A 230,686-nucleotide genomic window follows, 5' to 3' on the forward strand; every position below is an offset into this window, starting at 1 on the left:
TTGCGGATAAGATAGCCATCGCCTGTTAAAATCGAGCAGCCTGATTTTGCACAGTCCACCCGGTAGCCGCCAAATTCCTGCAAAACTTTTTCCATCGGCCACTCCAGCGCTTCTTGCAATCCGCGCAACTCTTCCCAGATTCCGGGTGCAAAGCGGGTGATGGCGTCTTTCGTTTCGTTCAGGTCGATGACAAACCGCGGTTTTCTGACTTTCCATTGATTGTCGCGGTTTTGGACAGAAAGTGATTCTTTTAATGCAAGCCCCTGCATATAACCGAATTTTTCATGTGATCCGCGAAATTGGACCACCGTGCTGAAAATTTGCTTCATCTTTCAATTCACCTGCAAACCCATTGGGATCATATTCACACCATTCATTTTAACACATTCTGTTTCTTTCCTTCCCCAAGCGGGTCAGCCGCAACGATTTTCAGTTCCATTATCATATTTTCCTGCATGGCATTTGAAAATCAAGAATGACCTGTTTGGCGCCGTTTTCAAGCGGGTTGCAGAAACGGCTGACCGTGTAAAATTCCACCCAGTAGAAATGTTGATAGTCAAGTGTATAGCCGTTTTTTTGTACCATGTCGGAAATGAGGATAAATGCGTTGCTGATGATATCGTCAAGGTTCTTTGCGCCAATCTGTGCTTTTGCAATGGTTCCGCCTTTGATGATTTTCCCCGTCATGCCTTCAGGGACCGAGGTTCCTGTTTTAAAATACTTGCCGATGATATACGTTTCGCCAAGCCCGGAGTCGTTTGCAAAATCGGTCATATAACCGAGGCCGATGCAGTCTTCCATGCCTACGCTGTATTCATGAAGTTCATGAAGCTTTTTGTCAAATCCCCGTTCCCAAAAAACTTCCCACAGGTCGCTGGTGGTGACGCCAAAATCTTGATTGCTGATGCCGATCAGGAGCACGTCTTCTGCCGTCATGTATTCGATTTTTACCAGTTCTGCCATCATTCTTCTTCCTTTCATCACGTAATAGGTGTCATTGTCTTTAAAGGAAAGCGGCGGAAAAGCTTTTTCTTGATAAATGTCACCGGTAATCATGGCAGGCGGCACTGAAAATTGTTCCTTGAACGCCCTTGAAAAGGCGGAACTGCTCTCATAGCCGCACTCCATTGCTGTTTCTGTTACATTTTTCCTTTTAGAAAGCAGCATCTCAGCCGCCAGCGTGAGTTTTCGTTTGCGTACATATCCAGCCAATGAAATATTGCAGATATACGTAAAAATGCGTTGGTAAAGCCCCAAAGGAATCCCCGTAATTTTTGCGATTTTTTCATAATCTGGATGCATGATATCTGCTTCAAGCATATCAATGACCTGCTGTGTTTTATCCAGAATTTCCATTGTAACGCCCCCTTCCCCTTTCATTATGCAATACAATCGCGCAAACCCGCTTTACATTTTTTGTACAACTTTTGTTGGCCCGTATGGAACCAGATTGGCTACAATTGCTTCTAACATATCATCTTCAAAGGAATTCCAGGAAATTACTATATATTTAAATGATTCTGTGATTTAAGGAGAGAACGGCGCATCAGTAATGATAAAGGTTGAAGTGAAAAGCGGGCTTTCTAATATTCCCAATTTCACTGGAAATCTGTACATGGTGGTGTAACGACTGGAATCCCCATTATTATAACTGGAACAATAATTTGGGCGATAATGAAAATCCTTATAATAGAGGCAATATATTAAAGGATTTCGGGCCGCAGCCATTTGTAATTAATATTGAACAGGCCGCCAAGAAGAATAACAATTTCCGCATAGCTTTATGGACGGGAAATCATTTGCAGGTTACTTTAATGAATATTGGTGTTGGAGAAGATATCGGATTGGAAATCCACCCAACATTGGATCAGTTCCTCCGTATTGAAGATGGTCAAGGACTTGTTCAAATGGGGAAAAATAAAGGAATATACGATTTTCAAGCCAATGTATATGACGACTATGTAATCGTGATACCCGCAGGAACATGGCATAATCTAACGAACACAGGTAATAAACCAATAAAATTATACTCCATTTATGCACCACCTCAACATCCATATGGTACTGTTCATGAGACAAAGGCAATTGCCATGGCTTCAGAAAATCACTATTAATAATTTTTGACTGATAACCCTAATACAAATTAGTAATCCCCATATTTTATGGGGAATCACTCCTGTAACGAAGGTATTCAAACGCTGGACAAAATTCATTTTCCGTATAATAAATAGCAAAATATTATAGCCTACAATTTGTCCTGCTAGTTATATGGATTAATAACTGCGTTAAGGTTAGCTTTGCACACAAATGGGATAATCCAACAACGTATACAAACATAGGACTTTACTTGGAGAGATGGGTATGATAGGCTCGTTTGCCTGATGAAACCTTAGCTTCAGCCTTTCAAGACAAATCGTACCATTCAACTATATGCACCTTATATATAGTATCAACAACAAAACATTGATATGTTGCACCCTTTATCATTGTTTATATGTATCCACAGAATATGCGTTTAAGGACTTGACTTGGAGCCTCTGTGTAAAGGAATTTTTTTGTAACATAATTTTTTGTTCTAAACGTTGAATGATCTGCATTTTTCAACGAAAGGATGAGATTCTAACCGTTAAAAGTAAACATATTCAGCTTGTGGTGCATATACTGGATTGGTCCTTTATATAGGATAGTAAATAAGATATCTAATCCTTTATCCTTCAGAACATAAACTTTAAATTTAGGGGGAGATTAGTATTGCAAACTGCACAGCAAACAATGGTTAGTATTCCATTCCCGTCAGTATGGGGCCTCCATGCTGCTATAGATGGTAGACCAATCGTTTGGGGTTTACTAAACATTAACTCTATTACAGATAACAGGATAGTTGGTACGGTTAATTTCCGTGGCACACCTATTCCAATTAATGGATATTGGGATGAAAACACCAATCAAATAAGATTTGATTCACCTTTTGCCGCATTTTCCGGTAACTTAACTATATTTGATGATCCCTTGATTAGAATTCGACATTTTGTTTTAAATGGGAGGCTTATTATGAAACCTCCTTCTTTACAAGCAGGAGAGCATGGAACTTGGATTGCTACAACCGATAAATCTCTTACCGGATATCCCGTAATTAGTGGTACCTTGCCCCCTGTTGGAGTCTTTTTAACATCGAATATACTTAGTCAGCTACAGCAGAATAATGTAAGATTTTAGGTTTAAATGGAAGAAATGTAAAACGAACCTCCTTTTTTGTTTTTCGATACATTTCCAAGATTAAATTTGCGCTTCGTCAACAAAAAGGGCATCTACTCCAAGCTCTTCAAGATATTTTACTTGTATTCTATTAATCGATGTCTATATAAATTTTTAGAACCCAACTTTTTTACTATGCTTGACAAATTGTTGAATGATTTTTAAATAATCTCTTCCTTTATTATAATATGGATAGTCAGAAATGTATACAGCAATGAAGCTGGTTGTATACGCGGTGGAGAAGGAAAGAAATCTTTCCCTCCATCGCCATATCCCAGCAATCCGCAGCAGAAAGCATTATCAGCCATGGTACGGTGGGCAGAAACAAAGGCTCCCGATTCAGCGTTGCCATCCAACCTGTCCGGGAGCCCTGGCCTTTAAGGGATCACTTTCGTTTCTGCTTTTCCGTTTGCAATCATTTCGGAAACGGTCACAAATTTTCCTTTATCCGACAAGTGACGGATGATTTGCGGCAGGGCTTTGTTCGTCTGCTTTGCGGCATCAGAAGCGTGCAGCAGGACAATATCCCCGTTTTCGGCTGTGCTTGCTTTTTCAATAATTTTTGCGGTGCCCGGGTTTTTCCAGTCATCGGTGTTGACGCTCCAGTGAACCATTGTAAGCCCCTGTTGGTCAGCGATTTTTAATGACGTTTTGTCAAAATGGCCGGTCGGGGAACGCAAAAGTTTTACATCCTTTATTTCAAGTTTTTTAAACACTTCTTGTGCCTTCTGCATATCATGCCGCACTTTAGCCGGTTCTTCATCCGTGTAATCCACATAGGCATAACCGAGGCTTCCGATCTCATATCCGGCTTTTTCAATCCTATTCACAATATCCGGGTGCTGTTCCGCCCACGCGCCTGACAGGAAAAAGGTTGCGGACTTTACGCCGTTTTTCTGCAACGTTTTCAAGATAGGGACGGCTTTTTCATCGCCCCAGCCAATATTAAAAGTTAACGCAATGCCGTTTTCTCCTTTAAAAACGGCTTTCGAGGTGCCTTTTGCTGAAAAAGTTGCCGTCTGCGCCAGCGTTTGGGTATAGATCAATAAGGCAGTAAAAAACGAGACAATGACAATGAAAAGATACGGTTTCCAGTTTCGCGATTTCGTATGGTGCATGATTCAACCTCCCGTTAAAAACTGCACTTGTCTTATTGTATGCGCCATTTTTTCAGGATTATGCAAGGAAAAGTGCTGTGATATTTCCCTTAAATTTGGTAAAAATAGACGTACCATGAACAGAAAGGGTGCATGCGGGTGTTAGGTCTTGTCGTCCATGAAAAAGAGCTGCTGGAACTGCAGTATTTGTTGAAAAGAGAAATGGAAGAAATTTTACTTGACCTGAATGATGAGCGGATTGAGCGGGTCATCAAAAGGGCCATGAAAGAACGGTACCGAATTCTTTTTAAGCTCCTGACAAAAGTCGCGCCCCAAAGCGAATATGCCCAGTTCGCCGTGTCCTATAGGCGGGAAATGAAACAGTAAAGAGCGGAGGCAGCCGCTCTTTTTTTACGGCTTTTTGGAAAAGAAGAAGCGGAGAGCGTTCTGGAAAAAAGGAAATTACGGACCTGGACCGGAAAAAATGGACGCGATTATCCCAGCCGCCCGAATGAGCCGCCCCTCTTTTGATCACGCTTTCACAAAAAGTCAATAGGCCGGGAAGAATATTTTTCCAGAAAAATGATTTGTCAAATAATATTCGACAGTTTTTAACCGAATTGTCACACAGCTCCTATCTGTACCATAAAAAGATTAAATATAATATAAGTGTAATGATAAAGTAACGGAAATATGGAAGAGGAGGGGATTTTGGGAAATGAGTGAAGTCATATTGGCACGGACCCAGTTTGCAACTACAACCTTGTTCCACTTCATTTTCGTGCCGCTTTCAATCGGATTGGCATTTATTGTCGCTGTCATGCAAACGCTTTACCTGGTGAAAAAGAAAGAAATTTACAAGAAAATGACGAAGTTTTGGGGAACCTTTTTCCTCATCAACTTCGCAGTCGGGGTGGTGACTGGGATTATCCAGGAATTCCAATTCGGGATGAACTGGTCGGCCTACTCGAGGTTCGTCGGGGACGTATTCGGCGCACCGCTTGCGATTGAAGCGCTGCTTGCGTTCTTTATGGAGTCGACTTTCATCGGCCTGTGGATTTTCGGTTGGGACAGACTCCCGAAAAAACTGCATCTGGCCTGCATCTGGCTCGTCTCGATCGGAACCATGCTGTCGGCGCTCTGGATTATGGCCGCAAACTCATTTATGCAAAACCCGGTCGGCTATACAATTCACAATGGCCGCGCCGAAATGAACAATTTTGCCGCCGTGCTGTTGAACCAAAAATTGCAGGTGGCTTACCCGCACATTATTTTCGGCAGCCTTGCCACCGGTGCGTTTTTCATCGCCGGTGTTTCGGCCTGGAATTTGATCAGGAAAAAAGATGTGGCCTTTTTCAAACGGTCTGTTGCCATCGCACTTATCGTCGGTCTTCTCAGCGGGCTCGGCCTTGCCTTTTCCGGGCACAGCCAGGCACGTTATCTTATTAATGTCCAGCCGATGAAAATGGCTGCTGCGGAAGGAATCTGGAAAAACACCGGGGACCCTGCGCCATGGACACTGTTTAGCATCATTGATACGAAAAATAAAAAGTCGGAATACAAGGTGCAAATTCCGTACTTGCTGAGCTACTTATCCTATGGCAAGTTTTCCGGATCCGTCAAAGGGATGAACGAGCTGCAAAAAGAATACGCGCAAAAATACGGGGAAGGCAATTATATTCCGCCTGTAAAAACAACGTTCTGGAGCTTCCGGATCATGGTTGCCACTGGCGGCATTATGATCCTGATGAGTTTGATCGGCCTGTACCTTGTCTGGAAGAAAAAAATCGAAAACAGCATGCGTTACTTGAAATGGCTGTTCCCTTGCATGTTTATCCCGACGATCGGCAACTCGTTCGGCTGGGTTATGTCTGAAATGGGCCGGCAGCCATGGGTGGTAAACGGCCTGATGAAAACGAGTGCGGGCGTTTCGCCGAATGTTTCGGCCGGCGAGCTGCTGTTTTCACTGATTGCTTTCTCGATTGTGTATACGCTGCTTGCCGTGGCGATGGCTTACCTGTTTATCCGCGTCATTAAACAGGGCCCGCAGGCAAAACCGATAGAAGACATTACTGCATCGGATCCTTTCAATACAAGGAGGTTTGTATAATGCAGTTAAATGAATTATGGTTTGTGCTTGTTTGTGTGTTATTTGTCGGATTTGTATTTCTGGAAGGTTTTGATTTCGGGGTCGGGATGAGCACAAAATTCCTTGCCAAAAATGAGACGGAAAAACGGGTGCTCATTAACACGATCGGGCCGTTCTGGGATGCCAATGAAGTATGGCTCCTGACAGCGGGCGGCGCCATGTTTGCCGCTTTCCCGAACTGGTATGCCACGCTTTTTAGCGGCTATTACCTTGCCTTTGTCGTCCTGCTGCTTGCACTCATTGCCAGAGGGGTTGCCTTTGAATTCCGCGGCAAGCTCCAGGCAAGCAAATGGAAAGGCATTTGGGACTGGGCCATTTTGCTTGGAAGCCTCCTGCCGCCGTTTTTGCTCGGCGCCCTGTTTTCCGGGATGATCAAGGGGCTTCCGATTGACCGCTCGATGACGATGCATGCCGGATTTTTCGACATCGTCAACCTTTACACGATCGTCGGCGGGCTGGCCTTTGTCGCCCTTGTCTATCTGCATGGCCTGATGTTTATCCGTTTAAAAACGGACGGCGAAATCCGTGAACGTGCCGGAAAAGCAGCGATGAAAATGTATATGGCTGCTGGCGCCGTCGTTGTCCTGTTTGCCATATTAACTGCTGTTTTTACAGATGCGTTTGTGAAACGGGGCGCCATTTTAATTCCAGTCTATGCCGTTGCCATTGTGCTTTATCTGGGACTGTATCCGCTCTTGCGGAATAAAAAAGAAGGATTGAGTTTTGCCGTAACCGGGTTGATTTTAATTCTTGTAACCGTCTCGTTTTTCGTTGCGCTTTTCCCGAACGTGCTGATCAGTTCCATGGGGGCGGCGAACAACCTGACGCTCTATAAAGCATCGTCAAGCCCGTATTCGTTAAAAGTCATGACGATTGTCGCATGCACGATGGTGCCGGTCGTGCTCGCTTACACAATTTGGAGTTACTATGTCTTCCGGAAACGGGTTACACCGCATGAATTGCATTATTAAAAAAGTTCAGGGGGCGGGGGTTAAAGATTGCCGCCCGCTGCCCACCCGGGGAGCGGATTTCGAGCAAACCGGGTGTTTTCTTTTTCATCCGGCACCGTTTGAATGGGTGCGGAGAAAACGCAGATTGTAGTATGAACCCGGCACAATCGCCCCGTGCAGGTGGAAAAAGATGCCGGTGAACGAATCAAAAAAGCCCTGCGTATGGCGGAACGGCCGGCCATACCGGAGAGGAGTTGGTGCGGATGGATAAACATCTGATGCAGTATAAAGGCAGCTTGAAAACTTTTATCATTGCCGGATGCCTGACGATGGTCCAATCGGTTGCCATTATCGTGCAGGCGGCATACCTGGCAAAAGCGATTGTCCATTTATATAAAGGGGTGCCGTGGCAGGAAACAGCGGCCGAATTTGGCATCTTTTTCGCCGCCCATCTCATCCGCCACTTTTTGCAGTGGGCAAAGTCGCGGGTTGCGTTCCGGTTTGCCAGCCGCACGTCCCTCCATTACCAAAACCTGCTCGTTGAAAAGCTGTTCCGCATCGGGCCGCGCGCCATCAGCAGGCATGGCACAGGCAATCTGGTGACGCTTTGCCTTGAGGGCATTCCAGAGTTCCGTACTTATTTGGAACTTTTTATTCCGCGCTTTATCGCGTGCCTGACGATCCCGGCTGTTCTCCTTGTGTATGTTTTTTCACAGGACGTTGAAACCGGGATTACGCTGCTCGTTGTCATGCCGATTTTAATCGGGTTTTTGATTCTGCTCGGGCTTGCCGCGCAAAAGCAGAAAGAAGCAAGGTGGGAAACGTACCAGCTGCTTTCCCGCCATTTCGTGGACTCGTTAAGGGGGCTTGTGACGCTAAAGTTTTTGGGGCGGAGCAAAAGCCATAAAGAAGCCATTTGGGAAGTCAGCAACAAGTACCGGATTGCCACAAACCGGACGCTCAGGATTGCTTTTTTATCGTCGTTCTCCCTGGATTTTTTCGCGACTTTGTCCGTGGCGGTCGTGGCCGTGGAACTTGGGCTCCGGCTGATTAACGGGCAAATCGGATTTGAACCGGCCCTTGCGCTTTTAATTCTTGCACCGGAGTACTTTATGCCCGTCCGCGATCTCGGCAGCGATTACCATGCCACAATGAACGGGAAAGAAGCGGGCGAGAAGATCCACCGCCTGCTTGCCGAAAAAGAAGACTTTGGAACCGGGCTTTCTTTTCCCGTCCCGGTTTGGAACGAACACAGCACATTAACAGTGGAAGGGCTTGAAAAACAGTCGCCGGAAGAAAACCGGGCGATTTTGCAGGATGTCACATTTACCGCCCGCGGGTTTCAAAAAATCGGCGTGATCGGAATCTCCGGTTCGGGCAAATCGACGCTTATTGACCTGTTATCCGGGTTCTCCATGCCGGATGGCGGGCGGATCAGGATTGACGGCCTGGAAGTTCCGCATTTGTCCTTTTCCGAATGGCAAAAGCAGGTGAACTACATTCCGCAGCATCCGTATATTTTCTCGGGGACCGTACGGGAAAATATTGCCTGGTATGCACCGGATGCGCCGTTTGAAAAAATCGAGGAAGCGGTCCGGACGGCAGGGCTTTCCGGCCTCATCGCCGGCTTTCCGGGCGGGCTCGATGAAAAAATTGGCCAGGGCGGACGGGCGCTAAGCGGCGGTGAGGAACAGCGGATTGCGCTCGCGCGGGCATTGCTGGATACGCGGCCGGTTATGCTTTTGGATGAGCCGACTGCGCATCTCGATATCGAAACGGAACAAGAAATTAAACAGCTGATGCTCCCGCTTTTTGAACAGAAACTTGTCTTTTTTGCCACCCACCGCCTGCACTGGGTAAAAGAAATGGACTTGATTTTGGTGATGGATGGCGGCAGGCTTAGAGAAGCGGGCACATATGAAGAACTGTACCGGAAAAAAGGCGCCTTTTACGAACTTGTCGAGGCGCAGCGGGGAGGGGCAGAACATGGCATACTTCAAGCGGTATATTAAACCGTATATCCGCCAGTACCGGTGGCTGATGGCAGCTACTGTCCTGCTTGGCATTGTTGCTTTTCTTGCTTCATCGATGCTCACCTTTACGTCCGGCTATTTGATCACAAGGGCGTCGGAAATGCCGGCGACAATTCTTTTGATTTATGTGCCGATCGTCGGCGTCCGCGCTTTCGGGATCGCGCGGCCGGTCGCCCGTTATTTTGAGCGGCTTAGCGGGCATAATACGGTGTTGAAGATTCTTGCTGATATGCGCGTCAAACTGTATGAAATGCTCGAACCGCAGGCGCTGTTTATCCGCTCCCGTTTTCAGGCGGGGGATCTGCTCGGCACGCTTGCCGATGACATCGAGCATTTGCAGGACGCTTATATCCGCACCATTTTTCCTGTTGTAACGGCGCTGTTTTTGTTTTTATATTCAGTTTGCACGCTGGCTGCATTTGACTTTCTGTTTGCGTTGTGGATTGCCATATTAATGGGGATCATCCTGTTTGTTTACCCGCTTTTATCCTTATATTTCATGAAAAAACGGCAAATCGCGCTGAAAGAAACACAGAGCCGACTGTACCGGAGCGTCACGGATACTTTATTCGGCATCCGCGACTGGATCATCAGCGGAAAGAAAGAACGGTTCTTCCGGCAGTTTTATGAAGACAGCCGGAAGAGTCATGAAATAGAAAGAAAGATGTCTTTTTGGAACCATAACCGGAACTTTCAGCTGCAGGTCATCTCGGGCATCATTTTAATATTTGCCGGCATCTGGGCAGGGCATGCCGCAATGCACGGCGATATCGCCCCGACCTATATTGCGTCTTTTACGCTTGTAACCCTTCCGATTCTGGAAGGCATTATCCCGGCATCCGCGGCGGTGGAAAAGATTCCGGCATACAAAGAATCCCTGCAACGGATTGACACGATCCGGCAACATGTCCCGGATAAAAGCAGTCCCAGTGCAGTTCCGGGAGAGAAAGCGGAGATCCGTTTGGAACACGTCTTTTACTATTATGAAAACGAACCGGCCGCAGCTTTGAACGATGTGTCACTCACCATTCCCCACGGGCAGAAGATTGCCGTGCTTGGCAAAAGCGGGGCAGGCAAATCGACGCTTCTCCATCTGCTGATCGGGGCGCTGCAGCCTGCTTCAGGGACCGTTTCCATCGGCGGGCATGCCCCGGCAGCATACGGCGAAGGGATTCACCAGCTGGTCAGCGTTTTGAACCAGAAACCTTATTTGTTCGCGACAACAGTCGAAAATAACGTTGCCCTCGGACGCCCCGGCGCCACACCCGTAGAAATCGAGGAGGCCATCCGGCAAGTCAAACTTGACCGGTACCTCCACTCCCTTCCAAATGGGATCCATACCCAAATGGAGGAAACCGGCCAGCGTTTTTCGGGAGGCGAGCGGCAAAGAATCGCCCTCGCGCGGATCCTGCTGCAAAATACGCCTGTGGTCATTTTGGATGAACCGACTGTCGGGCTTGACCCCCTGACAGAAAAAGACCTGCTCGATACGATGTTTGAAGTTTTAAAGGATAAAACGGTGATTTTCATTACCCACCATCTGGCCGGTATGGAAAAAATGGATCAGATCGTCTTTTTGGATGAAGGAAAAATCGCCATGCAGGGCACACACGCGGCATTAATGGAAAACCATGCGCGTTACCGCAAACTTTATCAAATGGACCGCGGGGGCGCTTGACCAGCCCCCGCTTTTTCCAGTGCCGCTGTTGCATCATGGGCGCCTGCAGTGAATTTGCCGATGATTTTCATTATTGCCCGTGCCGGGAAAGAAGCGTCTAAGGGCCGATTGCAAAAAAATAGACACAAATTATGAAAACGTTTCCATTGATTTCTTCTTTGCGAACCATTACACTGAAAATGAACCGATTTTTGAAAGGGTGGTGCCAGTCCAAACATTTGATTTCACAGGAAAATTGGCAATCGTGACCAGCGGCGGAGGAGAAATCCGCTACGAAGCATAACGGTAACAAGCTAAATCCGGATTCCCTCCATAAGCTAAAAAATATAGAATAAAAATACACAAAGACTGTTGACATGGATTTGCTATCTTGGTATATTAGTAAATGTCGCTGCTTCACATGAGGCATGGCAGATGAGGTAATTGCGATGTTACAGACTCCTTGTAGCCCAAGGGTTTGAAAAAAGGATAAAAAAATTTTCCCCCTAAAAAGAGGGGGAAACAAGCAAAAATGATAAAAAAATAAGGAGTGGACAAAAATTCCACCCCACTGAAACAAAAACAGGTGAACCCGTTTCCCCAGTAGGTTAAAATAGTTTTAGGACTAACATCTTAACACTGGGAGTTAACACTGGGAGGTTCACCTGTATGGCTATTATACCACAAATGAGTCTGTTTACATGGAAAGAAATTGAGATTCTTGGAGATTTAGACCGTCTTCGCCTTGTACTGGACTACATGCCTGATGAAGCGTTCATGCAAAGCCTTGAAAAGAAAAGGGGGAAGGGCCGTAATGACTACCCCGTTCGTGCCATGTGGAATTCTATCTTGGCAGGCATTGTATTTCAACATGAAAGCATTGAGAAATTACGCCGTGAACTCTCCCGTAATGGCCAATTAAGGGAGATGTGTGGCTTTGAAGGGCAGGTTCCAACTTCATATGCCTATACGCGCTTTCTAAAATCCCTAATCCGTGACGAAGAAATGATGGATAAAATGTTTGAGACTTTGGTAGAACAGCTCCTGGAACGGTTGCCGGATTTTGGTAAACGCTTGGCAATCGACAGCAAGGCGATCTCATCGTTTTCTAAACATCCGAACAAGCATGAAACCGAGGATGGTCGCCGGGATCTGGATGCAAATCATAGCCAGAAGGTTTACAGTGGTGTGACAAAAGAAGGCAACCCATGGCAAAAAGTTGTGAAATGGTTTGGCTACAAACTGCATCTGGTGGTGGATGCAACCTACGAGTTACCGGTAACATTCAAGGTTACAAAAGCGTCTGAGTCAGACATTACGGAAGGGCATAAACTCTTAGAGCAAATGGAAGAAAAGCAGCCAAAGCTTCTGAAAACAGCGGAAACGATGGCGGGAGACCGGGGTTATGATGACACGAAGCTGATTACGAAACTCTGGGATACGTATAAGATTAAGCCCATCATTGATATTCGCAATATGTGGAAAGACCCCGACAAAACACGATTACTCCCGGGAAAGGAAAACGTCGTTTATAACTACAAAGGAACCGTATCCTGCGTATGCCCTGAAACAGGTAAACAACGGGAAATGTGCAACGGGGGATTTGAGAAAGACCGCCAGAAACTAAAAAAACTTTGCCCGGCGAAACAAATGGGAGTGACATGTGAAGGCAAGGCTCAATGCCCCGTGGCACAAGGGCTCCGTATCTCATTATCTGAAGACAGGCGTATTTTTACACCCATTGATCGATCGAGCTATAAGTGGAAAAAAGAATACAACAGACGTACAGCTGTAGAGCGCGTGAACAGCCGGCTTGATACTTCTTTCGGCTTTGAACTTCATACAATTCGGGGAATGGCTAAAATGAAGCTGCGTTGTGGACTGGCACTCTGTGTCATGTTAGCCATGGCCTTAGGCCGGGTCAAAGAGAACCAGGCTGAAAAAATGAGAAGCCTCGTTTCTTAACTTATCCACATAAAGGAAATCAATTTCAAAAAAAGCGCTTGTGGATCATTGGATTCGTGCGCCTTTTTTTAGATACATTTCTATATTTTTTCAACAATTATCTGATAACAGTACATTTTTTAAGCGTGTAAAATTGACTTTATAGTGAAAATGGGCATATATTTATCTGACAATATTATATTTCTGGTGGTGTTCTATTTGCATTGAAAGAAAAATTGTTAACATCGCAAAAAGCTCCAGATACAGCTCTGAGGAGTAAAAATTTTTCGTGATAATTTAACTATTCCCCCCCAAAAATGCGGCTAAATATGTAATAATTTAAATAATTAGAGCTTGCTGGACGAATATTTTGGCATGGCTTAGTGACAAGTCGAATACAAGCTAAAATTTGATTCGTTCAGCAAGCCCTAATTAAACTTGGCTGTTTTGAGGGGGTTTTTATTTTGGTTACTAGAAAAGAAAAAAGAAATCGTGAAAAAGAAGCAAATTATTTTTTCGAGTTCCTTAAAATTCAGAAGCATTTTTTCAAAGACCTGATGAATAACCTAAAAAAGGTAGCAGACCACCGACATCAAAGCTATATCACTTATGGTCCAGAGGTCCTTTTATTTACGATGATGTTGAAAAATATGACCGGCCTAAAATCCATGAGAAACATGAGTGAGAGTTTTAATAAAGAAGAATGTATTAAAAATGTAGGGAAGGTGTTAGGCTTAGATTCTCTTGAAGAACTTCCACATTATGATACAATTAACGACTTTTTATCTGGCTTAGATGTAAATGAATTAGAAAAAATTAGAACGTATATGATTAAAGAATTATTGAAAAAAAGGTCTCTCGAGTCTTATCGAATTGAAGGAAAGTACTGGGGTGTCATCATTGATGGAACTGGATTACACACCTTTCATGAGAAACATTGTAAACACTGCCTGAGACGGGCATATACAAATAAAGAAACAGGAGAAACGAACGTACTTTATATGCACCATGTACTTGAAGCCAAGCTTGTCGTGGGGGATATGGTCTTCAGTATTGCCTCCGAATTTATCGAAAATGAATCAGAAAATGTTTCTAAGCAAGATTGTGAATTAAAAGCCTTCGACAGGCTGGCAAAGAAAATAAAAAAAATATTTAAAAGACTACCGATTTGTATCTTGGGAGATAGTCTCTATGCATGTGAAACGGTATTTAATCTGTGCAGGGCGCACAAATGGAAATATATATGCAGATTTAAGGAAGGGAGAATTAAAAGTATCTCGACGGAGTTTAAGGCAATAAAAGAGCTGGAACAAAGTAAGGATCAGAATTCATTAGTTTGGGTGAATGATATTGCCTACAAAGACAGAACGGTCAATCTGATGGAGGCCACAATGAAAACAGAGGATGGGAAATCGAAAGAGTATGTATTTATAACGGATATTAAAATCACGAAAAAGAACGTGGAACGACTCATCGCTGCAGGAAGAAGCCGCTGGAAGATTGAAAATCAAGGATTTAACGAACAAAAAAATAATCGTTACAATATAGAACATGCCAATAGCCAAAACTACACAGCCATGAAAAATCATTATTTATTAGTTCAAATAACAGATATTATTAGACAGCTGTTTGAAAAAGGTTCGTCAATCTTAAAAGCACTCAAAAAAACGGCAAAAGAAAAATCCTCAAATCTGTTGGAATCGTTTCGGACACGTATTTTAACAGACGAGGATTTCACCCATTTAAGTAAGCCAATACAAGTAAGGTTTACTTAATGGTTATATTATAGCAAAGGATGTGATGTAAAAAAAGGTTTTTTTGAAGTTATCCACAATTTTAAAAAAGAAATTTGCAAATTCGGCTCTTTTTGACTTTGAAAGCAGAAAAAATAGATGGAAAAATTTTCTAAATGTGGATAAGTCATTTTATCATAAAACATCTAAAAATTGATGAATTTACTCTTCAGAACTGCTCCAGATAAAAAAGTGTTGACAACGCACTTTATACTTGATATAATGTAAAAGTCGCTGTTATGAAGAAACAGCAAAGATTGTTCCTTGAAAACTGGACAAAACGAAACGTCAAATTCTTTTTGAGCTTTTATCAAACATCTTTACTGAGAGTTTGATCCTGGCTCAGGACGAACGCTGGCGGCGTGCCTAATACATGCAAGTCGTGCGGACCTTTTAAAAGCTTGCTTTTAAAAGGTTAGCGGCGGACGGGTGAGTAACACGTGGGCAACCTGCCTGTAAGACTGGGATAACGCCGGGAAACCGGGGCTAATACCAGATCGTTTTTTCCTCCGCATGGAGGAAAAAGGAAAGGCGGCTTCGGCTGCCACTTACAGATGGGCCCGCGGCGCATTAGCTAGTTGGCGGGGTAACGGCCCACCAAGGCAACGATGCGTAGCCGACCTGAGAGGGTGATCGGCCACATTGGGACTGAGACACGGCCCAAACTCCTACGGGAGGCAGCAGTAGGGAATCTTCCGCAATGGACGAAAGTCTGACGGAGCAACGCCGCGTGAGTGAAGAAGGCCTTCGGGTCGTAAAACTCTGTTGCCGGGGAAGAACAAGTGCCGTTCGAACAGGGCGGCGCCTTGACGGTACCCGGCCAGAAAGCCACGGCTAACTACGTGCCAGCAGCCGCGGTAATACGTAGGTGGCAAGCGTTGTCCGGAATTATTGGGCGTAAAGCGCGCGCAGGCGGCTTCTTAAGTCTGATGTGAAATCTTGCGGCTCAACCGCAAGCGGTCATTGGAAACTGGGAGGCTTGAGTGCAGAAGAGGAGAGTGGAATTCCACGTGTAGCGGTGAAATGCGTAGAGATGTGGAGGAACACCAGTGGCGAAGGCGGCTCTCTGGTCTGTAACTGACGCTGAGGCGCGAAAGCGTGGGGAGCAAACAGGATTAGATACCCTGGTAGTCCACGCCGTAAACGATGAGTGCTAAGTGTTAGAGGGTTTCCGCCCTTTAGTGCTGCAGCTAACGCATTAAGCACTCCGCCTGGGGAGTACGGCCGCAAGGCTGAAACTCAAAGGAATTGACGGGGGCCCGCACAAGCGGTGGAGCATGTGGTTTAATTCGAAGCAACGCGAAGAACCTTACCAGGTCTTGACATCCTCTGACCTCCCTGGAGACAGGGCCTTCCCCTTCGGGGGACAGAGTGACAGGTGGTGCATGGTTGTCGTCAGCTCGTGTCGTGAGATGTTGGGTTAAGTCCCGCAACGAGCGCAACCCTTGACCTTAGTTGCCAGCATTGAGTTGGGCACTCTAAGGTGACTGCCGGTGACAAACCGGAGGAAGGTGGGGATGACGTCAAATCATCATGCCCCTTATGACCTGGGCTACACACGTGCTACAATGGATGGTACAAAGGGCTGCGAGACCGCGAGGTTAAGCCAATCCCAGAAAACCATTCCCAGTTCGGATTGCAGGCTGCAACCCGCCTGCATGAAGCCGGAATCGCTAGTAATCGCGGATCAGCATGCCGCGGTGAATACGTTCCCGGGCCTTGTACACACCGCCCGTCACACCACGAGAGTTTGTAACACCCGAAGTCGGTGAGGTAACCTTTACGGAGCCAGCCGCCGAAGGTGGGACAGATGATTGGGGTGAAGTCGTAACAAGGTAGCCGTATCGGAAGGTGCGGCTGGATCACCTCCTTTCTAAGGGGAAAAGCGTAGGGCGCTCGTTCATCGGCGTACGGATTTCGAAGTCTTCGACTGAGATAAAGGAAACACGATGAGCCTTAAAGGCGAATCGATGCCCGCTTATCGTAGGGAGAAGACGTAGAAATACGCTAGCCGATAGCGCCCGGAGCTAGACATAAAAGGAAAACCTTCGGTTTTCCGAAATTAAGTTTGGCGTTTTCGTTTTGTTCAGTTTTGAAGGTCCAATCCTTCAGTATGTGTTCTTTGAAAACCGGATAGGAGAAATAAACCAAGTAAACCGAGAATCGCTTATTTTTGGATTTAAACCTTTTATGGTTAAGTTAGAAAGGGCGCACGGCGGATGCCTTGGCACTAGGAGCCGATGAAGGACGGTACAAACACCGATATGCTCCGGGGAGCTGTACGTAAGCTTTGATCCGGAGATTTCCGAATGGGGAAACCCCCTGTCTTTAATCGGACAGGATTCCTGCCTGAATCCATAGGGCAGGAAGGGCACACCCGGGGAACTGAAACATCTCAGTACCCGGAGGAAGAGAAAGCAATTGCGATTTCCCAAGTAGCGGCGAGCGAACAGGAAACAGCCCAAACCGGAAGGCTTGCCTTCCGGGGTTGTAGGACACTCATATGGGAGTTACAAAAGAACGGGGTAAGTGAAGCGGCCTGGAAAGGCCTGCCGGAGAAGGTAAAAGCCCTGTAACTGAAACTTCGTTCTCTCCCGAGTGGATCCTGAGTACGGCGGGACACGAGGAATCCCGCCGGAATCCGGGAGGACCATCTCCCAAGGCTAAATACTCCCTAGTGACCGATAGTGAACCAGTACCGTGAGGGAAAGGTGAAAAGCACCCCGGGAGGGGAGTGAAAGAGATCCTGAAACCGTGTGCCTACAAGTAGTCAGAGCCCGTTAACGGGTGATGGCGTGCCTTTTGTAGAATGAACCGGCGAGTTACGGTCTCATGCAAGGTTAAGCTGAAGAAGCGGAGCCGCAGCGAAAGCGAGTCTGAACAGGGCGAAAGAGTATGAGGCCGCAGACCCGAAACCAGGTGATCTACCCATGTCCAGGGTGAAGGCAAGGTAACACTTGCTGGAGGCCCGAACCCACGCACGTTGAAAAGTGCGGGGATGAGGTGTGGGTAGCGGAGAAATTCCAATCGAACTTGGAGATAGCTGGTTCTCTCCGAAATAGCTTTAGGGCTAGCCTCAAGCGGAGAGTTTTGGAGGTAGAGCACTGTTTGGACGAGGGGCCCTCATCGGGTTACCGAATTCAGACAAACTCCGAATGCCAAAAACTTATGCTTGGGAGTCAGACTGTGAGTGATAAGATCCATGGTCGAAAGGGAAACAGCCCAGACCGCCAGCTAAGGTCCCAAAGTATACGTTAAGTGGAAAAGGATGTGGCGTTGCTTAGACAACCAGGATGTTGGCTTAGAAGCAGCCATCATTCAAAGAGTGCGTAATAGCTCACTGGTCGAGTGACGCTGCGCCGAAAATGTACCGGGGCTAAACGTATCACCGAAGCTGCGGATGGACACCGTTTGGTGTCCGTGGTAGGAGAGCGTTCTAAGGGCGTTGAAGCCGGACCGGAAGGACCGGTGGAGCGCTTAGAAGTGAGAATGCCGGTATGAGTAGCGAAAGAAGGGTGAGAATCCCTTCCACCGAATGCCTAAGGTTTCCTGAGGAAGGCTCGTCCGCTCAGGGTTAGTCGGGGCCTAAGCCGAGGCCGAAAGGCGTAGGCGATGGACAACAGGTTGATATTCCTGTACCGCCTCTTCACCGTTTGAACGATGGGGGGACGCAGGAGGATAGGGCAAGCGCGACACTGGTTGATCGCGTCCAAGCAGTTAGGCCGGTGCGGAGGCAAATCCTTCGCGCCAAGGCGGAGCTGTGATGGCGAGGGAAATTAAAGTACCGAAGTTCCTGATTCCACACTGCCAAGAAAAGCCTCTAGTGAGGTGAAAGGCGCCCGTACCGCAAACCGACACAGGTAGGCGAGGAGAGAATCCTAAGGTGAGCGAGAGAACTCTCGTTAAGGAACTCGGCAAAATGACCCCGTAACTTCGGGAGAAGGGGTGCTTTTTGGGGTGTATGCCCCGGGAAGCCGCAGTGAATAGGCCCAGGCGACTGTTTAGCAAAAACACAGGTCTCTGCGAAGCCGCAAGGCGAAGTATAGGGGCTGACACCTGCCCGGTGCTGGAAGGTTAAGGAGAGGGGTTAGCCGCAAGGCGAAGCTCTGAACTGAAGCCCCAGTAAACGGCGGCCGTAACTATAACGGTCCTAAGGTAGCGAAATTCCTTGTCAGGTAAGTTCTGACCCGCACGAAAGGTGTAACGATCTGGGCACTGTCTCAACGAGAGACTCGGTGAAATTATAGTACCTGTGAAGATGCAGGTTACCCGCGACAGGACGGAAAGACCCCATGGAGCTTTACTGCAGCCTGATATTGAATTTTGGTACAGCTTGTACAGGATAGGTAGGAGCCTTGGAAACCGGAGCGCCAGCTTCGGCGGAGGCATCGGTGGGATACTACCCTGGCTGTATTGAAATTCTAACCCGCACCCCTTACCGGGGTGGGAGACAGTGTCAGGCAGGCAGTTTGACTGGGGCGGTCGCCTCCTAAAAGGTAACGGAGGCGCCCAAAGGTTCCCTCAGAATGGTTGGAAATCATTCGCAGAGTGTAAAGGCATAAGGGAGCTTGACTGCGAGACTTACAAGTCGGGCAGGGACGAAAGTCGGGCTTAGTGATCCGGTGGTTCCGCATGGAAGGGCCATCGCTCAACGGATAAAAGCTACCCTGGGGATAACAGGCTGATCTCCCCCAAGAGTCCACATCGACGGGGAGGTTTGGCACCTCGATGTCGGCTCATCGCATCCTGGGGCTGTAGTCGGTCCCAAGGGTTGGGCTGTTCGCCCATTAAAGCGGTACGCGAGCTGGGTTCAGAACGTCGTGAGACAGTTCGGTCCCTATCCGTCGCGGGCGCAGGAAATTTGAGAGGAGCTGTCCTTAGTACGAGAGGACCGGGATGGACGCACCGCTGGTGTACCAGTTGTCTTGCCAAAGGCATCGCTGGGTAGCTATGTGCGGAAGGGATAAGTGCTGAAAGCATCTAAGCATGAAGCCCCCCTCAAGATGAGATTTCCCACAGTTTAACTGGTAAGATCCCTGAAAGATGATCAGGTTGATAGGTCCGGGGTGGAAGCGCGGTGACGCGTGCAGCTGACGGATACTAATCGATCGAGGACTTAACCAAATAGAAAAGCGAAGGTGCCTTGTTTAGCCCCGACAAGCGAATGTTCTGACCGGCATGGAGCCGTCTTTTGGCTCCGTGACGGGCAGGTGATTCGACCTCGAGGGGCTAGGCACCGGAGCTAGACAATAGAAAAGCGGAAGCGCCTTGGTCATCGGCGTATGAACTTCAAGGCCCCCGCCTGAGATAAAGGAAACACGACGAGCCCTAAAGGCGAGTCGATGCCCGCTTATCGTAGGAAAGGGGGACGGGAAGTTCACTAGCCGATAGCGCCCGGAGCTGGACAATAGAAAAGCGGAGGTGCCTTACCAAAGGCACTGGCGCTGAACCATTTTCAAAGTTAGAAACGCATTCTCCGTTTACAGTTTTTTCTCCCATCCGGTTTTCAGGGAATCACATAATTCCTGTTGATAAGCAATGGAAACTTTGTTATAATGATTTTTGTCATTGAGGTCCGGTGACGATGGCGGAAAGGTCACACCCGTTCCCATCCCGAACACGGAAGTTAAGCTTTCCAGCGCCGATGGTAGTTGGGGGTTTCCCCCTGCGAGAGTAGGACACTGCCGGGCCCGATATTCCGCAGTAGCTCAGTGGTAGAGCAATCGGCTGTTAACCGATCGGTCGTAGGTTCGAATCCTACCTGCGGAGTCATATGCTTCCATAGCTCAGCAGGTAGAGCACTTCCATGGTAAGGAAGAGGTCATCGGTTCGAGCCCGATTGGAAGCTTATATTTTTTTGGCCCGTTGGTCAAGCGGTTAAGACACCGCCCTTTCACGGCGGTAACACGGGTTCGAATCCCGTACGGGTCACCATTTACATATTTGGAGGATTAGCTCAGCTGGGAGAGCGTCTGCCTTACAAGCAGAGGGTCGGCGGTTCGAGCCCGTCATCCTCCATTTGTATGCCGGTCTAGCTCAATTGGTAGAGCAACTGACTTGTAATCAGTAGGTTGGGGGTTCAAGTCCTCTGGCCGGCACCATTTACGGAGGGGTAGCGAAGTGGCTAAACGCGGCGGACTGTAAATCCGCTCCCTCAGGGTTCGGCGGTTCGAATCCGTCCCCCTCCACCATCTCATTTTTTGGGCATGCACTTTGGTGCATTTTTTTGGTGAGAGGGTTCATACTATAGATAATTGGGCCATAGCCAAGCGGTAAGGCAACGGACTTTGACTCCGTCATGCGTTGGTTCGAATCCAGCTGGCCCAGCCTTTTCTATTGAATTGGTTACGCCAATGGATATATAGATTTTTACGAGCCATTAGCTCAGTTGGTAGAGCATCTGACTTTTAATCAGAGGGTCGCAGGTTCGAATCCTGCATGGCTCACTCTTTTCTTTTTTTAAAATATGTGGTATTCTACAAATATGCGGAAGTAGTTTAGTGGTAGAACAACACCTTCCCAAGGTGTGGGTCGCGGGTTCGAGTCCCGTCTTCCGCTTAAAGTTTAAACGCTCAAACCTCTTGATATAAAAGGGTTTGAGCGTTTTTTATTTGTCTGTAAATATTTTTCACTCTATAATACAACTCCAGTGTTGTTGGCGGATGGTTGATGGGTTTTCTGGATTGGTGAAGGAAGGCCCCTTTAAGATGAATAGTCTCACCTCCATTTTCTTGAATAATTATACAGAATTTTGTACAGTTGAGCCAATTGGAAAACAATTTTACAATGATAGATAGAGAGAAGGAAAGGGGACAGTCTGATGGAGAAACATATTGCAATAATGGGGGTTCCAATGGATCTTGGGCAGCGGTATAAAGGGGTGGATCTAGGCCCGCAGGCGATCCGGTATGCAGGTGTGAAAGAAGGACTCGAGAAACTCGGCTGCGCGGTTACCGATTTGGGCAATATTGAAATTGGCAGGGCGGAGCAGCTCCCTGATGACGAAGTCAATGCAAGAAATTTAAAAACGATTGCAAAAGCGAGCCAGTTCATTGCAGAGCATACAGATGAAATTGTAAAAAGCAACCGGTTCCCGCTTATTTTTGGCGGCGACCACAGCATTGCCATTGGGACAATTGCCGGCATCAGCAAACATTACAGAAATCTCGGCGTCATTTGGTTTGATGCGCATGCGGATATGAATACTCCTGAGACAAGCCCTTCCGGAAATGTTCACGGCATGCCGCTTGCCGCCAGCCTCGGGTACGGGCATGCTTCTTTAACGGGCGTTTACGGCTATATTCCGAAACTGAAAGCGGAGCATGTTGTCCTGATCGGGCAGCGGGATTTGGACGAAGGGGAAAAGGATTTCATCCGCAACCTGGGCATTAAAATTTACACGATGGCTGAAATCGACCGGATTGGGATGGAGAGCGTCATGGCAGCAAGCATTAACTATTTAAAAGAAAGAACGGACGGCATTCATTTGTCGCTCGATTTAGATGCGCTCGATCCGCAAGAAGCCCCGGGTGTGGGAACGCCTGTATACGGCGGGCTTCATTTCCGCGAAAGCCGGCTCGCCATGGAGATACTGCACGATGCAAATGCCGTTGTTTCAGCTGATGTTGTTGAGGTAAACCCGATTCTTGACAGCCGCAATCAAACGGCAGAAAAAGCTGTCCGCCTGATTGAAACATTGTTCGGGAAAAAACTTCTTTAAAAAAAGCCCCTATTAGCTGGTGCCCGGCACGCAAATAAAAAAACGGCAAATGATGGACGCTTTGCCGTTTTTTTATTTAAATCTATTCCATGGGTGTTCTGTCCACTTATCCCTGAAGTTTACTGCTTTTCAATTTGTTAAATTGATTGATGAGCTGGTCCAGATGCCTGCTTGCCTGTAAGACCTGGTCGTCCCAATACGCAGTGGTCGAAGCGAGCTGAATCATTTCACGTCTTTTTTCCTCAATTTCCAACATTAAGGCTTGGCTTTTCTGGTTCATCCCTGACTCCCCGTTCGTATTCAAATTTGTAATAATTTTATATCCATTTTACTAAAGATTTAAACATTTTTTCCATAACTTTGCTACAATAGACTTGAATATTTTATTGCTTTTTTTGAAACCTTTTCAGGAGAAAATCGTAAAAATAACGTACCGCACAGGGCGGAGGGGGAAAATGGAAGCAATTGTAGACCGAAAAATTAAGCAGGTCATGAAGGGTGACCAAAATGCTTTTAATGATATCGTTGAATTATATAAAGATAAAGTATTCCAAATCTGTTTCCGCATGATCGGGAGCCGCACCGAAGCGGAGGATCTGGCGCAGGAAACGTTTATCCGCGCCTATATCCATATTAAAAGTTTTAAGCAGGAACGGAAATTTTCATCGTGGTTGTACCGGATTGCTACTAATTTGTGTATTGACCGGATCCGCAAGAAGAAGCCGGATTTTTATCTGGATGCGGAAATTTCCGGGACGGAAGGGCTGACCCTTTACTCAACCGTACCGGCGGAGGAAAACCTGCCGGATATGCAGGTGGAGACACTTGAGATGCAGGAAATGATCCAGCGGGAAATTTTAAAATTGCCGGAAAAATACCGGATTATTATCGTTTTAAAGTATATTGAAGAATTATCTTTAAATGAAATCAGTGAAATGCTGGACATTCCGCTGGGAACGGTAAAAACAAGAATCCACCGCGGGCGTGAAGCGCTGCGAAAGCAATTAGGCAGGCTGTGAGGAGGGAAAAATATGGAGGCATGTTCTGAGAGAATTGTACTGTATATGCATGAATACTTAGATGAAGACATTCCGGAAGACCATAAAAAAATTCTCGAGTACCATTTGGAAACATGCCGCGCGTGCCGACAGCATTTTTATGAGCTGCAAAAAAGCATCTTTTACGTGCAAAGCCTTCCGAATGTCCAGGCGCCTCCCGGATTTACAGGCCGCGTCATGAAAAATCTTCCAAGGGAGAAAAAACGGATCGGGGCGGGCCGCTGGTTGAAAATGCACCCGTTTCTCGCCTCTGCCGGCTTGTTCTTCATTTTAATGGCAGGCGCGATGTTTTCCGAGTGGCATAACCCGGACGAGTTTTCCGTAACGAAAAACAAAGACATCATTGTCCAGGGGCATACCGCGATTGTGCCGAAGGGAAAAGTAATTAAAGAGGACATTACGGTAACAAACGGCGATCTCCGGATTGAAGGGAAAGTGGAAGGGAATGTGACAGTGGTCCGGGGAAATGAATACATGGCCTCCGCGGGGGACGTTACCGGAAATGTAGAAGAAATTAATGAAGTTTTTGAATGGATTTGGTATAAAATAAAAGATGCAGGACAGGATGCATGGAAGCATTTGAAATGAATATAAATATATTGGAGCGGGGCCGGATCCGGTTCCCGTTCCCGTTTCTTTTTCCAGGTATAGAAAAGCTGCTATTTCGCCGCGGGAAATGATATAATAAAACAGTTGAAGACAGAGGATATGAAGATTGATGAATTAATGGAGGCAGGGTCATGCATATTGCTGATTTCCCCATCTGGAACTATCTCTCCAAAATTGTGGATATATTGGTCGTCTGGTTTGTCATCTATAAATTATTGATGGTGATCCGCGGAACAAAAGCGGTCCAGCTTTTGAAAGGCATTTTTGTGATCATCATCGTCAGGAGCCTTAGCAGCTTGCTCGGGCTGCAGGCGCTGGCATGGATGATGGACCAGGCACTTACATACGGATTTCTGGTCGTGATTATTATCTTCCAGCCGGAGTTGCGGCGGGCCCTTGAGCAACTCGGCAGGGGAAAATTCTTTTCAAGAACGAACGGCCAGGAAGAAGATGAGCAGGCCCACCTCGTTGAAGCGATCGTCAAGGCGACCAGCTATATGGCGAAACGCAGAATCGGCGCCCTGATCTCGATTGAGCGCGGAACAGGATTAGGCGATTATATCGAAACCGGTATCCCGCTTGATTCTGTTGTATCGGCTGAACTTTTGATTAACATCTTTATTCCGAACACTCCGCTTCATGACGGCGCCGTCATAATCCAGAAGCGGAAAGTGGCGGCCGCAGCTTGCTATTTGCCGCTTTCCGAGAGCCCGTTTATTTCGAAGGAACTGGGGACAAGGCACAGGGCCGCGGTCGGGATCAGTGAGGTAACAGACTGTTTGACGGTGGTTGTATCCGAAGAGACGGGCGGGATCACGGTCACGAAAAATGGCGAGCTTCACAGGGATTTAAGCCTGGAGCAATTGCAGGAAATGCTGGAAGCCGAACTGAACTATACCCAGAAAACAAAGGAGCCTTCCTCGTCGAAATGGAACTGGAGGGTGAGAAAACATGGATAAACTAATGGACAATCGTTGGTTTATGAGGGTGCTGGCGCTTGTTTTAGCCATCCTGCTTTATATTTCAGTTGCGGTGGAAAACGGTGAAGGCAATAAAATTATCGGTTCCGCCACAAAAAACAGCAGCGGCGTGGTTGAAAATATGCCGGTCCAGCTGATTTATGACAACAAAAACCTTGTTGTATCAGGCGCACCGAAAACGGTGGACGTGACTGTAACCGGCCCGAAAGTCATCGTTCAGCAGGTGAAAGCCTCAAGGGATTTCACCGTTTACATGGATTTAAGCAATGCACAAATCGGCAGGCAAAAAGCCAAATTGAAAGTAAAAAATCTTTCCGATAAACTGAAATACAAACTCAGCCGTACGTATGCTACCGTATCGGTACAAGAAAAAGTATCCAAAATTTTCAACGTTGAGGCAGAATACGACAAAGCTTTGCTGGCAACCGGGTATGAAGCATCTGTGCCTGCTGTGGAGCCAAGTACAGTGAAAATTACCGGGGCGAAAAACGTCATTGACAGGATCAGCTATGTAAAAGCGACAGTGGAAATCAGCAAACCGATTACGGAAAGTTTTACGAGGGCCGCGACAGTGAATGTCCTCGACCGGAATTTAAATAAACTGGATGTCTCGGTCAACCCGGATAAAGTGAATGTCTCGGTGAATGTGACCAATCCGAGCAAAACCGTCCCGATTTCCATTAACCCGGTTGGCAGTAACCGCGACAATTTGACGATAAAAAGCATCACGACAAATCCGAAAAAGGTGACCATCTACGGCACCAGTGCCCGCCTTGCCGGGATTGAGGCGCTGCCGGTTAACATCGACATCAGCAAAATTACGAAAGATACGACCATTGATGTTCCAATTTCCCTTCCGGACGGCATCAATAAGGTGGATCCGGAAATGGTCACAGCGACCATTAAAGTGGAAGAAAAAAAAGATGAAGATGAGAAAACACTGAGCAATATTCCGATTAAGGAAAAAGGGCTGGCTGCCGGCTATCAAATGGATTTCCTTTCTCCGAAGAACGGAACGATTGATATCATTGCAGACGGGAAAAAGAGCGATTTGGACAAGATTTCCGCCTCTGACTTTAATGTCTCGATCGATCTGTCCGGCCTGAAGGAGGGAGACCACGAAGTAAGCTATATTGTATCGGGTCCGAAAAATATAACGTGGAGGCTTTCCGGTGAAAAGGCGAAAATACGCATAAGTGACGAAGCACAAAAGACAGAATAACAGAACTGATATGCGGAAAAGAAGGAGCGAAACCTGATGACGAAATTTTTTGGTACAGACGGAGTAAGAGGCATAGCAAATTCTGAACTCACACCTGAACTTGCTTTTAAACTGGGACGTTTCGGCGGATATGTTTTGACCAAGCATGCGAATGAGCGGCCGAAAGTTCTGATTGGCCGCGATACGCGCATTTCCGGGCAGATGCTTGAGGGGGCGCTTGTTGCCGGGCTTCTGTCCATCGGGGCAGAAGCAATGCGGCTTGGCGTGATTACCACGCCGGGGGTTGCTTATTTGACAAAAGCATTGGGGGCGCAGGCCGGCGTCATGATTTCGGCCTCGCATAACCCGGTGGAAGATAACGGCATTAAGTTTTTCGGCCCCGACGGTTTTAAACTGTCGGATGACGAGGAAGCGGAAATCGAAGAACTGCTCAATCAAGACACGGATGACCTGCCGCGGCCGGTCGGGAAAGATCTCGGCATTGTCAGCGACTACTTTGAAGGTAGCCAGAAATACTTGCAGTTCTTAAAACAGACAGTGGATGAAGAATTTACCGGTATTCATGTGGCGCTTGACTGTGCCAACGGTTCGACTTCTTCGCTGGCGACATATCTTTTTGCCGATCTTGATGCAGATGTCTCGACAATGGGGGCATCCCCGAACGGTCTGAATATCAATGACGGGGTCGGGTCCACGCATCCGGAAGCGCTTGCTGCTTTCGTCCAGGAAAAAGGCGCGAATGTCGGGCTTGCATTTGACGGCGACGGCGACCGGTTGATCGCTGTTGATGAAAAAGGCCAGATCATAGACGGGGACCAGATTATGTATATTTGTGCCAAATACTTAAAACAAGAAGGGCTTTTAAAGAAAAATACCGTCGTTTCTACTGTAATGAGCAATCTCGGCTTCCATAAGGGCCTTGAAGCGCTTGGCATCAATAGTGTTCAAACGGCTGTCGGCGACCGGTACGTTGTCGAAGAAATGAAAGCAAACGGCTTTAATTTGGGCGGCGAGCAGTCGGGCCATATTATTTTCCTTGACCATAACACGACCGGTGACGGCCTTTTAACCGGGCTGCAGCTGATCAACATCATGAAGATCGCGAACAAGCCGCTTTCCGAACTGGCTGCGGAAATGAAAAAGTACCCGCAGAAACTCGTGAATGTTAAGGTAACCGATAAATACCATGTTTTAGAAAACGAAAAAATAAAATCGGTGATTGACGAGGTAGAAAGAGAAATGGCCGGGAACGGGCGTGTCCTTGTCCGCCCTTCCGGAACAGAGCCGCTTGTGCGTGTCATGGTGGAAGCACAGACGGCGGAAGACTGCAGCCGGTTTGTTTCCCGGATTGCCGGGGCAGTGGAAGCGGAAATGGGTTTAAGAGAATAATTTCAACGATTGATTTTTTCGGTGCATAAGGGGGAACGCAACAACCCTCTTATGCATATTTTATGTTGAGAATGGTAAAATATGTTGACGCAGTATAACGCATACGCTATGATAATGATGTTGTTTTCTCTTCACTTTACAAAAAAGGAGGATCGTTTAAGACTTTTTTCTAAAAGCGCCAGAACTGGGTTCGGGACGGATTGACCCAGTTGACGAGGAGGAGGAGTATCGAGCTTTCGGCGGATGCCTCCCGGCTGCCACACACAGCCGTATGTTTTTCCACAAATCGGCGGGGTGACCCGCTGGACAAAGGGAAAAGCATGTGGGAAGAGAAAACGGATCAGCTGTTTTACAAAAATTTCAAGAGATAAGGGGGCAGGACTGCTCCCGGTGGTTCTTGCCCCCTTGTGATCCAGGGAGGAAGAACAAATGTGTGGTATTGTAGGTTATATCGGTACTGAAGATGCGAAGGAAATTTTGTTAAAAGGCTTGGAGAAGCTGGAATATAGAGGCTACGATTCTGCAGGGATCGCTCTCCGGAATGAAGCCGGCGTGCATGTGTTTAAAGAAAAGGGACGGATTGAAGATTTGCGCCGGATCGTGGATATGCGTATTGCGGCGACGACCGGCATCGGCCATACACGCTGGGCAACCCACGGGGTACCGAGCAGGGAAAATGCCCACCCGCACCAAAGTGCATCCGGCCGTTTTACGCTTGTGCATAACGGCGTGATCGAAAACTACACGCTTTTGCAAAAAGAGTATCTTACGGATGTTCCTTTAAAAAGTGATACAGATACGGAAATTATCGTGCAACTGGTAGAAAAATTTGCTTCAGAAGGCCTTGAAACGGCGGAAGCGTTCCGGAAAACGCTGACGCTTTTAAAGGGTTCTTATGCCCTTGCCCTCTTGGATGAAAAAGACGGCAATACGATTTATGCGGCAAAAAATAAAAGCCCGCTTTTGGTAGGCGTCGGCAACGGCTTTAATGTGGTGGCGAGCGATGCAATGGCGATGCTGCAAGTGACCGACCAGTTTATCGAACTGGCAGATGGAGAAATGGTCATTCTTACCCGCGGGCAAGTCACAATCCAAAATCTTGCCGGTGAAACGATCAGCCGCCAACCGTATAAAGCGGAAATCGATGCAAGCGACATAGAAAAGGGTACGTACCCGCATTATATGCTGAAAGAAATCGATGAGCAGCCACTCGTGATGCGGAAAATTATCCAGGCTTACCAGGACATCAGCGGCAAATTGTCTGTTGACAGCCAGATTATCGATGCCGTAACCGGGGCTGACCGGCTCTATATCATCGCATGCGGCACGAGCTACCATGCCGGCCTTGTTGGCAAGCAGCTGATTGAAAAGCTGGCGAAAATTCCGGTTGAGGTCCATGTATCCAGTGAGTTTGTTTACAATATGCCGCTTTTGTCAGAAAAACCGCTGTTCATTTTTATTTCGCAAAGTGGGGAGACAGCCGACAGCCGTGCTGTGCTTGTAAAAGTGAAAGAATTGGGTTACAAGACGCTGACGATGACCAATGTGCCGGGCTCGACGTTGTCCCGTGAAGCGGATTATACCCTATTGCTTCATGCAGGACCGGAAATTGCGGTTGCTTCGACAAAGGCATATACGGCGCAAATTGCCGTCCTTGCGATCCTTGCTGATGTAGCGGCAAAATCGCGCGGTTTCAGCGAAGACTTTGACCTGGTGCATGAACTCGGCCTTGTGGCAAATGCGATGGAAGTGCTGTGTGGTTCAAAAGAAGAAATTGAACAAATGGCATATGACTACTTGACGGTCACCCGCAATTGCTTCTTCATCGGCCGTTCGATGGACTACTTTGTCTGCCTTGAAGGCGCACTGAAGCTGAAGGAGATCTCTTATATTCAAGCGGAAGGTTTTGCAGGGGGCGAACTCAAACACGGCACAATTGCCCTGATTGAGGACGGCACTCCGGTTGTCGCGCTTGCCACACAGGAAGCAGTCAACTGGAGCATCCGCGGCAATGTCAAGGAAGTCGTTACCCGCGGGGCCAACCCTTGCGTGATCTCGATGAAAGGCCTGAATGAGGAAGGCGACCGTTTCGTCATTCCTCACGTACACGAATTACTGACACCTCTTATCTCTGTTGTACCATTGCAGTTGCTTGCGTATTACGCAGCACTGCACCGCGGCTGCGACGTCGACAAGCCGAGAAATTTGGCCAAATCCGTCACAGTCGAATAAACCACAAAAAGCCTGGGGAAGCTAGAATGACTGGTTTTCCTGGGTTTTTTGTTTAATCAAATGATTGATTGAAGGGATGATACAAGGTAAAACAAGGTGATTTTATTGGCCCGGCTTCTTTGGATTAGGCCTTGTATCTCCCTGTTAAAAAGTCCGTCCCCCTGCAAAAAAGTTGGTACCCGCTGTTAAATCGTTGGTACCTGACCGGCAGGAGACCAGGCCAATTCAGCAGGCAAATATGGTTGTTTTCCGGGTCATTTTCAACCCTAATTCAATAGAAAGACAAACTCGGGCTCGATCCAAAACGGGTCCAGTTTTTCTTTTGTACAGCGGCCCCAATCCTTTGTCCCGCATGGGCTCCGCCGTTCTCTAATCCTATAGCGTTAGAAGCTCCACTGTATGGAATTGGGCGATTCTCAGCCCTTTTTCATGTGGTTCCCAGCCAGCTCAGTTCCGTCATTTCTCCAATATTTTTTCTCTAATCAGGGAAGAACTTTTTGACATTTCCAGACTATGCTGAACAACCCAGCAACCTAATTTCTGGTAAAAATCAGGCGTTTCGGGAACCAACTTTTTAACATTGCCAGCGGTCATCAAAATGCGGTTGGAGCCTTGGGGGAGTAAGAGGAAAGGGGGATTTTGGCGGGGAAGGACTTTTTTACAGGGGAATAAATAGTAATATATATCTAAAATATCAAAAAATATGTACCAATAATATTATTTTATGGTAGAATTTGTTGTGGTACTTCAAGTATCTTTTCAGGATCCGCAGCATTTGCTGCTGAGAAACCGAGTGAAACCACATCTCCTGTAGTACAACAAAGTCAGGCAACTCAAGCTCAAGCTTCATCTCTTGCAGTAGATCCTGGTATTCAATCTATTAACGGTCAGATGTCTACTCAATCAGAACCAACTTACATAAATAAGAAGGCTTTAAGATGGGCAATTGATAGTACTACTCCTATTACTAATCTAGTAGGTAAATATTTTGGTAAAACAGCTGTGAAAAAAGTAGGAAGCGTTATGCATAGTCATGTAAAACCTGCTCTACGTAAATTAGAAGCTTTAGATAAGGTAAACTAAAAGAAACTTTAATACGATGCTATGAAGGGACCACTTGGAGATACAGCTGCAAGATTTGGTGCTAAAGCCATTGTAAAAGTGATTCAAATATTTAGTCTCGTTTAAAAAAAGATAGGAGAATAAGTATGGATGCTAAAAATACCTCGCAAGTGATTGAAAATTTGGAGAACCAGGTAGAAAGATTAGATAAAGAAGTTTATAACTTAAATTCTAAGGTTGAACTTTTAGAAGGCCTTTTAATAAAAATTATTGAAAATCAAAAAATATCTCCTAATTTATTATTAGATATTGATTTCATTGCTGTAAAAAAAGATTTAAGTGGTGAAGAGCGAGCTGAGATTTCATTTTTCCTTCTCAAAGTTCAAAAAGAGTATATGCAAGAAGGTAAAGTTCCAAATTTAGAAGAATTTCATTCTGGATTATATAATGTACTAGGTGTTACTCAAAATGAAAAAGAAGAATATCCAATTGAAATCTCAAAACAATTGCTTCAGAAGTATGACAAAATAGGTGAATTTCCAGTTGCAAAAGAAATTTTATCTAAAAGTTGAAACACCGAAATCTATTCTCACCCCTTGTTCTACAAGGGTTTAAAGCAAAAATAAAAGCATGAACACTCAAAACTCGGTAAGGGGTGTTACGATTGCCAAAATATGAGAGTAAAAAATCCTTGATTGATGAAATTACTAAGAGTGCAAAGTTATTTATTGATGAATTCCGTTCTATTAATAATCTTAGAGCCTCTGCCAAAATAAAAATATACCCTTGAGCGAGGCTCTGGAAAATTAATTATCCCGATTTTTTTTGCCTTTTCATCCAGATTTTCAATTTACATCCAGATTTTTAATTCAATAGAAGTAAAACGGTCATTTTTCTTCAAAAAAAGGGCATACGTATCCCGCCTTCACAAAATGGTTTTTTTCACTACCCTTTGTGGAAAGAAAACGTTCATTTGAGTTATTCACATATCCACCTGTGAATAACTTAATTTGCTCTTTGCAGCCGATTGCGTGTCCATCCACAATTGGCCTTTCCTGTCTGATGGTACGCCATATTTGCCATGATATGCATAGATATCATGCATCGATCTACATGAGCTTCAACTGCCTGCTTCCCACGCTTGTGAACACGACGGAGACTGTATCCGTCTTTTAGAATGCCAAAGATTCTTTCGATGATCGTCCTGGCACTATATAACACTTCAAATGTGCGACCATGTTGCGGCAACTCGACATCTACTTGAGGCGTTTGATCAAAGTCTATCCTAAATACTCTTCCTTGTGCTGCCCCATTACAACATTCCGCGTGATTCGCTAGCGGGCAGGTGAGACCTTCTTGCTTGGCATTTGGATGAAATACAGGACAAGTGTAAATATATTGCCCCTTTTCCCGATCAGATCCTCTAAGTTCCATTTTATGTCCACTGATACAGATGGGAGTGCCGTACCGGTTGATTTTTTCAATCCCTCGGGCGGTAGTTGGTTTATCTTTACGGTTCCGTGGATTGATCGGTGCCACCAATTTCGCCTGTAATACATCCTTTGTCACTTTTTGATTTTCCGGCGTTTGGTAGATTCCATCTGCCAGGATAAAGCTCAACTGCTCAGCCATCTCGGGGTGCTCTGTCTTAAACGTTTCCAATGTCGGTTCTAATGTTTTCCCATCGGGTGTATTTCCTTTAAATACTTCCCGCGTCAAAGGCAAACCGGATCTCACCCCGCATACCATTGATAATTTATGCGCAATATAGGAGACTGCATTACTTTTACGCATTACCCCTACATTGTCGTCCGTAAGGACTCTGGGGCAATCGCAATTACCCTCACAAGAACACGTCTTCCTTGTTTTATTCAAGGTTGCTTCTGCCTCTATATGCGATGTATCCACGGCGGCTGCTTCCTCATTCGTTTCAACCACGCCTTCCCCTTTATTATATTCAACAACCAATAGCCGGGCTTTTTCCCAAAGACCATTTGTTGTCATGATTTGATCAAAACGAGCAAAGGAACGATAGCTCGGAATTTTCTCCGTAAATCCACACATGGTGGCAAATAGCGGGTTTGATTTCACTTGCAAATAGACACTCTCCACCATCACTTCAATATACTGTAAAGAGGCCAGTTCAAAAGCACGAAAAAAGGGCATGAAAGGATGCGGTTTTCTCCCAGTGGAAGGGAGATGAAATAATGAAGACGCAGACTTGTCTTCTTCCTCCGTTATTGGAAATAGTGCCGGTTGTATTTCATTAGAATGATCATGTGCTCTTTCATTTTTTAGGTGCAAATATAAAAGGGTGTAGTATTCTCGTTCAATCGGCTTAAAAATCTCCCAAGGGAAACACATGGCTGGAATGACAAATGGTATATCGGCATAGTCTTGCCAATTGTGGGGAATCAAATTTTGTTGTATTGAAAAGTCTCTGGTTTGTGTTAGAATAGAAATAGTCATGAAATCACTCCCTGGATATTTGCTCGTACTTATATCTTAGCAAAGGAGTGGCTTTCATGGCTCTTTTTTTTCAAAAAAAATCATCCTTTTCCGTTTTACAATATTTTCCACAGGAATGAGTAGCCTAATCTATTGAAACTCGCCCAAAGCCTCAAAAAGTGATAAAATTCTGGCACTTATAATAAGCAAATTTATCCTATTAAAATCAAAAACTCACAATTTCTTTTTATATTTGTCATAATGTTTCTACAAACGTCTTTTTTCTTTAGTGGAATAAATCAACGACCTTTAATTGTCTGACTGCTTACAGTTTCAGGGGATATAGCATTTTGGCAAGGGCTCTTTGGAAACGATTGATCGTATAAGAGCGATACGCTGGCGTACAGTATTCTTTCTTAAAGATCTCAAATAAATTTTTTAAAAAAAGTTTGATCATTTTTTACTTCTGTATTCCACAATCGTGTAGTTAATAGAACAAGTATTCATCAATTTAAGACGACTATACCTAGATCTTCTCATTAGCATGCTTCGCCAAAAATTGATAAAGTTTTAATCCAAGTTTAGCATTTTTAGTAGCCAGTGAAATTGATCTCTTTTTTCCAAAATCTATAATCGGCAAAGCGAAAAGTTGTTGATGGTCGATATGTTTGGCACTTATTTCAGGAACAATTGTGATGCCCATTCCAGCCATTACGGCTCCAAAAATAAAATCACCAAAAGCTACTTCACTAATGATATTAGGCTTGTAACCCAGCGAATCCATTTGTTCTTTAATCCGCCTTCTTGTATCACAAGGAGCTTGGTGAACAATGAGGGGTTCTTTGCATAGATCAACAAGCTGAACCGTTTTTCGTGATCGAAAACGGTGGTCTATGGGAAACACCGCATAATAAGGCTCCGTAAACAATTCCCAACTCCACAACGTTTCCTTTGTACTCAGGGTATCGATTAAGACAACGTCAAGTCTTCCTTCCTCTAATGATTGTACAAGTTCATCTGAAGTGTTTTGAATCATTAATGTTGTTGGCTGATCCAAAGAACGTAACTCCTTAATTCTCGAGGGTAAATAATAACTGGCCAAACTAGGTAGACTTCCTATCGCTATTGGTGTCGTCCGGGAAAACTGTCGTAATTCTTGACGAATCGAAGCTAGCTCATCTATGACTGGTAAAATCCGGGTGCGGAAATGTTGACCAGCCTCCGTTAGTTCAATGCCGGTTGACGTTCTATGAAACAACACGACGCCAAGTTCATTTTCCAAATTTCGTATATGCTTGCTCAATGCTGGTTGAGAGATGTTGTTGGATTTTGCGGCTTTAGATAAACTTTTTTGTTTCGCAGCCTCCACAAAACTTTGCAGCCACTCCGTATTCATTCACTTCACCTTATTCCGTCATAACTATTTGTTATATCCATCTAACACAATGATTATTCCTTTTATCCTGTCTTGTAGTAATCTTGCACATATAGGGACCCATTCATTATAACATATTGGTTTATCCTATACGAAGAAATATCCAAATAGTTAAATATTTAACAAGTATATAATAGAAGATTTGAGGAGGGGTAACATGAGGAGGGTATTTCTTCTTACCATAGGGATGTTTACGCTTGGGTTTGATGCCTATGTAATGGCTGGTTTGTTACCCGATATCGGGGCAACATTTAAAATCATCGATTCGCAGACGGGACAGGCTGTGACCATCTTCACACTTTGCTTTGCGCTCGCCGCTCCGATTTTCGCAACATTATTGGCCGGAAAACCAACACGTAGCATATTGGTACTGGCACTTGCGGTGTTCTCATTAGGCAATGCGGGCAGTGCACTGGCACCGAATTTTCTCTTTCTGCTTATTGCTCGTGCCATTGCAGGGATCGGAGCTGGTCTTTATTCTCCGCTTGCCACGGCAGCCGCTTCATCTCTTGTTTCCGATAAGAAGCGCGGACGTGCCTTAGGTATGACATTAGGCGGTATGAGCATGGGGACGGTCGTGGGGGTTCCACTCGGATTGATAGTTGCTGCGCATGCAGGTTGGGATGGGACGTTATGGCTCATTACGATACTTGGTCTCATTGCTATGATTGGGATTGTCATCTGGTTTCCAAACATTCCAGCTTCGCCCCCACCGTCATTACGGCAACGTCTTGCAATGCTGGCCAATGGAAGAGTAACAGCAACGGTTGGCATTACTTTTGTGACAGGCATTGCAAGTTTGGGGCTTTATACGTATATCGCTCCAATCTTGCAGAACTTGGATGGAATCCATTCTGTTACACCATATCTTTGGGCCTGGGGCATTGGTGGTGTTGTCGGCAGCTTATTCATTGGTACTCTTATTGATCGAATAGGACGCCCAGGCTGGATTATGGGCGGTATACTAATTCTATTAGCATTAGCCATGTTCAGTCTGCCGTTAAGTCTGGGAATTTCGATTCTAATGTTTCTACCCTTCTTTATTTGGGGTGCAATGGGATGGGCTTCACTAGCCCCTCAACAGCATGTATTACTCGAGTTACAGCCTAAACACGGACCCGCTGTTGTCGCTTTAAACAGTTCCGCCAATTATTTAGGGAGCTCAGTAGGGTCTGCGCTTGGAGGGGTTGTTATGGTAGCTGGATTGACACCCTCCCAACTTCCATTTGCAGCCGGCTGTCTTGTGCTAGTGGCTTTACTAGGACAATTGGTGATTTTATCAACAAAAAGAAAGAGATAGAAAAATTGAATTTTGATTGAAAAAGACCATCTCGAAAACGAAAAAGGATGGTCTTTTTTTCCTCCCTTTTAGAAAGGATCAACCGCGCAACCTTCCTTATAAAATGATCTCCCTCTTATGCGTAAATGACCTTGTTCTTGGATCCAGTTTATGATGAATGCCAATGCAATGTTATGCACCGACAGTTTTAAAAAACTTTTTCAATTCCCCTCCTAATCTGCATCGAGGATAGAAATTACACTGGTCAAAAGAAAAACTGAACCCGTTTTGGATCCAGTTTGAATTTGGTTTTCAATTGAATTTTGCCTGCCAAATCGGACTGTTTTCCTGTTGAATCCGGGACTGGCTATTTAGTACCTGTTGAATAAGCAAAAATTACAGATTAAAGAAGGATTTCGGCTGCAATTTTTGAATATAATGTGTAAGAAAAACTGTTGGCGGCTTGCCTTTGGTCATTTTTGGGGGTGCTAATTTGTTAAATAACGCAGTAAACAGATTAATACTTGTTGATACCATTAATACGCTAGGTACCGCAATAACATGGACCGGTCTTCCCATTTTTGCCCTCAATCTAACAGGCTCATTCCTTTATGCCGGAAGTTTGTACCTTACAGAAACGATTGCGGGAATAATATCTACCATTGTAAGCGGACATTTTATAGACAAAGTATCTTCTAAAAAGATGATATTTACTTCCTTTTTTCTTAATTGCTTTGTTATGATAACATTATTTTCATTACTATCATTTAAACATTTTATTATTTTTTTATTCCCTTTGATGATCTTATCCCAATCACTTGGGCATTTTGCTAATCTGTGTCTTGAAGTATGGTTTAGAGATTTGACAATTAAAGATCCAAACATAGGATTAGCAAGGGCAATAAGCAAGAAAAACACGTTTACTACAACTTGTAAGACTGTAGGTTTTACTATCGGGCCGCTCATTTTTGGTATTTTAAGTTCGTACGCCATTCTCATAGACTCTGCTTCTTTTCTCGTGTGCGCGTTTTTAATCATGAGGTTTGATGAAAAAATTCAAATCGAACACTCGCATGATACTGCATGGTTTTCCTTAGAGCCCTTGCCAAAATGCTATATCCCCTGAAACTGTAAGCATTCAGACAATTAAAGTTCGTTGATTTATTCCACTAAAGAAAAAAGACGTTTGTAGAAACATTATGACAAATATAAAAAGAAATTGTGAGTTTTTGATTTTAATAGGATAAATTTGCTTATTATAAGTGCCAGAATTTTATCACTTTTTGAGGCTTTGGGCGAGTTTCAATAGATTAGGCTACTCATTCCTGTGGAAAATATTGTAAAACGGAAAAGGATGATTTTTTTTGAAAAAAAAGAGCCATGAAAGCCACTCCTTTGCTAAGATATAAGTACGAGCAAATATCCAGGGAGTGATTTCATGACTATTTCTATTCTAACACAAACCAGAGACTTTTCAATACAACAAAATTTGATTCCCCACAATTGGCAAGACTATGCCGATATACCATTTGTCATTCCAGCCATGTGTTTCCCTTGGGAGATTTTTAAGCCGATTGAACGAGAATACTACACCCTTTTATATTTGCACCTAAAAAATGAAAGAGCACATGATCATTCTAATGAAATACAACCGGCACTATTTCCAATAACGGAGGAAGAAGACAAGTCTGCGTCTTCATTATTTCATCTCCCTTCCACTGGGAGAAAACCGCATCCTTTCATGCCCTTTTTTCGTGCTTTTGAACTGGCCTCTTTACAGTATATTGAAGTGATGGTGGAGAGTGTCTATTTGCAAGTGAAATCAAACCCGCTATTTGCCACCATGTGTGGATTTACGGAGAAAATTCCGAGCTATCGTTCCTTTGCTCGTTTTGATCAAATCATGACAACAAATGGTCTTTGGGAAAAAGCCCGGCTATTGGTTGTTGAATATAATAAAGGGGAAGGCGTGGTTGAAACGAATGAGGAAGCAGCCGCCGTGGATACATCGCATATAGAGGCAGAAGCAACCTTGAATAAAACAAGGAAGACGTGTTCTTGTGAGGGTAATTGCGATTGCCCCAGAGTCCTTACGGACGACAATGTAGGGGTAATGCGTAAAAGTAATGCAGTCTCCTATATTGCGCATAAATTATCAATGGTATGCGGGGTGAGATCCGGTTTGCCTTTGACGCGGGAAGTATTTAAAGGAAATACACCCGATGGGAAAACATTAGAACCGACATTGGAAACGTTTAAGACAGAGCACCCCGAGATGGCTGAGCAGTTGAGCTTTATCCTGGCAGATGGAATCTACCAAACGCCGGAAAATCAAAAAGTGACAAAGGATGTATTACAGGCGAAATTGGTGGCACCGATCAATCCACGGAACCGTAAAGATAAACCAACTACCGCCCGAGGGATTGAAAAAATCAACCGGTACGGCACTCCCATCTGTATCAGTGGACATAAAATGGAACTTAGAGGATCTGATCGGGAAAAGGGGCAATATATTTACACTTGTCCTGTATTTCATCCAAATGCCAAGCAAGAAGGTCTCACCTGCCCGCTAGCGAATCACGCGGAATGTTGTAATGGGGCAGCACAAGGAAGAGTATTTAGGATGGACTTTGATCAAACGCCTCAAGTAGATGTCGAGTTGCCTCAACATGGTCGCACATTTGAAGTGTTATATAGTGCCAGGACGATCATCGAAAGAATCTTTGGCATTTTAAAAGACGGATACAGTCTCCGTCGTGTTCACAAGCGTGGGAAACAGGCAGTTGAAGCTCATGTAGATCGATGCATGATATCTATGCACATCATGGCAAATATGGCGTACCATCAGACAGGAAAGGCCAATTGTGGATGGACACGCAATCGGCTGCAAAGAGCAAATTAAGTTATTCACAGGTGGATATGTGAATAAGTAAAATGAGCGTTTCCTTTCCACAAAGGGTAGTGAAAAAAACCCATTTTGTGAAGGCGGGATACGTATGCCCTTTTTTTGAAGGAAAATGACCGTTTTACTTCTATTGAATTGAAAATCTGGATGAAAAGGCAAAAAAATCGGGATAATTAATTTTCCAGAGCCTCGCTCAAGTGTATATTTTTATTTTGGCAGAGGCTCAAAGGGAATTTATCTATGCGGCTGGCGTACGAATGTCATCTTGAACATTTGTGAAATATGCGCTCATAAAAAGGCATTCCGGCAAATATTTCAAAGTATACGGCTGATTGACTGGGTGTCGAAGCTGAAACGGAATACTGGAAATTGAAACGCATGCAAATGTGGGGAGGGGGGAGTATGGCCATAACAATCCGAAAACAGGCAATTACAATTCCACTTTTAGCAATACCTTCAAACATATAATTCTAATTACTAAATATTTACCTAGCAAATTTTCACACTTTTTTAATTGGGGATGATATCTTTTTATCCAGTTCTATAAGTAATTGACCGATCTTTTTATCATGAATCACTTGATCGGCATACCGATCAAATTGGGTCGGTTCCATGTTCACAATCACTAATTTTGCACCGTTCTCTTTGGCGATTAAAGGAAATTGGTTGGCAGGTGTAACGGATAAAGAGGAACCTAAGACGATAAAAAGGTCTGCTTTCTCTGCTTCCTCCAGAGCAAATTGAAAAGCTTCTTGTGGCAGCGCTTCACCAAATAATACGATATTTGGTCGTAGCACCCCGCCGCATTCACAGTAGAAATCGTTATTGACATAGTTTTCACTACTATATTCTCTTCCACACGTTTGGCAATGGACTTTTTGAAGGGTCCCATGCAATTCAGCGACCCGCTTACTGCCCGCTTCCTGATGAAAGCCGTCCACGTTTTGAGTAATAATTGAGCGAATGAACCCTTGCTGTTCCCATTTGGCTAAAATATAATGACCTTGATGCGGTCCAAATTCTTTTACACCTAATACGCGTTCCCGATAAAACTCGACAAATGCTTCGACATTTTCATTCAGGGCTTTCGTAGTGGCAATTTGACTTGGATCTTTCTTTTTCCACAGTCCATTATGTCTTGAACGAAAATCCGGTAGTCCGCTTTCGGTTGACATCCCTGCTCCGGTAAAGACGACCGTATGACGGGATGACTTTAACCAATCTTCTAACATGAAATCCGCTCTCCTTATTTATGTTAGATAAGTTTCCCTACAAATCATTGTACGCTACCTGCCAGAAAACTTCAAAAAGCGAATGCTCTCTCTACATTTTCATTTCAAAGTGTACATTTAGATGTCAGAGTGCCCTCCCATTTTTTTGCTCATCTACCCCTTCGAGTAATATACAGAGTTTCTACTTTTTTAGTGAACCTTGCGTCATATTTTTGGCATACAATAGGACTTTAAATTCATTTCTATTCGCCAAATATAGACAGAATATTGAATCAGTTCTGAAGAGTAAATTCATCAGTTTTTAGATGTTTTATGATAAAATGACTTATCCACATTTAGAAAATTTTTCCATCTATTTTTTCTGCTTTCAAAGTCAAAAAGAGCCGAATTTGCAAATTTCTTTTTTAAAATTGTGGATAACTTCAAAAAAACCTTTTTTTACATCACATCCTTTGCTATAATATAACCATTAAGTAAACCTTACTTGTATTGGCTTACTTAAATGGGTGAAATCCTCGTCTGTTAAAATGCGTGTCCGAAACGATTCCAACAGATTTGAGGATTTTTCTTTTGCCGTTTTTTTGAGTGCTTTTAAGATTGACGAACCTTTTTCAAACAGCTGTCTAATAATATCTGTTATTTGAACTAATAAATAATGATTTTTCATGGCTGTGTAGTTTTGGCTATTGGCATGTTCTATATTGTAACGATTATTTTTTTGTTCGTTAAATCCTTGATTTTCAATCTTCCAGCGGCTTCTTCCTGCAGCGATGAGTCGTTCCACGTTCTTTTTCGTGATTTTAATATCCGTTATAAATACATACTCTTTCGATTTCCCATCCTCTGTTTTCATTGTGGCCTCCATCAGATTGACCGTTCTGTCTTTGTAGGCAATATCATTCACCCAAACTAATGAATTCTGATCCTTACTTTGTTCCAGCTCTTTTATTGCCTTAAACTCCGTCGAGATACTTTTAATTCTCCCTTCCTTAAATCTGCATATATATTTCCATTTGTGCGCCCTGCACAGATTAAATACCGTTTCACATGCATAGAGACTATCTCCCAAGATACAAATCGGTAGTCTTTTAAATATTTTTTTTATTTTCTTTGCCAGCCTGTCGAAGGCTTTTAATTCACAATCTTGCTTAGAAACATTTTCTGATTCATTTTCGATAAATTCGGAGGCAATACTGAAGACCATATCCCCCACGACAAGCTTGGCTTCAAGTACATGGTGCATATAAAGTACGTTCGTTTCTCCTGTTTCTTTATTTGTATATGCCCGTCTCAGGCAGTGTTTACAATGTTTCTCATGAAAGGTGTGTAATCCAGTTCCATCAATGATGACACCCCAGTACTTTCCTTCAATTCGATAAGACTCGAGAGACCTTTTTTTCAATAATTCTTTAATCATATACGTTCTAATTTTTTCTAATTCATTTACATCTAAGCCAGATAAAAAGTCGTTAATTGTATCATAATGTGGAAGTTCTTCAAGAGAATCTAAGCCTAACACCTTCCCTACATTTTTAATACATTCTTCTTTATTAAAACTCTCACTCATGTTTCTCATGGATTTTAGGCCGGTCATATTTTTCAACATCATCGTAAATAAAAGGACCTCTGGACCATAAGTGATATAGCTTTGATGTCGGTGGTCTGCTACCTTTTTTAGGTTATTCATCAGGTCTTTGAAAAAATGCTTCTGAATTTTAAGGAACTCGAAAAAATAATTTGCTTCTTTTTCACGATTTCTTTTTTCTTTTCTAGTAACCAAAATAAAAACCCCCTCAAAACAGCCAAGTTTAATTAGGGCTTGCTGAACGAATCAAATTTTAGCTTGTATTCGACTTGTCACTAAGCCATGCCAAAATATTCGTCCAGCAAGCTCTAATTATTTAAATTATTATATATTTAGCCGCATTTTTGGGGGGGAATAGTTAAATTATCACGAAAAATTTTTACTCCTCAGAGCTGATATTGAATGGAAACGCTTGACTTGTGACTTTTTTCCTGTGAAAATAGTAATAATGTGGAAATCAAAGAGGGAGAGTGTTATGGGGATCTTTTTAAAAAAGTTAAAATCATGGGACCAGTACATGCATTATTGCGATGATACGGATATAACGGAAATTGGAGGAAGGGCACGGGAAAAATTAAATTACCTCGGTGTGGATCAGGAAACATTACAAAATGTTCGGGAAGCGGCAGCGATTATAGAGCCTTATAAGGAAAAGATGGTTCAAATTTTTTATGAAAGGCTTACTTCAGTTGAACAATTTCATAAACTCATTATGCGATATTCTACCCTCGACAGGCTGTATGAAACTTTAAAAACATATGTGGAGCAGTTTTTTCAAGCAGAAGTGGATCAAACCTATGTGCTTACAAGAATTAAAATTGGCAAAGTCCATAGCAGGATTAATTTAACGGCTGATAATTTTATTGCAGCCCACCATTTTTTGATTCAATCGATGTGCTCTATACTCATGAAGCATTTACATCATACGCCCGACAAAATGACAAAGGTTGTCCTTGCTGTTCAGAAGTTAGCTGCGTTTGACCAACAATTAATTGTGGAAGTCTATATGGAAGAAACGTTCAGAACTTTTTTGTTTGGTATGTCAGATATGCTGAATGAGACCACGAAAATTAATGAAACCAAACAATTAATTGAATCGATGAACAGGCAAATGGAAGAGACGGATAATGTTTCGGCGGCAACGGAAGAAATGAGCGCATCCATTCAGGAAGTTGCCCAATATGCAACCAAAGTTGCGGAGGGGACCGACAAGGCAGTCCAGTCTGTGTTCACAAGCAAAAAAGTAGTAGACCATGCGCTTGGAGATATTCAAATGGTTGGGCAAGTATATGAAAACGTGTTTGAAAAAGTGGAGCTGCTGGATAAAGAAATTCATAATACGAAAGATGTTATAAATGTGATCAGGGGGATAGCTGACCAAATCAATCTTCTTGCTTTAAATGCCAGCATTGAAGCTGCAAGGGCGGGAGAAAACGGGCTTGGCTTTGCCGTTGTTGCCTCAGAAATCCGGGAGCTGTCAGAACATACGAAAGTTCAAATCTCCAGTATTACATCGAACATGGAAGCGCTGCAAAAAGTGGCCCATGAGGTCATCCAAGAAATACAGCAAACAGGCAAAATTGTAAAGGAAAGTGTCGGCCATGCCGAACTTGCCGGTAAAGAAATGATGGAAATTGTAAAAATGATGGAAAACATCAATGAATCGATTACACAAATTGCCTCAATGAGTGAAGAACAGTCCGCAACCATTAACGAAATTGCAAATTTAAACAGTACGATAAGAAATCACAGTGAGCAGTCCCAGGAGATTGCGCAAAAAACCGCAAAATTAGTATTTGATTTAAGCGAAAAAATGGATCACTTTAGGAAAAACTTTTTTACGATTAACATTAAGTTTAGCTCAAAAGATATTGTAAGAATCACGAAAACGGATCACCTGCTTTGGAAGTGGAAAGTATATAATATGCTGCTGGGCCTGGGGAATATTGATGAAAACGAGTTGACTTCCCACGAAACTTGCCGGTTAGGCCAATGGTATTACGGAAATTTGCCGGAAGGTATCAGGAAAATAGCTGCATTTAAACAATTGGAAAAACCGCATAAAGAAGTCCATCATTCTGCAAGGCAGGCAGTGGAAAGTTTTAAAAGGGGAGAGATGAAGGCTGGAGAAAATGCGTTAAAACAGTTAGAAGAAGCTTCCAACCAGGTCTTGGAATTGCTGTCAAATATTGAATCACAACTCGGATAGCTTGCGCCAGGATTTAATAAATGCAAAAACACTATAGAAAGAGCGGGACATCACGAACGTCCCGCCACCTTTAAAAATTTATTCTGTTTTTTCAACCGCGATATTTCCATCCGCAGTGAAAAGCTGAATCAAGGGTTTTCCGCTACCAAATGCTCTATTTTCGCCAGAGCTGCCAAAAATGTCAACTCTTCCATCTTTAGCACTTGCACGAATTGTAGCATTTGCCGGTTTTTCCCCCGTTTGTATTTTGATATTGCCGTTATTTGCTCGCAGTTCAACCGGGTGATTCAAGTGACGGGTGGTAAAAAGGATACTTCCGTCACCAGCTTTACCGGAAACCCGGCTATCCAAATTTTTTAACCCACATTTCGCACGTCTTAAATATAGTTCATTCTAATTTTTGAATGAACTATATTTAAATGGCTTGGTGGGATGATATCTTCTTATTTTTGAGGAATTTTCGATAAAATTCTTTTCAATTCGACATTCTTTTCATGAATTCCTCCTATTGTGTGTTATTCTCCTTTGTTTTCGACATTTTTTGACACGTATATTGATACATCATACCCGCATAATTCAATGATTTTTTTGGCTTGTGAATCAATATTATCGGGTAAGAGCCTTATTTTTTGTTGATTTTGATTTATAAGGATCACGGTAATATCTTCTAATTGCTCTAACAATGCTTGGCCTGTGGGTTGAGAGAGTTTCCTTTTTCCTTTCAAGATTAGAGATAGGTTCTTTTCTTTCAGTTCTTTTCTAACTCGATATTCTAAAATTCCATAGATTAATAAAGCCATCACATACACAATACCTAAGGCCTCAACCCTTTCTGGGGTTTTCAAGTAAATGGCATCAATCATTTGTGAATCTTTGATTAATCGGAAACGGGTCTCAGCGGCCGACTGTCCTTTATAAACCCTCAAAACTTCTTGATTGGATAGTGTCTCCTCATCTAATTTATTTGTGATTAAAACAAAAGTGCTGAGCATTTTTTTCTTATTTTCGATAAAATCATGATCTTTTTCAAACGATTCCAGTTGTATCTGATAGATTTGTTCTCGTTTTGTCTGTTCGTCCTTTTTAGGTCTTCCTCTCTTTTTTCGTTTGATAGGTTGATCACTCATCTGGACGTTTAGTTTATAACAGAAATATGAAGCCTTTTGTTTTTTCTTAAAAGATTGAATTGCTTCTAGTGCGTCCTCTTTACAATGAAAGATAACTTTACTCAGTTTTTCTATCTCTTTTTTTAATTGTATTTCTTCCTTTTCGATCGCCCGATTTAGGGTTTTCTCTTTTCGTTGATCTAAATTGTTTGAGTGGACAACAAGAAACCGGTAAGGAAGGTTTTGAATTTGTCTTTCAAAAGCTTGAATTTGGTAAATAGCTGCGTCTTTTTTATTGCTAAGTGAGCCTACCCTTTCCCAGTTATTGAGCAACCATGCCTCTTTCTTTAGTTCTGTGCTTAAACCGAATGTATCAGGTAAACGGGAAATAAACGATAAATTTTGTTGTTGAATTTCCGCTAGATTTTCCGTTGTGATTAATGCAGAATCGGCTTGATAAATGAGATTTTTCCAATCTTCATGGGAAAGGATTTTTCTCATCTTTTGAATGAATTCCACATTCCAAGATTTATCCGAAGTATTCCCATTTTCTACTTTTGCAAGGATAGGAATTCGTTCAGGTGTGACCCCCATCCCCAGAACGATTTGTTTTAAGTCAGGCCTATGGGCCTTACTATACCCGTACGTAATTTGCAGTCCATCTTCCTTCGGTTGCTTATATTCGCCGTAAACAGAAATTGAGGTTGTATCGTTATGCAGTATACCAATAGGAAGATTCAATTTTTTTAGTGCTTTTAATGCAAGGGTGGAATAGACTTTCCATGCTTCGGCTTCATACAAGTAATCTAATGCTCTTCCTAATGCATCATCATTTAATTGATCGGGTGAAACCGATGTATCGAAAAGCATCTCAGAATCTAGGTTTTGATAGAATTCATGAACCTTATAAAGGGGCTTGCCACTGCATAAAATGTTTAAGACAAGGGCTTTAATCCTTGTTCCGGGTGAGATATGACAACGGACAGAATCCCATTTGACTAAATCATTAATGGTTTTTTCGAGTTCTATTTCATCACACAGTTTAGATAAAAGTTGAGACGGCCCCACATGTAAGGTTAAAATTTGATCTGACATAAAAATTTCCTCATCTTCCCGTAATTAGATAATCATTCAATTCTACAAAGAAGGAGAAAATTCCTTTAAAAAAATCATAAAATGGAAAAATTTACGTGCGGAATATGCGTTTTAAAACTATTTTTCCGTTCTCTGATTTTACTTTGACAAGAGAGGCTTTCACATTTTCAAGGGTGCTTGATCCGTCGTTTGCCTCTGCCGTAATCGTATCTCCGCTGATATGGTTCAGTTCAATTTTTCCATTCTCCGTCTTTATACGTATATCTCTTGCCCGTAAATCCCCCGCACGGACACGACCGTCGTTATTTTTTACTTGTAACGATTCATACCACTTTTCCGGCACATACACTTTTAAAGACAAGGATGAAGGGAAGAAGCTGATGAAATTTCGTTGCTTATATTTTATTCCGATAGAAAGCACAGCATTTTTTACATCAGTAGACAAGTGATAGGTTGAACCTTTTTCGGCCCTGCCTGATACTGTGATTTTTGCTGCCGAACCTGCCGCCGGTAAAATCTCAACTCTAGTATTATCGGTTGCGATCTTAATCCGGCTGAACTCTTCGTGGACCACTTTTTCTTCCGACTTGGCTTCTTGCCGGAGGACGGGCCTGAATGTAAGGAGGCTTCCAACAATCCCCACAAGTAACAGCACCAACGCCAAAAGTGACAATTTCTTTATTTTATCCATTTTTCACCCCCCCTTTGATCAGATTTACATTCCATCTTAAATAGCGGATAAAGCCCTGCATTAATGTACGGGTTGCAAAGTACATGCCGATGGCGATAAAAAGTCCGGTCCCGCAAGCGGCAATGGAAACAAATAAGTAAAAAAGCCCGAATGTTTCCGGATAGAGGACGGCGTTCATGAGAAACAGGAAAGGGGAAGCGATAAAGGCAATTCCTGTAATCCAGCCGGAAAGAATAATGCCAGCCAGCGCAATAAACGGCCCCAGCACAATGGCCAGGTTGAAAAATCCTAATCCAATCGTGGCCCATACTGCGCGCAACATATTTCCTAACGTTGCCTTTGACTCCGCTCTTTCCAGATGGTAGGCCGCAACCATGTCTTTTGCAATCTGGTGCGGGGAGCCAAGGGAAGCTGAGATTTGTTCTTCTGTTTTTCCCTCTTGCAAGCCAATGGCGAAGTGTTCTTCAAAGTCCTGCAAAATATCCTGGCGTTCATTGGCAGGGAGGCTTTTCAACGAAGATTCCAATTTGGATAAAAATTGTTTTCTATTCATGATTCACACCTTCTTTTATCAGTTGATTCACCCCATCAGAGAATGCCTTCCATTCCAGGAGCAGCTCGTGGAGAAAAGTCCTCCCGCTGTCTGTCAGTTTGTAATATTTGCGCGGCGGACCCTCCGAAGATTCTTTTAAATACGTTGTAGAGTAACCTTCTTTTGTTAACCGCCTCAGCAGGGGATAGATAGAGCCTTCGGAAATGTCAATTTGCTCCGAAATTTTTTGGACAAGTTCATATCCGTAGCGGTCCTGTTTATCTAATAAAACGAGCACACAGAGGTCCAAAACGCCTTTCTTAAACTGGACATTCAAACTTTCTTCACATCCTTCCCATTGGACACCGGCCAGTACTGTTTAATATTCAGTACTGGTTTTAACAAGAGAATAACACACAGTATTGATTAATGCAAGGTACCGGAGCCATTTTTTAAAAAATCCATGATAAATGATTGCGGCGGTGCCAAATCCAGTTTTTGGAAAACTCGCAACAGGCGGGTTCGGAATAGTGGTCAGAAAATTATAAAAGTAAAGGATTTCAAACTTTATCCGATAAAACAAGGTAGAAAACCGAATATTCTTGATCATACGCGAGGTCTGAGAATGATTCTGAAAAAGAGGGATAGCAAATGAAGATCGCAAATTTGAAAGACTTTCACTCCATCCGGCAAAAGCTTATGGCCATATCCATTGTTCTTTTGGTGGTGCCAATGCTTATTTTAGGTTTCTTAAGCTATAACCGCAGTGCCGCCAGTTTAAATGAACTGGGAAAAACCAATCTAAAAAATAATGTCAATGAAACAATCCGGTTGATAGCTGTACTGGATGAGGAAGTGAAAAGTGGGAAAATTTCTTTAAGTGACGCACAAGAAAAAGTAAAAATTGCCATTCTCGGTGAAAAGAAAAAGGATGGCACACGTCCGGTTAATAAAAGCATTGATTTGGGAAAAAACGGATACATGTTTATTTTGGATGATACAGGAACGGAAGTGGCGCATCCGTTTATAGAAGGAAAAAATATCTCAAATGAAAAAGATGCCGACGGGAATCATTATGCAAATAAAGTTCTTGGAGCCGGGGAAACAGGCGGATTTACCTATTTTTCGTACAGCTACCCGAATGATAAACAAAAAGTCGGCAAAAAAGTGGTGTATGCAAAAAAGGATCCTTATTGGGGATGGACGGTTTGTGCGGGCGCCTATATGTCAGATTTTAACCATCCGGCCGAACAAATCCTTCACTTTCTTTTAATCGTCACGGGCATTACGCTTCTGGCCGGGCTGTTCATCATATGGCTGTTTACAAAAAGTATTGCCGCCCCGCTTGGAATGGTAACGGATCATATCGGGAAAATATCGGGACATGACTTAACGGCCGGGCACATCAAGGTCAAGACGAAAGATGAGATGCGCAAGTTGGCGGACGGCATTAACCATATGCAAGATGAACTGAAGAGCCTGATCCATGAGATTGCAGATTCTTCAGGGCTGTTGTCAAATTCCAGCGAGGAGCTTGCGCAAGCGGCAAATGAAGTAAAAACAGGGTCGCAGCAAATCACCGCAACGATGGAAGAACTGGCATCCGGAGCTGAAGAACAGGCAGATCAATCCGGGAAGCTGTCTGAAAATATGAAGCAGTTCACATCCAATGTGCAGGAGGCGAATGCACAGGCGGATGAGGTTCATCAATCCACAAATGAAATTATGGCATTGGCGTATAAAGGGAATGAATTAATGGACCGCTCTTCGGGCCAAATGGAAAAAATTGATCAGGTCATCCAATCAGTTACAGGGAAGCTTCAGTCTTTGAATGAGCATTCGGAAAAAATTTCCAAACTGGTAACGGTCATTAAGGAGATTTCCGATCAAACAAATTTGCTTGCTTTAAACGCCGCAATTGAAGCGGCGCGGGCAGGAGAAAGCGGAAGAGGTTTTGCCGTTGTCGCAGAAGAAGTCCGGAAGCTGGCTGAACAAGTTGCAAGTTCCATTACTGAAATCAGCGGGATTGTTGCAGGAACCCAAAAAGATGTGAAAGAAGTAACGGATTCTTTGCATGAAAGCTATGAGGAAGTACAGCAAGGCACAGAAACCGTTCGCGTAACGAAGGAAACCTTTACGCAGATCAATGAACGGATTTCAGACATGGTTGCCCATATTCGAAAAATAGCTACCAATTTATCAGGGATTTCCAGCACAACCGAAAAAATGAATGGTTCTATACAAGAAATCGCAGCGATCACTGAACAATCAGCAGCAGGGGTTGAGGAAACGTCCGCAGCAACCGAGCAAATCGGAAGTTCTATGGAGGAAGTGGCTGAAAGTGCGCATAAACTGGTAGAAATTGCGGAGCATCTCCATTCCCTTGTGTCAAAATTTAAGTTATAAGTGAACGGTTTTAACCTGTTGCGGTTTTAAATCAAAGCGAAAGAAGGCGGACAAAATCCGGCCAAAAGTTACGGATTCCGCTGCACATGGCCAGAAAGAAACGGCACTTGCCCGGTTTAATCAAACGTTTGATTAAACCGGGCATTTTTTAACTTTCCCCTTTCACCCCGGCTTTATCGTTCACGATGCTTAACGAGCGATCCAGCACAGTCATCAGGATGAGGAGCAAGGTGACGCTGCCGCAAAATAAGCCGATATGGTGAATTCCCGGCGTATTTGCCCCGGCTTTGAAAAACAGCCCGTTTGCCGCCGAAGCAAGAATGGCACCCAAGTATATAAATGTTCGGAGCAAACCGGCTGAAGCCCCGATTTGTTTTGGATTTGCCTGATAATAGACGGCATTCTGGTTGCCCAGATTCAAAAGGCCCTGTGGGATCCCCAGCAGAAGGACAATAAAGGCGATCAAAACAACACTTGTTGTATGATGCGTAAAAAGCAGCAATAAGACGGCGATAAACTGGAAGTCAGCATGAATCAAATTGCCACAGAAGCCGAGATCGGTCCGGGAACGCTGTATCGCCGTTATCGAAACAAAGGAGAATTATGTCTGGATTTGATAAAAGACAATGTGGTTTCGTGTTTCAAAGACATTCAAACATATTTGGAACACAATCGGGAAGAGCCGCCGGAACAGCGGTTAAAAGGCGTTCTCCGCATATTTCTCCGTTTCAGGGAAAGCAAAATGCAATTGCTTAAAGGTGTGGAGGACACCGGTGCAACAAACCGAAAAAAGGCAGGAACACGCAGCCCTTTATATGATAAATTGCACGGGTTGCTGGTAGAACAGTTTCATGAAATGAATCCAGGAAAAGAAGCCGTCCGGAACAATGTCTTCAAAGCGGATATGCTGCTTGAGGCATTAAAAAGTGATGCCTATTTGTATCAACAGGAGGTACGCGGGTATTCCCCCGAGAAAATTTTGGAACTGCTCTACATCACATTTGTTTTGCATGGCGGATAAAATTCATCGCCGCTCGCAATGCGTGTACACTTTATGTGGAGAGAATGGTAAGGGAAAGGGGAAACACTGCGGGATGTGTTCCGCAATGCAAAGAGAGGCCATCCCTGGCAATGAGGATGGCCTGTTTGTATTTACAAAACCCATTATTTTAATTTTGCTACCCCTAATGCAAAATGGCTCCAAAGTATATTTTCGACCGATTCTGCTTGTGACAAATCACATTCAACATTAAAATGATTTCAGCGTGTTTCCCTTTTAAAACACGCTTCTTTTTCTTTATGAACAGCTCCATTACAAGCCGGATGGCAAAACCCACAATAAACCCGGCAAATGCACTAATCAGCCCCCAGTAAATGGGCCCCCAGGCTAGTTTAAAGCCGATGCTTGCGCCGATTACAGAAAATGCAGTGGCGATCCCCATGCCGATATCAATTAGGCTTGTACCGTCCGAGCGGTGGAGCGTATCAAAATTTTCCGTTCTTCTTTTCGGTTATCCAGCGGGACCGCAAATATATTTTCTTTCGGAATCCCTTTCTTTTCCAGTGTTGAAATGGCCATTTCCAAAAATCCGTTACTTTCGAATGTAGAAAAAAGCTGCAAACCAATCACTTCACTTTTTGTCCTTTTCGTATCCGGAAACCGTCCGGCTGGTAATGCCGGGTTAAATATTGTCGTAATTCTTTATCGAAAAGTTTGTTGTTTTCGACTGTATTCATATACGAATCATAAGCGGCAAACCCAAAGTGTGAAGGGATGAAAAGAAGCCATTCCGGGTTTATAACCGAAGTTGCTTCTTTTATTTTGCCCCAAAATAAAAGTATAATCGCTTCCTGAAAATGGGATTGATAATAAAATACCACCAGCCATACGATGACAAAAATTGCTGTTAAAACTCTGTGTATATAGAGCTGCCCCAATCCTGGGACAAATAATGACCACATAACGGAAAGTAGGGGGTTGCGCTTATCCAGGTAGTTAATCTCCAATGCTCCCAATGAAAAAGAATTAAAACGGTGTTCCTCCGGTTCTGCTAACAGATAAATCTTATTCATATCCAAGGTTGTGCGATAACTGTCCCAAATGCCGAAAAGATAAACAGGAATATACATGAGAAGCCATCTTGTGTCCAGTACGGCTTTTGCCATGTCAATATTTCCTTGAAACGAGTAAATCATGGAAAGGTTCACATTGGCTTTCAAATTAACGACAACTTCCCAGATAAATAAAGCATATCCCCTGATATATTTGGATAACAGCAAATGCCCGAATCCGGGAAACGCTGCGGACCACCATGCAATGATATAAGGGTTTCTTAAATGCAATTGCGTTGTTCCTAAAATACTGACATGTGCTTTATATCGCCTGGCTGTATTATCGTTACGATAATTGTCCATCTTACCTACCTTTGAAGCCCATTTAGGATAGCTTGCCGAATACGGAAGGCATTTATACCCGCGGCGTTCTGGCCGGGATAATGGGATGAATCTGATTGGATTGGGGAGCACATCCCCGGAAGCCGGGACTCGTTTACAAGAGGCGGGCACATCATTGCTTCATCCGATTCCAAAACACTTGCCGCTAAAGCAATCGATGATTTTTATCATCGCATTGTATGGAAAATAGATAAAATATAAGAAAGATGTGGTCATATGGCAGTATTAACCCCTGATTCAAATGAATTTCAAATTAAATTGGAGTTTTTAACCTCTCCCGTCTTCGAAATGATGGCATCTTTAAGAAAATGCTATCTCATGCAAGGGCGGGTCGAATGGGAAGATATAAACCTGCAAAATTTTTATACGGAAAATCAAGTATTGCTCAAAAGGTACTATGGCGGTTTTGAGATGGGTGCCCAGCTTGCTGAGCTTGCGGTTGGACTAAACCAACCCCATTCTATTCAGGATTTTATCCATTGGGTTCAACAGATGGACCGTCCCCGTTTTCTTTATTACTTATTGGGCCGGTATCTGGAGGTGGAGGAAATTGAAACCATTTTTGAAAACTCGCCCGAACCGTCAAATGAAATAAAGCAAAGAATTGAAAAAAAGGGTGGATTCGTGCACGAGGAACAGTTGGCTTTTGCGGAAAATTGGCCTGCTTGGCACCGGCAGTTGGCCGATTTATGGTCTGCATACTATGAGGAATATTTTTTTAAAATAGCGAGGCATGTGGCGCCTTTTTGGGAGCAAACGAATGACAAACTGGCCAGGGACCTGAATGTGAAAGGGTTAAATGAGGTTTTGAGAAGGCTGCTGAAGGGAAAAACGATTCCTGAACAATTTCCTGAAAATAAGCAAACAGAAGTGGTTCGCTTTTTCCCTTCTTACTTTGTTTCACCAAAGTTTATCCTGATTTGGGGATGGGGTGAATTAAATCTCGTTTATGATCTTACAGCCTATTTGGGCCGGCCATTGCCCGCGCCTTCCACTTCCGAAAACAACGGCACACCGGCCACCTTGGATGAAATCTCCTTTTTTGGCAAAGCGTTATCAGAGCCGATGCGTATCCGTATTTTATCTTTGATTGCAAGAAAGAAAGGGATCAAAGCCCAGGAGATGGACGAAAAATTAGACCTAAACCCTGCCACGATTTCCAGGCACTTGAACATTTTGAAAAATTGCAAGCTCATCACGGAAACCAAGCAAAAAGGTCATAATATTTACTTTATCAATCATAGCGAGTTCAGGCGCTGGGCAAAACAACTGGAAGGGGAGCAATTTCTCAAGGTCTCCGATTGATGCTTGATTTGGCCGGTTTGTTTTGGAAAGCAGCCAAAATGCCCTTGAAGTAAATGCGTTTCAAGCGGAGTGGTTTGTTGACCTACACCGGCCGCACGGGCAAGCCTCTCTCCTGTACTTGGTGCAGCCGTGCATGTAGACTGAAAAGAGACAAAGGAGAAAGCAGGTGTTGTTTTGGTATCCTATATCGTATTAAACAAACGGAAGATTGATGTGGAACGTTATCGTGAAGAGGACGTACAGGGGCTGAAGCAGATCGTGGCGGACTTCAAGGTAACAAGCGAAGATTACCATGATATTGCCACCTTGCTGTATCAGGAAAAATTCAATGTGGAAGTACCTGAACAGGGGCTTGCTTTTAAAGGGGCGATCCGGGAATACTCCACTTCCATTACGAATCTGTATGAAAAAGGCCGGGTCGGCGACTACCATTTAGCATTGCTGGAAGTGAAAGAAGGAGAGAACAAAGCGTGAAACTCAGTATTTTAGACCAGGCGCCCATTTCAACCGGCCAGACAGCGAAAGACGCCCTGTACAACGCGATGGAGCTGGCCCGTGCAGGCGAGTCATTCGGGTACACGCGGTACTGGATTGCGGAACATCATGATTTGCCGGGTCTTGCCAGCAGTGCGCCTGAAGTAATGCTCGGTTTTATCGGCGCGCATACGAGCACGATCCGGATCGGCTCCGGGGCCGTGCTTTTGCCGCATTATAAGCCGTATAAAGTCGCGGAAGTGTTCAATTTGCTCTCTGTGCTGTTTCCGGGCCGCATTGACCTCGGCATTGGCCGGGCGCCGGGCGGCTCTGCCGAAGCAACCACCGCATTATCCGGCCAATTTTTGCAAAAAGTGTACAAAATGCCGGAGCTGGTAGAGGAACTGCTTCATTTTCTCTATCACGATTTTCCGGAAGAAAATATTTTTTCCCGCGTCAAGGCTGCCCCTGTTCCGGCTGATCCGCCGCATGCCTGGCTGCTTGGCACAAGCGGCAAAAGCGCCGTGCTGGCTGCCCGATCTGGCATGTCGTATGCGTTTGGCCAGTTTATGAGCGAACAGGATGGCGCGGCAATTTTAAAGCAATATGAGCAGGCTTTTACCCCCCGAAAGCCGGGGGATGCGCCGCAAACGTTGTTAACTGTTTCCGCCGTATGTGCCGAAACAGCTGAAAAAGCGGAAGAAGTGGCATGGAGTTCCCTAATATGGCAGCTGCAGGCGGAAAAAGGGGGACAAGCATCCGTGCCGTCCATTGAAGAAGCAAAATCTTATCCATTAACCGGAAAAGACAAAGAAAAATTGGCAAAAATGAAGCAAAACATGGTGATCGGAAATCCGCAGCAAGTGCGCGCGGCATTCACCAAGTTGCAGGAAAAATACGGAACGGATGAATTGATGATTTTGACCATTGCCCATTCTTTTGAGGACCGGATTGCTTCATACCGGTACATTGCCGAAGAAGTGCTGGGGTAATGGATTAGCGAATCAAAGCCTTCTTTTTCCTATTAATGGAAGAGGAGGGCTTTAATTATTGTTGTCGCGGTAGCGGGGCTTAGAATATCAGTGTTTTTTAAGATCGCCAGCGGCCGTTTTTTCAGCCGTACGGCAATGACTGCATTCATAAAAAAATTCAGCTGAAGAAAGGATTTTAGATGCTTTTGCCGAATATCAATACGGAACAACAACGAATTTTTGCAGAGGATTATTTCTTTCATTCCGTAAAACTGAAAGAAAGCCGCAGTGCTGTCTTGCCGGATTACGGTTTTTATAGAGTAACTCCAATTGCCTTATGAAAAACCCGAAACCTATTATGATGGTCGAGGATTCGGGAATGCAAAAAACAAATCCGTAAAAGCGAAATACAATTCATATGAAAATAAGGGAGACAGGGCACCCGGAACCGGTAAACACGGGAAAGGTAGGATGACCAGGGGCTCACATAGAATAGAAATTCAGTTCATATTGAGAGCCCTTGCCAAAATGCTATATCCCCTGAAACTGTAAGCATTCAGACAATTAAAGTTCGTTGATTTATTCCACTAAAGAAAAAAGACGTTTGTAGAAACATTATGACAAATATAAAAAGAAATTGTGAGTTTTTGATTTTAATAGGATAAATTTGCTTATTATAAGTGCCAGAATTTTATCACTTTTTGAGGCTTTGGGCGAGTTTCAATAGATTAGGCTACTCATTCCTGTGGAAAATATTGTAAAACGGAAAAGGATGATTTTTTTTGAAAAAAAAGAGCCATGAAAGCCACTCCTTTGCTAAGATATAAGTACGAGCAAATATCCAGGGAGTGATTTCATGACTATTTCTATTCTAACACAAACCAGAGACTTTTCAATACAACAAAATTTGATTCCCCACAATTGGCAAGACTATGCCGATATACCATTTGTCATTCCAGCCATGTGTTTCCCTTGGGAGATTTTTAAGCCGATTGAACGAGAATACTACACCCTTTTATATTTGCACCTAAAAAATGAAAGAGCACATGATCATTCTAATGAAATACAACCGGCACTATTTCCAATAACGGAGGAAGAAGACAAGTCTGCGTCTTCATTATTTCATCTCCCTTCCACTGGGAGAAAACCGCATCCTTTCATGCCCTTTTTTCGTGCTTTTGAACTGGCCTCTTTACAGTATATTGAAGTGATGGTGGAGAGTGTCTATTTGCAAGTGAAATCAAACCCGCTATTTGCCACCATGTGTGGATTTACGGAGAAAATTCCGAGCTATCGTTCCTTTGCTCGTTTTGATCAAATCATGACAACAAATGGTCTTTGGGAAAAAGCCCGGCTATTGGTTGTTGAATATAATAAAGGGGAAGGCGTGGTTGAAACGAATGAGGAAGCAGCCGCCGTGGATACATCGCATATAGAGGCAGAAGCAACCTTGAATAAAACAAGGAAGACGTGTTCTTGTGAGGGTAATTGCGATTGCCCCAGAGTCCTTACGGACGACAATGTAGGGGTAATGCGTAAAAGTAATGCAGTCTCCTATATTGCGCATAAATTATCAATGGTATGCGGGGTGAGATCCGGTTTGCCTTTGACGCGGGAAGTATTTAAAGGAAATACACCCGATGGGAAAACATTAGAACCGACATTGGAAACGTTTAAGACAGAGCACCCCGAGATGGCTGAGCAGTTGAGCTTTATCCTGGCAGATGGAATCTACCAAACGCCGGAAAATCAAAAAGTGACAAAGGATGTATTACAGGCGAAATTGGTGGCACCGATCAATCCACGGAACCGTAAAGATAAACCAACTACCGCCCGAGGGATTGAAAAAATCAACCGGTACGGCACTCCCATCTGTATCAGTGGACATAAAATGGAACTTAGAGGATCTGATCGGGAAAAGGGGCAATATATTTACACTTGTCCTGTATTTCATCCAAATGCCAAGCAAGAAGGTCTCACCTGCCCGCTAGCGAATCACGCGGAATGTTGTAATGGGGCAGCACAAGGAAGAGTATTTAGGATAGACTTTGATCAAACGCCTCAAGTAGATGTCGAGTTGCCGCAACATGGTCGCACATTTGAAGTGTTATATAGTGCCAGGACGATCATCGAAAGAATCTTTGGCATTCTAAAAGACGGATACAGTCTCCGTCGTGTTCACAAGCGTGGGAAACAGGCAGTTGAAGCTCATGTAGATCGATGCATGATATCTATGCATATCATGGCAAATATGGCGTACCATCAGACAGGAAAGGCCAATTGTGGATGGACACGCAATCGGCTGCAAAGAGCAAATTAAGTTATTCACAGGTGGATATGTGAATAACTCAAATGAACGTTTTCTTTCCACAAAGGGTAGTGAAAAAAACCATTTTGTGAAGGCGGGATACGTATGCCCTTTTTTTGAAGAAAAATGACCGTTTTACTTCTATTGAATTAAAAATCTGGATGTAAATTGAAAATCTGGATGAAAAGGCAAAAAAAATCGGGATAATTAATTTTCCAGAGCCTCGCTCAAGGGTATATTTTTATTTTGGCAGAGGCTCTAAAGAAAGCACAATGAAATGGCGCAATTATTTTCATCTATTTGGACGGGAATAAGCCTGCAGCTTTTGTTTTTCATCCTGTATTTTGGAACTATTTTGCCAAAGTTGAATAACGTTTTTGGAGCAGCGGTTTGTATCATCATCGGGATATTCGGTTTCATTAACGGTCTATTCTCCATGAAAAACCATAATTATATTTTAACGGCTTTCCGAAAGAAGTCTCCCATCCTCAAGGAATGTGAAGGTGCGAATAGCACCAATGAGTAGGTGGGAGATGAATTTCGGTTGGCTTTAGCCAAAGGTTTTGATATAATCAGTCTTAGATGGAATAAATGGTTGATATATCAATGAAATTAGATAGTAATAATCATTCAGTATTCTTACTGCATTATCACTTTGTATTGGTTGTAAAATACCGTAGACAAGTGTTCGATAGCGAAATATCTGATTTTGCTGAGATTGGAAGTAAATACAATATTTCTTTAGTGGAATGGAATCATGATAAAGACCATATCCACATCTTATTCAAAGCAAATTACGAAAGTGCAGCGATTTGATAGCTAAAATCCACACACGTGGAAGTAAATGTAAAATATGGAATCCAAATCTATAATTTCAGGTGGTTGAAGGTATACTTTCCCCCTCCCCACCTTTGCGGGCTTTTTAATTTCCAGTATTCAGTTCCTGTCTCTCAATCAATCATGCGCACACTTTGAATCATTTTCCGGAATGCCCATTTGTGGGCATATGTCTCACAAATGTTCAATGAGACCCTCCGGCTGTGAGACGTCAGCACGCCGGCCGAATAAATAAACTCTCTTCGAAACCGCCTGATGGTATAGGACTTGAACGCAGCCGGGCAATGGTCCTTTTTAAAGATCTCGAATAAATTGTACGCCAGTAATTTAATCAGAAGATCCATATGATTTGCCCCGAAAGAATCTGTTGGAATCTTGTCCATCGAAAAACCATATTTAGACTCTTTGATATAGTTTTCCAGACAGGCTCTCTGATTGTAAAATCTCCAAATATCCATAGGTTCCCAGTCCATCGTTGTCACAATGGCTTCATAATCCCAGAGAAAATCAAACAATTGAAGCTGGTCTTCCTCATACTTGTCAGCTTTTCGGATGACCGCAACTCTTCTTGGCTTTTCCCAGGAAGTTGCTTGGTAGTAGACTGTTTTTCCCTCTATAACAATCAGCTCATCATCAACATACCGGATCCACGGAGAATTGTCGTTTTCAACATACTTTTTCAATCTTGATGTCCATTTCAGTTTGCCGGCGTAGTTAATCTTCTGCTGCTCCCAATAACTGTAAAACTTTTCTCCGCCAAATCCCTTGTCAAAACGGGCGTACCGGATAAGGTACTGAGCGGAAAGCAATCGATAGGTTTCCTCGGCAAATTCAATTCCGTTGTCAGCTGAATGGACGTTTCCCGGTCTTAGCACACCGTTTAAGCAAAGATGGGATTTTCCTTCAAAAACGAGAAGGGGGTGGTAGCTTTTTCTGCCCGGCTTATGGGGGTTCACCCCGATTTTCGCTTCCTCCTAGTTTCCATAAACCGTTTCGACACTTGAATCAAAGTCAAGAATGAGATCGGAATCCAGCCATGGTTCGATGATGTCCATCACCCGTTCTTTGAATTCTATGGCAGCATCCTCGATTTTTCCAACCTTAATAGATCCTTGCTTAAAAGCGTATATGCGGGCATTTTCCTCCTAAGAAAGCACGAATCAAAGGGTCATTCTGGAGTGATTGAAAATGAAACATACGGGAGCAATCTGCCATCCAGCCCGCAATCAGATATACAAATATTTTACTTAGAGGAAATTTGGCATTGTCTTTCTTTAAGCAATCAAACCCCCGGAAAGTCTGCTGGATTTTCATCCGTTCCAGAAATTGCAGAAATGGGAGGATGCCACTAAATTTTGTACTATTCTTTAAATTGAATTCATATTTAATTCTTGAGACAGGAATGATATAATTCACCTTAAAGGTGCCCCCTTTCTTGGTTATTGTTTTTTTCTCAAAATCAATTATACCAAAGGATGGGGCACTTTTTTATTTTAAATTACTATTTTACTTTCGTAATCTGGGATAATTTACAATATGACTTATGTATGATCATAGTCGGAATAACTGTCTCGTTAAGTGGATTCCTGTCACCCTTCGTTATGGCTTGGATATTAACTGTAATCGGACTTTTAGGGACCTTTATTTTCTATTTCATCACGCCTAAGTTAGATATTTTAAAAGATAAAGCTATCAAAGAAGAAATGAGGATTTAGAGATTGATAATTGTAAAACAGTACAAGTGCAAGCAAGTTACGTCTGTAGTATTTTCTTTCATTATGGTAAAGATGAAAAGCAGTTTTAGCGAATTTCTCGTGGAGAAAACGATGTACCAAGAAAAATATCGAGAGGATTAAAAATGGCCCTCAAGATTGGGGGATTTCAGTTTTATTGATCTGAGGGAGAGGGATAAATGGAAATAAGATTGCCGAATCAATTGGAAATGAAACAAATTCAACGTCTTACTTCGCAGGCGATTTATGAGGGGACAATGGGCGAAACAAAGCCAAATCTTGAAAAAGCAAAGGAAATCGTTGCATCCCTTTTAAAAAAGGGATGCAGCTACTTTGTTGCGGTTGAGGATCAGCAAGTTTTGGGATGGATACTAACCGGTATAAGCAAAGATTCTTTTACGGAGAAATCAGTCGGGTTTATTTATGAATTGTTTGTAAAGGAAGAGTTTAGAGGAAAAGGGATAGCGAAAGAATTAATGCTATACGCAAAACATTCCTTAAACGAAGAAGGACTTACGGAGATACGCTTAAATGTATATGAGGGTAATCCGGCTATAAGATTATATGAAAAATTGGGGTTTCAAGTTAGAAGTGTTTCAATGGCTTTGAAATTGGAATAGCCGGCACCATTCTATTTGAATTTAGAACGTCCATTGTCACTTTTTTATACGGGTAAGATTTTGAGCAATGACAGAGGGAGAAATCATGGTTTTAAGTTGTTGGTAGCTAAATTGGTTTAGTAAAATGAAAGTTGAGCTTATGGCACCAAAGACCATGGAACAGAAGATAGAAGGGTTTGAGTAGGAAGGATTGTCCGACGATCATTTACCTCAGGAGGTGGAAATATGGCCTTACAGATGATCATTGTGTTCATCTTGAATTTCATCATATCCTTGATTGGAACCCTAGCTTATTCGGTCAGAATGGTAGGGGTAAGAACAGGAAAGATTGCAGTATCTTTTGCCGTCCTCAATATTTTAACCTTGATTTCCAGGATTGCAGTGACATTTCAAGTCCCGCTGCTGACGAAATATGTTGAAGGTCATACGGAGACAAACGGCTTATTACATATTTTTAACCTTATCATCGTTATTTCCGGAGTAGCCACTGCGGTTGGCGCTTTGCTCATTCCAACTTTCCAAAGGCTATTTTACCGGGGCGTTTTGTACTTCTCGGCTGACCGGTCTATTCCTAAGCTGGTTCTGCACAGTTTTTCCAAGGCAGGTCTTCATTATATGAAGGACTGCGTTGCTGTACCTGTAAAAGAAAATATTTTACAGCTCAACTTTAGAAAGCTGCCGGTGAAAATTATTATTTACAATCTGGTAACAGTTGCTTTATTAACAGTTGGTTCTTTGGCGCCGATTTATGCCGGCAGTCTTGAACCGGATTTAAGGGCAACATGCATCACTTTATCTTCCATTATTAATGGAGTTGCAACCATTTTGATGTCGATCTTCATTGATCCGCAGCTATCCATCATGACCGATGATGTGATCGATGGCAAATGCAGTGAAGAGGATTTCAGAAAAGTGGTTGTTGCTATGGTGGGCAGCAAAACACTGGGCACATTCGCATCGCTATTCCTGCTTATTCCTTCTGCCTATGCCATCGTTTTTGTAGCTAAAATGATTTGAAAATGGCCAAAAAAAGGGGCTTCCCTTGAACGTCAATTACAGCGGGATGCTAGAGGGTTGCTAGCATTTAAGAATGTTTCTTTTTTCCTTGATCAGCCATATGACACAGCTTGTAAAAAGCGAACGCCGGAATACAGCCTGAGATATGTTAAAATCATATTTGGTTTGAAAAATGATACGAATGGCTGGTTATAATGGACCCATAAAACTAGACACAAAATGAGGAGCTGTTAAAGTAGGTTTATGAGAAAAACACGTGATTATTGGGTAATGATTTGTTCGATGGCATGGGTTGCCTTTGTTCTAATTTGTTTAAGATTCACCTTTGTCGCAAATTTTGGGGACATCACGAAAATATTTGTTGAAGAAATGGTGCTGCTTATAAGTGTTTTCGTTTTAAATGTGTTGTTTTTAAAACAAAAAGTAACATGGCGGATAAAGTCTTCTTTTAAAGAAACACTGCTGATCATGATACCCGTTTTCTTTTTCTTTATGATTGATATATTGGTATCTTCCGGTCATGCATTGCTAGATATATTAAAGGCCGGCGGGATTTCAGTGATTGTCGCGCTCTTCGAAGAATATTATTTCAGGGGAATTATTTTTTCTAAAATCAATTTCTATTTAAACGAAGGAAAAGCGGCTTATGCAGGGAGAATAAAAGCTTGCCTGTATTCCGGGTTGATTTTTGGCGGATTTCATTTTATTAACCTTTTTCATCAATCATTTTATATTACAACGTTGCAGGTCATCCATCCTCTTTTCGGTTTGGCGGAAGGGTTTGATACAACCGTGTAGCGTTAATCTCCGCTGGTATTTATGCATCGATGAAGTGATCCAGCATCGCTTTTCCCACTCCCTTTCTAAGATTAATTATGAGCCCTTGCCAAAATGCTATATCCCCTGAAACTGTAAGCAGTCAGACAATTAAAGGTCGTTGATTTATTCCACTAAAGAAAAAAGACCTTTGTAGGAACATTATGACAAATGTAAAAAGAAATTGTGAGTTTTTGATTTTAATAGGGTAAATTTATTTATTATAAGTGTCTAAATTTTTCCATTTTGGGCGGGTTTCAATAGATTAAGCTACTCATTCCTGTGGTAAATATTGTAAAACGGAAAAGGATGATTTTTTTGAAAAAAAAAAGAGCCATGAAAGCCACTCCTTTGTTAAGATATAAGTACGACCAAATATCCAGGGAGTGATTTCATGACTATTTCTATTCTAACACAAACCAGAGACTTTTCAATACAACAAAATTTGATTCCCCACAATTGGCAAGACTATGCCGATATACCATTTGTCATTCCAGCCATGTGTTTCCCATGGGAGATTTTTAAGCCGATTGAACGAGAATACTACACCCTTTTATATTTGCACCTAAAAAATGAAAGAGCACATGATCCTTCTAATGAAATACAACCGGCACTATTTTCAATAACGGAGGAAGAAGACAAGTCTGCGTCTTCATTATTTCATCTCCCTTCCACTGGGAGAAAACCGCATCCTTTCATGCCCTTTTTTCGTGCTTTTGAACTGGCCTCTTTACAGTATATTGAAGTGATGGTGGAGAGTGTCTATTTGCAAGTGAAATCAAACCCGCTATTTGCCACCATGTGTGGATTTACGGAGAAAATTCCGAGCTACCGTTCCTTTGCTCGTTTTGATCAAATCATGACAACAAATGGTCTTTGGGAAAAAGCCCGGCTATTGGTTGTTGAATATAATAAAGGGGAAGGCGTGGTTGAAACGAATGAGGAAGCAGCCGCCGTGGATACATCGCATATAGAGGCAGAAGCAACCTTGAATAAAACAAGGAAGACGTGTTCTTGTGAGGGTAATTGCGATTGCCCCAGAGTCCTTACGGACGACAATGTAGGGGTAATGCGTAAAAGTAATGCAGTCTCCTATATTGCGCATAAATTATCAATGGTATGCGGGGTGAGATCCGGTTTGCCTTTGACGCGGGAAGTATTTAAAGGAAATACACCCGATGGGAAAACATTAGAACCGACATTGGAAACGTTTAAGGCAGAGCACCCCGAGATGGCTGAGCAGTTGAGCTTTATCCTGGCAGATGGAATCTACCAAACGCCGGAAAATCAAAAAGTGACAAAGGATGTATTACAGGCGAAATTGGTGGCACCGATCAATCCACGGAACCGTAAAGATAAACCAACTACCGCCCGGGGGATTGAAAAAATCAACCGGTACGGCACTCCCATCTGTATCAGTGGACATAAAATGGAACTTAGAGGATCTGATCGGGCAAAGGGGCAATATATTTACACTTGTCCTGTATTTCATCCAAATGGGAGCCCCCCGAAGATTCGGGGGGTTGGGGGGCTTATTTACACTTGTCCTGTATTTCATCCAAATGCCAAGCAAGAAGGTCTCACCTGCCCGCTAGCGAATCACGCGGAATGTTGTAATGGGGCAGCACAAGGAAGAGTATTTAGGATAGACTTTGATCAAACGCCTCAAGTAGATGTCGAGTTGCCGCAACATGGTCGCACATTTGAAGTGTTATATAGTGCCAGGACGATCATCGAAAGAATCTTTGGCATTCTAAAAGACGGATACAGTCTCCGTCGTGTTCACAAGCGTGGGAAACAGGCAGTTGAAGCTCATGTAGATCGATGCATGATATCTATGCATATCATGGCAAATATGGCGTACTATCAGACTGGAAAGGCCAATTGTGGATGGACACGCAATCGACTGCAAAGAGCAAATTAAGTTATTCACAGGTGGATATGTGAATAACTCAAATGAACGTTTTCTTTCCACAAAGGGTAGTGAAAAAAACCATTTTGTGAAGGCGGGATACGTATGCCCTTTTTTTGAAGAAAAATGACCGTTTTACTTCTATTGAATTAAAAATCTGGATGTAAATTGAAAATCTGGATGAAAAGGCAAAAAAAATCGGGATAATTAATTTTCCAGAGCCTCGCTCAAGGGTATATTTTTATTTTGGCAGAGGCTCTATACGAATGTATGATAAAACCGCCATAGAAAATAACAGTTTTCTTATATCTTTTAACGAAAATCTCCGGCTTTTTTCGGAGATACCGAGAAAAAGGCAAAATTTTTTATAATTCAACTATGAAGCGGAGAGCACCCTGTTTCTTCTGAGTAAACTAAATTATGGAAAAATTATCTGCATGGCTGTTAAGATAAGAAATGCACGCAGGAAGATGGCAAGCTGGAAAAAGTATGTGTAAAATTTTACTCGAAGGGCAGATGAGTGGAAAAAAATGGGAAGACGCTCTATCATTTAAATGTACGCTTGTGGGCGAATACATTTAGAAAGAGGTCTTCCTATGGATATTATATCAATAATTGCTAGATTATTAAAGGATACAAAAAGTCTTATTGAATTTGAAGAACAAGTTAAAATTCTGATCCAGAATGCCTTTACGCAATGGGTTGGGGAAATATTTGAGACGTTAGATAAAACAATTAAGCAAAAAAAGCTGGAGGATGGCTGGGAGTACTGCCGGAGTGATAACAGAAGCATTCAGTTTTTATTTGGAAATGTGACCTTTAAACGTTCACTAATGCATGACCAGAAAGGGAATTCACATTATCCTCTGGATGAATGGTTAGGGCTTTTACCATACCAACGATACAGCCCGTTAGTGGAATTAAAGGTGGCAGAGTTGGCAAGTGAGAACACCTATCGGGAAGTAGCTGATATTTTAAAAGAGTGGACAGCAGTGAGTCTTAGTCACACAACTGTAGGGAACATGGTAAAACACGTAGGGAAAACTCAGGCGGAAGCCGATAAGGCACTTGTAGAAGAGCTAGAAATAGCTGTTTCCCTGCCTGAGGGGAAGAAGGTAGACTACCTGTTTTCTGAAGCAGATGGTGTATTCGTTCGGGGACTAAAAAAGAAACAGAGTATGGAAGTCCACCACGCCATTCTCTATGAGGGATGGCAAACCAATGGTAAAAGGGTCTCCCTGCGTCAGCCCACAGTCATCATGACAACGGAAGCCATCCAGACATTTTGGGATGAAGTCCAAGCCACAGCTGCCAACACCTGCTCCCTCGAAAAAACGCATGTCATTACAAACAGTGATGGAGGTGCGGGATACACAGCTGAACGGTTTCAAACAGCTTTCTCACAGTCGGAATTTCCGGTGCTCAACCAGCTGGATACCTACCACGTTGCACAAGCCATCATAAGGACATTTGGGGGCGGAAAGAGCGAGATCAAGGAGCAAATTAGAAAAGCGATTAGAACGCATGACCTGGACCAATTCACGTTATATTTGGATACGCACGAAAGCACCTTGACGGATAAAAAGGCTCTCAAGAAAATCAAGGAATTCCGTTCGTATATCTTGAAAAACTGGGACCGCATTTTTGACTGGAGAGACAGGGTGAAAAACGTGCCGGAAGGTGCGAGAGGCCTAGGAGCGATGGAATCGAATCAAAGGCATATCTCCTTCAGGATGAAAAAAAGGGGCATGCATTGGAGTGAACTTGGCGCAGAAGCCATGGTGAAAATCAAACAAGGCATACTCAATGGGACATTGAGAGAAGTCTATCTGAAACACCGTTCAAGAAGCGAGAGAAAGCAACGGAACTTGAAACAATTAATCAGGATGTCTCAACTACTCAAGCAGCCTGTACGCCCGTCAGTGGGCGTAAAGCACGGATCAGTTGCCCTGCATTCAAGCAGTTCATCGGCAATGGGACATTTAAGCAAAATATTAGAGCTTTCGTTTTAAGCTTGGCTCAGTGGGGACTGATCGTTGAGGCGCGCGAAATTTACGAGACTCCTGCGGGAAAAGCGAGCCAGGAGAGACCCCGCAGCGAGGTACGAGCGAGGAGGCTCGCCGGCCGCCCGCGGAAAGCGAGTGAATTTCGCGCGCCTCAACATCCCCGTTATCCATCTTTATACGGAAATATTACATCTTTTCCGAAAATTACACCGAGCAAGTAAAGCACGGTAGCCGAAAGTGTACAAAAAGAGTGTCTTGGAATACCCGATATTTAAACCTTGTCGAGAAAAACTTGACACATACTGGAAAAATGGATGGCTGGTTTTCCCCCTGAAATGCGTTAAAATAAATGTATGGCACTTTATCGCGCACAGAGGAGGGAAACATGGACAAGCAACCTTTGCATAAATTTTACGAAAAAAATCGACTTGAAAGAATCAAGGCACTGGAACAGGCGAAGGCCATTTCAGCCGAAGATGCCGCGCTGCTTGAAAAAGGGCTTGTGCTGCCGGATGAAACGGCGGACCATATGATTGAAAACCAGATTGCCAAATATGAATTGCCATATGGTACGGCATTGAACTTTCTGATTGACGGAAAAGAGTATGTCGTCCCGATGGCGATTGAGGAGCCTTCTGTTGTGGCGGCGGCAAGTTCGGCGGCAAAAATCATCAACAAGGCAGGCGGTTTCCGGACGACAGTGAGCAGCCGTATGATGATCGGGCAGGTGGCGTTAATGGACGTTCCGGATCCGATCCGTGCGAAAACGGTGATTATGGCCCATGCGGAAGATATTTTGCAAACGGCGAATGAGGCCAAGCCTTCGATTGTGAAGCGGGGCGGCGGAGCCCGGAAACTGGAAGTCCGCCTGATCCCGGCTGATGAAAAAGCCGGCACGCCTGCTTTTTTTGTTGTCCATCTCCATATTGATACGCGGGAAGCAATGGGTGCGAATATCATCGACACCATGGCGGAGGCGATCAAACCGCATTTGGAAGAGTGGACAGGGGGACGGGCGTTAATGGGCATTCTTTCCAATTATGCCACTGAGTGCCTGGCAACGGCCGAGTGCCGGATACCCGTGCCATTGCTTGAAAAAAACGGCATGCCCGGTGAAGAAGTCCGCGACCGGATCATTGAAGCCGCCCAATTTGCATACGCGGATCCTTACCGGGCTGCGACGCATAACAAAGGCATTATGAACGGCGTTGATGCCGTTGTGATCGCAACTGGGAACGACTGGCGCGCGATTGAAGCGGGCGCCCATGCCTATGCAGCAAGGTCCGGCAAGTATCGTTCCCTTTCTACTTGGAGCAAAGCAGAAAACGGAGACCTGCTTGGCAGCCTCACCCTTCCGCTTCCGGTCGGGACAGTCGGCGGCCAGATCAGCATCCACCCTGCTGCCGGTTTCAGCAAGCGGTTGCTGGGTTACCAAAATGCGAAAGAACTGGAATCGATCATTGTCTCCGCTGGGCTTGGCCAGAACTTTTCCGCCATCAAAGCCCTTGTCACAGACGGCATTCAAAAAGGGCATATGGCCCTGCACGCCAAATCGCTGGCCATCAGTGCAGGCGCCTCCGGAAGCGAAATTGACCGGGTTGCAGAAAAACTAAAACAAAGCGGGACAATTGATCTTGCTACGGCAAAGAAAATTTTAAAAGAAATCAGAGGATGACAGGCGGGGCACTGAACAGAAATAGGAAGAAAAAAACACGCGGGTATGAAAAACGGCGCCAAGAATACCGAGGTACTGAACAAAATATAGAAAAAAAACGGTGAGACACGATTATGGTGATGTCCCACCGTTTTCTTCTTTTGGAGCTTTTCAGCGGCTTCTGGCAGGCAGGCGGTTTTTCCTAAAGCTGGATGGAACCACTGAGGCCCGTGCTTACGGCGACATCTCCGTTTTTGAAAAGTGGCCTGCGCTTATTCTCTTTAGCAAAAACGAGAGGCACGCTTTAAGCATGCCTCTCGTTTTTACATGTTTTTATTAATGTATTGCCGCTTGTGCCCTTCGATTCCGGCAAGGCAAACGGTGGCCGGATCCTCGTTCACCGGCAAGGTAACGGCCGATCCGTCGTTTGGAAGCGATGTTGTAAAAATGGCTTCGTATTCGGCAACGCTAATTTCTTTCCGCGCATCGAGCATTTGCTGATGGCGCGCCGGCTGCAAGGCTTCACGATAGCCCGGCTGCAAGATCCCGGCAAAAAATTCCCCGACTGCGCCGGACCCGTAGCTGTACAGGCCGATCCTCGCACCTGCTTCTATCTTTGTATTTTGTTCAAGCAGGGAAAGCAAGCTCAAATACAAAGCGCCGGTATAAATGTTCCCGACGATTTTGTTATAACTTTTGCTTGTTTCATAATGGGCAAGAAGCCTTTCGCGCCCGTCTTCATCCGTTTCATCCAGCACCGTTCTCAGCGCTTTTAAGCCCATTTTTGTATATGGCATATGGAAACAAATGGCTTCGAAGTCACTTAACGTAAAGCCGGTTTTTTCTCTGTACTGCTGCCAGACGGTCTGGAAGAAACCGATGTACTTTTCATTGGAAAACTTGCCGTCCACATAAGCGGAATCCGAATAGACCGGCCGCCAAAAGTCCATGATGTCTTCCGTATGGTACACGCTCGGTTCTTCGATCGCAAGGATGTTCGGATGGGCGCTTACGACCATGGCGACGGCGCCCGCCCCTTGGGTGACCTCTCCTGAAGTATTCAATCCGTATCTGGAAATATCCGACCCGAGCACGAGCGCTTTGCTTTCCGGATGCAGGGCGATATGCCCTCTTGCCATTTGCAGCCCTGCCGTAGCACCGAAGCATGCTTCTTTCACTTCAACGGCCCGCACTTCCGGTTTTAAACCGAGCAGGCGGTGCACATAAATTGCGGCTGCCTTCGAGTGGTCGACGCCGGATTCCGTGCCGAAAATAACAAAATCAATTTTTTCTTTATCTTCGTCTGTTAAAATTTCGAGCGCCGCATTGGCTGCGAGCGTCACCGCGTCCTGGGTCACCGGGGCGACAGCCATTTTTTCCTGGCCGATCCCGATTAAAAATTTTCCGGGGTCCTCATTCCTGGCAAGTGCCAGTTTTTCCATGTCAACATATAAATGCGGGGTATAAAACCCGATCTTGTCTATTCCGATTTGCAACAGCTATTCACACCTTTTTTACAGGAATTGTAATTGAAATTTGAGAAACTGTACTAAATAATTTAATATAAACGGTGTCGAAATACAACTTATCACGACACACTGACACCTTCCCATTATAGTACAAGTTGCAAAGATTGTGGATGGGAAATGACAGAGAGGGAGTAAACGTATATGCATGAAGTTGCGATTATCAGCGCCGTCCGGACCCCGATCGGGAAATTCGGCGGCAGTTTAAAAGATATATCCGCTGTGGAACTGGGCGCGATTGCCGCAGAAGAAGCGATCCGGCGCGCCGGCGTTTCTGCACGGGAGGTCCATTATGCCGTTTTTGGCAATGTTCTTTCGGCTGGCCTCGGCCAAAACCCGGCCCGGCAAATGGCAGTCAGAGCCGGCATTCCGTATGAAGTGCCTGCCGTCACCGTGAATGAAGTGTGCGGCTCCGGATTGAAAGCTGTGCTGCTTGCTGCCCAGATGATTCAGCTTGGCGAGGCGAAAATAACGGTTGCTGGCGGGGCGGAAAACATGTCGCGTGCGCCTTATCTTGCAGAGCAGGCACGCTGGGGCCATAAGCTTGGCAATATGGCGATGGCAGACAGTATGCTGCGCGACGGCCTGACGGATGCATTTGAAGGCATCCATATGGGTTTGACGGCGGAAAAAGTGGCGGAGCAATTCGGCATTTCCCGCGAAGAACAGGACCGTTTTGCGCTTCAATCCCAGCAAAAAGCCGCGCAGGCACAAAAGGCCGGCCGCTTCAAAGACGAAATTGTGCCGGTAAAAGTAAAACAGAGAAGAAGCGAAATGCTGTTTGCCGATGATGAGCATATCCGCCCCGATACGACGCTTGGCGGGCTCGCGAAGCTGAAACCCGCTTTTCTCCAAGATGGCACTGTCACAGCGGGAAATGCTTCGGGGATCAATGACGGCGCAGCTGCAGTTGTTTTAATGGAAAAATCACTTGCGGATGAAAAAAAGATTCCTTATCTCGGGGTCATCAAAGGGTATGCAGAAGCAGGAACGGACCCTTCCATCATGGGGTATGCCCCTTATTACGCAATTCAAAAGCTGCTTGAAAAGACCGGTGTATCCCTGGAAGAAGTGGATTTAATCGAGCTGAACGAAGCTTTTGCCTCCCAAAGCCTTGCCGTTATCAGGGATTTGGGGCTTAATCCGGAAAAAGTCAATGTCAACGGCGGCGCGATTGCACTGGGGCATCCGATCGGGGCATCCGGCGCAAGAATTCTCGTTTCACTTTTATATGAAATGGAAAAAAGAAATGTGCGCACCGGCCTCGCCTCGCTCTGTGTCGGTGGCGGCATCGGCGTTTCGATGCTGGTCGGGCGCACGTGACATCGCTGGGATTTTACCTGGTTTTTGGAAAGATGTAGAAAATCTTTGTCAGGCGCAAAACTTTTCCGCTATTACTCTTGCATGAAATGAAAAAAAGAAATGTGTGCACCGGCCTCGCCTCGCTTTGTGTCGGTGGCGGCCTTGGCATTTCGATGTTGGTCGGGCGCACGTAACATCGCTGGGATTTGGCAAGAACAGGAAAAGCCCTGCCTGATGCAGGGCTTTTCCTCTATTTTTGTTCCGGATAGGATTTTTCCACCTGGTCAGGATAACGTAAGGACTTCATATTTGGATGCTAATTCTGCAAATTGTGCCATGCTGCTGATTTTTCCAGCTGCAAGTTTTTCGTTTAGCCCATAAAAGTCCACACAGGTTTTACAAGCAAGAACGTCCACGCCTTTTTCCTCCAATTCTTTCAATTGAAGGGAAACGAGCGAGTCTTCTGTTAACGTAAACACACCGCGGTTTACGCAAAACACAGCGGCTGGCAGTTCTTCCTTTTGCTTCAGGATAGTAAAGAAGGTTTCCAACAATCCTTCCCCTAATTCTTGTTCCCCTTTTCCAAGCTGATCTGAAGCAAGCAAAATAACTTTGTTTTTCAATGTCTCCACCTCACTGGCTTTCTTTCTATTTTAGCAAATCCTGCCAGACTTTTCCCGTGCCAGATATGGCGGCTGCCACAAGCCCGGGGCGTTCAGTGCCGCAGTTTCTTTAACCATTTATTTGGGTGCCTAGCGGTTGAGGGTATTTTTGAGCAAAAGCAGATGAACAATCTTATAGAATAACGCCAGGATGCAAAAGAGGATCGGATAAGCAATAGCAGAATACACAGGTTTCCAGCCATTGTAGTAAAACGTACCCGTCATGATGAACAAAAACTCAAAAACCATCGCCACGATCGTCCATCCTGCAATATAGAGAAACCGGGCACGGAACCGGTTTGGAAAAAAGTTGATAAAGAGAATATTGATGGCCGGATAAATCCCAAACAAATAATAAAGGCTTTTCCAGTCGACGCCTTTTGTAAAATATCCAAAAAGATCATATTTGATATCCAGAAATAAATTGACGATTAATTCAAGGTACATGGCAAACAGGGTGGTGCACAGCATTTCAATGCCGCTAAATTTTTTTGGCATGAGAAAAGCAAACAGATTCAGGACAATCATCAAGATGATAAGGAATACCATGCTTCAACACCCCGATTCCAGGATTGGCTTTTTCTTATCCTTTCCTATTTTGGCCGGGAGATTACAAAAAATCGCACATTCCGGAAACCCGGTTAAAGGACGCTCGCCTTATTCTTTGTTATAATTTTACAAGAATAACGTAAACAAAGGGGGATGGCTCGGTTGGCGAAAAAAGTATTGGTATACAGCGAACTGTCTGGGGATTTGATTGAAAAGCTGAAGGAAACATTTGAAGTACGCTACATACCGGGGGGCAAGGATATTTCCGATCTTCTGCCTGACTTAGCGGAAGCGGACGGGCTGCTTGGTTCCTGGCTCCGGGCAGGAAAAGAATTGCTGGACCACGCACCGGCCTTGAAAATCATCAGCAATATAACGGTCGGATATGACAATCTCGATATCCCGTTGCTAACAGAGCGGGGGATTATGGCAACCAATACGCCGGGTGTGCTCGATGAAACAACAGCGGATACCATCTTTGGCTTGATGCTTGCAGCGGCGCGGCGATTTACGGAACTGGACCGGCTTGTCAAAACCGGGAATTGGAAAGCGCCTGTTTCTACTGAACATTACGGCATTGATATCCACCATAAGACGCTTGGCATCATCGGCATGGGCAGAATCGGAAACAAAATTGCGAAACGGGCCCATTTCGGTTTTGATATGGACATTTTATACCATAACCGTTCCCGTGACCCGGAAGCCGAGCAGCTGTATGATGCGGTATACTGTGAGCTTGATGAACTGCTGGAAAAATCTGATTTCATTTGCCTGATGGTGCCGCTTACCCCGGAAACGCACCGGCTAATCGGGGAACAGGAATTCAAATTGATGAAGAAAACGGCCGTTTTTGTCAATGGTTCAAGGGGCACGACAGTAGACGAAGCGGCGCTTGTCAAAGCCCTTCAGGAAAAAACAATTTATGCGGCCGGCCTTGATGTGTATGAACAGGAACCCGTTTCGCCGGATAACCCGCTTTTAAAAATGGACAATGTCGTCACCCTTCCGCACGTTGGCTCTGCTACACACGAAACACGCTATGCAATGGCAAAACTGGCGGTTGAAAATCTCACGAAAGGGCTGCTTGGAGAATGTCCGCCCAATTTGATTAACCGGGAAGTTTTTCGCAGCCGGGCGTAATCACGTACACTTGCTGAACGATTCCGATTCGGTCGGCAAGCGCTGTTTTGTTTTGGTATGATGCAGGGAAAGCCTGAAAGACACGGGCGAAGGGAACGGTTCTAACACACATTGTTGTATTTTTATAATGGGCGTCCCCAGCCGGATTGCTTGCCGGGGAACGCCACTGTTTTTACGGCGGGAGCATCCGCTTTTTTTATTTTCCAAGGGGTATATCAATGAGTAAGCGGGGATGTAGACAAACCGTAAGTCTATGTAATAGAATGAGAAACAATTGTTCTTTTTTTTTGGCAGATTTATTTTAAAAAAATATCCAACGCCGGCCTGATTCGACCAAGAGAGATCCTTATAAGGAATGGAACCGAGTGTAAAACGGTTGTCAGTGTGGAAATCCCGCAAAATTGTTAAAAGGTGAACCTAGAGGGCCCTATGTTAAGAAAGGGAGCCAAATTTGTCTTGTATCTTAACATAGAGTGGCTCTGCGTTAAGGAAGCAGGCGAAATCTGCTGTGTATCTTAACATAGAAGTGTTCTATGTTAAGGAAGGGAGTCGAATTTGTCTTGTATCTTAACATAGAGTGGTTCTACGTTAAGGAAGCAGGCGAAGTCTGTCTTGTATCTTAACATAGAAGGGCTCTACGTTAAGGAAGCAGCTGAAATTTGCCGCGTATCTTAACATAGAGAGGCTCTACGTTAAGGAAGCAGCTGAAATTTGCCGTGTATCTTAACATAGAGAGGCTCTACGTTAAGGAAGCAGCTGAAATCTGTCTTGTATCTTAACATAGAAGGGCTCTACGTTAAGGAAGCGAGCCAAACCTTCGCCGTATCTTAACATAGAGAGGCTCTACGTTAAGGAAGCAAGCCAAATCCGCCGCGTATCTTAACATAGAGAGGCTCTACGTTAAGAAAGGGAGCCAAATTTGTCTTGTATCTTAACATAGAAGGGCTCTACGTTAAGGAAGCGCGCAAAATTTTGGTTAAAAGTAGACACAGATAGGTTATATATGAAGGAACAGGCCGATATTTTGCCAAAAATAAACGTGGACCGTGCTTAGTCTACGAATTCACCAAAAATTTGCCGGAAAATGAACGCAGAAGCATTTTATTCCGAAAACCCGGTGCAGTTCAAGTGCCGGATAATCGAGAATTCAATGATAAAGGAGAGATAAAATGATCCGGTTTGAACATGTATCGAAACAGTTTCCAAACGGGACCCTTGCTGTAAAGTCTTTGGATTTGGAAATAGAAAAAGGGGAATTTTTCGTTCTGATCGGCCCGAGCGGCTCCGGGAAGACGACAACATTAAAAATGATCAACCGCCTCATCGAACTGTCAAAAGGCTGGGTCCGAATCAACGGAAAGAAAATCAGCGATTATGATATTCATGAACTTCGCTGGGATATCGGATACGTGCTCCAACAAATTGCGCTTTTCCCGCATATGACCATCGCGGAAAATATTGCAATTGTGCCCGAACTGAAAAACTGGGACAAAAAAAGAATCCATGCCCGTGTCGATGAGCTGCTGGAAATGGTGGGCCTGGACCCGGAGGAATACCGGAACCGGAAACCCCATGAACTTTCCGGAGGGCAGCAGCAAAGAGTGGGCGTTCTAAGGGCTTTGGCTGCCGACCCGGAAATCATTTTGATGGATGAGCCATTCAGCGCGCTCGATCCGTTCAGCCGGGAAAAATTGCAGGATGATGTGCTTGAAATTCAACAGAGGCTGAAAAAAACAATCGTTTTTGTCACCCATGATATGCGGGAAGCATTAAAGCTCGGGGACCGGATTTGTCTCATGAAAGACGGGGAAATCGTTCAGGTTGGGACGCCGCATGAATTTTTAACCAACCCCGTGAACGATTTTGTGCGCGAATTTGTCGGGAATAAACAGGTGCCGGTCCGCGTGGAGGAACTCATGGTCCCGGTTACAGACGAACAGGCATTATTGCCCCATACGAAAACCGTTTCTTTACAGGCTCCATTGGCAGAGGTATTCGAACAGCTGGCCTCGTTTGAACAGATTGCCGTTATGGATGGCGGAAAAACGGTCGGGGTGATCAACCGGCCGCACGCCATGAAAGCCATGTCACAATACTTAAGGGATGGAGGCCGGATGCATGAGTAGTTTTATCAACACCTTTTCAGACCGGAGATCCCAGCTTTTGGACGCCCTTTTACAACATATAGAAATTTCATTAATTGCGCTTTTTTTCTCGTTATTGATCGCGATCCCGCTCGGCATTTATTTAACACGTAAACAAAAAATCGCGGAAACCATCATTGGCATAACCGGCGTGCTGCAAACCATTCCTTCTTTGGCTTTGCTTGGCCTGTTAATCCCGCTTTTTGGCATAGGGACCGTCCCGGCCGTGATTGCGCTCGTCGCTTATGCCCTGCTTCCGCTTTTGCGCAACACCTATACCGGCATTAAAGAAATCGATCCTTCGTTATTGGAAGCAGCAAGGGCGATGGGAATGAACAGAAGAAAACGGCTGATCAAAGTGGAGCTCCCTCTGGCCATGCCGGTGATCATGGCGGGGATCCGGACGGCTGCCATTTTGATTATCGGAACAGCGACGATTGCGGCGCTGATCGGAGCCGGCGGATTGGGCGACATTATCCTGCTTGGCATCGACCGGAATGATTATGCCCTTGTCATCCTCGGCGCCATTCCTGCGGCCCTGTTGGCCATTCTTTTCGATGTTTTGCTCCGGCAGCTTGAAAAAGTTTCTTTTAAGAAGATGATGGTGGCATCCGGCATTTTTATCTTGATGATCGTGTTGATCGTTGGTTCACTGGTTGCGCCAAACTTGCTTCATAAAGACGGGCAAAAAACGATTGTGATTGCCGGCAAGCTGGGGTCGGAACCGGAAATTCTGGACAATATGTACAAGTTGCTGATTGAAGAGAACACAGATTTAAAAGTGAAGTTAAAAACAGGGTTGGGCGATACAACCTTTGTTTTCAATGCGTTGCAGTCAAAGGATATCGATCTTTATCCGGAATTTTCCGGGACAGCCATCGTCAACCTGCTGAAAGAGAACCCTGTTAGCACAGACAGCAGGGAAGTGTATGCACAAGCCAAAGAAGGTATGGCCAAAAAATACAACATGGCATTGTTACACCCGATGAAATTTAATGATACTTATGCGATAGCGGTTCCGCAAAGTTTTGCAAAGAAATACCATTTGAAAAAGATATCGGACCTTGTAAATGTCGAGCAGTACGTAAAAGCCGGGTTCAGCCCCGAATTTGCCGATATCAAAGACGGGTATCCCGGTTTGTCAAAAAAATACGGATTGCATTTTCATGTGGTGACAATGGATCCGTCTGTACGGTATCATGCCATCCAACAAGGCAAAGTGAATCTGATGAACGCCTATTCCACAGATGGCGAACTACAAAGGTATCATCTGGTCGTTCTTGAAGATGACAAGCATTTCTTCCCGCCATACCAGGGTTCGCCTTTATTGCGGCAGGAAACGGTTGACAAATATCCGGAAATTGTGCCGGCATTAAACAAGCTGGCCGGGAAGATTACAAACACCCAAATGCAGAAAATGAATTATGAAGTCGGTGTCAAAGGCAAGAAAGCAGAAGATGTGGCAAGAGCCTTTTTAGTAAAAGAAGGGCTCCTGAAAAAGTGACCGGATTATGCCGGGGCGTGCCGCGGAAACGTTACGGTGCATCGTTGAATGCGTGAACCTGTTGTTGCAAAGGTAGTCCAAAGTTTTAATCTGTGCCGGGAATTTCGCCCCGTATCGGGTGGAAATTGCCCGGCACGAAATTTGTCTGCGATATAAAATGCACAAAATATTGCAGCCTGTTGCCTGCTGTAAAATGGAGTTATCATGCAAATGGGTGCTTGAGCTTATGGTAAAAGCTTAAGTTTATTTTTGCCCTCGTCCATCGACATGTTAGGTTATTCCACGATCCTGCCACAATTTTTCAATTCCCTGCCCTAGCATCAGCATATCTAGTAGTCTGCCCCTTGCCTCTTCAATCAATGCCTGAATCGTATTTTCCCACCCCATGAAACACCGGCAGCATTTTATTTCTGGGAAAAAGAAAGCGCTATTGACAAACTTGTATATACAGGATATGATGAGAATGTAAGATGTATATACAAGATTACGAGTAAATGAAAACGGTTTTGTGAAATAAAGTGAGGTGGCAATCATGTTTAAATTATTTCAAAAGAAGCCAAAGGAAGAACGTATTTTTGCTCCGGTAAGAGGGCAGGTTGTTGCCATTGAAGAAGTGCCGGACCCAACTTTTTCCGAAAAAATGATGGGGGACGGCATTGCGGTAAAACCAACCGAAGGCCTCCTTGTGGCGCCATTTGACGGGGAAGTGGTGCAAGTCTTCCCGACGAAGCATGCCATCGGGCTGCGCGGCGCATCCGGGCTGGAACTTTTAATTCATATCGGGTTGGAAACGGTTACATTAAACAGGGAAGGATTTGAAACCGCTGTAAAAGCTGGAGATAAGGTGAAAAAAGGCGATACGCTCATCACTTTTGACCTGGAATGGATTCAAGAAAAAGCGGCGGATTCGATCACATCCATCGTGGTGACAAATGGCGAGGCGGTTCATCTTGACAAAAAAACAAGTTTGGATGCCGTGCCGGGAGAAACGGTGGTCATGACGGCCCAATTGTAAGATCGCCAATAAGACAGGAGGAACGACAACATGGCGAAAATCAGCAATGAATCTGTAAAACAAATTGTTGAAGCAGTAGGTGGAAAAGACAATATTGCCGCGGCAACGCACTGTGTGACACGGCTGCGGTTTGCATTAAAAGATGAAGGAAAAGTAGACAAAGAAAAGCTCGGGAAAATCGAACTTGTCAAAGGTTCTTTTTCAGCAAACGGGCAGTACCAGGTTGTGATTGGCCAGGGGACAGTGGACAAAGTATATGACAAAATGGTTGAGCTGACGGGCATCGGGCACGCTTCAAAAGAAGATGTGAAAAACGAAGCCGCAAAGAAAATGAATCCGCTTCAACGGTTTGTCAAAATGCTTTCCGATATTTTCATCCCGATTTTGCCGGCCATCGTGACAGCTGGTTTGTTAATGGGGTTAAACAATCTTTTGACAGGCCGGGGCATTTTTTACGCCCATAAGTCTTTTATCCAGGTTCACGAAAGCTGGGCCGGGCTTGCGGACATGATTAACATCATTGCCAATACCGCATTCACGTTCCTGCCAATCCTAATCGGCTGGTCGGCTGTGAAACGGTTCGGCGGCAATCCGCTTCTCGGGATTGTGCTCGGCGCAATGATGATCCATCCGGACTTATTGAATGCTTACTCATACGGTGAAGCACTGAAAAGCCACTCGATCCCGGTATGGAATCTGTTCGGCTGGCATGTCAATAAAATTGGCTATCAGGGGCAGGTGCTGCCGGTCCTCGTATCGTCCTTTATTTTGGCGAAACTGGAACTTTGGCTGAAAAAACGGATCCCGGATGCCATCCAGTTGCTGCTTGTCGCGCCCATTGCTTTGCTTGTAACCGGGTTTGTGACATTCGTTGCAGTCGGGCCGTTGACTTTCGGCATCGGGAACTGGATCACCGGCCTTGTCGTATATGTATTCAACCATGTGCCGGCAATCGGCGGCCTGCTTTACGGCGGCTGCTATGCGCTCCTTGTCATTACAGGGATGCACCAGGCTTTCCTTGCGGTCGACTTCCAGTTGATCTCAAGCGCCGGCGGCACGTATTTGTGGCCGATTCTCTGCATGTCCAATATTGCACAAGGTTCGGCCGCGCTTGCCATGATGTTTTTGGCAAAGAACAAAGTGGATAAAGGGATGGCCGGCACATCTTCCGTTTCTGCTTATCTCGGCATTACGGAACCGGCGATGTTCGGTGTCAATCTCCGCTTCAAATATCCGTTTGTTTGCGCACTAATCGGCTCAGCCATTGCAGGGATTGTACTGGCAACCGGACATGTGAAAGCCCCGGCAATCGGTGTTGGTGGGATCCCAGGATTCTTATCCATCTTCCCGCATTCGTGGGGAACGTTCTTTACCGGTATGGTGATCGTCATTGTCGTGCCGTTCGTGCTGACCTTCTTGTTCGGCAAATTAAAAAGACAAAAAGCATAAAGGACAGGGAAGCGGACTGTACAATGGCAGGCCGCTTTCCGGCTATAGTTCGCTTTAACGTCCAAATCATATTTCAAGCCTTCATGGCATTACTACGATAGCAATTCGGGAGTGGAAAAAATGGAACAACCTTGGTGGAAAAAAGCAGTTGTCTATCAAATTTATCCTAAAAGCTTTAAAGATACAAACGGGGATGGCATTGGCGACCTTGAAGGGGTTATTGAGAAACTGGATTATTTGAAAAAGCTTGGCATCGACGTCATCTGGCTGACGCCGGTTTATCCGTCCCCGCAGCGCGATAACGGGTATGACATCAGCGACTACTATGCCATTGATGAGACGTACGGTACGATGGAAATATTTGAGCAACTGCTTATAGAAGCGCATGCACGAAATATAAAAATCATGATGGACATCGTTGTCAACCATACTTCAACCGCGCACAGATGGTTTATCGAAAGCGCATCATCGAAAGACAACCCGTACAGGGATTACTACATTTGGCGGGACCCGAAAGACGGGAAAGAACCGAACAACTGGGTCTCCAAGTTCGGGGGGCCGGCATGGCAATACGATGAAAAAACCGGGCAATACTACCTGCACCTGTTTGATGTAACACAGGCCGATTTGAACTGGGAAAACGAAAAAGTCCGGGAAGAAGTCTACACCATGATGAAATTTTGGTTTGAAAAAGGGGTTGACGGCTTCCGCCTTGATGTCATCAATTTGATTTCCAAAAACCAGGATTTCCCCGATGATGACGGAACAGTCCCGCCGGGCGACGGGCGCAAATTTTATACGGACGGCCCGCGCATCCATGCATTTTTGCATGAAATGAACGAGAAAGTGTTTTCAAAATATAATGCGATGACTGTCGGGGAAATGTCTTCAACCACGATTGAAAACAGCATCCGCTATACGAACCCGGCTTCCCGTGAGCTGGACATGGTGTTTCAGTTTCATCATTTGAAGGTCGATTACGAAAACGGCGACAAGTGGACGGCTGCCGATTTTGATTTTCTAGCACTGAAAAAGATTCTGTCCACATGGCAGACGCGCATGCATAAAGGTGGCGGCTGGAACGCCTTATTCTGGTGCAATCACGACCAGCCGAGAATCGTATCAAGATACGGCGATGACGGCAAGTACCGGGTGGAATCGGCGAAAATGCTGGCAACGGCAATCCATATGATGCAGGGAACGCCTTATATTTACCAGGGGGAAGAAATCGGCATGACCAATCCGCATTTTGACCGGATTGAACAGTACCGGGATGTCGAGTCCCTTAATATGTACAACATTTTACAAAGCCGCGGAAAAAGCCATGCGGAAATCATGGAAATCTTAATGCGGAAATCAAGGGACAATTCGCGTACGCCGATGCAATGGGACAGTACGAAAAACAGCGGGTTTACTGAAGGCACGCCATGGATTGCGGTCGCTTCCAACTACCCTGATATTAACGTAGAAAAAGCGCTGAAAGATCCAAACTCCGTTTTTTACCATTATCAAAAACTCATTCAGTTAAGAAAAACGTATGATGTCATCACAGATGGGGACTTTCAGCTATTGCTTCCGGATCATCCGCGAATCTTTGCTTATTTGCGGACAAGTGAAGACAGCAAGCTGCTGGTCGTGAATAATTTTTACGGAGAACCGGTGCAGTTTGAGCTGCCGGGTACACTGGACGGGGCAGCTGAAATATTGATTTCCAACTATCCCGATTCTTCTCTGGATTTTCATTCTTTCACCCTGCGTCCGTATGAATCTGTTGTGTACTTTTTGACAAAATCGTAATGCCGTTTTTGCCATGGTACAATACAAGTGGTGATCACAAATGAAAGAAAACAAGTATTACACGATTTACCATCAGCTTGCTGAAAAAATCGAAAACGGGGAGATGGAAGCAGGCAGCCTCCTGCCATCCGAGCATATTTTGGCGGAACAATTCGGGGCTTCAAGGGAGACGATCCGGAAAGCCCTCAATCTGTTATCCCAGAATGGCTATATTCAAAAAATCCGGGGAAAAGGTTCTGTTGTACTGGACGTAAAAAAGTTTGATTTTCCGGTTTCAGGACTTGTCAGCTTCCGTGAAATTGCGGAAAGCTCGGGGAAACCATGGCGCACGTATGTCCATGAACTTGTCCTCATCAGACCCAACGATGCCCTGGCCCGGCAGTTGAAGATATCCGGAAAAGAAGAAGTATGGCAGGTGGTCCGGTCGCGGGAAATTGACTATGAGAACATCATTTTGGATAAGGATTACATCCGGAAAAAGTTTGTCCCGTCGATTACAAGAGATATTTGTGAAATCTCGCTTTACCAGTATTTTGAAAAAACGCTCGGCCTTGTGATCAGCTTTGCGAAAAAAGAAATCACGGTTGAAAAAGCAACAGAGGAAGACTACAAGTATCTGGACATGGGCGAGTACAATCATGTCGTCGTTGTCCGGAACCATGTTTATTTGGATGATGCCAGCCTTTTGCAATATACCGAATCGCGCCACCGGCTGGACAAATTCCGGTTTGTCGATTTCGCGAGGCGGGAGCACCGGTAAGCGGGTCTGTTTAAAAGCCAAGCGCAAAAAATACCCTGGCAGTGTTCGCCAGGGTATTTTTGTGCATGGAGACATCCTCCCGTGTTTTGCCTGATTATACAAACAGATTGATGATCAGGACGATGAAGAATGCTGCAAACGACAACAAGGTTTCCAATACGGTCCAGGTTTTAAATGTCTGTTTGACAGACAGCCCGAGATATTCTTTAACAAGCCAGAAACCGGCATCGTTGACATGGGAGAACATGAGCGATCCGGCGCCGGTTGCAATAACCAAAAGCGGAAGATTGATCCCTGTCATATGGACGACAATCGGATCGACGATGCCTGCTGCTGTGGTCAGCGCGACCGTTGCAGAACCGGTTGCGATCCGGATCAGGCCGGCTACAACAAAGGCCATGACAAGCGGTGAAAGCTGCCATTGCGTGGCAACCTGGGCAATCGCATCGCCGACACCGGAGGAAATCAGCACTTGTTTAAATGCCCCGCCTGCTGCGATGATCATCATGATCGAGGCGAGAGGAGCGAGGGATTCCCCGGTCAGTTTATTGATCAAATTCCGTCCGATGCCCTGTCTGGTCCCAAGCAAATAATAGGCGACGAACACTGAAATCAATAATGCAATCAGCGGGTTTCCGATAAAGTTTAAAAAATGGGCCAATTGGGCAGGCATCCGGACGAACGGGACAATCACCGTTCCGATCATTAAGATAATCGGCAGTAAAATCGTAAAAAAGGAAACCCCGACAGACGGATAAGAGGTTGCCGAAACATTTGCCGCCACTACTTTCGGTTCTGTTTCCGGTTTTACCCTTTTACTAATGTAATGAGCAAATAACGGGCCGCCAATGATACCGGCCGGCAAAGCAACAATCAATGAATAAAGCAAAACCTGCCCCACATCGGCATGAAAAATACCGATCGCTGCCATTGCTCCCGGATGGGGCGGGACGATGCCGTGTGAAATGGATAAAGCAGAAATCATCGGGATCGCAATCAGCAAAAGATTTTTCTTCGTTGTTTTTTGGATCGCAATCACAAGCGGCAGTAAAATGACAAGGCCGACTTCAAAAAATACCGGAATACTGATAATCAAGCCGGCAAAGAAAGTGGCCCATGGAAGATTACGGTCACCGAATGCCCGGGTGAAATAATTTGAAATCTGTATACCGGCGCCTGATTCGGACATCATTTTCCCTAGAATGGTGCCCAGTGCAAGAATCCCCAGCAATGAACTGAGAATACCCCCGACACCTTGTTCATAATCTATCACAATTTTTGTGATTGGCAGGCCGGCTGCAAGGCCAAGAGCCAAACTTGCAACTGACAGACTGATGAATGCATGCCATTTTACCCATGTGACCCCGACAATGACGAGTGCAATGGCAAGGATGGTAATCGTGATGAGATAAGCACTGCTCATGAAAATCACTGCTTTCTTTTATAATTTTAAGGGCATCAGCTGCTGATGAAGCGAATGGCCTCTATCAGTTGGATGCAAAACAGGGGGCCTTTCCCCCGGCCGCAACACCGCCGATGTATAAATAGGGCTGGCTTGTTTCCGGAGCCGGCTGAAAAACATTCCCGGTTCAAACGGAGAAAATGTCCGGCTAAAGCCGGCATTCATCTGCAGCTTTAAAACGCGGCCGGCGTCGGGCAATGTATGCTTTAAAACGCGGCTACTGCTTGCCTCGCATTCGTTTTGCAAAGGCAGAACGGTTATTCAGGCCGCGGTCAATACCTGTATAAAAGGCACAAAAATATCGCAGTACTGTTGCCTGCTGTAAAAATAGGCATCATGCATGGGTGCTCGGGTTTGATATAAAAACTCAAATTCAGCTTATATCGTTCATGTTTCCGCGTCTGTTCCAAATTGCGATTGTTGAAAAGCAGCAATATCGTTCCATTCATCGTTCAGTTTGCGCGAAAGGCGGATGAAGATCGGGAATAGCTGCTCATAAACCGCCACGTTTTCCGGAATCGGCTGATGGCTGTGTACAGAACCAACCATTGTGGAAACGACATCCAGACTGTCCGCTTCTCCTACCGCATACAAGCCAAGCACAGCCGCCCCCAGACAGGAACTTTCAAAACTTTCCGGAACATTGACCGGCTGATTGAAAATATCTGCCATCATCTGGCGCCAAAGCGGTGAACGGGCAAATCCCCCGGTTGCCTGGATCCGTGCCGGTTCTCCGGTTCTTTCCTTCATGGCCAGCATGACACTGTAAAGGTTGTAAATGATGCCCTCCAGTACGGCCCGGATCATATGTTGTTTTTCATGATGCAAAGTTAAGCCGAAGAAGGCGCCCCGGGCATTCGGGTTCCACAAAGGTGCGCGTTCCCCGCTGAAATACGGCTGAAAAATTAACCCGTCCGCACCCGGCTTCACACGCGATGCCATTCTTGTCAGCACATCATAAGGGCTGATGCCGAGCCGTTTCGCCGTTTCAACCTCGGAAGCTGCAAATTCATCCCTTGCCCATCTCAAGATGCCGCCTCCGTTATTGACAGGCCCGCCTACCACCCATTTATCCTCCGTCAATTCATAGCAGAAAAGCCTGCCTTTTGGGTCAGCAGAAGGATGGTCCAGCACGGTCCGGATCGCGCCGCTTGTGCCGATGGTGACCGCAACCACCCCCGGATCAATCGCGTCCACGCCGAGGTTTGAAAGCACACCGTCGCTTGCGCCGAGCACAAATGGCGTATCTTTGCCCAACCCCATTTGGTCTGCATACCGGGGATCAAGCCCGCTCATTATATGTGTTGTCGGAACGGGTTCGGATAACCGGTCCGCCGTTAATCCGGCCAGTTTTAATGCTTCTTCATCCCAGGACAAGTTATCCATTCTCATCAGGCCGGTGCAGGAGGCAATGGAATAATCAACCACGTATTGATGGAACAAACGGTAAAAAACATATTCTTTAATCGAAATAAATTTTGCTGCTTTTTGAAAGATTTCAGACCTTTCATGGCGCAGCCACATCAGTTTTGGCAAAGGGGACATCGGATGGATCGGCGTCCCCGTCCGCATATAGATTTCGTGGCCGCCCAATTCTTCTTTCAGTTTGCGGCACCAGCCCATGCTCCGGTTATCCGCCCAAGTGATGCAGCGCATAAGCGGCTTGCCTTCCCGACCTACAGGGATGACACTGTGCATGGCGCAGCTGAAGCTGACAAACCGGATTGTTTCGGGGCTTTGGCCGCTCTTCGCTGTAACGGCCTGAATGGCATGAAGGACAGCTTGAAAAATCTGGTCCGGATCTTGTTCTGCAGTAAATGCATCCGGCGTATACAACGGGTAACCTTGATTGGCATTTGCCAAAATGGTCCCGTCAGTTCTGTAAAGCACGGCTTTGGTGCTGGTTGTACCGATATCAACCCCTATCATACAGGCGTCATGCATCATAAAAGCCTCCTTTTTAGTATGTTAAAGCGAACGTAGCAAATTCATTGAATACTTGTCGACAACTTGAATGCAATAAAAAGCGATGCTTTCCGGGCCAGATTGCCGAAAAGAGATTGGAATATAAAACCCTGTGCCAGGCAGGCTGCGCCTACTCCGTTTTTCCCTCTTCCGGAAAAGATTTATCGAGTGTTCTTTTCGAGTCTTTAAAATAGGCAGAAACAGATTGTTCCACGTTTTCTTCGTTTCCGGTTAAAAGGCTGTTTACGATTTTTCGGTGTTTTTCAATGACCCATGCCAGATGCTCCGGGCCGTGGGCAAAAACATCTTCCGTTGTCACGAGGAGTACGGCCATGATCAGGGACTTCATGCCATTCCAAAGATTCAAGATCCGTTTATGGCCAGCATGGCGGATGATCCTGTCATGGAAAGAAAAATCGTAATAGGCGAAATCGCTGTGGTTCTCGTATTTTGCTGCAATCTTCATTTTATCGATCGTCTCGTTCAGGAACTGGATCAACTGTTCCTGTGGAGCAGCAGACACTCTTTGCTGCGCAAAAATCTCAATCATTTCACGTACATCGTACAGTTCATGAATATCTGCCAGCCCCATTCCCAATACGCGGGCGCCCATTCTTTCCAATTGAATAAGGCCGTCGTTGGCAAGAGCTTTCAATGCATCACGGACCGGCGAACGGCTCGTTCCGTATTTCCGCGCAATCTGGTTTTCGGAAATGATGTCGCCGGGTTTGATTTCATTTGTAAGGATCAGCAGGCGCAATTCATTTGCGATCTGCTCGCCAAGAGATGCATTTTTCATCCATTGTTCAGGGAACTGCAGCATATTCAAAACTCCCGTTCGTGTAAATTTGATCCCGAAAAGCCTGTCTCCATTTCAGGCAGCTTACTGGCCGGACCGGGTCACTGCATGCCCGCCAAATTCATTCCGGAGTGCGGCAACCACTTTGCCGGTAAAAGTATCTTTTTCAAGGGAACGGTACCGGTTCATTAAGGATAAGGCAATAACCGGTATGGATGCTTGTAAATCAAGTGCGGTTTCAACCGTCCATTTGCCTTCACCGGACGATGCCATGACCCCGCTGATTTCGTCGAGATGGGCGTCCTTCGAAAATGCATCTTCCAATAGTTCAACAAGCCAGCTGCGAATGACGGATCCGTGGTTCCATACCTTTGCAACAGCCTGGTTGTCGTAGTCATACGGGCTTTTTTCAAGAATTTCAAACCCTTCAGCCAATGCTTCCATCATGCCGTATTCAATGCCGTTATGCACCATTTTGAGGAAATGGCCGCTTCCCGGTTTTCCGGTGTATAAATATCCATCTTTTTCCGAAATTTTTTCAAAAAGGGGCTCCAACTGATCAAATACCGGCTTGTCTCCCCCGATCATCAGGCAGGCGCCATGCCGGGCTCCGCTGATTCCGCCGGACGTGCCGACATCAAGAAAATGAATGCCTTTGTTTTGAAGCGACGTATAATGCCTGCGTGAATCGGTATAATGAGAGTTGCCGCCGTCTATGACAATATCGCCGGCGCTGAGCAAACTGCTAAGCCTGTTAATGGTTTCGTTTGTCGGTTCCCCGGACGGCACCATCACCCAAATTTTTCTCGGGGCTTCAAGATTTTGGACCAGCGCTTCCAATGAAGGAAAGCACTTTGCCCGCGGATCAAGGGATGACAATTGTGCGGCCGCATCCTTGGATGTGTCATACGCCTTTACATCCACTTGGTGGTCCAGCATGTTGAGTGATAAATTCATACCCATTTTTCCAAGTCCAACGATCCCGATTTCCATAAGAGATCCTCCTCTTCATAAGATTGTAAGATTAGTATACTTGTCGACAAGTTGAATCGTGAGCGCTTTCTTTTTTGTGAAAAAGTAAAATGTTTTCGTTTTCAAATCCATCATAGTTGATCGAACAGGGGTTGTCAAGGAAGAGAATGTATTCCTATTTTTTCCACTTATCTGCATAGATGTGCACGCCGATCCGGCATGGGCGGTATCTAAACCGGATCAGATATCCAAAGAGGGTATACCAGGAAGAAGCCTCAAACGGCTTAGAGGTAAAAAGGAAGGTTTTTAAGCTGTTTGAAGCTTCTATTCTTTGATTCTTTCTTATCTGTTCTCATCTTAAGTAGAAGCTTAATATGCCAATAACCCAGAGGAATAGTATTATTCCTATAATTGAAAATAAAGTAATTTTTGTGCTTCTTTTCATGGTTCAGTCCCCTTATTATGAACACTTTTTACTGATCCACACATTCGCCCGTCCATCTTTTTCATCGCATTTTCACCGGTTCATCCATATTTATTATGCAAACAATAAGAAAATCCCTTTAAAAAATGCCCTTTTTTTTGCAGAAAAGTAAAATGTTTTTGCTTTCAAATCTTTCATTGTCCAAGAGAGAAGTGCCGCCGATCCGGCATGGGAATTTTTAGACTGGGCCGTAACTAAAACTTGATGCAGATCAAATGCAGATTTTCACAATTGAGATAGAATAAAGAGAGGGGATATTAACGGATCGGAGTGAAAAAAGATGAAAACGATCATTGTGTATTCAACCATGACAGGTACAACGGAATTTATGGCAGAACAAATTGCGGCAGCCCTGACAGAAGCGGGTTATGCCGTTGATATAGCAGAGTCAACCAATACATCGCCGCACGAGCTTGCCGGTTATGATCTGATTTTGATCGGCGCAAATACCTGGGATGAGGGTGATCTTTGGGATGAGATGATCGATTTTTATGAGGAGCTACCGGGTGTCGATTTAACCGGCAAAAAAGGGGCGGTGTTTGGCGCCGGCGACTCGTTTTACGAGCATTTCGCCACCGCGGTGGATACGATGGAGGAAGCATTGAAAAAGCAGGGGTGCGAGCTGCTGTTGGACGGGTTAAAAGTAGATGTCGTCCCGGATGAGGAAATCGAAACCGCCTGCAAAGATTTTGCCCGGAAACTTGATTTGCGCTGCCGCGAGTTGGGACTGGTGTAGAAATGAATACCGTTATCCTGCACAAGCTTTCCCTTTTGCCGGAAGAGCCGGGGTGCTATTTGATGAAAAGCCGGGAAGGGGAAATCATTTATGTTGGAAAGGCAAAAAAGCTGAAAAACCGGGTACGCTCTTACTTTACTGGTTCCCATGATGAAAAAACAACCCAGCTTGCCGGAGAGATTTCTGATCTGGAGTGGATCGTCACAGCGACCAACAAGGAGGCTTTGGTGCTGGAAATGAATCTGATTAAGCAGTACCGGCCGAAATACAATATTATGCTAAAAGATGATAAAAGCTACCCCTTTATCAAAATTACGGATGAACGGCACCCTCAGCTCATTTTAACGCGCGAAGCAGGCCGTGATAAAGGGAAATATTTCGGCCCGTTTCCGAATGCCCGGGCGGCAGCGGAGACAAAAAAAGTACTGGACAGGCTTTATCCGCTCAGGCGTTGTCCGGAATCAAGCACCCGCCCCTGCCTGTATTACCAGCTTGGGCTGTGCATTGGCACCTGTGCAAGGGAAGTGGGTGAAGAAGAATACAAGGAACAAATCCGCAAAATTGTCCGTTTTTTCCACGGCGGTTACCGGGAAGTTTTAAAAGACATGAAAAAAGAAATGAACCAGGCAGCAACTCAGCTTGATTTTGAAAAAGCGGAACAACTGAAGGAACAAATGATGCAAATTGAAGTGACCATGGAACATCAAAATATCGTGCTAAACGACCCTGTAAGCCGGGATATATTCGGCTTTGCTGTGCAAGGCGGCTTGATGTGCGTCCATGTTTTTTATATGCGTGATGGCAGGATTATGGAGAGGGAGGTTATGTTCAGGCCGATCGGAAGCAAGGAGCCGGGAAGGGCATTTCTTGGCTTTTTACAGCTTTTTTATGGCAATGGGGGCAATGCGTTGCCAAAGGAAATACTCCTTCCGGCAGCAGTTGGGAAGGAAGCGGCCGAAATGTGCATTTCCGCCCGTATCGTGCAGCCGAAACGCGGGCAGAAAAAAGAAATGGTGCAGCTGGCAACTAAAAATGCGCGCATTGCGCTGGAAGAAAAGGTCTCGTTAATGGAGCTTGAAACGGTGTAGACTGCCGCATATTTCACGGCAATATCGGCAAAAGAATGCGTACTGCAGTGCCTTTGCCAGGTTCGCTTTTTACATTGATAGAGCCCCCGTGAAGTTCCACGAGCTGTTTTGTGATCGCCACACATCATCTATACCGCATCCGGGGCAATTTGTCTGTAAAGCGTTTTCCGGGTAAAATGGCATGAGAAGCTAAGCCATCATCCAATGAACATAGCGCTTGGGCAAAATCAAATCCTTTTTTAGGGGGGCTCGTCATATGGAGTGCCGTCATCATATCCATGGTTCCCATCCCGGGCATGGTTGTAACAGCCATGCGGGATGCATACGGCTCGTGCCGATTTTCAACCATCTGGAAGAAGAACAGATGGCGAAAATCGGGGCGTCTGTTGAAACGCTGGCATTACAAAAAGGGGAAATGCTTTTCCGGGCAGGGGAAAGAGATGATACGCTGTATATTATCCATACCGGAAAAGTGAGGATTTACCGGTTGGCTGATTCGGGAAAGGAGCAGCTTGTCCGCATATTAAACCCGGGTGATTTTACCGGCGAGCTGGCTGTTTTTCAACCGGGGGAAATTCATGAGAATTACGCAGAGGCCCTGCAGGATTCGACCATCTGCAGGATGAAACAGAAGGACCTTCAAGCCTATTTGCTGGCATATCCCCAAATCGCTTTAAAAATTTTAACGGAAATCACGAAGCGTTTGGAAGAATCGGAAAAACAAACGGCCCGGGTAGCGGTCGAAAACGTGGAATCCAGAATCATCTCCTTTTTAGCCAGTTGTGTGGAACAAAGCGGCGCGGATGATACGGTGATTGCCTTGCCAATGTCTAAAAAAGATTTGGCTTCTTATCTGGGAACAACCCCCGAAACCATCAGCCGAAAGTTTACAAACCTGGAAAAACAGGGATTAATAGAGCAGTTGCCAAATAAGAAAATCAAAATTCCTGATTTGGACGGGCTGTTATTGTATGCAGATGAGGCAACATCAGCCGGCGGGCACCATTAAAAAGCACCGAACAAAATAAACAAGCGGCGGGAAACCACTATAATGGCGGCCCGCCGCTTTTTGTGTGTGCAAAATTTTGCTTGCGCATTTTTTCAATGGACCCGTCCTGCGGTGTATTTTTAAATTAAAAAATCTTGACAAGGGTCAATGATGAAAGCAACGGGCTCTTTTAAAATAATCGTATAACAGGTGAGGGGGAGTCCCAATGTTAGAACAAATCCATCAACATAAGTATCATCTGGCATGGATCGCCGGCGTTTTGATCGTTCTTGGTTTATTGATGAAATGGTTGGGCTTTTACGCCTGGAGGGGTGGTTTTTTGATGGCGGCAACCGTTGCTGCTGTCCTTCCCATCGCCATCAAAGCCTGGCAAGCGGCCAGGATGAAAACGTTCAGTATTGAGTTGCTCGTTACGGTGGCGGTTGCAGGCGCCTTCCTGATCCACGAATATATGGAATCCGCAGCTGTCACTTTCCTGTTTCTGTTCGGCGATTATTTAGAAGCCAGGACATTAAAAAAAACCCGTTCATCTTTAAAGCAATTGGCGGATATGGCCCCGCAGGAAGCGATCTTGCTTCAAGAAGACGGAACCCGCAAAAAAACGGCTGCAGATCGCGTCCGGGCGGGGAACAAGCTGGTAGTCCTCCCGGGCGGCAAAATACCGGTTGACGGGACCATTGCAAAGGGCCGGGCATTCGTGAATGAATCAGCGGTTACCGGGGAACCGGCCCCCGTCATGAAAAAAGAAAACGATCCTGTTTTTAGCGGCTCGATTTTGGATACCGGCTATATCGAAATGATCGCTGAAAAAGTCGGGGATGACACAACGTTTGCAAAGATGATTGAACTGGTGGAAGAAGCCCAGGATGCAAAATCAAAAACCGAACGTTTTCTCGACCGGTTTGCCAACTATTACACACCGGCGATTGTCATCCTTGCACTTGCTGTGTTTGTTTTTACCCGTGATTTTCACAAAGCGATTACCTTCCTGGTCATTGCCTGCCCGGGTGCGCTTGTGATTGGCGCTCCCGTGTCAAATGTAGCGGGGATTGGAAACGGCGCGAAACACGGTGCGCTGATCAAAGGCGGCGATGTGATGGAAAAACTCGCAAAAGTGGATACGCTCGTATTTGATAAAACCGGCACGCTGACAAAAGGAAAGCCGGAAGTCACGGATGTGCACCTGTTTGGCAAAAGGCGCGAAGAGGAAGTGCTCGGGCTTGTAGCCAAGGCGGAAACCGTCTCTGAACACCCGCTTGGCCAAACGATTGTGAAAGAAGCTGAAGCAAGAGGCATCCCGTTTAACCGGTACCACTTGCAGGAAGGCGAAGCGATAAAAGGGAAAGGAATTGCGGCAACCATTGACGGCATCGCCGTTACAGCGGGGAACCGCAAATGGATGGACGCACAAGGCATCGCTATTTCTCCATCAGCGGGCAGTTACGCAACCGATCGTGAAAAAATGGGGAATACGGCTATTTTTATTGCAGCCAATGGAAAGTTAGAAGCCATTCTGTCCATCGCCGACCAAATCCGTGAAGATGCCCGGGCTGCCTTGGAGGATATGCGTGCTGCCGGGATCAAAAGGATCGTCATGTTAACGGGCGATAACCGCCATACCGCCCGGGCCGTCGCCAGCCAATTGGGCATTGATGCCTTTTATGCAGAGCTGCTTCCGGATGAAAAAGTGGAGTATGTGAAGAAACTGAAAGAGGGAGGAGCGGTTGTGGCGATGGCAGGAGACGGCATGAATGATGCCCCTGCGATTGCAACTGCAGATATCGGGCTTGCCATGGGGAAAGGCGGAACGGATATCTCTATCGAAACGGCTGATATCGTTTTGATGGCAGACAAGCTTTCCCAATATGCCCATGCCTTTGCCCTTTCGAAAAAAACGATGCGGAATATGAAACAGAATATAGCAGTGGCACTTTCGGTCGTCGTATTTTTGCTTGTTGGGGTTCTCCGGGGGCAGGTAGACCTTGCAGCCGGCATGTTTGTCCATGAAGGCAGCGTTTTAGCTGTTATTCTCAATGCGATGCGGTTGATCGGGTTTGCACCAAAAGGCGGACGGCAGAAGTTCAAGATCAGCAAAATGGGCGAACTTGATGGAGATCAATTACGGAAACCGGTGCGGCATGTAAAATAAAAACAAAAGTCCTACGGTGTGATGTCAAGGGTTAAAAACAAGTGAATTGGAAATTTTGTTGGCTCTATGTCGTAAAAATGGCAATACTGAACTAAGCCTCCAGATAATTGGAATAATCTGGAAGTTTTCAAGTTCAGGCTATCGATGATGGTTACCTGGTTACCTCATCGCGTCACCTTCTTTTTCGGCGCATAAATTTGATCGTTGCGGAGCAGCGCATCGATCAGGCGCACCAGTTTTCTTGCCGTTAAGACGAGGGCGCGTTTGTGTGAGTGCTTATGCACCTCACGATATTTCTTTTGGTAAAAGGCGCGGTACTCAGGTTCGTGTCGCCGGACCAGATTGGCAGCCTCAACCAGGTAATACCGGAGATAACGATTGCCTGTACGCGCAAGCATTTTGTCATCAGCCTCAAAATCACCCGATTGGTGGCGGGGCCAGAACAATCCGGCAAATTTTGCGATCGCGGCTTGGTCGTCAAAGCGCTCAATGTCGCCGATTTCAGCGAGAATCCCAGCACAGCTCACCGGGCCTATTCCCGGAATGGTCTGGAGGGTATTCGGGATTCCATCAAGAACGCGGGCAATCGCCTTATCCAAATCCTTGATTTGGCGTTTAAGATGCCGGATGATCTCAATAGAACTGCCCAGGACCAAGTCAATCGAATCCTCCACACATTTAGAAAGCCGGTAAGAGGACCGGGCAGCTTTTTGGATGGATGCGGCCAAATCCTCGGGATCGCTAAAGCGGCCATGGCCTTTGGTCTGGAGATACATCGCTAAGTCCTCCAGAGGCATTTGGGCAATTTCATCGAGGCTATAGGCCTCAAGCAAAAATTCCGTTATGGCATGACCGAAGACCGGTGTATCCACTTCAAGGTTAAAGGCACTGAATTTGAAAAACAGATGATTCAAAAATACCTGTTGTTCCCGGGTTAAACTTTGAATCAGGTGATAGCGCATCCGTGTTAACCGTTGAAGGGCAAGGTATTGTTCTGACTGAATCACGGATTTCGGCAATCTCCCGAAACGCAAGCGGTCCGCAATTACCCAGGCATCTTTGGGATCGGTCTTGTCCATCTCGGCATAAGCCTTTTTGAAATTTCTCACCAGCTTCGGATTCAGGGTAAACACCTTTGTACGACGCTGTTTCAGCTCGGGATCTTCATGGAAAAACATTGCCGGGTGCCAACTATACACAGATGTGGCCTCCATGGCGATCTGGATGGTGTCATCCGCCTCCGCATGTTGGAGGATGGTGTCTCTTAACTCAGAGGCACCGGGAAGATTGTTTGTCACCGTTTGGGTGGCCAACGTTTCCCCCATTCCATCCATCAGGCAGGCATCGAGGTTTTTGGAGCTCACGTCAATACCGACAAATAAGGGCATATGATTTCCTCCTCTCTGTATTGGGATCGATGGAATCGGACGCTTCGGGATATCCCCAGATGGCTTGCCGATCTGTCAGCCTCGCGTATGAGAACTCATCCGGGCCGTGGGCTGCCTGGAACTGCTCATTTCCAGCACGGAGATCCGGAGGAACGGCCTACGGGTTAGACGTTCAAGCAAGAACCTGGGGATGCAGACTTTTCGAGTAGTCAGGCTACAAGGAGGGGAAGCATTGACCCAAACGATCCTAAGACCATTATCCGGGAACATCGCGAAGCGTCCAAGTCCGAACTTGTATTCCGGGCTCGCCCGGAATACAAAATCTTATATTCACTTGTCAATGAGCAGCAGAATGAACTGGAAATTGACATCCACTTTGGATTTAAACTTATTATACGAGGAGGGAAACGGAATGAAAAAAGCCGTGATGCAATTAGAAACGTTAACCTGTCCGTCTTGTATGAAAAAAATAGAAGGCGCGCTGGACAAAGTGGAAGGCGTGGAAAATGTGAAAGTACTTTTCAACGCCAGCAAGGCAAAAGTAGATTTCGACGAGGCAAAGGTTTCAACAGATGAGTTGAAAGAAATCGTTGAAAAAACAGGCTATCAAGTTCAAGCAGTAAAGACGAATTAAAGGTGAAAAGGTTGAGGCCGGTTGCTGGCCCCAACCTTTTTATGAAAAAAGCTTATCTGCTGCAACTTGAAATCCTGGTAATAACTGTGATTGAACCACACCGGCATTTTTTGCAATGTCTTTCAGGATATAGTTTTCTTCGCCATTCAGGACGTATAACCTTTATGTTTGAATTCGGGCCTGAAACAAGTAAAGAACCATCTTCTTGTGCATTGCTAAGAATACATAAGATTGGCCGGCTGCAGGCAGATTATCTTCATCAAATGTTACAATAGAACTTCCGTCTTCTGAGATTCCGCCGGCTTTTTGAACGGGAATAGATGTGTTAGTCTCCAATTCTCCTTTCATATTTTCTAATACTGTCACTTTGTAATTGGTATAGGGTGTGGAGATTTCTTTTGTACCATCTTCTGTTTCAATTTGTGTTGTATTTTTGTACTCAGTCCCGGTTTTCTCATCAACACGTGCTAAAAATACATAATCAGCGTCTCCAACAGTTTCTTCAGGGTTATCCATATTGGAAAAGTCCCGTCCATGTGTACTTTTTTTGGATGTTTGCTGGTTTTATTGGCTGCTGAGTTGTTAGTGCAAGCCCCTATAGCCACTGCCATTTATGGGGGATATTCAAAGTTTGCCGGGATAGCTGATAAATTCAAACCGATGTATTGTACCTGCCACCTTAATCGTCTAAAATGGATAACGGACTGTGAAAATATCGGGGGGCCATCTATTCTATGGCTCAGAAAAAAGGCGAAGAAGGCTGGCCCGTATCCGGCATCTTTTTACGGACAAACTTGGCACATATTCAACGCAACTGAGGATTGATATCTTTTGTCGAATATGGTAGGATAACAACATATAGAAATTCTTAAACAAAAAAATACTAAATATAGTATGCGAGTATTGGTGGCTTTGAAATGCCTGAAAAGGGAATCCGGTGGGAAACCGGAGCTGCCCCCGCAACTGTCAGTGTGGACGAAAGAGCGAACCACTGTACCGGCTGCTTTTTTTTGGCGGCGGTATGGGAAGGGCTTCATTAGAATGAAACACAAGCCAGGAGACCTGCCAATACTTGAAGTTTCTATTCTTCGGGGTGCGGGAACGGGAAACGGCGGAACAGATGATCACGGATGCTGTTTTTCTGCCGTTTTTGCCGTTCATCCCCCTGAAATGAACGGCTTTTTTGCGTTCAAAAAAGGGAGGGGAAAACATGGCAACTTCTATTCAACTGGAATCAAAAGAAATGATTTTGCAGCTCATTGATCAAATGTCCGCAGGCCTGGACATTGAGACCGGCGCTTATAAGGAAAAGATTTTAAAATTATGGGACCCGGACGCCACTTTGGCGGAAAAAACAGATCTGCTTATTAAACATGCCCTTGAAAATATCGATGAAGCAGGTGCGGCCTGGACATTCTTTGCAGCAAGAATTTACTTACATAAGCTTTATGCCGAAGCCGCCAAAAACCGGCATTATGATCCAGCCCTCAAGTACGGGCCTTTCTATGATTTGCTCAGGCAGCTGGCAGAAAAGGGCATTTATTCTCCAAAACTGCTTGACAAATATACAAAGCAGGAAATCGAAACGCTCGGCCGCATAATCGACCCGGAGAAGGATTTGCTTTTTACGTATCCCGGCCTCTATACGCTCGTAACCCGTTATCTGGCAAGCGATTTTGACAAGCATGTCTATGAACTGCCGCAGGAGCGCTGGATGGTGATTGCGATGTACCTGATGCAGGATGAGCAGCAGGAAACCCGCATGGAGCATGTGAAGGAAGCGTACTGGGCGCTCAGCAATCTGTACATGACGGTCGCAACCCCGACGCTTGCGAATGCGGGCAAAACGCACGGCCAGCTGTCGAGCTGTTTCATTGATACAGTAAGTGACAGCCTGCAATCAATCTATGACAGCAATACCGACATCGCCCAGCTTTCGAAAAACGGCGGCGGGATCGGCGTGTATATGGGAAAAATCCGTGGGCGGGGAAGCGCGATTAAAGGTTTCCCGGGCATGTCGAGCGGCGTGGTGCCGTGGATCAAACAACTGAACAATACGGCGGTGAGCGTGGACCAGCTCGGGACAAGAAAAGGCGCCATTACCGTCTACCTCGATGTTTGGCACCGCGACATCGAAGATTTTCTCGATTTGAAGTTAAATAACGGCGATGACCGGCTCCGTGCGCGCGATATTTATACGGGCGTGTGCATCCCGGATTATTTTATGGAACAGGTGGAAAACCGCGGGGACTGGTATTTGTTTGATCCGCATGAAGTAAAAGAAGTCATGGGGTTTGCCCTTGAAGATTTTTACGATGAAGAGAAGGGAAAAGGGAGCTGGCGTGAAAAATATGAGGCGTGCATTCATGCCGGTCTCCGCTCAAAAAGGAAAGTACCGGCAATCGAGATTATGAAGCGCATCATGAGATCGCAGCTTGAAACAGGAGCGCCGTTTATGTTTTACCGCGATGAAGTGAACCGGCAAAACCCGAACAGCCACAAAGGGATCATTTACTGTTCCAATTTATGCACAGAAATTGCCCAGAACCAGTCCCCGACTGAGCTGATTGAAGAATGGATCGAAGAAGAAAATATGATCGTAAAGAAATACCGTTCCGGGGATTATGTCGTTTGCAACTTGAGTTCCATCAATCTTGGGAAAGCCGTCCCGGACGGGGTGCTCGAACGGCTTATCCGCATTCAGGTCCGCATGCTCGACCATGTGATAGATGTCAATACGTTACCTATTAAACAAGTGCAAATTACGAATAAGAAGTACCGTGCGGTCGGGCTTGGCACGTTTGGCTGGCATCATTTGCTGGCACTTGAAGGAATTGAATGGGAAACGGAAGCAGCCGTCGAATATGCGGATAAACTGTATGAAAACATTGCCTACTATGCGATTAAAAGCAGCATGGAATTAGCCAGGGAAAAGGGCAGCTATCCGGCATTTCCAGGCAGCAAGTGGAGCACCGGCGCTTATTTTACCGGCAAAGGCTACACGAGCGAACGCTGGTTAGCGCTTGCTGAAGAAGTGAAACAATACGGCTTGCGGAACGGGTATTTAATGGCGGTTGCGCCGAATGCGACCACTTCGATTATTGCCGGCTCGACAGCAAGCATCGACCCGGTTTTCCAGCCTTATTATATGGAAGAAAAAAAGGATTACAAATTTCCGGTGACAGCGCCTGATTTAAACCATCGGACGTACAATATTTACCGCCGTTCGGCTTATAAACTTGACCAAAGATGGTCCGTCCGGCAGAATGCGGCAAGGCAAAAACATATTGACCAGAGCATCTCTTTCAATTTCTATGTGCCGTATAATATCCGCGCGCAAGTATTGCTTGATCTCCATTTGCAGGCTTGGAAGTCCGGCTTGAAAACGACCTATTATGTGCGCTCGACCTCCAGTGAAGTGGAAGAATGCGAGTGGTGCCAAAGTTGAAAGTGCTGATTGCATACTTGTCCTACAGCGGCAATACAAAAGAAACGGCGGAGCTGCTGGCATTCTGGTGCAGGGCGCGCGGGATTGCGGTGGACATGCACGCCATTGGCATTTCCCCGCCGTTTTCGCCGCACGACTATGATTTGATCCTGGTCGGGACATTCACATGGGAACGGGGAGCCACGCCTGAAGAAGTGAAGGATTTTGTGCTGGAAATTGGCTGGAAACCTCCCAATGTCGCTGTGTTCGGAACGGGGGATACGCAGTTTGGCGGTGATGATTTATTCTGCCTAGCCGCCCGCAAACTTGCAAAATTTTACAACAGTCCGTGGGAACCGTTGAAAATTGAACAGTCTCCGAGGGGAAGCCAGGAAAAAGAAGTGGAAAAATGGATAGAAGGAGTGCTGGAAGATGTCAAACGCTTTGCTGGAAAAAGCGAAAACGTTGGATCCGGTTCACCCGAATAAAGCGACTGCCTTATTCGGAGGGAAGTCAAGCGGGATTTTAAACTGGAATGATCTTGCTTATCCGCACTGGTACAAAACGTATAAACGGTTGTTGGGGAATTACTGGCAGTCGGATGAAGTGAATATGTCGACAGATGTGAAACAATTCCCGCTGTTATCGGAAAAAGAGCAGGAAACGTTTTTGAAAATCATCAGCCTGCTGGCAACGCTCGATTCGTCACAAACGAGGACGATTTTGCTTGCTTCGCTGTATGCGACTGATCCGTCCGTCCAATCGATTTTGGCGGTGATTGCCCAGCAGGAAGCTGTCCACAATGAGAGTTATTCTTATATTTTATCGTCCGTCGTGTCCCTTGATAAACAAAATGAAGCATTTGAAATCGGGCGGAAAGATCCGGTACTACTAAAGCGGAATGAAAAGCTGATGGAGCAATACAATGCGTTTGCCCGGCAGCCGGATGTGGAAGACATTGTAAAAACGCTCGTGTATTCGACATTGCTGGAAGGGTTGTTCTTTTATTCCGGTTTTGCTTTCTTTTATAATCTGGCGCGGCAGAACAAAATGGTCGGCACATCGACGATGATCAGTTATATTAACCGCGATGAGCTGGAGCACGGGCGCTTTATTTCGGAACTGATCCGCGCGGTGCTTTCCGAACATCCGGAATTGAACACGCCGGCCTTTTCCGATTGGGTATATGCCCGGTTCCGCGAGTCCGTTGACTTGGAAACCGAGTGGTCGGAATACGTGCTCCGGGGCGTGGAAGGGATCGATCTTGAGGAAATGGCCGGTTTTATCAAATACCGTGCCAATAAAATGCTGCGCATGATCGGATTAAGCGAGCTGTACCCGGAACATGTTGAAAATCCGATGAAATGGATCCGCGCCTATGCAGATAATTTCGACGCAACGAAAACGGACTTCTTTGAACAAAAGTCCCGTTCTTATACGAAAGTGAGCGATTTGAACGGATTTGACGAGCTGTAATCTGCCTTTAGACGCCCATGCTGCAGTGAACGCGGCACCAGAGCCGGCGTATATTTTCGGGATAGAACATCATTTGCAGCACGGTGAAAACCAATTTTGGAAAGAAAACGGCAAAAACAGACTTGATGGCCTTGGCAAAAAAGCGGGAGTGATTCCCGCTTTTTTGTATGCCATTACATGGTGAAATCCCTTTCCTTTTTCAAACGCATGAGCGCTTTTTTATTTTTCCACAGCAGGATGACAAAGTTGCCCAGCCAGATCCATAAGAGAAAAGAAGGGAATCTTCGAAAAATAAGAAAGAGGGACAGCAGCAGGAATCCGGTTGCCGTTTGCAGGCTGTCTTCACTGCTGGTTGTTTTTTTGCCTTTTTTCACCACCTTCGCCAGGACATAAAAGCATGCAAGAATAACGGCATAAGTGAGGGATATGCGAAATTTGGTCAATGCGCTCCATACGCCGAAGCTTACGGCAAGGCCTTTTCCGCCGTTTCCTTTTAAAAAAGGGGAAAAGGCATGCCCGGCAATCGGCGCCAGGGCAATGGGAATCAATGCCTTATGCGATGGGGCCGCCCCGGATTTTATGATCAGCCAAACCGGAAGAAACCCTTTGCCGAAGTCACCCGCAATGCCAAGCAGCCCGTATTTGTAACCGGCTTTTTTCCAAAGGTTAGCTGCACCGGGATTTCCATCTTCAGTTTCGCGAATATTGATGTTCAATAACAGGCCGATCCAGTAAGAAAACATCAGCGAACCCGAAAGAAAACAAAGTGCTGACAATAAAAAAGTCATTTGTTTTGCCCCCTTCCCACATCAATGTATCTGCCTTTCCAAAGCACTTTTTTACGAAAATGGGACTGATAAAGGGAATACAGGATGATGGTCAGGAAAAAAATCATGGATAAAAAGTGAAACAAAGGTTGCAGGATGCCAAAGTTTCCCGCATGCCGGTTAAAATAATAGATTTGGGCGGCATACAGCAAATAGCCTGCCACAAAGTAAGGGATGCCGGAAAAGCAGCCGAGCTCGGATATGAGCAGGCCAAGAATCCAGAAAACGACAGCCGCAATTGTAAAAGGATGGATGGCTGATGTGCTTAACACCGCCCCTTTTGCAAATCCTTGCAACTCCTGCCTGAAACCGCCGGGATACATGCGGAAGAAGACGAGCCCGCTTCCGGTAAAATTGGTGACCGGAATGCCGGCCTGTTGAAAACGGGCGCCTAAGTTCAGATCGTCCAGCATTTCAGCGCGGATATTCCCATGCCCGCCAATTTTGTCATAATCTTCTTTTGATACACAAATACAGGCACCGTAAAGCCCTTTTTGCCGGTTGAAGCGTTCAAACGGCGAGGTGAATGAGAAAATCCCGAGCAGGTTCAGAACCATTGCCAGTTTCTCATAAAATTTTTCAGTATGGTGGTATGGAATGACAGAGACGGCGCCCCCCTGCTGTTTGTGTGCTGTGACGAGGGAGCTGATGGCATGTTTAGCAAGGCGGGTGTCGGCATCGAGAAAAATAAGCAGATCCCCTGTGGATTTCACGTAACCGTTCCAGACGGCCCACGTTTTTCCGGTCCAGCCATCCGGAAGATCAGGCGCAGAAACGACGGTGACGCCGAATTTTTCTGCTGTTTCTTTTGTCCTGTCCTCGGAGTGGTCATCCACCACAATGATTTCACCGGGTTTGGTTGTTTGCCTGTTTAAAGAATGCAACAGGGCAGGCAGGGTGTTTTCTTCATTTCTTGCCGGAATAATAACGGATATCTTTTCCCGCCCGGCTGTGCCGGTTGCTTGCGGTAAAGGGCGCTTGCGGAAAAGGACGAATCCCGCCAGCAGGCCGCATAACATAAACCCGTATAAAATGGCAGGCATTTTCACCACTTCCTGTTCTGCTGTATAGATTTGAACTCCATTTTGGTTAAGTTGTATGGCAAAACAGTTAAGATCAATTTTGTACTTCTATTTTACATCAGGGTGTCCCGGAAGGAAAAAGTTAGCATTGCCGGACTGCAGAGATGATGGTTTTGCATCTGCCCCTCCCGTCCCGGGGGAACAAGCGGATGGCATTTGGCAAAAAAATTGGTGTGGCTGCCACGAGCGTTTGTCCTTTAAAATAAAACTGAAAAATAAGAAAAGATTGGGTGCTGGCCCGGATGGAGCTCGACCCTGCAAAAATGAGGCTGTTATATGGTTTCTTTGATTTTTATTTAAAACTGAATGAAAAAGAGGAGGCGGAAGTAATGGAAAACATTAAAATGCTGGACCCGGACGAAGCAGAGCAAGTATTGAAGCTGCCGAATTCCTACTTTGACCGCGGGTATAGGAAGGGAAAAGAGGAAGGAAGAGAAGAAGGAAGAAAAGAAGAAAGAAAGGAATTGTTACGAACGATTCCATCAGCCATCAAAATGTTGCAGGAGGGTATGGATCTTCAATTCATTGTGGAAAAAACCGGCTTGAGCCGGACAGAAGTGGAAAAAACAAAACAGCAGCTGAAAAATTTATAAGAAAAAAAAGATTTTCACCGGACATCTGGTTGCCGGTGCTTTTTATAACGCAAAACTTTCTAAAAATACAGCCGTTAAAATTTCGTGCAAAATGTATTATAATTTTAAATAGAATAAAAAGGGGTGAGAAAATGGAGGAAAGAGTTACAAAGGCAGTTCAGGATTACTATCCCGATTCATTTGCTACTTGTTACGGCTGCGGGCGGCTGAATGAAAAAGGCCATCATTTCCGCACAGGCTGGCAGGGGGACAAAACCATCACGATTTATACGCCGCTTCCTGAATATATGGGGGGAATCCCGGGGTTTGCCTACGGCGGGATCGTAGCATCGCTGATTGACTGCCATAGCGCGGGCTCCGCCTCCCTGTATGTGCTCCGGAAAAACGGCAACGAACTTGGCGACGGAACAGAGCCGCCGCGGTTTGTAACCGGCACATTAAAAGTGGAACCTGAATCCGTGACGAAAATATAACAAACGCCGTTAATAGGTAGATTTCCCAAGAGTAAGGATATAGTGGTGTCCGACTATTCGATAAATGCACTTTTAGTGATTCAGTATGTAAAAATTTCCCTGTTTCATTCGTTTTTGTGCACGCCAAATAAACCTGCAAATTTCCATTTTTTGCAAGTTTTCGTTTTTTATTTCTTTTTTCCTAGTAGTCTATTGATCGGGATGTTTAGTAAAAGGCTTGATACAAACGAGTAAAGACCGGTAACCATTTGTTGGTCTCCGCGACTTTTAATTTCCATTGCCGGCCACGGAAAACCAGCTTTGAGGCCAGTGTGATCATATTCTGGATGACGGTTCGGATTCTTCTTCTTGTTGTTTTCTTTTTCAATGGCGTATCTTGTTTTTTCAAGCTTTCTTGTCCAATCAAGCGAAGCAGGTTATACGCAAATACACCGAAATGGAGCACAAGGCCATTCGTTTCATATTTGCCTGACGGCAGCCGTTCGAGATCCAGTTCTGATTTAATTTCACTATGGAACTGTTCGCAAGTGCCATGGTTATGATAAAGAGAGATCACCACATGAGGCGGCACTTCAAGGTCCGTCCAGTAGGTTTCAAATTCATACTCGGGAATTAAAAAAATTTGTCCGTCTCTTGAGATGGTTCTTTCGGTCACTTTAAAAACTTTTCGGATGCTTCGCTCCTGGTCCTTAATTTGAATGGTTTCGGGGATGGATCCAAGGTAAACCTTCTTTCCTTCCCGTTCTTCACAACAGATCCCATATTTTCGGGCAATGTACAGCCAGTCCTCAGCTTTTTCCTTACGGGGATTGCGTTTGATAATAAAGCTTGCATGGTTTTCTAGGAGAATAATGAGATTATCCCGGCTGTCATTTCCGGAATCAAGCCTGAAAAGCAATGGCTGATCTGTTAGTTTCCGGGCAGATTGAATGGTTTCCTGGATGAAATTTGGTGTACCTTTTTGGCAGTGGACACTTCCCTTTCGCATCTCAACATGCAGGCAGTAACCTTCCTGTCCCATGTAAGCGAACATAGGGGCATAACCGTCACAGCCTTTATAGGTTCTTTCTACCCCTTCTTTTTTTGTCTTGGAGTTATCGAAAGGGGAGACATCCAGATCAACCGGGATATACGGTTTGTCTTTGGCGTAAACCGGGCTGATTTCCGCATTTGTATGGCGAATCAGATCCAGCGATTCTTCGTGCAAGATCGTTTTCCATTTTTCCACCAAGGCGGCCTGGTCCAATCGTTGCCTGAGAGTCGGGCTGGAAGGAACCCTCTGGATATCCAAAGCCAGTGCAAAAAAAGCATCATCACGGAAGGTTTCAATATTGTCATAATCACTTTTTCCCTGGCAAAGCAAGCCGATATAAGATTTAGCCACATCGCCATTGGAGCAAGCCGGATACCGGGAGATATCCGGGAGTTTATAGGCATTCAACCTGGAAACTAAATTCGTTAGATTTAGTAAATTTCCTACTATCGCTAAGCCAGCTTGGGCAACAATTCGTTCTTTTGTGGGTTCTATCACAAACTTTTTCATGAGATCACCTGAATGTGGAATGAATTTAATTTGTCTGATATACCAATTATACTAAATTTTATGCGATTTGTTTGCCTTTAACCGGAAATTTCGTCACGGATTCAGGTGGAATATAAGCACCCAACCCCGCTCGGTGTGCCGCTTAAGGCAATCGGAACCGTTACCGAAATTCATCCGAAAAAGTACCGGATCGACACAGAAGTATTTGCGGAAGATAAAGTGGTCGTAACAGGGGAAGTCATCATGGTCATGATGCCGGAAAAATTCAGGGAGACAGTAAAACAAAAGTAAAGCCTGGCGCGGCATCGGCCCAGGAAAGATACCCATACATGACACCGCGCGGCGGTCATGATGCCAGCTTCAAGCCGACCGCTGCGCCTAAAATCATCGTAATAAAAACAATTCTCCGCCAGTCTCTCGATTCTCCGAAAAATAACATACCGACAATTGCGCCCCCTGCTGCGCCGATGCCTGTCCAGACGGCGTAGGCCGTGCCCATCGGCAGCGTCCGCATCGCAAATGACATAAACAAAAAACTCCCGCTGAAAGCAAGCACCATGAGCAGCATAGACTGCAGATTGCGGCGGCGGTTTACCATATTCATGGCGGCTACGCCGAGCATTTCGCATAACCCTGCAATGAGTAAAGAAGCCCAAGCCATCAAGAATCAGCCTCCCCGCTGCTTTTTTCATTTTCCACCATCCTCAAGCCAACAATGCCCGCCAGCAGAATGAGAATCAAAATGATTTTTATCAAACTAAACGGTTCGCCGAAAAATACGATTCCGGAGAAAACCGTTCCGGCTGTGCCAAGCCCGACAAAAACGGCATACACCGTTCCGACCGGCAAATTCTTGCTTGCCGCAATGAGTGCGTAAAAGCTGGCGGTAATGGCAATCAGCGTACCCATCCATTCCAGCAAGTTATCTGCATGTTTCAACCCGATGACCCAAAAGACTTCGAAAAAAGCCCCAACGAGCACAATGAGCCAGGATTTATTCATTTCAAACACCTCCCATAAAAAATCCCGGCGAGCTGCGCAAAAAGCATCCCCCGGGTTTTGATCCCTCTGTACCATGGCAAAAACGTGATCCTTCATCTTTGTCAGCCGAAAAGAAACGCATGTACATAATCATATGTATTTTTCGCCAGCAGCAAAAATGTGACGGCAATGAACAGGGCGCGCACATAGCTGCTCCCCTTTTTAATCGCAAACCGCGAGCCGATGATGGAACCGGCGATTTGCCCGAGGCCCATCGGAATCCCATAGGCATAATGGACCTGCCCTAAAAAGATAAACATAAGGAGGGCCGAAATATTGCTGCCAAAATTTAAAAACTTCGCGTTCCCGGCTGCTTTTAAAAAGTCAAACCCGATCATGAGGTAGGCAAACATTAAAAAGGAACCGGTGCCCGGGCCGAGAAATCCGTCGTAAAAACCGATCAGAAAAATGAGCGCTGTAAACAAAATCAGCCGGCTGGCGGATAACTTTTTATACGCCATGATTTTTCCCCAGTCTTTCTTCGTCACCGTATAGATGCCGACTGCGGCAAGCATGATCAGCATCAATGGTTTTAATACATCCGGATCAATCAGATGGACGGTGTACGCGCCGAGCATCGAACCGAAAAACGTGAGCGGAAACATTTTATAAATGGAAGATAGATCCAGTTTTCCGGAACGGTAAAATACAAATGTGCTTGTAAATGATCCCATTGTTCCCGCAAGTTTGTTGGTGGCAACCGCTGCAGACGGCGAAAGCCCGGTAAACAGCAGGGCAGGCAGGGCAATCAGGCCGCCCCCGCCGACAACAGAATCAATAAAAGCTGCACAAAACCCAAAACCGACCAACAGTGCCAACATGGATGGATCAAGCCCGAATATCATTAAATCAGCCTTCCTTTTTTATCACTGTTGTTATCGTAGCGAAAAATTTAAAAATTGTAAATATCTTTCCGCCCCGGGCATGTGCAAATTTTGCCAATGGATGGAATAAGGGGGCTTCCATGTTGCCTTAGAGCCCTTGCCAAAATGCTATATCCCCTGAAACTGTAAGCAGTCAGACAATTAAAGGTCGTTGATTTATTCCACTAAAGAAAAAAGACGTTTGTAGGAACATTATGACAAATGTAAAAATAAATTGTGAGTTTTTGATTTTAATGGGGTAAATTTATTTATTATAAGTGTCTAAATTTTTCCATTTTAGTCGGGTTTCAATAGATTAGGCTACTCATTCCTGTGGAAAATATTGTAAAACGGAAAAGGATGATTTTTTTTGAAAAAAAAGAGCCATGAAAGCCACTCCTTTGCTAAGATATAAGTACGAGCAAATATCCAGGGAGTGATTTCATGACTATTTCTATTCTAACACAAACCAGAGACTTTTCAATACAACAAAATTTGATTCCCCACAATTGGCAAGACTATGCCGATATACCATTTGTCATTCCAGCCATGTGTTTCCCTTGGGAGATTTTTAAGCCGATTGAACGAGAATACTACACCCTTTTATATTTGCACCTAAAAAATGAAAGAGCACATGATCATTCTAATGAAATACAACCGGCACTATTTCCAATAACGGAGGAAGAAGACAAGTCTGCGTCTTCATTATTTCATCTCCCTTCCACTGGGAGAAAACCGCATCCTTTCATGCCCTTTTTTCGTGCTTTTGAACTGGCCTCTTTACAGTATATTGAAGTGATGGTGGAGAGTGTCTATTTGCAAGTGAAATCAAACCCGCTATTTGCCACCATGTGTGGATTTACGGAGAAAATTCCGAGCTATCGTTCCTTTGCTCGTTTTGATCAAATCATGACAACAAATGGTCTTTGGGAAAAAGCCCGGCTATTGGTTGTTGAATATAATAAAGGGGAAGGCGTGGTTGAAACGAATGAGGAAGCAGCCGCCGTGGATACATCGCATATAGAGGCAGAAGCAACCTTGAATAAAACAAGGAAGACGTGTTCTTGTGAGGGTAATTGCGATTGCCCCAGAGTCCTTACGGACGACAATGTAGGGGTAATGCGTAAAAGTAATGCAGTCTCCTATATTGCGCATAAATTATCAATGGTATGCGGGGTGAGATCCGGTTTGCCTTTGACGCGGGAAGTATTTAAAGGAAATACACCCGATGGGAAAACATTAGAACCGACATTGGAGACGTTTAAGGCAGAGCACCCCGAGATGGCTGAGCAGTTGAGCTTTATCTTGGCAGATGGAATCTACCAAACGCCGGAAAATCAAAAAGTGACAAAGGATGTATTACAGGCGAAATTGGTGGCACCGATCAATCCACGGAACCGTAAAGATAAACCAACTACCGCCCGAGGGATTGAAAAAATCAACCGGTACGGCACTCCCATCTGTATCAGTGGACATAAAATGGAACTTAGAGGATCTGATCGGGAAAAGGGGCAATATATTTACACTTGTCCTGTATTTCATCCAAATGCCAAGCAAGAAGGTCTCACCTGCCCGCTAGCGAATCACGCGGAATGTTGTAATGGGGCAGCACAAGGAAGAGTATTTAGGATAGACTTTGATCAAACGCCTCAAGTAGATGTCGAGTTGCCTCAACATGGGCGCACATTTGAAGTGTTATATAGTGCCAGAACGATCATCGAACGAATCTTTGGCATTTTAAAAGACGGATACAGTCTCCGTCGTGTTCACAAGCGTGGGAAACAGGCAGTTGAAGCTCATGTAGATCGATGCATGATATCTATGCATATCATGGCAAATATGGCGTACCATCAGACAGGAAAGGCCAATTGTGGATGGACACGCAATCGGCTGCAAAGAGCAAATTAAGTTATTCACAGGTGGATATGTGAATAACTCAAATGAACGTTTTCTTTCCACAAAGGGTAGTGAAAAAAACCATTTTGTGAAGGCGGGATACGTATGCCCTTTTTTTGAAGAAAAATGACCGTTTTACTTCTATTGAATTAAAAATCTGGATGTAAATTGAAAATCTGGATGAAAAGGCAAAAAAAAATCGGGATAATTAATTTTCCAGAGCCTCGCTCAAGGGTATATTTTTATTTTGGCAGAGGCTCTTACGATTATGCTGTCCGCATCAACAGAAAAATAAAATACGGTGCGCCGAGGATTGAAATGACAATCCCGACCGGCAGTTCCATTGAAGGCATCACGACTCTCCCGACTGTATCGGCCAGCAGCAAAATGTTTGCGCCAATCAGCGCCGTTAAAGGCAGGGAAAATTCATGCTTTGTCCCCATGATCCCGCGGGCAATGTGGGGCGCGATCAGGCCGAGAAACGTAATGCCGCCCCCGACCGCTACACAGCACCCGGCCAGCCCGACCGCGGTCCCGAGAAGTTTCAGCCTTTCTTTTTCAAGCGGCACCCCGAGCCCTGTGATGACCGGCTCTTCCAGGCGCATAATATTCAAGTAACGGGCTTTGTATACCGCAAATGGAAGCAGAACAACCATCCAGGCCAAAGTGACAAGGACATAATCCCAGTTTGTCGCCCAAATGCTTCCAGATATCCAGGTCAGCGTTTTTGTGAAATCCTGGGGGTCCATTTTCATTTGCAGGACTGTTGTTGCCGCATTAAAAGCCGCATTTAAACCAATCCCTGTCAGGACAAGACGAGCGGGCGCCACGCTTCCGCCTTTTTTGGCAAGCAAATAGACAAGGACCGCCGAAAAAAAGGCGCCGGTTAATGCAAAAAACGGCATGACAAAAACAGAAACTACCCCGGAAAGAAAGGCCGTGCCTTTAAAAAAGAATGTATATAATACTACGGAAAAGCTTGCCCCTGCATTCACGCCGATTATGCCGGGATCTGCAAGCGGGTTTCTGGAAATGCTCTGGAGAATGCCGCCTGAAACGGCAATTCCGGCGCCAATTAGCATCGCGAGCACGATCCGGGGCAGACGGAATTCAAACAGGGTCATCCGCTGGTTGCCAACATCACTGCCGAAAAAGGCAGACCATATTTGCGGGAACGGAATATTCATTGTGCCTGTCCGGATGCTGGCAAAAAAGAGGACGGCCAGCAAAACAAGCAGGACAGCGCAAAGCATGCTGAATTTCCGTTTGCCGGTTGAAAGGTTTCCCACTATAATCCGCCCCCTTCTTTTCGTGCCAAATAGAGAAAGAACGGGACGCCGATGATTGCAGTCACTGCGCCTACCGGTGTTTCAAAAGGGGCGTTGATCATTTTTGCGGCATCATCGGCAATGATCAACAAAAGGGCGCCGAGAATCGCCGAACAAGGGATGATCAGGCTGTAATCCGACCCGACAAGGAAGCGGGTAATGTGCGGGATGACCAATCCGACAAACCCGATCATCCCGGCAATGGATACGGCCGCCCCTGTCAGCAAAAGAACTGCCACAATGCCTGCTATATAAACAAATACCGTGTTCTGGCCGAGCCCTTTTGCGATTTCTTCCCCGAGGCTTAAAATGGTGACGGCGCGCGAGATGGCAACGGCGATGATGATGCCAGCAATGATGGCCGGAATGACATATTTGAGCTGGCTGGATTGCACACCGCTCACGCCGCCTGCATACCAGTAGCTCAAATCTTTTGATATGTTGAAACGAAGCCCGATCGCCGTAGATAAGGCGCTAAGCAGAGAAGTAACGGCCGATCCGGCAAGCGCCAGCTTCACAGTGGTGTTCCCGCCCCTGGATAAAGCTGTGATTGAAAAAACGAGGGCCGCCCCCAAACCGGCTCCGGCAAAAGATACGAAAATCAGGCTCCGGTAAGAAATGCCCGGAAAAAAAGCATAGGCAATCGCCATAAGAAAAAGGGATCCTGAGGTTACCCCCAAAATAGACGGGGATGCGAGCGGATTTCGCGTCATTCCCTGCATGACCGAACCGGAAACGGCCAGCCCGGCACCGACGCATAAAGCGGCAATGGCACGCGGCAGCCGCAATTCATGGATAATGAAATGGGCCGGGTTGTTTGCATCATAAAAAAACAAACTTTTCCATACCGTTGTATAGTTGATATTCGATGCACCCAATTGAATGGAACCTGCGACGGCAAGAATGATAAAAATCCACCCGAAGCCGAGGATAAAATAAGCCAGTCGTTTTTTATACGGTTGATCCTGCCCGCGGTGTGCCGCTTTACTTGTGTGCGGTTTTGCCATCCCAGACTTCCTTCCTTCTCTTTCGATACGGTTAAAAAATTTTTTGTTCAAAAAGAAAAAAGATTGACAGAATGAAAAATTTTCGCTTTAATTGATGTTGATAATCATTATCATTTATCTGTCTACAATATTTTATCATAATGCCAGGGGGATGAAAATGTCTTACAATCTAAAATTAAAAAAGATTTTCCAAATATGCGGGATTGTCTTTCTGTCCGTTGCCCTCGCTGCCTGCGGGAACGGCCAGGCCGGAAATGGGAACGGAAACAAGCCTGCCGGCGGGGCGAAAACCCGGACGGTAACAGACGCAGTGGGGCATCAAGTAAAAGTGCCGGCCCATCCGAAACGCGTCATTGCGACTTATTTGGAAGACCATCTTGTTGCGCTCGGGGTGAAGCCTGTCGCACAATGGAGTGTCAGCAACGGCATTCAGGAATATTTGCAGGACGATTTACTGAAAGGGGTGCCGGCGATTTCTTACGACCTGCCCTATGAACAAGTGCAAAAATTCAAGCCGGATTTAATCCTGATTGATGATGCCGGCATGGTGGAAGGCGGGAAGTATGAACAATACAGCAAAATCGCTCCAACCTTTGTCGTGAGCAAAAAGCAAAACAGTGACTGGAGAAAAGAACTGCTTACTGTCGGGAAAGTGTTGAACAAAGAAGCAAAGGCAAAACAAGTGCTCGCAGATTATGAAAAGACAGCCAAGAAAGCAAAAGAACAACTGGCGAAAAACGGAAAATCTCCTTCTGCCGCTGCAATCTGGCTTGTGAACAATAAATTTTTTATCGTATCGAAAAATGTATCAAGCGGGGACGTCCTGTACAATGATTTGGGCTTGAAGGTGCCGGCTGTTGTAAATGAAATCTCTGCAAAAGCAACCAGTAACTGGAATGCCATCTCGCTTGAAAAATTAACCGAGCTGGATGCAGACTATATTTTCCTGATTAACAGCGATAAAACCCGCGCAACAGAGCTGGACAATGCATTATGGAAAAGCATTCCTGCCGTCAAGAAACACCATGTGGCTGAGTTTTCCGCTGATACCGGCTGGCTTTACTCCGGCGCGATTGCAAACAAAGAGATGATCCAGGATGTGTTAAAAACGATCAAATAATTATTTTCACGGCCTGCCGTCCATGTTGCATGGACGGCTTTGGCTGCGGAAAGAACATATTGATGTTTCCAAACCCGGCATCATGCGGATACGGGGGAAGAACACCCTTATTCCAACTGGAAAGGCCCAAAAAAGGAGAGCCTTTCTTCCAGAAAAGATTTGCAAAATTTCAAAAGCACAGGAAGGGTAGCAGGAAATGCTTAAATTGCGGAAAAACCTGGAGATTGCCGGTGAAAAATCGATTTGACACCCATTTAAAAACCTTATAGAATAAAAATGATATTAAGAATCATTTTCATTTAATGATAGATTCATAGGAGGAACTGAGATGCCAAAGCTTTGTGCAGAAAATTTAAAAGTTGCCTATGGAGATCATGAAATTATTAAAAACTTAAATTTAAATATACCAGCCGGAAAAATGACGGCGATCATCGGCCCGAACGGATGCGGCAAATCCACTTTGCTGAAGGCATTGGCGCGCATTCTCTTTCCGAAAAACGGGTCCGTTTATTTGGATGGAAAAGAACTGGCAAGACAATCAACAAAGAAAATTGCGCAAAAGCTTGCGATTTTGCCCCAGTCTCCGAGTGTGCCGGAAGGACTGACGGTTTCGGAACTTGTATCTTATGGCAGGTACCCGCACCAAAAAAGGTTTGGAAAGCTGAATCGTGAAGATTGGAAAGCCATTCACCGGGCCCTTGAAATGACCGGGACGGAAGAATTGAAAGACCGTCCTGTGGATGCGCTTTCGGGCGGGCAACGGCAGCGGGTCTGGATTGCGCTCGCACTTGCGCAGGATACCGAAATGATTTTACTGGATGAGCCGACAACCTATCTGGACCTGTCCCATCAGCTGGAAGTGCTGGAACTCTTGCAGGAGCTGAACAGAATGGAGCACCGCACGATCGTGATGGTGCTGCACGATTTAAACCAGGCCGCCCGTTTTGCGGACCATATCGTTGCCATGAAAGATGGCGAAATCCTTTACGAGGGCAGCCCCGAAGCTGTGGTGACAGCGGAAATGATGCGGGAATGTTTCGGATTGGATGCCCAAATTGCGCTTGATCCGAGGTGCAAAAAACCGGTTTGCCTTTCCTATGATTTGATTAAACCGTATAAAGAAGTACGCGCACAAATGGCGTAGCCACTTTTTTTATGAGCGGGATTGGAGGATCTTGGCATTGGACCATGAAATCTACGATGTAACCATTATTGGCGGCGGGCCGATTGGCTTGTTTACGGCGTTTTACAGCGGCATGCGGAAATTAAAGACGAAAGTGCTGGAGTCTAGCGGCCAGCTGGGCGGAAAAATCTCGATGTTTTATCCGGAAAAAACATTGCGGGATATTGGCGGGATCCGGAAAATAACAGGCGGGGATCTTGTGAAGGAACTGATCCGGCAGGCGGAAACTTTTTCGCCAACGATCCTTTTTCATCAGCATGTATCCGGTTTAAAGCGGCGCCCGGACGGCATTTTGATGTTAAGCACGGAAAACGGCGGCCTTCACCTGACCAAAACGGTTATCCTCACCGTCGGGGCGGGCATTTTCAAACCGATTAAGCTTGATATTCCGGGGGCAGAGCGCTATGAATCCGGCAATCTCCATTATGCCGTCGACGACTTGAATCGCTTCCGCAACAAGCGGGTGCTGATTTCCGGCGGCGGGAATGCGGCAGTTGACTGGGCAAACGAACTGGCCGCGATCGCCGAAAGCATTACGATCGTCCACAGGCGGGAAGCATTCAGCGGGCATGAATCCGATGTGTCCGAAATGGTGAAAAATGCACGCCTTTTTATCCCTTACTGCATTTCAGCCCTGCACGGGACTGGCAACAGGATCGAACGCGTTGCGGTGAAACACGCCGGGACGGGCGAAGAAATATGGCTTGAAGCCGATGAAGTTGTCGTGAACCACGGCATTCAGGGCGATTATGGCGGCATTTTAAACTGGGGCCTTAAAATGAAAGACGAGCGGATCGAGGTCAATGGCGCGATGGAAACGAATATACCTGGGATCTTCGCGGCAGGGGATGCGGCAACCTACCCGCACAAATTAAAATTGATTGCCGGGGGGTTTGCGGAAGGCCCGGTTGCTTTAAACAGCGCCGTCCGCTATATGTGCCCGGATGCAGAACCGATGGCCATGTATTCCACGCACCACGAAGATTTTGCAGATGAAAACGGCCGCGAAAAAGAAACACAGGCACGCTGAAAAAGGCCAAACAAATCATAAGGACGTTGGGTTGTGCTTCAACGTCTTTTTTGTATGCACTGAAAAGCAAAATGTGCATGCGCTTAAAACCCGTGCCCACCTTTTCTGTCCGCACATGGCGGTAACTGGACTGGAAAGGCGGATATATGGCCCGCCATCTATTTTTTAACGGCTTTCCGAAAGAAGTCTCCCATCCTCAAGGAATGTAAAGGTGCGAATAGCACCAATGAGTAGGTGGGAGATGAATTTCGGTTGGCTTTAGCCAAAGTTATTTTTCCAATCCTTTTCTCAACAATTCTAAGATTGCGGCTGTTCTAGTTGGAATCCCATTTTCTTTTTGATATTGCTCCAATTTTTCTAATATCGTCTTAGGCATACGAATTTCTACACGTTCTTTCTCTTCTCTCATGATTATCACCTCATATTGATTGTACGGATTTTTTACGATATAATCAATATATACGAAATTTTTCCGCACAAAGTGAGGTGAATTGATATGGCCAAGCAAAACAAAGCTTTCAAGTTTCGTTTGTTACCAAACAAAGAACAATCCGCATTATTAGCTAAGACATTTGGTTGTGTTCGCTTTGTCTACAATAAGATGTTAGCTGAACGCAAAGAAACGTATGAAAAGTTCAAGGATGATAAAGAATTGCTTAAAAAGCAAAAGTTTCCGACTCCTGCAAAATATAAAAGTGAATTTCCATTCCTAAAAGAAGTGGATTCTTTAGCTTTGGCAAATGCACAAATGAACTTACAGACTGCTTATAAGAATTTCTTTGAAGGAAATGCGGATTTTCCAAAGTTCAAAAATCGTAAAGCAAAACAATCCTATACAACTAATATGGTCAACGGAAATATTAAGCTAGAAAATGGTCATATCAAACTGCCAAAAATCAAAAAGCCAATAAAAATGAAACAGCATAGAGAGATACCTGCTGATTATAAAATCAAATCTTGCACTATTTCTAAAACAAAGACAGGCAAATACTACATTTCAATTTTGACAGAATATGAGAAAGATATTCGTCCAGTTAACATACAGAAAGTTGTTGGTTTGGATTTTGCTATGGATGGTCTATATGTCGAGAGTGAACAGGGTAAGAAAGCCAATTACCCACGTTACTATCGGCAAGCCTTAGATAAATTAGCAAAAGCACAACGAATTCTTTCTCGAAGAAAGAAAGGTTCTGCACGTTGGAACAAGCAACGACTAGTAGTGGCTAAATTACATGAGAAAGTGGCGAACCAACGCATGAATTTTCTTCATCATAAGTCAAAAGAATTAGCTTCTAACTTTGATGCTGTCGTGATTGAGGACTTGAACATGAAAGGGATGTCTCAAGCGCTTCACTTTGGGAAAAGCGTTCACGACAACGGTTGGGGTATGTTCACTACTTTCTTAGCGTATAAGCTAAAAGAACAAGGGAAACAACTTGTGAAAATTGATAAGTGGTTTCCCTCCACTAAGAAGTGTTCATGTTGCGGCAAGGAAAAAGAAATGCCATTATCTGAACGTGTATATAAATGTTCTTGCGGCTTTGTATTAGATCGCGATCACAATTCAGCAATCAATATCAAAAATGAGGGATTACGCTTATTAGCGTTATCATAAGTAACAAAACTCTTGGAACAAGAGGGTTAGCTCGGTCAGTTTTCGTTGGCTAGTAAAAGCAACGATAAGTCGAGAAGCCCCCACTTCAATCAAACCGTAAGGTTGATAAGTGGTGGGTAGTTCACATTCGCACCGCACCACTAAAAGGGTTGCGTAAGATTGTATTTCCTTTTTGTGTTTTTTCAGGTCTTCAAAGTCATGAAGCGGAGGGGCCGGGGCAGAATCATCTTTTGAAAAACCAATGGCTCCTAAAATCTTTTTGCCGCTTGCCGATTCCGCGCTGTCAACGCCGCTCAGGGAAAACGCGTTGATGTCTTTATCCCCTGCCCCCCTTTCCCCTGCCCCCATGTTTTGATGGACGAATTTCTGCACGTCTTTATTGATTTCTGGATGAAATGGAAAAAGAAAGGGCATCCTATTTTTGGAAAAGAAACAGAACGGGGTGGAAAGGTGAAACGCATCATCATTATACTGCTCAGTACCGGCATGATGTTGCTTTTGGCCGGGCTTATGGTCTATTTTATTATAAAGCATGATACATTGCGCTGGGGAATTGCGGCCGGCGGGATTGTGTTAAGTGCGCTGCCGCTCGGCTTATTATTTTTAAAACATAACCGGATCAATACGCCCTCGATTATTGGCTGGTATATTTTCGTGATTTGCTCCATCTGCCTCGGTTCGATCGCCGGATTTTACGGGCGTTTTTCGTGGTGGGACACGTCCGTTCACTTTTATAAGGGCATTTTTACAGCTTGTATCGGCGTTACGCTGTATAAAATACTGGTTCCGGAGGCGGCAAGGCGGGGCATGTCGCGCTTGATTCCCGCATTGTTTGCCCTCGGGCTTGCGATAACAGGGAGCGTTCTTTGGGAAATGTATGAATTTATCGGGGATGTGATTGCCTCCCATACGATGCAGCGCGGCGGCAATACCGATACAATGGTGGACTTATTGGCCGGATTTTTTGGCGGGATGCTGATCGCGGTATATACTGGATTCAGGAAACAAAATGTATAAGAAGAAGGAAAGTGTGAATATGGACCGGAAAATTGTGTTTGGAATCAGCTTGGTTTATGTACTGTGGATGGCTGTTTTGTGCGCCATGCAATATACGGCCGGCGCGTCTTGGAAGGCTGCGGTCGCGCTTGGCGGGGTGATCTGCGGCGCAATTCCGCTTATCCTTTCGTGGATTCCGCGCCTCCGGTTCCACCTGCCCCTTGTTATTTCTTATTTTCTTTTTTTAACCGGCTCCCAATATTTTGGATCGATCCGCGGCTGGTACGGCTTAGGTTGGTGGGACACCTTTTTGCATTTTGTGAGCGGCGTCCTTCTCGGATTTGCTGCTATCGCACTTTATGAACGGCTGGTGCGCCGGGATGCGGGCAAGGGGGTCTCCGCCTGGTTTGTATTTTTGTTTGTGCTTGGGTTTGCCGCGCTTGGCGGTGTGCTGTGGGAGATCTATGAATTCTCGGGCGATCAATTCTTTGGCACCACTTTGCAGGGCGGCGGGAACAAGGATACCATGACCGATTTAATTGCAGATGTGCTCGGCGGCCTGGTTGTGGCAACGGGTTCCGGGATACGGACGAAACGGAAGTAAGAAACAAAAACCAAAAAATTTTACCCCACCGGAAGGCTTTTGGTGTATAATTCAACAATGGGCGAGTACGGAAGCATTCGAATCTTTGTTGAAAGTGAGTGATCCCAGTGGGACGCAAATGGAATAATATTAAAGATAAAAAAGCAGCAAGGGATGCTAATACAAGCCGCATTTATGCGAAATTCGGCCGCGAAATCTATGTTGCTGCGAAACAGGGTGTGCCGGATCCGGTGGCAAACAGCGCATTAAAAATGGTGCTCGAGCGCGCCAAAACATACAGCGTGCCGAAAGCGATCATTGACCGCGCGATTGAAAAAGCAAAAGGCGGGGCCGATGAAAACTATGACGAGCTGCGTTACGAAGGCTTTGGCCCGGGCGGCTCGATGATCATTGTCGATACGTTGACGAACAATGTCAACCGGACCGCATCCGAAGTGCGCGCCGCTTTCGGGAAAAACGGCGGCAATATGGGGGTGAGCGGTTCAGTAGCGTATATGTTTGATAAAACGGCAGTTTTTGGCATTGAAGGGAAAACAGCAGATGAAGTGCTGGAGCTTTTGCTTGAGGCTGATATTGACGTCCGCGATGTCTTTGAAGAAGACGGCGCCGTCATTGTCTACGCGGAGCCGGACCAGTTTCACGCGGTTCAGGAAGCTTTTGAAAATGCCGGCATTACGGAATTTACCGTTGCTGAATTGACAATGTTGCCGCAAAACGAAGTCACATTGCCGGATGAGGACCGGGAGAAATTCGAAAAACTGATTGAAGTGCTGGAAGATTTGGAAGATGTCCAGCAAGTTTACCATAATGTCAATTTTGGCGATTAAGATGGACGGCGGGACAATCCCGCCTTTTTCGTATAAGCCAATTTCTTTGAAAGCAAGGCTGAGCACATTTTCCGGCAAACACGTGAATTTTGTCACATACAGAACCCGTATCAATAGACGCAAGAAAACTGAACCGGTATAATAATAATACAATTCATTGTACATAATAGAGGGGATATTCTGTGAGCGAACATCCGAATATACATGTGGGCGGTCTTCAATTTGAATGGGAATTGGACAAAGGCAGATTCATTTTTGAAGGGGAAGATGCAGTCCTTTTCTGGATTCCGACTGTGATGCGCGATCTGTTTACTACAATTGAAGAAATATCCGGGGAAGAAGCATCCAATGTTGTCTTTGAGACAGCGGGTTTCCGCCAAGGATTGCTCGTTGCCGATTATTTTAATAAAATCAAAGATTTCGATGTGAAAAAGGCATCTGAACTCATTACCACTACTTACGCATCAGCGGGCTGGGGACGAGCCGTGATGAAAGACATGGACTTTGATCAGAAGACATTGACGATTGAGCTGAAAGACAGCTGGGAGCATAAAATCAATGCGGCCCAGGGGAAGAAAACGGGCAGCAATTTTCTGCCTGCCCACTATGCTGGTGTTTTTACCGGGTTGCTCCATACAAATATATGGTATAAAGTCGTCCGGTATCAGATCGAAGGCCATGACTCCACGATCATTGAGTATTTCCCATCGGATATCACGGTGTCACATAATATTCACCAGCTGGCGCGGAAAAAGGAAGCCGAGCAGATCATTCAGCTGGAGGCGCTCGTCGAAGATAAGACGCGGGAACTGAAAGAGCTCGTCAAGCAGCTGTCATCACCGATTATTCCGATTTTGGACGGCATTGTCGTCGTGCCGTTAATCGGGAAATATGACGATGAACGTGCCGAAGAACTGATAGAAAAAACGTTGAAAAATTTGCCGCAGTACAAAGCAAAGTATTTGGTGCTTGATTTAACGGCGCTCGATGTGGAAGACGATCCGCACAGCATCCAGTTTATTGAAAATATCGGAAAGGCATCTTCCTTAATTGGCACGCAGACGATCCTTGTCGGTATATCGCCGTCCATGAGCATGACAATTTCTTCTTCCGGGCTTGATTTCAGCCAGTTTGACTGCTTCCAGACGTTGCAGCACAGCATCCACTATGCGCTCGGACAATTGGGGAGGAAAATACTCTGATTGGCAAGGCCCGCCAATCATCTGTTTCAAAAAGCGGAGAAATGGTTCCCCGCTTTTTGTATTTTCGGGCTTGTTGAACAATTTTGGTTTACATTTGGCTTCTGTTTCTTTGCACGTTTTATAAAGTTCGGCGAGTGATCAGCGTCCTTTTTGTTATTCAGCAACCCTCTTTCATACCGGAAAAAGGGCAACTCCCGTTATTTCTACATATACTGGCGAAATTCGGCTTATTTTTTTCTTGAAATTTTCAAATGATTGTTTATACTTAAATTAACATACTAACCGGTTAGTCAACGGGGAGGGGATGGATCATATGGATTTTGATTACTCACCAAAAGTGAAGGCACTGATTTCAAAGCTTGAGCGTTTTATGGAAGAAAACGTATATCCGGGTGAAAAGCTCTTTGAGGAACAACTGAATGCACAGGAAACACGGTGGGCTGCCGTTCCGCCGATTATGGAAGAATTGAAGGCAAAAGCAAAGCAGGAAGGGCTTTGGAATTTGTTTTTGCCGGACAGGGAATACGGGGCAGGGCTTTCAAACCTTGAGTATGCGCCGCTTTGCGAAATCATGGGAAGGTCCATTATTGCCCCCGAAGTATTCAACTGCAACGCGCCCGATACCGGGAATATGGAAGTGCTTGCCCGGTACGGGAGTGATGAGCAGAAGGAAAAATGGCTGAAACCGCTTTTAAATGGCGATATCCGCTCGTGTTTTTCCATGACGGAGCCGGATACTGCTTCGAGTGATGCAACCAATATTTCATGCAGCATTGTACGCGACGGCGATGAATACATTGTGAACGGGCGGAAATGGTGGTCATCAGGCGCCGGCGATCCGAGGTGCAAAATTGCGATTGTCATGGGAAAAACCAATCCGGATGCACCGCGGCACGAACAGCAGTCTATGATTCTCGTACCGCTCGATACACCCGGTGTGAAGATTGAGCGGATGCTCCCGGTTTTCGGTTATGATGATGCCCCGCACGGCCATGCGGAAATTACGTACGAAAACGTGCGGGTGCCGGCTGAAAATATGATTTGGGGGGAAGGAAAAGGGTTTGCGATTGCGCAAGGGCGGCTCGGGCCGGGCAGAATCCATCACTGTATGCGGCTGATTGGGGCTGCGGAGCGTGCGCTTGAACTTTTATGCAAGCGCATACAAAACCGTGTGCCGTTTGGAAAGCCGCTCGCAGAACAGGGCGTCATCCGCCAGTGGGTGGCTGAGTCGCGCATTGAAATCGAGCAGGCGCGGCTTCTGACATTGAAAGCAGCGTATATGATGGACACGGTTGGCAATAAAGCGGCGAAAAAAGAAATTGCGATGATTAAAGCAGTGGCCCCGCGGATGGCGCTCGCTGTGATCGACCGCGCCATCCAGGCGTTCGGTGCAGCCGGCGTTTCGGACGATTTTCCGCTCGCCCGGCTGTGGGCCAACGCGCGCACATTGCGGCTTGCAGACGGCCCGGATGAAGTCCACCTCGACCAGATTGCAAGGCTTGAGATGAAACCGTACCAGGAAAGGGGATTAGCCGATGAACGTGTTAGAACTGTTTAGTTTAAAAGGAAAAACCGCCATCGTGACAGGCGGCGGCAGGGGGCTCGGTGAACAAATTGCGCGGGCTTTTGCAGAAGCGGGGGCGGATGTCGTGCTCTGCTCCAGAAAAAAAGCGGCATGCGAAGAAGCGGCTGCACGCATCGAATCGCTCGGCGTGAAAGCGCTCTCATTGGAGTGTGACATTACAAACCGCGCCCGGGTTGATGAAGTGGTTGCGGAAACCGTAAAACAGTTTGGCAAAATCGACATCCTCGTCAATAATTCCGGCGCGACCTGGGGGGCGCCTGCCGAGGATATGCCGGTTGAGGCGTGGGAAAAAGTGATCAGCACGAATGTGACCGGCACTTTCCATATGAGCCAGGCAGCCGGAAAAGCCATGATCAAGCAGGGGCACGGCAAGATTATCAATATTGCTTCCATTGCCGGGCTTGGCGGCGTCGATCCGCGCATCATGGATACGATCGGTTACAACACAAGCAAAGGGGCGGTCATCACGTTTACAAAAGATCTCGCTGCCAAATGGGGCAGGTACGGCATCCATGTGAACGCGATTGCGCCGGGCTTTTTCCCGACAAAAATGGCCAAAGTGATCATCGAACGCGGCAAAAACCCAATATTGGAAGCAACGCCGCTCGGCCGGTTCGGCAATGACCAGGATTTAAAAGGTGCAGCTGTTTTTTTGGCATCGGCAGCCTCGGACTACGTGACGGGGGATGTGCTGCTCGTTGATGGCGGCATGCACGTGCTTTAAAACCGGCAAGCCGGGCGGGTGGATGATGGTTAAGCAGTCCATTTGGCAATAAAAACAAGGGGGATTTGGAATGGAAAACAAAGTGTGGCATGCTGTCTATACCGATGAGATTCCCAAAGAAATTGAAGTGCTGGATATTTCGCTGTATCAAATACTTGCAACTGCAGCCGAAAAGTACCCGGACCGGACTGCCCTCTCTTTTTACGGCAGAAAGACGGCCTATGCGGAACTTTACAAAGCATCGCTTGCCTTTGCCTCCTCCCTTCAGAAAAGAGGCGTGCAAAAAGGCAGCAGGGTGGCGGTCATGCTGCCGAACTGCCCGCAGTATGTCGTGTCCTATTACGGTGCGCTTATGGCAGGTGCGATGGTTGTCCAGATCAATCCGATGCTCGTTGAACCGGAAATCAGGCATATATTAAATGACTCGGGCGCCGAAACGATCATTGTCCTGGATGATTTGTACCCGAAAGTGCAGGCCGTCCGCCCGGAAACATCGCTGAAAAATGTAGTCATAGCCGGTTTTAAACCGGCGGCCGGACCCTTGGATGAGGCCGAACCCTTTGATGCCTTGTTACAGGCAGGAACGGATTACAACCCTCCTGCGCTCGACCCCCGGGAGGATATTGCCGTGCTCCAGTACACGGGCGGTACCACCGGCCGGTCAAAAGGGGCGATGCTGACCCACCGGAACCTTCTTGCCAATCTGGTGCAAACATATGAATTTTTCAAACCGGTCATGGGGCCGGGAAAAGAACGGATTTTGACCGTTATCCCGCTTTTTTCACGTATTTGGCATGACATGCGCCATGAATTATGCGATCTACACCGGTTCGGAATCGGTCATGCTGCCGCGTTTTGATCTTGAAGAAGTACTCAAGACCATCAAGGAAACGCAGCCGACCTATTTTCCGGGTGTGCCGACGATGTATGTCGCCATCACGAACCACCCGAAAGCGATGGAGTACGGGCTGGATTCCATTAAGACCTGCAACAGCGGGAGTGCACCGATGCCGCTCGGGCTTTTGCGCCAGTTTGAAGAAAAAACGGGGGGCGTCATTGTCGAGGGGTACGGCCTTTCGGAAGCTTCCCCGGTGACACACTGCAATCCGGTTTTCGGTAAACGCAAGCCGGGCAGCATCGGGATCGCGATTCCATCAACAGATTATAAAATCGTCGATGTTGCAACCGGCACGGAAGAACTGAAGCCGGGCGAGACGGGGGAGCTGATTGTAAAAGGTCCGCAAGTAATGAAGGGGTACTGGAACATGCCGGAAGAAACGGCGGAAGCACTCCGGGACGGCTGGCTGTACACCGGCGATATCGCGACGATGGATGAGGAAGGGTACGCTTATATTGTTGACCGCAAAAAAGATATGATCATTGCAAGCGGCTATAACGTATATCCGCGCGATGTCGAGGAGGTGCTGTATGCGCATCCCGCCGTCCAGGAAGCAGTGGTAATCGGTGTGCCGGATCCATACCGGGGTGAGACGGTCAAGGCATTTGTCGTGTTAAAAGAAGGGCAGAAAATGACGGAAGAAGCACTGATCGAATATGCAAGCGCCCATCTCGCCCCGTATAAACGCCCGAAGATCATAGAGTTCCGTGATGCGTTGCCGAAAACAAATGTCGGGAAAATTTTGCGCCGCAAGCTGCGCGATGAAGAAAGGAAAGTGCGCGAGTAAAAGCAGGAACGTGAAGCTGGGTATGTGATATAATTTTCTTAATATAGTAATAGATGGAGAGGACCGGCATGAAAGCGAAGATTACGGAACACAGCATACGCTTGTTTGAACAAAAAGGCTTCACGGAAACATCCATTCAGGATATCGTTGACAGCATCGGCGCGACAAAAGGCACGTTTTACTATTATTTTTCCAGCAAAGAACAACTTTTGATGGACATTCATATGGACTATATTACGAAACTTTTGGAAAAGCAGAAGGCCATCCTTTCGGAAAACGGATCGTGCAAGGCAAAACTGCATGCGCTTGTCCTGATGCTACTTGAAAGCATCAAAACGGAAAAAGCAAAAGCCCTTATCTTTTTCCGTGAGATCAAAAATTTAAGCGGTGAAAAGCTCGAACTGATTTTACAAAAACGCGAAGCTTTCCGCCTCGGGGTTGAAAAGCTGATCCGGGAAGGCATTGAGATCGGCGAGTTTGCGGGGCATCTGGACGCGAATCTTACTTCCTTTGCCATTCTCGGCATGGTGAACTGGAGCTACCAGTGGTTTAAACCGGAAGGCCGGAAATCAGCGGCAGAAGTGGCAGAACTGTTCATGGACATCGTCCTGCACGGGATTGAAAAAGCGTAGAGCCATATGGCTGCCGAAATGGGGATGTTTTGAGATCAAGCCGGGTGGGTGGCAGCAGGGCTGCATGAAAAGTGCATACGTTACGGCGGCTGCGTCAGGAAATAGCCTTGTGAAAAGAAGGGGTGGCAGCAGCGGATCATTCATGGTCAGGGCCTTGCAAGGTGCAAAACCATACAGCTGCGGTAATGGTGTTCAAGCGAAAGGGAGGGATTTGTTTGCATGAATTGAAATTGCGGACACGCTTTTGCGAAACAGATGCAATCGGCCATATTAACAACACCAGTTACTTCATCTACCTGGAAGACGCCCGGTTGAAATTTTTTGAAAGCATCGGTGCAAGCGTGGAAATAAAAGATTTCAATATTATTCTAGCTTCAGTAAAGTGCGATTTTATCAGCCAGGCGTTCTATAATGAAGAACTCACGATCCGGACCGGCGTGGCAAAGCTCGGCAATACGAGCTGTGAACTGGCCCATGAAATGCTGGATGCAGAAACCGGCCGTTTGATCGCAAAGGGGAAAGCAGTTGTCGTCTTTTTTGACTTTGATAAGCATCAATCACGCCCGATTCCGGATGATATAAGGGGCATCCTGGAAAAGCATTTGCAGCCGGTGATGTGAAAAAACGGCCTGCCTATTACGGGACACAAGGGGGAGAGGAAAATGAATTCAGACACTATTCCGGTCCGCAAAGGGGAAGAACTGGACTTAACCAGACTGCAGCAATATTTGCGCGAGAAGCTTCCGCAAATGCCGGATGCACCGCTTGAAGTTGCACAATTTTCAGCAGGCCGTTCGAATTTGACCTATCAATTAAAAGCAAGTTCGTGGGAAGCGGTGCTCCGGCGCCCGCCGCTTGGCCCGGTTGCCCCGAAAGCGCATGACATGGGGCGCGAATTCCGTGTGCTGAAGGCGCTCCAGCCGTTTTTCGCACCGGCTCCGGAAGTGTTGCTTTTCGAAGAGGACCCGTTTGTGATCGGCGCTCCGTTTTTTCTTATGGAAAGAAAGCATGGCATTGTGCTCGATACCGCTTTTCCGCCGGGAGTGGAGCCGAAAAAGGAAACGTGCCGGCGGATTTCCAGTATCATGGTTGACAGGCTTGTGGAGCTGCATGCGATCCCGTATGAAGAGACAGAGCTCCTTTCCATGTCAAAGCCGGCCGGTTTTCTCGAACGCCAGGTGAACGGCTGGATTGAGCGCTATCTGCGTGCGAAGACGGATGAAATTCCGGAAGCGGAGCCGCTCATCCATTATTTGCGTGACCATATTCCGCCGCAACAAGGTGCAGCCGTGATTCATTATGATTATAAGCTGAATAACGCGATGTTTAATGAAGATTTTTCGGAAATGACCGGCCTGTTCGACTGGGAAATGGCAACCATCGGCGACCCGCTCGCAGATCTCGGCGCTGCTCTCAGCTACTGGACGGAAAAAGATGACCCGGATTTGATCAAAAATGGGCTCGGCGAACCGTCCGTCACGACGCTGGACGGCTTCATGACGCGCCGCGAGTTTGTCGAAGCTTATGCGAAAAAAAGCGGACGCGACGTCTCGAACATCGATTACTACTTGATTTTCGGTTACTTTAAGCTTGCCGGCATTTGCCAGCAAATCTACTACCGTTACAAGCGCGGCCAGACACAAGACCGGCGTTTCGCCCATTTCGGCAACGTCGTCCGCAGCCTGATCCGGCACGCGGTGGAAGTGGCGGAGAGGGTTTAACGCAAGCGCTCCATAGCTGATTTAACGTAAAAGAAGGCGAATCTAGCATTTTCGCAGATGGATTCTTCTATAATATTGAAACAGCATTTACTGGCAAATCGGATACAAGCCAAAATCTGATTCGTTCAGTAAGCCCTAAATAAGATGCTCGTCAAAAATGTCGTCGACCTCCATTAGCGTAGAAAACCCGGGGGATCGACGACAAATTGTTAAAACGGGCAAGTCTTTGACACTATTGGTATTGCCTGGATTCCATTAGATGTTGAAGAGATTTTTTTGCGCAAGCAGGAAATTCCAGCAGTCATGGAGAAATGTTATAATATCAGTGAGTTTTTGGAGTTAGTATTTTACCTATGAGGAATTGAAACGTTTTTGGCAAGGGGCGACATTTAAAGGTTCGGTATCGTTAGTATTTTACCTATGAGGAATTGAAACTCGGATCACTTCCGCGAACTCGTCCCCGTATAAACGTTAGTATTTTACCTATGAGGAATTGAAACATTGGATCCACGAGGGAGGTAAAAGCAGGCCCGTTGTTAGTATTTTACCTATGAGGAATTGAAACCTCGAGGCGGCTCAACAAGTTCAAAAAACATGAACTCGTTAGTATTTTACCTATGAGGAATTGAAACTTATATCGCCCGGCCCATTCCTGGGAAATGGATGCTGCGTTAGTATTTTACCTATGAGGAATTGAAACATGGCCACTCTGATAAGTCTTTTTCAGTCCATTAAACGTTAGTATTTTACCTATGAGGAATTGAAACTGCCCTGCTTCAATCCAAGCATTTCTTAATTTTTCGTTAGTATTTTACCTATGAGGAATTGAAACTGCCGTCTAATGCCATGCTGATGGTACACAATCCATGTTAGTATTTTACCTATGAGGAATTGAAACGCCAGCCACTGTTCAATATAAGCCACAAGCTGTTCGTTAGTATTTTACCTATGAGGAATTGAAACTGTTTTCGCCGTCCACAACTTGTGTACCTTTCGGTGCAAGTTAGTATTTTACCTATGAGGAATTGAAACTCTTTTGCATATGAACGCACGGAATCGAAATAGACACCGTTAGTATTTTACCTATGAGGAATTGAAACTTAACAACTATAATCAAGTTAAGAGAGAAACGCCCACGGTTAGTATTTTACCTATGAGGAATTGAAACTGGGATGTCTGGCATGTAAAATGTACCAAAGTCAGTGTTAGTATTTTACCTATGAGGAATTGAAACCCGTTAAACACGGTCACCTGCACGATCGGTTTTGCGGTTGTTAGTATTTTACCTATGAGGAATTGAAACAATGGTGGTGAATACATTTATGTTAGAGCGAAAGGAGTTAGTATTTTACCTATGAGGAATTGAAACCGGTACACTTTCGACGGAATACGCAATAGCACCGTGTTAGTATTTTACCTATGAGGAATTGAAACACGGATGCAATGGACGCCAGCGTGCCATCCTGCTTGTGTTAGTATTTTACCTATGAGGAATTGAAACATTGTTTTAGCAGTTTATTTGTATCGGTCATATCAAGTTAGTATTTTACCTATGAGGAATTGAAACCCGGATCCGGTCGTCGGCCTGTTGCCGCCATATATTCGTTAGTATTTTACCTATGAGGAATTGAAACATTCTTCGCAATGGTAAGCGTACCAGGACGGCTTAGTTGTTAGTATTTTACCTATGAGGAATTGAAACCCAAAAAATCGACAGTCAACTGATCATTGTCTTTGTAAGTTAGTATTTTACCTATGAGGAATTGAAACACAATAAAAAATCATGGGCAGAGGTACCGCTTAGCACTGTTAGTATTTTACCTATGAGGAATTGAAACACGCCAGCACAGGTAAAAGCAGGCGGTTTGCAAAACGGTTAGTATTTTACCTATGAGGAATTGAAACGCGGATTCCAGCTTTTTATCAGCTTCATCTGGAATGTGGTTAGTATTTTACCTATGAGGAATTGAAACACGCCGTGCCAAATCTGCCCGACCGCGCCACGCAAGTTAGTATTTTACCTATGAGGAATTGAAACCACGGATTTTGCACGATAAATCTCCTCCATAGTGTGTTAGTATTTTACCTATGAGGAATTGAAACGAGATTGTGGAAGAAGAAGCCGCTATCGTACAAAAAATGTTAGTATTTTACCTATGGGGAATTGAAACCATAGATGGTGATAAATAATATGTATCGGCTACTTTTCCGTTAGTATTTTACCTATGAGGAATTGAAACCCCCTTCCGAGGCAAAACAAAAAGCGCAGTCTTTTGTTAGTATTTTACCTATGAGGAATTGAAAAACACTCAATATAGCCAGTCGGAAGTTAATTTCTATTCTGAAAATATGTGCCGGCTTGATTTTCATTCACCCGCTGGTGTCACGTTCACTGCGGCACGGGTTTCTAATTGAATTAAGAAATAAGTCACTTTTACAGTCTATCCCGCTGAATCAAATTTAATTCTGAAATCACGAACACACCTGCCATGCGAAACAAATTTTGCAGTCATAAAACAGGAAAAATCATCTGAAAAATCGTAACTATTACTCGAAGGGAGATGGAGCTATGGAAGACTATTTGATGTACTTGAATGGTGAATGGACGGGGGAAGGACTGCCAAAAATCAAAGTGGACAACCCTGCGTCCGGCGAAGTGATTGCGACGATTCCAAAAGGCGGGGAAAAGGAAGCTAAGCTCGCTGTTGACGCGGCGCATGCGGCTTTTCCGGCGTGGGCGGCGCTTTCTGCCTATGAACGAAGTGCCTACCTCCGCACGTGGTTTGAACTGATCCGTCAACATGAAAACGAGCTTGCTAGGACGATGACCATTGAACAGGGCAAGCCGCTCAAGGAAGCACTCGGGGAAATGCGTTACGCAAATGGCTTTATCGAGTGGTTTGCCGAAGAAGGAAAGCGTGTGTATGGCGAAACGATTCCGGCATCCGCTACCAATAAACGCCTGTTTGTCCATAAACAGCCGGTCGGCGTTGTCGCGGCAATTACCCCGTGGAATTTCCCGGCTGCCATGATTACCCGCAAAGTTGCACCTGCGCTTGCTGCCGGCTGCACCGTTGTCATCAAACCGGCAAAGCAGACACCGCTTACTGCCTTGAAGCTTGCTGAGCTTGCTGCAAAAGCCGGCATTCCGAAAGGCGTCATGAATGTGATAACCGGGAGTGCGAAGGAAATTGGGGACACGTGGCTTGCCGATGAGCGTGTCCGCAAACTTACTTTTACCGGATCGACCGAAATCGGGAAAGAGCTGATGCGCGGTTCAGCTGACACGGTGAAAAAAGTGTCGCTGGAACTTGGCGGGCATGCACCGGTTATCATCACGAAACATGCGGATCTCGATAAAGCTGCTGAGGGCACGGTCGCTGCAAAATTCCGCAACGCCGGCCAGACTTGTGTATGCTCGAACCGCATATATGTACAGGAAGAAGTGTATGAAGCTTTTACCAAGAAATTCACAGAAAAAGTGAAAGCGCTCCGTGTCGGGGACGGACTTGCAGAAGGCACGGATATCGGGCCGCTGATTGACCGGAATGCGGTTGAAAAAGTAGAACATCACGTCAAAGACGCGGTGGAAAAGGGAGCTACCGTGGAAACAGGCGGCAGCGCGAAAGATGGGCTTTTCTTTGAACCAACTGTCATTTCCAATGTTACCGATGAGATGATATGCATGAAAGAAGAAACATTCGGGCCGCTTGCACCGGTAACGAAATTTACGGATATTGATGAAGCGATCCGGCGTGCCAATGATTCCATTTACGGTCTTGCTGCGTATGTATTTACGGAAAATATTTCGGAAGGCATTCAAATTGCAGAGGGGCTGGAGTATGGCATTGTCGGGCTGAACGACGGGCTTCCGTCCACGCCGCAGGCTCCATTCGGCGGTTTCAAGCAGAGCGGCCTCGGCAGGGAAGGCGGCCGTTACGGTATAGAAGAATTTTTGGAAGTCAAATATATTTCCCTCGGTTTATAAGTGCCTGGCCCGGCACACCGAAATAGGCGGGATCCCTAAATGGGGGTTCCGCTTTTTTGGTTCCAAACCGATTACGGGAAGAGGACGAAATATTTCGGCAAAAAAGAATTAAACTTGGTTTCCAATGCCGGGAAGCCCACTAAGATCCGGGTAGTGCCCGTTAGTCTTTTAGAGTTCTTCGACAAGACAAAGGCCATCCCAACCCCGGTTCAAGAAAACTTTAAAAAAAGATTCAGGCCTAGGTCCCAATGCCCCAGCCTCAGGACAAAGGGCATCCGGGCAGTGGCCGGTAAAAAGACAAAATGCAGCAAATTTCCCGGGAAAGCGTCCTTTATGGTAAAAAGAAGATAAAACAAACACGATGAGAGACAACTTGCAACAAAATTTTCGACACGTGGGCAATGAAAGACATATCGCAACAAACTCCGCACATTGGCTCCGCGGAAGATCAAATGTCCTGTTGGGGCGTCTTTCACTTGCAGGATGAAGCAAAGCCGGTGAAAATTTTGTATAGAAATGTTTTTCGACGCCATCATCATGACAAAAGACACCAAGTTTCCCCGGGAAATGATTTTTATAGAGGATTAAAAATGACAAATATTCGGAAATCATCATCCGAAAAAAACGCCTCTGCCGCAAGAGGGATAAAACAGCCGGCACGTATTTTCAGGACCCCTATCCATGCTGCGGCGGGCGCGGCGACACCAGAGAACGAAAATGGGCAAACGCATATTTTCAAAATAGAAGCCTGCCGCATTGGATACGGAATGGGCAAAAGAATGAAAATAGGCCGGCACAATTTTTAGGGTAGGCCAAAGAACATTTCTTCACCAAACAAGCACTACAGCTACTCTCCAGGATTCAGACTGGGATTGCAAAGATTCGACCGGAATTCGGTTTTCTTCAGACAAAGGAAAGATTTCCGCGCAGATTCTCTCTCTGAATTGATCGAGCATTACAACAGTACGCATTTGTCTTTGCCCTTGATCCGTTTCGCATTTTGAAACCCGCTGATTTCTACATTTTTTAAGATAACATTTTTTGCACGGTACTGGATGGCGACAACAGGATTTCCCTTGAAATCGTAATCCGGGTCGCCAAGTGCTGTCAGCCCGTTAATGACAACGTTCCGGTAAGCGGAAACAACGAGGCTGCGCGGCGTTGAACCTTCATATAAATCCGTAAACACCGGCGCGATGGAAACAAGATTGGCCGCCACAATATGGTCCGCGCTTTTCGAATCGCTATCCTTACCTTTATGGTGACCGATATGCCGGAAATTGAAAGAACGGTTGTCGCGGACAGAAAGATGGCCGTAAAGGTGGACATGAGAAGCAGCCGAAGCATTGTGGTGGGCTTTGATCTCGACACCTCCGAAACAGCCGCTTGAAGCATTATTGTAAAGCCAGACATGGCGCGACCCGTCATCAATCTCAATGCCATTGGAGTTGGAAAACCCTTTTTTGTGGGCCTTTCCACTCGGGTTGTAACAGAAAGAATTTGAAATAAAGCAATAGTCGCTATGGTGGGTGGTAATGCCGTCATCACCGAATCCGCTTGCCGTAAGCCCGTCCAGCCAGATATAGCGGCTCCTTCCCGGGGCGAGAAAGCCGTCGCCCAAATAATGATACCGGGCAGACGATACATCAAAACCATGCAGGCCGGCCCCCGCCGCCTCCACATTTTTCACCCAGCCGAACGTGACGTGCGCAAAAGTCAGACAGCTTGAACGGTTATTTCCTGCTGCCGTTCTTTCCACATTTCCGAGCCTTTCGACATTCCAGTCCAGCGTGAGCCCTTCCACTGATATATGGTGATTGCCGCGGTGGAAATGGGCGTTTTGGATAAGACGCGTTTTTTTCGGCGCATGCGGATGGAGTTTGATGACTGTTACGCCTTTTCCGCTGCCGCAAAGGCATGTCCATGAAGGCAGCTTAAGCCCCTTTACAAGATAAACGCCTTCCGGTACGATCACTTTCACGCGGCCGTTTCCCAGTGCTTTTTGGAATGCCGCTGTGCAGTCGGTTTTTCCATCGCCGGCAGCCCCGAAATCTGCCACATTGACTGTACGGGATGCCACAGACAGCAGCCGGCTGTATTCTTGATCCAATATCGTTTTCCATTCCGGGTAGACAAGGCCGTTCTGATCTGCAAGGGTTTTATACGGTTCAACCGGATATCTCCGGTTCAGCAGCAGCCGTGAAAGGGAAAACGGTTTGTGAAATTCCGGCTGGCAGTATTTTTGAAAAAGCGCTTCATTTTCCTGGATTAGGGTACCCGGCTGGACTGCCCTGCGTGAAAGCTGGCGCAGCAGCATGCCGTTTGTCCGGGGGTCATGATGCTTATCCAAATGAATCATTTTTTCACCCCGCTTTGCCTTCATTCAGTCTCTGTCATTGGATATATGTAGTTTACCCCCGCAGGTTGGAAAACGCACTGAAAAAGGAAGACTCTTTTCTAAATCATTGTTGTTGGCATAAAAAAGATTGAATTTTATGTTAAAATCGAAGAAAAGGAAGGTGGAAGTCAATGAGCCTGCCAAAATGTTCTGATTGTAACCATCCATTTAAGTGGATTTATATCTTTAAGAGGTTATGGAAGTTTGACCAAACCATAGAATGTCCAAATTGTAAAGCCAAGTTATATCCAAGTTTGAAGTTTCGAAATAAAGTTGGATATTTTTCCCTGCTTTGCTTTTTCATCTCATTTGGACTAATGATATTGGGCATTCCAAAAATTGCATTCATAACACTAATCATCATTATTTGGGCTTGTTTGATTCTTATGATGCCTTATGTTTATTCGTTTGATCATAAAGAAAGGCCTCTATGGTAAAAGGGAACGAATAGTTGTCGCCCTTTTAAATGGCTTCAAAAATCCAGGTGATGATGAAACGCGGAGCTGAGCCGGTACGCCGCAAGTTTAAAGGTGAATTGATGAACCGATTTGGTACAGAGCAAGATTTGAAAAAAACACATGCAAGTAAAGATTGGAAACCATTTCATCAAATGAGAAAGAAAAAGGTGGCCCAAAACTACATGTAACACTTTTCGTGAAAATGGGCCTTATTTTCTTTATCAGAATTTTTCGTTGACGAATAGCATAAGAAGGTATACAATAAACTTCAAGCTTATATGTTGTTATTTTCTTATCAAGAGAGGTGGAGGGAAGGGCCCTGTGAAGCCTCGGCAGCAGGTCCGAAAACGGGTACTGTGCCAATTCCTGCAGGTGGTGGCCTGAAAGATAAGAAGATTTCCCGGGAATGGATATCTTCTTACTTCAGGGTAAGAAGATTTTTGTCGTTTAATCCTTAGTAATCGAATAAGAAAGAAGGGAATAGAGTGGAGCAAACGCGGCTCACATATGAACAGTTTACGTCGGATCCGTTTGCAGCGTTCGTGCCGGAAGATAAAACAAAGGGTGCATTGGAAATTTTGCAGTGGGCATATGGCACGTACGGTAAATCAGTGGTATATGCGTGCAGCTTCGGCGCAGAAGGAATGGTGCTGATTGATCTCATTTCGAAAGTCAGAGAAGATGCGGATATCGTATTTTTGGATACGGACCTGCACTTTCCGCAGACTTACGAATTGATTGAAAAAGTAAAAAAGAAATATCCGACTTTAAATATCCAAATGAAAAAACCGTCGCTTACGCTTGATGAACAGGCGGCGCAATACGGATCTGCCCTTTGGAAAAGGGATCCGGACCAATGCTGCTATATCCGGAAAATCAAGCCGCTTGAAGAAACGCTGCAGGGAGCGGCGGCCTGGATATCCGGCTTGCGGCGGGAGCAATCGCCGACAAGGGCGAAAACGAATTTTGTCAATAAAGATGAAAGGTTCCATTCGATTAAAATTTGCCCGCTGATTCATTGGACATGGGATGACGTTTGGAACTATATCAAGTCCCATCATCTCCCGTATAACGAATTGCATGACCAGGGATACCCGAGCATCGGCTGCTTCCCGTGCACACGTGCTGTCGGAAACAGCGACTCAAGAGCGGGAAGATGGGCGGGCTTTCATAAAACCGAATGCGGGCTGCATACGGTTCAGAAAAAATAAGGCTGCCAGGTGGTGCTGTGGCAAAAACGGCCATCCCTTCTAAGCCGCTGCTACAGCCACTCCGGGAGAAGTGGGCGCATAAACCAAACCAACCAGTTATCTGATTAAGTTTAAAGCAGGTGAAGAAATGAGAAAAGTATATTTAGTCGGGGCAGGGCCCGGCGATCCGGAACTGATCACAGTGAAAGGATTGCGCATGATCCGGGAAGCGGATGTCATTTTATATGACCGCCTGGTGAATCCGGATCTGTTAAAAGAAGCAAGGCCGGATGCGGAACTCGTCTACTGCGGGAAAAAGCCGGACGCCCATACGATGTCGCAGGATACGATCAACCACCTGCTTGTGAAGTTTGCCAACCAAGGCAAAACTGTTGTCCGTTTAAAAGGCGGCGATCCGTTTATATTCGGCAGAGGCGGGGAGGAGGCGGAAGTACTGGTGCAAAAGCATATTCCGTTTGAAATCGTTCCGGGGATTACGGCCGGTTCCGCCGTGCCCGCCTATGCCGGCATTCCGCTCACCCACCGCGGGCTCAGTACATCCGTTGCTTTTATCGCGGGCGTCACGAAAAAAGGCGAAGATCTTGATGCATACTGGTCCAAATATGCGGGAATTGATACACTTTGCATTTATATGGGCGTGAAAAATCTGCCGCTCATCTGTGCGCAACTGATAAAGCACGGCAAATCGCCGGACATGCCGGCTGCACTTATCCGCTGGGGCACGACGGAAAAACAGGAAACCGCGGTCGGCACGCTTGGAAATTTAAGTGAAAAGGCGGACGGGTTGCGCAACCCATCGCTTTTGATCATCGGAGAAGTGGTAAAACTGCGCGATGAGTTGAAATGGTTTGAACAGCTTTCCGCTGCTCCGGCCTGTACCGGGTGAACGGGTATGAAACAAGGTGTTTTATATGTCAGCCACGGCAGCCGTGTGCCCGAAACCGCCCGGGAAGCAACAGCGGCAATCCGGCAAGCGATGGCACAGGTGGATGCGGATCTCCAGGAAATTTGTTATCTGGAAATTGCGGAACCGGATATTGCAGCAGGGATTGATGCGCTTGTCCGGGGCGGCGCAGGGCGTATCGCCGTTGTGCCGGTATTGCTGCTGAGTGCCGGGCATTATTATGAGGATATCCCGCGTGCGATCCGGGAAGCGAAACGACGTTATCCGCATATTGTGTTTACGTACGGCCGCCCGCTCGGCGTCGGGGACCGGATCACCGGAATTCTGGCGGAAAATATTTTGGAAACCGGTATGCCTCCGGGTGCCTGGATTCTGCTGGTCGGACGCGGCAGCCGCAATCCGGAAACACTGTGCGATTTTGCAAAAATTGCGGACGGGCTGCGCGTGCAACTGGGGGCAGAACAGATCAAAACGGCTTATTTGGCGGTGCTTGAGCCCCGTTTTGATGAGGCGCTGAAGGAGCTGGCCGCGGCCGGGCGCCCGGTGGTTGTGGCCCCATATCTTTGGTTCACCGGCGTGCTCGTCCGGTCGCTGGAAAAGAAAGTGGGCATGCTGCAGCGGGAAGGATATGATATCCGGCTGGCACGGTATCTCGGCTGTCACCCGGATATGGCGGACGCATTGGCCGCCCGGGCAAAGGAAGCGTTGGGTGCAGAGGCTTTTATTTGAGATTCCGGGACCTTTTTTGCCCCCGGAAAGCCTGGGGGAAGCCTGCGGCGTTTTCTATTGTGAACCCCTCCCTTATTTGGGGGAGATGCAGTTTAAAAAATGCCTGGGTGCGGTGTTTCAATGTGCGTACCGGCACTTTTTTGGGCCCGATCAGCCTGAAAGATGCCCGCGGTCCGGCGCTCCATTGCGCATGCCGGCACTTGCCCGGTTCCGGCTCCCCAGGAAACGCTGGAAAGGGAGCGTACGGGCACATTCACGAAAATGGCAGGAAGCACGAGGCGTTTCTGCACCGGATAAACTGGAAAGGAGATCAGGAATGGTTTGGGTACCGGTTATGGTCAATTTAGACGGGAAGCAGGCTGTGGTCATCGGCGGCGGAAAAGTGGCGGCACGTAGATTCCGGCTCTTCCAGGAAGCGGGGGCATGCGTTACAGTCGTAAGCCCGCACCTGAACGATGAATTGCAGGTTTTGGCGCAACAACACGCGTTCATTTGGAAACAGAAAACATTCGAACCGGAAGACATCCGGGAGGCTGATGTGGTTGTTGCAGCGACAAATGATCCGGAGACAAACAGCCGGATTGTTACCCATGCCCCGGCCCAAGCCCTCGTGAACGATGCCGGCCATGCGGGAAGCGGCAACCTTGCTTTTCCGGCGTTTTTCCAAAAGGGCAGGCTTTCCATCAGTGTCTCTACAGCCGGGGCAAGCCCGAAACTGGCTTCCCGCATTGTAAATGAATTATCCGGGCATTATGATACGAACTACGCCCAATATGTGGATTTTTTATACGAGTGCCGCCAGCTTCTGAAGCAGCCGCAGTTTTCTGCATCGGAAAAAAGCGAGTGGCTGGAAAAGCTGCTTGGAGAAGCATACCGCAAGCCTGAAAAACAGCAGGAAGCCTTGTCTTTCTTTCGCAGCCGCATGCAAGGGACTGCCCGCTGAAAAACGAATGAAGATTAGCGCGCATCTTTGGGAAATCAGCCGGTGTGCCCGGCGAAAAACTTGGCAAGCCCGTTTGCAACCCGGAATGGCTTCCGTTACAATAGGGTTAAAATTTTCACAAAAAGGAGTGTCGCCTTCATGTCATTGGAAGATGTCAAAGCTTATTTTAAGCAGTGGGACCGGGAAGAAGAGGTGCTCGTCCTGCCGTCATCAAGCGCGACGGTTGAACTTGCGGCTGAGGCGCTGCACACGGAACAGGAACGGATTGCAAAAACGCTTGCGTTCAGGGGTACCGGTGGGGAAGAAGCCCTTCTTGTTGTCACCGCGGGAGATGCGAAAATCGACAATAAAAAATTCCGGCAAACATTCGGCGGGAAAGCGCGGATGCTGTCACCAGAAGAAACGCTCGAGCATACCGGCCATGCTGTCGGCGGCGTCTGCCCATTCGGTTTGAAAAAAGATTTGCCGGTCTATATGGACGTCTCACTCAAACGGTTCACGACTGTATTTCCGGCATGCGGGAGCGGCAACTCGGCAATTGAACTGACCTGCGAAGAATTGTATACATACGGGAAGGCCGAAAAATGGGTGGATGTCTGCAAAGGATGGGAACCGGCGGAAGATTACCAGCATGCAGCTAGGACAGGCGCCTTAACGGATCCGCAATAATCTGCTTGCCGCTTCAGGCTTGCCTTTGAGACGGAAAGGGGTCCCGGGTACGCGCCGGAAAATGAAGCAAATCCATCATGGCTGCTGGCAATTGCCCGAAACACGGGCATACTTGAAAAAGCGGGCGATCAGATTGCCGCCACGCCGGATAAACGCTGCACCAGTAAAGGAATGAAAATCAGTATCGCATTTTTTCAGGATAGAAAAGGAATGAACACCAGCCATCTCGATGTTTCGGGATAGAAGCCCGTGCGCGCCATCAAAGGATTGAAAAGGAACAAGCACCTGGCCGCCATGCCGCTTTTAAAACGGCTCCGACAGCAGAATGAAAGCAGCCGGTGATAAATAAAAACGACGGGAGACACAATCGTGTTTTCCCGCCGTTTTTATGGGTTCATATAAGCTGCTTTGATTTAGTCATGGTATTTTTCAGCAATGGCGTTAGCGGCAACAATGGCATTGTACACATCATCAGGCGTAACCGGGAATGGTTCGTTGCCCATTGTGTCATCCTCGGCACAGGCATCTTCCGCCACTTTCCGCCATTCGGCTTCCACAAATTCTTCAACGCCGAGGTCCTTCAGTGTCAGCGGCAGGCCAACTGCTTTGATAAAGCGGATTACCGTTTCAAGCTCTTCTTTTGGCGCGTTTTCAAGAACGAGCTGTGCGAGCAGGCCGAATGTCACTTTTTCGCCGTGCTGTGCACGATGGAGGGCAGGGACAGCGGTCATGCCGTTATGGATGGCGTGTGCTGCGGCAAGACCGCCGGATTCCGCACCGACACCGCTCAAATAGATGGTCGCTTCAATGGTATCCTGCACTGCCCGGGTTGGCACTTTGTTTTTCACGGCTTCCACTGCTTTTACGCCGTTTTCGAGAATCGTTTCGTAACAAGTGCGGGCAATGGCCAGGCCGGTGAGAGATGGCTTCATTAAAACAAGGTTGTCGCCGTTTGCCGCGTAGCAGGCGCGCGCTTCAAAATAAGTGGCAAGCGCGTCCCCGATCCCGGCGGCGAAAAAGCGGACCGGTGCTGCAGCTAAAATTTCCGTGTCTGCGAGCACGACATCCGGATTGCTCGGCAGGAACAAGTAACGGTCAAAAGCGCCGTCTTCTTTGTAAAGAACGGCAAGGGCCGTGCACGGTGCGTCAGTGGAGGCAATCGTCGGAAAAATGACAACCGGAAGTTTTTCATAATAAGCGGTTGCTTTTGCGGTATCAAGCGTTTTTCCGCCGCCGATGCCGACAATGACATTGGCGCCTGCTTCACGTGCAAGCCGGCGGTTACGGTCTACTTCTTCCTGGGTGATTTGATAATTGAACTGTTCGAAAGTTGCTTTCCCACCGCCTTCCCGGACAGATTTTCCGGCTTCTTCTTTTGCGCGGCCGAGGATGAATTCGTCGCAAATCACATAGGCATTGTCGCCCAAATCTTTTATGTACGTATATAAATTGGCAAGCAGACCGTTCCCTACGATAAACTTTTTCGGCGATGTAACGGATTTTACAGGAATTTTCATAACATGTACTGCCTCCTAAACATTTTTTTCTTTCTACACTCTCATTATATTAAAAATGTAAGCGGAAACCAAGTTAAAAGAAGTGAAAAGTATGTGTCAAGTTTTTCTCGATAAGGTTTAAATATCGGGATTCCAAGACACTCTTTTTGTACACTTTCGTATGGATTGATAAAGGGGGTGTTGATGCGCACGAAATTCACTCGCTTTCCGCGGGCGGCCGGCGAGCCTCCTCGCTCGTACCTCGCTGCGGGGTCTCTCCTGGCTCGCTTTTCCCGCAGGAGTCTCGTAAATTTCGCGCGCATCAACGATCAGTCCCCCACATACCAGGCTTAAAACGAAAGCTCTACTATTTTGCTTAAATGCCCCATTGCCGATGAACGGCTTGAATGCAGGGAAACTGATCCGTGCTTTACGCCGATTGACGGGCGTACAGGCTGCTTGAATCGTTGAGACATCCTGATGGATTGTTGCAAGCTCCGTTGCTTTCTCGCGCTTCTTGAACGGTGTTTCAGATAGGTTTCCTGCAATGTCCCGTTAAGCATGCCCTGTTTCACCTTTACCATGGCTTCGGCGCCAGCTTTACTCCAATGCATCCCCCTTTTCTTCATTCTTCTTAAATACGTCCCCAACCCATTGCGTAAAAACTTTTTGCATCAGAATTTTAACCTGTTCTTCAAATTCAATAAGACTCTTTGTATCCTTTAATAATCCAGCAATTATTGATATAATATCCATGGGAAGACCTCTCTCTAGATGTTCATTTCATGGTGTACATTTAGATGATAGAGTGTCTTCCTATTTTTTTTTCCACTCATCTGCCCCTGCGAGTAAAATTTTACACATACGAAGTGAAAAGAAGATCATCCGATGTTATAAAAAAACAAATAAATATGATGATTGAAAACGCGTTCAAAAACTTTTATAATATTGTTATACAACAGTGCTGGTTTTTAAACAGCAAGGGGAAACAGGGAGAAAATGAAAATGGGAGGGGAGTCCATGAACGTGCCGTTGGTGTTGACGGAATTTCTGGATCGCGCGGTGCTTTTGTACGGCGGGAAAACAGCGGTGTATTGCGGGGACCGGGCGTTTACATACCGGGAGCTGAACGGCAGGGTGAACCAGCTGTCGTACGGGTTAAAAAATCTTGGCATTGAAAAAGGGGATCGGGTGGCCTATCTCGCGCCGAATACAGTGGAAATGCTGGAAGGCTTTTACGGGATTTTCCAGCTGGGGGCGGTGATGGTGCCGCTGAATATCCGGCTGACCCCGGAAGACTACCGGTTTATTTTAAATCACAGCGGATCGAAAGTATTGTTTGTGGACCAGGAGATGTACCATTTGATCGAGCCGGTAAAGGATGAGCTTGAAACGGTGGAGCAAATTATTATCCACTATAAAGAGGATGACTGTGCTGAAATTGATTATGACCGTTGGCTGGACAGATTTCCGCCTGAGCCGTTTCCGCGTGCCGGCCTCGATGAAAACGATGTGTGCAGCCTGCTTTATACGAGCGGGACAACCGGAAATCCTAAAGGCGTGATGCTTACCCACCGCAATAATTATTTGCATGCATTAAGCGCCATGCACCATTTGCGCGTTACGGACCGCGATGTCTATCTGCATGTGCTCCCGATGTTCCATGTAAACGGATGGGGTTCGCCGTTTTACTATACAGCAAACGGGGCGGCCCATGTATGCCTCCGCAAACCGTCGGCGGAAGCCATTTTCACGGAAATCATCAGGCATCATGTAACGGTGATGCATATGGCGCCGACTGTGCTGAACAGCCTGTTGCAGTACAATGCGGAACACCATCCCGCCATTGAACAGGATGTGCGTGTTGTCATCGCCGGAGCTGCGCCGCCGCCTGCATTTGTAGAACGGGTGGAAAAAGAGCTTGGCTGGGAATTCATCCAGGTGTACGGCATGACGGAGTCCACACCGCTCACCCTTGTGTCTGTCATCCGTTCGCAGCTTGGCGGGCTGGATCATGATAAACAATTGCGGTTGCGGGCGAAAGCCGGGTTTCCGATGATCGGCAGTGATGTCCGGGTTTTACGGGAAAACGACGAAGAAGTGGCCCATGACGGAAAAGAAATCGGCGAGGTCACGGTAAGAGGGCATGGCGTTATGCACGGATACTGGAAAAACCCGGAAGAAACGATGAAAACGATCCGGAACGGGCGGCTCTATACAGGGGATATGGCGACCGTTGATGAATACGGCTATATCGATATCGTCGACCGTAAAAAAGACATTATTATCAGCGGCGGCGAGAATATATCCTCTATTGAAGTGGAAGGGGTGCTGTATGAACATCCGGATATCCTTGAAGCGGCGGTGATTGCGGTTCCGCATGAAAAATGGGGAGAGACCCCGCATGCATTTGTCGTCCTGAAGGCAGATGCGGCCGCCACTGAAGAAGACATTATCCGTTTTTCAAGGGAAAGGCTTGCCCATTTCAAAGCCGTGACGGGTGTGACATTTGTGGAGGAACTGCCGAAAACGGCATCCGGGAAAATCCAGAAAGTCCGCCTGCGTAACGAATACTGGGAAAAGCTCGGAAAAACAGAGCGGTTCGTAAATTAACATGCCGGAAACAGATCCGGCAAAACGCAAGGCCGCTGAAAAGCACAGAACAGCGTGTGCCATTTCGGCGTAAACAGCGAAAGCATGCCGCATCCATGCCCCTTCTTCAGCGATGAGGCGGGGGCGTTGGCGGAACCGCCATAAACGTTTCCGGCAGCTGCAGACGGCAAATTTTAACCGAATTGCCCTTTCTTATCCTTTGACTGGCGGTTTCTTTTGGACAGAAATACAGTATAATAGGATAAAAGACCTATATCAAAGGGGCGAATCCATTGAAAAATGGAGACGCAAAACTACAGGGGCTACCGGTTTTTCAACCATGCCAGCCAGTTGCTAATGCGTAGTGAAAAGCCGAAGTTTGGCCTTTGTTTTCATTTGCAAGTTCCCCGGAGATTGATCAGAAAGGCGGGGCGGAAATGGGCAGGAAAATCGAGACATTGGAAGATTTTAAAAGAATCCTTTATCTTTGGATCAGCCCGCTTTTGATCGCTGCCCTTGCGATTTACAATTTGGTCCCTCACACAGGCACCCGTACAGCTTTATTTTATCTCGCCACGACGCGGATCCTGATTGCCTGGAACGCTCTGTTTCTCATCTGCATGGTTTTCAAGCGTTATTTCCGCTTGTTTGACTATGTGAATCTCGTGATCCTCACGGTTTATTATCTTGCCATCGTGATGGACTGTGTTTTTCAATACATGGTTCCGGGAAAAGAGGGAGCCATCGGAATTTCGATCATTTGGAGCCCGCTTCTATTTCTCTATATTTTTATCACGTTGAAAAAGCGGAACGGGATCATTTATTCGCTCGCTTTGTTCGTGACTACACTTCTGATCGGAATGCCGCAGTTCCGCCATTTTTCCTTTGACTATAAAATATCCATGCTGATCTTTTACCTTGCCAATCTCGTCTATATCGCCATCTTTTGCATTTCTCATTATCTCTTAAAAGTATTTAGAGAATTGGAAGAGGAAAAGAAAAAGGCTTATTCGGACATGTTGACCGGGATTGCCAACCGGCGCCAGGTGCAGGCATGGCTGGATGCTGCGGTTAAACACGCGGACAAAACCGGCACAGCTTTTTCCGTGATTTTTTTCGATATCGACTATTTTAAACAGGTGAATGACCAGTTCGGGCACCAGATAGGAGATGAGGTGCTGAAGGAATTTGTCCGTCTTTCCTCCCGGGTGATTTCAGCGAATGATTACATCGGACGCTGGGGCGGTGAAGAATTCATCATCATTACAAAGGATGAATTGCCTCAGGCAGAGGAACTGGCGGAATATTTGAAAGCAAGCATTATCCGCCATTCATTTGGGCATGCGGGAAAGCTGTCCGCAAGTTTCGGCGTGACTGCATATACACCGGGGGATACGGCAGAAACCATTGTAAGGCGGGTGGACGAAGGGCTGTACAAGTCGAAGGGTCAAGGCAGAAACCGGATTACGGTGCTGTAAGGCAGGGGGAGAGCGGATTTTCTTCATTGCATGTGGTGAACATTTTAGCTGGCGGGTTTGCGATCAAAAAACCGTATGACAGCGGTAGTCCATTTAATTGGGGGACTTGCTGCTCATAAACTGGGGTATGCGATTTGGCATGGAGAGTGCCTATAACCGCGGACGAACCTCAAAATTTGCAAAATCACTACGCGAGGCAGGGCATACGTTTGCGGTGGCACACTTCCGCTTGCGGAGCCTAAGCGGGGACTGCCATTTAGAAGTTCGCCGGTTTGCCCTGCCAGATGCTTTTTATACGGCGTATATATAATTTTCCATAAATGCATAAACCTGCTCGGCATCCGGCGGCTGTATGTTCAGCCGTTTTTCACAGGCTTCCAAATACGGCTTGAGCGTGCTGTCGCTTTTTGCCTCCTCGAGCGTAAGGCTGCCCTGTACGAGGCGGATTGCCGCTTCTTTTACCGTGTTATCATCCGTTTGAAACAAAAGATATGCCAAGCAACTGTACCGATCCATTGTTCTGCCTCCCGGAACCTTTTTATTCCCTTTTCGATAAAAGCGGCAAAAATTCCTGCAAATTCGCAAAAAAAGAAACAAAAAAGCAAGACCGGTGCGACAGGCCTTGCCTTATGATGCTATTTTAATCCGATATATTTTTTGGCGCTTCCATCCGGGGTGCGAGGCGCATCCTTTCTGGGAGCAACGAAATGGCAATTGCAGCCAGAATCAGGGCGCCGCCGAGAAAGAAGCGGCCGTTCAGGCTTTCATGGAGCAAAAGCCAGCCGAGAAAAGAGCCAGTGACAGGCTGCAAAAACATAAACAGTGACCCGCTGCCGGCTTCTACCATTTCAAGCCCTTTGTTCCACAAGAAGAAAGCGCCGGCTGTAGAGATGACGCCGAGATACAAAATACCTGCCATCCCCCAAAAACCGCCCGATGATACAGGCCAGGCCATCATGGCTTCGCGGGCGGCAAAAGGCGTTGTAAACAGCAGCCCGAACAAAATGGCATATGTTGTAATGGTTAACGAATCCATTTTCCAGGAAGCCACTTTTACATAAACGGACAGAAGTGCCCATGTAATCATCGCTCCAGCCAGTATCAGGCTGCCCCAAAAATAGGTTTGCACGTGAATGTCCCAGCCGATCACGATGACAACGCCCGCGGATGCGGTAATCAGCGCCAGTATTTTGCGCGCAGTCAATTTTTCTTTTAAAATGATACGCGCGAATATTACGATAAAAACCGGAGAAGCGGATGTAATGATCGCGCCGGTATGGGCGTCCGCTTTTTGCGTCCCGATAAACTGCATGGCAACGGATGCAAAATAGCCGATAAACCCGATCCAGGCGAGCAGCAGCCAGTCTTTTTTTTGTAAGGCTTACCTTTTCCTTTTTCTTTCTGCCGGCATGCAATATCGCGTACAGTGCGGCAAAACCGATCATATACCGCAGCCATAAAAGCGTAAGCGGCGGTACGAAGTTTAAGACATATTTACTGACCACATACATCCCGCCCCAGATGCCGGATGCAAGTGCGAGGCAAAGTGCACCTGCCCATTTGTTTTTCACAGTCATCAACCTCCGTCTTTATTTTTTATCTAACAGCCAGACGGGGGTTTCGAAGCGGCTGTTCGTCCCCCGCATCAGGAACGAACAGGCTGGTCATTTTCAAACAGATCAAGATACAGACGCACAAACAGCACCTCCCACTATAATATTCTTAATTTTAACATATTTCCTCCCACGCAGCGAATAAAATAAAAAAAATCATGAAAAAGGGGAAGTTGGACGTGATTGTAAAACAGCGGGAATATCCCGCGCAAATCCGAGCGGGAGAGGCGTTGCTGGGGAGGCTGCCCAAAAGGCATCCGCTGTATGGGCAGATTGCGGGGGATGTAAAAAAGTGGAGGGTGAAATATAAAAGGGAGAAGCGGGCAGACCGTTTTTTGGAGATTCTTCCGTCTGACCAATTCCATGTTTACCATGCACTGCCCATTGCAAATACATGCCTGGACGGGTTAATTCTCACACGGAATTTTGTTTTGATTATAGGCTACACCCATTTATCCGGCGTGATTTTTCCGGATCCGGCTTTTTCCCAGCTTATCCAGCAAAAAGGCGGGAAGGAAAAAGGCTGGCCGGAACCGTTTGCGCGCCTGCAAAAACAAAGAGAAATCTTATGTACATGGGCCCGTATGCGGCATTTGCCCGAATTGCCGCTGGAGTATTTGCTTGTCCTTTGCCATGAGGAGGCCGAGCTGAAAATGCCTGTTGCCAATTCAGCAGATGAATTGAAGATCTGCCCGGCAAGCCAGGCTGTTTATAAAGTTATCAAGATGCAGGACACATACAGCCAGCCGGTCCTAGACAGCAAGCATTTTAAAAAATGGCACAAGCATTTGCTGGAATGCCACGAAAAGTCGGAGATCTTTCCGTGGCCGGTTGACCAAAGCGAATGGTATACGGGGGTCGGGTGCCCGGTGTGCCGCCGTTTCGAAATGGATTTTAATAATGGCATGTGGCACTGCCAGGTTTGCGGCCATACCAGTAAAGATGCGCACCGTAAAGCGATAGAAGAGTTCTATTTGCTTTTTGGCCAGGATGCGCCGGATGAGGCACTTTGTTCATTTTTGCGCGTGGATGCACAAACAGCGGCAAAAATCGTGCGCGAGGCAGCGCATTAGTACACCAGTGCGATTTTTAGCCGGAGGGCGCAATCGGAAAAAGTCTCCAACCAGAACGATGTGTGCACAGCCCTAGCTTTGATCCGCCAATCGCCACCGGGGAAGCAAACTGGACCTGGCGTACAAGTAAAAAGGCCCAAATCTATACATTCCCTCACTGCCCATTTGGCGGCTGTATAGAAATTGGCGGGTAACATAAGCTATTGAAAAAACGTTAACGCTGATTGCGAGGCTCAAACATGATTGGGTATGTTGTTTCCCTCATTGGATTTAATCTGGCTGTTTTTTGTGTAAAAAAGCGGCTTTCTCCCGGGCAGATCGTACAGATTTGGACGTTCACCATCGCTTCCCACTTGGTTTTTGATGTATATATCGATTACAAGTACCATGGCTACTGGTATTTTACAAAGGGAGTGGACTGGGAGAATCTCCCGGGTTTGGTTTGTTTACTTCCGCCTGTCAATATTTTATATCTCAACTGGTTCCCGTTTGGAAAAGCATGGATAAAAAAGGTTTTTTATATTGCCGTTTGGGAAGTGCTGATGCTGGGGTATGAGATGATCACCCTGTTGCCGGCACCATGGGGTTATTTTCATTACGGATGGTGGAATTTCACCATTTCGGCACTCGTAAATCCGTTCCTTTTGCTCAGTGTGGCCGGATTTTACAAATGGATTGTCTGGCTGGAAAACAAAAAAACTGTACCTGCTGAGCAGCAGCTACAGTGAAACAGTCCGGTCTTTCTGCCGGAGATAATCGGTATGATCATGGATGGTGGGGTCCTCTGTCTGGATGGTCGTATGGCGGATGCCGTATTTTTGTTCGAGCATCTGATTGACAGCCAAAATGACGTGCATCGGTTCGGATGAATGCCTGACAAATACATGGGCGGTCAGAGAACAATGGTCGGAAGAAATGTTCCAAAGATGCATGTCATGGACGTCTTCAACACCCTCAATTTGATACATATCTGTGCGGATCTGTTCTAAATCAAACCCTTCCGGCACCGTGTCCATCAAAATCAAATAGGAAGCGCGGATGATTTTGGCACCGCCGTAAAAAATGATGCCGCCGATCACGATGCTGATGAGCGGATCAAAGAAATTCATTCCCGTAAAATAAATGAGCAGGGCGGAAACAATCACGCCGGCTGAATTCAATAAGTCACCGATAAAATGCCATAACGCGCTTTGAACATTTAAGTTTTCTTCTTCTTTTGTGCTCCGGTGCAGCACAATGGTGAGGATAATGTTCACAACAAGCCCGGTCACTGCAATGATCAACATCCACTTAAAATCAATGGGTTGCGGATGGACGAGGCGATTGATCCCTTCAATGAAAATACCGATTGAAATGCCCGCAAGCGTTAGCCCGTTCAGGAACGATGCGATAATCTCAAACCGCAAATAGCCGAATGTATATTTGCGGTTTGGCGGGCGTGTCGCCATGAACAAAGCAAGCATACTGAAGAGGAGCGCAATGACATCAGAAGCCATATGTGCAGAGTCGGAAAGCAAAGCAAGCGAATGCGAAATCAGGCCGCCGATCATTTCAACAAACATGAAAAACAGGGTTAGGACGAGCGTTGCCCATAAGGCCTTTTTTGATGCGGACTGGACTTTGACATGGGGAAGGTGGTGATAATCATATTCCGGCATCATCGCACACCTCTTCCTGAATAAACTTATTTTCACCTGTATTGTAGCACGAAGAAACGAAAAAGAATAGCGTTTATTCTCAATTAATATAAATTTTTTTGAATAGTTGAGAATGGGAATCAATATGGATTAGGGGTTATTGCTGTAAACAAAAAGAAATAGAATCATTTATAATGCTTATTATATGATAAAAAATCAAATGGGAGCCTGCCCTAAAAGAGAAAAACCGCCAGAATCTTTTTCCCCGGCGGTTTTTGTGTGAAAGGCATGGTCTAAGAAATTTCGCGTGATTCCCCTTTATTCGACGGTTAAGCTCTTCGCCAGGTTGCGCGGCCGGTCAACGTCATAGCCGCGTACGATGCCGGCATAATAAGCTAGCAGCTGCAGCGGGATGGCAGCCAAGATCGGCATGAGAAAGGGGTGTGCTTCCGGAATGTAGAGCACTTCGTCCACGACGGCGCTCACTTCGTCATCTCCCGTGGTCGTAATCCCGACGACATATGCATCACGTGCCTTTACTTCTTTAATATTGTTTATGGCCTTGTCGCGCAAATGTTCCTGGGTGGCAAGGGCAATGACCGGAACACCCGGCGTGATCAAAGCCATTGTGCCGTGTTTCATTTCTCCTGCCGCGTAGGCATCCGCATGGAGATAGGCGACTTCCTGGAGTTTGAGCGCTCCTTCAAGCGCCAGGACATAATCGAGCCCGCGGCCAATCAGGAATAGATGCTCCTGGTCGTTTGTGACCTGTGCAAACTGGTCGATGGCATCCTGCGTCATCACCAGGCATTTTTCCACGTCATCAGCGAGTGAATGAAGGGCATCGAGCAGGGCAGGGATTTGGCCTTCGCCGGAACCGTGCAGTTTTTTTGCCAGGACAATCGAAAGCAGGACGAGCGCCGTAATCTGGGTTGTATAGGCTTTTGTTGCGGCAACCGCCAGTTCCGGGCCTGCATGCGTATAAATCACGCAATCCGATTTCCGCGCCAGCGTGCTCTTCCGGTAATTGCTGATCGCGATCACCGCTGCCCCGGACTTTTTCGCTTCTTTCAAGGCGGAAATTGTATCCGCCGTTTCTCCTGATTGGCTGATGGCAATAACGAGCGTTTTTTCGTCCAACCGCCCGTGCTCACATCTGAATTCAGATGCAATCGCGGCTTCAACCGGTATATCAAGCATGGTTTCGAGAATCTTTTTGCCGATCATGCCGGCGTGATGGGAGGTGCCGCTTGCGACAATGACGATTCTCTCCGGATCTGTAAGCTTGCGCCTTGCGAAAAAATCGTCCACCTCGGGTATTACGACACCGCTTTCTGTCAGCCGGTCTTTTAACGTGCGCTTGATTGCTTCCGGCTGCTCCATGATTTCTTTTAACATGTAGTGACCGTAATCCTGCAGGTTGAGTTCGTCTTGGTTCCAGCGCACGGATGTCTTTTCCGGCAAAATTTTCTCCCCGGAAAGTGTCTTAATTTCCACATTTGTCTGGGTCAAAATGGCCATCTCTCCGTTTTTAATTGGGTAAATTTCTTTTGTATACGAAAGCAGCGCCGGGATATCCGAGGAGAGATAAGCTTCCCCGCTGCCAAAGCCGATAATGAGCGGATTATCATAAGAAATGGCGATAATCTGGTTCGGGTGATCTTTTGCCATGATCGCAAGCGCAAACGCACCTTTTAATTGCGGAATGACGGTCCGCACGGTTTCTTCAAAATTGCCGGTATCATAATGCGCGAGAAGATACGGAATGACTTCTGTGTCGGTGTCCGTTTGTAAACGATGCCCCTGCGCGGTAAGAAATTTTTTTAATTGCTGGTAGTTTTCAATGATCCCGTTATGGACAACGTAGAAACGTGCTTCTTCATCGCATAACGGATGGGAATTTTCAACGGTTGGCATTCCGTGTGAAGCCCACCTTGTGTGGCCGATCCCAAGGCATCCGGCGGGAATCGGTTCGAGCTGGAGGGAAGCTTCCAGATCTTCGACGCGCCCCTTTTCTTTGCGGACGCCGATGGTTTTCATATCGGAGACGGCAATGCCTGCTGAATCATAGCCCCGGTAATCCAGTTTTTTCAGGCAATCGAGCAGAACCGGCTGTGCCGAATGTCTGCCTATGTACCCAACGATTCCACTCATCTTCTTCACCTCAACGTATCGCTTTCCTTCTATCACGTGTATTCCTATCTTCATGCTAACATGAACCGGGCGGGGAATAAAGCGATTGTGCTGCAGACAGCAATGCCGAAATTTCCAAAGTATACCAGGAGATATTCGAGCACACGGACAAAAAGCGCAACCCGATCGGATTGCGCCTTTTGCCTCATCCAAATCTGATATTCAGATGACGTCCAGTACGGACTTATCCAAACCTGGCTTCAGATAAGTCTGGGGCTTCAAATAGTAGGCGGACACGAACCTTCACCGAAAGTATATCGGTTCCGGACGGTTGTCCCACTTGCCCGCTGGACAAATGCAGTGCCAAATACGGAAGATGAAGTTGCTGTCAAGTCTTTCATCAAAAACTTTACCAGTCCCTTCTTTTAAGATGTATTGGCCTTGCACTGTTCCTATTCCCGGCAGGCACGAAATAAAACAAACCAAAATATGGAAATCACGCTCTTTTCCGCTGCTCCGCCGCAGCCGGGGCGATCGAAATATTCCCATATTTCGTAACCGACAGCTCCCCGTATCTGCCATAGTTTCCGAGTTTCGCGTGCGGATCGGCATGAAGGCGGAGTTTTTTCAGCAAAGTGCCGGCTTTGACCTCAAGAAAAAGATCCACCGTCTGCTGTAATGCAAGCCAGTCCGCTAAAAGCGCAATATCAACGGCAGCAACAAAGCGCATCCTTCTTTGCGGCAACAGCCGGATCACAGCCGGAATCCGCCGTTCCTCCTTTGTGGTGCGGTTTTGCAAAATCACCGTGATGCCCGCTTCCTGCTTTGAACGCGGCGGCAAATAGCCGATCTGGCCGAACCCTTTTAAAGAAAGAGCACGGTTGCATAAGTCGCCGGCAAGCAGTTCCGCTTTTTCCGGTTGTAAACCCGGCGGCACGCGGACAGCATCCGGAAGCAGATGGTCGAAATCATGCTTTCCTTTAAAGGCGCGGAAATCAAAGCAGCCGTCCGGCGTTACCGGCAAATACCCGCGCGAAACGCTTGCTGTTGCCGCAAATTCAAACGGCATTCCGTTGCGCAGGAAAAAATAGCGCGCCCGCACCAGTTCCGGTTCCGGCACATAGTCGAACGCCCGCTCATCAATGTCCTGCAAATAATGGTTTACAAGCGGAAAAAAGCGGCGTCGAGCATGCGGCAGGTAGCGGTACAAATTCGAAGCATAACGCGTAAAATCGAGGATGGCGCGGATATCTTTAATATAGCGGTGGTCGAGCAGCCCCTGTGCCATTAAAAACCGGTCAATTTCCCGGTGGATGCGCACCCGGTCGGCGACAGCGCGGAACATAAAATTCTTTTGCGTAATCGACAAATTGCGCAAAGATTCGCGTTTCCGCCAGTGGTAATGCGTGCCGCAATGGATGAACACTTTTTTTGCAAGGTACAGGCAGCAGGTGATAAAGTGGACATCTTCAAAACGGCAGCCTTCAAGAAAACGAAGCCCGTTCCGCGTTAAAAAATCCCGTTTGAAAATTTTATTGGCAGGCCCCAGGTTATGGATCAGGTTTTTCGTTTCGTACAAGTTTGTCAGCCGGCTTTCCTCAAACAGCCCGAGCAGTTTAAACGTATACACCTGCCATTTTTGCCTGGAATTGAATTTGTATATATTCGTCACGACGATATCGGGGTCGTGCTTGCGGATGCAGGCAAATGAACTTTCGTAAAAGTCATGGTCAATATAATCGTCCGGATCAAGAAAATGAATGTAATCGCCGGTGGCAAGCGCAAGCCCTTTGTTCCGGGGGCCGCCCGGTGCGCCGCTATGCTTCTGGCGGATGATTTTCAGCTGCGGGAGGCGCGCTGCCCACTTTTTCAAAACTTTCCGGCTCCCGTCTTTTGAACCGTCATCAACGGCAATGATTTCATAAGTCGGCAAGGTCTGGCGGGAGAGGCTTTCCATGCAGTCATCCAAATAATTTGCAACATTGTAAACGGGAAGTATGACGCTGACTTTCACAAAACATCCTCCTTATCACTTCCATTATGTTCAAATCGTTGCGCTTTTATTGCAAATAAGATCAATTTTCGATAGAATGGACGGGGAATCACGATACCGTGAAATAAATCCTGTGATCGCTCTGTTTGTGGATAGCCTCACAACCATGAGCGGTTATTTTTTGGCACCGATTTAAAAAATGGATTCTCTCGTTTCATCACCTGTAGAAACGGGAATGGGCACAGCAATCTTTCCACATCCGTCGCAAAAGGCGGATGCACGGACACAGCCCTTAAGTGAATTTCGCACGAACCGGTTTTATAAGTACCGGATTACAGCTGGATTTCCAACGGCCGGTTTTCTTTTGGAACTTTCGGGAATCCGGCCCATATTTTCATATATATGCTCAAGGCCCAAACCATTGTCATCACGCGTCCTGTTGCGATAAAATAGGCATTGTCGAAAAGTGGCGATACTGGATTGAATAGGATAAACAGGTTTGCCAGCGACTCCTTCACCGCTGGATAACATAGATGACTTTTTTGCTGTATGGCACCTTTTAAGGAGCGGCACAATGAAGGGCTTTTTTGAAAAAATTTTCCCGAAAACCGCGCATCGGTCTGGCAAGGGAAAGCGAGGGGTAAACATGATGAAAATTCCCGGCAATACAGCAACCGGGACGGCACACGGAAAATTAATTTTAGCGGGGGAACATGCTGTCGTTTACGGGCAACCGGCGATCGCGCTTCCATTCGATCATGTGAAAATTGAAACGGCAGTCATCCGGAAACAAGGCCCGCTCTCCATTGACTGCTGGTTTTACAAAGGGGCGCTGGATAAAGCGCCGGAAAGGCTTCACGGAATCAGGGCATGTGTCAAAGAAATCCTCCGTACGTTAAAAAAGCCGGCCGAAAATTTGGCAATTAAACTGGAATCGACCATTCCGATCGGGCGCGGGCTTGGCTCGAGTGCCGCTGTTGCCGTTGCCATTGTCCGCGGGCTATATGCTTTTTTTGAAAAACAATTAACGAAAATGGAACTTGAACGGTTTGTCCAAATTGCTGAGAATTTTGCCCACGGGAATCCGAGCGGCATCGATATGATGGCAGTCATCAGCAATGACCCGATCTGGTTTGAAAAAGGGAAGGCGGCCCGGCCGCTTCCGTTTTCGCTTCCGTTTTATCTGGTGGTCGCCGATTCCGGGCGCGTGCATAATACGGCAATGGCGGTCGGGAGCATCCGTGAAAAAAGCGGTTCTGACCCGAAAACGGTGGAGTCCGCCATCAGCCGTTTAGGCGAAATCGTGCACGAAGCGGGAAGGGCATTGATTGAAAAAGACGGATTGCATCTCGGCCGTTTATTTAATGAAGCACATGCACAGCTTTCCGTTTTGGGTGTCAGCGACGAAGGGCTTAACACATTGTGCGCTGCAGCACGGTCAGCCGGCGCACTCGGTGCCAAGCTGACCGGCGCAGGCCGGGGCGGCTGCATTATTTCGCTCGCCGAAAGCAGGAAAAAAGCTTCAGCAGTGGCCCAAGCCCTGCAAAAAGCAGGCGCCGCGCAAGTATGGCAATTTTCGCTGGAAGGATGACCGTGATCCCGCAATAGAAACATGATAGCACAGCCCCGTAAACAGGAGATGCTTCATGGAAAGAGGCTGCCTGTTTTTGCTTGTAGCGGGCAGCTCTTTTTGTCCGGCAGTGATGGGAAGGAAGAAGGTGGCCCTTTGAAGCCGGGCGGATCATGAGAAGGCATTTTCCGTTAAAGCGGCTGGCAAAGGGGCCCCTTTTATCCGGCAGCGGTGCGAAGGCTGCTGGGAATGGGGAATCGCGGGCAGTTGCCTCTTGCCATAAAATGTTTGAGGCATTTTCCTTTGGAGGCAGTTGGCCAAAGCGCTTTTTTGTCCGGCAGCGGGAATAGAATTGGCAGAACGGTGCCCTTTTCAAAGCAGCTCTCTCAGGAAGGCATTTTGACTGGAAGGAACGATGAAAGATGGAGGCAACAGCGAGGGCCCATACGAATATTGCCCTGATCAAGTACTGGGGGAAACGGGACGAAAAGCTTTTTCTCCCGATGAACAGCAGCCTGTCCATTACGCTGGACAGGTTTTATACGACAACAAAGGTGGCTTATGATCCCGCTTTAAAAGCGGATGTGTTTTTTTTGAACGGAAAACCGGCCATGGATGCGGAAACAGCGAAAATTTCCCGCTTTATGGATAAGATCAGGGCATTTGCGGGAGAAAAAAGATATGCATATATAGAATCGCAAAACGAAGTGCCGATCGCTGCCGGGCTTGCCTCTTCCGCATCCGGCATGGCGGCGCTTGCGGCTGCGGCCGTTAAAGCGCTCGGCCTTGAGGTGGACGGGCGCACGCTGTCAATCTTGGCGCGCCAAGGTTCCGGGTCCGCTTGCCGCAGCATCTACGGCGGTTTTGTTGAGTGGCAAAAAGGTGAAAAAGCGGATGGTTCCGATTCGTACGCGGTTCCGATTCTTGGCGAAGACGATTGGAATCTCAGCATTTTATCTTGCCTGGTGGAATCAAAGCAGAAAAAAATTTCGAGCAGGGAAGGGATGAAACGGACGGTCACCACGTCGCCGTTTTATAAAGCCTGGATGGAAACCGTGGAAAAAGATTTGGCCGCCGCAAAATCCGCGATTGCAGCGCGCGATTTTTCGCTTTTGGGGCGCGTGCTTGAAGCCAATGCGTTAAAAATGCATGCGACAACGATCAGCGCCGACCCGCCCTTTTTATACTGGCAAAGTGCGACGCTCGATGTTATGCAGGAAGTGGCGCTTTTGCGCGAACGCGGGATTGAAGCTTATTTTACAATTGACGCCGGGCCGAATGTAAAAGTGCTGTGTGAACGAAAAGATGAAGAGACGGTGTACAATGCGCTTGCAGCCGTCCCGTCCGTCCGCGAAGTGCTGGTTTGCCATCCGGGTCCGGGCATTCAATACGGCCCGTTTTAATTTTTTCCGGGACTTTGGAACGCCGGCAGGGAAGCTCCAAAACATCCATGTTAGGGCTTTCTTTCGTGATTATAAAATGCCGCTTTCCTTCTGCAGCTGCGGCTGAAAAACCATTTCGGCCTGTTTCGCGCTATTTGGCGGCGCCATGCCCGTAACCGGGTTGCGGCTGTGCGAATGGAACCCTTTTCACACGGCTTTTGGAAACACCTTGGGGGTTGCTTTTGACGCGGGAAACGCCCGGATTGCCGTTCGCCAGTTAGACAGAGGATGTGTCCGCAAAAGCGGGTGCAGCAGGCGGGCATTGGACGCGATGTTTGCAAATTTGACGGGTAAACCGACCTAAAAAGGATTGAAAGAGATGAACGGGATGCAATTTCAAGTAAAGGCGCCGGGCAAATTGATGATTGCCGGCGAATATGCGGTCATTGAACCCGGTTGCCCTGCTGTGGTTGCCGCGGTAGACCGGTACATCACAATAGAGGTAAAAGAAAGCACGGAGAATCTTTTTTCTTTGCCGCAGATTGGCATTTCGCATGCAGCGTGGCGTGTGGAGAACGGGGAAGTCCGCTTTGACCACGATGACTCGAAACTCCGGTTTATCCAAAATGCACTCGCCGTTTTTTACCGGCTGCTTACGGAAAAATCGATACCGCTCCGCCCGCTTCACATCACGGTAACGAGTGAATTGGATGATCCCGCAACAGGGCAAAAATACGGGCTCGGTTCCAGTGCAGCGATTCTTTCTGCCGTCCTTGCCGCCCTTTTGCATGCCCATCAAGGGATGCCGGATACGAAGGAAGCGATTTTTAAACTGGCCGCCGTGGCCCATCTGAAAACACAGGGCAACGGGTCCGGCGCGGATCTTGCTGCTTCCGTGTACGGCGGCATGCTGAAATATGCCGCATTCAGGCCGGATTGGATTTTTTCCCGGTTGGAAGCGGGCTGCACGATTTCGGAATTGCTGGCAGAAACATGGCCGCATTTGGCCATTTCCAATTTGGAACTTCCCCCGGGCCTCATTTTTTGCACAGGCTGGACCGGGAAAGCGGTGGCAACCGGGCCGATGGTGGAGCGTATCGGCAAATTGCGGGAGGCGGCAACCGAAACATACACGGCATTTTTGCAAGAAAGTACCGCCGCAGTGGATAAACTGGCGGAAAGTTTCATGCAGCAGGATGCGGCCGGCGTATTTGAAAGTATCCGGCAAAACCGGCGTGCTTTGCAGAAGCTTGAAGCAGCAGCCCACACCGCCATTGAAACGGCGCCATTGAAGCAACTTGCAGACATTGCCGGCCGTTTCGGTGCCGGAAAATCATCGGGCTCGGGCGGCGGAGACTGCGGCATTGCATTTGCAGCGGGGGAAGAGAAAGCTGCCGCCTTGAAAGCAGCATGGGAAGCGGCAGGCATTACCCCGCTTGCGCTTCATATTTCTAAAAAAGGTGTGTCCATTATGGAGTGAAAATCCGCAAAAAAATGCGGATTTTTTGCTTTTTTGTGGAATTAACGGAAGTTCCACCGCCGAGTAAGTATCATCCCACTTTTCCCAATCATTTGCTTTTTCATACTCCTTTTGAAATAATAGAAAAAAACGAAAGGAGATGGATTGGATGAAAGTTCTTATTGCAGGCGTAAACGGAAAGATCGGAAAAATGCTTGTAGGGATAATAAGGCTTGGTGGTCTCGCTCCGGTTTTCGCGTGATCAGGATATTATCTTCAGAAAAGAAATTCAGTGAAGAATTTGTAATTATGGTAAAAGACAATAATTTTTTCTATTATAGAAATCTATATCACACCTTAAATATTATAGGAGGTTCTTAATGAACAAGAAAATTTTGAGTTTCACAGCAACAATTTTATTTTTATTAGGTGTAATCCTTGCTTTTTTTACAGATCTCTCTTCTATAGGACTAATATTAATAACAATCTCTATAGGCATAACATGTATTCAATTAGCTGACTTACTCAGCAATAAAATATTAAAAATTCTGGTCTATTTGATACCTGTAATATTAATCATTACAGTTATTGTATTTATACCTACAATATATTGAGCCTCCTACGTGATTGCTGTGGAACAACGGATGTTCCACCCCAAGTACATACATTCTCAATCATTTGCTTCTCCATACTCCTTTTGAAATAATAGAAAAAAACGAAAGGAGATGGACTGAATGAAAGTACTTGTTGCTGGCGCAAACGGCAAGATCGGTAAAATCCTTGTGGACCTTTTACAAAAAAGTGACCGCCATATCCCGCGCGCCATGGTGCGGAAAGAAGAACAGGCCCAATTTTTCAGGCAAAAAGGGGTAGATGCGGTCATATCCGATTTGGAAGGTACTGTCGATGAGCTGGCGGAAGCGGCGAAGGGATGCGATTGCATTGTGTTTACCGCTGGTTCCGGCGGGCACACAGGCGCGGACAAAACGTTACTTGTCGATTTGGACGGTGCGGTGAAAACGATGGAGGCGGCAGAAAAAGCAGGCATCAGCCGTTTTGTTATCGTGAGTGCGCTCCAGGCCCACCACCGCGAAAACTGGAGCGAGGCCATCAAGCCGTATTATGTTGCCAAGCATTATGCAGACCGCGTGCTCCAGTCGACCAAGCTAAACTACACGATCATTCGGCCGGGCGGCTTACTGAACGATCCCGGTACCGGAAAAGTCGAAGCATCAGAAAACTTAAAACGCGGTACCATTCCGCGTGAAGACGTCGCGCGCACCATTCTTGCAAGCCTCGACGAACCGAAAACATACCGGAAAGCATTTGACCTCGTTTCGGGGAATACACCGATTGAGGAAGAGCTGAAACGCTTATAGAAATGTGCAAATCAAAAAAGTAGCGATTGTTGAAAACTCCTTACCCCCTGCTTCATTAAGAAGGGGGTTTAATATATGTCCCGGCTTGCTGGATGAATGCATTCAGCAAGCCCTGCTTCATTTGTGTTTTGCTTTTTTCCTTTTTTTCGCTTGAAAACTTATGCCGGCTGTTTTTCATACCCCAACCATCCGATGCATTTTCTCCATTTGACTGTTCTATATTTCTCCGTTTGCCATAACCAAACTCTTCATAGTCTGAAAGAAAATTTTTTCTAGAATAATGGTGAAAAACCAAGAATTTTGGCAAATGCTCTGCATACTTTTTTGATTATTCCAATATGAAAAATATTTTCATCGGATTTTGCCGAAAAGTTTCCGCATCTTCTGCTATAATACGAGTGATGATGAGGATAAAATTTTTGAAATGAATACGAAGGGAGTGAACATGGAATGTCTTTAAAAAATGACATCTTGGTTTACTTAAGAGCCCTTGCCAAAATGCTATATCCCCTGAAACTGTAAGCAGTCAGACAATTAAAGTTCGTTGATTTATTCCACTAAAGAAAAAAGACGTTTGTAGGAACATTATGACAAATATAAAAAGAAATTGTGAGTTTTTGATTTTAATAGGATAAATTTGCTTATTATAAGTGCCAGAATTTTATCACTTTTTGAGGCTTTGGGCGAGTTTCAATAGATTAGGCTACTCATTCCTGTGGAAAATATTGTAAAACGGAAAAGGATGATTTTTTTTGAAAAAAAAGAGCCATGAAAGCCACTCCTTTGCTAAGATATAAGTACGAGCAAATATCCAGGGAGTGATTTCATGACTATTTCTATTCTAACACAAACCAGAGACTTTTCAATACAACAAAATTTGATTCCCCACAATTGGCAAGACTATGCCGATATACCATTTGTCATTCCAGCCATGTGTTTCCCTTGGGAGATTTTTAAGCCGATTGAACGAGAATACTACACCCTTTTATATTTGCACCTAAAAAATGAAAGAGCACATGATCATTCTAATGAAATACAACCGGCACTATTTCCAATAACGGAGGAAGAAGACAAGTCTGCGTCTTCATTATTTCATCTCCCTTCCACTGGGAGAAAACCGCATCCTTTCATGCCCTTTTTTCGTGCTTTTGAACTGGCCTCTTTACAGTATATTGAAGTGATGGTGGAGAGTGTCTATTTGCAAGTGAAATCAAACCCGCTATTTGCCACCATGTGTGGATTTACGGAGAAAATTCCGAGCTATCGTTCCTTTGCTCGTTTTGATCAAATCATGACAACAAATGGTCTTTGGGAAAAAGCCCGGCTATTGGTTGTTGAATATAATAAAGGGGAAGGCGTGGTTGAAACGAATGAGGAAGCAGCCGCCGTGGATACATCGCATATAGAGGCAGAAGCAACCTTGAATAAAACAAGGAAGACGTGTTCTTGTGAGGGTAATTGCGATTGCCCCAGAGTCCTTACGGACGACAATGTAGGGGTAATGCGTAAAAGTAATGCAGTCTCCTATATTGCGCATAAATTATCAATGGTATGCGGGGTGAGATCCGGTTTGCCTTTGACGCGGGAAGTATTTAAAGGAAATACACCCGATGGGAAAACATTAGAACCGACATTGGAAACGTTTAAGACAGAGCACCCCGAGATGGCTGAGCAGTTGAGCTTTATCCTGGCAGATGGAATCTACCAAACGCCGGAAAATCAAAAAGTGACAAAGGATGTATTACAGGCGAAATTGGTGGCACCGATCAATCCACGGAACCGTAAAGATAAACCAACTACCGCCCGAGGGATTGAAAAAATCAACCGGTACGGCACTCCCATCTGTATCAGTGGACATAAAATGGAACTTAGAGGATCTGATCGGGAAAAGGGGCAATATATTTACACTTGTCCTGTATTTCATCCAAATGCCAAGCAAGAAGGTCTCACCTGCCCGCTAGCGAATCACGCGGAATGTTGTAATGGGGCAGCACAAGGAAGAGTATTTAGGATGGACTTTGATCAAACGCCTCAAGTAGATGTCGAGTTGCCTCAACATGGTCGCACATTTGAAGTGTTATATAGTGCCAGGACGATCATCGAAAGAATCTTTGGCATTTTAAAAGACGGATACAGTCTCCGTCGTGTTCACAAGCGTGGGAAACAGGCAGTTGAAGCTCATGTAGATCGATGCATGATATCTATGCACATCATGGCAAATATGGCGTACCATCAGACAGGAAAGGCCAATTGTGGATGGACACGCAATCGGCTGCAAAGAGCAAATTAAGTTATTCACAGGTGGATATGTGAATAAGTAAAATGAGCGTTTCCTTTCCACAAAGGGTAGTGAAAAAAACCCATTTTGTGAAGGCGGGATACGTATGCCCTTTTTTTGAAGGAAAATGACCGTTTTACTTCTATTGAATTGAAAATCTGGATGAAAAGGCAAAAAAATCGGGATAATTAATTTTCCAGAGCCTCGCTCAAGTGTATATTTTTATTTTGGCAGAGGCTCTTAAAGAAGAGTACGAATTTTAGCGGGCTGCTCCCGATTTTGCAGTTTCTGGAAAGAATGAAGATTGAACAGACCTTCCGGGATTTTGACTGCTTGAAAAAATACAATGCCAAATATCCTTTAAGCAAAATCTTTATATACCTGGTGATTGGCTGGCTGTCCAATTGTTCCCGGCTATCTCATTTCCGGACTTTGCAGGATGATCCTTTAATCTTGGCATTTATGGGCGAGAAATGCCCGCACTATACCCTTTTAAATAAAGACCTGCTAAGGCTGGAAAAGTTGGAGGGCGCTGATCTTGAATTCAAAGAACGCATGATGGATTTGATTGAACCCTGGCTTGACAAGGAGCTCATTCTGGATTTTGATTCAACCGTGGAAACCGTCTATGGGGGCCAGGAAAAAGCAGGGGTCGGAGTAAATCCCTACAAGCCGGGAAGAAAAAGTTATCACCCTCTTCTTGTATTTGAAGGGAAATCCCGTCTTTGTTTAAACGCCAGGCTGAGGGAGGGAAATTCCCATTCTTCTCAAGGGGTACTCGGTTTTGCAGAAGAGACCTATCAGCTGCTTTCTCCCCATTACCCTATTCGTTATGCCCGTTTTGACAAAGGATTTGGTGGAGAAGATTTCTACAGTTACTGGGAAAACGGTGGGATTGGCTATACCGGCAAACTGAGGTGGACTTCGAGACTTAAAAAAAGGGTTGAAAACGATGATTCACCGTGGATCCGCTATGTTGACGACGAATTGACCGTGATAGAGGGAAAAGCCGTTGATTACCAGGCAAGTTCCTGGAAGAAGCCAAGAAGAGTTGCGGTAATTCGTAAAGCTGACAAATATGAGGAAAGTCAGCTTCAAGCTTGTGATTTTTTATGGAAGTATGAAGCGATTGTGACGAACATGGACTGGGAACCCATTGATATTTGGAGATTCTATAATCAAAGGGCTTGCATGGAAAACTACATCAAAGAGTCAAAATATGGATTCTCGATGGGCAAGATTTCAACGCATTCATTTGACGCCAACCAAATGGATCTGCTGATTAAACTGCTGGCATACAATTTATTCGAGATCTTTAAAAAAGAACACTGTCCGCCAGCGTATCGCTCTTATACGATCAGGCGATTCCGGAGGGAATTCATCTACGCGGCTGGCGTGCTGGTCTATCACAGCCGAAGTGTCATTTTAAATATTTGTGAAACATACGCCCATAAAAAGGCATTCCGGCAAATGATTCAAAGTGTACGGCTGATTGACTGAGTGTGAAGGCTGAAACAGAATACTGGAAATTGAAACGCCCGCAAATGTGGGGAGGGGGCAACTGTGGCCTTAATAACCCAAAAATAGGCAGTTGTGATTCCATTTTTGATAATATTATCCATTTATTTTCCATATGATTCCAATTACCTGCATCAATCTAGTAAAGTTTTGCACTTTCTTAATTTGGGATTATATCAATAATTGCTGGATTATTAAAGGGTACAAAAAGTCTTATGAAATTTGAAGTACAAATTAAAATTCTGATGCAGAAGGTTTTTACACAATGGGTTGGGGATGTATTTGAGGAGTTAGATAAAACAATAAAACAGACAATAAAACAGACAATAAAACAGAAGAAGTTGGAGGAAGGCTGGGAGTACTGCCGTAGTGATAACAGAAGCGTTCAGTTTCTATTTGGAAGTGTGACTTTTAAACGTTCAATTAATGCGTGACAAGAGAGGGAACTCACATTATCCATTGGATGAATGCTTGGGGCTGGTACCCCACCAGAGATATAGCCCGTTAGTGGAATTAAAGGTGGCAGAGTTGGCAAGTGAGAACACCTATCTAATATTTTAAAAGAATGGACAGCCGTGAATCTTAGTCATACAACTGTTGGGGAAGTGGTGAAACGCGTAGGGAAAACGCAGGCGGAAGCCGACAAGGCCCTTGTAGAAGAGATGGAAATAGCTGCTTCACTGCCTGATGGGAAGAAGATAGACTACCTGTTTTCCGAAGCAGATGGCGTATTTATCCGGGGACTGGAAAGGAAACAGGGTATGGAAGTCCACCATGCCGTTCTCTATGAAGGTTGGGAAACCAATGGAAAAAGGGTCTCACTGCGTCAGCCCACAGTCATCATGACGACGGAACACATTCAGACATTTTGGGATGAAGTCCAAGCCACAGCTGCCAACACCTATTCCCTCGAAAAAGCGCATGTCATTACAAACAGTGATGGAGGTGCGGGATACACAGCTGAACGGTTTCAAACAGCTTTCTCACAGTCGGAATTTCCGGTGCTCAACCAGCTGGATACCTACCACGTTGCACAAGCCATCAGGATGTCTCAACTATTCAAGCAGCCTGTAAGCCCGTCAATTGGCGTAAAGCGCGGATCAGTTTCCCTGCATTCAAGCAGTTCATCGGCAATGGGGCATTTAAGCAAAATATTAGAGCTTTCGTTTTAAGCCTGGCTCAGTGGGGGCTGATCGTTGAGGCGCGCGAAATTTACGAGACTCCTGCGGGAAAAGCGAGCCAGGAGAGACCCCGCAGCGAGGTACGAGCGAGGAGGCTCGCCGGCCGCCCGCGGAAAGCGAGTGAATTTCGCGCGCCTCAACACTCCTGTTAACAATCTTTATACAGAAATATTACGGTATTCCGGAAAATTCCACTAAGCCAGGAGAGCAAGCGTAGCACGGTAGCCGAAAGTGTACAAAAAGAGTGTCTTGGAATACCCGATATTTAAACCTTGTCGAGAAAAACTTGACACATACCACGATTCATTTCAGCTTTTATTGTATAATGATATCAATATCATTAAGGCTGGTTAGAGACGAAAGGGAATTTTTATATTCGTCCAAGTGATGTGGTAATGGAAAAGATCGAAAATTATATTGTGGAAAATCAACTGAAAGCAGAGGATAAACCCCTGAGCGAACAGGAACTGTGCAAAATGTGGGGATTTAACCATTGCGTAATTCTCCATTCAGGCATGGAAAAAATAGGGGTTACCTATACCAATAAAGATGAATCGGATTTGTTAATGGTAGGGGAAGAGGTTCCTGTTTTTTTTTAGAGAAGGCACAGTATATGATGAAAACGATGAGCCGGTTGAATATTTTAAATCTGTAGCAAGGTCGGACTACGTCTATTTTGCCAGCGAGTTAAAAAGTTAAAAGTATTTTCGATCTTTCTGCTTGCAGGAAAGGAAATGATGATTATGAAAGTAGCTGCAGTAGGAGATAACTGCGTGGATTTCTATCAAAATATTGGAAAGGCTTTCCCTGGTGGCAATCCTGTTAATGTTGCCGTATACTTAGCCAGGCTGGGGGTAGAGGTATCTTATACAGGTGTGGTTGGTGATGATGAATACGGAAAATTGATGGTGGATGCTTTAAATCATAAAGGCGTTGACACTTCCCATGTCCGCGTCTTGCCAGGAAGAACAGCCATTACATATGTGGAAGTGGTAGATGGTGAAAGAGTTTTGGGAGATTATGATGAAGGCGTCCTCGAACAGTTTAAGCTGAACGATGCGGATATTGATTTTTTAGCGGGGCATGATCTTATTGTTAGCGGTTTATGGTGGAAAATCGAAAATGATTTGGAACATCTTCATTCCCTTGGTAGGCCGATCGCCTTTGATTTTGCGGATAAATTAGATGACCCTGTCATTGAAAAGGCGATCAATCATGTAAATTACGCCTTTTTTGCGTCAGATCAAGGTGAAACCCGAGAACTCCGCGATTTTATGGTGAACATGTATAAAAAAGGTCCGGAGATTGTAACCGTTACTTTAGGAGAAAAAGGCAGTATTTCCTATGACGGAGAAAAATTTATCCGTTGCGGGATCATTCCCTGTAATGTAATAGATACAATGGGAGCGGGCGATAGTTTTATTGCCGGATTTTTAAAAGGGATACTGGAAGAAAAAGATGTAAAAGAGTGTATGCATATGGGGGCGCTTAACAGCAGTGTGACGATTCAATACAAAGGTGCCTGGTAACGAGAGCCCCTACTATTAATTGGAAGAGGTGGTTTTTCATGCCTTCTTACGAGCAAACGGATAAGCCGATGCCGATATATTTGCAATTGAGGGGCTTATTCGGCAAAAATTGAGGGAAATTACGGTAATTCTGGTAGGTCTTTTCACCAGGCGCCGTTGTCTAAATACCTTTTCATGCCGGTCTGTTCCCGGCATCTCCTCAATGATCCGCATTTCTTCCATTTGTGAACCATCCGCGTTATACTGGCTTTTCCACTTCATAATACTTTGGAATTTCCACAAGCGTGCAAACCCGGAATTATATACATAAAAAATGACTTTTCATAAAGAGCAAGACAATCATATTGCCCCAGCAGCTTGTTGAATGCAGTAATCAGTGGACGGTACAATCTACTATAGCGGTAAAAAACTTGTATACTTGTATATAGGATAGCCTCCAAAAAGCATCCATTTAGGCAGTCAATAAAATACAACAAAGTTTCTGCCATAAAAACAAACGGCAGAACGCAAGCTATACTACTTCGGTACCCTAAGTAACAATTTGTATTGTAACTATACATGTTTTTTCAATGTCAATGGGCTGGGTGTATTTCAATCGCATTCAAAAAAATTTGCCATATTTTCTAACATCCATGTTTTCATAATGAAAAAAATAGTGTATATTTTTAATATATTTAACTTTTATTAAAGTGATTAAAAAGGAGTGAACTGATGAACCGTGGTGTCACATAATCTGTTATCCGACGAACACGATGAAGCATTAATTTCTGTTTCCAGTATTTCGGATCGAATCAAAGTGGTTCCATATTATTACCTTCATCATGTTCCTGGAACCCGGAATGACTGCTATCTACGGGAAGGTGTTGTCGAACGACTGCTTAAAGCCGTCAACTATATTCCATCTGCATACCATATCGTTGTCCTCGATGGGTGGAGGTCGTTCCAAACGCAACAGGCTCTGTATGACGCATATAAAAAAGTGTTCAGAAACAAATACACCTCAGAACAAGCAACAGCGGAGCAACTGGCCCGCTTTGTTGCCACACCATCGAAAGATCCTCATCAGCCGGCTCCGCACTACACTGGAGGCGCAGTTGACCTGACACTGGCAGACGAAAATGGCTGGCTTAATATGGGCACAGATTTTGATGAATTTACCGAAAAAGCCCACTCACTCTTTTATGAAAAGAAAAAATTCTTAACCACAGAAGAAAAAGTCATCCGCAACAACCGTAAACTGCTAAGAACAAGCATGCTGGAAGCCGGTTTCCGGTCAAACCCGGATGAGTGGTGGCATTTTGATTATGGAAATGCGCTTTGGGCAAAAGAAAACAATACAATTGCAAAATACAGGGGAATTGAACTAGGCGAGAACAAAGGGAGGAATACCATTTGAGAAAGATTAGCTCATTTTTTTTGGTGATTTGTTTGATGTTAATTGCAACCGCTTGCGCCCAAAATGCCAATGCTCCATCAAAGAAAGCGGGTTCGAATACCTCTTCCAGCAATACTGCAAAAAACAAACTTACTGTTGCCATTCCGGCAGATGTCGGCACTATTGATCCAGCCGTGACAATGGACAATTCATCATGGAAAATCATCTATCCTACATATGAACGGCTAGTGGATTACGACGGCGCCACCACAAATATAAAACCGGGACTGGCTAAAAAATGGACAGTTAGCAAGGACGGAAAAACATGGACATTTACCTTAGAGAAAGGGCATAAGTTTGCGGACGGCACCGCTGTAGATGCTCAAGCTGTCAAAGCAAGTTTTGAACGAACCTTAAAAATTAAAAATGGTCCTGCTGGTATATTCAGCATGGTCTCCAACATTACAGCAAAAAATCCGACTACCGTGACTTTTACGCTTTCCGAGAATTTCCCGCCATTCCTTTCAACATTGGCGACCAATTACGGGAATATCGTCAGCCCGAAAGTCATGGAGTATGAAAAGAACGGCGACTTGGGCCAGAATTATTTGGCAAACCACACGATGGGAAGCGGCCCTTATCAGTTGGAATCATGGAAAAAAGGCGACTCGATCAAACTCGGCTTAAATCCGAATTCAAAAGTGAAACCGGCTTTTAAAACTGTCGTCTTTAAAATCGTAGGCGATTCATCGGTTCAGCGGCTGAAGTTAGAAAAAGGGGAAATTGATATTGCAGAGGGTATTCCCGTTGATCAGATCAAAGATGTCAAAAGCTTTAGTAATGTCCAATTGATCCAGAAACCGAGCCTCATGACAGACTATGTTTATATCAATACGAGCAAAAGCAACCCAGTGCTGCAAAATAAAAAAGTACGACAGGCATTAAATGAAGGAATTGACTATGATGCGCTGATTGATGCAGTTCAACTAGGCTATGCAACCAAAACTCACGGTCCTGTTCCAGAAGGCGTTTGGGGGCATGACAACAGCGTAAAACAGTACAAACACAACATAAAAGAAGCAAAAGCAATGCTGAAGGAAGCCGGCGTGAAAAACCTATCCCTTGATTTACTCTATTCGGATAACAAAACTTGGTGGAAAACAGAAGCTTTAACAATCCAATCCAACCTAGCTGATATTGGCGTCAAAGTGAAACTGAAAAGCGTCGCTTATGCCACTTCCCGTGACATGATTGATAAAGGAGACTTTGATCTGGCACTTGGCGTTTGGAGCCCTGACTTCGGTGACCCATACGGCATCATGAATTACTGGTACGACTCGAAAAACTTCGGTCTGGCCGGAAACCGTGCTTTCTATAAAAACAGCAAAGTAGACCAGCTTTTACAAGAAGCCGCAACCAACAACAACAAAAAGAAACGAACAGCCCTTTACAAACAAATTCAGGATATTGTCATGGACGATGCGCCATATATTCTGCTCTACCAAAAAAACTATATTTTGCCGATCAACAAAAGTGTCAAAGGTTTTGTCTATAATCCGATGCTAGATGGAATCTACAACCTCGCCGAAATGTCTAAATAATTAATTGGAGTGACGAACCTTGCAGAAAATCATTTTGAAACGACTCGGATTTCTTGTATTTGTTGTATTCGGCGTCACGCTTATAACGTTTATTTTATCCCATATTATTCCCGGCGATCCTGCCAGTATGATGGCAGGACAGCGGGCTAGTAAAGAGACGGTTCAATCCCTCCGCGAACAGTTAGGACTGGATCAGCCGCTCTGGGTGCAATATATCGACTATATCCGTCAACTGGCTACCGGTGATTTTGGGACATCGATCCGAACACACCAGCCTGTATTAGATGATTTACTTACGTATTTTCCAGCAACATTAGAACTGGCAGTTGTAGCGTTTGCAATCGCCATTCTCTTCGGTATTCCGCTTGGCGTTTTGTCTGCCTTAAAAAAGAATACATTTTGGGACCATTTCAGCCGTGTTTTTTCAATCAGCGGCGTTTCCATTCCTGTCTTTTGGAGTGGATTGGTCGTCATCTTGATTTTTTACGGCTATTTGGGTTGGTTTCCGGCAAACGGACGCATTGATGACAATATTAACCCGCCGACACATGTGACTGGCTTTTATATTCTAGATAGCATTTTAACCGGTGATCCCATTGCTCTATCCAGCAGTTTAAAACATATTTTCTTGCCGGCACTTGTCCTGTCCTTTGCCCAGCTAGCAATTATTACAAGGCAGGTGCGGGCAAGCATGCTTGAGGTGATGAGCCAGGAATACATTCGCACAGCTATCGCAAACGGCATTCACGGCCGGCTGCTCATCATCTCCTATGCGCTACGGAATGCATTGATCCCAACTATTACCGTCATTGGAACATCATTTGGCTCGCTCCTAGGGGGCGCTGTTGTAACTGAAACAGTATTCGGATGGCCGGGAATGGGAAAATTTGTAGTCGATTCGATTGCATATCTAGATTTCCCGGCAATTATGGGATTTACTATTCTTATCAGCGTTGGATATGTACTGATTAATCTCATTGTCGATTTATTATATGGCTTGTTGAATCCGCAAATCAGAGAATAGGAGGAAAATTGATGGCAATTGTTGCTTACCGTGAAAAAACGCAAACCTTAAAAGAAAACCCCTTTTGGTATAAATTAAAACAAAATAAGTTGACATTGATAGGGATTGTGATTTTGGGACTGATTGTCTTACTCACGCTTCTAGTCCCGCTTTTGACCCAGTACAGCCCAACTAAAATTAATATTGCGGAGAAATTTCAGGCACCGTCCCTTCGTCACTGGTTTGGAACGGATGAAGTGGGCCGAGACATTTTTACTAGAATTCTGTACGGCGCCAGATTATCACTTGGCTTTGGCATACTCGTCATCGTGATCGCCAGCTTCATAGGTGTTGTAATCGGCACAGTTTCCGGCTACTTGGGTGGCTTTTTCGACCAAATCATCATGCGGATCGCCGATATGGTACTTGCTTTTCCTAACTTAATTCTGGCCATGGCGCTGGCTGCCATCTTAGGCCCGAATTTGCAAAATGCGATGCTTGCCGTTGCCATTGTAAAAATTCCAGTTTATATTCGGCTCGCCCGCAGTGAAGCATTGGTCATTAAAGAAAAACTTTTTGTAAAATCCGCCGAAACTTTCGGAATTAGTAAGCCGCGGATTATTCTGAAACACTTTATTCCGAACGCTTTTTCACCGGTTATTATTCAGGCCACCCTAGATGTCGGTGATGCGATTCTATTAATCTCAACGCTCGGATTCCTTGGTCTGGGTGCCCAGCCGCCCGCTCCGGAATGGGGGGCAATGATCAGCGTCGGCTGGCAGTATTTGCTGACTTATTGGTGGTACCCGACTTTCCCGGGGTTAATGTTGTTTTTATCCGCCGGCGCCCTGAATTTAATCGGTGATGGAATCCGTGATGTACTGGATCCAAAATCAGTGAGGTAAGGAGGATTTAGCATGCTACTTGAAGTCAAAAATCTGTATATCGATTTTGAAGGAATGCGTGGCCGTACTGAAGCTATAAAGAATATACATTTCTCGCTTGAAAAAGGAGAAATTCTTGGCATTGTGGGTGAATCCGGATCAGGCAAATCGATTACCGCTTTGTCTATTTTAGGACTGCTTGAAGAAAATGCAATCATTTCAAACGGTGAAATCATCTACAATGGCCGAAATTTGCTTCGACTTCAGAAAAAAGAACGCCAGCTGTTGCGTGGTAGGGAAATCGGTATGGTATTCCAAGAACCAATGACCGCTCTCCACCCGACCATGAAAATTGGAAAACAGCTACAGCACGTGATCCAGCGCCACCGGAACATCCCTGCAAAGGAAGCTAAAGAAGCAGTCCTACAGGCTTTGCAGGAGGTGCATATCGATCAACCAGAGCTGGTGGCAAAAAAATACCCGTTTGAGCTAAGCGGCGGCATGCGTCAGCGGATTGTCATCGCACTTGCTATGTCCGCGCCGCCCCATTTATTGATTGCGGACGAGCCAACGACTGCACTTGATGTCACGATCCAGTATGAAATTTTAAACTTGATTCAAGAATTAAACCGGAAACGCGGGACCTCGGTTTTGCTGATCACCCATGATCTTGGTGTTGTTTCTAAAATTTGTGACAGGACCATAGTAATGTATGCGGGTGAGGTAGTCGAAAGCGGTCCTACCAAGGAAATTTTAAACCGACCGAACCATCCATACACCCAATCGTTACTGGAGGCACTTCCGGATTCGGTTTCGCCCGGCCAGCCTTTAAGGGCAATTGTCGGCGAAACACCAAGCCTACTCCAACGCCCAAACGGGTGCGCGTTTGCTACCCGCTGTAAGTATGCAATGGATATTTGTAGAAACCACCATCCGAAACTTGCAGAAAAAGAGGTTAATCATCAAGCTGCCTGTTGGCTGGAAGGGACTGTCTCTTATGATTGAAATCAAACAAATTCAGAAGATCTACACCAATGGCAAGCATCTGACAAAAGCAGTCGGACCGGTTAATATGGATATCCGCCAAGGAGAAATCCTTGGGCTCGTAGGTGAATCAGGCTCGGGGAAAAGTACGCTTGGTAAAATGCTGATTGGGCTTGAAGCGCCGACCAGTGGAACCATTAATTATCGTGGCAAGCCCCTATGGGAAAAGAAAAAATACAAACGGATCCGCCCGGGCGAGATCCAGTCTGTTTTTCAAGACCCCCAGTCCTCACTTGACCCGCGTATGAGGATTAAAGACATTATTTTAGAACCCCTGCTCGGCCTGCCGGGTAGTGAGAGAAAAGAGAAAGCCAATCCGGAGCGCTTAAGGAAACTTATCCACCGTGTTGGTTTAAAGGAAGAACATCTTAGCAGGCTCCCACATGAATTCAGCGGCGGACAGCGGCAAAGGATCGCGATTGCACGGGCTTTGGTTACCGAACCTACTTTTCTAGTGCTGGATGAACCGACGTCTGCACTTGATGTTTCAATTCAGGCGCAAATTTTAAACTTGTTAAAAGAACTGCAGCAAGAAAGGCAACTCACCTATTTGTTTATTTCCCATAACATGTCTGTCATCCGCTATATGTGCGAACGGGTCGCTGTTATGTATAAAGGGGATATCGTGGAAATCGGCATCACCAAGGAAATTTTTGAAAATCCACAGCATCCATATTCGAAAAAATTATTATCCTCGGTATTAAGTGTAAATGGACGGGAAAATCGCAGCTATGCTGAAATATTATAAACACAAGCATGGTGAAATTCTTTTTGATGTAGGATTGTTGGGCGTCCTTGGATTGAAAGTCCTACGGTGTGATGTCAAGGGTTAAAAACAAGTGAATTGGAAATTTTGTTGGCTCTATGTCGTAAAAATGGCAATACTGAACTAAGCCTCCAGATAATTGGAATAATCTGGAAGTTTTCAAGTTCAGGCTATCGATGATGGTTACCTGGTTACCTCATCGCGTCACCTTCTTTTTCGGCGCATAAATTTGATCGTTGCGGAGCAGCGCATCGATCAGGCGCACCAGTTTTCTTGCCGTTAAGACGAGGGCGCGTTTGTGTGAGTGCTTATGCACCTCACGATATTTCTTTTGGTAAAAGGCGCGGTACTCAGGTTCGTGTCGCCGGACCAGATTGGCAGCCTCAACCAGGTAATACCGGAGATAACGATTGCCTGTACGCGCAAGCATTTTGTCATCAGCCTCAAAATCACCCGATTGGTGGCGGGGCCAGAACAATCCGGCAAATTTTGCGATCGCGGCTTGGTCGTCAAAGCGCTCAATGTCGCCGATTTCAGCGAGAATCCCAGCACAGCTCACCGGGCCTATTCCCGGAATGGTCTGGAGGGTATTCGGGATTCCATCAAGAACGCGGGCAATCGCCTTATCCAAATCCTTGATTTGGCGTTTAAGATGCCGGATGATCTCAATAGAACTGCCCAGGACCAAGTCAATCGAATCCTCCACACATTTAGAAAGCCGGTAAGAGGACCGGGCAGCTTTTTGGATGGATGCGGCCAAATCCTCGGGATCGCTAAAGCGGCCATGGCCTTTGGTCTGGAGATACATCGCTAAGTCCTCCAGAGGCATTTGGGCAATTTCATCGAGGCTATAGGCCTCAAGCAAAAATTCCGTTATGGCATGGCCGAAGACCGGTGTATCCACTTCAAGGTTAAAGGCACTGAATTTGAAAAACAGATGATTCAAAAATACCTGTTGTTCCCGGGTTAAACTTTGAATCAGGTGATAGCGCATCCGTGTTAACCGTTGAAGGGCAAGGTATTGTTCTGACTGAATCACGGATTTCGGCAATCTCCCGAAACGCAAGCGGTCCGCAATTACCCAGGCATCTTTGGGATCGGTCTTGTCCATCTCGGCATAAGCCTTTTTGAAATTTCTCACCAGCTTCGGATTCAGGGTAAACACCTTTGTACGACGCTGTTTCAGCTCGGGATCTTCATGGAAAAACATTGCCGGGTGCCAACTATACACAGATGTGGCCTCCATGGCGATCTGGATGGTGTCATCCGCCTCCGCATGTTGGAGGATGGTGTCTCTTAACTCAGAGGCACCGGGAAGATTGTTTGTCACCGTTTGGGTGGCCAACGTTTCCCCCATTCCATCCATCAGGCAGGCATCGAGGTTTTTGGAGCTCACGTCAATACCGACAAATAAGGGCATATGATTTCCTCCTCTCTGTATTGGGATCGATGGAATCGGACGCTTCGGGATATCCCCAGATGGCTTGCCGATCTGTCAGCCTCGCGTATGAGAACTCATCCGGGCCGTGGGCTGCCTGGAACTGCTCATTTCCAGCACGGAGATCCGGAGGAACGGCCTACGGGTTAGACGTTCAAGCAAGAACCTGGGGATGCAGACTTTTCGAGTAGTCAGGCTACAAGGAGGGGAAGCATTGACCCAAACGATCCTAAGACCATTATCCGGGAACATCGCGAAGCGTCCAAGTCCGAACTTGTATTCCGGGCTCGCCCGGAATACAAAATCTTATATTCACTTGTCAATGAGCAGCTCACTTGTCAATGAGCAGCAGAATGAACTGGAAATTGACATCCACTTTGGATTTAAACTTATTATACGAGGAGGGGTAACTTGTTTAATGGAGAAAAAATTCGGCAAGTTAGGAAGGAAAAAGGCCTCACACTTCAGGAACTTGCGCGGCAGACAGGATTGAGCTCTAGTCTGATTTCCCAAATCGAGCGACAGCGGGTCGATCCAACTGTCAGTACCTTTTGGAAAATATGCTCTTCCCTCAATATTCCGTTCAATTTCTTTTTTGAGGGTGGGAGTGAAGAAAACTATGTTGTCAGAAAAAATGAGAGAAGAATTGTGGAGCTGGCCGGTGCAAACGTCAAGTATCATGATCTCACACCACCGAATAAATCAGGGACGACAGACTTTATTTTAGTGGAAATCCAGCCTGGCAACATAACAGAACCCGAGTTAGTTTCGCATGCAGGAGAAGAATGCGGTTATATTTTAAAGGGCACCTTAAAAGTATTCCTGGGGGACAAGGAATTCTTTTTAAGCGAAGGAGACAGTATCTGTTTTCCCAGCACAACACCACACCGCTACATAAATACAGGGAGTGAAATCTCTATTTCGCTGTGGGCGATGAATTCGAAGTAATTTAAAAAAACGGGGGATGTATCATTTCTAAAATTCGCTCCCCCTTCCCCCAAAAGCCACATTCACCATGGATAATCGTTGTATCACATAACGAAATCTCAGCATCTTTTTGTTTAATTAATAACCCAATTTCCATATAGCCCAAAATTGTGCCTTCCGTCCTTGTAGGCTTTAGATTAATTAACCTGACTCCATGACGAAATTTAACTTAACGCCAAACCATTCCATAAATCTAGTATAACGGGGATATCTAACAAATTTAACCCAGTCAACATTCAGGTGATCTAATGAAAAAAAGTTTATGATAGAACCCACGAAAGAATAGATTGTTGTCCAGGTGGTTTAGCGATAGTAGGAAATTTACTAAATCATACGAATTTAGCTTCCAGGTTAAATACCTATAAATTCCCGAATATTTTTCGAAATATTGCAGCTCCAATTGCAATGTAGCCAAATCTTATATTGGCTTGCTTTGCCAAGGGAAAAGTAATTTTGGGAATGTTGAAATTTTCTGTTGAAGTTCTTTTTTTGCATTGACTGTGGATATCCGAAGGGTTCTTTCCTAACCCTCGAATAAAATTTTTCAAATGCGTTTCCGGCGATATGTGTCAAGTTTTTCTCGATAGGGTTTAAATATCGGGTATTCCAAGACACTCTTTTTGTACACTTTGACTACCACGCTTTCCGTGCTTTCCTGGGCAAGCGGAGAATGTGCTTAAGATATTTGAAACAACCTCTGTTTACCTAGGAGCCTCTGCCAAAATAAAAATATACCCTTGAGCGAGGCTCTGGAAAATTAATTATCCCGATTTTTTTTTGCCTTTTCATCCAGATTTTCAATTTACATCCAGATTTTTAATTCAATAGAAGTAAAACGGTCATTTTTCTTCAAAAAAAGGGCATACGTATCCCGCCTTCACAAAATGGTTTTTTTCACTACCCTTTGTGGAAAGAAAACGTTCATTTGAGTTATTCACATATCCACCTGTGAATAACTTAATTTGCTCTTTGCAGTCGATTGCGTGTCCATCCACAATTGGCCTTTCCAGTCTGATGGTACGCCATATTTGCCATGATATGCATAGATATCATGCATCGATCTACATGAGCTTCAACTGCCTGTTTCCCACGCTTGTGAACACGACGGAGACTGTATCCGTCTTTTAGAATGCCAAAGATTCGTTCGATGATCGTTCTGGCACTATATAACACTTCAAATGTGCGCCCATGTTGCGGCAACTCGACATCTACTTGAGGCGTTTGATCAAAGTCCATCCTAAATACTCTTCCTTGTGCTGCCCCATTACAACATTCCGCGTGATTCGCTAGCGGGCAGGTGAGACCTTCTTGCTTGGCATTTGGATGAAATACAGGACAAGTGTAAATATATTGCCCCTTTTCCCGATCAGATCCTCTAAGTTCCATTTTATGTCCACTGATACAGATGGGAGTGCCGTACCGGTTGATTTTTTCAATCCCTCGGGCGGTAGTTGGTTTATCTTTACGGTTCCGTGGATTGATCGGTGCCACCAATTTCGCCTGTAATACATCCTTTGTCACTTTTTGATTTTCCGGCGTTTGGTAGATTCCATCTGCCAGGATAAAGCTCAACTGCTCAGCCATCTCGGGGTGCTCTGCCTTAAACGTTTCCAATGTCGGTTCTAATGTTTTCCCATCGGGTGTATTTCCTTTAAATACTTCCCGCGTCAAAGGCAAACCGGATTTCACCCCGCATACCATTGATAATTTATGCGCAATATAGGAGACTGCATTACTTTTACGCATTACCCCTACATTGTCGTCCGTAAGGACTCTGGGGCAATCGCAATTACCCTCACAAGAACACGTCTTCCTTGTTTTATTCAAGGTTGCTTCTGCCTCTATATGCGATGTATCCACGGCGGCTGCTTCCTCATTCGTTTCAACCACGCCTTCCCCTTTATTATATTCAACAACCAATAGCCGGGCTTTTTCCCAAAGACCATTTGTTGTCATGATTTGATCAAAACGAGCAAAGGAACGATAGCTCGGAATTTTCTCCGTAAATCCACACATGGTGGCAAATAGCGGGTTTGATTTCACTTGCAAATAGACACTCTCCACCATCACTTCAATATACTGTAAAGAGGCCAGTTCAAAAGCACGAAAAAAGGGCATGAAAGGATGCGGTTTTCTCCCAGTGGAAGGGAGATGAAATAATGAAGACGCAGACTTGTCTTCTTCCTCCGTTATTGAAAATAGTGCCGGTTGTATTTCATTAGAAGGATCATGTGCTCTTTCATTTTTTAGGTGCAAATATAAAAGGGTGTAGTATTCTCGTTCAATCGGCTTAAAAATCTCCCATGGGAAACACATGGCTGGAATGACAAATGGTATATCGGCATAGTCTTGCCAATTGTGGGGAATCAAATTTTGTTGTATTGAAAAGTCTCTGGTTTGTGTTAGAATAGAAATAGTCATGAAATCACTCCCTGGATATTTGGTCGTACTTATATCTTAACAAAGGAGTGGCTTTCATGGCTCTTTTTTTTTCAAAAAAAATCATCCTTTTCCGTTTTACAATATTTACCACAGGAATGAGTAGCTTAATCTATTGAAACCCGCCTAAAACCGACCAAAGTGGAAAAATTTAGACACTTATAATAAATAAATTTACCCCATTAAAATCAAAAACTCACAATTTCTTTTTACATTTGTCATAATGTTCCTACAAACGTCTTTTTTCTTTAGTGGAATAAATCAACGACCTTTAATTGTCTGACTGCTTACAGTTTCAGGGGATATAGCATTTTGGCAAGGGTTCTAAATGAAAAATTTGCCGTTTCATTTTCCAAATATTTCATTAACTAAAACTTGAAAGTAAAAAAAGTGCACTAATCCCTTGGCAGTTCTACAGTTTCTTCGGATAATTTAGGGTTAAGATGCTTTCACTAGATGCTTCTGGTAGCTGACAGGCAACTTTTCCAGAAAATGCTCAATAATGGTCTCTAGTACTTTCTCTGAAAGGACATACTCGTCCTTAAAAGCTTCTTTGAATAAATCAATCAATTGCTGAATCGCTTCTGCAAAAGTGATGTCAGAAAGTTCATCGACCATGAGATAAAACAACTCACCTAGGGTTCTATCATCTTCCTGTTCACGATGCTGAACCGCAAGGATTGAGTAACCTATTGCGACAAGAGCAGTGTGCGCAAAAATTCCGTCATAAGACAAGCCTTGATATTTTGCCAGGCGAAGGTACTGTTTGCACATCTTGAAGTACATCTCAATCGACCAACGTTTTCCGTAAAGCTGGATCACTTCGTCTTCAGAGAGCCGGGTATCCGTTGTCGCTAAGACAAGGTAATCATTGCGTTTATTGCGGTTGCGGACATAAACGAGTTTGACTGGTAAAGCCTTTCCCTCAACGACTGCCTCAACGAGGACTGACAGAAGATAGCGTGAACGTCCACGACGTTTCTTTTGGGTGTTGAAGATCGTTTTCACATCCATCATTTCACCGTTGAACCGGTAATAAACTTTCTTGGAACGTTTCACCATAGCGACGGTATGAAGTCCCAGTTCACGCAATTGATGAAACATCTTAGGGCTAGAGAACCAGGAATCAAACAAGACGTAGGAAGCATAAACACCTCGAGACAGGGCTGATGAAATCAATTCCCTTACCACATCGGTTGCTTTGCGCTGTGCCTGAATCTTTCGCTTACCTGAACGTGTACGGCCATCGATGGATTTCGCTCCGCACACTTGATTCTGACCGGAAAGCAAAGAAAAGTTGACAGGCAAGAAGGTATTGCCATCACTCCAACCCAGTTGAAGAAACCGAAAGCCGCGGGTATGTTGGTGTTTTGCATGGTCGTATTGGAACGCCGCCAGTTCAACGTGCTTCGCATTGACTCGTTCATACATGGAATCATCAACAATGAACACCTTCCGACGCGTTGACTCGGTCAAAGGTTCGATGAAGGTGATGACATGGCGACAGACCAGGATCAGGAACTTTTGCCAATTGACTTTGCCATTATTAAGGAAATTGCGGAAGGTCTTATCCGAGAATCCAAGCTGATCTTGATGCTTCAAATAATCACGATACGCAGATCGGTTTGAGAAGAGCGTGCTGATAAGATAACAGAACAGGGTTTGAAATGAAACGCCTTTTGTCTTCACTGCGTTTGAAACTCTCGCAATTTGAGATAAACGAAAACGTGCAAAAAATGCTTGGACCGAAGATAAAATTCCAAGAGATTGATGGTCGTTTTGTGTTATAATTTTCATAGCATGAACACTCCTCGATTAATTGGGATTCAACACTTCAATTATACCGAGTTTTGAGTGTTCATGCTTTTATTTTTGCTTTAAACCCTTGTAGATCAAGGGGTGAGAATAGATTTCGGTGTTTCAAGTTTTAGTCATTAAGTCTTCTTTTAGTCCCATCTTTCCACCTCCAAATGGTACTTAGGGCTTGCTGAATAAGCAAAAGTTCCAGATTTGACAAGGATTTTGGCTGTATTTGTCGAATATAAAGTGTAAGGATTTCATAGGAAACACGTAAAAAACCTTGCACTTGGAGACCGTTACGATGTACAAAAAGACCGAACATCAATTAACTTTTGTAGATGATTTTTTTCTACCATTCGGTGGAAAATTAAATAAAGAAAATCGCTGGGTCCGTCTTGCTGAATTAATCCCGTGGTGGAAGGCTGAAGAAAAGTATGCCAAGTCCTTCAAGAAAAAATTCAAAGGCGAAAAGGCTTATTCTGTTAGAATCGCTCTTGGAGCTCTCTATATCAAAGAACGGCTTGGGCTATCTGACCGAGAAACAGTCGAACAGATCACAGAAACCCGTATCTTCAGTATTTTATCGGCTTGCCTGAATTCCAGGAAAAAGCCCCATTCGACCATTCTCTGATGACTCGTTTTAGAAAACGTTTGGGCGCAAATATCATCAACGAACTGAATGAATGGATCGTTCTGGAAGAACAAAAACGCCAATTGGAAGAGGAAAATAACAACGATGATGATCCTCACGATGACACTGATGATGACGATCATGGTAGTGATGATCATCAAACTTCCGATCCTGCTTCAGAAGAGAAATCAACTGAATCGGTTTCTCCCAGAACGCAGAACAAAGGAAAACTCATTCTGGACGCAACCTGTGCACCGGCTGATATTGCTTACCCTACAGACTTTGGGCTGTTGAACGAAGCTCGTGAGAAATTGGAACATATCATTGATGTCTTGCATGAACCACACAAAGGGAAATTACGTAAGCCACGGACCTACAAGAAAAGAGCCCGCAAGGACTATCTTTCTGTCGCTAAGCAACGCAAAGCTGGCGCCCGGAAAATCCGGAAAGCTGTCGGCAAGCAGCTTGGGTATGTGAAACGGGATCTGAAAATCATTGAAAATCTTCTTACCCAAAGCTCCCTGTCTCTTTTGAGCAAAGATGAATATCGGCAACTCCTCTTGATTCATGAACTTTATCGCCAACAGGCAGAAATGTACAAAAAGAAGACACACCGGATTGACCACCGAATTGTGAGCATTTCCCAGCCTCATGTCCGTCCAATTGTGCGGGGCAAGGCAAAAGCGAACGTGGAGTTCGGTTCAAAAGTCGCCATCAGCGTCGTAGATGGCTATGCCTTGATTGAGCACCTCGACTGGGAAAATTACAATGAAGGGACCACTCTTAGGGAACCTGTTGAGCACTACTACAATCGGTTCGGATTTTATCCGGAAGCGATTTTGGCAGATAAAATCTACCGAAACCGTGATAATTTGGCATACTGTAAATCTCTTGGCATTCGTCTGAGTGGGCCAAGGTTAGGACGTCCATCCAAAATGGAAGACAAAACCTTAGAACATGTGGCAAGGCAGGATGCCTCTGAACGTAATGCCGTTGAAGGCAAATTTGGCGAAGGCAAGCGCAAGTATGGGCTAGGCCTTATTCGAGCACGCCTCCAAGAGACCAGCGAAACAGTAGTAGCCCTTCAATTTCTCATACTGAATCTGGAGCGGAAGCTCAGGGTTCTTTTTTTAAAATTTTTGCACAACACTATTTTACATTTTGATAATCGGAATTTGGATTGTTTGTGACCGAATCTGATTCGTTCAGCAAGCCCTACTTACCAATTCATCTTTTTATATGCTGATGTTTCTGAGTATAGTGGGGGGTTATTTGAGCCAGATATTTTGCAACTCATACAATAGTTTTTTGACTTCGCTTTGTTGTCCATCTCCATGCGCCATGGCTCTTCTTAGCCAGTGATATGGGTAAGTGGATTACCTGCTTAACAAATAAACATTGTGTATAGGAATTTAAATTCCTTCTTTTATAAATTTTTTTAATTTTTGATGGTTTGTCCATTGTTTCATTATAGCATATTACCTAAATGCATGACGAAATTTTCACTTAACGCGGTCTTGGAGATTTAGACCGTCTCCTCCCTATGCTGGACTACTTGCCTGGTGAAGCGTTAATGTAGAGCCTTGAAAAGAAATGGGGAAGGGCAGTAATAATTACCCCGTTCATGCAATGTGGAATCCCATACTGGCAGGATAGTGTTCAAACATGAAAGCATTGAGAAATTACGCCGGGAGCTCTCCAGTAATGGCCAATTAAGGGAAATGTTGCGACTTTGAAGGCCAGGTACCGCCTTCATATGCCTATACACGACACGGTTTCTAAAGTTCTTAATCAGTCACGAAGAAATGATTGAAAAGGTGTTTGAGATTTTGGTAGAACAGCTCTTTGAGGGGTTTCCTCATTTTGGTAAACATTTTGCAATCGACAGCAAGCGATCCCATCGTTTTCCAAGCATCTAGCATCGGAACAAAAATAAAGCCGAGGACAGACGTCGGGGTCTGGAAGCAAATAAATGCAGAAGACTTACAGTGATGTGACAAAAGAAGGCAAGCTGTGGCAAAAAATTGTGAAATGGTTTGGCTTATAGCTACATCTGATGGTGGACACAACTACGAATTACCGGTAACATTCGAAATTGCAAAAGCGTCGGCTTCAGACATTCGGAAGGACATGAAATTTTAAAGCAAATGAAAAAGAAGCATCCAAGGCATCTGGAATTAGCAGAAACGATGGTGGGAGACCGGGGTTATGATGACATGAATCTAATTGTCCAACTCTGGGATTAGCACAAGATTAAGCCCATCATTGATATCCGTAATATGTGGAAAGACTCCGACAAAATACGATTACTTTCGGGTAAGGAAAATGTGGTCTAAGAGTTCCTGATTAGCTTCGTAGCTTGTACACTCAAATAGCAGGACTGCTATTTCCGAATCAATTCCAAGCATATTTGTCTCTTGCGGTTTCATTTTTGCAAGTTTGAACGTCTGCCATAAAATTGATAGGCTTTAATGAAAATACATTTAGACCAATTCCTTCAAGCTTTGGCGCGATATACTTCGGGATTATGATTTCTTCAAGTGATATGGATTCATGATCCGCATAGCAAATCCTTTTCACGTAATACATTTCACCAATCATAAAAAGTACCTTATTTTTTGCAGATTCAAATTGCAAAAAGATATACTCAACTTTGCTGCAATTTGAAATTATAATAAAAGAGTGAAAGGGGTTACAATCCATGAAAGAAAGGACACAGAAATTATTCGCCAGACTTTTATCGGTAAATACCTATCTGACTTTTGAGGATTTAAGTAAAGAATTTCATATTAGTGAGCGCACTCTGCGGAACGAATTGGTTCCCATCAACAGGTACTTGGTTGAAAATCATTACCCATGTGTTACTAACACTAGAGGCAAAGGATTGAAATTATCACTGTCAGATCATGAACGTAAACAATTATTGGATCAGGTTTGTTCTGTTAGGAAGGAGGACTATTATCGACCAAATGAACGATTTTTGACTTTGCTGCTAGAAATCGCAGATCCCGCAAAAACAACTTGGTTATACGAAATGGAAGAGCAGCTGCAGGTTTCAAAAAGCACGTTGGATGAAGATATGCGCAAGCTACGTCGGTTCCTAAAGGATTATGGAGCAACTGTTATTAGCTTACCAAAACAAGGAATTGTATTACAAGGCCATGAACGCTCGATAAGATCTATGTTATATGATGTAATGAATAGCATGACAGACATTGACCGTTTGATGATGCTTGAAGATGCAAATGAAGTGTTATCCTATGTAGATAAACTAGTGCTGGACTACTTGGACATAGCTGTATTAGAGACTATTAGCAATCAGTACGATGAAGTATTAAAAAGGTCCAGAATCGATATTAATCATGTTTATCGCAGCCAGGTTATTTTATTTTTGGGTATATGGATCAGGCGAATGCAAGAAGGATGTACCATTAGTGAATTAACAAAAGTTAAAGCAGAAATAAATGAAAGCCCTATAAGAAGTTTCGTGGATTCAATATGTAGAGAGTTTAATTTATATCCCTCTTTAAATGAAATGAAATACGTCACTTTCATAATTGAGTCATTTAATCCAAAAGATATGAATAATTCATTTGACTGGGTCACCGCCCAGTTATTGACCATCCAATTAATAGAGCATGTAGAGAAAGTAACCAGAATTCCTTTTTCCCGTGAACAAGAAGATTTATATGAAGGCTTATATAAACATATAACAGGATTATTAACGAGAGCGAAGCAAGATGTCCAAGTATTTAACCCGTTGAAAAATACCATTAGAGAGTCTTATTCAAATATTTACAATGCAGTGACATGTTTCAGCAAGCAAATTGAGTTTTATATAAAGAAGCCGCTATCAGAAGATGAAATAGGGTTTTTGACAATTTACTTTTCTACTTCCCAATGCCGGATAAAACAGGAAGAACAGTTTGTTTATCAAGCGGTTGTATTGTGTAATCATGGGGTTTCTACCGGAAAGTTGCTGGCTGCAAATCTGAAAGAGCTGTTCAATATTGAAATTGTGGCGGTTTTGAGCTCATATGAATTGGACTTTATTGACAAACTGGATGTGGATTTAATTTTCACCACAATTCCTATTGAATATTCGAAAAAACCGGTCTTACTGTTGAATCCGATTCTAAGAGAAAGCGACAAAAAAGAAATCAAAGTATTTTTGCAAAAAAATAAGGAGAAGAGAAGAACCAAGTCGAATGAGTTGGATGCCACAAAGCTGCTACAAGACGTTCTGAGATTGATTGAAATGAGCGGCGGTAAAGTAACAAAGGAAATTTACAAGAAGGTAGAAGATACATTTAAGGAACACAACTTGAAATATAATACAAGGGAGATTCAGCCGATGTTACAGGATATTTTAAAGAACTCCTATATTTTGTTAAACCAAGAATGTCAAGACTGGAAAGAAGCCATCACTAAAGTAGCACAAGTTTTAGTAGAGGGGAATGTCATTGAGCGAAGGTATATCAATGCCATGATAAAATCTGTTGAAGATTTTGGCCCCTATATCGTGTTGGGAAAAAATTTAGCGCTGGCACATGCACGGCCAGAGGATGGCGTAAATAAATTAGGAATCAGTGTGATGACGTTAAAGGAACCGGTAGTGTTCGGTAATCCAAATAATGACCCGGTGAAAATTATCTTTTGTTTGGCTGCAGTAGATTCTTACTCACATCTTAATATCATGAAAAGCCTTATTGAGCTAATTAATGATGAAGAAAAGTTAAATCAATTAATGGAAACAAACGATGTAAATACATTTCAGAAGATATTATACGGAAATGAAGTGGTTAAGTGAATAAGGTTGCTGTGGTTACAAGTGGTGGAGATGCTAGTGGTATCAATGCTTTATTTGAAGGAATACTTACAAATGAAAAAATTGATTTATGGGGATTCCATGGTGGGTTTGATGGTATTTGTGTAAGCGTTCCATTTCGCTTAACTGAAAAAGTTGTAAAAGAACATATTAACACAGGAAACGCTTTACTGCGAACTTCAAGATCCACAAGAACCTTTACGCTTGAGGGAAGAAAAGAAATAATCCATAGATTAAAGCAAGAGGGATTTGATACATTAGTGGTTTGTGGCGGCGAGGGCTCAGGTAAAGGTGCAAGCCTTTTATCAAAAGAAGGATTGCACACTTTGTTGGTACCTATGACGATAGATAACAATATTTACGGTACTGATTATACGATTGGTTACCTTACTGCCTGCAATTATATTGCAGATTCAATAAGGAAATTACGCCAAACAGGAATGAACTTGCCAAATCGGATTTTTATGATAGAAACATTTGGCGGCCAATCTGGGCAATTAACACTCGGCGGAGCCATTGCAGGAGGTGCTGATTATGTGTTGATCCCTGAGCTTTCTAATCATATGGAGAAGTTAGTGCAAAGAGCTAAAGCATGTTTAGAAAAGCAAGGACAATTTATAATATTAACTTGTGAGTCCAATACATTAAATGGAGAGTGGATACGCGGCAAACAAGGAGCAAGTTTTGAATTTGGCGGTGTCCTTGAAAAGGCTTTAAATCAGCGTGTGAGATATTCTATATTAGGATATACGCAGCGAGCTGGGGATGCAGTTGCAGAAGAAGTAGTGAATGCAATCAAGATAGGCGTGGCAGCAGCAGATGAAATCGTAAAAGGTACGACAGATACCATGATAGGATTGGTTGATGGAAAACCTAAGCTGGTTCCTTTAGAAGACGTATTTCATAAAACAAAGGAATTAATTGCAACAAATCAATATATTGCAAAAAAGATGAAAATCATTGATTGAGGAGTGAGTGACATGAAAAAATTAAATATTTTATTTGTATGCGGTGCTGGGCTGGGGAGCAGTTTTGCCTGCCAGATGTCTGCGGAAGATGTATTGAACAGGTTAGGCGTGGAAGCGAAATTGGATCATAGTGATATCTCTTCAGCTGCATCAATTAAGCCTGACATTATTATTACCGCCCAAAATTTTCAATCACAGTTTGAAAAATTTTCAATAGACCCTAAACAAACCACCATTGTTTATTTAAAAAATATTGTATCTAAAACAGAGATTGAAGAAAAGCTTGTCCCGGTTTTAAGGGATAAAGGTATTTTGGTTTAAAAATAAAAGATAGCGAGAGACGGAGGGTAAGATGATGTCCATCATCAACTTTATCGTTCAAAATATTTTGACACAAGCTTCGATTACCATCGCATTAATAGCCATGTTGGGATTGATTTTGCAGAAAAAATCCGTTGGACAGGTTATTTCAGGCTCATTAAAAACAATGTTAGGCTTCATGGTTTTATCCGCCGGTTCAAGCATTATCGTCAGCAGTTTGACTTACTTTGGCAAGATTTTTACAAAAGGGTTCCATATGCAAGGCATTGTACCTTCAATAGAAGCCATTAACGGCCAGGCGATGAATCAATTGGGGTTGGGCCGGGATATCGCATTAACTTTCTTGGCAATCTTTATCGTTAATATTATCATTGCACGCTTTACGAAGTGGAAATACATTTTTTTAACCGGTCAGGCAATACTTTGGATGGCTACAATGACAACGGTCTTTGGCTATTTTGCAGGATTACGTGGCTTTGCACTGATTGTAATAGGCGGTATTATTGGCGGCATTTTCGCAGTAGCAATGCCTGCTTTGGCACAGCCGTTTGTTCGGAAAATTACCGGTATGGATGAAATCGCTTTAGGTCACTTCTGTACAATTGGATACTTGTTTGAAGCAGGCGTTGCAAAATTATTTGGTGAAAGAGGAGAAAAGAAAAAGTCAATTGAGGACATACAACTACCAAAGTCATTCGAATTTTTACAGGATACTTATCTATCCGTTATGGTAGTTATGGTTCCACTGTATATTGTTACAGCAGTCTTTGCAGGTGAAAAATTCGGTTCTACATTTTCAGGAAGCACGAACTATATCATGTACGCATTTTTGCAATCTATCCAATTCGTTGTTGGCGTATACGTATTAATGTCAGGGGTACGCTTATTGCTTGGTGAAATTGTTCCAGCCTTTAGAGGGATTGCAATGCGCCTAGTACCGAAAGCGGTGCCTGCGCTGGATTGCCCGGTGTTGTTTCCGTACAGTCCGAACGCTGTTATCTTGGGCTTTATCACAACAACAATTGGTTCCATTATTGCAATGTTTGTCTTGCCGATATTTGGTTTGGCGATGATCTTGCCGGGGATGCTAACAGCCTTTTTTGCAGGCGGTACTGCTGGCATATTTGGAAATGTAGTGGGCGGGCGCCGGGGAGCACTAATCGGTGGTGTACTCCATGGTTTCTTCATAACTTTACTACCGGCCCTGTTAGTAACCATCTTTAATTCTATGGGATTTGTCAATGCAACAGCAACTGATGTAGATACTGTGACAGCCGCATTATTATATGCATGGATTATCAGTCCTATTTTAAAAGCATTTTAAGATGAGGGAGATTAGAAGGAGGTATACAGAATGCTTGGATTTGGCAAAAAAAAAGAAAAGAAACCGGGCAAAGAGTCAATCACTGAACAAGGCAAAGAGTCTGTGTTAACAGATGAACGGAAGCAAGAATTATTGCGTACGATTTCATTGAAAAAAGAAACGGTTGATCAAGCGGCTGAAGAAGAAAAATCAAAGATTTACGAAGAAATTGGATTAGCACTTAATGAATTGGGTGATATAGATCAAGCAATTGATTCACTTGAAAAAAGCATCCAGATAAAAAAATCAGTAGGCGATGGTTATAAAACTTTATTAAGACTTTATAACAAGAAACGTGCACAGGCAGCAAAAGCAAATGATGATGATACTTTGCAAATCTATTTAAAGAAAATGGATGAAATGATGCAAGTCTCTAAAGATGTTACGCGCGGTGTGCGATAAGTCAGGAAAATAACTCATATAAAGGGAGATTGATGATCTATGTATACAACTTTAAAAGAAGTAACACGCAGGGCGGAAGAATTAAATTATACAGTCGGTGCATTTAACACACATAATTTAGAAATGTTACCTGATTTAATACGGGCGGCAAAAGAGCAGGGGGCACCGATTATTATCCAAACAAGTGTAGATACCGCGAAATATATTGGACATGAAAATTTAGTGGCGGTGTGTAAATCAATGGCTACTAAAGAAATGGTGGATGTGGTACTGCATTTGGACCATGCGAAGAATTTTGATGATATTAAGGAAGCTATCGATAAAGGGTATACTTCCGTCATGTTCGATGGTTCCAGTTTACCTTTTAAAGATAATATTATGAAGACATGTGCAGTCGTAGAATATGCACATCAGCGCGGCGTATCAGTAGAAGGTGAACTGGGGACAATCGGGGGTACTGAAGAAGGAATGCATGTAGCTGAGAAAGATAAGATTTATACCAACCCGAAAGATGCTGTAGAATTTGTTAAAGTCACAGGTGTAGACGCGCTGGCAATTGCAATTGGCACCAATCATGGCCAGTATAAATCTAAAACAGAAGTAAATATACCACTATTAAAAGAAATTAATGCAGTAGTAGATACCCCCTTGGTAATACATGGGGGAACAGGGGTCAAGGAAAATGATATCCATGAATTAATTGATAACGGGATCCGCAAATTTAATGTCGGTACTGAGTTACTGGTTGCATGGACGAAAACGGCTAAAGAAACATTTGGAAAAACAAAAGTAAATAAATCATTGCGACACAATATTATTCCGTGCAATTTAGCAGTAAAAGAAGTTGTTAAACATAAAATAGAAATCTTTATGAACAAGGAAGGTAGCTTTATCGGAGTAAACTAAAGCCTAATAAAGAGAGTGCGGGAAATTTCTTGTACTCTCTTTATTTGTTAGATAGCGGGGATAAAAAATGCATAAATTATTAATATTATTAGCCGGTTTACCGGGTACTGGAAAAACTTATTTAAGCAATATTATTCAAGAAAACTTAGGGTCATTCTACATGCTTTCTCAAGATGAAATAAAAGAACATTATTGTGATATATACGGCTATCGTAATTTAGAAGAAAAAAGGGGGATAGAGAGCATAGCATGGGCAAAGTACTATGAAATTATGGAACAACAAATGCAAATTAGCAGCAATATTATTTCCGATTATCCATTCAGCCAAAAACAGAAGACTCCTATCCAGCAGCTGGTTGAGGAATATGATTATAAAGCCATTACGATTCGTTTAATTGCGGACTTAGACGTTTTGTTTGAAAGACAAAAAAAGCGTGATCTTGATCCGTCAAGGCACTTAAGCCATATAGTGACTTGTTATCATAAAGGTGATGAATTAGCGGATCGAACGAACGCTGATAATTTATTGACCTACGAAGAATTTATAAAAAGATGTACGACGAGAGGATACGATACATTTGAATTAGGAAAATTATACGAAGTCGACGTCACTGATTTATCAAAAGTTAACTACACTAAGTTATTAGAGGAGTTGAAGCAATTTGTTAAAAATGCGGGGAAATAAAAAAGACAATCTTGTAATGGGACGTTGCGGGAAATTCGTATAAAGGATTGAAGGTAGACACTATGGCAGATCATAAAATAAGTAGGAAACAGTAGTTCGGTATGATGTATTATGGAAATGATCTTTGATCAAAAGCTATACCATACAATCTGCAGTCGGAAAATCACCTAAAAAACGTACCGTGTCTCGCAATCTTGCAAAAACGCCGGTAGTTATACCGCAACCGACAAAATAAAAGAGACTGTTATGAGCAGCTTCTTTTTTGCATTAAATATCTATGCCTTTGGCCTAGTTACTCTGAATAATATTTTCAATAACGACATTGGTATTGGTACTTTCTACACGGAGTAAACGCCACTTAAAATCTCAATCGTTGTCATATGCAGAGATTCATCGAAGGCAGCGCAGCTGTCTTCTAACAACACAACGGAGTATCCACGGTCTGCCGCATCACGTACAGCTGTATCAACGCATTGATTGGTAACAACACCTACAACGATAAGATTTTCAACTTTTAAGTTGCGAGGATTTGATCAATATGTGTACCATTAAAAACACCTGAGCACGTTTTTTTTCAATACGATCTCGTCTTATTGAAGGACATACACAAAACTGCGAAGCAATTTTCGAAGATCCCGGTGCTGGAATCCTTGAGCCGGGATCTGTGAGGATTTGAGGTGCCAATTGGGCACCTTCTATCCGGTGGTAGCGTCAAAGAGGTTACCCTATTCGATTATTAATAGTCGTTTTTAGAATTTTGCTTTTACCATGAAGCCATCGATATTAATGCTTTGTCCTGTAATATAGCTGGCTCTTTCTGAAGCAAGGAACATGATCGATTTAACCTTTTTTTCCAGTTTTCCGTAACGTTCCATCGGGATATTGGCTTTAGCAAAAAATTCTATTGCTTCTTCCATTGGTTTACCCAGCAGATTTGAAAGCTGTTCACCTAATTGTCCAAGTGCTTCCCATAGAGGTGCGGACAGGACCTGGGCATACAGCACTGACCAAAAAACTGTTTTTTGCCAAGTATGCACTAATTCTTTGGTAATTTATATTTACGACTCTTTATCGTGTCCGTAATCCAGCAATCTGATCGGATGTTTGCCAAATATCGATGAAAGGTTAACGATCTATCTCCAATTTGTTCCTCATGTATGGCACGACTGCTCTTGTCAAGAGGATCACGGCAAACATTATCAAATCAATTGCGGTGGATTACTTCTTCAGGGAGTTCCATTGGGTCACTCATTGTGCCTGTACCCGCATTGTTTACAAGAGTATCGATACTTCCGAATTCTTTTGCAGTATTCGAGATAAAAGCATCTGTTTCTTCCAGATTTGTGACATCCACTTTTTCGGCATATACCTTTACGCCTTTTTCCCACAGTTTAACTACTGTTTTTTCAAGCACCCCCTGCTTAATAACACATAAAGCCAGCTGGTATCTTTCATTAGCCAGTATGCTCTGCGGTTCTTCCTCCATAACATGTGTTGTACCCGTTGCAACGGCAACTCTTCCTTTTAATCCTAAAGCCATGATGATTTCTTCTCTCAAAACGCTTTCTTTTTTTACTTCAATTTGCCGGCTGGTCAAATTGAAAAAGGTAACAAGATTTGTGATTATTTTATGGAAATGCAATTAAATCAAATTATTGGGGCTCAGCGTTCATTAAGCGGATGAAAGCACACGAGAAAAGAAGCCGTATTGAAATGGCCTTTTAATAAAAGAATGAATCAGCCCAATCCATAATATCAGGCCACCCTCTGTTAATATTAGTTAAGTTTTGAAACAAGGAATTGAAAACACCGCCGCAATCCATTATATTACGTATAGTACAGTACAATAAAAATGTATTAACATATAAATTCATGGGTGAAAAGGCGGTGAGGTGGTAATGAAGGAAAAGGAAAACAGGCATAAACCGATGCACAAACAAATTGAAGAAGATTTATTGGAAAAAATTACTTCCGGATTCTATAAGGAAAATGAATTAATACCAAAAGAAGTTGAGTTAGCGGAATATTATCAGGTCAGCCGGCCAACGGTGCGTCATGCCATCCAAAGCCTGGTAAATGAGGGGTATCTCGAAAGAAAAAAAAGAAAAGGTACGATTGTTAGAAAAAGGAAAATTGACCAGGAATTTACTCATATAATTGAAAGCTACGATTCCGAAATGAGCCGAAAAGGGCTGCTGCCAAAGACCCGTGTGCTGACTTTTAAAAAAGACACGGCATCCGAAGAAATTGCTGAAAATCTCGGTGTTCAAACTGGAGATGAAGTATATAAACTTGTTCGTTTAAGATATGCGGGGGAAGATCCCGTTGTCCTTGTTACGACTTACCTACCCCAATATTTATTGCCTGATTTTCTGAAGCATGACTTTTCAAAACAGCGATTGTACGGTGTGCTGGCGGAAAGAGGGCTGCAGGTGAATGCAGTCAAAAGAAAATTGGATGTGATTAAAGCGGACGAAACAACAAGTGATTTGCTGGATATTGTAATTAATGACCCTATTTTTTATTTTCACACAATTGGCTACACCGGGGATCGCATTCCAATCGAATATTCGATTTCAAAGTACCGGGGAGATTTGAATTCCTTTGTATTTGAAGTCAACAATGTAAAAAATATAGGCATGGGCTTCTAAGCCCTGTCACGCCCAAAACCAAGCCCCCCGCAACTTTGTTTGCAGGGGGCATGCTGGTTAAATTTCGATATTTCTTTTTCCTTCCAGTTCAAGCCGGTTTTTAATGACTTCGATAATTTGGATGCCTGCACTGCAGCCAATACGATCAGCACCGTTTTTAATCATACTGATAAAGGTGTCCGCATCCCGGATTCCTCCGGCTGCTTTTACTTTTACTTCAGAGCCGACAATGCTTTTCATCAATTTTACGTCTTCCATGGTTGCCCCGCCTGCCCCAAATCCTGTAGAGGTCTTGATAAAATCAGGTTTTACTTCTTTTGCAATCTCCGCCAACTTTGAAATTTCTTCTTTTGTTAAATAGCAATTCTCAAAAATGACTTTGGACAACACATGGCTTTCGCGGCAAACCGATACAATTTGTTCCATTTCCGATTTAATATAGTCGTAGTTTTTCGCCTTTAATTCGGTAATGTTGATCACATAATCAATCTCGTCTGCTCCATTTGCAATTGCGTCTTTTGTTTCAAATAATTTTGAAGCGATCGAAGTTTGCCCAAGCGGAAAACTAATCGCTGCTCCAACATGGATATCAGTGCCTTTTAGAAGATCAGCGCATAATTTTGTTTGTGTCTGATTAATTGCCACCATTTTAAAATGATAGGTTTTTGCCTCGTCACATAGTTTTTGTATATCTTCTCTCGTTGCATATGGCTTGAGATTTGTATGGTCTACCAGTCTACATAAGTCATCCAATGAATATGTCGTCATGACGTCTCCTCCATTTATGTTATTACATATAATATAAAACCAGAGAATTATAAAGTCAACTATGTGAACAAAAAAATCCACTAAAAAGTTATTGTATAAGTATTGACAACGATTACATAAGCAATTATAATTGGAGATATCAAGTAAACAATATTCATTACATATTAAAAAATAAATTATAATATGTAATAATTTTTAATATGGATGAGTAAATAAGTAAAAGGAGACCGCTAAATGAAAATCGTATTGACTTCCCATGGCAATTTTTGTACAGGATTACTGGAAAGCTGCAAAATGATTGCAGGTGAAACGGTGGATAAAATCAGGACGGTGAAAATGGATGATGTTGGCATTGGGAAATTTTCTAAAGAGCTGAATGACCTTCTGGATGAACTGATAAAAGAGGATAAAGTTTTGGTACTATGCGATTTAAAGGGTGGAACTCCATATAACGAAAGTTTTAACTACTTTCTTCGACATCCGGAAGATGTCAGAGTGGTATGCGGCATGAATTTGCCGATGGTGATTGAAACGGTATTACAACTTGATGCAGGACATGACTTAAGCAAGTTGGCAGGTATTGCAGTTAATGCGGGGAGAAACGCGGTGGAGATGGCGGTAGCAGATAATAACAATGATGATGATGGCGAATTAGATTTTTAACTATAAATCTTTTACTTTATTGAAGGAGGAGCAAGAATCATGGCAATTACATTAGTGAGAGTTGATGATAGAGTAATCCACGGACAAACAACAACAAGATGGTCAAAGGCCAGTTCTGAAGAGTAAATTCATCAATTTTTAGATGTTTTATGATAAAATGACTTATCCACATTTAGAAAATTTTTCCATCTATTTTTTCTGCTTTCAAAGTCAAAAAGAGCCGAATTTGCAAATTTCTTTTTTAAAATTGTGGATAACTTCAAAAAAACCTTTTTTTACATCACATCCTTTGCTATAATATAACCATTAAGTAAACCTTACTTGTATTGGCTTACTTAAATGGGTGAAATCCTCGTCTGTTAAAATGCGTGTCCGAAACGCTTCCAACAGATTTGAGGATTTTTCTTTTGCCGTTTTTTTGAGTGCTTTTAAGATTGACGAACCTTTTTCAAACAGCTGTCTAATAATATCTGTTATTTGAACTAATAAATAATGATTTTTCATGGCTGTGTAGTTTTGGCTATTGGCATGTTCTATATTGTAACGATTATTTTTTTGTTCGTTAAATCCTTGATTTTCAATCTTCCAGCGGCTTCTTCCTGCAGCGATGAGTCGTTCCACGTTCTTTTTCGTGATTTTAATATCCGTTATAAATACATACTCTTTCGATTTCCCATCCTCTGTTTTCATTGTGGCCTCCATCAGATTGACCGTTCTGTCTTTGTAGGCAATATCATTCACCCAAACTAATGAATTCTGATCCTTACTTTGTTCCAGCTCTTTTATTGCCTTAAACTCCGTCGAGATACTTTTAATTCTCCCTTCCTTAAATCTGCATATATATTTCCATTTGTGCGCCCTGCACAGATTAAATACCGTTTCACATGCATAGAGACTATCTCCCAAGATACAAATCGGTAGTCTTTTAAATATTTTTTTTATTTTCTTTGCCAGCCTGTCGAAGGCTTTTAATTCACAATCTTGCTTAGAAACATTTTCTGATTCATTTTCGATAAATTCGGAGGCAATACTGAAGACCATATCCCCCACGACAAGCTTGGCTTCAAGTACATGGTGCATATAAAGTACGTTCGTTTCTCCTGTTTCTTTATTTGTATATGCCCGTCTCAGGCAGTGTTTACAATGTTTCTCATGAAAGGTGTGTAATCCAGTTCCATCAATGATGACACCCCAGTACTTTCCTTCAATTCGATAAGACTCGAGAGACCTTTTTTTCAATAATTCTTTAATCATATACGTTCTAATTTTTTCTAATTCATTTACATCTAAGCCAGATAAAAAGTCGTTAATTGTATCATAATGTGGAAGTTCTTCAAGAGAATCTAAGCCTAACACCTTCCCTACATTTTTAATACATTCTTCTTTATTAAAACTCTCACTCATGTTTCTCATGGATTTTAGGCCGGTCATATTTTTCAACATCATCGTAAATAAAAGGACCTCTGGACCATAAGTGATATAGCTTTGATGTCGGTGGTCTGCTACCTTTTTTAGGTTATTCATCAGGTCTTTGAAAAAATGCTTCTGAATTTTAAGGAACTCGAAAAAATAATTTGCTTCTTTTTCACGATTTCTTTTTTCTTTTCTAGTAACCAAAATAAAAACCCCCTCAAAACAGCGAAGTTTAATTAGGGCTTGCTGAACGAATCGAATATTAGCTTGTATCCGATTTGTCAGTAAGCAATGCCAAAATATTCGTCCAGTAAGCTCTAATTATTTAAATTATTACATATTTAGCCGCATTTTTGGGAGGTATATTTAAATTATCACGAAAAATTTTTACTCCTCAGAGCTGGTCAAAGGCACGCCCTGTATATGGCATATTGGCGGTAGGCGATGATATCGCAAATGATCCTTTACGCAAAAAAGTTCTAAAAGCAGCAGCTGCTAATCTGAAACTAGGCGTTTATACAGTGGACCAAGCACCTGAGAAAATTGCAAAGGCAATGGCGGCGGATAAAAATTATTTTTTGATCAGCAACTCACCACAAACGATGGCAAAGCTGGTTGAAAAGGGCGTGGATTTCGGAAAAGAGTTAAATATAGGACCGATGAATACAAGGGAAGGGGCAAAAGTATTGGGCCGGACCGTTGCCATTGATGAGAAAGACTATGAGGCATTTGAATATCTGGAAAGCAAAGGAATTAATGTGACATTTCAATTGCTTCCGGATGACGATCCGAAACCGTGGAAAGTTATGAAGAAAAAATATGATTCTATGTAGAATATAACTATTAAATAAAAATAGAATAGGAGGAGAAATAATGGATGGTAGTCTTCTCGTTGCCGCTTTATTAACCGGTATATTCTGCTATCTTGGTGCAATTGAGACCCCTTGGCTATTTGGTATGACCGGCGGCTTCTATATTGTTGGAAGACCGCTGGTTGCGGGGTTGTTAACTGGTATTGCTTTTGGCGATATCCAGGCCGGTGTTTTGTGTGGGTTGGCGGTACAGGCTGTGTTTATCGCCAACTTATCTACAGGCGGCGCGACAAACAGTGAGATCACCTATGCATCTTATGGTGGTATCGGCCTTGCGATGGCAACCACGAAAGATCCTGCGGTTGCTGTTACTTTGTCGATTTTAATTGGACAAACATTTGGCCTTATTTTCTATAACACAAGAATGGCACTATATTCATTTTGGAACAACCGAGCACAAAAAGCTGCCGAGAATTTGGATGAGCAGGGGATTATCAACAATCATTTGATCTTTCCACAGATTACCACCTTTATATTACGGGCAATACCGGTATTTTTAGCAGTATATTTTGGCAAAGGATTAGTAGATTGGTTGCTTGCTAATGTTCCAAAAACCATTACGGATATCATCTCCGTTTTAGGCGGCGTCCTCCCAGCATTGGGGATTGCCATGCTGATGAATATTGTCATTAAGGAAAAAGCACATTTTATTTTCTTCTTTGTCGGTTTCGTTTTAATGGCTTTTGCCGGTTTGAAAATGCTTGCGCTTGTTTTTATCGCTGCACTTGTGGCATACATTTATTACATTGCCACCGGAAAATCTGCAGCACCGGCTGCTATCGGGCCTGAAGTAAAAGATGATGATGTATTTGAGGATGAAGATCTCTTCTAAAATTCAGAAAGAGGTGAAAAAAATGACAGGTGAAGAAACGAAGAGCAGACTGACGAAGAAAGAGTTACGAAAAATCTGGATGCGTTGGGGTTTTACCCACTTGTCCTCCATGAGCTATGAAAAATTGCAAGCGCATGCATGGGCATATGCCTACATCCCTTTTGTAGAAAAATATTATAAAAATGATCCGGAAAAAAAGCGTGCCCTTCTTGTCAGACACTCGCAATTTTATAATACCGAACCGCAAACAGGTCAATTGATTAATGGGATTGTTACTTCAATGGAAGAAGAAATTGCATTGGGCCATGATGTACCTGAAGAAATGCCAGTCACCATTAAAACAACGCTGATGGGTCCGATTGCAGGAATAGGAGACTCTATTATCCAAGGAATTATTATTCCAATTTTATTATCGATTGCAATGGGAATTGCAGAAGGCGGGAACGCAATCGGTCCGCTATTTTACATTTGTGCTTACGGCATAATTGGGCCGTTGATATCCTATTTGGCTTTTACAAATGGCTATAAACTAGGCGTAAATGCAATTGATACGATTGTCGGCGAAAATGCCAAACGGATTACAGATGCATTTAACGTTTTAGGGATCATGGTTGTAGGCGGATTATCAGCATCCATGATTGTATTAAATACACCCCTTAAAATACCGATGGGGTCAAAAAGCCGGGCATTGCAGGAAGTTTTAGACGGAATTTTCCCTCACCTGTTGCCGCTGGCGATGGTGCTGTTGGCATGGTGGTTAATTTCTTCTAAACAAATGACCGCAACGAAAGTCATCTTAATTTTAACAGCGATTACCACAGTAGGCGTTTTAATCGGCTTATTTTAAAAATTTATCCATATAGGCTCATTCACTCAATCCGGAGATGAGCCTTTTTCGATAAAAAAGGAGAAGGAGTATAAATGCTCATACTTGAACCCATTTCAAAAAGGCGAATTTGGGGAACCGCAAAACTTCATGAATATAGCGGGGACAAAGAAATTGATAAAATTGGTTCCGTTTATACGATCAGTGCCACCCAAGAAATTAGCAGTCCGGTCAAATATGGAAGCACTCTAGGGAAAGACTTATATTCCTTAACCATGAACCATCCTTCTTTATTTGGACTGCAAGTTGGTGAACCGTATCCGATTATTGTTTCCATGACAGCAGCCGGGGATGATTTAAGCATTCAGGTACACCCGACAGATGATTACGCCAGGAAAAATGAGCATGCTATTAGTGGAAAAAGTGAATCATGGTATTTTATAGAGGGGCCGGAATCAGGATGGATTTATGCAGGATCTAAATTAGAGGATAAAGGCTTAATCGCCGAAAAAATGCGTGAAGGTAAATTCCGAGAAGTGGTGGATATCTTTGAGGTCAACCAGCATGATTTAGTCTTTATTCCTGCCGGGACACTGCACGCCTTAACAAAAGGTTCACTCGTATATGAAATTCAACAGTCAACTGATTTGACATATCGGTTTTATGACTATGACAGAATTGACCGTGACGGGAAGAAAAGGGAGCTCCATTTGGAAAAAGCAATTAGCACTTTGCAACCGGCCCAAACTCCTAAAAAAACAGACTTTCCAATGGATCAACTAAGAGTAGAGACGCCTTACTCTATTTTCCGTACTCATTTAATGGATAAATATACGAACACCTCAACGATTGCACAAGCAGTTACAGTGATCTCTGGCACTTTAGTAGTTGAAGGAGAACGGGTTGAAAAAGGAACAAGCTTATTGGTTTTGCCTTGTGAAACGGTTTTAATTCAACAAAGCGCAGAAGTAATCATCGCAACGCCAAATACGTATTGGAGATAAAAGGACAAAGGCGAAGTCTGAAAACCTTAAATTGGGATAGGAAGAATTGCAAATGAATTTGCCAGCCAGTTCAATACCGACCTTACGAAATATATCGAGTAGCTTCTCATACAAAAGAGCAGGCGACATAAACATAATTTGCAAATAAATACTGCGTTGATCTTGCATTTTCAAATGTTTCCGAATTACTGCACTACCCGCAAGTAGACGTGGCCTATATCGCCACATCACATAACACGCATTACGGGGTCATCATGGAAAGCCTGAAAGCGGACAAAAATGTGATTTGCGAAAAATCAACTACGATCAGTAAAAAGCAATTAGACGCTTATGCCGCTTTTGCGGCACCATCAGAAGAATAAAAATGGTTGGGGGGGAGGGAGGTCGCTTCTCTATAGTACTGTGAGCCCGTAAATTAGACAGATCACAGCGACCAGGTGCACCACAGATTGTTGCTCCTTTTTTGGAAGTACGGAGGATAGATTAACCAAGATGGTTGCTGCACCAGCTCGTTAATCTAAACAGCCGTAGGTATGGACGTTGTTTACAGTCATTGTTGTGGACTCGATGTTTATAAAAAGAATGTTGTAGCCTGTATGATTACACCAAAAGGCAAAGAGATTCAAACATTTTCAATGATGACGGACGATATTCTCAACCTCGTGGATTGGATCGAAGCCAAAAGATGTACAGTCGTTGCTATGGAGACCCGCGGATCCTTATTGGAAACCAATTTACAATCTGTTTGGATTGGAATAGGGTTAAAGCAATGGTTATCAGTGCCCATAAGAGATTCTTGCGATGTTAACATTTTTTCTTTCGGTATAAGCAAAATATCCCTAAAAAAATAATAGTATCAGATAAATATACGTCTTCACTATAAAGCAGACTTTGTATATCTAGAACCATACTGTTATCAGATAGATATATATAAAATAGAAAGCACACCCTAAAAAGGCGCACGAATCCAATTACCCACAAGCGCTTTTTAAAATACTTTCCTGAATGTTGAAAGGCTAAGAAACAAAGCTCCTCATTTTTCACCCTGGTTTTCTTTGATCATGCCTAAGGACAGGGCTAACATGACACAGAGTGCCAGCCCACAACCAGCTTCATTTTTATTAGTGTATTTCGACGGTATAACGGTTGATTTCCTAAAGCCCAGCTCAAATACGGGATGAATGAAGTGGAAAGTACTTATACTTACTTTGATGCCATGTTATAAACAGTTCAATCCCTCCAGTTGATAAAGGCTCCCGCCTCTTATATTCAAACGCCCAGTTCGGATTGGTTCAAGCAGTCTATCTACACTCTCGGATCAAGGTCTTTGTATAAATAAACATTTGTCAAAGGTAGGTTCGACAAAATCACATTTATGGATCATTGAATGCGTTGTCACTCCAACCTATAATAAAGATAAAGGATCTCCTTTCAAAATGAATTTGTGTAAACGTAAACAAACAGCGCGCTGAATGTTGAATCTCTAATCTTTAAATATAATTTATAGCGGAAATTTTTGATAAATATGTAATTGTGGGAGGTATTATAATGAGCGAAGGCAAAAGTATTAAAGTAGCCGTCCAAAAGCTGGGAAACTCTCTTAGCACGATGGTATTGCCAAATATCGGGGCATTCATTGCCTGGGGTCTTATTACAGCTATATTTCTTTATCCAAGTGGGTGGATTCCTAATAAAACCTTAAATGAGTTGATCAGCCCGACCGTTACTTATCTTCTTCCGATTTTAATCGGCTATTCAGGTGGTAAATTGATTTATGAACACCGTGGCGGTGTTGTAGGTGCGATTGCAACAATGGGTGTTATTATTGGGACAGACATTCCAATGTTCTTGGGCGCGATGATTATGGGGCCGCTTGGAGGCTGGATCATCAAAAAATTTGATAAGATGATCGAAGGCAAAGTTAAAGCCGGTTTTGAAATGTTAATTGATAACTTTTCAGCTGGTATACTTGGAGGAGCTCTAGCTGTTCTTGCTTTCTTAGGAGTCGGTCCTCTCGTTGATGAAATTTCGAAAGCGTTGGCAGCAGGCGTTGAGTGGTTGATCCATACCGGTATTCTGCCACTTGTCAGCATTTTTATCGAACCTGCTAAAATTCTTTTCCTAAACAATGCAATAAACCATGGGGTATTGACTCCACTTGGAATTGAACAAGTAAAAGAGACTGGAAAATCGATCCTGTTCTTACTGGAAGCAAATCCTGGTCCAGGGATGGGCGTACTACTGGCTTATTGCTTATTTGGTAAAGGCACGGCAAAACGTTCTGCGCCTGGTGCAGCTATTATCCACTTCTTTGGCGGGATTCATGAAATATACTTTCCTTATATCTTAATGAAACCGTTGCTATTTTTCTCTGTTATTTTGGGTGGTGCAAGTGGTGTCCTGACTTTGGTAACTTTACACGGCGGTTTGGTTGCGCCTGCATCTCCTGGATCCATTATTTCGATTCTGGCGGTTACACCGCATGCATTAGGGAATTATATCGCTAATATTGCAGATGTACTTGTTGCGATGGTTGTTTCCTTTGTAGTATCTTTCTTCATTTTGAAAACGGATAAGAGCACAGATGAAGATTTGGAAAAAGCAACTGAAAAAATGGAAAGCATGAAAGGTAAAAAAAGCCGAGCTGCTTCCTTATTATCAAATAATCAAGGTGAATTGAATCCAAGTGAAGTAAAGAAGATTGTATTTGCTTGTGATGCAGGTATGGGTTCAAGCGCAATGGGGGCTTCTCTCTTAAGAAAAATGGTTAAAAAAGAAGGGCTTCCGATTACAGTTACCAATACTGCAATCCGTAATCTACCGAAAGATATGCAAATTGTTATCACACAAAGAGAATTAACAAGCCGTGCGAAACAACAAGCGCCAAATGCTTACCATGTTTCTGTGGACAATTTCCTCGACAATTCACAATATGAGCGTCTGATTGAACAACTGAAAGGTAATGGTGGCAATGTCACGCAGCAGGATCAAACCCAAGTGCCGGAAGTTGAGGAAAATTCAAATAATGAAATTTTGCCTCCAAAAAATGTATTTTTAAATCAATCGTTTAAAAACAAAGAAGAAGCAATACGTTTTGCCGGACGTGTCTTGGTAGATAATGGATATGTAACGGAATCATATATTGATGCGATGATTCAACGTGAACAACTTACATCTACTTATATCGGTAATGAGATTGCTATTCCGCATGGGACAGATGAAGCAAAAGAGGCAATTTTGAAATCTGGGATTACAGTTATCCAAGTTCCGGAGGGAATTGATTTTGATGGGAATACGGTCCGCATGGTCATAGGCATTGCCGGAAAGAATGGTGAGCATTTAGGTATTCTGTCGAAAATAGCAGAGACATGCTCCGATTTAGAAACAGTTAAAAAAATGACTGAAGCAAAAACGGTCGATGAATTGTTAAGCTATTTTGGCAGCATTACTGAACAACCTGTTAATTCATAATCATATAAAAAGGGCTGTTCCACGAAAAAAGAAATGGGCTGATCAGATGTTTATTCGAAACAGGGAAAAAAACATACTGGAACTGCTCCTAAAAATGAGTGGGACCCACACAGTTTCTTCGCTTGCAGGTACACTTCATGTAAGCGAACGAACTGTGAACAGGGACATGAGAAACATAGAAAAGATTTTATCAGAATATAACTTGAAAATTTCAAGGAATAAAGATAACTTCTTATACATTAAAGGAAAAAATGAGGATATCTTCAAACTTTCCCAAAGTCTGTCAAGAATGCGTCCATTAGATTTTTCGGTTGATCAACGAAAATTAATAGTCCTAATAAAACTGTTGCAAGCGAAAGAACCGATAAAACAGCATGCATTGATTTCAGACCTTGATATTTCCGCAGCGACAATTGCCTCTTATCTGGATGATTTGCAGGCATTTGTGAAAGGATTCGGCCTTATGCTGATTCGGAAACGTAATTTTGGTATACAGCTTTCAGGCAATGAAGCTTCGAAAAGAAAGGCTTTGGGAAAGTTTTTTATCCAGCATTTTCACGAAGAGCTGATAGAAGCCCTATTTCAGCTAGATCACCACAGATTTAGGTATACGGACAGCTTATTTCTTCATTATTTTGAACCAGCGTATTTAAATGTAGTTCAAAATGCTGTCAATACAGAGCTGGAAGAAAAGAAAATTGATCTGGCAGATAGTGATTATATGGCTTTTATTTTACAAGTTTATATCACTTATCAAAGATACAGTAAGGGTTACAGATTGCAGGACGTAGACCATCATAGCGATCTTGAGGAAAGTGATATTGCGTTTGTTCAGTCAGTTTGCCACAGAATTGAAAATGAAATAAAAAACGAGATTTCAGAACTTGAAAAGCAGTATTTAGCGGAGTATTTTAAGGGTTCAAAAGTGCAAAGCGCCGAGTCAGTGTATGACGACAATGTGATCACAAGTAGGAATATTAAACATTTGATCGAATTGGTTTCACAAAAAATTAACGTTGATTTGACTTCTGATTTTTCGCTTTTTCAAGGCCTGCTAGCCCATTTAAAGCCTTCAATTTTCAGAATCAGAAAAAATATTGGGTCGTATAATCCTTTGACAGAACAAATTAAACAGCAATATCCGAAATTATTCAAAGTCATTACAGACGTTACACAGAGGGTATTTAAGGATTTGTCTTTTCCAGACGATGAAATCGCCTATATTGTTCTGCATTTCGGTGCATCCTTGGAACAAAGACAGTCAAATATTAATCTGCATGCGTTAGTCGTCTGTCCGACTGGAATCGGTGCATCTAAAATGCTTGAAACTCGGCTGCGCAAAGAGATACCATGCATCACGAATATTGAAATTTCATCCATAAAAGAAATGAAGACAAAGGATCTTGATCAATATGATTTGGTATTTTCAACCGTAAGGCTTCCGTGGGCAAAACATACGTACATTTATGTCAATCCCCTATTGAGTAAAGAAGATGTGAAAAATATTGAGGGGTACATTAATAGCTATATTCACTCAGACCAGAAAGATTTTAGAGAAAAAAACGTAAAACCCATTGAAACTGACTTTTTGTCTGGACCCAAAACATTGGATAATCTAATGGATGACATGAAATATATGTATTCGAGCATATCAACCTTATTGAGGAATCTTAAAGTCTATACCGGTTTAAACGGAGAAGATTATCGGGGTATTATTCGTTTGATGGTTGAATCCTGCTTTCAGCAAGATATCATAAAAAATGTTGATTCGATATATAGGCGGCTGCTGGAACGCGAAAAAATTGCTGGCCTCGGAATTCCGGGAACAAATATGGCTCTCTTTCATTGCCAGGATCAAGGTGTGAAGAAACTGGCTTTTCAGTTGGGGCATTTAGATACGCCCTTCATTTTAAGGGGAATGGATGAAAAACCAATGAGTGTACGCAATATCCTTCTCCTTTTAGCGCCAGAAGAATTAACACCGATCCAAAGAGAGATCATGAGCCTTGTGAGCTCAACGATCATTGAGGACAATAAAAGCATCTTGATTTTTTCATCTGCCAATGAACATTTAATTCGCGAAAAACTGGAAAAATCTTTTTACCAGTTTATAAAAAATAAAATTCTAGAGGAATGATGATCATGAAACAAGCAGTCCATTTTGGAGCAGGAAACATTGGGAGAGGTTTTATCGGTGCACTATTTTCACAATCAGGATATCATGTTACGTTTGTAGATGTGGCTGACCAGATTATCCAGGAATTGAACAGTAAGAAGTCATATGATGTTTATATGGCTGCAGAGCATCAAGAAGTTCAACATATTACAAACGTATCCGGTATTAATAGTAAAACTGATCCTGAGGCTGTTGTAGAAGCAATTGAAAAAGCAACTTATGTGACCACTGCAGTCGGCGTCAGCATTCTACCAGGAATTGCTCCTTTAATTGCAAAAGGGATTACCAGCAGATTAGAGAAAACAGATGAAAAACTGTATGTCATTGCCTGTGAAAACCAAATCTCGGCAACTGATATATTGAAAGAGCATGTTGTAAAACTGTTAGATCCAGATACACGTACTAAAATGGAAAATCAGGTCATTTTTATGAATTGTGCGGTCGATCGTATTGTTCCTGCCCAGCATAATGAAAAATTACTGGATGTTTTGGTTGAACCTTACTTTGAATGGGTGGTTGAAACGAAAGACAGCATTCCTGAAGTAACAGGTATGAAGATTGTGTCTGATATTCAGCCTTATATTGAACGGAAATTATTTACGGTCAATACTGGGCATGCTGTCACTGCTTATATCGGCTATGCAGAAGGAAAAGAAACAATCGATCAAGCATTGGAAGATACGGAAATCTATCAGAAAGTGAAAGCAACAGTTGAAGAAACCGGCAATTATTTGATTAAACGGTATGGTTTAAATCCATCGGAACACCAGCAATATATTGAAAAGATTCTGGGACGTTTCCAAAATAAGTATTTTAAAGATGATGTGAGAAGGGTCGGGCGCTCCCCAATCCGCAAACTGGGTCCTGAAGACCGTTTGGTAAGGCCGGCAAGAGAAGCACAAAAATTAGGACTGCCGTTTACGCATCTTGCCCAGGCCATCGCCTACTGCTTAAAATTTGACGTCGATACTGATCCAGAAGCGGTCGAACTGCAAAAGCAGCTGAAAGAAAAAGGATTGCAGGCAGTTCTTCAGGATATTTGTAAATTGGATCATGAAAATCCAATTGCAGAAGAAGTTACCCGCTTTTATAAAAAATGAGCCGGCACCTGCTGTTTCGTGTTGGTATCTGGACAATAAGGCATCAAGGCTATCTGCTGGAAAGTAGGGATGCATCCAGTTCATTTTCAGTTTCAATTCAATTGTCAACTTAAACTTAGGCTGGATCCAATTCGGGTCCAGTTTTTCTTGGTTCATTAATATAGGTAATACCAAATCCGTGACGAAAATCTAACAATCGTGGTAATAGGTAGTTTTCCCAAGAGAAGGTATCTAGAGGTGTCTGAGTATTCGATAAATTTACTTTTGCTGCTTTGATGGGTAAATATTCCCTAATTCATGTATTTGTGGGTATACTAAGTAAACGTTATGATTTAATTTTTAAAGTTTTCTGCTTTGTTTCGGCTTTTCTATTACCATGGTTGTCTAGAAAAGGCATTGTATAAGCGAGCAAAAGCCGGCAGCCCATTTGTTGGTCCCAGTAACTTTCAATTTCCATTGCCGGCCCTGGTAAACCAGCTTAGAAGCCATCGTGATCATATTCTGTATGATGTTTAGATATATGGTCAATATTATAGAAGATAACTCAATCAAATCCATTTTTGAAGATCTATTAAAACCTTCTCAAATCAAAAACAGCGAATCAACATATTCTTAGAAAATGAAGGGCTTCCTGTTCCCATTGGATTTTACTGAGTCCATCCTGTTGAAAAACAGAGGTTGTTCAAAGATATATTTTGATTGAATCATTTATATATTACGACTTTGTGTTGTTGTGTTGCAGCACCGCATTACCTGTATCAGTTAGAAAAGACTTAAATACTCAACTTGAAAATGAAAAAACATGCCTACGATATTGTGCCAGACCTAAGCCAAGTGATTAGAATCCTTGAAAAAGAAAGGTCTGTGGATATTGGTTAAACTTCCAAGGGTACTGCGAACATGCTCAAGGACGCGAAAAACATAAAGACTCCATCATCCCGCATGGCAAGCACCCAAAAACATCTAGGCCGGCCCAAACCTTTTGGGCCGGCCTTTTCCTTACGCAAAGGCCTTTTCGAGCCTGTTTAAGCCTTCCATCAAAATTTTTCGTGGGCAGGCGATATTCATGCGGATAAAGCCTTCTCCACCGGGGCCGAATTTGCTGCCGATTTCGACACCGAGCTTTGCTTTTTTCCATAAACGGTCTTTCAATGCTTCTTCTCCCAGGCCGTATGCGCGGCAGTCGAGCCACATTAAATACGTACCTTCTGTTTCCATCACCCGGATTTCCGGCAGGCGTTCCGCGATGAACCGTGCCGCTGTATCAATATTTTCCTTCAAGTAAACAAGGAGCGCATCCAGCCATTCGCTGCCGTGCCGGTATGCTGCTTCCATGCCGACAATGCCAAATGTATTCAAGGCAGATGTCCCGTTTACCGCCTGCACATCTTTGAACTTTTTGCGCAGTTCCGGGTTCGGAATGATGACGGCAGAAGCTTTGATCCCGGCTAGATTAAACGTTTTTGTCGGCGCAATGCAGGTGATGGTCATATCGCGGTACTTGTCCCCGAGCGAAGCAACCGGCACATGGGTATGCGGCGGGTATACAAGGTCGGAGTGGATTTCATCGGACAAAAACAAACAGTTATACTGCGCGCAAAGATCCGCCATTTTCATAAGCTCGTCTTTCGTCCAGACGCGCCCGCCCGGATTATGCGGATTGCAGCCTAAAAACAGCTTTGCCCCTTCTTTCAGCCGCGCTTCAACCTGCTCCCAGTCGATTTCAAACCGGTTTTCCACAAGCTTCAGCTGCGCGTTTGCGACAACGCGACCGTTTTTTTCAACCATATGGAAAAACGGATGGTACACCGGAGACATCAGCAGTACTTTATCGCCCGGTTCGGTAAATGCTTGAATGGCTGTGCTGATTGCCGGCACAATGCCGGTGCAGTACGCGATCCACGCCGGGTGGATGTCCCAGTTATGGCGCTTTTTCAGCCATGCCCGAATCGCTTCTGCAGTGGAATCCGGCACAAACGCATATCCGAGAATTTCGTGTTCAACCCGCTTTTTAATCGCTTCCGCCACTTCATGCGGCGGGTTGAAATCCATATCGGCCACCCACATCGGGAGCACATCTTCTTCCCCGAAGACCTGTTTGACCTGCTCCCATTTAACAGAAGCGGTATTTTTTCTCTCAATGACTGTATCAAAATCAAACAAAACCATCACCACCCTGATATTGATCTTCTTCCCATTTTACCACACAAAAGCAGATGAATATTCATTTTCAGATGGAAGGGCTATAATGAAAAACAAGTATTCCAATTGGGAGGAGTGTCCTTTATGTCGTATTATGAAAAAGATATGCTGCAACATCTATCGAAATTAAAAGACCTTGCGCCGGAACAGGCGGCTGCTTTTGACCGCCTCAATGCCGAAGTGTTTAAAGACGGTGCCGTTTCTGCCCGGGACAAAGAAATCATCGCCGTCGCCGTGGCCCATGCGACAAAATGCCCGTATTGCCTCGACATTCATACGAAAAAAGCAAAAGCAGCGGGTGTCAGTCTCGAAGAACTTACAGAAGCGGCGTTTGTGGCAGCGGCACTGGAAGCAGGCGGCGCGGTGGCCCACAGTGTCCATATGCAGCTTGCCCTGATTGAAGATGCCAGTGATACGATTTACAAAAAATCCAATATGAAAAAACTTGCCAACATGAACCATCTTGCCAAAGACGGTTTCGCGGCCTACAATGCGTTCGGTGCTGCTGCCATGAAAGCCGGCAAACTGCCCGCACTTGTCAAAGAACTGGCTGCTGTTGCAGTCGCCCATATTACCGAGTGCCCGTATTGCATTGATTTTCATTCCAAACAGGCGCAAAAAGCGGGCGCAACGGAAGAACAACTTGCGGAAGTCATCCTTGTTGCGGGCGCGCTTGCAGCAGGCGGCGCCTACACGCATATCGCGAATATGATTGACAGCTACGAAAGCTAACCCGGGCGGTGCAAAGAAAGAACAGCTTGAGCGCAGGATCGTTGTTGACATGCTTTAAGCAGGCGGCGCCTACACGCATATCACGAATAGGATTAACAGCTTTGAAAGCTGACCCGGTTGGTGGAAGAACAGCTTTTGAACGCAGGATTTTTAGCAGACGGCGTCTCCATTGCCGATAAAAACAGATTAGAATTGTGCACGAAAAACCGGCTTGCGGGGGCTGGCCTCGTTGCCGGTGCGCTTGTTCTCTATATGATATTGAAAGTTTGCGAAAATCCGTTTCCGGCGAAAAGGGCAGCAGGGGAGTTTCAATCTTGCTGCCCTATTTTTTAATGAAAAATTCCAAAAATATACATAGACAAGACCGGAAAAATTTGTGATAGTAAGGATATGAATTTTTTTACAAAACAGGAGTGGACAAAATGAGAGCAATTTTGACAGTAATCGGCAAAGATCAGGTTGGCATCATTGCCGGTGTCAGCACACAGCTGGCAGAATTAAAGATTAATATTCTCGATGTCAGCCAGACCATCATGAGCGGTTATTTCACGATGATGATGATGCTCGATTTGTCGAATGCTGAAGCGAATTTTGATGAAATCAAACAAGCCCTTGCGAAAAAAGGCGAAGCACTGCAAGTCCAAATCAAAATTCAGCGCGAAGAAATTTTCCAATCGATGCACAGCTTGTAAAAACGGGGGACAACCATGGAAACGAAACAAATACTTGAAACCATCCGGATGATTGAAGAAGAAAAACTCGATATCCGCACCATCACAATGGGCATTTCGCTCCTCGACTGCATTGACGCGGACGGGGAAAAGGCGCGCCGGAAGATTTATGATAAAATAACGCGATTGGCAGAAAACCTTGTCCAAACCGGGGAAGAGATTGAATCGGAATACGGTATCCCGATCATTAACAAACGCATCTCGGTCACGCCGATTTCCCTCATCGCCGGGGCAACGGACGAAAAAGATTACATCGCTTTTGCCAAAACCCTTGATGCGGCTGCGAAAAAAGTCGGCGTTCACTTTATCGGCGGCTTTTCGGCGCTGGTGCAAAAAGGCTGCCACAAAGGCGATAAAATATTGATCGATTCGATTCCGCGGGCATTGGCGGAAACCGAACGGGTCTGCGCTTCTGTCAATGTCGGATCGACACGTTCCGGCATTAACATGAATGCGGTCCGTGATATGGGTGTGATCATTAAAAAGACGGCCGGGCTGACCGCGGATACGCAAGGGCTCGGCTGTGCAAAACTCGTTGTGTTCGCGAATGCGGTGGAGGACAATCCGTTTATGGCCGGCGCGTTCCACGGGGTCGGTGAAGCGGATGTCGTCATCAATGTCGGCGTCAGCGGCCCGGGTGTGGTGAAACGCGCCCTTGAAAAAGTGAAAGGCGAACCGTTTGATGTCGTTGCGGAGACGGTAAAGAAAACGGCATTTAAAATTACGCGGATGGGCCAGCTCGTCGGCATGGAAGCATCCAAACGGCTTGGCGTTCCGTTCGGTATTGTCGACTTGTCGCTTGCCCCGACACCGGCTGTTGGCGACTCTGTAGCCCATATTTTGGAGGAAATGGGCCTTGAATCCGTGGGTACGCACGGAACAACGGCGGCGCTCGCTTTGCTGAATGATGCCGTGAAAAAAGGCGGTGTCATGGCATGCGGCCATGTTGGCGGCTTAAGCGGCGCATTCATCCCGGTTTCTGAAGACGCCGGCATGATTGATGCGGTCAACCGCGGGTCCTTGAATCTCGAAAAACTGGAGGCGATGACCGCGATCTGCTCCGTCGGCCTTGACATGATTGCAATTCCGGGCGATGTTCCGGCAGAAACGATTTCAGCAATGATCGCGGACGAAGCTGCAATTGGCGTCATTAACAATAAAACGACAGCGGTCCGCATCATTCCGGCACCGGGCACAAAGGTTGGCGATACGATCGAATTTGGCGGCCTGCTCGGACATGCGCCGGTGATGGGCGTCCATTCCTTTTCATCAGCGGACTTCATTGCCCGCGGCGGCAGAATCCCGGCCCCGATTCACTCATTTAAAAACTGAGCTCTTGAAAAAGAGCTCTTTTTCATATGCTGCGGTACAAAACCGGGAGGAGTCGGAAAAAATTTCCGTTCATTTTTGATTGACAGCTCCTCTCACTTTGTTATAATGAAATCAAATGGTATCGGTTTCATTTTAAAGATGGATGGTAAACAACATGAGGGGAAAAGAAGCGAAAGTCACGATTTACGATGTGGCAAAAAAAGCTGGCGTGTCGAAATCGACCGTTTCGAGATATTTAGGCGGCCGGTTTCATGAATTGTCACCGAAAACCCAGCAAAAAATCAAGCAGGTGATCGATGAACTCCAATACCGCCCGAATAATTTGGCGAGAGGGCTAAAAAGCAGCCGCAGCTACTTGATTGGCGCGCTGGTTGCGGATATTACCAACCCGTATACAACGGCGATTTTAAGGGGGGCTGAGGATGTCTGCAAGCAGCATGGCTACAGTTTGCTGATTTGCAATTCTGATAACCGTCCGGCGAAAGAACGCGAGTATATCTCCATGCTGCAGTCCCACAAGATTGACGGGCTGCTTATTCAAACAACGGGAGGAAACAGCGATTTCTTGGAAACCTTGTCGGAAAACGGCAAAACCCCGATTGTCCTGGTTGACCGTAAAATTCCTGAGCTGCCGTTTGATACCGTTGAAATTGATAACCGCGGGGCCGTGATGCAGGCCGTGTCCTATCTGATAAAGAAAAATTATAAAAGAATCGGCTATTTTACAGAGCCGGTTGCACATTTCAGCCCGCGGCACGAACGGTATACAGGATTTCAGGAGGCTTTACGGCTGGTTAGCCCCAGTCACCCGAGCCTGGAAGACTTGTTTGAAGTGGATCTCAGGGACGAAAGCCAATTGGAGAAAAAGCTCAATACGTTTTTGTCCCGCACCAGCAAAGAACCAAGAGCCATCATTGCCGGAAACAGTGTCATCGCGTTAAAAATCATTATCAAACTGAAAGAGCAGGGCTATAAAATTCCTGACGATACCGGTTTTCTGAGCTTTGACAATCCGGAGTGGGCAGCCGCCGTATTTTCAGGCATTACCACCATTGAACAGCCGACTTATCAAATTGGCAAAACGGTAATGGAACTCATTTTAAAACGGCTGGCGGACAACGAATCGCCGGTTCAGACGATCTCTTACCAGACGCGTTTGATTGAAAGGGAATCTGCCCCGGGGAGATAACTTCCCCCTAAGGAAAAATGAGATCGGTTTCACCGAAAGAGGCGACGATACAGGCTGAAATCCTGCGTCAAAGGATCAGCTCGCAGGATTGAAAAGATGTCAACATGGGATTGGTCAAGACAAAAGTGGCAGCTTTCCCCTTTAATGGTACCGGTCCCATCAAAAAGAAAAAGAGCTTCTGGAAGCATCCAAAACAGGAAAAACGATAGATAGAGTAAACGGGAAAAACCAAAAAAACATCCCAACATCGTACTGCTCATGGAAATTTTGCAAACTATATAAAATGAACTTAAGTTTTTACATCTAGCCCGAGCATCCATTTGTTTGAGCACTACTTTTTGCGGTAGGCAAGAGAGCAGCAATATTTTGTTCATTTTATATATATAAGTTGTACTTAAGTTCCCAAGCACCAATTTGCACGATGACTATTTTTTACAGCAGGCAACAGAGCTGCGATATTTTATTCAATTTATAAAATACAGATCCGGCATTTGAAAAAATGGTACCGGTCCCAAGAAATCCGGTTCCAACACACAAGAAAAGAGGAAACACCAATGGCCCATTTATTTGTCACCATGAATGCATTTCAGGATACTGCCATTTTATCTTACCCGGTGTTATTCGCCGCCATCCGCAAGGCCGGAAGTGACGGGGTGGAAATCCGGCGGGAGCTGCTTGAAGACCCGGCTTCTCTTTTACCCGCGGTGAAAGGCATGCTCGATAAGGCGGGGCTGATCCCTTACTATTCCTGCCCGGTTTCTCTATTTGGAGAGGATCACCAAATTATCGATGTGGCGCCTTATAGGCAGGAGGCTGTGGAGCTCGGGGCAAAACTCATCAAATTTTCATTGGGCAACTACCGGGAGGGCCTATCCGATATGGATGCGCTTGCCAAGGCTGCCGCCCGCTTTTCGGATGCCGGCATTCTGGTGACCATTGAGAATGATCAAACCGCCCTCGGGGGAAAAACAGAGCGGCTCGCGCCATTTTTTGCAGCATGCCGCAGCAAGGCTATTCCGATCCGTTTTACCTGTGATATCGGCAACTGGGCTTATACAGGGGAAGATGCTGAAGAGGCCGCTGCCGCTTTAAAAAACGAGGTAGTATACATTCACGTGAAAGAAGTGGTGGAAACGGCATCCGGTTATGCAACGATCCCAATTGGCCAAAACGGCAGGCAAAAATGGAAACGGTTGCTGTATCTGTTGCCAAAAGAAGCCGCGATTGCGTTGGAATTTCCGATTACAAGCGATTTGAAAGATTATATCGAACTGCTGAAAGAAGAGGTGTTCGTAAATGAAAGTGTATGATGTGCTGACATTCGGAGAAGCGATGGGCATGTTTATTGCGGAAGAACCCGGACAGCTCGCCTCGGTCCGGCATTTTACAAAAGAACTGGCAGGGGCGGAAACAAATGTGGCAATCGGACTTTCTCGCCTCGGGTACCGGGTACTGTGGCTGAGCAAAGTCGGAACAGACCCGCTTGGCGATTATATCATCCAGGAACTGCAGCGTGAAAAAGTGGATACTTCCTTGATTAAAAGAGACGAAGAAAACTTGACGGGATTTCAATTGAAAGAAAAAGTATCGGAAGGCGATCCGGGTGTTTATTACTACCGTAAAAACTCCGCCGCAAGCCTGATGGGGATCAAAGATTTTCCTGAACTCGGGGAAATTCATGCCAAACATTATCACTTAACGGGCATCCCGCTCGGACTCTCCCCGTGCGTACGGGAATTGACCGAAGCTTTCATACAAAAAGCCAAAAAAGAAGGCAGTATCGTTTCGTTTGATCCGAATTTGCGCCCTTCCATGTGGAAAGACGAAAAAACGATGGCGGAAACGATTCAAAGATACGCCTGCCAGGCCGATATTGTTTTTCCCGGTATCAAAGAAGGAAAAATTTTGACCGGCTATCAAGCACCTGAAGATATCGCGAACGATTATCTCGAACGCGGTGCCAAAATGGTGTTTGTCAAACTCGGGGCAAAAGGCGCCTATGTGGCAACGGAAAAGAAAGCGCATACCGTTCCAGGCTTCCCGGTTACCAAAGTGGTGGATACGGTCGGTGCCGGAGACGGATTTGCCGCCGGTGTATTAAGCGGCCTGTTCGACGGTTTAACAGCATTTGAAGCAGCGGAAAGAGGGAATGCAATCGGCGCTTTACAAACCATGTCTTCCGGGGATAAAAACGGGCTTCCGACCCGGGAAGAACTGTTGGCATTTATGAACGGGCATTCGGTGAAAAACGGTTAAACCCACAACAAAGGAGTGTTTTGGAATGGAAAAGTCGTTGAGAAATGTCGCAAGCAAGAAGAGATTTTTGCATCTGGTTCCAATCGCTTTCATTACCTACAGCCTTGCCTATTTCGACCGGGCGAATTACAGCTTTGGCGCAGCGGGCGGAATGGCGCACGATTTAAATATAACTACAGGTGTTGCCTCCTTTTTATCGGCATTATTTTTTCTCGGTTATTTCTTCTTTCAAATTCCGGGCGCGGCGTATGCAGAAAAAAGAAGTGCCAAGAAGCTCGTATTTGTCAGCCTGATTCTCTGGGGCCTGCTTGCTTCTGCAACCGGTCTGGTCCATAATGTCGCATGGCTGTATCCGATCCGGTTCTTCCTCGGTGTCGTGGAATCTGCCGTGATGCCGGCAATGCTCGTCTTTTTGAGCAACTGGTTTTTAAAAGAAGAGCGTTCCCGTGCCAACACCTTCTTAATTTTGGGCAATCCTGTCACCGTTTTATGGATGTCCATTGTTTCCGGTTATTTGTTAAAGGTGCTTGACTGGAGGGGAATGTTTATTGTGGAAGGAATTCCGGCCATCGTTTGGGCATTTTTCTGGTGGAAGCTGGTTGAAAATAAGCCGGAAGAAGCAAAGTGGCTGACGGATGAGGAAAAGGAAAACATCGCATCTGAAATGAAAGAAGAACAAAAAGGAATGATCAAAGTAGCGGGGTATAAAGAAATGTTCCGCAATAAAACGGTGCTCATTCTCGCGGTTCAGTATTTTGCATGGAGCATCGGCGTCTACGGATTTGTCATGTGGCTGCCGTCCATGATAAAAGCGGCCTCCCATATGGATATTGTGGCAACGGGCTGGCTGTCTGCCGCTCCATACTTACTGGCGACAATCGGGATGATCGCTGTTTCCTATTTTTCCGATAAAACGCTAAATCGCAAAACATTTGTCTGGGTATCGCTATTGATCGGCACCATTGCCTTCTACGGTTCTTATTTGATCGGTTCATCAAATTTCTGTTTCTCTTACGCGCTGCTTGTCATTGCGGGAGGCGCCATGTATGCACCATACGGGCCGTTTTTCGCAATCATGCCGGAAATTTTGCCGAAAAATGTATCAGGAAGTGCCAATGCGTTTATCAACAGCATGGGTGCTTTAGGCTCTTTTGTTGGCGCATACATTGTCGGATTTTTAAACGGGGCAACAGGCAGCACGCAGGCATCTTTTATCTTTATGGCGATCTCGCTCCTTGTCTCGGTTCTGTTAACCTTGATGGTCCGGGCAAAAAAACAGGCGTCTCCCCTGGCGCCGGAAAATCTTGAAGCAAAGGCGGTTTTAAAATGAAGATTCAACTGGCATTAGATCGATTCACGATTCAGGAAGCAATCGAAATTGCAGCGAAAGCGGAAAAAGCGATAGAATGGATTGAAGTCGGCACATCGTTAATTAAAGAATTCGGCGTCAAAAGCATTTATGACATAAAAAACCGGTTTCCGGACAAAACGGTGGTAGCCGATATCAAGACGTTCGACAATGCGAAGTACGAATTTGAACTTTGTTTTCGGGCGGGAGCCGACATTGCGACTGTGATGGGGGCGGCCCCTCCTGTCACGCTCCGTACATGTTTGGATACGGCTGGGCAGTTTGATAGACAAGTGATGGTTGACCTTTTGAATACAGCGGCGCATCAACAGAAGGAGATTGCCCGTTTGGAAAACATCATCGTCTGCCAGCATATCAGCAAGGACCAGCAGGAAGAAGGCGGAGGCGGAACGTGGGGGCACCGCGCAGCATCACGCAACCAGCAGCTTGCAGTGGCCGGGGGCATTTCACTGGAAAATTTGGCTGCCGTCCGCGCCCTTCAGCCGGATGTGCTCATTATTGGTTCAGCAATCAGCAAGGCAAGTGATCCTTTGCTTGCGGCACAAAAGATAAAAGAAGCTTGGGAGGCATTGAAATGAATCGGGAAATAGAAGTCATTTTAAATGAAATTCAAACGGTGTTTTCAAAAATAGACGGGGAACAAGTGGAAAAGCTGGCGGATATGCTTGCTTCTCCGAAAAGCATTTTTGTATTGGGCGAGGGGCGTTCGGGGCTGATGGCCAAGTCTTTTGCTATGCGGCTCATGCATCTTGGTTTCCATGTGTTTGTCGTCGGCGAGACGATCACTCCTTCGATTCAGCCGGGAGATTTATTGATTGCAGTTTCTGGTTCCGGCACGACTTCCAATGTGGTGCAAGCGGCGGAAAAATCGAAAAAGAATGGTGTATCTGTTGTGGGTGTGACTTCTGATCCGTCTTCGAGACTTGCGCAAACTTCGGATAGCGTGGTTCATATTCCGTCTGCTACGAAATACCGGAGGCCGGGAGAAATTGAAAGCAGACAGCCGCTCAGCTCATTGTTCGACCAGTCTGTTCATCTGTTTTTTGACGCGGTTTGCCTGAAAATTGCCGAACAGCAGAAATCGGGGAATGAAGCAGCGTTGAACCGGCACAGCAATCTCGAATAGGGCGTTAAAAACAATAGGCCGGAGCAAGCCGGTAGATTTGGCCATTCGGCTTCTGAATAAGTGGAACACAGAAAAAAACAGCGGGTATGGCTTGTCTCATCCCATTGGATATGGGGCCGGATCTGGTTCATTCCGGTTGCGGACTGCTCGCTGTACCTTTTAAAGGATATACCGCGGATGAACAATCGATCCGCGGTTTTCCATTCTTTTATCCGGAACATTACACCGGCTGATTTTCATCCTCCTGCCGGCGCTATTTATCTTGTCGCCGGGCGATTACCCTGGAAATAGGGTCGTTCCTGCGCCAGTACGCATTCATTGCAGCATGGGCGCCTATCTCGGTGGGTGACTTGCTGGCACTGCATTCAATGGGTATGGCTTTCTCCCTGAAAATAGGCACTGGCTGATTTCTGTTCCTGCGCTGGTGCTGCATTCATTGCGGCATGGAGCCTATCTCGCTGGATGACTTTCATTCTACGGCTGGAGTCATATTCAAGCATGGCTGTCTATCCTGAAAATTTGCGACGGGATTTTCATTCTTCCGCTGGTACCAGATTCTTTGCGGCATTGGCGTCTGCCCTGAAAATAGGTACCGGCTGATTTCTGTTCCTTTGCACTGGTGCTGCATTTATTGCGGCATGGTGCCTATTTCGCTAAATGACTTTCCTTGTTCGGCTGATGCCGTATTCATGCATGGCTGTCTACCCTGAAAATTTGCGACGGGATTTTCATTCTTTCGCTGGTACCAGATTCTTTGCGGCGTTGGCATCTACCCTGAAAATAGGTACCGGCTGATTTCTGTTCCTGCACTGGTGCTGCATTTATTGCAGCATGTGTGCCGGGTCACTCGCTAGTGCCGCATTTAATGCAGCACGGGCGCCTATCTCGGTGGGTGACTTGCTGGCACTGCATTCAATGGGTATGGCTTTCTCCCTGAAAATAGGCACTGGCTGATTTCTGTTCCTGCGCTGGTGCTGCATTCATTGCGGCATGGAGCCTATCTCGCTGGATGACTTTCATTCTACGGCTGGAGTCATATTCAAGCATGGCTGTCTATCCTGAAAATTTGCGACGGGATTTTCATTCTTCCGCTGGTACCAGATTCTTTGCGGCATTGGCGTCTGCCCTGAAAATAGGTACCGGCTGATTTCTGTTCCTTTGCACTGGTGCTGCATTTATTGCGGCATGGTGCCTATTTCGCTAAATGACTTTCCTTGTTCGGCTGATGCCGTATTCATGCATGGCTGTCTACCCTGAAAATTTGCGACGGGATTTTCATTCTTTCGCTGGTACCAGATTCTTTGCGGCGTTGGCATCTACCCTGAAAATAGGTACCGGCTGATTTCTGTTCCTGCACTGGTGCTGCATTTATTGCAGCATGTGCGCCGGGTCACTCGCTAGTGCCGCATTTAATGTAGCACGGGCGCCGGATTCTTCACTCTTCTTCCCGCATTTGCAGCGCCCGATTGGCATTCCGGACATCGTTGTTCAGCAATTGACTTAAGTTGTAGGCCTGGTACATGCCGTGTTCATGCATATAGTTGAATATACGCGCATGCCAGTCGATCGCGCTGTTCAAATGGCGTACAAGCACGGTGCGCAATGCCGGCGTGGCTGTTTCTGTAATTGCAGTGGCATAATTTCGTACAGCCGTTTTGGAAGCGGTCAGCAGTTCACCGGCCTGAAAACCGGGATTGGTTTGCCGCTCCTCGTTTTCTTCTATTTCCTCTTCCCGCGGCGCCTGCGGATAAAACTGCAGAAGGTCGCGAATATTTTTTTCAAGTGCCCGGATCGAAAACGTATACAGTTCCCGGAGCCCTGCATCGGACACATTTCTTACGACTGATTTAAACCGGATCAAACAAATCGTCTGGGATGCAACCAGCTCATGAATTTCCAATGTTTCATGCCAAGCTAACGTTCTTGCCACAATAACCCCTCCTTTTTCTCTCACACGTTCCCATTTGTATGCAAACAGCTCGCACATGTGCCTGTTTGACCGGAAACCGAAATATTTTTACATTTCTTTTTGATTTGCTATGATAAGGATTGAAATCTGAAGAGAAAGGCGGAGGTAAGATGGAAAAACAAAGAAGACTCGGCAAATCGGATTTGTATGTCAACCCGGTCGGCCTCGGCACAAATGCGGTCGGCGGACATAATATTCACCCGAATCTCAATGATGAAACCGGGAAAGAAGTTGTGCGCACGGCAATTGACCACGGCATCAATTTTCTTGACACTGCGTTTATTTACGGGCCGAAACGTTCAGAAGAGTTGATCGGCGAGGTGCTGAAAGAACGTGGTGGCCGTGACAAAGTCGTGCTCGCCACAAAAGGTGCACATAAATTTGTCGATGGAAAAGTGGTGTTCGACAACTCCCCTGCATTTTTAAAAGAAGCGGTCGAAAGCAGCCTGAAACGCCTGCAAACCGATTATATTGATTTGTTTTATATCCATTTCCCGGATGACCATACTCCGAAAGACGAAGCAGTCGGCGCCTTAAAAGAACTGAAAGATGAAGGGAAAATCCGTGCAATCGGTGTTTCCAATTTTTCCATTGAACAATTGAAAGAGGCAAACAAAGACGGATATGTCGATGTGCTGCAGTCGGAGTACAATTTATTCAAACGCGAGGCTGAAAAAGACTTACTTCCGTACACAGCGGAAAACGGTATTTCGTTTATCCCGTATTTTCCGCTCGCATCCGGGCTGCTCGCCGGCAAATATACAAAAGATACCAAATTTGAAGGCGGCCGTGCGAAAAATCCGCTTTACCAAGGGGAAACCTATCTCCGTAATTTGGAAAAGGTTGAAAAGCTCCGCCCGATTGCGAAAGAAAAAGGCGTGGATGTCGCACATGTTGTCCTTGCTTGGTATCTCTCCCAGCCTTCCATTGATGCTGTCATTCCGGGTGCCAAACGGCCGGAGCAGGTGATTGACAATCTGAAAACATTGGAAGTCAGCTTGACGGAAGCGGATGTGCAAAAGATCAGCGCCATTTTTCAATAATGTATTTCCACGGTGGAAAAATGTTTTTTGTTGATTGACGCATTTTCCTGTCTTATACTTAAATTAGTATGGCTAAAGGAGTTGGGAAAATGGGTGTCATGGATCTGATCAAATCGCGCCGTTCCATCGGCGTGACAGACAATAAAGAGGTGCCCGATGATGTGATTGGAACATTGCTCGAAGCTGCCACATGGGCGCCAAACCATAAGAAAACAGAACCGTGGAAATTCCGCGTGTTTAAAGGAGAAGGGCGTGTCAAACTCGGGGAGGAAATGGCTCGGATTGCAGCCCAGAAAGCGGAAGGCCTGAGTGAAGAAGAAGCGGCGAAAAAGATTGAAAAAGCGCGCAAAGGGCCACTGCGGGCGCCGGTGGTTATTGCGGTTGCCGTCAGCCCTTCCGGCATTGTTCCGGAAATTGAGGAAGTCGTTGCGACTGGTTGTGCGATCCAAAATTTGCTGCTTACGGCAACCGAGCTCGGTTTGGCTACAATCGTGAGGACCGGTGACATCGCGCATGAACCCGAATTGAAAAACTACCTGAACCTCGAACCGAAAGATAAAATTGCTGGGCTCATCTATGTTGGCTATCCGAAAAAGGAATTGGACATCAAAGCGCAACGAACCCCAGCAGAAGAAAAAACGCAATGGTTTGCTTAAACCCAAGCTTACCGGCTCTTATCATGGGCCGGTTCGCTTCTGCATGTTGAATTTTCTCAAAAATGGGAAGTTTCAGCCCGACGTTTTTGAAAGCGCACAATAAAGGCTGCCTTGCAAAACCCTGACACGACCGCAGAGGCGTTTGCACATACGGTTTGTTTTTTTGCCGGCAGCAAATAAGAAGATTGTGATATAATCAAATTTATACATAGATAAGGAGTTGATCGGTATGGATCAAAGCCCGAATGGACAAGAACTGAGTCGCGGGCTGAAAAACCGCCATATTCAATTGATTGCGATCGGGGGCGCAATCGGGACGGGGCTTTTCCTCGGTTCCGGTAAATCGATTCACTTTGCCGGCCCGTCTATTATGCTCGTATACTTCGTAATCGGCTTAGCTCTTTTCTTTATGATGCGGGCACTCGGTGAACTGCTGATGTACAAGCCGATTACCGGATCGTTTACCCATTTTGCCGAAACATTTATCGGACCGTGGGCAGGCTTTATTACCGGCTGGACCTATTGGTTTTGCTGGATTGTAACCGGCATTGCCGAAATTACCGCAGTCGGCATGTATGTTCAATTTTGGGTACCCGAATTGCCGCAGTGGATTCCCGCTTTGATTTGCGTCGCTGTTCTGTTTCTCATCAATATTGCGACAGTCAAAGCATTCGGGGAAATGGAATTTTGGTTCGCCATCATTAAAGTTGTGACCATTATTGCGCTCATTATTATCGGCATTCTCCTCGTGTTCGCCGGTTTTCAAAGCCATGGGGCACATGCCTCTTTTACGAACCTGTGGCAGCACGGCGGCTTTTTCCCGAATGGTTCTAAAGGGTTTCTGCTGGCGTTTGAAATGGCCATCTTTTCATTTGTCGGGATTGAACTGGTCGGCGTAACAGCCGGGGAAGCAGAGGATCCATCAAAGACGCTGCCAAAAGCGATCAACCAGATTCCGCTGCGGATTTTACTGTTTTATGTCGGCGCTTTGTTTGTCATCATGTCGATTTATCCTTGGAACCGGCTGAATCCGGACGCGAGCCCGTTTGTCCGGGTATTTGCCGATATCGGTCTTCCGGCTGCAGCAGGCATCATCAATTTTGTGGTGCTCACTTCGGCGGCTTCCTCGTGCAACAGCGGCATTTTCAGTACAAGCCGTATGCTGTATTCTCTTGCGGAAGACGGAAAAGCGCCGAAAATGTTTAAAAAGTTAAACAAGCGGAATGTCCCGGCACCTGCTCTGCTTGGTTCAACGATCATGCTGTTAATCGGCGTCGTGCTGAATTATTTTATGAAGAGCACACAAGTCTTTACGCTTGTCACAAGCATTTCGTCCATCTGTTTTGTTTGGGTATGGGGCGTCATTATGGTTGCCCACTTGCGTTTCCGGAAAAATATGCCGGAAGAAGCGGCCAAAATCTCCTTTAAATTGCCGTTTGCCCCGGTCATCAACTGGGTTGTACTCTTGTTCTTTGTCTTTGTCCTCGTTGTTCTCGGGATTGCAAAAGATACACGCGTTGCCCTATTTGTGACGCCGGTATGGTTCATTCTGCTTGTCATCGCTTACGGCCTAACACGAAAGAAGAAAAGCATTTAACCAGAAAAACCCGTTTGGAAAGGGATTTCCAAGCGGGTTTTTCTGGTGTTTTTAATCACTTCATCTATTATTTTATCCCTCTCATCAGCCGTTTGATGACCGGTGCATAGAGAAGCAGGAATATGCCCAAAATGACCGAAACAAGACCGACGCCGCCGAAGTAGATCACTTCATGTTTGGCGAGTTTGACAAGCTGGGCATTCAACGCTTGGGCCGCAGCATCAGACAAGTTCCAGAGACTGAGCATTTGCGCCGAAAATGCAGCTGGCGCCAGCTTCGTCGATACGCTCAAACCAACCGGTGACAAGCAAAGTTCCCCGATCACGACAAGGAAGTAGCTCAATACAAGCCAGAGCGGGCTCACAAGCGACGAAGAGCCGTTAAGGTAAGCCGGCACCATCATGACAATATAGGAAAAACCGGCAAGGATGAGCCCGAAAGAAAATTTAACCGGTGTGGACGGCTGCCTGTCTCCCAGCTTCACCCAAAGCGAAGCCAGAACCGGCGCAAAGACGACGATAAACAGCGGGTTAAGTGTCTGGAACCAGGACGGCAAAATATGGATGCCGGCAAAATTCAGCTGTGTCCGCTTGTCCGCATAGACGGCGAGCAAACTCGCGCCTTGTTCTTCAATCGCCCAGAAGACGATGGAAGCAATAAATAAAGGAATATAAGCCAAAATGCGTGAGCGTTCGTCTTTCGATGTTTTTTTGCTAAAGTACATCATAAAGAAGTACCAGGCAGGAATCAAAAATCCTAAAATGCTGACGATGGTAATAAAGCTGTTCAGATTTAAAATCCGTGTCGGAATGGTAATCGCCAGCAAAATAATCAGGACGACAGCTCCTACGCCGATTTTGGTGAAAGTCGATCTTCTTTCTTCCGGCGTCAGCGGGTTGTGCACGACAGAGCCGGCAAGCCCGAGATTTTTCTTTCTGGACATCACGAATGAGATCAAACCGAAAAACATTCCGATGGCTGCAATGCTGAAGCCGAGATGGTAATTGTACCCCTGGCCGATAGTCCCGACAATGATCGGCGCAAGGAAGGCACCGAGGTTAACCGCCATGTAGTAAATGCTGAAACCGGAGTCGCGGCGCAGGTCTTTTTCATCATACAATTCCCCGACGGTTGAAGCGGCATTTGGTTTTAACAAGCCTGTCCCAAGCACAATCAGCACCATAGAAACGATCAGCGCCGGGAACCCTCCCGGAAAGGACAACGCAATATGCCCGAGCATAATCAGCACCCCGCCGTAAAAAACGGTTCTGGCGGAGCCAAGCAGGCGGTCTGCAATCCAGCCGCCGATAATCCCCGACATGTAAACAAGCGCGCCGTAAATCGAAGCAATCGATGCGGCTGTTGTCGGATCCAATCCCAACCCGCCGTTTGACAGGCGGTCATACATGTAGTAAATCAGAATCCCTTTCATCCCATAGTAGGAGAATCTCTCCCAAAACTCTAAGAAAAATAAAGTCGACAATCCTTTTGGATGACCGAAAAATCCGGTCTGTGGAAAAGTTTCCAGAACTTTTTTCTTGTCGATTGTTGACATGCCATTGCCTCCTTGTAAACATCACATATTGGCATAATTTGTGAAATTAACTGAAAAATAAGTGCTGGTTTTTTCGGGGAATAAATGCGATAGATAAAATATTAACGTAAAATGAGAAAAAAATAAAGATTAATTTTTTGGCAAATTTGTGTGCGCCATTGTTAAAAAAGGCTGGAACCCGCATGAAATAAAGGATTCTGAGCTAGGAAAATATTTAAAATGAATTTTTTTCCTAGATAAAGGAAATGTTTTCATAAATTAAAATAAAGGTAAATTTCATATAATTTATGTTAAAAGTAAGTTTCAGATGAAAGGAAAAACCTGCGGCAGCCACCGCAGGTTTTTCCTTTAGGATTCCCGGTTAAAATCGCATTCCTGTAAAGAAACGACTTTTGTCTTTTTCACACATTTATAAATGAGCCATACGGCAATAAAGATGGGGAGGCCGATATACGAGACAAATACGCTTCCCCACTTAATATGGTCTCCCAAAAATGCCTGGTAGTTTTGCCCGAGAATGACGACCGTACAAACGGCAAACGCAAATAGCGGGCCGAATGGGAACCATTTTGAACGGTAAGGCAGGTCGCTCAAAGCTTTGCCTTGTGCTACATATGCACGGCGGAATCGGTAATGGCTGATGGCAATGCCGAGCCAGGCGATAAAGCCGGATAAGCCGGATGCGTTCAGGAGCCAGTTGTACACTGCCCCGTCGCCGAAGAAAGATGCAAGGAAAGCAGCCGTTCCGACAAGCGCAGTGACAATCAGTGCATTCACCGGCACCCCGCGTTTATTCAGTTTCCCGAGGAATTTCGGCGCTTTGCCGTCGCGCGCAAGTTCCCAGAGCATCCGCGTTGACGCGTACATGCCCGAGTTGCCGGCAGAAAGAACAGCCGTTAAAATAATCGCATTCATGACAGAAGCCGCAAAAGCAATGCCGGCACGCTGAAATACAATTGTGAACGGGCTCATCGTAATGTCATCGGCGGTTAATCTCGAATCCGTGAACGGAATCAACAGGCCGATGACAAAAATCGCCAGAATATAGAAAAGCAAGATTCTCCAAAATACAGATTTCACAGCACGCGGAATGGTCTTTTCCGGATCTTCGCTTTCACCGGCCGCAACCCCGAGCAGTTCTGTTCCCTGGAATGAAAACCCGGCTGCCATAAAAACCCCGAGCACGGCCAGGAATCCGCCGTGGACTGGGCCGTCTGCAATCGTAAAGTTAGAAAAGCCGATTGTTTTTCCGCCCATAATCCCGAAAATCATCAGTGCGCCGACAATGATAAAGGCAATGACGGTTACGACTTTAATGATTGCAAACCAGTATTCAGCTTCCCCGAACCCTTTTACAGATAAATAATTTAATAAGAACATGATGAGAAGGCAAGCCGCACTCCACACGATCGAAGGCATGTGCGGGAACCAGAATTTCATGATAATGGTTGCTGCTGATAATTCGGCTGCGATCGTGATCGCCCAGTTGTACCAATAGTTCCAGCCAAGCGCAAATCCAAGTGCCGGATCAACAAATTTTGTTGCGTACGTGCTGAAGGTGCCTGCAACCGGCATGTAGGCGGCCATTTCTGCAAGGCTTGTCATTAAAAAGTACACCATGACGCCGATTAATGCATAAGCGAGAAGCGCACCGCCAGGCCCCGCGCTGTGGATTGCCCCGCCGCTTGCCAGAAAAAGCCCGGTTCCGATTGATCCACCGAGGGAAATCATGGTCAGGTGGCGGGATTTTAATTTCCGCTTCAGCTTCGTCAATTCACCCTTTTTTGCAACGGGAACCGCTCCGGCTGCAGTGCTTTGCCCATGATAGAAGTCATCCATCCTTGATTCACTCCTTTTTATATAGGAAGGAGCAGGGAATAAACAAAAATGCCGCAGTCGTGGAGACGCGGCATCAAAGCGTATACCCTCCATCAACCTTCCGAAGATAGCTCAACACATATGCGGGGGGGAAATCGCATATGTGACAGTTCTGTTCCTGTTCGGAAACAGCCCCAACATGGCACCGCGGGATCCGGCACCACGTTTCGGCAGCTTTTCCTTTCAACCGGAGTCTTAAACTTTACCCGTGTCTCGTCCGATTTACTCATAAAAGCTGCGACCTCTACCTCACCGGATTTGATGAGGATTTTTTATTCCATTTGATTTACATATTATTATAGTTATTTTTTTAGGGAAAATCAATAGAAAAGGAAGCAGAACGGGGTGGCAAAAATATATGGGATATAAAATGGGCTTAAGTTTTTACATCAAGCCCGGCACTAATTTGCATGATTGACTTTTTGCAGCGGGCAACAGCGCGGCAATATTTTGTCCATTTTATATACAGGCTTATTGGCAAACATCTGCCTCTCCGTGCGAAAACTGCAAACGCCTGATTGGGATGGTTCGTTGGCTGAAAAGGAGGGTCTACCGTTTTTCCGCGTGTACAAACAGGCAGGATGACAGCCTGATTCGTGTTTTTTTTCAAAAAGGCCTTTACATCTGCCTGCTTTTTTATATAATACAAATGAAAGTAAACTTAAAGTTTAATAAAACAGAACTTCCTTGCCTTTGAGTTTACAAATGCTAAACAAATGGGAAGGGCTTATGATGGAAATTGGGAAAAAGATTAAAAACTTAAGGTTGAAAAAAGGACTCACCCAGGAGGAACTTGGAGAGCGCACGGATTTAAGCAAAGGCTACATTTCCCAGCTTGAGCGGGATTTAAGCTCCCCCTCGATTGACACGTTTTTTAATATATTGGAAGTGCTTGGCTGCACGCCAAAAGAATTTTTTGATGAAGAAGAGCGTGAACAAAAAGTGGTATACGGGGAAGAAGACCAGACCGATTATCTCGATGAAGAGCGCGGGTATAAAATCCAGTGGCTCGTCCCGGAGTCGAATGAAAAGGAAATGGAACCGATCCTGCTCACGCTTGAGGAAAAAGGGGAGTTTAAAACCTTTGAACCTTCTTTATCGGAAACCTTTGCCTATGTATTAGAAGGCCGGATTGCGGTGCGGCTTGGCAAACGCCTGTACCGTGCGAAAGCCGGAGAAGCCATTTATTATCATGCATCCGATGAGCATCAGATACTGAATGACGCGGAAGGCCGGTCCAGGCTTGTGCTCGTTGCCACGGAATCGTATCTGTAGGCTGCATGCGGAAAGAAGAGGAGGACAGCAATGAACAGCGATATCATCATTCGTTTTGACCATGTCACGAAACAATACGACGATGATCCTGCTATTTTGGATGACGTCAGTTTTGAAATTGAACGCGGAAAATTCTACACCCTGCTCGGGCCGTCGGGTTGCGGGAAAACAACCATTTTGCGCCTGATTGCAGGATTTATTGCGCCGACAAAAGGAAATATTTACATCAACGGAAAAATCGTGAATGACGTTCCGGCCAACCGGCGCCAGGTCAATACCGTTTTCCAGGATTATGCGCTGTTTCCGCATTTAAATGTGTATGAAAACGTCGCGTTCGGGCTGCGCATTAAAAAAATGAAGGCGGCTGTGATTGACCAAAAAGTAAAAGAAGCCTTGAAGTTTGTGAACCTGGAAGGCTATGAAAACCGGGAAATCAGCGAAATGTCAGGCGGGCAGCGGCAACGGGTCGCGATTGCGCGCGCGATTGTCAATGAACCGGAAGTGATTTTGCTGGACGAACCGCTTTCCGCTTTGGATTTGAAGCTGAGGACAGAGATGCAGTATGAACTGCGCGAACTGCAGCGCCGCCTTGGCATTACGTTTATTTTTGTCACGCACGACCAGGAAGAAGCGCTTGCGATGAGCGATGAAATTTTTGTCATCAATAACGGGAAAATTCAGCAGAGCGGGACGCCGACCGATATTTATGATGAACCGATCAACCGCTTTGTGGCGGACTTTATCGGTGAGTCCAATATCCTTCCGGGGAAAATGATCCGCGATTATCTTGTGGAATTTAACGGCCGTGCGTTTGAATGCGTAGACCGCGGCCTTAACCCGAACGAGCCGGTTGAAATTGTCATCCGCCCGGAAGACCTGGAGATCACGACGCCGGAAAAAGGAAATTTGAAAGTGCGGGTGGATACCCAGCTGTTCCGCGGCGTCCATTATGAAATTTGCTGCTACGATGAAGAGGGAAATGAATGGCTTGTCCACTCGACAAAAAAAGCAAAAGTCGGGGATACGATCGGCCTTTATTTTGAACCGGAAGCGATCCACGTGATGAGATTCGGCGAAACGGAAGAGGAATTCGACCGGCGCTTGGAAGCGTACGATGAGGTCCGGCCATGAAAGTGAATGCACGCGCTTTTTATCTCGTTCCGTATTTGCTGTGGATCCTTCTTTTTGTAGTCTCACCGATTTTGCTCATTCTCTATTATTCTTTTTTTGATATTGAAGGGCATTTGTCGCTTGTCAACTATGAAAAATTTTTTACGCCCGTTTATTTGAAAATGGCGCTGAGCTCTTTTTGGTATGCATTTTTGATTACGGCGTTTACGCTTTTAATTTCGTATCCGACCGCCTATCTTTTGACAAAATCGCGGCATAAGCAGCTCTGGCTCTTATTAATCATTTTGCCGACATGGATCAATTTGTTGTTAAAAGCGTATGCGTTTCTCGGGATTTTCGGCACATTCGGCCCGGCCAACTCGTTTCTTGAATGGATTGGCATTGGGCAAAAGCAGATTTTATTTACAGACTTCAGCTTTTTGTTTGTGTCCACTTATATTTTTATCCCGTTTATGATTTTGCCGATTTATAACGCGCTTGAAGAACTGAACCCGGTCTTTATGGATGCGGCACGCGATCTTGGCGCCTCGAAATGGACCACGTTCCGCCGCGTTGTGTTTCCGCTCACGCTGGACGGCGTCAAATCGGGGTGCCAGGCGGTCTTTATTCCGTCTCTGTCACTCTTTATGATTACGCGCCTGATTGCGGGAAACCGTGTCATTACGCTCGGTACGGCAATTGAAGAGCATTTCCTTGTCACACAGGATTGGGGGATGGGGTCCACGATCGCCGTCTTTTTAATCATTGCCATGGTCGTCATTATGATTGTGACCAGCAACCGGAAGTGAGGGATGAAGTTGAGAAAAAGATGGAAATGGTCAAACTTGTATCTGATATTTGTATTTATCGTCCTTTACGCGCCGATCTTTTATTTAATGTATTATTCGTTCAACAAAGCAGGGAACATGCATGAATTTACCGGTTTTACATGGGAATGGTACAAGGAAGTGTTCCAGGACACGCGCCTTGTGATCATTGTCATCAACACGCTTGTGATTGCGCTTCTCGCATCCGCGATTTCAACGGTGATCGGTGTGATGGGGGCGCTCGCGATCCGGTTTGTGAAAAGAAGAAGAACGAAAAATGCGCTGCTTTCGCTCAATAATGTGCTGATCGTAAGCCCGGACGTCATTATCGGCGCTTCGTTTCTGATTTTATTTACGATTGCAGGAATCAAGCTCGGCTTTACGTCTGTTCTCGTTTCGCACATCGCTTTTTGCATTCCGATTGTTGTGTTGATGGTGCTGCCGAAACTGCAGGAAATGAGCCCGACTTTGATGGATGCGGCGCGCGACCTCGGGGCGAGCCAGTGGGATGTGTTGTCAAAAGTGATTCTCCCGTATATTACGCCCGGTATTTTTGCCGGTTTTTTCATGGCGCTCACGTATTCGCTCGATGATTTCGCCGTCACCTTTTTTGTCACCGGGAACGGCTATTCCACGCTTTCCGTTGAAATTTATTCACGGGCGCGCCAGGGGATTTCACTCACGATTAACGCGCTGTCAACGCTGCTCTTTTTCTTCTCCATTATCCTTGTGATCGGGTACTACCTTATTAACCAGCGCCAGGCCCGCACGAACGGAATGGGGGTTAAAAGATGAAACAGTTGTTGCGTGTTTTCATTGCGATACTCGTGGTTGCCCTTGCCCTGCAGTTTCTCGCCGGGCGCATGAACCAAACGGAAGGCTACGCAGGCGGCAATACGCTTACGATTTACAACTGGGGGGATTATATCGACCCCGCCTTGATTAAGAAATTTGAAAAGCAGACCGGCATCAAAGTCATTTACCAGACTTTCGATTCGAACGAAGCCATGATGACGAAAATCTCCCAGGGCGGCACAACGTTTGATGTTGCGGTTCCGTCCGAATATATGATCGAAAAGATGAAAAAGGAGAACTTGCTGATTCCGCTTGATCATTCGAAGTTGCCGAACTTGAAATATATCGACCCGCGCTTTATGGATTTGCCGTTTGACCCGGGAAATAAATACTCGGTGCCTTATTTCTGGGGGACGGTCGGGATTGTATACAATTCAAGCATGCTCGGCGGCAAAAAAATTACAAGCTGGGATGACCTGTGGGATCCCGATTTGAAAAATCAGATTCTGCTTGTGGACGGCGCCCGCGAAGTGATGGGGATGGGGCTCAACAGCCTGCATTACTCGTTGAATGACACGAATGAAAAACATTTGCAGCAGGCAAAAGCAAAACTTGACCGGCTGATGCCGAATGTGAAAGCGATCGTCGGTGATGAAATCAAGATGCTGCTGGCCAATGGAGAAGCTTCGCTCGGGGTTGTCTGGTCGGGAGATGCGGCTGAAATCATGTCGGAGAATAAAAAGCTGAACTATGTTGTGCCGAGCGAAGGCTCCAATCTCTGGTTCGACAACATGGTTATCCCGAAAACAGCGAAAAACGTAGATGGCGCCCTGAAGTTTATCAATTTTATGCTCGATCCGAAAAATGCCGCGCAAAACGCCGAGTACGTCGGTTATTCAACGCCGAACCAAGCGGCTTTGCAGCTTTTGCCAAAATCGATTTCCGGCGACCGCCGTTTTTATCCGGACGCTGCACTTACAAAGAAACTCGAAGTATATAAAAATCTTGGCAAGAAAAAACTCGCCCGCTATAATGAGCTGTTTTTGGAATTTAAAATGCATACCAAATAACGAAAGCCGTCCCGAATCCGCGGGGCGGCTTTCAAGTTGATCACGGGCGAAAATAACCGGCTGAATGTCTTTTCCAGCGGGCACGGACATCACTCGGGTGGTGATTGAGATATTTTTTGGAGGTTTCAAAAGGCCAAAAGCGGCTTGGGTAGTGTTCGAAATGTCCTTTTGAAGAGCTCAAAGGGACAAAAGCGGCTTGGTTGGTATTCGGAATGTCTTTTTGGAGGTTTCAAAAAGACAAAAGTGGCCTGGTTGGTGTTCGAAATGTCCTTTTGGAGGGCTCAAAAGGACAAAAGCAGCTTGGGTAGTGGTCAAAATGTCCTTTTGGAGGTTTCAAAAGGCCAAAAGCGGCCTGGGCAGCGATCGAAATGTCCTTTTGGAGGTTTCAAAAAGACAAAAGTGGCCTGGTTGGTGTTCGAAATGTCCTTTTGGAGGGCTCAAAGGGACAAAAGGAACCCGGGCAGTGTTCGAAATGTCCTTTTGGAGGGCTCAAAAGGACAAAAGCAGCTTGGGTAGTGGTCAAAATGTCCTTTTGGAGGTTTCAAAAGGACAAAAGCGGCCTGGGCAGCGATCGAAATGTCCTTTTGGAGGCTTCAAAAAGACAAAAGTGGCCTGGTTGGTGTTCGAAATGTCCTTTTGGAGGGCTCAAAGGGACAAAAGGAACCCGGGCAGTGTTCGAAATGTCCTTTTGGAGGGCTCAAAAGGACAAAAGCAGCTTGGGTAGTGGTCAAAATGTCCTTTTGGAGGTTTCAAAAGGACAAAAGCGGCCTGGGCAGCGATCGAAATGTCCTTTTGGAGGCTTCAAAAAGACAAAAGTGGCCTGGTTGGTGATCGAAATGTCCTTTTGAAGGCTTCAAAAAGACAAAAGGACCCCGGTCAGTGATCGAAATGTCCTTTTGGAGGGCTCAAAGGGACAAAAGCAGCTTGGTCAGTGATCGAAATGTCCTTTTGGAGGCTTCAAAAAGACAAAAGGACCCCGGGTAGCGATCGAAATGTCCTTTTGGAGGTTTCAAAAAGACAAAAGTGGCCTGGTTGGTGTTCAAAATGTCTTTTTGGAGGGTTCAAAAGGACAAAAGTGGCTTGGGTAGTGTTCGAAATGTCTTTTTGGAGAGTTCAAAAGGACAAAAGGAACCCGGTTAGCCCCCAAAATGTCCTTTTGGAGCTCTCCAAAAAACCAAAAGGAGCATCCCGAACATGATCATCACAGGTATGAAGACAAAAGTGTTCCCTGCCCGCCCCCAGAAATGTCTTTCAAAGCGGGCATGAAAGACAAAAGGGACCCGCCCGCCAATAGAAATGTCCTTCATCGAGATTATGAAAGACAAAAGAGAAGCGATCGAGGGTCCAAATGTCTTTCATCAATTGAATGAAAGACAAAAGAGAGACGTCAGCCCTCGGAAATGTCCTTCATCGCGGGCATGAAGGACAAAAGGGCCCCGCCCGACGGCAGAAATGTCCTTCATCAAAGTTATGAAAGACAAAAGGGGATCGTTCGAGTGTCCAAATGTCTTTCATCAATTGAATGAAAGACAAAAAAGAGACGGTAGCCCGCGGAAATGTCCTTCATAGCGGGCATGAAGGACAAAAGGGACCCGCCCGCCAATAGAAATGTCCTTCATCGTGGTTATGAAAGACAAAAGGGACCCCGCTCACCCCCGGAAATATCCTTCATCGCAGCCATTTGGGCGACCCGCGTTCTTGGCCATAAAAAAAGCAGGGTCTGGCCCCACTTTCGCCTTACGCTCTTCGTTTTTCCATATCAATATACAAATTCCGGTATGCATTCGATTCCGCCTGCATGCCGAGTTCGTGATAAATTTTTGACAACCATTTGACCGGGGTTGGGTCGTTTTCCCGCAACTCCATTTCCCAGCTGAAACAGTCAAGCGCCTTGTCGTATTGCCCAAATTCAAAATACAATTCTCCGAGCAGCGATTGCTTGTCGGGATCGTCCGCCATTTGGTGCATTTGCTCCACTTTGCGGATGGCCGGCAAATGCCCCGCTGCTTTCTTGAACGGAAGCAGCCATTCCATTATATAGGAAGTGTCCCGGTGCTGTAACAAATATGAAATGCACTTTGCCGCAAATTTCTCTGCCTGTGCCGGGTGCCCGGAAAAAAGTGGGGCAAGCCGGTTCAGCGTTTCCACATCTGTATGGCCATCCGGGCTCCATGATTCAAGCATATTTTCCACTTTTTCCGCCTGTTTCGCACTAAGCTGAATCTGTTCCTCAAGCATCATCGGGATCATTTTTTCCAGTTGTTTTGTCTCAATATAAAACTTCAGTAAATCCTGCTGCAGCGGTTCAAACTGCCGGATGCGGGCATAAAGATTTTCCAAAATGGCCATTTTTTCCGCCTGTTCAAAAAGCGCCTCCAGCCGCTCAAGAAGGGCTTTGTAACCGGCATCGGATGGCGCCGCCTCCATCTGTTCAAGGCTTAACGCGATTTCGTCCGCCCACCGGTTTTGCGCCCGCAGCAGGCTGCAAAGTTTTGCAAAAGCATCGGTATCCGGCATTTTCTCATATAAAAGTTTTTCGGCATAAAGGGGGTCTTTCCGGATCAGTTCGGGTGAATAGGATTGAAAGAGTTTGTCGTACTTAATCAGATTTAAATCGCGGGACATTTGCTTGACCCAGCTTTGCTTCGGCGCAAAATCTTTTAAGATGCGGAGGATGCGCGCGCACTGCAATAGCTGGCCGTTGCGGCGGTATTCGTAAAAGATGGACTGGATATATTCAAAGAGCTTCCGTTTCGGGACAAACGATTCGAAAAACGTGGCAATCCAGGCGGCTTCAAGTGGCGGGAACAGTTTCTCCATTTTGCCGGTAAGCTGGGCAAAATGAACGGTTTTAAAAGAGCAACCCGGCTGGAAAAGCAAATCAATCAGCGGATGGGGAGGCTCCAGCACAATGCAGTCACGGAAAGCCTGCGCCACTGCGGACTGCCGTTTCATTTTGGCGGCGGGTACCGCGTTCAAATAATGGTCCTTGTAAAAAATCACATACCACAGGCGGCCATCATCACCGGTTGCCTCGACAAATTTGCCCTGCAAAAAAACGGCCATCCTTTCTATATCCGCGTGAATCACGTGTTTGCGGTCTGTAATGGTCAATTGGGCTGCCATAAAATCCCCTCCTTGATAGTTTGATTATACCATACGAGAGCGGGATTGCGACCATCGGATATTCCGTAGCAGGCTCACGATTTTGAAGGATTGCGGGTTGTTCCAAGAAAGATTTTAGGCCCGTTTTTGGCGCTGAACCACCGTTGGCAGGCAAAAGATCCGTGGCAAAAGCCCGCCGCAGGGTTAAATTGCGAATTGATATGCTTACCCGGCCCCGGGTAAACGTATCAGGGGCCTTCACGAAAAAGCTTCGCGGACGTTCTTTTATTTCATATGCAAAGTTTTTACGCTGCCATGTTCTATTACGATGCAAATACAACAGTTTTTGCTGCCGGCAAACCAATACGGATATATCCGGTCAGGCTGAAAAAGAGTGATAAGGGTTACAATTTCTTACAATCAAAATTTTTTATTAATTTGTTATATTTCTATATTGATAAATTTTCAATGAAAAGTATAATAGAGATATGCAATTATACAAAAATTTTGGGGAGGATGAGAGATGAGCATCTTTCAGACAAAAGCAATCGCAAACCTTGTAGAAGAGACCCAGGGCAAGCAAGGGCTGAAAAAAGCGCTTGGTGCACTCGATCTCACTTTGCTTGGGATCGGCGCCATTATCGGCACAGGCATTTTCGTGCTGACAGGTGTGGCAGCAGCAAACTATTCCGGCCCTGCACTCGTCATTTCCTTTATCCTGTCGGGCCTCGCATGCGGATTTGCTGCCTTGTGTTATGCAGAATTTGCATCAATGGTGCCGGTTGCCGGAAGTGCTTATACTTACGGGTATGCGGCGCTGGGTGAATTTTGGGCATGGATTATCGGT

185 protein-coding genes, 9 tRNA genes, 3 rRNA genes, 13 pseudogenes, 1 CRISPR repeat array and 4 riboswitches (2 of these 215 cut by a window edge) are annotated in these 230,686 nt (G+C 45.1%); of the genes and pseudogenes, 149 read left to right on the plus strand and 61 right to left on the minus strand.

What is annotated here, in order from left to right:
• Positions 1–329: the 5' end (the start) of a C45 family peptidase gene (locus NSU00_RS00935; protein WP_340703216.1), read on the minus strand. Its footprint begins 736 nt before the window's first position; 329 of the gene's 1,065 nt are visible here — the first part of the coding sequence; it begins with the start codon at positions 327–329; its stop codon lies beyond the left edge, outside the window.
• A 112-nt stretch (positions 330–441) separates the two neighbouring features.
• Positions 442–1,356, minus strand: a complete 915-nt coding sequence (locus NSU00_RS00940; protein WP_340703217.1) for an AraC family transcriptional regulator — start codon at positions 1,354–1,356, stop codon at positions 442–444.
• A 230-nt stretch (positions 1,357–1,586) separates the two neighbouring features.
• On the opposite strand from NSU00_RS00940, the gene NSU00_RS00945 reads away from it, so the two are divergent.
• Complete coding sequence (locus tag NSU00_RS00945) at positions 1,587–2,114, plus strand: cupin domain-containing protein (RefSeq protein WP_230090533.1); 528 nt, start codon at positions 1,587–1,589, stop codon at positions 2,112–2,114.
• Between the two features lie 637 nt (positions 2,115–2,751).
• Positions 2,752–3,216: a hypothetical protein gene (locus NSU00_RS00950; RefSeq protein WP_029142968.1), complete on the plus strand. Its 465-nt coding sequence runs from the start codon at positions 2,752–2,754 to the stop codon at positions 3,214–3,216.
• A gap of 416 nt (positions 3,217–3,632) precedes the next feature.
• Here the strand turns inward: NSU00_RS00950 and NSU00_RS00955 are convergent, their stop codons facing one another.
• Positions 3,633–4,373: a polysaccharide deacetylase family protein gene (locus NSU00_RS00955; protein ID WP_340703218.1), complete on the minus strand. Its 741-nt coding sequence runs from the start codon at positions 4,371–4,373 to the stop codon at positions 3,633–3,635.
• Positions 4,374–4,511: 138 nt separating this feature from the next.
• On the opposite strand from NSU00_RS00955, the gene NSU00_RS00960 reads away from it, so the two are divergent.
• The 20 genes from NSU00_RS00960 to rocF all read left to right on the plus strand — a co-directional run bounded on the left by NSU00_RS00960 (position 4,512) and on the right by rocF (position 22,598).
• Positions 4,512–4,739: a hypothetical protein gene (locus NSU00_RS00960; protein WP_014096466.1), complete on the plus strand. Its 228-nt coding sequence runs from the start codon at positions 4,512–4,514 to the stop codon at positions 4,737–4,739.
• Between the two features lie 331 nt (positions 4,740–5,070).
• On the plus strand, positions 5,071–6,462 hold the full coding sequence (locus NSU00_RS00965) for a cytochrome ubiquinol oxidase subunit I (protein ID WP_029142969.1): 1,392 nt from the start codon (positions 5,071–5,073) through the stop codon (positions 6,460–6,462).
• Complete coding sequence (cydB, locus tag NSU00_RS00970; protein WP_013858125.1) at positions 6,462–7,472, plus strand: cytochrome d ubiquinol oxidase subunit II; 1,011 nt, start codon at positions 6,462–6,464, stop codon at positions 7,470–7,472. The genes NSU00_RS00965 and cydB overlap by 1 nt, the downstream gene beginning before the upstream one ends.
• Positions 7,473–7,714: 242 nt before the next feature.
• Positions 7,715–9,463 (plus strand): thiol reductant ABC exporter subunit CydD, encoded by a 1,749-nt coding sequence (gene cydD, locus NSU00_RS00975; RefSeq protein ID WP_340703219.1) that lies wholly within the window; start codon positions 7,715–7,717, stop codon positions 9,461–9,463.
• The gene (gene cydC, locus NSU00_RS00980; RefSeq protein ID WP_265114536.1) at positions 9,438–11,162 is read left to right on the plus strand and encodes a thiol reductant ABC exporter subunit CydC; all 1,725 of its coding nucleotides are present in this window, start codon (positions 9,438–9,440) and stop codon (positions 11,160–11,162) included. The genes cydD and cydC overlap by 26 nt, the downstream gene beginning before the upstream one ends.
• A gap of 648 nt (positions 11,163–11,810) precedes the next feature.
• Positions 11,811–13,106 carry a transposase gene (locus NSU00_RS00985; protein ID WP_340703220.1) on the plus strand — a complete coding sequence of 432 codons (1,296 nt, stop codon included), beginning with the start codon at positions 11,811–11,813 and terminating at the stop codon, positions 13,104–13,106.
• A gap of 443 nt (positions 13,107–13,549) precedes the next feature.
• Complete coding sequence (locus NSU00_RS00990) at positions 13,550–14,860, plus strand: transposase family protein (RefSeq protein WP_013858128.1); 1,311 nt, start codon at positions 13,550–13,552, stop codon at positions 14,858–14,860.
• A 337-nt stretch (positions 14,861–15,197) separates the two neighbouring features.
• A 16S ribosomal RNA gene (locus tag NSU00_RS00995) occupies positions 15,198–16,751 on the plus strand.
• 319 nt (positions 16,752–17,070) lie between these two features.
• A 23S ribosomal RNA gene (locus NSU00_RS01000) occupies positions 17,071–20,002 on the plus strand.
• 450 nt (positions 20,003–20,452) lie between these two features.
• Positions 20,453–20,568, plus strand: a 5S ribosomal RNA gene (rrf, locus tag NSU00_RS01005).
• The 16S, 23S and 5S rRNA genes sit together here with 9 tRNA genes alongside, the layout of an rRNA operon.
• A gap of 7 nt (positions 20,569–20,575) precedes the next feature.
• Positions 20,576–20,647, plus strand: a tRNA-Asn gene (locus tag NSU00_RS01010).
• Between the two features lie 6 nt (positions 20,648–20,653).
• A tRNA-Thr gene (locus NSU00_RS01015) sits at positions 20,654–20,726 on the plus strand.
• An 11-nt stretch (positions 20,727–20,737) separates the two neighbouring features.
• Positions 20,738–20,812 (plus strand) — tRNA-Glu (locus NSU00_RS01020).
• Between the two features lie 11 nt (positions 20,813–20,823).
• Positions 20,824–20,896 (plus strand) — tRNA-Val (locus tag NSU00_RS01025).
• A 7-nt stretch (positions 20,897–20,903) separates the two neighbouring features.
• Positions 20,904–20,979: transfer RNA gene (locus NSU00_RS01030), tRNA-Thr, on the plus strand.
• 5 nt (positions 20,980–20,984) lie between these two features.
• Positions 20,985–21,069, plus strand: a tRNA-Tyr gene (locus NSU00_RS01035).
• Between the two features lie 64 nt (positions 21,070–21,133).
• A tRNA-Gln gene (locus NSU00_RS01040) sits at positions 21,134–21,205 on the plus strand.
• A gap of 46 nt (positions 21,206–21,251) precedes the next feature.
• Positions 21,252–21,324, plus strand: a tRNA-Lys gene (locus NSU00_RS01045).
• Between the two features lie 40 nt (positions 21,325–21,364).
• Positions 21,365–21,436 (plus strand) — tRNA-Gly (locus tag NSU00_RS01050).
• Between the two features lie 262 nt (positions 21,437–21,698).
• Complete coding sequence (gene rocF, locus NSU00_RS01055; protein ID WP_013858129.1) at positions 21,699–22,598, plus strand: arginase; 900 nt, start codon at positions 21,699–21,701, stop codon at positions 22,596–22,598.
• Between the two features lie 106 nt (positions 22,599–22,704).
• On the opposite strand, the gene NSU00_RS01060 is transcribed toward rocF, so the two are convergent.
• Entirely contained in the window at positions 22,705–22,878 is a 174-nt protein-coding gene (locus tag NSU00_RS01060) for an aspartyl-phosphate phosphatase Spo0E family protein (RefSeq protein WP_013858130.1), read from the minus strand.
• A gap of 175 nt (positions 22,879–23,053) precedes the next feature.
• On the opposite strand from NSU00_RS01060, the gene sigW reads away from it, so the two are divergent.
• The 8 genes from sigW to NSU00_RS01100 all read left to right on the plus strand — a co-directional run bounded on the left by sigW (position 23,054) and on the right by NSU00_RS01100 (position 31,940).
• Positions 23,054–23,617, plus strand: coding sequence for an RNA polymerase sigma factor SigW (sigW, locus tag NSU00_RS01065; protein ID WP_061574628.1), 564 nt, complete (start codon positions 23,054–23,056; stop codon positions 23,615–23,617).
• 12 nt (positions 23,618–23,629) lie between these two features.
• A complete protein-coding gene (locus tag NSU00_RS01070) occupies positions 23,630–24,244 on the plus strand; it encodes a zf-HC2 domain-containing protein (protein ID WP_017553451.1) in 615 nt (204 codons plus the stop codon).
• Positions 24,245–24,396: 152 nt separating this feature from the next.
• Positions 24,397–25,224 (plus strand): diadenylate cyclase CdaA, encoded by an 828-nt coding sequence (gene cdaA, locus NSU00_RS01075; protein ID WP_017553452.1) that lies wholly within the window; start codon positions 24,397–24,399, stop codon positions 25,222–25,224.
• Entirely contained in the window at positions 25,217–26,467 is a 1,251-nt protein-coding gene (locus tag NSU00_RS01080; protein ID WP_340703221.1) for a CdaR family protein, read from the plus strand. The genes cdaA and NSU00_RS01080 overlap by 8 nt, the downstream gene beginning before the upstream one ends.
• Positions 26,468–26,503: 36 nt before the next feature.
• Positions 26,504–27,856 carry a phosphoglucosamine mutase gene (gene glmM / locus NSU00_RS01085; RefSeq protein WP_013858135.1) on the plus strand — a complete coding sequence of 451 codons (1,353 nt, stop codon included), beginning with the start codon at positions 26,504–26,506 and terminating at the stop codon, positions 27,854–27,856.
• Positions 27,857–28,285: 429 nt separating this feature from the next.
• A complete protein-coding gene (gene glmS, locus NSU00_RS01090; RefSeq protein ID WP_340703222.1) occupies positions 28,286–30,088 on the plus strand; it encodes a glutamine--fructose-6-phosphate transaminase (isomerizing) in 1,803 nt (600 codons plus the stop codon).
• 1,208 nt (positions 30,089–31,296) lie between these two features.
• The gene (locus NSU00_RS01095; RefSeq protein ID WP_014096452.1) at positions 31,297–31,722 is read left to right on the plus strand and encodes a hypothetical protein; all 426 of its coding nucleotides are present in this window, start codon (positions 31,297–31,299) and stop codon (positions 31,720–31,722) included.
• 92 nt (positions 31,723–31,814) lie between these two features.
• Positions 31,815–31,940, plus strand: a complete 126-nt coding sequence (locus NSU00_RS01100) for a hypothetical protein (RefSeq protein ID WP_340703223.1) — start codon at positions 31,815–31,817, stop codon at positions 31,938–31,940.
• 215 nt (positions 31,941–32,155) lie between these two features.
• Here the strand turns inward: NSU00_RS01100 and NSU00_RS01105 are convergent, their stop codons facing one another.
• Together NSU00_RS01105 and NSU00_RS01110 are read right to left on the minus strand one after the other, a co-directional pair.
• The gene (locus NSU00_RS01105; protein WP_340703224.1) at positions 32,156–33,619 is read right to left on the minus strand and encodes a transposase; all 1,464 of its coding nucleotides are present in this window, start codon (positions 33,617–33,619) and stop codon (positions 32,156–32,158) included.
• A gap of 505 nt (positions 33,620–34,124) precedes the next feature.
• Positions 34,125–34,994, minus strand: a complete 870-nt coding sequence (locus NSU00_RS01110; RefSeq protein WP_340703225.1) for a LysR family transcriptional regulator — start codon at positions 34,992–34,994, stop codon at positions 34,125–34,127.
• 196 nt (positions 34,995–35,190) lie between these two features.
• On the opposite strand from NSU00_RS01110, the gene NSU00_RS01115 reads away from it, so the two are divergent.
• Positions 35,191–36,333 carry an MFS transporter gene (locus NSU00_RS01115; protein WP_340703226.1) on the plus strand — a complete coding sequence of 381 codons (1,143 nt, stop codon included), beginning with the start codon at positions 35,191–35,193 and terminating at the stop codon, positions 36,331–36,333.
• A gap of 588 nt (positions 36,334–36,921) precedes the next feature.
• On the opposite strand, the gene NSU00_RS01120 is transcribed toward NSU00_RS01115, so the two are convergent.
• Complete coding sequence (locus NSU00_RS01120; RefSeq protein ID WP_340703227.1) at positions 36,922–37,305, minus strand: hypothetical protein; 384 nt, start codon at positions 37,303–37,305, stop codon at positions 36,922–36,924.
• A gap of 445 nt (positions 37,306–37,750) precedes the next feature.
• Between NSU00_RS01120 and NSU00_RS01125 the strand changes: the two genes are divergently transcribed.
• Entirely contained in the window at positions 37,751–39,214 is a 1,464-nt protein-coding gene (locus NSU00_RS01125; protein WP_326242223.1) for a transposase, read from the plus strand.
• Positions 39,215–39,717: 503 nt separating this feature from the next.
• On the opposite strand, the gene NSU00_RS01130 is transcribed toward NSU00_RS01125, so the two are convergent.
• Entirely contained in the window at positions 39,718–40,449 is a 732-nt protein-coding gene (locus tag NSU00_RS01130) for an NAD-dependent protein deacylase (protein ID WP_013858144.1), read from the minus strand.
• Positions 40,450–40,918: 469 nt separating this feature from the next.
• On the minus strand, positions 40,919–42,229 hold the full coding sequence (locus NSU00_RS01135; RefSeq protein ID WP_013858128.1) for a transposase family protein: 1,311 nt from the start codon (positions 42,227–42,229) through the stop codon (positions 40,919–40,921).
• Positions 42,230–42,509: 280 nt separating this feature from the next.
• Here NSU00_RS01135 and NSU00_RS01140 point away from each other — a divergent pair, with 280 nt between their 5' ends.
• On the plus strand, positions 42,510–44,243 hold the full coding sequence (locus NSU00_RS01140) for a methyl-accepting chemotaxis protein (RefSeq protein ID WP_340703229.1): 1,734 nt from the start codon (positions 42,510–42,512) through the stop codon (positions 44,241–44,243).
• 78 nt (positions 44,244–44,321) lie between these two features.
• Here the strand turns inward: NSU00_RS01140 and NSU00_RS01145 are convergent, their stop codons facing one another.
• The 5 genes from NSU00_RS01145 to NSU00_RS01165 form a co-directional block, all read right to left on the minus strand.
• Complete coding sequence (locus NSU00_RS01145) at positions 44,322–44,594, minus strand: DUF4097 family beta strand repeat-containing protein (RefSeq protein WP_445684482.1); 273 nt, start codon at positions 44,592–44,594, stop codon at positions 44,322–44,324.
• Positions 44,595–44,758: 164 nt separating this feature from the next.
• A complete protein-coding gene (locus NSU00_RS01150) occupies positions 44,759–46,444 on the minus strand; it encodes an IS1634 family transposase (protein WP_168986130.1) in 1,686 nt (561 codons plus the stop codon).
• 91 nt (positions 46,445–46,535) lie between these two features.
• Positions 46,536–47,135 (minus strand): DUF4097 family beta strand repeat-containing protein, encoded by a 600-nt coding sequence (locus NSU00_RS01155; protein WP_340703230.1) that lies wholly within the window; start codon positions 47,133–47,135, stop codon positions 46,536–46,538.
• Positions 47,128–47,688 carry an HAAS signaling domain-containing protein gene (locus tag NSU00_RS01160; RefSeq protein WP_340703231.1) on the minus strand — a complete coding sequence of 187 codons (561 nt, stop codon included), beginning with the start codon at positions 47,686–47,688 and terminating at the stop codon, positions 47,128–47,130. The genes NSU00_RS01155 and NSU00_RS01160 overlap by 8 nt, the downstream gene beginning before the upstream one ends.
• On the minus strand, positions 47,681–48,004 hold the full coding sequence (locus tag NSU00_RS01165) for a PadR family transcriptional regulator (RefSeq protein ID WP_133537463.1): 324 nt from the start codon (positions 48,002–48,004) through the stop codon (positions 47,681–47,683). Before NSU00_RS01165 ends, NSU00_RS01160 begins: the two co-directional genes overlap by 8 nt.
• A gap of 314 nt (positions 48,005–48,318) precedes the next feature.
• Here NSU00_RS01165 and NSU00_RS01170 point away from each other — a divergent pair, with 314 nt between their 5' ends.
• A complete protein-coding gene (locus NSU00_RS01170; protein ID WP_340703232.1) occupies positions 48,319–50,073 on the plus strand; it encodes a methyl-accepting chemotaxis protein in 1,755 nt (584 codons plus the stop codon).
• Between the two features lie 148 nt (positions 50,074–50,221).
• Here the strand turns inward: NSU00_RS01170 and NSU00_RS01175 are convergent, their stop codons facing one another.
• A complete protein-coding gene (locus NSU00_RS01175; protein WP_340703233.1) occupies positions 50,222–50,611 on the minus strand; it encodes a hypothetical protein in 390 nt (129 codons plus the stop codon).
• On the opposite strand from NSU00_RS01175, the gene NSU00_RS01180 reads away from it, so the two are divergent.
• Entirely contained in the window at positions 50,603–51,094 is a 492-nt protein-coding gene (locus tag NSU00_RS01180; protein WP_340703234.1) for a TetR/AcrR family transcriptional regulator, read from the plus strand. The genes NSU00_RS01175 and NSU00_RS01180 overlap by 9 nt on opposite strands.
• Before the next feature lie 143 nt (positions 51,095–51,237).
• Here the strand turns inward: NSU00_RS01180 and NSU00_RS01185 are convergent.
• Together NSU00_RS01185 and NSU00_RS01190 are read right to left on the minus strand one after the other, a co-directional pair.
• Positions 51,238–51,694: pseudogene (locus NSU00_RS01185) on the minus strand (hypothetical protein).
• A gap of 5 nt (positions 51,695–51,699) precedes the next feature.
• Positions 51,700–52,488 carry a hypothetical protein gene (locus NSU00_RS01190; protein WP_340703235.1) on the minus strand — a complete coding sequence of 263 codons (789 nt, stop codon included), beginning with the start codon at positions 52,486–52,488 and terminating at the stop codon, positions 51,700–51,702.
• 255 nt (positions 52,489–52,743) lie between these two features.
• Between NSU00_RS01190 and NSU00_RS01195 the strand changes: the two genes are divergently transcribed.
• The 5 genes and pseudogenes from NSU00_RS01195 to NSU00_RS01215 all read left to right on the plus strand — a co-directional run.
• Positions 52,744–53,832, plus strand: coding sequence for an ArsR/SmtB family transcription factor (locus NSU00_RS01195; protein WP_340703236.1), 1,089 nt, complete (start codon positions 52,744–52,746; stop codon positions 53,830–53,832).
• Positions 53,833–54,006: 174 nt separating this feature from the next.
• The gene (locus NSU00_RS01200; protein WP_061575796.1) at positions 54,007–54,306 is read left to right on the plus strand and encodes a YkvR family protein; all 300 of its coding nucleotides are present in this window, start codon (positions 54,007–54,009) and stop codon (positions 54,304–54,306) included.
• The gene (locus tag NSU00_RS01205) at positions 54,303–55,298 is read left to right on the plus strand and encodes an LLM class flavin-dependent oxidoreductase (protein ID WP_029143034.1); all 996 of its coding nucleotides are present in this window, start codon (positions 54,303–54,305) and stop codon (positions 55,296–55,298) included. Before NSU00_RS01200 ends, NSU00_RS01205 begins: the two co-directional genes overlap by 4 nt.
• Positions 55,299–56,133: 835 nt before the next feature.
• Entirely contained in the window at positions 56,134–57,597 is a 1,464-nt protein-coding gene (locus NSU00_RS01210) for a transposase (RefSeq protein ID WP_340703224.1), read from the plus strand.
• A gap of 594 nt (positions 57,598–58,191) precedes the next feature.
• Positions 58,192–58,380, plus strand: a pseudogene (locus tag NSU00_RS01215) (transposase); the annotation flags it as partial.
• Positions 58,381–58,535: 155 nt separating this feature from the next.
• On the opposite strand, the pseudogene NSU00_RS01220 reads toward NSU00_RS01215, so the two are convergent.
• Positions 58,536–59,838: pseudogene (locus NSU00_RS01220) on the minus strand (IS1380-like element ISBco2 family transposase).
• 496 nt (positions 59,839–60,334) lie between these two features.
• On the opposite strand from NSU00_RS01220, the gene NSU00_RS01225 reads away from it, so the two are divergent.
• The 6 genes from NSU00_RS01225 to NSU00_RS01250 all read left to right on the plus strand — a co-directional run bounded on the left by NSU00_RS01225 (position 60,335) and on the right by NSU00_RS01250 (position 68,201).
• Positions 60,335–60,775 (plus strand): GNAT family N-acetyltransferase, encoded by a 441-nt coding sequence (locus tag NSU00_RS01225; protein ID WP_340703237.1) that lies wholly within the window; start codon positions 60,335–60,337, stop codon positions 60,773–60,775.
• A 225-nt stretch (positions 60,776–61,000) separates the two neighbouring features.
• Positions 61,001–61,792: a lipid II flippase Amj family protein gene (locus tag NSU00_RS01230; RefSeq protein ID WP_340703238.1), complete on the plus strand. Its 792-nt coding sequence runs from the start codon at positions 61,001–61,003 to the stop codon at positions 61,790–61,792.
• 243 nt (positions 61,793–62,035) lie between these two features.
• Positions 62,036–62,590 (plus strand): CPBP family glutamic-type intramembrane protease, encoded by a 555-nt coding sequence (locus NSU00_RS01235; protein WP_340703239.1) that lies wholly within the window; start codon positions 62,036–62,038, stop codon positions 62,588–62,590.
• A 412-nt stretch (positions 62,591–63,002) separates the two neighbouring features.
• A complete protein-coding gene (locus tag NSU00_RS01240; RefSeq protein WP_340703240.1) occupies positions 63,003–64,532 on the plus strand; it encodes a transposase in 1,530 nt (509 codons plus the stop codon).
• Positions 64,533–65,116: 584 nt separating this feature from the next.
• Entirely contained in the window at positions 65,117–66,532 is a 1,416-nt protein-coding gene (locus NSU00_RS01245; RefSeq protein ID WP_340703241.1) for an ISLre2 family transposase, read from the plus strand.
• Positions 66,533–66,911: 379 nt separating this feature from the next.
• Complete coding sequence (locus tag NSU00_RS01250) at positions 66,912–68,201, plus strand: hydroxymethylglutaryl-CoA reductase, degradative (RefSeq protein WP_104851093.1); 1,290 nt, start codon at positions 66,912–66,914, stop codon at positions 68,199–68,201.
• 302 nt (positions 68,202–68,503) lie between these two features.
• Here the strand turns inward: NSU00_RS01250 and NSU00_RS01255 are convergent, their stop codons facing one another.
• Positions 68,504–69,676 (minus strand): hydroxymethylglutaryl-CoA synthase, encoded by a 1,173-nt coding sequence (locus tag NSU00_RS01255; RefSeq protein ID WP_340702186.1) that lies wholly within the window; start codon positions 69,674–69,676, stop codon positions 68,504–68,506.
• A gap of 174 nt (positions 69,677–69,850) precedes the next feature.
• Between NSU00_RS01255 and NSU00_RS01260 the strand changes: the two genes are divergently transcribed.
• On the plus strand, positions 69,851–71,029 hold the full coding sequence (locus NSU00_RS01260; protein WP_340703242.1) for an acetyl-CoA C-acetyltransferase: 1,179 nt from the start codon (positions 69,851–69,853) through the stop codon (positions 71,027–71,029).
• 263 nt (positions 71,030–71,292) lie between these two features.
• On the opposite strand, the gene NSU00_RS01265 is transcribed toward NSU00_RS01260, so the two are convergent.
• Positions 71,293–71,640 (minus strand): DsrE family protein, encoded by a 348-nt coding sequence (locus tag NSU00_RS01265; RefSeq protein WP_302467370.1) that lies wholly within the window; start codon positions 71,638–71,640, stop codon positions 71,293–71,295.
• Between the two features lie 120 nt (positions 71,641–71,760).
• Complete coding sequence (locus NSU00_RS01270) at positions 71,761–72,219, minus strand: CBO0543 family protein (protein ID WP_340703243.1); 459 nt, start codon at positions 72,217–72,219, stop codon at positions 71,761–71,763.
• A 162-nt stretch (positions 72,220–72,381) separates the two neighbouring features.
• Between NSU00_RS01270 and NSU00_RS01275 the strand changes: the two genes are divergently transcribed.
• The 7 genes from NSU00_RS01275 (at position 72,382) to treR (ending at position 82,028) form a co-directional block, all read left to right on the plus strand.
• Complete coding sequence (locus NSU00_RS01275) at positions 72,382–73,359, plus strand: 2-hydroxyacid dehydrogenase (protein WP_340703244.1); 978 nt, start codon at positions 72,382–72,384, stop codon at positions 73,357–73,359.
• A gap of 1,169 nt (positions 73,360–74,528) precedes the next feature.
• Complete coding sequence (gene opuFA / locus NSU00_RS01280; RefSeq protein WP_285957593.1) at positions 74,529–75,485, plus strand: osmoprotectant update ABC transporter ATP-binding subunit OpuFA; 957 nt, start codon at positions 74,529–74,531, stop codon at positions 75,483–75,485.
• Positions 75,478–77,007 carry an osmoprotectant update ABC transporter permease/substrate-binding subunit OpuFB gene (opuFB, locus tag NSU00_RS01285; protein WP_041818619.1) on the plus strand — a complete coding sequence of 510 codons (1,530 nt, stop codon included), beginning with the start codon at positions 75,478–75,480 and terminating at the stop codon, positions 77,005–77,007. Before opuFA ends, opuFB begins: the two co-directional genes overlap by 8 nt.
• A gap of 532 nt (positions 77,008–77,539) precedes the next feature.
• Positions 77,540–78,022 carry a PTS sugar transporter subunit IIA gene (locus NSU00_RS01290; protein WP_328005159.1) on the plus strand — a complete coding sequence of 161 codons (483 nt, stop codon included), beginning with the start codon at positions 77,540–77,542 and terminating at the stop codon, positions 78,020–78,022.
• A gap of 30 nt (positions 78,023–78,052) precedes the next feature.
• Positions 78,053–79,471 (plus strand): PTS system trehalose-specific EIIBC component, encoded by a 1,419-nt coding sequence (treP, locus tag NSU00_RS01295; protein WP_019721055.1) that lies wholly within the window; start codon positions 78,053–78,055, stop codon positions 79,469–79,471.
• Positions 79,472–79,591: 120 nt separating this feature from the next.
• Positions 79,592–81,268, plus strand: coding sequence for an alpha,alpha-phosphotrehalase (gene treC, locus NSU00_RS01300; RefSeq protein ID WP_340703245.1), 1,677 nt, complete (start codon positions 79,592–79,594; stop codon positions 81,266–81,268).
• Between the two features lie 40 nt (positions 81,269–81,308).
• The gene (gene treR, locus NSU00_RS01305) at positions 81,309–82,028 is read left to right on the plus strand and encodes a trehalose operon repressor (protein WP_340703246.1); all 720 of its coding nucleotides are present in this window, start codon (positions 81,309–81,311) and stop codon (positions 82,026–82,028) included.
• Between the two features lie 94 nt (positions 82,029–82,122).
• Here treR and NSU00_RS01310 read toward each other — a convergent pair whose 3' ends face one another.
• The 4 genes from NSU00_RS01310 to gnd all read right to left on the minus strand — a co-directional run bounded on the left by NSU00_RS01310 (position 82,123) and on the right by gnd (position 87,247).
• Positions 82,123–83,451, minus strand: a complete 1,329-nt coding sequence (locus NSU00_RS01310) for a GntT/GntP/DsdX family permease (protein ID WP_340703247.1) — start codon at positions 83,449–83,451, stop codon at positions 82,123–82,125.
• A gap of 426 nt (positions 83,452–83,877) precedes the next feature.
• Positions 83,878–85,434, minus strand: a complete 1,557-nt coding sequence (gene gntK / locus NSU00_RS01315; protein WP_340703900.1) for a gluconokinase — start codon at positions 85,432–85,434, stop codon at positions 83,878–83,880.
• 151 nt (positions 85,435–85,585) lie between these two features.
• A complete protein-coding gene (locus NSU00_RS01320; protein WP_013858168.1) occupies positions 85,586–86,278 on the minus strand; it encodes a GntR family transcriptional regulator in 693 nt (230 codons plus the stop codon).
• A gap of 60 nt (positions 86,279–86,338) precedes the next feature.
• The gene (gene gnd, locus NSU00_RS01325) at positions 86,339–87,247 is read right to left on the minus strand and encodes a phosphogluconate dehydrogenase (NAD(+)-dependent, decarboxylating) (protein WP_118499530.1); all 909 of its coding nucleotides are present in this window, start codon (positions 87,245–87,247) and stop codon (positions 86,339–86,341) included.
• 743 nt (positions 87,248–87,990) lie between these two features.
• Here gnd and NSU00_RS01330 point away from each other — a divergent pair.
• On the plus strand, positions 87,991–88,446 hold the full coding sequence (locus NSU00_RS01330) for a flavodoxin (protein ID WP_340703248.1): 456 nt from the start codon (positions 87,991–87,993) through the stop codon (positions 88,444–88,446).
• A 2-nt stretch (positions 88,447–88,448) separates the two neighbouring features.
• On the plus strand, positions 88,449–89,534 hold the full coding sequence (gene uvrC / locus NSU00_RS01335) for an excinuclease ABC subunit UvrC (RefSeq protein WP_340703249.1): 1,086 nt from the start codon (positions 88,449–88,451) through the stop codon (positions 89,532–89,534).
• 13 nt (positions 89,535–89,547) lie between these two features.
• Here uvrC and NSU00_RS01340 read toward each other — a convergent pair whose 3' ends face one another.
• Positions 89,548–89,655: an ATP-binding protein gene (locus NSU00_RS01340; protein WP_302466540.1), complete on the minus strand. Its 108-nt coding sequence runs from the start codon at positions 89,653–89,655 to the stop codon at positions 89,548–89,550.
• Positions 89,656–89,790: 135 nt separating this feature from the next.
• On the opposite strand from NSU00_RS01340, the gene NSU00_RS01345 reads away from it, so the two are divergent.
• Together NSU00_RS01345 and NSU00_RS01350 are read left to right on the plus strand one after the other, a co-directional pair.
• Positions 89,791–90,543 carry a Crp/Fnr family transcriptional regulator gene (locus NSU00_RS01345; RefSeq protein WP_340703250.1) on the plus strand — a complete coding sequence of 251 codons (753 nt, stop codon included), beginning with the start codon at positions 89,791–89,793 and terminating at the stop codon, positions 90,541–90,543.
• A 205-nt stretch (positions 90,544–90,748) separates the two neighbouring features.
• Complete coding sequence (locus NSU00_RS01350) at positions 90,749–92,692, plus strand: heavy metal translocating P-type ATPase (protein WP_340703251.1); 1,944 nt, start codon at positions 90,749–90,751, stop codon at positions 92,690–92,692.
• Between the two features lie 164 nt (positions 92,693–92,856).
• Here the strand turns inward: NSU00_RS01350 and NSU00_RS01355 are convergent, their stop codons facing one another.
• Positions 92,857–94,080 (minus strand): IS110 family transposase, encoded by a 1,224-nt coding sequence (locus NSU00_RS01355; RefSeq protein ID WP_340703252.1) that lies wholly within the window; start codon positions 94,078–94,080, stop codon positions 92,857–92,859.
• Positions 94,081–94,492: 412 nt separating this feature from the next.
• On the opposite strand from NSU00_RS01355, the gene NSU00_RS01360 reads away from it, so the two are divergent.
• On the plus strand, positions 94,493–94,714 hold the full coding sequence (locus NSU00_RS01360; protein WP_017553182.1) for a heavy-metal-associated domain-containing protein: 222 nt from the start codon (positions 94,493–94,495) through the stop codon (positions 94,712–94,714).
• Between the two features lie 162 nt (positions 94,715–94,876).
• On the opposite strand, the gene NSU00_RS01365 is transcribed toward NSU00_RS01360, so the two are convergent.
• On the minus strand, positions 94,877–95,230 hold the full coding sequence (locus NSU00_RS01365; RefSeq protein WP_265114521.1) for a hypothetical protein: 354 nt from the start codon (positions 95,228–95,230) through the stop codon (positions 94,877–94,879).
• A 371-nt stretch (positions 95,231–95,601) separates the two neighbouring features.
• Positions 95,602–95,798: riboswitch (cobalamin riboswitch) on the plus strand.
• A 126-nt stretch (positions 95,799–95,924) separates the two neighbouring features.
• On the opposite strand from NSU00_RS01365, the gene NSU00_RS01370 reads away from it, so the two are divergent.
• The 3 genes from NSU00_RS01370 to NSU00_RS01380 are packed head-to-tail and all read left to right on the plus strand — an operon-like array spanning position 95,925 to position 99,617.
• Positions 95,925–98,162, plus strand: a complete 2,238-nt coding sequence (locus NSU00_RS01370) for a ribonucleoside-diphosphate reductase subunit alpha (protein ID WP_061574562.1) — start codon at positions 95,925–95,927, stop codon at positions 98,160–98,162.
• Entirely contained in the window at positions 98,147–98,629 is a 483-nt protein-coding gene (locus tag NSU00_RS01375; protein ID WP_019721070.1) for a flavodoxin, read from the plus strand. Before NSU00_RS01370 ends, NSU00_RS01375 begins: the two co-directional genes overlap by 16 nt.
• A complete protein-coding gene (locus NSU00_RS01380; protein ID WP_029142232.1) occupies positions 98,574–99,617 on the plus strand; it encodes a ribonucleotide-diphosphate reductase subunit beta in 1,044 nt (347 codons plus the stop codon). Before NSU00_RS01375 ends, NSU00_RS01380 begins: the two co-directional genes overlap by 56 nt.
• 173 nt (positions 99,618–99,790) lie before the next feature.
• Here NSU00_RS01380 and NSU00_RS01385 read toward each other — a convergent pair whose 3' ends face one another.
• Positions 99,791–100,405: a glycerol-3-phosphate acyltransferase gene (locus NSU00_RS01385; protein ID WP_019721073.1), complete on the minus strand. Its 615-nt coding sequence runs from the start codon at positions 100,403–100,405 to the stop codon at positions 99,791–99,793.
• Positions 100,402–101,487, minus strand: a complete 1,086-nt coding sequence (locus NSU00_RS01390; protein WP_340703253.1) for a glycosyltransferase — start codon at positions 101,485–101,487, stop codon at positions 100,402–100,404. Before NSU00_RS01390 ends, NSU00_RS01385 begins: the two co-directional genes overlap by 4 nt.
• Before the next feature lie 269 nt (positions 101,488–101,756).
• Between NSU00_RS01390 and NSU00_RS01395 the strand changes: the two are divergent.
• Positions 101,757–102,119: pseudogene (locus NSU00_RS01395) on the plus strand (DUF4351 domain-containing protein); the annotation flags it as partial.
• A gap of 131 nt (positions 102,120–102,250) precedes the next feature.
• Positions 102,251–102,568, plus strand: a pseudogene (locus NSU00_RS01400) (PaaI family thioesterase); the annotation flags it as partial.
• Between the two features lie 229 nt (positions 102,569–102,797).
• On the opposite strand, the gene NSU00_RS01405 reads toward NSU00_RS01400, so the two are convergent.
• Positions 102,798–104,135: an IS1380 family transposase gene (locus NSU00_RS01405; RefSeq protein WP_340703254.1), complete on the minus strand. Its 1,338-nt coding sequence runs from the start codon at positions 104,133–104,135 to the stop codon at positions 102,798–102,800.
• Positions 104,136–104,237: 102 nt separating this feature from the next.
• Between NSU00_RS01405 and NSU00_RS01410 the strand changes: the two are divergent.
• A pseudogene (locus NSU00_RS01410) lies at positions 104,238–104,426 on the plus strand (PaaI family thioesterase); the annotation flags it as partial.
• A gap of 55 nt (positions 104,427–104,481) precedes the next feature.
• Here the strand turns inward: NSU00_RS01410 and NSU00_RS01415 are convergent.
• The 3 genes from NSU00_RS01415 to NSU00_RS01425 all read right to left on the minus strand — a co-directional run bounded on the left by NSU00_RS01415 (position 104,482) and on the right by NSU00_RS01425 (position 106,021).
• The gene (locus NSU00_RS01415) at positions 104,482–104,796 is read right to left on the minus strand and encodes a DMT family transporter (protein WP_013858185.1); all 315 of its coding nucleotides are present in this window, start codon (positions 104,794–104,796) and stop codon (positions 104,482–104,484) included.
• A complete protein-coding gene (locus NSU00_RS01420; protein ID WP_013858186.1) occupies positions 104,796–105,137 on the minus strand; it encodes a DMT family transporter in 342 nt (113 codons plus the stop codon). Before NSU00_RS01420 ends, NSU00_RS01415 begins: the two co-directional genes overlap by 1 nt.
• A 101-nt stretch (positions 105,138–105,238) precedes the next feature.
• Positions 105,239–106,021 carry a TSUP family transporter gene (locus NSU00_RS01425; RefSeq protein ID WP_017554321.1) on the minus strand — a complete coding sequence of 261 codons (783 nt, stop codon included), beginning with the start codon at positions 106,019–106,021 and terminating at the stop codon, positions 105,239–105,241.
• Between the two features lie 462 nt (positions 106,022–106,483).
• Between NSU00_RS01425 and NSU00_RS01430 the strand changes: the two genes are divergently transcribed.
• A complete protein-coding gene (locus NSU00_RS01430) occupies positions 106,484–107,947 on the plus strand; it encodes a transposase (protein WP_340703256.1) in 1,464 nt (487 codons plus the stop codon).
• 254 nt (positions 107,948–108,201) lie between these two features.
• Here the strand turns inward: NSU00_RS01430 and NSU00_RS01435 are convergent, their stop codons facing one another.
• Both NSU00_RS01435 and NSU00_RS01440 read right to left on the minus strand, forming a co-directional pair.
• Entirely contained in the window at positions 108,202–109,224 is a 1,023-nt protein-coding gene (locus tag NSU00_RS01435) for a FecCD family ABC transporter permease (RefSeq protein WP_340703257.1), read from the minus strand.
• On the minus strand, positions 109,224–110,270 hold the full coding sequence (locus NSU00_RS01440) for a FecCD family ABC transporter permease (protein WP_340703258.1): 1,047 nt from the start codon (positions 110,268–110,270) through the stop codon (positions 109,224–109,226). Before NSU00_RS01440 ends, NSU00_RS01435 begins: the two co-directional genes overlap by 1 nt.
• Before the next feature lie 157 nt (positions 110,271–110,427).
• Here NSU00_RS01440 and NSU00_RS01445 point away from each other — a divergent pair, with 157 nt between their 5' ends.
• From NSU00_RS01445 to NSU00_RS01455, 3 genes are all read left to right on the plus strand, one after another.
• Positions 110,428–111,390 (plus strand): ABC transporter substrate-binding protein, encoded by a 963-nt coding sequence (locus NSU00_RS01445; RefSeq protein ID WP_029142568.1) that lies wholly within the window; start codon positions 110,428–110,430, stop codon positions 111,388–111,390.
• 328 nt (positions 111,391–111,718) lie between these two features.
• Positions 111,719–112,534, plus strand: coding sequence for an ABC transporter ATP-binding protein (locus NSU00_RS01450; protein ID WP_014096376.1), 816 nt, complete (start codon positions 111,719–111,721; stop codon positions 112,532–112,534).
• A gap of 31 nt (positions 112,535–112,565) precedes the next feature.
• On the plus strand, positions 112,566–113,603 hold the full coding sequence (locus tag NSU00_RS01455; protein WP_340703259.1) for an NAD(P)/FAD-dependent oxidoreductase: 1,038 nt from the start codon (positions 112,566–112,568) through the stop codon (positions 113,601–113,603).
• A 268-nt stretch (positions 113,604–113,871) separates the two neighbouring features.
• On the opposite strand, the gene NSU00_RS01460 is transcribed toward NSU00_RS01455, so the two are convergent.
• A complete protein-coding gene (locus NSU00_RS01460) occupies positions 113,872–114,012 on the minus strand; it encodes a ribbon-helix-helix protein, CopG family (RefSeq protein ID WP_003352379.1) in 141 nt (46 codons plus the stop codon).
• 87 nt (positions 114,013–114,099) lie between these two features.
• Between NSU00_RS01460 and NSU00_RS01465 the strand changes: the two genes are divergently transcribed.
• Positions 114,100–115,218 (plus strand): RNA-guided endonuclease InsQ/TnpB family protein, encoded by a 1,119-nt coding sequence (locus NSU00_RS01465; protein ID WP_014096213.1) that lies wholly within the window; start codon positions 114,100–114,102, stop codon positions 115,216–115,218.
• Here NSU00_RS01465 and NSU00_RS01470 read toward each other — a convergent pair.
• A complete protein-coding gene (locus NSU00_RS01470) occupies positions 115,213–115,590 on the minus strand; it encodes a hypothetical protein (protein WP_340703260.1) in 378 nt (125 codons plus the stop codon). The genes NSU00_RS01465 and NSU00_RS01470 overlap by 6 nt on opposite strands.
• 78 nt (positions 115,591–115,668) lie before the next feature.
• Between NSU00_RS01470 and NSU00_RS01475 the strand changes: the two genes are divergently transcribed.
• The 12 genes and pseudogenes from NSU00_RS01475 (at position 115,669) to NSU00_RS01530 (ending at position 129,988) form a co-directional block, all read left to right on the plus strand.
• Positions 115,669–116,235, plus strand: a complete 567-nt coding sequence (locus NSU00_RS01475) for a membrane-spanning protein (RefSeq protein WP_315957893.1) — start codon at positions 115,669–115,671, stop codon at positions 116,233–116,235.
• 19 nt (positions 116,236–116,254) lie between these two features.
• Positions 116,255–116,818: a hypothetical protein gene (locus tag NSU00_RS01480; protein ID WP_371836357.1), complete on the plus strand. Its 564-nt coding sequence runs from the start codon at positions 116,255–116,257 to the stop codon at positions 116,816–116,818.
• 107 nt (positions 116,819–116,925) lie between these two features.
• Positions 116,926–117,645 (plus strand): YebC/PmpR family DNA-binding transcriptional regulator, encoded by a 720-nt coding sequence (locus tag NSU00_RS01485; protein WP_041818638.1) that lies wholly within the window; start codon positions 116,926–116,928, stop codon positions 117,643–117,645.
• Between the two features lie 182 nt (positions 117,646–117,827).
• A complete protein-coding gene (locus NSU00_RS01490; RefSeq protein ID WP_041818641.1) occupies positions 117,828–118,847 on the plus strand; it encodes an STAS domain-containing protein in 1,020 nt (339 codons plus the stop codon).
• 313 nt (positions 118,848–119,160) lie between these two features.
• Positions 119,161–120,405 (plus strand): acyl-CoA dehydrogenase, encoded by a 1,245-nt coding sequence (locus tag NSU00_RS01495; protein WP_315957897.1) that lies wholly within the window; start codon positions 119,161–119,163, stop codon positions 120,403–120,405.
• A complete protein-coding gene (locus NSU00_RS01500) occupies positions 120,383–121,156 on the plus strand; it encodes an SDR family oxidoreductase (protein ID WP_340703261.1) in 774 nt (257 codons plus the stop codon). Before NSU00_RS01495 ends, NSU00_RS01500 begins: the two co-directional genes overlap by 23 nt.
• A gap of 70 nt (positions 121,157–121,226) precedes the next feature.
• Positions 121,227–122,841: pseudogene (locus NSU00_RS01505) on the plus strand (long-chain-fatty-acid--CoA ligase).
• A 68-nt stretch (positions 122,842–122,909) separates the two neighbouring features.
• Entirely contained in the window at positions 122,910–123,473 is a 564-nt protein-coding gene (locus NSU00_RS01510) for a TetR/AcrR family transcriptional regulator (protein ID WP_061577361.1), read from the plus strand.
• 215 nt (positions 123,474–123,688) lie between these two features.
• Positions 123,689–124,093 carry an acyl-CoA thioesterase gene (locus NSU00_RS01515; RefSeq protein WP_340703262.1) on the plus strand — a complete coding sequence of 135 codons (405 nt, stop codon included), beginning with the start codon at positions 123,689–123,691 and terminating at the stop codon, positions 124,091–124,093.
• Positions 124,094–124,135: 42 nt separating this feature from the next.
• Complete coding sequence (locus NSU00_RS01520) at positions 124,136–125,194, plus strand: phosphotransferase family protein (RefSeq protein WP_340703263.1); 1,059 nt, start codon at positions 124,136–124,138, stop codon at positions 125,192–125,194.
• Between the two features lie 338 nt (positions 125,195–125,532).
• Positions 125,533–127,499: direct repeats of the CRISPR family, unit length 30 nt; unit sequence GTTAGTATTTTACCTATGAGGAATTGAAAC.
• A 264-nt stretch (positions 127,500–127,763) separates the two neighbouring features.
• A complete protein-coding gene (locus NSU00_RS01525; RefSeq protein WP_014096358.1) occupies positions 127,764–129,182 on the plus strand; it encodes an NAD-dependent succinate-semialdehyde dehydrogenase in 1,419 nt (472 codons plus the stop codon).
• 401 nt (positions 129,183–129,583) lie between these two features.
• A complete protein-coding gene (locus NSU00_RS01530) occupies positions 129,584–129,988 on the plus strand; it encodes a hypothetical protein (RefSeq protein ID WP_328196977.1) in 405 nt (134 codons plus the stop codon).
• Between the two features lie 149 nt (positions 129,989–130,137).
• On the opposite strand, the gene NSU00_RS01535 is transcribed toward NSU00_RS01530, so the two are convergent.
• Positions 130,138–131,541 (minus strand): glycosyl hydrolase family 28-related protein, encoded by a 1,404-nt coding sequence (locus NSU00_RS01535; RefSeq protein ID WP_340703264.1) that lies wholly within the window; start codon positions 131,539–131,541, stop codon positions 130,138–130,140.
• A gap of 170 nt (positions 131,542–131,711) precedes the next feature.
• Here NSU00_RS01535 and NSU00_RS01540 point away from each other — a divergent pair, with 170 nt between their 5' ends.
• The 7 genes from NSU00_RS01540 to NSU00_RS01570 all read left to right on the plus strand — a co-directional run bounded on the left by NSU00_RS01540 (position 131,712) and on the right by NSU00_RS01570 (position 136,494).
• Positions 131,712–132,017, plus strand: coding sequence for a TIGR04104 family putative zinc finger protein (locus tag NSU00_RS01540; RefSeq protein ID WP_061565026.1), 306 nt, complete (start codon positions 131,712–131,714; stop codon positions 132,015–132,017).
• A 50-nt stretch (positions 132,018–132,067) separates the two neighbouring features.
• Positions 132,068–132,226 carry a hypothetical protein gene (locus NSU00_RS01545; protein ID WP_340703265.1) on the plus strand — a complete coding sequence of 53 codons (159 nt, stop codon included), beginning with the start codon at positions 132,068–132,070 and terminating at the stop codon, positions 132,224–132,226.
• A gap of 101 nt (positions 132,227–132,327) precedes the next feature.
• Positions 132,328–132,432: riboswitch (SAM riboswitch) on the plus strand.
• 91 nt (positions 132,433–132,523) lie between these two features.
• Positions 132,524–133,249, plus strand: a complete 726-nt coding sequence (locus NSU00_RS01550) for a phosphoadenylyl-sulfate reductase (RefSeq protein WP_340703266.1) — start codon at positions 132,524–132,526, stop codon at positions 133,247–133,249.
• Positions 133,250–133,376: 127 nt separating this feature from the next.
• Positions 133,377–134,135, plus strand: a complete 759-nt coding sequence (gene cobA / locus NSU00_RS01555) for a uroporphyrinogen-III C-methyltransferase (protein ID WP_019720422.1) — start codon at positions 133,377–133,379, stop codon at positions 134,133–134,135.
• Between the two features lie 6 nt (positions 134,136–134,141).
• The gene (locus NSU00_RS01560; protein ID WP_061566175.1) at positions 134,142–134,882 is read left to right on the plus strand and encodes a sirohydrochlorin chelatase; all 741 of its coding nucleotides are present in this window, start codon (positions 134,142–134,144) and stop codon (positions 134,880–134,882) included.
• Between the two features lie 316 nt (positions 134,883–135,198).
• Positions 135,199–135,825, plus strand: a complete 627-nt coding sequence (locus tag NSU00_RS01565; RefSeq protein WP_340703267.1) for an NAD(P)-binding protein — start codon at positions 135,199–135,201, stop codon at positions 135,823–135,825.
• A gap of 138 nt (positions 135,826–135,963) precedes the next feature.
• Entirely contained in the window at positions 135,964–136,494 is a 531-nt protein-coding gene (locus tag NSU00_RS01570) for a YbaK/EbsC family protein (protein WP_340703268.1), read from the plus strand.
• Between the two features lie 75 nt (positions 136,495–136,569).
• Here the strand turns inward: NSU00_RS01570 and NSU00_RS01575 are convergent, their stop codons facing one another.
• From NSU00_RS01575 to NSU00_RS01590, 4 genes and pseudogenes are all read right to left on the minus strand, one after another.
• Positions 136,570–136,779 carry a hypothetical protein gene (locus NSU00_RS01575; protein WP_133537277.1) on the minus strand — a complete coding sequence of 70 codons (210 nt, stop codon included), beginning with the start codon at positions 136,777–136,779 and terminating at the stop codon, positions 136,570–136,572.
• A 128-nt stretch (positions 136,780–136,907) separates the two neighbouring features.
• Positions 136,908–138,011: a glycerol dehydrogenase gene (locus NSU00_RS01580; RefSeq protein WP_328195717.1), complete on the minus strand. Its 1,104-nt coding sequence runs from the start codon at positions 138,009–138,011 to the stop codon at positions 136,908–136,910.
• 329 nt (positions 138,012–138,340) lie between these two features.
• Positions 138,341–138,622 (minus strand): annotated as a pseudogene (locus NSU00_RS01585) (ISLre2 family transposase); the annotation flags it as partial.
• Positions 138,591–138,746, minus strand: coding sequence for a hypothetical protein (locus tag NSU00_RS01590; protein ID WP_166633747.1), 156 nt, complete (start codon positions 138,744–138,746; stop codon positions 138,591–138,593). The pseudogene NSU00_RS01585 and the gene NSU00_RS01590, both read right to left, overlap by 32 nt.
• 264 nt (positions 138,747–139,010) lie before the next feature.
• Between NSU00_RS01590 and NSU00_RS01595 the strand changes: the two genes are divergently transcribed.
• A complete protein-coding gene (locus tag NSU00_RS01595) occupies positions 139,011–140,603 on the plus strand; it encodes a long-chain-fatty-acid--CoA ligase (RefSeq protein WP_340703269.1) in 1,593 nt (530 codons plus the stop codon).
• Between the two features lie 252 nt (positions 140,604–140,855).
• A riboswitch (cyclic di-GMP riboswitch) is annotated at positions 140,856–140,941 on the plus strand.
• 78 nt (positions 140,942–141,019) lie between these two features.
• Complete coding sequence (locus NSU00_RS01600; protein ID WP_340703270.1) at positions 141,020–142,060, plus strand: GGDEF domain-containing protein; 1,041 nt, start codon at positions 141,020–141,022, stop codon at positions 142,058–142,060.
• Positions 142,061–142,351: 291 nt separating this feature from the next.
• Here the strand turns inward: NSU00_RS01600 and NSU00_RS01605 are convergent, their stop codons facing one another.
• Together NSU00_RS01605 and NSU00_RS01610 are read right to left on the minus strand one after the other, a co-directional pair.
• Entirely contained in the window at positions 142,352–142,576 is a 225-nt protein-coding gene (locus NSU00_RS01605; RefSeq protein WP_026685146.1) for a hypothetical protein, read from the minus strand.
• Positions 142,577–142,700: 124 nt separating this feature from the next.
• Positions 142,701–143,631: pseudogene (locus NSU00_RS01610) on the minus strand (DMT family transporter).
• Positions 143,632–143,852: 221 nt separating this feature from the next.
• Between NSU00_RS01610 and NSU00_RS01615 the strand changes: the two are divergent.
• Both NSU00_RS01615 and NSU00_RS01620 read left to right on the plus strand, forming a co-directional pair.
• Complete coding sequence (locus tag NSU00_RS01615) at positions 143,853–144,746, plus strand: NERD domain-containing protein (protein ID WP_340703271.1); 894 nt, start codon at positions 143,853–143,855, stop codon at positions 144,744–144,746.
• A 239-nt stretch (positions 144,747–144,985) separates the two neighbouring features.
• Positions 144,986–145,474 (plus strand): hypothetical protein, encoded by a 489-nt coding sequence (locus NSU00_RS01620; protein ID WP_340703272.1) that lies wholly within the window; start codon positions 144,986–144,988, stop codon positions 145,472–145,474.
• Here the strand turns inward: NSU00_RS01620 and NSU00_RS01625 are convergent.
• The 3 genes from NSU00_RS01625 to NSU00_RS01635 form a co-directional block, all read right to left on the minus strand.
• Positions 145,466–146,407 carry a cation diffusion facilitator family transporter gene (locus tag NSU00_RS01625; RefSeq protein WP_340703273.1) on the minus strand — a complete coding sequence of 314 codons (942 nt, stop codon included), beginning with the start codon at positions 146,405–146,407 and terminating at the stop codon, positions 145,466–145,468. The genes NSU00_RS01620 and NSU00_RS01625 overlap by 9 nt on opposite strands.
• 294 nt (positions 146,408–146,701) lie before the next feature.
• On the minus strand, positions 146,702–148,537 hold the full coding sequence (gene glmS, locus NSU00_RS01630; RefSeq protein WP_340703274.1) for a glutamine--fructose-6-phosphate transaminase (isomerizing): 1,836 nt from the start codon (positions 148,535–148,537) through the stop codon (positions 146,702–146,704).
• A gap of 475 nt (positions 148,538–149,012) precedes the next feature.
• Positions 149,013–150,530 carry a glycosyltransferase family 2 protein gene (locus NSU00_RS01635; protein ID WP_340703275.1) on the minus strand — a complete coding sequence of 506 codons (1,518 nt, stop codon included), beginning with the start codon at positions 150,528–150,530 and terminating at the stop codon, positions 149,013–149,015.
• A 625-nt stretch (positions 150,531–151,155) separates the two neighbouring features.
• Between NSU00_RS01635 and mvk the strand changes: the two genes are divergently transcribed.
• The 16 genes and pseudogenes from mvk (at position 151,156) to NSU00_RS01715 (ending at position 169,460) form a co-directional block, all read left to right on the plus strand.
• On the plus strand, positions 151,156–152,100 hold the full coding sequence (mvk, locus tag NSU00_RS01640; RefSeq protein ID WP_235801216.1) for a mevalonate kinase: 945 nt from the start codon (positions 151,156–151,158) through the stop codon (positions 152,098–152,100).
• Between the two features lie 401 nt (positions 152,101–152,501).
• Positions 152,502–153,482 (plus strand): diphosphomevalonate decarboxylase, encoded by a 981-nt coding sequence (gene mvaD, locus NSU00_RS01645; RefSeq protein WP_340703276.1) that lies wholly within the window; start codon positions 152,502–152,504, stop codon positions 153,480–153,482.
• Between the two features lie 358 nt (positions 153,483–153,840).
• Positions 153,841–154,941 (plus strand): phosphomevalonate kinase, encoded by a 1,101-nt coding sequence (locus NSU00_RS01650; RefSeq protein WP_340702218.1) that lies wholly within the window; start codon positions 153,841–153,843, stop codon positions 154,939–154,941.
• 359 nt (positions 154,942–155,300) lie between these two features.
• Entirely contained in the window at positions 155,301–155,534 is a 234-nt protein-coding gene (locus NSU00_RS01655; protein WP_041818660.1) for a hypothetical protein, read from the plus strand.
• A gap of 120 nt (positions 155,535–155,654) precedes the next feature.
• Complete coding sequence (locus tag NSU00_RS01660) at positions 155,655–156,299, plus strand: SDR family oxidoreductase (RefSeq protein ID WP_340703277.1); 645 nt, start codon at positions 155,655–155,657, stop codon at positions 156,297–156,299.
• Positions 156,300–157,125: 826 nt separating this feature from the next.
• Positions 157,126–158,589: a transposase gene (locus NSU00_RS01665; RefSeq protein WP_326242223.1), complete on the plus strand. Its 1,464-nt coding sequence runs from the start codon at positions 157,126–157,128 to the stop codon at positions 158,587–158,589.
• 204 nt (positions 158,590–158,793) lie between these two features.
• Positions 158,794–160,077: an IS1380 family transposase gene (locus tag NSU00_RS01670; protein ID WP_340703901.1), complete on the plus strand. Its 1,284-nt coding sequence runs from the start codon at positions 158,794–158,796 to the stop codon at positions 160,075–160,077.
• A gap of 233 nt (positions 160,078–160,310) precedes the next feature.
• Positions 160,311–161,138 (plus strand): annotated as a pseudogene (locus NSU00_RS01675) (ISLre2 family transposase); the annotation flags it as partial.
• A 533-nt stretch (positions 161,139–161,671) separates the two neighbouring features.
• Complete coding sequence (locus NSU00_RS01680) at positions 161,672–161,875, plus strand: hypothetical protein (RefSeq protein ID WP_340703278.1); 204 nt, start codon at positions 161,672–161,674, stop codon at positions 161,873–161,875.
• Positions 161,876–162,010: 135 nt separating this feature from the next.
• Complete coding sequence (frlD, locus tag NSU00_RS01685; RefSeq protein ID WP_340703279.1) at positions 162,011–162,805, plus strand: fructoselysine 6-kinase; 795 nt, start codon at positions 162,011–162,013, stop codon at positions 162,803–162,805.
• 718 nt (positions 162,806–163,523) lie between these two features.
• Positions 163,524–164,201 carry a M15 family metallopeptidase gene (locus tag NSU00_RS01690; RefSeq protein ID WP_340703280.1) on the plus strand — a complete coding sequence of 226 codons (678 nt, stop codon included), beginning with the start codon at positions 163,524–163,526 and terminating at the stop codon, positions 164,199–164,201.
• Positions 164,198–165,781 (plus strand): ABC transporter substrate-binding protein, encoded by a 1,584-nt coding sequence (locus tag NSU00_RS01695; protein ID WP_340703281.1) that lies wholly within the window; start codon positions 164,198–164,200, stop codon positions 165,779–165,781. Before NSU00_RS01690 ends, NSU00_RS01695 begins: the two co-directional genes overlap by 4 nt.
• A 19-nt stretch (positions 165,782–165,800) precedes the next feature.
• Positions 165,801–166,805, plus strand: a complete 1,005-nt coding sequence (locus NSU00_RS01700; RefSeq protein WP_340703282.1) for an ABC transporter permease — start codon at positions 165,801–165,803, stop codon at positions 166,803–166,805.
• Positions 166,806–166,816: 11 nt separating this feature from the next.
• The gene (locus NSU00_RS01705; RefSeq protein WP_340703283.1) at positions 166,817–167,689 is read left to right on the plus strand and encodes an ABC transporter permease; all 873 of its coding nucleotides are present in this window, start codon (positions 166,817–166,819) and stop codon (positions 167,687–167,689) included.
• A 12-nt stretch (positions 167,690–167,701) separates the two neighbouring features.
• Positions 167,702–168,673 (plus strand): ABC transporter ATP-binding protein, encoded by a 972-nt coding sequence (locus NSU00_RS01710; protein WP_340703284.1) that lies wholly within the window; start codon positions 167,702–167,704, stop codon positions 168,671–168,673.
• Entirely contained in the window at positions 168,666–169,460 is a 795-nt protein-coding gene (locus tag NSU00_RS01715) for an ABC transporter ATP-binding protein (RefSeq protein WP_340703285.1), read from the plus strand. Before NSU00_RS01710 ends, NSU00_RS01715 begins: the two co-directional genes overlap by 8 nt.
• A 214-nt stretch (positions 169,461–169,674) precedes the next feature.
• Here the strand turns inward: NSU00_RS01715 and NSU00_RS01720 are convergent, their stop codons facing one another.
• Positions 169,675–170,898: an IS110 family transposase gene (locus tag NSU00_RS01720; protein WP_340703252.1), complete on the minus strand. Its 1,224-nt coding sequence runs from the start codon at positions 170,896–170,898 to the stop codon at positions 169,675–169,677.
• A gap of 429 nt (positions 170,899–171,327) precedes the next feature.
• On the opposite strand from NSU00_RS01720, the gene NSU00_RS01725 reads away from it, so the two are divergent.
• On the plus strand, positions 171,328–171,864 hold the full coding sequence (locus tag NSU00_RS01725; RefSeq protein WP_340703286.1) for a helix-turn-helix domain-containing protein: 537 nt from the start codon (positions 171,328–171,330) through the stop codon (positions 171,862–171,864).
• Between the two features lie 996 nt (positions 171,865–172,860).
• On the opposite strand, the gene NSU00_RS01730 is transcribed toward NSU00_RS01725, so the two are convergent.
• Positions 172,861–174,324: a transposase gene (locus NSU00_RS01730; RefSeq protein ID WP_340703287.1), complete on the minus strand. Its 1,464-nt coding sequence runs from the start codon at positions 174,322–174,324 to the stop codon at positions 172,861–172,863.
• A 456-nt stretch (positions 174,325–174,780) separates the two neighbouring features.
• Positions 174,781–176,139: an IS4 family transposase gene (locus NSU00_RS01735; RefSeq protein ID WP_046722048.1), complete on the minus strand. Its 1,359-nt coding sequence runs from the start codon at positions 176,137–176,139 to the stop codon at positions 174,781–174,783.
• A gap of 304 nt (positions 176,140–176,443) precedes the next feature.
• Between NSU00_RS01735 and NSU00_RS01740 the strand changes: the two genes are divergently transcribed.
• From NSU00_RS01740 to NSU00_RS01775, 8 genes are all read left to right on the plus strand, one after another.
• Positions 176,444–177,963 (plus strand): IS5 family transposase gene (locus tag NSU00_RS01740; RefSeq protein ID WP_340703288.1). Its coding sequence is split into 2 segments (ribosomal slippage): positions 176,444–176,699 and positions 176,699–177,963, totalling 1,521 coding nucleotides; the frame shifts between segments, so codons are not numbered across the junction.
• Positions 177,964–179,474: 1,511 nt separating this feature from the next.
• Positions 179,475–181,583 carry a BglG family transcription antiterminator gene (locus NSU00_RS01745; protein ID WP_340703289.1) on the plus strand — a complete coding sequence of 703 codons (2,109 nt, stop codon included), beginning with the start codon at positions 179,475–179,477 and terminating at the stop codon, positions 181,581–181,583.
• Complete coding sequence (locus tag NSU00_RS01750) at positions 181,580–182,569, plus strand: 6-phosphofructokinase (RefSeq protein WP_340703290.1); 990 nt, start codon at positions 181,580–181,582, stop codon at positions 182,567–182,569. The genes NSU00_RS01745 and NSU00_RS01750 overlap by 4 nt, the downstream gene beginning before the upstream one ends.
• Before the next feature lie 12 nt (positions 182,570–182,581).
• Complete coding sequence (locus NSU00_RS01755; protein ID WP_340703291.1) at positions 182,582–182,890, plus strand: PTS sugar transporter subunit IIB; 309 nt, start codon at positions 182,582–182,584, stop codon at positions 182,888–182,890.
• Positions 182,891–182,921: 31 nt separating this feature from the next.
• Positions 182,922–184,214, plus strand: coding sequence for a PTS sugar transporter subunit IIC (locus NSU00_RS01760; RefSeq protein WP_340703292.1), 1,293 nt, complete (start codon positions 182,922–182,924; stop codon positions 184,212–184,214).
• A gap of 30 nt (positions 184,215–184,244) precedes the next feature.
• The gene (locus tag NSU00_RS01765; protein WP_340703293.1) at positions 184,245–184,655 is read left to right on the plus strand and encodes a tetratricopeptide repeat protein; all 411 of its coding nucleotides are present in this window, start codon (positions 184,245–184,247) and stop codon (positions 184,653–184,655) included.
• 39 nt (positions 184,656–184,694) lie between these two features.
• Entirely contained in the window at positions 184,695–185,561 is an 867-nt protein-coding gene (locus NSU00_RS01770) for a class II fructose-bisphosphate aldolase (protein WP_340703294.1), read from the plus strand.
• A 67-nt stretch (positions 185,562–185,628) separates the two neighbouring features.
• Positions 185,629–186,246 carry an AAA family ATPase gene (locus tag NSU00_RS01775; protein ID WP_340703295.1) on the plus strand — a complete coding sequence of 206 codons (618 nt, stop codon included), beginning with the start codon at positions 185,629–185,631 and terminating at the stop codon, positions 186,244–186,246.
• 338 nt (positions 186,247–186,584) lie between these two features.
• Here NSU00_RS01775 and NSU00_RS16005 read toward each other — a convergent pair.
• The 3 genes and pseudogenes from NSU00_RS16005 to NSU00_RS01785 form a co-directional block, all read right to left on the minus strand.
• Positions 186,585–186,758 (minus strand): annotated as a pseudogene (locus NSU00_RS16005) (cysteine hydrolase family protein); the annotation flags it as partial.
• 237 nt (positions 186,759–186,995) lie between these two features.
• Entirely contained in the window at positions 186,996–187,250 is a 255-nt protein-coding gene (locus tag NSU00_RS01780) for an SDR family oxidoreductase (RefSeq protein ID WP_340703296.1), read from the minus strand.
• Positions 187,251–187,450: 200 nt separating this feature from the next.
• Positions 187,451–187,804 (minus strand): SDR family NAD(P)-dependent oxidoreductase, encoded by a 354-nt coding sequence (locus tag NSU00_RS01785; RefSeq protein ID WP_340703297.1) that lies wholly within the window; start codon positions 187,802–187,804, stop codon positions 187,451–187,453.
• A 340-nt stretch (positions 187,805–188,144) separates the two neighbouring features.
• Between NSU00_RS01785 and NSU00_RS01790 the strand changes: the two genes are divergently transcribed.
• Positions 188,145–188,897, plus strand: a complete 753-nt coding sequence (locus NSU00_RS01790) for a GntR family transcriptional regulator (protein WP_340703298.1) — start codon at positions 188,145–188,147, stop codon at positions 188,895–188,897.
• 57 nt (positions 188,898–188,954) lie between these two features.
• Here the strand turns inward: NSU00_RS01790 and deoC are convergent, their stop codons facing one another.
• Complete coding sequence (gene deoC / locus NSU00_RS01795; protein WP_340703299.1) at positions 188,955–189,665, minus strand: deoxyribose-phosphate aldolase; 711 nt, start codon at positions 189,663–189,665, stop codon at positions 188,955–188,957.
• 234 nt (positions 189,666–189,899) lie between these two features.
• Between deoC and NSU00_RS01800 the strand changes: the two genes are divergently transcribed.
• Positions 189,900–190,328 (plus strand): PTS sugar transporter subunit IIA, encoded by a 429-nt coding sequence (locus NSU00_RS01800; RefSeq protein ID WP_340703300.1) that lies wholly within the window; start codon positions 189,900–189,902, stop codon positions 190,326–190,328.
• 39 nt (positions 190,329–190,367) lie between these two features.
• Entirely contained in the window at positions 190,368–190,454 is an 87-nt protein-coding gene (locus tag NSU00_RS16010) for a PTS sugar transporter subunit IIB (RefSeq protein WP_445684496.1), read from the plus strand.
• Between the two features lie 180 nt (positions 190,455–190,634).
• On the opposite strand, the gene NSU00_RS01805 is transcribed toward NSU00_RS16010, so the two are convergent.
• The gene (locus NSU00_RS01805; protein WP_340703301.1) at positions 190,635–191,945 is read right to left on the minus strand and encodes a transposase family protein; all 1,311 of its coding nucleotides are present in this window, start codon (positions 191,943–191,945) and stop codon (positions 190,635–190,637) included.
• Between the two features lie 149 nt (positions 191,946–192,094).
• Between NSU00_RS01805 and NSU00_RS01810 the strand changes: the two genes are divergently transcribed.
• From NSU00_RS01810 to NSU00_RS01850, 9 genes and pseudogenes are all read left to right on the plus strand, one after another.
• Positions 192,095–192,574 carry a PTS system mannose/fructose/N-acetylgalactosamine-transporter subunit IIB gene (locus NSU00_RS01810; protein ID WP_340703302.1) on the plus strand — a complete coding sequence of 160 codons (480 nt, stop codon included), beginning with the start codon at positions 192,095–192,097 and terminating at the stop codon, positions 192,572–192,574.
• 40 nt (positions 192,575–192,614) lie between these two features.
• Positions 192,615–193,445 carry a PTS mannose/fructose/sorbose/N-acetylgalactosamine transporter subunit IIC gene (locus tag NSU00_RS01815; protein ID WP_340703303.1) on the plus strand — a complete coding sequence of 277 codons (831 nt, stop codon included), beginning with the start codon at positions 192,615–192,617 and terminating at the stop codon, positions 193,443–193,445.
• Between the two features lie 22 nt (positions 193,446–193,467).
• The gene (locus NSU00_RS01820; protein ID WP_340703304.1) at positions 193,468–194,292 is read left to right on the plus strand and encodes a PTS system mannose/fructose/sorbose family transporter subunit IID; all 825 of its coding nucleotides are present in this window, start codon (positions 193,468–193,470) and stop codon (positions 194,290–194,292) included.
• Between the two features lie 74 nt (positions 194,293–194,366).
• Positions 194,367–195,275: a class I mannose-6-phosphate isomerase gene (locus tag NSU00_RS01825; RefSeq protein ID WP_340703305.1), complete on the plus strand. Its 909-nt coding sequence runs from the start codon at positions 194,367–194,369 to the stop codon at positions 195,273–195,275.
• A 149-nt stretch (positions 195,276–195,424) separates the two neighbouring features.
• A pseudogene (locus NSU00_RS01830) lies at positions 195,425–195,637 on the plus strand (Gfo/Idh/MocA family oxidoreductase); the annotation flags it as partial.
• 171 nt (positions 195,638–195,808) lie between these two features.
• Positions 195,809–196,031 (plus strand): annotated as a pseudogene (locus NSU00_RS01835) (IS110 family transposase); the annotation flags it as partial.
• Between the two features lie 792 nt (positions 196,032–196,823).
• Positions 196,824–198,746 carry a PTS mannitol transporter subunit IICBA gene (locus tag NSU00_RS01840; RefSeq protein WP_035182661.1) on the plus strand — a complete coding sequence of 641 codons (1,923 nt, stop codon included), beginning with the start codon at positions 196,824–196,826 and terminating at the stop codon, positions 198,744–198,746.
• 46 nt (positions 198,747–198,792) lie between these two features.
• Positions 198,793–200,883: a BglG family transcription antiterminator gene (locus NSU00_RS01845; RefSeq protein ID WP_340703902.1), complete on the plus strand. Its 2,091-nt coding sequence runs from the start codon at positions 198,793–198,795 to the stop codon at positions 200,881–200,883.
• Positions 200,884–200,888: 5 nt separating this feature from the next.
• The gene (locus tag NSU00_RS01850; protein ID WP_035182663.1) at positions 200,889–202,022 is read left to right on the plus strand and encodes a mannitol-1-phosphate 5-dehydrogenase; all 1,134 of its coding nucleotides are present in this window, start codon (positions 200,889–200,891) and stop codon (positions 202,020–202,022) included.
• A gap of 999 nt (positions 202,023–203,021) precedes the next feature.
• Here the strand turns inward: NSU00_RS01850 and NSU00_RS01855 are convergent.
• Positions 203,022–204,191, minus strand: coding sequence for a MalY/PatB family protein (locus NSU00_RS01855; RefSeq protein ID WP_340703306.1), 1,170 nt, complete (start codon positions 204,189–204,191; stop codon positions 203,022–203,024).
• Between the two features lie 117 nt (positions 204,192–204,308).
• Between NSU00_RS01855 and NSU00_RS01860 the strand changes: the two genes are divergently transcribed.
• The 10 genes from NSU00_RS01860 to hxlB all read left to right on the plus strand — a co-directional run bounded on the left by NSU00_RS01860 (position 204,309) and on the right by hxlB (position 212,959).
• A complete protein-coding gene (locus NSU00_RS01860) occupies positions 204,309–204,956 on the plus strand; it encodes a carboxymuconolactone decarboxylase family protein (RefSeq protein ID WP_340703307.1) in 648 nt (215 codons plus the stop codon).
• A gap of 135 nt (positions 204,957–205,091) precedes the next feature.
• Positions 205,092–205,289: a hypothetical protein gene (locus NSU00_RS01865; protein WP_142010221.1), complete on the plus strand. Its 198-nt coding sequence runs from the start codon at positions 205,092–205,094 to the stop codon at positions 205,287–205,289.
• An 89-nt stretch (positions 205,290–205,378) separates the two neighbouring features.
• The gene (locus NSU00_RS01870) at positions 205,379–205,648 is read left to right on the plus strand and encodes an ACT domain-containing protein (RefSeq protein ID WP_013858224.1); all 270 of its coding nucleotides are present in this window, start codon (positions 205,379–205,381) and stop codon (positions 205,646–205,648) included.
• A 15-nt stretch (positions 205,649–205,663) separates the two neighbouring features.
• Positions 205,664–207,019 carry a PFL family protein gene (locus NSU00_RS01875; protein ID WP_340703308.1) on the plus strand — a complete coding sequence of 452 codons (1,356 nt, stop codon included), beginning with the start codon at positions 205,664–205,666 and terminating at the stop codon, positions 207,017–207,019.
• Between the two features lie 154 nt (positions 207,020–207,173).
• Positions 207,174–208,208 (plus strand): LacI family DNA-binding transcriptional regulator, encoded by a 1,035-nt coding sequence (locus NSU00_RS01880; protein ID WP_026684599.1) that lies wholly within the window; start codon positions 207,174–207,176, stop codon positions 208,206–208,208.
• Between the two features lie 554 nt (positions 208,209–208,762).
• A complete protein-coding gene (locus NSU00_RS01885; RefSeq protein ID WP_326244234.1) occupies positions 208,763–209,518 on the plus strand; it encodes a sugar phosphate isomerase/epimerase family protein in 756 nt (251 codons plus the stop codon).
• On the plus strand, positions 209,505–210,464 hold the full coding sequence (locus NSU00_RS01890; RefSeq protein ID WP_340703309.1) for a sugar kinase: 960 nt from the start codon (positions 209,505–209,507) through the stop codon (positions 210,462–210,464). The genes NSU00_RS01885 and NSU00_RS01890 overlap by 14 nt, the downstream gene beginning before the upstream one ends.
• Before the next feature lie 25 nt (positions 210,465–210,489).
• Positions 210,490–211,794 carry an MFS transporter gene (locus NSU00_RS01895; RefSeq protein ID WP_017550901.1) on the plus strand — a complete coding sequence of 435 codons (1,305 nt, stop codon included), beginning with the start codon at positions 210,490–210,492 and terminating at the stop codon, positions 211,792–211,794.
• Positions 211,791–212,411, plus strand: a complete 621-nt coding sequence (hxlA, locus tag NSU00_RS01900; RefSeq protein ID WP_328229485.1) for a 3-hexulose-6-phosphate synthase — start codon at positions 211,791–211,793, stop codon at positions 212,409–212,411. Before NSU00_RS01895 ends, hxlA begins: the two co-directional genes overlap by 4 nt.
• On the plus strand, positions 212,408–212,959 hold the full coding sequence (gene hxlB, locus NSU00_RS01905; protein WP_014096325.1) for a 6-phospho-3-hexuloisomerase: 552 nt from the start codon (positions 212,408–212,410) through the stop codon (positions 212,957–212,959). Before hxlA ends, hxlB begins: the two co-directional genes overlap by 4 nt.
• Before the next feature lie 1,435 nt (positions 212,960–214,394).
• Here hxlB and NSU00_RS01910 read toward each other — a convergent pair.
• Entirely contained in the window at positions 214,395–214,889 is a 495-nt protein-coding gene (locus NSU00_RS01910; protein WP_445684483.1) for a spore coat protein, read from the minus strand.
• Between the two features lie 149 nt (positions 214,890–215,038).
• On the opposite strand from NSU00_RS01910, the gene NSU00_RS01915 reads away from it, so the two are divergent.
• From NSU00_RS01915 to NSU00_RS01925, 3 genes are all read left to right on the plus strand, one after another.
• Positions 215,039–215,971, plus strand: a complete 933-nt coding sequence (locus tag NSU00_RS01915) for an aldo/keto reductase (RefSeq protein ID WP_340703311.1) — start codon at positions 215,039–215,041, stop codon at positions 215,969–215,971.
• A gap of 89 nt (positions 215,972–216,060) precedes the next feature.
• A complete protein-coding gene (locus NSU00_RS01920; RefSeq protein ID WP_340703312.1) occupies positions 216,061–216,627 on the plus strand; it encodes a nitroreductase family protein in 567 nt (188 codons plus the stop codon).
• A 229-nt stretch (positions 216,628–216,856) separates the two neighbouring features.
• Positions 216,857–218,224, plus strand: a complete 1,368-nt coding sequence (locus NSU00_RS01925) for an amino acid permease (protein WP_340702227.1) — start codon at positions 216,857–216,859, stop codon at positions 218,222–218,224.
• Positions 218,225–218,291: 67 nt separating this feature from the next.
• Here the strand turns inward: NSU00_RS01925 and NSU00_RS01930 are convergent, their stop codons facing one another.
• Together NSU00_RS01930 and NSU00_RS01935 are read right to left on the minus strand one after the other, a co-directional pair.
• Positions 218,292–219,779 (minus strand): peptide MFS transporter, encoded by a 1,488-nt coding sequence (locus NSU00_RS01930; protein ID WP_340703313.1) that lies wholly within the window; start codon positions 219,777–219,779, stop codon positions 218,292–218,294.
• Positions 219,780–220,127: 348 nt separating this feature from the next.
• Positions 220,128–221,618 (minus strand): amino acid permease, encoded by a 1,491-nt coding sequence (locus tag NSU00_RS01935; RefSeq protein ID WP_340703314.1) that lies wholly within the window; start codon positions 221,616–221,618, stop codon positions 220,128–220,130.
• A gap of 99 nt (positions 221,619–221,717) precedes the next feature.
• A riboswitch (Lysine riboswitch) is annotated at positions 221,718–221,912 on the minus strand.
• A 477-nt stretch (positions 221,913–222,389) separates the two neighbouring features.
• Between NSU00_RS01935 and NSU00_RS01940 the strand changes: the two genes are divergently transcribed.
• The 5 genes from NSU00_RS01940 to NSU00_RS01960 are packed head-to-tail and all read left to right on the plus strand — an operon-like array spanning position 222,390 to position 226,734.
• Positions 222,390–222,932, plus strand: coding sequence for a helix-turn-helix domain-containing protein (locus NSU00_RS01940; protein ID WP_026684611.1), 543 nt, complete (start codon positions 222,390–222,392; stop codon positions 222,930–222,932).
• Positions 222,933–222,962: 30 nt separating this feature from the next.
• Positions 222,963–224,063, plus strand: a complete 1,101-nt coding sequence (locus NSU00_RS01945) for an ABC transporter ATP-binding protein (protein WP_017553709.1) — start codon at positions 222,963–222,965, stop codon at positions 224,061–224,063.
• The gene (locus NSU00_RS01950; RefSeq protein ID WP_340703315.1) at positions 224,060–224,851 is read left to right on the plus strand and encodes an ABC transporter permease; all 792 of its coding nucleotides are present in this window, start codon (positions 224,060–224,062) and stop codon (positions 224,849–224,851) included. Before NSU00_RS01945 ends, NSU00_RS01950 begins: the two co-directional genes overlap by 4 nt.
• Before the next feature lie 3 nt (positions 224,852–224,854).
• Entirely contained in the window at positions 224,855–225,664 is an 810-nt protein-coding gene (locus tag NSU00_RS01955) for an ABC transporter permease (protein WP_017553711.1), read from the plus strand.
• Complete coding sequence (locus tag NSU00_RS01960) at positions 225,661–226,734, plus strand: ABC transporter substrate-binding protein (protein WP_019720134.1); 1,074 nt, start codon at positions 225,661–225,663, stop codon at positions 226,732–226,734. Before NSU00_RS01955 ends, NSU00_RS01960 begins: the two co-directional genes overlap by 4 nt.
• Before the next feature lie 1,737 nt (positions 226,735–228,471).
• On the opposite strand, the gene NSU00_RS01965 is transcribed toward NSU00_RS01960, so the two are convergent.
• Complete coding sequence (locus NSU00_RS01965; protein ID WP_029142180.1) at positions 228,472–229,860, minus strand: hypothetical protein; 1,389 nt, start codon at positions 229,858–229,860, stop codon at positions 228,472–228,474.
• A gap of 502 nt (positions 229,861–230,362) precedes the next feature.
• Between NSU00_RS01965 and NSU00_RS01970 the strand changes: the two genes are divergently transcribed.
• Positions 230,363–230,686, plus strand: partial view of an amino acid permease gene (locus NSU00_RS01970; RefSeq protein ID WP_340703316.1) — the start only. It continues 1,086 nt past the right edge of the window; 324 of the gene's 1,410 nt are visible here — the first part of the coding sequence; its start codon is at positions 230,363–230,365; the stop codon falls past the right edge of the window.

Source organism: Weizmannia sp. FSL W8-0401, from assembly GCF_038009125.1.
Classification (GTDB): Bacteria; Bacillota; Bacilli; order Bacillales; family Bacillaceae_C; genus Weizmannia; species Weizmannia coagulans.

Bases quoted from the DNA above. Each gene is read 5' to 3' on its own strand.
- NSU00_RS01095 (WP_014096452.1), top strand. From the start codon at position 31,297: ATGGATGCTAAAAATACCTCGCAAGTGATTGAAAATTTGGAGAACCAG.
- NSU00_RS01940 (WP_026684611.1), top strand. From the start codon at position 222,390: ATGGAAATTGGGAAAAAGATTAAAAACTTAAGGTTGAAAAAAGGACTC.
- NSU00_RS01915 (WP_340703311.1), top strand. From the start codon at position 215,039: ATGGAAAAACAAAGAAGACTCGGCAAATCGGATTTGTATGTCAACCCG.
- NSU00_RS01815 (WP_340703303.1), top strand. From the start codon at position 192,615: ATGGATGGTAGTCTTCTCGTTGCCGCTTTATTAACCGGTATATTCTGC.
- NSU00_RS00965 (WP_029142969.1), top strand. From the start codon at position 5,071: ATGAGTGAAGTCATATTGGCACGGACCCAGTTTGCAACTACAACCTTG.
- mvk (WP_235801216.1), top strand. From the start codon at position 151,156: ATGATGAAAATTCCCGGCAATACAGCAACCGGGACGGCACACGGAAAA.
- cobA (WP_019720422.1), top strand. From the start codon at position 133,377: ATGAGAAAAGTATATTTAGTCGGGGCAGGGCCCGGCGATCCGGAACTG.
- NSU00_RS01600 (WP_340703270.1), top strand. From the start codon at position 141,020: ATGGGCAGGAAAATCGAGACATTGGAAGATTTTAAAAGAATCCTTTAT.
- gnd (WP_118499530.1), bottom strand. From the start codon at position 87,247: ATGGAAATCGGGATCGTTGGACTTGGAAAAATGGGTATGAATTTATCA.
- NSU00_RS01115 (WP_340703226.1), top strand. From the start codon at position 35,191: ATGAGGAGGGTATTTCTTCTTACCATAGGGATGTTTACGCTTGGGTTT.
- NSU00_RS01360 (WP_017553182.1), top strand. From the start codon at position 94,493: ATGAAAAAAGCCGTGATGCAATTAGAAACGTTAACCTGTCCGTCTTGT.
- cydD (WP_340703219.1), top strand. From the start codon at position 7,715: ATGGATAAACATCTGATGCAGTATAAAGGCAGCTTGAAAACTTTTATC.
- NSU00_RS01350 (WP_340703251.1), top strand. From the start codon at position 90,749: ATGTTAGAACAAATCCATCAACATAAGTATCATCTGGCATGGATCGCC.
- treC (WP_340703245.1), top strand. From the start codon at position 79,592: ATGGAACAACCTTGGTGGAAAAAAGCAGTTGTCTATCAAATTTATCCT.
- NSU00_RS01245 (WP_340703241.1), top strand. From the start codon at position 65,117: ATGGATATTATATCAATAATTGCTAGATTATTAAAGGATACAAAAAGT.
- NSU00_RS01440 (WP_340703258.1), bottom strand. From the start codon at position 110,270: ATGGCAAAACCGCACACAAGTAAAGCGGCACACCGCGGGCAGGATCAA.
- NSU00_RS01650 (WP_340702218.1), top strand. From the start codon at position 153,841: ATGAACGGGATGCAATTTCAAGTAAAGGCGCCGGGCAAATTGATGATT.
- cdaA (WP_017553452.1), top strand. From the start codon at position 24,397: ATGCATATTGCTGATTTCCCCATCTGGAACTATCTCTCCAAAATTGTG.
- NSU00_RS01790 (WP_340703298.1), top strand. From the start codon at position 188,145: ATGAAGGAAAAGGAAAACAGGCATAAACCGATGCACAAACAAATTGAA.
- NSU00_RS01655 (WP_041818660.1), top strand. From the start codon at position 155,301: ATGAACAAGAAAATTTTGAGTTTCACAGCAACAATTTTATTTTTATTA.
- NSU00_RS01800 (WP_340703300.1), top strand. From the start codon at position 189,900: ATGAAAATCGTATTGACTTCCCATGGCAATTTTTGTACAGGATTACTG.
- NSU00_RS01840 (WP_035182661.1), top strand. From the start codon at position 196,824: ATGAGCGAAGGCAAAAGTATTAAAGTAGCCGTCCAAAAGCTGGGAAAC.
- NSU00_RS01880 (WP_026684599.1), top strand. From the start codon at position 207,174: ATGAGGGGAAAAGAAGCGAAAGTCACGATTTACGATGTGGCAAAAAAA.
- gntK (WP_340703900.1), bottom strand. From the start codon at position 85,434: ATGCATGACGCCTGTATGATAGGGGTTGATATCGGTACAACCAGCACC.
- NSU00_RS01110 (WP_340703225.1), bottom strand. From the start codon at position 34,994: ATGAATACGGAGTGGCTGCAAAGTTTTGTGGAGGCTGCGAAACAAAAA.
- mvaD (WP_340703276.1), top strand. From the start codon at position 152,502: ATGGAGGCAACAGCGAGGGCCCATACGAATATTGCCCTGATCAAGTAC.
- NSU00_RS01665 (WP_326242223.1), top strand. From the start codon at position 157,126: ATGACTATTTCTATTCTAACACAAACCAGAGACTTTTCAATACAACAA.
- NSU00_RS01070 (WP_017553451.1), top strand. From the start codon at position 23,630: ATGGAGGCATGTTCTGAGAGAATTGTACTGTATATGCATGAATACTTA.
- NSU00_RS01180 (WP_340703234.1), top strand. From the start codon at position 50,603: ATGAATCAAATTGCCACAGAAGCCGAGATCGGTCCGGGAACGCTGTAT.
- NSU00_RS01705 (WP_340703283.1), top strand. From the start codon at position 166,817: ATGGCAATTGTTGCTTACCGTGAAAAAACGCAAACCTTAAAAGAAAAC.
- NSU00_RS01415 (WP_013858185.1), bottom strand. From the start codon at position 104,796: ATGGCTTGGGCTTCTTTACTCATTGCAGGGTTATGCGAAATGCTCGGC.
- NSU00_RS01540 (WP_061565026.1), top strand. From the start codon at position 131,712: ATGAGCCTGCCAAAATGTTCTGATTGTAACCATCCATTTAAGTGGATT.
- NSU00_RS01850 (WP_035182663.1), top strand. From the start codon at position 200,889: ATGAAACAAGCAGTCCATTTTGGAGCAGGAAACATTGGGAGAGGTTTT.
- NSU00_RS01230 (WP_340703238.1), top strand. From the start codon at position 61,001: ATGGCCTTACAGATGATCATTGTGTTCATCTTGAATTTCATCATATCC.
- hxlA (WP_328229485.1), top strand. From the start codon at position 211,791: ATGAAGATTCAACTGGCATTAGATCGATTCACGATTCAGGAAGCAATC.
- NSU00_RS01620 (WP_340703272.1), top strand. From the start codon at position 144,986: ATGATTGGGTATGTTGTTTCCCTCATTGGATTTAATCTGGCTGTTTTT.
- NSU00_RS01760 (WP_340703292.1), top strand. From the start codon at position 182,922: ATGATGTCCATCATCAACTTTATCGTTCAAAATATTTTGACACAAGCT.
- NSU00_RS16010 (WP_445684496.1), top strand. From the start codon at position 190,368: ATGGCAATTACATTAGTGAGAGTTGATGATAGAGTAATCCACGGACAA.
- NSU00_RS01890 (WP_340703309.1), top strand. From the start codon at position 209,505: ATGAAAGTGTATGATGTGCTGACATTCGGAGAAGCGATGGGCATGTTT.
- NSU00_RS01425 (WP_017554321.1), bottom strand. From the start codon at position 106,021: ATGATATTCGGGCTTGATCCATCCATGTTGGCACTGTTGGTCGGTTTT.
- cydB (WP_013858125.1), top strand. From the start codon at position 6,462: ATGCAGTTAAATGAATTATGGTTTGTGCTTGTTTGTGTGTTATTTGTC.
- NSU00_RS01370 (WP_061574562.1), top strand. From the start codon at position 95,925: ATGGCAACTTCTATTCAACTGGAATCAAAAGAAATGATTTTGCAGCTC.
- NSU00_RS01570 (WP_340703268.1), top strand. From the start codon at position 135,964: ATGTCATTGGAAGATGTCAAAGCTTATTTTAAGCAGTGGGACCGGGAA.
- NSU00_RS01140 (WP_340703229.1), top strand. From the start codon at position 42,510: ATGGGGATCTTTTTAAAAAAGTTAAAATCATGGGACCAGTACATGCAT.
- NSU00_RS00940 (WP_340703217.1), bottom strand. From the start codon at position 1,356: ATGGAAATTCTGGATAAAACACAGCAGGTCATTGATATGCTTGAAGCA.
- NSU00_RS01150 (WP_168986130.1), bottom strand. From the start codon at position 46,444: ATGTCAGATCAAATTTTAACCTTACATGTGGGGCCGTCTCAACTTTTA.
- NSU00_RS01170 (WP_340703232.1), top strand. From the start codon at position 48,319: ATGAAGATCGCAAATTTGAAAGACTTTCACTCCATCCGGCAAAAGCTT.
- NSU00_RS01965 (WP_029142180.1), bottom strand. From the start codon at position 229,860: ATGGCAGCCCAATTGACCATTACAGACCGCAAACACGTGATTCACGCG.
- NSU00_RS01155 (WP_340703230.1), bottom strand. From the start codon at position 47,135: ATGGATAAAATAAAGAAATTGTCACTTTTGGCGTTGGTGCTGTTACTT.
- NSU00_RS01855 (WP_340703306.1), bottom strand. From the start codon at position 204,191: ATGGTTTTGTTTGATTTTGATACAGTCATTGAGAGAAAAAATACCGCT.
- NSU00_RS01935 (WP_340703314.1), bottom strand. From the start codon at position 221,618: ATGGATGACTTCTATCATGGGCAAAGCACTGCAGCCGGAGCGGTTCCC.
- NSU00_RS01060 (WP_013858130.1), bottom strand. From the start codon at position 22,878: ATGAACCAGAAAAGCCAAGCCTTAATGTTGGAAATTGAGGAAAAAAGA.
- NSU00_RS01430 (WP_340703256.1), top strand. From the start codon at position 106,484: ATGACTATTTCTATTCTAACACAAACCAGAGACTTTTCAATACAACAA.
- NSU00_RS01745 (WP_340703289.1), top strand. From the start codon at position 179,475: ATGAAAGAAAGGACACAGAAATTATTCGCCAGACTTTTATCGGTAAAT.
- deoC (WP_340703299.1), bottom strand. From the start codon at position 189,665: ATGACGACATATTCATTGGATGACTTATGTAGACTGGTAGACCATACA.
- NSU00_RS01660 (WP_340703277.1), top strand. From the start codon at position 155,655: ATGAAAGTACTTGTTGCTGGCGCAAACGGCAAGATCGGTAAAATCCTT.
- NSU00_RS01320 (WP_013858168.1), bottom strand. From the start codon at position 86,278: ATGCTGCAGTTCCCTGAACAATGGATGAAAAATGCATCTCTTGGCGAG.
- NSU00_RS01520 (WP_340703263.1), top strand. From the start codon at position 124,136: ATGAATTCAGACACTATTCCGGTCCGCAAAGGGGAAGAACTGGACTTA.
- NSU00_RS01450 (WP_014096376.1), top strand. From the start codon at position 111,719: ATGCCAAAGCTTTGTGCAGAAAATTTAAAAGTTGCCTATGGAGATCAT.
- NSU00_RS01895 (WP_017550901.1), top strand. From the start codon at position 210,490: ATGGAAAAGTCGTTGAGAAATGTCGCAAGCAAGAAGAGATTTTTGCAT.
- NSU00_RS01465 (WP_014096213.1), top strand. From the start codon at position 114,100: ATGGCCAAGCAAAACAAAGCTTTCAAGTTTCGTTTGTTACCAAACAAA.
- NSU00_RS01870 (WP_013858224.1), top strand. From the start codon at position 205,379: ATGAGAGCAATTTTGACAGTAATCGGCAAAGATCAGGTTGGCATCATT.
- NSU00_RS01535 (WP_340703264.1), bottom strand. From the start codon at position 131,541: ATGATTCATTTGGATAAGCATCATGACCCCCGGACAAACGGCATGCTG.
- NSU00_RS01735 (WP_046722048.1), bottom strand. From the start codon at position 176,139: ATGAAAATTATAACACAAAACGACCATCAATCTCTTGGAATTTTATCT.
- NSU00_RS01225 (WP_340703237.1), top strand. From the start codon at position 60,335: ATGGAAATAAGATTGCCGAATCAATTGGAAATGAAACAAATTCAACGT.
- NSU00_RS01080 (WP_340703221.1), top strand. From the start codon at position 25,217: ATGGATAAACTAATGGACAATCGTTGGTTTATGAGGGTGCTGGCGCTT.
- NSU00_RS01270 (WP_340703243.1), bottom strand. From the start codon at position 72,219: ATGGTATTCCTTATCATCTTGATGATTGTCCTGAATCTGTTTGCTTTT.
- NSU00_RS01500 (WP_340703261.1), top strand. From the start codon at position 120,383: ATGAACGTGTTAGAACTGTTTAGTTTAAAAGGAAAAACCGCCATCGTG.
- NSU00_RS01820 (WP_340703304.1), top strand. From the start codon at position 193,468: ATGACAGGTGAAGAAACGAAGAGCAGACTGACGAAGAAAGAGTTACGA.
- NSU00_RS01755 (WP_340703291.1), top strand. From the start codon at position 182,582: ATGAAAAAATTAAATATTTTATTTGTATGCGGTGCTGGGCTGGGGAGC.
- cydC (WP_265114536.1), top strand. From the start codon at position 9,438: ATGGCATACTTCAAGCGGTATATTAAACCGTATATCCGCCAGTACCGG.
- NSU00_RS01775 (WP_340703295.1), top strand. From the start codon at position 185,629: ATGCATAAATTATTAATATTATTAGCCGGTTTACCGGGTACTGGAAAA.
- NSU00_RS01385 (WP_019721073.1), bottom strand. From the start codon at position 100,405: ATGACTTTTTTATTGTCAGCACTTTGTTTTCTTTCGGGTTCGCTGATG.
- NSU00_RS01885 (WP_326244234.1), top strand. From the start codon at position 208,763: ATGGCCCATTTATTTGTCACCATGAATGCATTTCAGGATACTGCCATT.
- NSU00_RS01955 (WP_017553711.1), top strand. From the start codon at position 224,855: ATGAAGTTGAGAAAAAGATGGAAATGGTCAAACTTGTATCTGATATTT.
- NSU00_RS01460 (WP_003352379.1), bottom strand. From the start codon at position 114,012: ATGAGAGAAGAGAAAGAACGTGTAGAAATTCGTATGCCTAAGACGATA.
- NSU00_RS01580 (WP_328195717.1), bottom strand. From the start codon at position 138,011: ATGAAAATTCCTGTAAAATCCGTTACATCGCCGAAAAAGTTTATCGTA.
- treR (WP_340703246.1), top strand. From the start codon at position 81,309: ATGAAAGAAAACAAGTATTACACGATTTACCATCAGCTTGCTGAAAAA.
- NSU00_RS01860 (WP_340703307.1), top strand. From the start codon at position 204,309: ATGTCGTATTATGAAAAAGATATGCTGCAACATCTATCGAAATTAAAA.
- NSU00_RS01235 (WP_340703239.1), top strand. From the start codon at position 62,036: ATGAGAAAAACACGTGATTATTGGGTAATGATTTGTTCGATGGCATGG.
- NSU00_RS01950 (WP_340703315.1), top strand. From the start codon at position 224,060: ATGAAAGTGAATGCACGCGCTTTTTATCTCGTTCCGTATTTGCTGTGG.
- NSU00_RS01250 (WP_104851093.1), top strand. From the start codon at position 66,912: ATGGACAAGCAACCTTTGCATAAATTTTACGAAAAAAATCGACTTGAA.
- NSU00_RS01330 (WP_340703248.1), top strand. From the start codon at position 87,991: ATGAAAACGATCATTGTGTATTCAACCATGACAGGTACAACGGAATTT.
- NSU00_RS01190 (WP_340703235.1), bottom strand. From the start codon at position 52,488: ATGGACAATTATCGTAACGATAATACAGCCAGGCGATATAAAGCACAT.
- sigW (WP_061574628.1), top strand. From the start codon at position 23,054: ATGGAAGCAATTGTAGACCGAAAAATTAAGCAGGTCATGAAGGGTGAC.
- NSU00_RS01105 (WP_340703224.1), bottom strand. From the start codon at position 33,619: ATGACTATTTCTATTCTAACACAAACCAGAGACTTTTCAATACAACAA.
- NSU00_RS01590 (WP_166633747.1), bottom strand. From the start codon at position 138,746: ATGGATATTATATCAATAATTGCTGGATTATTAAAGGATACAAAGAGT.
- NSU00_RS01380 (WP_029142232.1), top strand. From the start codon at position 98,574: ATGTCAAACGCTTTGCTGGAAAAAGCGAAAACGTTGGATCCGGTTCAC.
- NSU00_RS01405 (WP_340703254.1), bottom strand. From the start codon at position 104,135: ATGAAAAAGTTTGTGATAGAACCCACAAAAGAACGAATTGTTGCCCAA.
- rocF (WP_013858129.1), top strand. From the start codon at position 21,699: ATGGAGAAACATATTGCAATAATGGGGGTTCCAATGGATCTTGGGCAG.
- treP (WP_019721055.1), top strand. From the start codon at position 78,053: ATGGCGAAAATCAGCAATGAATCTGTAAAACAAATTGTTGAAGCAGTA.
- NSU00_RS01355 (WP_340703252.1), bottom strand. From the start codon at position 94,080: ATGCCCTTATTTGTCGGTATTGACGTGAGCTCCAAAAACCTCGATGCC.
- NSU00_RS01345 (WP_340703250.1), top strand. From the start codon at position 89,791: ATGGAGTGCCGTCATCATATCCATGGTTCCCATCCCGGGCATGGTTGT.
- NSU00_RS01130 (WP_013858144.1), bottom strand. From the start codon at position 40,449: ATGTTAGAAGATTGGTTAAAGTCATCCCGTCATACGGTCGTCTTTACC.
- NSU00_RS01730 (WP_340703287.1), bottom strand. From the start codon at position 174,324: ATGACTATTTCTATTCTAACACAAACCAGAGACTTTTCAATACAACAA.
- NSU00_RS01525 (WP_014096358.1), top strand. From the start codon at position 127,764: ATGGAAGACTATTTGATGTACTTGAATGGTGAATGGACGGGGGAAGGA.
- NSU00_RS01120 (WP_340703227.1), bottom strand. From the start codon at position 37,305: ATGGCGTACGAACTTAAAATACCAAAAATGAGCGGCCCGATAGTAAAA.
- NSU00_RS01160 (WP_340703231.1), bottom strand. From the start codon at position 47,688: ATGAATAGAAAACAATTTTTATCCAAATTGGAATCTTCGTTGAAAAGC.
- frlD (WP_340703279.1), top strand. From the start codon at position 162,011: ATGATGATTATGAAAGTAGCTGCAGTAGGAGATAACTGCGTGGATTTC.
- NSU00_RS01930 (WP_340703313.1), bottom strand. From the start codon at position 219,779: ATGTCAACAATCGACAAGAAAAAAGTTCTGGAAACTTTTCCACAGACC.
- NSU00_RS01125 (WP_326242223.1), top strand. From the start codon at position 37,751: ATGACTATTTCTATTCTAACACAAACCAGAGACTTTTCAATACAACAA.
- NSU00_RS01240 (WP_340703240.1), top strand. From the start codon at position 63,003: ATGACTATTTCTATTCTAACACAAACCAGAGACTTTTCAATACAACAA.
- NSU00_RS01290 (WP_328005159.1), top strand. From the start codon at position 77,540: ATGTTTAAATTATTTCAAAAGAAGCCAAAGGAAGAACGTATTTTTGCT.
- glmS (WP_340703222.1), top strand. From the start codon at position 28,286: ATGTGTGGTATTGTAGGTTATATCGGTACTGAAGATGCGAAGGAAATT.
- NSU00_RS01565 (WP_340703267.1), top strand. From the start codon at position 135,199: ATGGTTTGGGTACCGGTTATGGTCAATTTAGACGGGAAGCAGGCTGTG.
- NSU00_RS01625 (WP_340703273.1), bottom strand. From the start codon at position 146,407: ATGATGCCGGAATATGATTATCACCACCTTCCCCATGTCAAAGTCCAG.
- NSU00_RS01715 (WP_340703285.1), top strand. From the start codon at position 168,666: ATGATTGAAATCAAACAAATTCAGAAGATCTACACCAATGGCAAGCAT.
- NSU00_RS01445 (WP_029142568.1), top strand. From the start codon at position 110,428: ATGTCTTACAATCTAAAATTAAAAAAGATTTTCCAAATATGCGGGATT.
- NSU00_RS01560 (WP_061566175.1), top strand. From the start codon at position 134,142: ATGAAACAAGGTGTTTTATATGTCAGCCACGGCAGCCGTGTGCCCGAA.
- NSU00_RS01960 (WP_019720134.1), top strand. From the start codon at position 225,661: ATGAAACAGTTGTTGCGTGTTTTCATTGCGATACTCGTGGTTGCCCTT.
- NSU00_RS01365 (WP_265114521.1), bottom strand. From the start codon at position 95,230: ATGGATAACCCTGAAGAAACTGTTGGAGACGCTGATTATGTATTTTTA.
- NSU00_RS00955 (WP_340703218.1), bottom strand. From the start codon at position 4,373: ATGCACCATACGAAATCGCGAAACTGGAAACCGTATCTTTTCATTGTC.
- NSU00_RS01945 (WP_017553709.1), top strand. From the start codon at position 222,963: ATGAACAGCGATATCATCATTCGTTTTGACCATGTCACGAAACAATAC.
- NSU00_RS01770 (WP_340703294.1), top strand. From the start codon at position 184,695: ATGTATACAACTTTAAAAGAAGTAACACGCAGGGCGGAAGAATTAAAT.
- NSU00_RS00985 (WP_340703220.1), top strand. From the start codon at position 11,811: ATGGCTATTATACCACAAATGAGTCTGTTTACATGGAAAGAAATTGAG.
- opuFB (WP_041818619.1), top strand. From the start codon at position 75,478: ATGAGTAGTTTTATCAACACCTTTTCAGACCGGAGATCCCAGCTTTTG.
- NSU00_RS01510 (WP_061577361.1), top strand. From the start codon at position 122,910: ATGAAAGCGAAGATTACGGAACACAGCATACGCTTGTTTGAACAAAAA.
- NSU00_RS01595 (WP_340703269.1), top strand. From the start codon at position 139,011: ATGAACGTGCCGTTGGTGTTGACGGAATTTCTGGATCGCGCGGTGCTT.
- NSU00_RS01210 (WP_340703224.1), top strand. From the start codon at position 56,134: ATGACTATTTCTATTCTAACACAAACCAGAGACTTTTCAATACAACAA.
- glmS (WP_340703274.1), bottom strand. From the start codon at position 148,537: ATGAGTGGAATCGTTGGGTACATAGGCAGACATTCGGCACAGCCGGTT.
- NSU00_RS01310 (WP_340703247.1), bottom strand. From the start codon at position 83,451: ATGAGCAGTGCTTATCTCATCACGATTACCATCCTTGCCATTGCACTC.
- NSU00_RS01390 (WP_340703253.1), bottom strand. From the start codon at position 101,487: ATGCCTGCCATTTTATACGGGTTTATGTTATGCGGCCTGCTGGCGGGA.
- NSU00_RS01260 (WP_340703242.1), top strand. From the start codon at position 69,851: ATGCATGAAGTTGCGATTATCAGCGCCGTCCGGACCCCGATCGGGAAA.
- NSU00_RS01195 (WP_340703236.1), top strand. From the start codon at position 52,744: ATGGCAGTATTAACCCCTGATTCAAATGAATTTCAAATTAAATTGGAG.
- glmM (WP_013858135.1), top strand. From the start codon at position 26,504: ATGACGAAATTTTTTGGTACAGACGGAGTAAGAGGCATAGCAAATTCT.
- NSU00_RS01825 (WP_340703305.1), top strand. From the start codon at position 194,367: ATGCTCATACTTGAACCCATTTCAAAAAGGCGAATTTGGGGAACCGCA.
- uvrC (WP_340703249.1), top strand. From the start codon at position 88,449: ATGAATACCGTTATCCTGCACAAGCTTTCCCTTTTGCCGGAAGAGCCG.
- NSU00_RS01545 (WP_340703265.1), top strand. From the start codon at position 132,068: ATGATGAAACGCGGAGCTGAGCCGGTACGCCGCAAGTTTAAAGGTGAA.
- NSU00_RS01720 (WP_340703252.1), bottom strand. From the start codon at position 170,898: ATGCCCTTATTTGTCGGTATTGACGTGAGCTCCAAAAACCTCGATGCC.
- NSU00_RS01495 (WP_315957897.1), top strand. From the start codon at position 119,161: ATGGATTTTGATTACTCACCAAAAGTGAAGGCACTGATTTCAAAGCTT.
- NSU00_RS01845 (WP_340703902.1), top strand. From the start codon at position 198,793: ATGTTTATTCGAAACAGGGAAAAAAACATACTGGAACTGCTCCTAAAA.
- NSU00_RS01480 (WP_371836357.1), top strand. From the start codon at position 116,255: ATGGACCGGAAAATTGTGTTTGGAATCAGCTTGGTTTATGTACTGTGG.
- NSU00_RS01925 (WP_340702227.1), top strand. From the start codon at position 216,857: ATGGATCAAAGCCCGAATGGACAAGAACTGAGTCGCGGGCTGAAAAAC.
- NSU00_RS01420 (WP_013858186.1), bottom strand. From the start codon at position 105,137: ATGAATAAATCCTGGCTCATTGTGCTCGTTGGGGCTTTTTTCGAAGTC.
- NSU00_RS01920 (WP_340703312.1), top strand. From the start codon at position 216,061: ATGGGTGTCATGGATCTGATCAAATCGCGCCGTTCCATCGGCGTGACA.
- NSU00_RS01710 (WP_340703284.1), top strand. From the start codon at position 167,702: ATGCTACTTGAAGTCAAAAATCTGTATATCGATTTTGAAGGAATGCGT.
- opuFA (WP_285957593.1), top strand. From the start codon at position 74,529: ATGATCCGGTTTGAACATGTATCGAAACAGTTTCCAAACGGGACCCTT.
- hxlB (WP_014096325.1), top strand. From the start codon at position 212,408: ATGAATCGGGAAATAGAAGTCATTTTAAATGAAATTCAAACGGTGTTT.
- NSU00_RS01875 (WP_340703308.1), top strand. From the start codon at position 205,664: ATGGAAACGAAACAAATACTTGAAACCATCCGGATGATTGAAGAAGAA.
- NSU00_RS01765 (WP_340703293.1), top strand. From the start codon at position 184,245: ATGCTTGGATTTGGCAAAAAAAAAGAAAAGAAACCGGGCAAAGAGTCA.
- NSU00_RS01530 (WP_328196977.1), top strand. From the start codon at position 129,584: ATGAAAGACATATCGCAACAAACTCCGCACATTGGCTCCGCGGAAGAT.
- NSU00_RS01605 (WP_026685146.1), bottom strand. From the start codon at position 142,576: ATGGATCGGTACAGTTGCTTGGCATATCTTTTGTTTCAAACGGATGAT.
- NSU00_RS01680 (WP_340703278.1), top strand. From the start codon at position 161,672: ATGGAAAAGATCGAAAATTATATTGTGGAAAATCAACTGAAAGCAGAG.